This window comes from Serratia sp. K-E0102, assembly GCF_029962625.1.
In the GTDB taxonomy this organism is placed as follows: Bacteria; Pseudomonadota; Gammaproteobacteria; order Enterobacterales; family Enterobacteriaceae; genus Serratia; species Serratia sarumanii.
On record NZ_CP124754.1, the window covers coordinates 1,921,846 to 2,146,428 of the forward strand.

At 59.7% G+C, this 224,583-nt stretch carries 222 protein-coding genes, 2 tRNA genes, 3 other RNA genes and 6 pseudogenes (2 of these 233 cut by a window edge); 129 read left to right on the forward strand and 104 right to left on the reverse strand.

The genetic code is table 11. The features are described from left to right. From mdoG to SSARUM2_RS09175, 3 genes are all read left to right on the forward strand, one after another. Positions 1-119 carry the 3' portion of a glucans biosynthesis protein MdoG gene (gene mdoG, locus SSARUM2_RS09165; protein WP_170310366.1) on the forward strand. The gene continues 1,450 nt to the left of window position 1, outside the view, so the window shows 119 of its 1,569 coding nt (coding positions 1,451-1,569); its start codon lies off the left edge, out of view; it ends in the stop codon at positions 117-119. Further along, on the forward strand, positions 112-2,670 hold the full coding sequence (mdoH, locus tag SSARUM2_RS09170; protein WP_060438842.1) for a glucans biosynthesis glucosyltransferase MdoH: 2,559 nt from the start codon (positions 112-114) through the stop codon (positions 2,668-2,670). Before mdoG ends, mdoH begins: the two co-directional genes overlap by 8 nt. Positions 2,671-2,834: 164 nt before the next feature. After that, positions 2,835-3,080, forward strand: a complete 246-nt coding sequence (locus SSARUM2_RS09175; protein WP_033638018.1) for a YceK/YidQ family lipoprotein — start codon at positions 2,835-2,837, stop codon at positions 3,078-3,080. Between the two features lie 6 nt (positions 3,081-3,086). Here the strand turns inward: SSARUM2_RS09175 and SSARUM2_RS09180 are convergent, their stop codons facing one another. Next, positions 3,087-3,632, reverse strand: a complete 546-nt coding sequence (locus SSARUM2_RS09180; protein ID WP_060438841.1) for a GNAT family N-acetyltransferase — start codon at positions 3,630-3,632, stop codon at positions 3,087-3,089. Between the two features lie 33 nt (positions 3,633-3,665). Next, positions 3,666-4,037 carry a MysB family protein gene (locus SSARUM2_RS09185; protein WP_060438840.1) on the reverse strand — a complete coding sequence of 124 codons (372 nt, stop codon included), beginning with the start codon at positions 4,035-4,037 and terminating at the stop codon, positions 3,666-3,668. A gap of 210 nt (positions 4,038-4,247) precedes the next feature. Here SSARUM2_RS09185 and leuA point away from each other — a divergent pair, with 210 nt between their 5' ends. Further along, on the forward strand, positions 4,248-5,936 hold the full coding sequence (gene leuA / locus SSARUM2_RS09190) for a 2-isopropylmalate synthase (RefSeq protein WP_060438839.1): 1,689 nt from the start codon (positions 4,248-4,250) through the stop codon (positions 5,934-5,936). Here the strand turns inward: leuA and SSARUM2_RS09195 are convergent. Beyond that, positions 5,887-6,687 (reverse strand): helix-turn-helix transcriptional regulator, encoded by an 801-nt coding sequence (locus tag SSARUM2_RS09195; protein ID WP_049195118.1) that lies wholly within the window; start codon positions 6,685-6,687, stop codon positions 5,887-5,889. The genes leuA and SSARUM2_RS09195 overlap by 50 nt on opposite strands. A gap of 135 nt (positions 6,688-6,822) precedes the next feature. Between SSARUM2_RS09195 and SSARUM2_RS09200 the strand changes: the two genes are divergently transcribed. Genes SSARUM2_RS09200 through SSARUM2_RS09215 form a run of 4 tightly spaced genes read left to right on the forward strand, consistent with a single transcriptional unit; the run spans position 6,823 to position 8,383 of the window. After that, positions 6,823-7,140, forward strand: a complete 318-nt coding sequence (locus SSARUM2_RS09200; protein ID WP_033638023.1) for a metalloregulator ArsR/SmtB family transcription factor — start codon at positions 6,823-6,825, stop codon at positions 7,138-7,140. Beyond that, positions 7,130-7,564: a membrane protein gene (locus SSARUM2_RS09205; protein WP_033638024.1), complete on the forward strand. Its 435-nt coding sequence runs from the start codon at positions 7,130-7,132 to the stop codon at positions 7,562-7,564. Before SSARUM2_RS09200 ends, SSARUM2_RS09205 begins: the two co-directional genes overlap by 11 nt. Position 7,565: 1 nt before the next feature. Continuing rightward, entirely contained in the window at positions 7,566-7,994 is a 429-nt protein-coding gene (locus tag SSARUM2_RS09210; RefSeq protein WP_033655073.1) for a YeeE/YedE family protein, read from the forward strand. Continuing rightward, on the forward strand, positions 7,985-8,383 hold the full coding sequence (locus SSARUM2_RS09215) for a VOC family protein (protein WP_041034618.1): 399 nt from the start codon (positions 7,985-7,987) through the stop codon (positions 8,381-8,383). Before SSARUM2_RS09210 ends, SSARUM2_RS09215 begins: the two co-directional genes overlap by 10 nt. A 52-nt stretch (positions 8,384-8,435) precedes the next feature. Here the strand turns inward: SSARUM2_RS09215 and SSARUM2_RS09220 are convergent, their stop codons facing one another. From SSARUM2_RS09220 to SSARUM2_RS09235, 4 genes are all read right to left on the reverse strand, one after another. After that, positions 8,436-9,989, reverse strand: a complete 1,554-nt coding sequence (locus tag SSARUM2_RS09220) for a peptide MFS transporter (RefSeq protein WP_033638027.1) — start codon at positions 9,987-9,989, stop codon at positions 8,436-8,438. A 474-nt stretch (positions 9,990-10,463) separates the two neighbouring features. Continuing rightward, positions 10,464-11,702, reverse strand: coding sequence for a multidrug efflux MFS transporter MdtG (mdtG, locus tag SSARUM2_RS09225; protein WP_060453019.1), 1,239 nt, complete (start codon positions 11,700-11,702; stop codon positions 10,464-10,466). 201 nt (positions 11,703-11,903) lie between these two features. Then, positions 11,904-12,188 carry a YciI family protein gene (locus SSARUM2_RS09230; RefSeq protein WP_033655070.1) on the reverse strand — a complete coding sequence of 95 codons (285 nt, stop codon included), beginning with the start codon at positions 12,186-12,188 and terminating at the stop codon, positions 11,904-11,906. A 101-nt stretch (positions 12,189-12,289) separates the two neighbouring features. After that, entirely contained in the window at positions 12,290-13,210 is a 921-nt protein-coding gene (locus SSARUM2_RS09235) for a Kdo(2)-lipid IV(A) acyltransferase (RefSeq protein WP_033638030.1), read from the reverse strand. 261 nt (positions 13,211-13,471) lie between these two features. Here SSARUM2_RS09235 and SSARUM2_RS09240 point away from each other — a divergent pair, with 261 nt between their 5' ends. Both SSARUM2_RS09240 and SSARUM2_RS09245 read left to right on the forward strand, forming a co-directional pair. After that, complete coding sequence (locus SSARUM2_RS09240) at positions 13,472-13,630, forward strand: hypothetical protein (RefSeq protein ID WP_033655068.1); 159 nt, start codon at positions 13,472-13,474, stop codon at positions 13,628-13,630. A gap of 119 nt (positions 13,631-13,749) precedes the next feature. Beyond that, positions 13,750-14,817 carry a rhodanese-related sulfurtransferase gene (locus SSARUM2_RS09245; RefSeq protein ID WP_033646457.1) on the forward strand — a complete coding sequence of 356 codons (1,068 nt, stop codon included), beginning with the start codon at positions 13,750-13,752 and terminating at the stop codon, positions 14,815-14,817. A gap of 45 nt (positions 14,818-14,862) precedes the next feature. Here SSARUM2_RS09245 and SSARUM2_RS09250 read toward each other — a convergent pair whose 3' ends face one another. Continuing rightward, entirely contained in the window at positions 14,863-15,441 is a 579-nt protein-coding gene (locus tag SSARUM2_RS09250) for a YceI family protein (RefSeq protein ID WP_016928208.1), read from the reverse strand. 23 nt (positions 15,442-15,464) lie between these two features. Beyond that, on the reverse strand, positions 15,465-16,019 hold the full coding sequence (locus tag SSARUM2_RS09255) for a cytochrome b (RefSeq protein WP_004927830.1): 555 nt from the start codon (positions 16,017-16,019) through the stop codon (positions 15,465-15,467). Between the two features lie 442 nt (positions 16,020-16,461). On the opposite strand from SSARUM2_RS09255, the gene SSARUM2_RS09260 reads away from it, so the two are divergent. Beyond that, the gene (locus SSARUM2_RS09260) at positions 16,462-17,520 is read left to right on the forward strand and encodes an AI-2E family transporter (RefSeq protein ID WP_033646455.1); all 1,059 of its coding nucleotides are present in this window, start codon (positions 16,462-16,464) and stop codon (positions 17,518-17,520) included. Here the strand turns inward: SSARUM2_RS09260 and SSARUM2_RS09265 are convergent. The 8 genes from SSARUM2_RS09265 to pyrC all read right to left on the reverse strand — a co-directional run bounded on the left by SSARUM2_RS09265 (position 17,468) and on the right by pyrC (position 23,041). Further along, on the reverse strand, positions 17,468-18,472 hold the full coding sequence (locus tag SSARUM2_RS09265) for a zinc-dependent alcohol dehydrogenase family protein (protein ID WP_039566619.1): 1,005 nt from the start codon (positions 18,470-18,472) through the stop codon (positions 17,468-17,470). The genes SSARUM2_RS09260 and SSARUM2_RS09265 overlap by 53 nt on opposite strands. Positions 18,473-18,475: 3 nt before the next feature. After that, positions 18,476-18,592, reverse strand: coding sequence for a DUF2770 family protein (locus tag SSARUM2_RS09270; RefSeq protein WP_033638034.1), 117 nt, complete (start codon positions 18,590-18,592; stop codon positions 18,476-18,478). Positions 18,593-18,714: 122 nt separating this feature from the next. Continuing rightward, positions 18,715-19,341: a LuxR C-terminal-related transcriptional regulator gene (locus SSARUM2_RS09275; protein WP_033646453.1), complete on the reverse strand. Its 627-nt coding sequence runs from the start codon at positions 19,339-19,341 to the stop codon at positions 18,715-18,717. 216 nt (positions 19,342-19,557) lie between these two features. Beyond that, complete coding sequence (gene solA / locus SSARUM2_RS09280; RefSeq protein ID WP_060453017.1) at positions 19,558-20,673, reverse strand: N-methyl-L-tryptophan oxidase; 1,116 nt, start codon at positions 20,671-20,673, stop codon at positions 19,558-19,560. 141 nt (positions 20,674-20,814) lie between these two features. Beyond that, positions 20,815-21,069, reverse strand: coding sequence for a biofilm formation regulator BssS (gene bssS / locus SSARUM2_RS09285; protein ID WP_004927812.1), 255 nt, complete (start codon positions 21,067-21,069; stop codon positions 20,815-20,817). 201 nt (positions 21,070-21,270) lie between these two features. Beyond that, positions 21,271-21,549, reverse strand: a complete 279-nt coding sequence (locus SSARUM2_RS09290; RefSeq protein WP_033646451.1) for a hypothetical protein — start codon at positions 21,547-21,549, stop codon at positions 21,271-21,273. Positions 21,550-21,679: 130 nt separating this feature from the next. Next, on the reverse strand, positions 21,680-21,919 hold the full coding sequence (gene dinI / locus SSARUM2_RS09295) for a DNA damage-inducible protein I (RefSeq protein WP_033650738.1): 240 nt from the start codon (positions 21,917-21,919) through the stop codon (positions 21,680-21,682). Between the two features lie 75 nt (positions 21,920-21,994). Then, positions 21,995-23,041: a dihydroorotase gene (pyrC, locus tag SSARUM2_RS09300; protein WP_060453016.1), complete on the reverse strand. Its 1,047-nt coding sequence runs from the start codon at positions 23,039-23,041 to the stop codon at positions 21,995-21,997. A gap of 213 nt (positions 23,042-23,254) precedes the next feature. On the opposite strand from pyrC, the gene SSARUM2_RS09305 reads away from it, so the two are divergent. Then, on the forward strand, positions 23,255-23,542 hold the full coding sequence (locus tag SSARUM2_RS09305) for a putative quinol monooxygenase (RefSeq protein ID WP_033647446.1): 288 nt from the start codon (positions 23,255-23,257) through the stop codon (positions 23,540-23,542). A 61-nt stretch (positions 23,543-23,603) separates the two neighbouring features. Here SSARUM2_RS09305 and rne read toward each other — a convergent pair whose 3' ends face one another. Then, positions 23,604-26,978, reverse strand: a complete 3,375-nt coding sequence (gene rne / locus SSARUM2_RS09310; protein WP_072270152.1) for a ribonuclease E — start codon at positions 26,976-26,978, stop codon at positions 23,604-23,606. 551 nt (positions 26,979-27,529) lie between these two features. On the opposite strand from rne, the gene rluC reads away from it, so the two are divergent. Then, positions 27,530-28,489, forward strand: coding sequence for a 23S rRNA pseudouridine(955/2504/2580) synthase RluC (rluC, locus tag SSARUM2_RS09315; protein WP_033646448.1), 960 nt, complete (start codon positions 27,530-27,532; stop codon positions 28,487-28,489). Between the two features lie 6 nt (positions 28,490-28,495). Here rluC and SSARUM2_RS09320 read toward each other — a convergent pair whose 3' ends face one another. Continuing rightward, positions 28,496-29,077: a nucleoside triphosphate pyrophosphatase gene (locus SSARUM2_RS09320; RefSeq protein WP_048321419.1), complete on the reverse strand. Its 582-nt coding sequence runs from the start codon at positions 29,075-29,077 to the stop codon at positions 28,496-28,498. A 141-nt stretch (positions 29,078-29,218) separates the two neighbouring features. Here SSARUM2_RS09320 and yceD point away from each other — a divergent pair, with 141 nt between their 5' ends. From yceD to ptsG, 14 genes are all read left to right on the forward strand, one after another. Further along, positions 29,219-29,740, forward strand: coding sequence for a 23S rRNA accumulation protein YceD (yceD, locus tag SSARUM2_RS09325; protein ID WP_004927780.1), 522 nt, complete (start codon positions 29,219-29,221; stop codon positions 29,738-29,740). A gap of 16 nt (positions 29,741-29,756) precedes the next feature. Beyond that, complete coding sequence (gene rpmF, locus SSARUM2_RS09330; protein WP_004927778.1) at positions 29,757-29,924, forward strand: 50S ribosomal protein L32; 168 nt, start codon at positions 29,757-29,759, stop codon at positions 29,922-29,924. A gap of 11 nt (positions 29,925-29,935) precedes the next feature. Further along, positions 29,936-30,970 (forward strand): phosphate acyltransferase PlsX, encoded by a 1,035-nt coding sequence (plsX, locus tag SSARUM2_RS09335; protein ID WP_071883797.1) that lies wholly within the window; start codon positions 29,936-29,938, stop codon positions 30,968-30,970. A 6-nt stretch (positions 30,971-30,976) separates the two neighbouring features. Further along, positions 30,977-31,930, forward strand: a complete 954-nt coding sequence (locus SSARUM2_RS09340) for a beta-ketoacyl-ACP synthase III (RefSeq protein WP_025302411.1) — start codon at positions 30,977-30,979, stop codon at positions 31,928-31,930. 18 nt (positions 31,931-31,948) lie between these two features. Then, positions 31,949-32,878: an ACP S-malonyltransferase gene (gene fabD, locus SSARUM2_RS09345; RefSeq protein WP_060453014.1), complete on the forward strand. Its 930-nt coding sequence runs from the start codon at positions 31,949-31,951 to the stop codon at positions 32,876-32,878. 11 nt (positions 32,879-32,889) lie between these two features. Next, entirely contained in the window at positions 32,890-33,624 is a 735-nt protein-coding gene (gene fabG / locus SSARUM2_RS09350; protein WP_016928193.1) for a 3-oxoacyl-ACP reductase FabG, read from the forward strand. Positions 33,625-33,778: 154 nt separating this feature from the next. Then, complete coding sequence (acpP, locus tag SSARUM2_RS09355) at positions 33,779-34,015, forward strand: acyl carrier protein (protein ID WP_004719003.1); 237 nt, start codon at positions 33,779-33,781, stop codon at positions 34,013-34,015. 82 nt (positions 34,016-34,097) lie between these two features. After that, entirely contained in the window at positions 34,098-35,339 is a 1,242-nt protein-coding gene (gene fabF, locus SSARUM2_RS09360) for a beta-ketoacyl-ACP synthase II (RefSeq protein WP_033638042.1), read from the forward strand. A gap of 145 nt (positions 35,340-35,484) precedes the next feature. After that, complete coding sequence (gene pabC, locus SSARUM2_RS09365; RefSeq protein ID WP_015377453.1) at positions 35,485-36,282, forward strand: aminodeoxychorismate lyase; 798 nt, start codon at positions 35,485-35,487, stop codon at positions 36,280-36,282. A gap of 13 nt (positions 36,283-36,295) precedes the next feature. Next, complete coding sequence (gene mltG / locus SSARUM2_RS09370; protein ID WP_033646443.1) at positions 36,296-37,321, forward strand: endolytic transglycosylase MltG; 1,026 nt, start codon at positions 36,296-36,298, stop codon at positions 37,319-37,321. Continuing rightward, a complete protein-coding gene (gene tmk, locus SSARUM2_RS09375; protein ID WP_033646442.1) occupies positions 37,311-37,949 on the forward strand; it encodes a dTMP kinase in 639 nt (212 codons plus the stop codon). The genes mltG and tmk overlap by 11 nt, the downstream gene beginning before the upstream one ends. Beyond that, positions 37,949-38,956 carry a DNA polymerase III subunit delta' gene (holB, locus tag SSARUM2_RS09380; protein WP_033655059.1) on the forward strand — a complete coding sequence of 336 codons (1,008 nt, stop codon included), beginning with the start codon at positions 37,949-37,951 and terminating at the stop codon, positions 38,954-38,956. The genes tmk and holB overlap by 1 nt, the downstream gene beginning before the upstream one ends. A 19-nt stretch (positions 38,957-38,975) precedes the next feature. Continuing rightward, on the forward strand, positions 38,976-39,752 hold the full coding sequence (locus SSARUM2_RS09385) for a metal-dependent hydrolase (RefSeq protein WP_016928186.1): 777 nt from the start codon (positions 38,976-38,978) through the stop codon (positions 39,750-39,752). A gap of 343 nt (positions 39,753-40,095) precedes the next feature. Next, a complete protein-coding gene (ptsG, locus tag SSARUM2_RS09390) occupies positions 40,096-41,529 on the forward strand; it encodes a PTS glucose transporter subunit IIBC (protein ID WP_016928184.1) in 1,434 nt (477 codons plus the stop codon). Positions 41,530-41,585: 56 nt separating this feature from the next. On the opposite strand, the gene SSARUM2_RS09395 is transcribed toward ptsG, so the two are convergent. Beyond that, positions 41,586-41,951 carry a DUF4180 domain-containing protein gene (locus tag SSARUM2_RS09395; protein WP_060453013.1) on the reverse strand — a complete coding sequence of 122 codons (366 nt, stop codon included), beginning with the start codon at positions 41,949-41,951 and terminating at the stop codon, positions 41,586-41,588. Between the two features lie 14 nt (positions 41,952-41,965). After that, positions 41,966-42,436: a manganese-binding transcriptional regulator MntR gene (gene mntR / locus SSARUM2_RS09400; RefSeq protein WP_033638048.1), complete on the reverse strand. Its 471-nt coding sequence runs from the start codon at positions 42,434-42,436 to the stop codon at positions 41,966-41,968. A gap of 230 nt (positions 42,437-42,666) precedes the next feature. Between mntR and SSARUM2_RS09405 the strand changes: the two genes are divergently transcribed. Then, on the forward strand, positions 42,667-43,971 hold the full coding sequence (locus SSARUM2_RS09405; RefSeq protein ID WP_004928764.1) for an Nramp family divalent metal transporter: 1,305 nt from the start codon (positions 42,667-42,669) through the stop codon (positions 43,969-43,971). A gap of 37 nt (positions 43,972-44,008) precedes the next feature. Here the strand turns inward: SSARUM2_RS09405 and SSARUM2_RS09410 are convergent, their stop codons facing one another. Next, a complete protein-coding gene (locus SSARUM2_RS09410) occupies positions 44,009-44,758 on the reverse strand; it encodes an SDR family oxidoreductase (RefSeq protein WP_049213163.1) in 750 nt (249 codons plus the stop codon). Between the two features lie 99 nt (positions 44,759-44,857). Between SSARUM2_RS09410 and SSARUM2_RS09415 the strand changes: the two genes are divergently transcribed. Next, positions 44,858-45,235, forward strand: coding sequence for a helix-turn-helix domain-containing protein (locus tag SSARUM2_RS09415; protein WP_072265263.1), 378 nt, complete (start codon positions 44,858-44,860; stop codon positions 45,233-45,235). Here SSARUM2_RS09415 and SSARUM2_RS09420 read toward each other — a convergent pair. Continuing rightward, positions 45,232-46,137, reverse strand: a complete 906-nt coding sequence (locus SSARUM2_RS09420; RefSeq protein WP_060429931.1) for a transporter substrate-binding domain-containing protein — start codon at positions 46,135-46,137, stop codon at positions 45,232-45,234. The genes SSARUM2_RS09415 and SSARUM2_RS09420 overlap by 4 nt on opposite strands. A gap of 221 nt (positions 46,138-46,358) precedes the next feature. Here SSARUM2_RS09420 and hinT point away from each other — a divergent pair, with 221 nt between their 5' ends. The 9 genes from hinT (at position 46,359) to SSARUM2_RS09465 (ending at position 53,529) form a co-directional block, all read left to right on the forward strand. After that, the gene (gene hinT, locus SSARUM2_RS09425; protein ID WP_004928776.1) at positions 46,359-46,709 is read left to right on the forward strand and encodes a purine nucleoside phosphoramidase; all 351 of its coding nucleotides are present in this window, start codon (positions 46,359-46,361) and stop codon (positions 46,707-46,709) included. A gap of 11 nt (positions 46,710-46,720) precedes the next feature. Next, positions 46,721-47,110 (forward strand): YcfL family protein, encoded by a 390-nt coding sequence (locus SSARUM2_RS09430; RefSeq protein WP_033638052.1) that lies wholly within the window; start codon positions 46,721-46,723, stop codon positions 47,108-47,110. 26 nt (positions 47,111-47,136) lie between these two features. Further along, positions 47,137-47,727, forward strand: coding sequence for a penicillin-binding protein activator LpoB (gene lpoB, locus SSARUM2_RS09435; RefSeq protein ID WP_060438828.1), 591 nt, complete (start codon positions 47,137-47,139; stop codon positions 47,725-47,727). Beyond that, on the forward strand, positions 47,708-48,574 hold the full coding sequence (gene thiK, locus SSARUM2_RS09440; protein WP_060429877.1) for a thiamine kinase: 867 nt from the start codon (positions 47,708-47,710) through the stop codon (positions 48,572-48,574). Before lpoB ends, thiK begins: the two co-directional genes overlap by 20 nt. A gap of 38 nt (positions 48,575-48,612) precedes the next feature. Further along, positions 48,613-49,632: a beta-N-acetylhexosaminidase gene (gene nagZ, locus SSARUM2_RS09445; RefSeq protein ID WP_033646434.1), complete on the forward strand. Its 1,020-nt coding sequence runs from the start codon at positions 48,613-48,615 to the stop codon at positions 49,630-49,632. Between the two features lie 79 nt (positions 49,633-49,711). Further along, a complete protein-coding gene (ycfP, locus tag SSARUM2_RS09450) occupies positions 49,712-50,254 on the forward strand; it encodes an alpha/beta hydrolase YcfP (RefSeq protein WP_039566586.1) in 543 nt (180 codons plus the stop codon). 332 nt (positions 50,255-50,586) lie between these two features. After that, the gene (locus tag SSARUM2_RS09455; protein ID WP_004928794.1) at positions 50,587-51,891 is read left to right on the forward strand and encodes an NAD(P)/FAD-dependent oxidoreductase; all 1,305 of its coding nucleotides are present in this window, start codon (positions 50,587-50,589) and stop codon (positions 51,889-51,891) included. Positions 51,892-52,248: 357 nt separating this feature from the next. Further along, entirely contained in the window at positions 52,249-52,785 is a 537-nt protein-coding gene (locus tag SSARUM2_RS09460; protein WP_004928798.1) for a glycine zipper 2TM domain-containing protein, read from the forward strand. A 264-nt stretch (positions 52,786-53,049) separates the two neighbouring features. After that, entirely contained in the window at positions 53,050-53,529 is a 480-nt protein-coding gene (locus SSARUM2_RS09465) for an Rrf2 family transcriptional regulator (protein ID WP_025302433.1), read from the forward strand. 65 nt (positions 53,530-53,594) lie between these two features. Here the strand turns inward: SSARUM2_RS09465 and sdeB are convergent, their stop codons facing one another. After that, positions 53,595-56,738 (reverse strand): multidrug efflux RND transporter permease subunit SdeB, encoded by a 3,144-nt coding sequence (sdeB, locus tag SSARUM2_RS09470; RefSeq protein ID WP_039566581.1) that lies wholly within the window; start codon positions 56,736-56,738, stop codon positions 53,595-53,597. Between the two features lie 24 nt (positions 56,739-56,762). Beyond that, positions 56,763-57,950: a multidrug efflux RND transporter periplasmic adaptor subunit SdeA gene (gene sdeA / locus SSARUM2_RS09475; RefSeq protein ID WP_060453012.1), complete on the reverse strand. Its 1,188-nt coding sequence runs from the start codon at positions 57,948-57,950 to the stop codon at positions 56,763-56,765. 294 nt (positions 57,951-58,244) lie between these two features. Here sdeA and SSARUM2_RS09480 point away from each other — a divergent pair, with 294 nt between their 5' ends. Continuing rightward, complete coding sequence (locus SSARUM2_RS09480; protein ID WP_004928813.1) at positions 58,245-58,601, forward strand: helix-turn-helix domain-containing protein; 357 nt, start codon at positions 58,245-58,247, stop codon at positions 58,599-58,601. A 219-nt stretch (positions 58,602-58,820) separates the two neighbouring features. On the opposite strand, the gene SSARUM2_RS09485 is transcribed toward SSARUM2_RS09480, so the two are convergent. From SSARUM2_RS09485 to SSARUM2_RS09505, 5 genes are all read right to left on the reverse strand, one after another. Beyond that, positions 58,821-58,940: non-coding RNA, RtT sRNA (locus tag SSARUM2_RS09485), on the reverse strand. Between the two features lie 46 nt (positions 58,941-58,986). Next, positions 58,987-59,106, reverse strand: a non-coding RNA gene (locus SSARUM2_RS09490) — RtT sRNA. A gap of 46 nt (positions 59,107-59,152) precedes the next feature. Continuing rightward, a non-coding RNA gene (locus tag SSARUM2_RS09495) (RtT sRNA) lies at positions 59,153-59,272 on the reverse strand. A gap of 46 nt (positions 59,273-59,318) precedes the next feature. Further along, positions 59,319-59,408 (reverse strand) — tRNA-Ser (locus SSARUM2_RS09500). A 636-nt stretch (positions 59,409-60,044) separates the two neighbouring features. Beyond that, positions 60,045-60,134 (reverse strand) — tRNA-Ser (locus SSARUM2_RS09505). A 447-nt stretch (positions 60,135-60,581) separates the two neighbouring features. Between SSARUM2_RS09505 and SSARUM2_RS09510 the strand changes: the two genes are divergently transcribed. From SSARUM2_RS09510 to SSARUM2_RS09535, 6 genes are all read left to right on the forward strand, one after another. Beyond that, the gene (locus SSARUM2_RS09510; RefSeq protein WP_039567114.1) at positions 60,582-62,048 is read left to right on the forward strand and encodes a peptide MFS transporter; all 1,467 of its coding nucleotides are present in this window, start codon (positions 60,582-60,584) and stop codon (positions 62,046-62,048) included. A gap of 126 nt (positions 62,049-62,174) precedes the next feature. After that, complete coding sequence (ghrA, locus tag SSARUM2_RS09515; protein WP_033646429.1) at positions 62,175-63,116, forward strand: glyoxylate/hydroxypyruvate reductase GhrA; 942 nt, start codon at positions 62,175-62,177, stop codon at positions 63,114-63,116. A gap of 90 nt (positions 63,117-63,206) precedes the next feature. Beyond that, positions 63,207-63,944, forward strand: a complete 738-nt coding sequence (locus SSARUM2_RS09520; RefSeq protein ID WP_033638063.1) for a phosphatase — start codon at positions 63,207-63,209, stop codon at positions 63,942-63,944. 42 nt (positions 63,945-63,986) lie between these two features. Continuing rightward, positions 63,987-64,565: a molecular chaperone gene (locus SSARUM2_RS09525; protein WP_033646428.1), complete on the forward strand. Its 579-nt coding sequence runs from the start codon at positions 63,987-63,989 to the stop codon at positions 64,563-64,565. 150 nt (positions 64,566-64,715) lie between these two features. Further along, a complete protein-coding gene (locus tag SSARUM2_RS09530) occupies positions 64,716-65,369 on the forward strand; it encodes a DUF533 domain-containing protein (RefSeq protein ID WP_033638740.1) in 654 nt (217 codons plus the stop codon). A 68-nt stretch (positions 65,370-65,437) separates the two neighbouring features. Continuing rightward, entirely contained in the window at positions 65,438-67,471 is a 2,034-nt protein-coding gene (locus tag SSARUM2_RS09535) for a prolyl oligopeptidase family serine peptidase (RefSeq protein ID WP_060438797.1), read from the forward strand. A gap of 35 nt (positions 67,472-67,506) precedes the next feature. Here SSARUM2_RS09535 and exoX read toward each other — a convergent pair whose 3' ends face one another. Together exoX and SSARUM2_RS09545 are read right to left on the reverse strand one after the other, a co-directional pair. Then, positions 67,507-68,175 carry an exodeoxyribonuclease X gene (exoX, locus tag SSARUM2_RS09540; protein WP_004928833.1) on the reverse strand — a complete coding sequence of 223 codons (669 nt, stop codon included), beginning with the start codon at positions 68,173-68,175 and terminating at the stop codon, positions 67,507-67,509. Between the two features lie 26 nt (positions 68,176-68,201). Continuing rightward, positions 68,202-68,948, reverse strand: a complete 747-nt coding sequence (locus tag SSARUM2_RS09545; protein ID WP_060438796.1) for a carbon-nitrogen hydrolase family protein — start codon at positions 68,946-68,948, stop codon at positions 68,202-68,204. A 369-nt stretch (positions 68,949-69,317) separates the two neighbouring features. Here SSARUM2_RS09545 and dksA point away from each other — a divergent pair, with 369 nt between their 5' ends. Next, positions 69,318-69,743 (forward strand): RNA polymerase-binding protein DksA, encoded by a 426-nt coding sequence (gene dksA, locus SSARUM2_RS09550; protein ID WP_033653830.1) that lies wholly within the window; start codon positions 69,318-69,320, stop codon positions 69,741-69,743. Positions 69,744-69,935: 192 nt separating this feature from the next. Continuing rightward, the gene (gene pip, locus SSARUM2_RS09555) at positions 69,936-70,889 is read left to right on the forward strand and encodes a prolyl aminopeptidase (RefSeq protein WP_033646426.1); all 954 of its coding nucleotides are present in this window, start codon (positions 69,936-69,938) and stop codon (positions 70,887-70,889) included. 31 nt (positions 70,890-70,920) lie between these two features. Here pip and SSARUM2_RS09560 read toward each other — a convergent pair whose 3' ends face one another. Next, entirely contained in the window at positions 70,921-71,151 is a 231-nt protein-coding gene (locus SSARUM2_RS09560; RefSeq protein ID WP_033642715.1) for a DNA polymerase III subunit theta, read from the reverse strand. A 345-nt stretch (positions 71,152-71,496) separates the two neighbouring features. Between SSARUM2_RS09560 and ftnA the strand changes: the two genes are divergently transcribed. The 4 genes from ftnA to SSARUM2_RS09580 all read left to right on the forward strand — a co-directional run bounded on the left by ftnA (position 71,497) and on the right by SSARUM2_RS09580 (position 74,018). Beyond that, positions 71,497-72,015, forward strand: a complete 519-nt coding sequence (ftnA, locus tag SSARUM2_RS09565) for a non-heme ferritin (protein ID WP_025302449.1) — start codon at positions 71,497-71,499, stop codon at positions 72,013-72,015. A 324-nt stretch (positions 72,016-72,339) separates the two neighbouring features. After that, on the forward strand, positions 72,340-72,723 hold the full coding sequence (yobA, locus tag SSARUM2_RS09570; protein WP_004940886.1) for a CopC domain-containing protein YobA: 384 nt from the start codon (positions 72,340-72,342) through the stop codon (positions 72,721-72,723). 2 nt (positions 72,724-72,725) lie between these two features. Next, on the forward strand, positions 72,726-73,607 hold the full coding sequence (gene copD, locus SSARUM2_RS09575) for a copper homeostasis membrane protein CopD (protein ID WP_049234570.1): 882 nt from the start codon (positions 72,726-72,728) through the stop codon (positions 73,605-73,607). A gap of 69 nt (positions 73,608-73,676) precedes the next feature. Next, a complete protein-coding gene (locus SSARUM2_RS09580) occupies positions 73,677-74,018 on the forward strand; it encodes a YebY family protein (protein ID WP_025302452.1) in 342 nt (113 codons plus the stop codon). Positions 74,019-74,334: 316 nt separating this feature from the next. On the opposite strand, the pseudogene SSARUM2_RS09585 reads toward SSARUM2_RS09580, so the two are convergent. Beyond that, positions 74,335-74,837 (reverse strand): annotated as a pseudogene (locus SSARUM2_RS09585) (tyrosine-type recombinase/integrase); the annotation flags it as partial. A gap of 242 nt (positions 74,838-75,079) precedes the next feature. Between SSARUM2_RS09585 and SSARUM2_RS09590 the strand changes: the two are divergent. Together SSARUM2_RS09590 and SSARUM2_RS09595 are read left to right on the forward strand one after the other, a co-directional pair. Beyond that, entirely contained in the window at positions 75,080-76,138 is a 1,059-nt protein-coding gene (locus SSARUM2_RS09590; RefSeq protein ID WP_060438793.1) for an acyltransferase, read from the forward strand. Between the two features lie 627 nt (positions 76,139-76,765). After that, positions 76,766-77,173 (forward strand): hypothetical protein, encoded by a 408-nt coding sequence (locus SSARUM2_RS09595; RefSeq protein ID WP_226907360.1) that lies wholly within the window; start codon positions 76,766-76,768, stop codon positions 77,171-77,173. Here the strand turns inward: SSARUM2_RS09595 and SSARUM2_RS09600 are convergent. Then, on the reverse strand, positions 77,170-77,388 hold the full coding sequence (locus SSARUM2_RS09600) for a hypothetical protein (RefSeq protein ID WP_033638114.1): 219 nt from the start codon (positions 77,386-77,388) through the stop codon (positions 77,170-77,172). The genes SSARUM2_RS09595 and SSARUM2_RS09600 overlap by 4 nt on opposite strands. A gap of 73 nt (positions 77,389-77,461) precedes the next feature. Further along, entirely contained in the window at positions 77,462-77,806 is a 345-nt protein-coding gene (locus SSARUM2_RS09605) for a hypothetical protein (RefSeq protein ID WP_060452851.1), read from the reverse strand. A 292-nt stretch (positions 77,807-78,098) separates the two neighbouring features. On the opposite strand from SSARUM2_RS09605, the gene SSARUM2_RS09610 reads away from it, so the two are divergent. The 5 genes from SSARUM2_RS09610 (at position 78,099) to SSARUM2_RS09630 (ending at position 81,134) form a co-directional block, all read left to right on the forward strand. Further along, positions 78,099-78,449, forward strand: coding sequence for a DUF4377 domain-containing protein (locus tag SSARUM2_RS09610; protein WP_033638116.1), 351 nt, complete (start codon positions 78,099-78,101; stop codon positions 78,447-78,449). A gap of 183 nt (positions 78,450-78,632) precedes the next feature. Further along, positions 78,633-79,832: an enoyl-ACP reductase FabV gene (fabV, locus tag SSARUM2_RS09615; protein ID WP_060438789.1), complete on the forward strand. Its 1,200-nt coding sequence runs from the start codon at positions 78,633-78,635 to the stop codon at positions 79,830-79,832. Between the two features lie 227 nt (positions 79,833-80,059). Then, positions 80,060-80,278 carry a hypothetical protein gene (locus SSARUM2_RS09620; protein WP_033646423.1) on the forward strand — a complete coding sequence of 73 codons (219 nt, stop codon included), beginning with the start codon at positions 80,060-80,062 and terminating at the stop codon, positions 80,276-80,278. A 171-nt stretch (positions 80,279-80,449) separates the two neighbouring features. After that, on the forward strand, positions 80,450-80,755 hold the full coding sequence (locus SSARUM2_RS09625) for a hypothetical protein (RefSeq protein ID WP_047568025.1): 306 nt from the start codon (positions 80,450-80,452) through the stop codon (positions 80,753-80,755). Between the two features lie 43 nt (positions 80,756-80,798). Then, a complete protein-coding gene (locus SSARUM2_RS09630) occupies positions 80,799-81,134 on the forward strand; it encodes a hypothetical protein (RefSeq protein WP_033638120.1) in 336 nt (111 codons plus the stop codon). Positions 81,135-81,171: 37 nt separating this feature from the next. Here the strand turns inward: SSARUM2_RS09630 and dcuR are convergent, their stop codons facing one another. The 3 genes from dcuR to SSARUM2_RS09645 all read right to left on the reverse strand — a co-directional run bounded on the left by dcuR (position 81,172) and on the right by SSARUM2_RS09645 (position 84,465). Beyond that, positions 81,172-81,891, reverse strand: a complete 720-nt coding sequence (gene dcuR / locus SSARUM2_RS09635; protein WP_033638121.1) for a two-component system response regulator DcuR — start codon at positions 81,889-81,891, stop codon at positions 81,172-81,174. Next, a complete protein-coding gene (locus SSARUM2_RS09640; protein WP_033646421.1) occupies positions 81,884-83,497 on the reverse strand; it encodes a sensor histidine kinase in 1,614 nt (537 codons plus the stop codon). Before SSARUM2_RS09640 ends, dcuR begins: the two co-directional genes overlap by 8 nt. 125 nt (positions 83,498-83,622) lie before the next feature. Next, positions 83,623-84,465: a deoxyribose-phosphate aldolase/phospho-2-dehydro-3-deoxyheptonate aldolase gene (locus SSARUM2_RS09645; RefSeq protein WP_015377543.1), complete on the reverse strand. Its 843-nt coding sequence runs from the start codon at positions 84,463-84,465 to the stop codon at positions 83,623-83,625. Positions 84,466-84,949: 484 nt separating this feature from the next. On the opposite strand from SSARUM2_RS09645, the gene SSARUM2_RS09650 reads away from it, so the two are divergent. The 5 genes from SSARUM2_RS09650 to SSARUM2_RS09670 all read left to right on the forward strand — a co-directional run bounded on the left by SSARUM2_RS09650 (position 84,950) and on the right by SSARUM2_RS09670 (position 90,385). Further along, entirely contained in the window at positions 84,950-85,879 is a 930-nt protein-coding gene (locus tag SSARUM2_RS09650) for a sugar ABC transporter substrate-binding protein (protein WP_033638124.1), read from the forward strand. Positions 85,880-85,954: 75 nt separating this feature from the next. Continuing rightward, complete coding sequence (locus SSARUM2_RS09655) at positions 85,955-87,439, forward strand: sugar ABC transporter ATP-binding protein (protein ID WP_033638125.1); 1,485 nt, start codon at positions 85,955-85,957, stop codon at positions 87,437-87,439. A 15-nt stretch (positions 87,440-87,454) separates the two neighbouring features. After that, positions 87,455-88,495, forward strand: coding sequence for an ABC transporter permease (locus SSARUM2_RS09660; RefSeq protein ID WP_025160279.1), 1,041 nt, complete (start codon positions 87,455-87,457; stop codon positions 88,493-88,495). A 65-nt stretch (positions 88,496-88,560) separates the two neighbouring features. Then, positions 88,561-89,481, forward strand: coding sequence for a sugar ABC transporter substrate-binding protein (locus tag SSARUM2_RS09665; protein ID WP_033653836.1), 921 nt, complete (start codon positions 88,561-88,563; stop codon positions 89,479-89,481). A gap of 139 nt (positions 89,482-89,620) precedes the next feature. After that, positions 89,621-90,385: an SDR family oxidoreductase gene (locus tag SSARUM2_RS09670; protein ID WP_047568012.1), complete on the forward strand. Its 765-nt coding sequence runs from the start codon at positions 89,621-89,623 to the stop codon at positions 90,383-90,385. A gap of 29 nt (positions 90,386-90,414) precedes the next feature. Here SSARUM2_RS09670 and lhgO read toward each other — a convergent pair whose 3' ends face one another. The 5 genes from lhgO to metQ form a co-directional block, all read right to left on the reverse strand. Beyond that, complete coding sequence (gene lhgO / locus SSARUM2_RS09675) at positions 90,415-91,605, reverse strand: L-2-hydroxyglutarate oxidase (protein ID WP_033638128.1); 1,191 nt, start codon at positions 91,603-91,605, stop codon at positions 90,415-90,417. After that, positions 91,605-92,324 (reverse strand): FadR/GntR family transcriptional regulator, encoded by a 720-nt coding sequence (locus SSARUM2_RS09680; RefSeq protein ID WP_033638129.1) that lies wholly within the window; start codon positions 92,322-92,324, stop codon positions 91,605-91,607. Before SSARUM2_RS09680 ends, lhgO begins: the two co-directional genes overlap by 1 nt. Next, entirely contained in the window at positions 92,321-94,276 is a 1,956-nt protein-coding gene (locus tag SSARUM2_RS09685; protein WP_033646414.1) for a TRAP transporter permease, read from the reverse strand. The genes SSARUM2_RS09680 and SSARUM2_RS09685 overlap by 4 nt, the downstream gene beginning before the upstream one ends. Before the next feature lie 13 nt (positions 94,277-94,289). Continuing rightward, positions 94,290-95,324 (reverse strand): TAXI family TRAP transporter solute-binding subunit, encoded by a 1,035-nt coding sequence (locus SSARUM2_RS09690; protein WP_060452853.1) that lies wholly within the window; start codon positions 95,322-95,324, stop codon positions 94,290-94,292. 185 nt (positions 95,325-95,509) lie between these two features. Beyond that, a complete protein-coding gene (gene metQ / locus SSARUM2_RS09695; protein ID WP_033638132.1) occupies positions 95,510-96,325 on the reverse strand; it encodes a methionine ABC transporter substrate-binding lipoprotein MetQ in 816 nt (271 codons plus the stop codon). A gap of 236 nt (positions 96,326-96,561) precedes the next feature. On the opposite strand from metQ, the gene SSARUM2_RS09700 reads away from it, so the two are divergent. Both SSARUM2_RS09700 and SSARUM2_RS09705 read left to right on the forward strand, forming a co-directional pair. After that, positions 96,562-97,080 (forward strand): hypothetical protein, encoded by a 519-nt coding sequence (locus SSARUM2_RS09700; protein WP_060452854.1) that lies wholly within the window; start codon positions 96,562-96,564, stop codon positions 97,078-97,080. A 147-nt stretch (positions 97,081-97,227) separates the two neighbouring features. Next, positions 97,228-97,653 (forward strand): universal stress protein, encoded by a 426-nt coding sequence (locus SSARUM2_RS09705; RefSeq protein ID WP_033638134.1) that lies wholly within the window; start codon positions 97,228-97,230, stop codon positions 97,651-97,653. Between the two features lie 43 nt (positions 97,654-97,696). On the opposite strand, the gene ygjK is transcribed toward SSARUM2_RS09705, so the two are convergent. Both ygjK and ygjJ read right to left on the reverse strand, forming a co-directional pair. Continuing rightward, positions 97,697-100,072, reverse strand: a complete 2,376-nt coding sequence (gene ygjK, locus SSARUM2_RS09710) for an alpha-glucosidase (RefSeq protein ID WP_080437565.1) — start codon at positions 100,070-100,072, stop codon at positions 97,697-97,699. Positions 100,073-100,089: 17 nt separating this feature from the next. Then, positions 100,090-101,160, reverse strand: a complete 1,071-nt coding sequence (ygjJ, locus tag SSARUM2_RS09715) for a protein YgjJ (protein WP_041034699.1) — start codon at positions 101,158-101,160, stop codon at positions 100,090-100,092. A gap of 331 nt (positions 101,161-101,491) precedes the next feature. Between ygjJ and ebgR the strand changes: the two genes are divergently transcribed. The 7 genes from ebgR (at position 101,492) to SSARUM2_RS09750 (ending at position 109,118) form a co-directional block, all read left to right on the forward strand. Continuing rightward, the gene (gene ebgR, locus SSARUM2_RS09720; protein WP_033646411.1) at positions 101,492-102,472 is read left to right on the forward strand and encodes a transcriptional regulator EbgR; all 981 of its coding nucleotides are present in this window, start codon (positions 101,492-101,494) and stop codon (positions 102,470-102,472) included. 166 nt (positions 102,473-102,638) lie between these two features. Continuing rightward, on the forward strand, positions 102,639-105,728 hold the full coding sequence (ebgA, locus tag SSARUM2_RS09725) for a beta-galactosidase subunit alpha (RefSeq protein ID WP_060452855.1): 3,090 nt from the start codon (positions 102,639-102,641) through the stop codon (positions 105,726-105,728). Then, complete coding sequence (locus tag SSARUM2_RS09730) at positions 105,725-106,177, forward strand: beta-galactosidase subunit beta (RefSeq protein WP_033646409.1); 453 nt, start codon at positions 105,725-105,727, stop codon at positions 106,175-106,177. The genes ebgA and SSARUM2_RS09730 overlap by 4 nt, the downstream gene beginning before the upstream one ends. 58 nt (positions 106,178-106,235) lie before the next feature. Further along, positions 106,236-107,738: an amino acid permease gene (locus SSARUM2_RS09735; protein WP_060452856.1), complete on the forward strand. Its 1,503-nt coding sequence runs from the start codon at positions 106,236-106,238 to the stop codon at positions 107,736-107,738. Between the two features lie 102 nt (positions 107,739-107,840). Then, positions 107,841-108,155, forward strand: a complete 315-nt coding sequence (locus SSARUM2_RS09740) for a metalloregulator ArsR/SmtB family transcription factor (RefSeq protein WP_033646407.1) — start codon at positions 107,841-107,843, stop codon at positions 108,153-108,155. Beyond that, positions 108,152-108,481: an SRPBCC domain-containing protein gene (locus tag SSARUM2_RS09745; RefSeq protein ID WP_033646406.1), complete on the forward strand. Its 330-nt coding sequence runs from the start codon at positions 108,152-108,154 to the stop codon at positions 108,479-108,481. The genes SSARUM2_RS09740 and SSARUM2_RS09745 overlap by 4 nt, the downstream gene beginning before the upstream one ends. Positions 108,482-108,524: 43 nt before the next feature. Further along, a complete protein-coding gene (locus tag SSARUM2_RS09750) occupies positions 108,525-109,118 on the forward strand; it encodes an ATP-dependent Clp protease proteolytic subunit (protein WP_033638144.1) in 594 nt (197 codons plus the stop codon). Between the two features lie 5 nt (positions 109,119-109,123). Here the strand turns inward: SSARUM2_RS09750 and SSARUM2_RS09755 are convergent, their stop codons facing one another. From SSARUM2_RS09755 to SSARUM2_RS09780, 6 genes are all read right to left on the reverse strand, one after another. Next, positions 109,124-109,990 carry a hypothetical protein gene (locus SSARUM2_RS09755; protein ID WP_033638145.1) on the reverse strand — a complete coding sequence of 289 codons (867 nt, stop codon included), beginning with the start codon at positions 109,988-109,990 and terminating at the stop codon, positions 109,124-109,126. A gap of 44 nt (positions 109,991-110,034) precedes the next feature. Beyond that, a complete protein-coding gene (locus SSARUM2_RS09760) occupies positions 110,035-110,787 on the reverse strand; it encodes a molecular chaperone (RefSeq protein WP_229700388.1) in 753 nt (250 codons plus the stop codon). Continuing rightward, entirely contained in the window at positions 110,784-112,124 is a 1,341-nt protein-coding gene (locus SSARUM2_RS09765) for a fimbrial protein (protein WP_033638147.1), read from the reverse strand. The genes SSARUM2_RS09760 and SSARUM2_RS09765 overlap by 4 nt, the downstream gene beginning before the upstream one ends. 29 nt (positions 112,125-112,153) lie before the next feature. Beyond that, positions 112,154-114,688 carry a fimbria/pilus outer membrane usher protein gene (locus SSARUM2_RS09770; protein WP_060452857.1) on the reverse strand — a complete coding sequence of 845 codons (2,535 nt, stop codon included), beginning with the start codon at positions 114,686-114,688 and terminating at the stop codon, positions 112,154-112,156. Positions 114,689-114,708: 20 nt separating this feature from the next. Beyond that, positions 114,709-115,431: a molecular chaperone gene (locus SSARUM2_RS09775; protein ID WP_060452980.1), complete on the reverse strand. Its 723-nt coding sequence runs from the start codon at positions 115,429-115,431 to the stop codon at positions 114,709-114,711. 89 nt (positions 115,432-115,520) lie between these two features. Next, positions 115,521-116,054, reverse strand: a complete 534-nt coding sequence (locus SSARUM2_RS09780; RefSeq protein ID WP_015377562.1) for a fimbrial protein — start codon at positions 116,052-116,054, stop codon at positions 115,521-115,523. A gap of 375 nt (positions 116,055-116,429) precedes the next feature. On the opposite strand from SSARUM2_RS09780, the gene SSARUM2_RS09785 reads away from it, so the two are divergent. Continuing rightward, positions 116,430-117,110 (forward strand): LuxR C-terminal-related transcriptional regulator, encoded by a 681-nt coding sequence (locus SSARUM2_RS09785; RefSeq protein WP_223182175.1) that lies wholly within the window; start codon positions 116,430-116,432, stop codon positions 117,108-117,110. Positions 117,111-117,289: 179 nt separating this feature from the next. On the opposite strand, the gene ychF is transcribed toward SSARUM2_RS09785, so the two are convergent. Next, positions 117,290-118,381 (reverse strand): redox-regulated ATPase YchF, encoded by a 1,092-nt coding sequence (gene ychF, locus SSARUM2_RS09790; protein WP_033646394.1) that lies wholly within the window; start codon positions 118,379-118,381, stop codon positions 117,290-117,292. A 333-nt stretch (positions 118,382-118,714) separates the two neighbouring features. On the opposite strand from ychF, the gene SSARUM2_RS09795 reads away from it, so the two are divergent. Further along, complete coding sequence (locus SSARUM2_RS09795) at positions 118,715-120,244, forward strand: SulP family inorganic anion transporter (protein ID WP_060452858.1); 1,530 nt, start codon at positions 118,715-118,717, stop codon at positions 120,242-120,244. 37 nt (positions 120,245-120,281) lie between these two features. On the opposite strand, the gene pth is transcribed toward SSARUM2_RS09795, so the two are convergent. Next, the gene (gene pth / locus SSARUM2_RS09800; RefSeq protein ID WP_004941053.1) at positions 120,282-120,872 is read right to left on the reverse strand and encodes an aminoacyl-tRNA hydrolase; all 591 of its coding nucleotides are present in this window, start codon (positions 120,870-120,872) and stop codon (positions 120,282-120,284) included. 301 nt (positions 120,873-121,173) lie between these two features. Here pth and ychH point away from each other — a divergent pair, with 301 nt between their 5' ends. Further along, complete coding sequence (gene ychH / locus SSARUM2_RS09805) at positions 121,174-121,452, forward strand: stress-induced protein YchH (RefSeq protein WP_025302491.1); 279 nt, start codon at positions 121,174-121,176, stop codon at positions 121,450-121,452. Between the two features lie 185 nt (positions 121,453-121,637). Here ychH and prs read toward each other — a convergent pair whose 3' ends face one another. The 3 genes from prs to lolB form a co-directional block, all read right to left on the reverse strand. Then, a complete protein-coding gene (gene prs / locus SSARUM2_RS09810; RefSeq protein ID WP_004941061.1) occupies positions 121,638-122,585 on the reverse strand; it encodes a ribose-phosphate diphosphokinase in 948 nt (315 codons plus the stop codon). Between the two features lie 174 nt (positions 122,586-122,759). Beyond that, positions 122,760-123,626 (reverse strand): 4-(cytidine 5'-diphospho)-2-C-methyl-D-erythritol kinase, encoded by an 867-nt coding sequence (gene ispE, locus SSARUM2_RS09815; RefSeq protein WP_060452860.1) that lies wholly within the window; start codon positions 123,624-123,626, stop codon positions 122,760-122,762. Beyond that, positions 123,623-124,246, reverse strand: a complete 624-nt coding sequence (gene lolB / locus SSARUM2_RS09820) for a lipoprotein insertase outer membrane protein LolB (RefSeq protein ID WP_025302493.1) — start codon at positions 124,244-124,246, stop codon at positions 123,623-123,625. Before lolB ends, ispE begins: the two co-directional genes overlap by 4 nt. Before the next feature lie 468 nt (positions 124,247-124,714). Between lolB and hemA the strand changes: the two genes are divergently transcribed. The 6 genes from hemA to kdsA are packed head-to-tail and all read left to right on the forward strand — an operon-like array spanning position 124,715 to position 130,089. Further along, positions 124,715-125,977, forward strand: a complete 1,263-nt coding sequence (gene hemA, locus SSARUM2_RS09825) for a glutamyl-tRNA reductase (RefSeq protein WP_033638164.1) — start codon at positions 124,715-124,717, stop codon at positions 125,975-125,977. Between the two features lie 31 nt (positions 125,978-126,008). Then, positions 126,009-127,094, forward strand: a complete 1,086-nt coding sequence (prfA, locus tag SSARUM2_RS09830; protein WP_033638166.1) for a peptide chain release factor 1 — start codon at positions 126,009-126,011, stop codon at positions 127,092-127,094. Then, a complete protein-coding gene (prmC, locus tag SSARUM2_RS09835; protein WP_049235120.1) occupies positions 127,094-127,927 on the forward strand; it encodes a peptide chain release factor N(5)-glutamine methyltransferase in 834 nt (277 codons plus the stop codon). The genes prfA and prmC overlap by 1 nt, the downstream gene beginning before the upstream one ends. A gap of 41 nt (positions 127,928-127,968) precedes the next feature. Further along, on the forward strand, positions 127,969-128,370 hold the full coding sequence (locus SSARUM2_RS09840) for a SirB2 family protein (protein ID WP_185744067.1): 402 nt from the start codon (positions 127,969-127,971) through the stop codon (positions 128,368-128,370). Next, on the forward strand, positions 128,367-129,176 hold the full coding sequence (sirB1, locus tag SSARUM2_RS09845) for an invasion regulator SirB1 (RefSeq protein WP_033653850.1): 810 nt from the start codon (positions 128,367-128,369) through the stop codon (positions 129,174-129,176). Before SSARUM2_RS09840 ends, sirB1 begins: the two co-directional genes overlap by 4 nt. 58 nt (positions 129,177-129,234) lie before the next feature. After that, the gene (gene kdsA / locus SSARUM2_RS09850) at positions 129,235-130,089 is read left to right on the forward strand and encodes a 3-deoxy-8-phosphooctulonate synthase (protein WP_004941087.1); all 855 of its coding nucleotides are present in this window, start codon (positions 129,235-129,237) and stop codon (positions 130,087-130,089) included. Positions 130,090-130,136: 47 nt separating this feature from the next. Here the strand turns inward: kdsA and dauA are convergent, their stop codons facing one another. From dauA to SSARUM2_RS09870, 4 genes are all read right to left on the reverse strand, one after another. After that, positions 130,137-131,825 carry a C4-dicarboxylic acid transporter DauA gene (gene dauA / locus SSARUM2_RS09855; RefSeq protein WP_049211444.1) on the reverse strand — a complete coding sequence of 563 codons (1,689 nt, stop codon included), beginning with the start codon at positions 131,823-131,825 and terminating at the stop codon, positions 130,137-130,139. A 232-nt stretch (positions 131,826-132,057) separates the two neighbouring features. Beyond that, complete coding sequence (locus tag SSARUM2_RS09860; RefSeq protein WP_033646386.1) at positions 132,058-132,543, reverse strand: heme-degrading domain-containing protein; 486 nt, start codon at positions 132,541-132,543, stop codon at positions 132,058-132,060. Positions 132,544-132,681: 138 nt separating this feature from the next. Next, complete coding sequence (gene mfd, locus SSARUM2_RS09865; RefSeq protein WP_047567961.1) at positions 132,682-136,155, reverse strand: transcription-repair coupling factor; 3,474 nt, start codon at positions 136,153-136,155, stop codon at positions 132,682-132,684. Between the two features lie 22 nt (positions 136,156-136,177). Continuing rightward, a complete protein-coding gene (locus tag SSARUM2_RS09870; RefSeq protein ID WP_060430037.1) occupies positions 136,178-136,426 on the reverse strand; it encodes a hypothetical protein in 249 nt (82 codons plus the stop codon). Between the two features lie 38 nt (positions 136,427-136,464). Here SSARUM2_RS09870 and lolC point away from each other — a divergent pair, with 38 nt between their 5' ends. The 5 genes from lolC to cobB are packed head-to-tail and all read left to right on the forward strand — an operon-like array spanning position 136,465 to position 141,433. Then, positions 136,465-137,667, forward strand: a complete 1,203-nt coding sequence (gene lolC, locus SSARUM2_RS09875) for a lipoprotein-releasing ABC transporter permease subunit LolC (protein WP_060452862.1) — start codon at positions 136,465-136,467, stop codon at positions 137,665-137,667. Continuing rightward, positions 137,660-138,364: a lipoprotein-releasing ABC transporter ATP-binding protein LolD gene (lolD, locus tag SSARUM2_RS09880; RefSeq protein ID WP_033638178.1), complete on the forward strand. Its 705-nt coding sequence runs from the start codon at positions 137,660-137,662 to the stop codon at positions 138,362-138,364. Before lolC ends, lolD begins: the two co-directional genes overlap by 8 nt. After that, positions 138,364-139,611: a lipoprotein-releasing ABC transporter permease subunit LolE gene (gene lolE / locus SSARUM2_RS09885; protein WP_060452863.1), complete on the forward strand. Its 1,248-nt coding sequence runs from the start codon at positions 138,364-138,366 to the stop codon at positions 139,609-139,611. Before lolD ends, lolE begins: the two co-directional genes overlap by 1 nt. Before the next feature lie 53 nt (positions 139,612-139,664). Continuing rightward, positions 139,665-140,585 carry an N-acetylglucosamine kinase gene (gene nagK, locus SSARUM2_RS09890; protein ID WP_060452864.1) on the forward strand — a complete coding sequence of 307 codons (921 nt, stop codon included), beginning with the start codon at positions 139,665-139,667 and terminating at the stop codon, positions 140,583-140,585. 11 nt (positions 140,586-140,596) lie between these two features. Then, the gene (gene cobB / locus SSARUM2_RS09895) at positions 140,597-141,433 is read left to right on the forward strand and encodes a Sir2 family NAD+-dependent deacetylase (protein WP_033638183.1); all 837 of its coding nucleotides are present in this window, start codon (positions 140,597-140,599) and stop codon (positions 141,431-141,433) included. Positions 141,434-141,481: 48 nt separating this feature from the next. On the opposite strand, the gene potD is transcribed toward cobB, so the two are convergent. Together potD and SSARUM2_RS09905 are read right to left on the reverse strand one after the other, a co-directional pair. After that, a complete protein-coding gene (gene potD / locus SSARUM2_RS09900; RefSeq protein WP_033638184.1) occupies positions 141,482-142,525 on the reverse strand; it encodes a spermidine/putrescine ABC transporter substrate-binding protein PotD in 1,044 nt (347 codons plus the stop codon). Beyond that, a complete protein-coding gene (locus SSARUM2_RS09905) occupies positions 142,455-142,772 on the reverse strand; it encodes a hypothetical protein (protein WP_125460748.1) in 318 nt (105 codons plus the stop codon). The genes potD and SSARUM2_RS09905 overlap by 71 nt, the downstream gene beginning before the upstream one ends. Between SSARUM2_RS09905 and SSARUM2_RS09910 the strand changes: the two genes are divergently transcribed. Further along, entirely contained in the window at positions 142,762-143,463 is a 702-nt protein-coding gene (locus tag SSARUM2_RS09910; RefSeq protein WP_033638186.1) for a MurR/RpiR family transcriptional regulator, read from the forward strand. The two genes, SSARUM2_RS09905 and SSARUM2_RS09910, sit on opposite strands and share 11 nt — an antisense overlap. Positions 143,464-143,480: 17 nt before the next feature. Here the strand turns inward: SSARUM2_RS09910 and SSARUM2_RS09915 are convergent, their stop codons facing one another. From SSARUM2_RS09915 to SSARUM2_RS09940, 6 genes are all read right to left on the reverse strand, one after another. Continuing rightward, a complete protein-coding gene (locus tag SSARUM2_RS09915; RefSeq protein ID WP_041034743.1) occupies positions 143,481-144,866 on the reverse strand; it encodes a glycoside hydrolase in 1,386 nt (461 codons plus the stop codon). 24 nt (positions 144,867-144,890) lie between these two features. Then, positions 144,891-146,450 (reverse strand): PTS transporter subunit EIIC, encoded by a 1,560-nt coding sequence (locus SSARUM2_RS09920; RefSeq protein ID WP_033638189.1) that lies wholly within the window; start codon positions 146,448-146,450, stop codon positions 144,891-144,893. Positions 146,451-146,668: 218 nt separating this feature from the next. Further along, positions 146,669-147,451, reverse strand: a complete 783-nt coding sequence (gene potC / locus SSARUM2_RS09925) for a spermidine/putrescine ABC transporter permease PotC (RefSeq protein ID WP_033638190.1) — start codon at positions 147,449-147,451, stop codon at positions 146,669-146,671. Then, positions 147,448-148,308 carry a spermidine/putrescine ABC transporter permease PotB gene (gene potB / locus SSARUM2_RS09930; protein WP_033646379.1) on the reverse strand — a complete coding sequence of 287 codons (861 nt, stop codon included), beginning with the start codon at positions 148,306-148,308 and terminating at the stop codon, positions 147,448-147,450. The genes potC and potB overlap by 4 nt, the downstream gene beginning before the upstream one ends. Beyond that, positions 148,292-149,407 carry a spermidine/putrescine ABC transporter ATP-binding protein PotA gene (potA, locus tag SSARUM2_RS09935; protein WP_033638194.1) on the reverse strand — a complete coding sequence of 372 codons (1,116 nt, stop codon included), beginning with the start codon at positions 149,405-149,407 and terminating at the stop codon, positions 148,292-148,294. The genes potB and potA overlap by 17 nt, the downstream gene beginning before the upstream one ends. Before the next feature lie 25 nt (positions 149,408-149,432). Continuing rightward, entirely contained in the window at positions 149,433-149,705 is a 273-nt protein-coding gene (locus SSARUM2_RS09940; RefSeq protein WP_101456414.1) for a hypothetical protein, read from the reverse strand. Between the two features lie 57 nt (positions 149,706-149,762). Between SSARUM2_RS09940 and pepT the strand changes: the two genes are divergently transcribed. The 5 genes from pepT (at position 149,763) to SSARUM2_RS09965 (ending at position 156,323) form a co-directional block, all read left to right on the forward strand. Continuing rightward, positions 149,763-150,992 carry a peptidase T gene (gene pepT / locus SSARUM2_RS09945; RefSeq protein ID WP_004941154.1) on the forward strand — a complete coding sequence of 410 codons (1,230 nt, stop codon included), beginning with the start codon at positions 149,763-149,765 and terminating at the stop codon, positions 150,990-150,992. Between the two features lie 299 nt (positions 150,993-151,291). Continuing rightward, the gene (locus SSARUM2_RS09950; RefSeq protein WP_049196636.1) at positions 151,292-152,431 is read left to right on the forward strand and encodes a tail fiber domain-containing protein; all 1,140 of its coding nucleotides are present in this window, start codon (positions 151,292-151,294) and stop codon (positions 152,429-152,431) included. A 92-nt stretch (positions 152,432-152,523) separates the two neighbouring features. Then, positions 152,524-154,701, forward strand: a complete 2,178-nt coding sequence (locus SSARUM2_RS09955) for an S-type pyocin domain-containing protein (RefSeq protein WP_225369062.1) — start codon at positions 152,524-152,526, stop codon at positions 154,699-154,701. Beyond that, the gene (locus SSARUM2_RS09960) at positions 154,698-154,970 is read left to right on the forward strand and encodes a hypothetical protein (RefSeq protein WP_033638197.1); all 273 of its coding nucleotides are present in this window, start codon (positions 154,698-154,700) and stop codon (positions 154,968-154,970) included. Before SSARUM2_RS09955 ends, SSARUM2_RS09960 begins: the two co-directional genes overlap by 4 nt. Before the next feature lie 264 nt (positions 154,971-155,234). Beyond that, positions 155,235-156,323: a malate/lactate/ureidoglycolate dehydrogenase gene (locus tag SSARUM2_RS09965; RefSeq protein WP_060438821.1), complete on the forward strand. Its 1,089-nt coding sequence runs from the start codon at positions 155,235-155,237 to the stop codon at positions 156,321-156,323. Positions 156,324-156,365: 42 nt separating this feature from the next. Here the strand turns inward: SSARUM2_RS09965 and SSARUM2_RS09970 are convergent, their stop codons facing one another. The 3 genes from SSARUM2_RS09970 to phoP form a co-directional block, all read right to left on the reverse strand. Continuing rightward, complete coding sequence (locus SSARUM2_RS09970) at positions 156,366-157,487, reverse strand: cupin domain-containing protein (protein WP_041034750.1); 1,122 nt, start codon at positions 157,485-157,487, stop codon at positions 156,366-156,368. A gap of 84 nt (positions 157,488-157,571) precedes the next feature. Next, positions 157,572-159,029, reverse strand: coding sequence for a two-component system sensor histidine kinase PhoQ (phoQ, locus tag SSARUM2_RS09975; protein ID WP_033638202.1), 1,458 nt, complete (start codon positions 159,027-159,029; stop codon positions 157,572-157,574). Positions 159,030-159,034: 5 nt separating this feature from the next. Then, positions 159,035-159,706 (reverse strand): two-component system response regulator PhoP, encoded by a 672-nt coding sequence (phoP, locus tag SSARUM2_RS09980; RefSeq protein WP_282488653.1) that lies wholly within the window; start codon positions 159,704-159,706, stop codon positions 159,035-159,037. 380 nt (positions 159,707-160,086) lie between these two features. Between phoP and SSARUM2_RS09985 the strand changes: the two genes are divergently transcribed. Continuing rightward, a complete protein-coding gene (locus SSARUM2_RS09985; RefSeq protein WP_060452865.1) occupies positions 160,087-161,118 on the forward strand; it encodes an ADP-ribosylglycohydrolase family protein in 1,032 nt (343 codons plus the stop codon). Here the strand turns inward: SSARUM2_RS09985 and SSARUM2_RS09990 are convergent. Next, positions 161,102-161,866, reverse strand: a complete 765-nt coding sequence (locus SSARUM2_RS09990) for a GntR family transcriptional regulator (RefSeq protein ID WP_033646376.1) — start codon at positions 161,864-161,866, stop codon at positions 161,102-161,104. The genes SSARUM2_RS09985 and SSARUM2_RS09990 overlap by 17 nt on opposite strands. A 138-nt stretch (positions 161,867-162,004) precedes the next feature. Between SSARUM2_RS09990 and SSARUM2_RS09995 the strand changes: the two genes are divergently transcribed. The 3 genes from SSARUM2_RS09995 (at position 162,005) to SSARUM2_RS10005 (ending at position 164,807) form a co-directional block, all read left to right on the forward strand. Continuing rightward, a complete protein-coding gene (locus tag SSARUM2_RS09995) occupies positions 162,005-163,519 on the forward strand; it encodes a PLP-dependent aminotransferase family protein (RefSeq protein WP_060452866.1) in 1,515 nt (504 codons plus the stop codon). A 115-nt stretch (positions 163,520-163,634) separates the two neighbouring features. Continuing rightward, the gene (locus SSARUM2_RS10000; RefSeq protein ID WP_043147288.1) at positions 163,635-164,087 is read left to right on the forward strand and encodes a GNAT family N-acetyltransferase; all 453 of its coding nucleotides are present in this window, start codon (positions 163,635-163,637) and stop codon (positions 164,085-164,087) included. A gap of 15 nt (positions 164,088-164,102) precedes the next feature. Next, positions 164,103-164,807, forward strand: coding sequence for a GNAT family protein (locus SSARUM2_RS10005; protein ID WP_060452867.1), 705 nt, complete (start codon positions 164,103-164,105; stop codon positions 164,805-164,807). A 51-nt stretch (positions 164,808-164,858) separates the two neighbouring features. On the opposite strand, the gene purB is transcribed toward SSARUM2_RS10005, so the two are convergent. Both purB and hflD read right to left on the reverse strand, forming a co-directional pair. Then, positions 164,859-166,229, reverse strand: a complete 1,371-nt coding sequence (purB, locus tag SSARUM2_RS10010; RefSeq protein ID WP_060438765.1) for an adenylosuccinate lyase — start codon at positions 166,227-166,229, stop codon at positions 164,859-164,861. Between the two features lie 22 nt (positions 166,230-166,251). Then, positions 166,252-166,878: a high frequency lysogenization protein HflD gene (hflD, locus tag SSARUM2_RS10015; protein WP_033638217.1), complete on the reverse strand. Its 627-nt coding sequence runs from the start codon at positions 166,876-166,878 to the stop codon at positions 166,252-166,254. Between the two features lie 331 nt (positions 166,879-167,209). Here hflD and kup point away from each other — a divergent pair, with 331 nt between their 5' ends. Continuing rightward, positions 167,210-169,078, forward strand: coding sequence for a low affinity potassium transporter Kup (gene kup / locus SSARUM2_RS10020; RefSeq protein ID WP_282488654.1), 1,869 nt, complete (start codon positions 167,210-167,212; stop codon positions 169,076-169,078). 47 nt (positions 169,079-169,125) lie between these two features. On the opposite strand, the gene mnmA is transcribed toward kup, so the two are convergent. The 4 genes from mnmA to rluE form a co-directional block, all read right to left on the reverse strand. Continuing rightward, positions 169,126-170,226 (reverse strand): tRNA 2-thiouridine(34) synthase MnmA, encoded by a 1,101-nt coding sequence (mnmA, locus tag SSARUM2_RS10025; RefSeq protein ID WP_033638220.1) that lies wholly within the window; start codon positions 170,224-170,226, stop codon positions 169,126-169,128. Positions 170,227-170,332: 106 nt separating this feature from the next. Next, the gene (locus tag SSARUM2_RS10030) at positions 170,333-170,779 is read right to left on the reverse strand and encodes an NUDIX hydrolase (RefSeq protein WP_041034763.1); all 447 of its coding nucleotides are present in this window, start codon (positions 170,777-170,779) and stop codon (positions 170,333-170,335) included. A gap of 9 nt (positions 170,780-170,788) precedes the next feature. Next, positions 170,789-171,127, reverse strand: a complete 339-nt coding sequence (locus SSARUM2_RS10035; protein WP_033638222.1) for a lysozyme inhibitor LprI family protein — start codon at positions 171,125-171,127, stop codon at positions 170,789-170,791. A gap of 22 nt (positions 171,128-171,149) precedes the next feature. Then, a complete protein-coding gene (gene rluE / locus SSARUM2_RS10040; protein ID WP_060452868.1) occupies positions 171,150-171,776 on the reverse strand; it encodes a 23S rRNA pseudouridine(2457) synthase RluE in 627 nt (208 codons plus the stop codon). A 131-nt stretch (positions 171,777-171,907) separates the two neighbouring features. Here rluE and icd point away from each other — a divergent pair, with 131 nt between their 5' ends. Beyond that, on the forward strand, positions 171,908-173,161 hold the full coding sequence (gene icd / locus SSARUM2_RS10045; protein ID WP_033638224.1) for an NADP-dependent isocitrate dehydrogenase: 1,254 nt from the start codon (positions 171,908-171,910) through the stop codon (positions 173,159-173,161). A gap of 426 nt (positions 173,162-173,587) precedes the next feature. On the opposite strand, the pseudogene SSARUM2_RS10050 reads toward icd, so the two are convergent. Beyond that, positions 173,588-173,708, reverse strand: a pseudogene (locus SSARUM2_RS10050) (IS3 family transposase); the annotation flags it as partial. Positions 173,709-174,275: 567 nt separating this feature from the next. Here SSARUM2_RS10050 and SSARUM2_RS10055 point away from each other — a divergent pair. Genes SSARUM2_RS10055 through SSARUM2_RS10065 form a run of 3 tightly spaced genes read left to right on the forward strand, consistent with a single transcriptional unit; the run spans position 174,276 to position 177,539 of the window. Next, a complete protein-coding gene (locus tag SSARUM2_RS10055; protein ID WP_226909158.1) occupies positions 174,276-175,259 on the forward strand; it encodes a retron St85 family RNA-directed DNA polymerase in 984 nt (327 codons plus the stop codon). Then, positions 175,252-176,874 (forward strand): AAA family ATPase, encoded by a 1,623-nt coding sequence (locus tag SSARUM2_RS10060; protein ID WP_060452870.1) that lies wholly within the window; start codon positions 175,252-175,254, stop codon positions 176,872-176,874. The genes SSARUM2_RS10055 and SSARUM2_RS10060 overlap by 8 nt, the downstream gene beginning before the upstream one ends. Beyond that, positions 176,871-177,539 (forward strand): retron system putative HNH endonuclease, encoded by a 669-nt coding sequence (locus tag SSARUM2_RS10065; RefSeq protein WP_060452871.1) that lies wholly within the window; start codon positions 176,871-176,873, stop codon positions 177,537-177,539. Before SSARUM2_RS10060 ends, SSARUM2_RS10065 begins: the two co-directional genes overlap by 4 nt. Positions 177,540-177,864: 325 nt before the next feature. Here the strand turns inward: SSARUM2_RS10065 and SSARUM2_RS10070 are convergent. After that, positions 177,865-178,990, reverse strand: a pseudogene (locus SSARUM2_RS10070) (site-specific integrase). Next, complete coding sequence (locus SSARUM2_RS10075; protein ID WP_017892513.1) at positions 178,971-179,216, reverse strand: excisionase; 246 nt, start codon at positions 179,214-179,216, stop codon at positions 178,971-178,973. The pseudogene SSARUM2_RS10070 and the gene SSARUM2_RS10075 overlap by 20 nt, the downstream one beginning before the upstream one ends. A 47-nt stretch (positions 179,217-179,263) precedes the next feature. On the opposite strand from SSARUM2_RS10075, the gene SSARUM2_RS10080 reads away from it, so the two are divergent. Together SSARUM2_RS10080 and umuC are read left to right on the forward strand one after the other, a co-directional pair. Continuing rightward, positions 179,264-179,683 (forward strand): hypothetical protein, encoded by a 420-nt coding sequence (locus tag SSARUM2_RS10080; RefSeq protein ID WP_125878504.1) that lies wholly within the window; start codon positions 179,264-179,266, stop codon positions 179,681-179,683. Next, on the forward strand, positions 179,602-180,897 hold the full coding sequence (gene umuC, locus SSARUM2_RS10085) for a translesion error-prone DNA polymerase V subunit UmuC (protein WP_282488688.1): 1,296 nt from the start codon (positions 179,602-179,604) through the stop codon (positions 180,895-180,897). Before SSARUM2_RS10080 ends, umuC begins: the two co-directional genes overlap by 82 nt. On the opposite strand, the gene SSARUM2_RS10090 is transcribed toward umuC, so the two are convergent. Both SSARUM2_RS10090 and SSARUM2_RS10095 read right to left on the reverse strand, forming a co-directional pair. Then, positions 180,832-181,215, reverse strand: coding sequence for an SOS response-associated peptidase family protein (locus SSARUM2_RS10090; RefSeq protein ID WP_072270139.1), 384 nt, complete (start codon positions 181,213-181,215; stop codon positions 180,832-180,834). The genes umuC and SSARUM2_RS10090 overlap by 66 nt on opposite strands. Before the next feature lie 225 nt (positions 181,216-181,440). Beyond that, positions 181,441-182,154 carry a hypothetical protein gene (locus tag SSARUM2_RS10095; RefSeq protein ID WP_125460746.1) on the reverse strand — a complete coding sequence of 238 codons (714 nt, stop codon included), beginning with the start codon at positions 182,152-182,154 and terminating at the stop codon, positions 181,441-181,443. A gap of 848 nt (positions 182,155-183,002) precedes the next feature. On the opposite strand from SSARUM2_RS10095, the pseudogene SSARUM2_RS10100 reads away from it, so the two are divergent. Next, a pseudogene (locus tag SSARUM2_RS10100) lies at positions 183,003-183,170 on the forward strand (NADP-dependent isocitrate dehydrogenase); the annotation flags it as partial. 74 nt (positions 183,171-183,244) lie between these two features. Here SSARUM2_RS10100 and uspF read toward each other — a convergent pair. Beyond that, positions 183,245-183,694, reverse strand: a complete 450-nt coding sequence (gene uspF / locus SSARUM2_RS10105) for a universal stress protein UspF (RefSeq protein WP_033638225.1) — start codon at positions 183,692-183,694, stop codon at positions 183,245-183,247. Between the two features lie 316 nt (positions 183,695-184,010). Here uspF and SSARUM2_RS10110 point away from each other — a divergent pair, with 316 nt between their 5' ends. Both SSARUM2_RS10110 and tolA read left to right on the forward strand, forming a co-directional pair. Further along, entirely contained in the window at positions 184,011-184,418 is a 408-nt protein-coding gene (locus SSARUM2_RS10110; RefSeq protein WP_125460745.1) for a hypothetical protein, read from the forward strand. A gap of 217 nt (positions 184,419-184,635) precedes the next feature. Then, positions 184,636-185,079 (forward strand): cell envelope integrity protein TolA, encoded by a 444-nt coding sequence (gene tolA, locus SSARUM2_RS10115; protein ID WP_060387827.1) that lies wholly within the window; start codon positions 184,636-184,638, stop codon positions 185,077-185,079. 148 nt (positions 185,080-185,227) lie between these two features. Here the strand turns inward: tolA and SSARUM2_RS10120 are convergent, their stop codons facing one another. Further along, on the reverse strand, positions 185,228-185,518 hold the full coding sequence (locus SSARUM2_RS10120; protein WP_060420723.1) for a hypothetical protein: 291 nt from the start codon (positions 185,516-185,518) through the stop codon (positions 185,228-185,230). Positions 185,519-185,663: 145 nt separating this feature from the next. Between SSARUM2_RS10120 and SSARUM2_RS10125 the strand changes: the two genes are divergently transcribed. Beyond that, positions 185,664-186,083, forward strand: a complete 420-nt coding sequence (locus tag SSARUM2_RS10125; protein WP_060452875.1) for a GNAT family N-acetyltransferase — start codon at positions 185,664-185,666, stop codon at positions 186,081-186,083. 60 nt (positions 186,084-186,143) lie between these two features. Here the strand turns inward: SSARUM2_RS10125 and SSARUM2_RS10130 are convergent, their stop codons facing one another. Beyond that, complete coding sequence (locus SSARUM2_RS10130; RefSeq protein WP_033646364.1) at positions 186,144-187,259, reverse strand: AI-2E family transporter; 1,116 nt, start codon at positions 187,257-187,259, stop codon at positions 186,144-186,146. 294 nt (positions 187,260-187,553) lie between these two features. Here SSARUM2_RS10130 and SSARUM2_RS10135 point away from each other — a divergent pair, with 294 nt between their 5' ends. Further along, complete coding sequence (locus SSARUM2_RS10135; protein WP_162837928.1) at positions 187,554-187,691, forward strand: hypothetical protein; 138 nt, start codon at positions 187,554-187,556, stop codon at positions 187,689-187,691. A gap of 64 nt (positions 187,692-187,755) precedes the next feature. On the opposite strand, the gene SSARUM2_RS10140 is transcribed toward SSARUM2_RS10135, so the two are convergent. Beyond that, the gene (locus SSARUM2_RS10140; RefSeq protein ID WP_060452876.1) at positions 187,756-188,967 is read right to left on the reverse strand and encodes an MFS transporter; all 1,212 of its coding nucleotides are present in this window, start codon (positions 188,965-188,967) and stop codon (positions 187,756-187,758) included. 227 nt (positions 188,968-189,194) lie between these two features. On the opposite strand from SSARUM2_RS10140, the gene SSARUM2_RS10145 reads away from it, so the two are divergent. Together SSARUM2_RS10145 and SSARUM2_RS10150 are read left to right on the forward strand one after the other, a co-directional pair. Then, positions 189,195-189,653, forward strand: coding sequence for a hypothetical protein (locus SSARUM2_RS10145; RefSeq protein ID WP_049234405.1), 459 nt, complete (start codon positions 189,195-189,197; stop codon positions 189,651-189,653). Positions 189,654-189,752: 99 nt separating this feature from the next. After that, positions 189,753-190,169: a DUF2000 domain-containing protein gene (locus tag SSARUM2_RS10150; protein WP_047567921.1), complete on the forward strand. Its 417-nt coding sequence runs from the start codon at positions 189,753-189,755 to the stop codon at positions 190,167-190,169. A 12-nt stretch (positions 190,170-190,181) separates the two neighbouring features. Here the strand turns inward: SSARUM2_RS10150 and SSARUM2_RS10155 are convergent, their stop codons facing one another. Then, a complete protein-coding gene (locus SSARUM2_RS10155) occupies positions 190,182-190,532 on the reverse strand; it encodes a GFA family protein (RefSeq protein WP_033653875.1) in 351 nt (116 codons plus the stop codon). 140 nt (positions 190,533-190,672) lie between these two features. On the opposite strand from SSARUM2_RS10155, the gene SSARUM2_RS10160 reads away from it, so the two are divergent. From SSARUM2_RS10160 to SSARUM2_RS10170, 3 genes are all read left to right on the forward strand, one after another. Further along, complete coding sequence (locus SSARUM2_RS10160; protein WP_025160266.1) at positions 190,673-190,882, forward strand: hypothetical protein; 210 nt, start codon at positions 190,673-190,675, stop codon at positions 190,880-190,882. Between the two features lie 151 nt (positions 190,883-191,033). Further along, entirely contained in the window at positions 191,034-192,104 is a 1,071-nt protein-coding gene (locus SSARUM2_RS10165; RefSeq protein ID WP_225369063.1) for an SMP-30/gluconolactonase/LRE family protein, read from the forward strand. A 68-nt stretch (positions 192,105-192,172) separates the two neighbouring features. Continuing rightward, on the forward strand, positions 192,173-192,817 hold the full coding sequence (locus SSARUM2_RS10170) for a Qnr family pentapeptide repeat protein (RefSeq protein ID WP_049196620.1): 645 nt from the start codon (positions 192,173-192,175) through the stop codon (positions 192,815-192,817). A 6-nt stretch (positions 192,818-192,823) separates the two neighbouring features. Here SSARUM2_RS10170 and SSARUM2_RS10175 read toward each other — a convergent pair whose 3' ends face one another. Continuing rightward, a complete protein-coding gene (locus tag SSARUM2_RS10175; protein ID WP_060436531.1) occupies positions 192,824-193,225 on the reverse strand; it encodes a hypothetical protein in 402 nt (133 codons plus the stop codon). Between the two features lie 560 nt (positions 193,226-193,785). Between SSARUM2_RS10175 and cspA the strand changes: the two genes are divergently transcribed. After that, the gene (gene cspA, locus SSARUM2_RS10180; protein WP_033638238.1) at positions 193,786-193,998 is read left to right on the forward strand and encodes an RNA chaperone/antiterminator CspA; all 213 of its coding nucleotides are present in this window, start codon (positions 193,786-193,788) and stop codon (positions 193,996-193,998) included. A gap of 114 nt (positions 193,999-194,112) precedes the next feature. Further along, positions 194,113-194,191, forward strand: a pseudogene (locus tag SSARUM2_RS10185). A 213-nt stretch (positions 194,192-194,404) separates the two neighbouring features. Here SSARUM2_RS10185 and SSARUM2_RS10190 read toward each other — a convergent pair. After that, on the reverse strand, positions 194,405-195,082 hold the full coding sequence (locus SSARUM2_RS10190; RefSeq protein ID WP_016928046.1) for an isochorismatase family protein: 678 nt from the start codon (positions 195,080-195,082) through the stop codon (positions 194,405-194,407). A 253-nt stretch (positions 195,083-195,335) separates the two neighbouring features. On the opposite strand from SSARUM2_RS10190, the gene SSARUM2_RS10195 reads away from it, so the two are divergent. Beyond that, entirely contained in the window at positions 195,336-195,764 is a 429-nt protein-coding gene (locus SSARUM2_RS10195; RefSeq protein ID WP_033638240.1) for a universal stress protein, read from the forward strand. A gap of 315 nt (positions 195,765-196,079) precedes the next feature. Further along, positions 196,080-196,835, forward strand: coding sequence for an SDR family oxidoreductase (locus SSARUM2_RS10200; protein WP_025302549.1), 756 nt, complete (start codon positions 196,080-196,082; stop codon positions 196,833-196,835). Positions 196,836-196,878: 43 nt separating this feature from the next. Here SSARUM2_RS10200 and SSARUM2_RS10205 read toward each other — a convergent pair whose 3' ends face one another. Genes SSARUM2_RS10205 through puuD form a run of 4 tightly spaced genes read right to left on the reverse strand, consistent with a single transcriptional unit; the run spans position 196,879 to position 200,998 of the window. After that, the gene (locus SSARUM2_RS10205) at positions 196,879-198,159 is read right to left on the reverse strand and encodes an FAD-binding oxidoreductase (RefSeq protein ID WP_033653879.1); all 1,281 of its coding nucleotides are present in this window, start codon (positions 198,157-198,159) and stop codon (positions 196,879-196,881) included. Between the two features lie 11 nt (positions 198,160-198,170). Beyond that, positions 198,171-199,667 (reverse strand): aldehyde dehydrogenase PuuC, encoded by a 1,497-nt coding sequence (gene puuC, locus SSARUM2_RS10210; protein WP_060452878.1) that lies wholly within the window; start codon positions 199,665-199,667, stop codon positions 198,171-198,173. Positions 199,668-199,682: 15 nt separating this feature from the next. After that, complete coding sequence (gene puuR / locus SSARUM2_RS10215) at positions 199,683-200,240, reverse strand: HTH-type transcriptional regulator PuuR (protein ID WP_033638246.1); 558 nt, start codon at positions 200,238-200,240, stop codon at positions 199,683-199,685. Next, entirely contained in the window at positions 200,237-200,998 is a 762-nt protein-coding gene (gene puuD, locus SSARUM2_RS10220; protein ID WP_043147308.1) for a gamma-glutamyl-gamma-aminobutyrate hydrolase, read from the reverse strand. The genes puuR and puuD overlap by 4 nt, the downstream gene beginning before the upstream one ends. A 219-nt stretch (positions 200,999-201,217) precedes the next feature. Here puuD and SSARUM2_RS10225 point away from each other — a divergent pair, with 219 nt between their 5' ends. The 5 genes from SSARUM2_RS10225 to SSARUM2_RS10245 all read left to right on the forward strand — a co-directional run bounded on the left by SSARUM2_RS10225 (position 201,218) and on the right by SSARUM2_RS10245 (position 206,901). Beyond that, positions 201,218-202,636, forward strand: a complete 1,419-nt coding sequence (locus tag SSARUM2_RS10225) for a glutamine synthetase family protein (RefSeq protein ID WP_060452879.1) — start codon at positions 201,218-201,220, stop codon at positions 202,634-202,636. 308 nt (positions 202,637-202,944) lie between these two features. Beyond that, complete coding sequence (locus tag SSARUM2_RS10230) at positions 202,945-204,315, forward strand: APC family permease (RefSeq protein ID WP_033646354.1); 1,371 nt, start codon at positions 202,945-202,947, stop codon at positions 204,313-204,315. 91 nt (positions 204,316-204,406) lie between these two features. Then, a complete protein-coding gene (gene yddG / locus SSARUM2_RS10235; protein WP_033653883.1) occupies positions 204,407-205,300 on the forward strand; it encodes an aromatic amino acid DMT transporter YddG in 894 nt (297 codons plus the stop codon). 73 nt (positions 205,301-205,373) lie between these two features. Then, a complete protein-coding gene (locus tag SSARUM2_RS10240; RefSeq protein ID WP_004941292.1) occupies positions 205,374-205,646 on the forward strand; it encodes a hypothetical protein in 273 nt (90 codons plus the stop codon). A gap of 373 nt (positions 205,647-206,019) precedes the next feature. Then, positions 206,020-206,901 carry a nucleoside-specific channel-forming protein Tsx gene (locus SSARUM2_RS10245; RefSeq protein WP_004941293.1) on the forward strand — a complete coding sequence of 294 codons (882 nt, stop codon included), beginning with the start codon at positions 206,020-206,022 and terminating at the stop codon, positions 206,899-206,901. Positions 206,902-206,955: 54 nt separating this feature from the next. Here the strand turns inward: SSARUM2_RS10245 and SSARUM2_RS10250 are convergent, their stop codons facing one another. Beyond that, positions 206,956-207,135: a hypothetical protein gene (locus tag SSARUM2_RS10250; protein WP_025160261.1), complete on the reverse strand. Its 180-nt coding sequence runs from the start codon at positions 207,133-207,135 to the stop codon at positions 206,956-206,958. A gap of 443 nt (positions 207,136-207,578) precedes the next feature. Between SSARUM2_RS10250 and SSARUM2_RS10255 the strand changes: the two genes are divergently transcribed. Continuing rightward, a complete protein-coding gene (locus tag SSARUM2_RS10255) occupies positions 207,579-208,064 on the forward strand; it encodes an anti-virulence regulator CigR family protein (protein ID WP_033646351.1) in 486 nt (161 codons plus the stop codon). Positions 208,065-208,177: 113 nt separating this feature from the next. Further along, positions 208,178-208,708 (forward strand): chorismate mutase, encoded by a 531-nt coding sequence (locus tag SSARUM2_RS10260; protein ID WP_033653884.1) that lies wholly within the window; start codon positions 208,178-208,180, stop codon positions 208,706-208,708. Positions 208,709-208,711: 3 nt separating this feature from the next. Here the strand turns inward: SSARUM2_RS10260 and SSARUM2_RS10265 are convergent, their stop codons facing one another. From SSARUM2_RS10265 to hutC, 4 genes are all read right to left on the reverse strand, one after another. Beyond that, a complete protein-coding gene (locus SSARUM2_RS10265; protein WP_060452880.1) occupies positions 208,712-210,247 on the reverse strand; it encodes a serine hydrolase domain-containing protein in 1,536 nt (511 codons plus the stop codon). Between the two features lie 245 nt (positions 210,248-210,492). After that, positions 210,493-211,296 (reverse strand): N-formylglutamate deformylase, encoded by an 804-nt coding sequence (gene hutG, locus SSARUM2_RS10270; RefSeq protein WP_060452881.1) that lies wholly within the window; start codon positions 211,294-211,296, stop codon positions 210,493-210,495. Continuing rightward, positions 211,293-212,516, reverse strand: coding sequence for an imidazolonepropionase (hutI, locus tag SSARUM2_RS10275; RefSeq protein WP_060452882.1), 1,224 nt, complete (start codon positions 212,514-212,516; stop codon positions 211,293-211,295). The genes hutG and hutI overlap by 4 nt, the downstream gene beginning before the upstream one ends. A gap of 157 nt (positions 212,517-212,673) precedes the next feature. Next, on the reverse strand, positions 212,674-213,429 hold the full coding sequence (gene hutC / locus SSARUM2_RS10280; RefSeq protein ID WP_060452883.1) for a histidine utilization repressor: 756 nt from the start codon (positions 213,427-213,429) through the stop codon (positions 212,674-212,676). 180 nt (positions 213,430-213,609) lie between these two features. Between hutC and SSARUM2_RS10285 the strand changes: the two genes are divergently transcribed. The 3 genes from SSARUM2_RS10285 to SSARUM2_RS10295 all read left to right on the forward strand — a co-directional run bounded on the left by SSARUM2_RS10285 (position 213,610) and on the right by SSARUM2_RS10295 (position 216,611). Next, the gene (locus SSARUM2_RS10285) at positions 213,610-214,980 is read left to right on the forward strand and encodes a formimidoylglutamate deiminase (protein ID WP_060452884.1); all 1,371 of its coding nucleotides are present in this window, start codon (positions 213,610-213,612) and stop codon (positions 214,978-214,980) included. After that, positions 214,980-215,540, forward strand: a complete 561-nt coding sequence (locus SSARUM2_RS10290) for a HutD family protein (RefSeq protein ID WP_060452885.1) — start codon at positions 214,980-214,982, stop codon at positions 215,538-215,540. Before SSARUM2_RS10285 ends, SSARUM2_RS10290 begins: the two co-directional genes overlap by 1 nt. A 69-nt stretch (positions 215,541-215,609) precedes the next feature. Beyond that, positions 215,610-216,611: a LacI family DNA-binding transcriptional regulator gene (locus SSARUM2_RS10295; RefSeq protein ID WP_060452886.1), complete on the forward strand. Its 1,002-nt coding sequence runs from the start codon at positions 215,610-215,612 to the stop codon at positions 216,609-216,611. 41 nt (positions 216,612-216,652) lie between these two features. Here SSARUM2_RS10295 and SSARUM2_RS10300 read toward each other — a convergent pair whose 3' ends face one another. The 3 genes from SSARUM2_RS10300 to SSARUM2_RS10310 form a co-directional block, all read right to left on the reverse strand. Beyond that, complete coding sequence (locus tag SSARUM2_RS10300) at positions 216,653-218,095, reverse strand: glycoside hydrolase family 32 protein (protein ID WP_060452887.1); 1,443 nt, start codon at positions 218,093-218,095, stop codon at positions 216,653-216,655. Next, positions 218,092-219,351 carry an MFS transporter gene (locus tag SSARUM2_RS10305; RefSeq protein WP_060452888.1) on the reverse strand — a complete coding sequence of 420 codons (1,260 nt, stop codon included), beginning with the start codon at positions 219,349-219,351 and terminating at the stop codon, positions 218,092-218,094. Before SSARUM2_RS10305 ends, SSARUM2_RS10300 begins: the two co-directional genes overlap by 4 nt. A 168-nt stretch (positions 219,352-219,519) precedes the next feature. Then, on the reverse strand, positions 219,520-220,824 hold the full coding sequence (locus SSARUM2_RS10310) for an MFS transporter (protein ID WP_060452889.1): 1,305 nt from the start codon (positions 220,822-220,824) through the stop codon (positions 219,520-219,522). Between the two features lie 116 nt (positions 220,825-220,940). Here SSARUM2_RS10310 and SSARUM2_RS10315 point away from each other — a divergent pair. Then, positions 220,941-221,225: pseudogene (locus tag SSARUM2_RS10315) on the forward strand (TetR/AcrR family transcriptional regulator C-terminal domain-containing protein); the annotation flags it as partial. Positions 221,226-221,271: 46 nt separating this feature from the next. Here SSARUM2_RS10315 and pckA read toward each other — a convergent pair. Beyond that, positions 221,272-222,891 (reverse strand): phosphoenolpyruvate carboxykinase (ATP), encoded by a 1,620-nt coding sequence (gene pckA, locus SSARUM2_RS10320; RefSeq protein WP_060452890.1) that lies wholly within the window; start codon positions 222,889-222,891, stop codon positions 221,272-221,274. A 432-nt stretch (positions 222,892-223,323) separates the two neighbouring features. On the opposite strand from pckA, the gene SSARUM2_RS10325 reads away from it, so the two are divergent. Then, positions 223,324-224,583 carry the 5' portion of a 2-hydroxycarboxylate transporter family protein gene (locus SSARUM2_RS10325; RefSeq protein WP_060452891.1) on the forward strand. 84 nt of this gene lie beyond the right edge of the window, so the window shows 1,260 of its 1,344 coding nt (coding positions 1-1,260); its start codon is at positions 223,324-223,326; its stop codon lies beyond the right edge, outside the window.

Genomic DNA, 224,583 nt, shown 5'->3' on the forward strand with positions numbered 1-224,583 from the left:
TGACGGTGCGTCTGAAAGTGAAAGACGACAAGAAGCCGGTAGAAATGCGCGCGGCGCTGGTCAATGGCGATAAGACTCTGTCGGAAACCTGGAGCTATCAGCTACCTGCCAATGAATAAGCCTACTCAACCCGCCCAGGATTATCTTGCGGCGCTGCCTCTGACCGCCGAGCGGTCGGAGGCGCTCAACCCTCAAACGGCGGATGACGCTCAGGCACTGGAGGCGCTCCATCGGCAGATGGGCGCCGCCGACGCCAACGTCAATAGCCTGTCGGCGGATGACGTGGCGCTGGCCTCGGTCAAACCGCGTATCGAAAACGCCTGGCCGGATGCGGTCAGCGATGACGACTTCGATACCGACGCCGAAGGGCGCGCCATTCTGAAGGCGACGCCGCCGATCAAACGAACCACCATGTTCCCGGAAGCCTGGCGCACCAACCCGGTGGCGCGCTTCTGGGATTCTCTGCTGGGGCGTTCGCCGCACAACCGGCACGCCACCAAAGAGGAGGCCGAGGCCGAGAACCGCTGGCGTACCGTCGGCTCCATGCGCCGTTATGTGCTGCTGGTGCTGATGCTGGTGCAAACCGGCATCGCCACCTGGTACATGAAAACCATCTTGCCTTATCAGGGCTGGGCGCTGATCGATCCTATCGCCATGCTGGATCAGGATCTGATGCAGTCGGTGCTGCAGCTGCTGCCATATGTGCTGCAAACCGGCATTCTGATCCTGTTCGCCGTACTGTTCTGCTGGGTCTCGGCCGGTTTCTGGACCGCGCTGATGGGCTTCCTGCAGCTGCTGATCGGCAAGGACAAATACAGCATTTCTTCCACCATCAAGGGCGATGAGCCGATCAATCCGGCGCACCGCACCGCGCTGATCATGCCGATCTGTAACGAAGACGTCGAACGCGTGTTCGCCGGCCTGCGTGCGACCTATGAGTCCGTCGCCGCGACCGGTCAGCTAGAACACTTCGATATCTACGTCTTGAGCGACAGCTACGATCCGGACATCTGCGTGGCGGAGCAAAAGGCGTGGATGGAGCTGTGCCGCGATGTCGACGGCCACGGCCGCATCTTCTATCGCCGTCGCCGTCGCCGCGTCAAACGCAAGAGCGGCAACATCGACGACTTCTGCCGTCGTTGGGGCGGTGAGTACAGCTACATGGTGATCCTGGACGCCGACAGCGTGATGAGCGGCGAATGCCTCACCGGGCTGGTGCGTCTGATGGAAGCCAACCCGAACGCCGGCATCATCCAGTCCGCGCCGAAGGCGTCCGGCATGGATACCCTGTATGCGCGCGTGCAGCAGTTCGCTACCCGCGTTTACGGGCCGCTGTTTACCGCCGGCCTGCATTTCTGGCAGCTGGGCGAGTCGCACTACTGGGGCCATAACGCCATCATCCGCGTGAAGCCGTTTATCGAGCACTGTGCGCTGGCGCCACTGCCGGGCGAAGGCTCCTTCGCCGGTTCAATCTTGTCGCACGACTTCGTTGAAGCGGCGCTGATGCGCCGCGCCGGTTGGGGCGTGTGGATCGCTTACGATCTGCCGGGCAGTTACGAAGAGCTGCCGCCAAACCTGCTGGACGAGCTGAAACGCGACCGTCGCTGGTGCCACGGCAACCTGATGAACTTCCGCCTGTTCCTGGTGAAGGGCATGCACCCGGTGCACCGCGCGGTGTTCCTCACCGGCGTGATGTCCTACCTGTCGGCGCCGCTGTGGTTCATGTTCCTGGCGCTCTCCACCGCGTTGCAGGTGGTGCACACCCTGATGGAACCGCAATACTTCCTGCAGCCGCGGCAGCTGTTCCCGGTCTGGCCGCAGTGGCGGCCCGAGCTGGCGATAGCGCTGTTCTCCACCACGCTGGTGCTGTTGTTCCTGCCGAAGCTGCTCAGCATCGTGCTGATCTGGGCCAAGGGCGCGAAAGAGTACGGCGGGGCGTTCCGTCTGTTCATTTCGATGCTGATGGAAATGCTGTTCTCGGTGCTGCTGGCGCCGGTGCGCATGCTGTTCCATACCGTGTTCGTAGTGAGCGCCTTCCTCGGTTGGGAAGTGGTGTGGAATTCGCCGCAGCGTGACGACGACGATACGCCGTGGGGCGAAGCCTTCCGCCGCCATGGCTCGCAGATGTTGCTGGGCCTGGTGTGGGCCGGTGGCATGGCGTGGCTGGATCTGCGCTTCCTGTGGTGGTTGGCGCCGATCGTGTTCTCGCTGATCCTGTCGCCGTTCGTGTCGGTGCTGTCAAGCCGCGCGACGCTGGGCATGAAGAGCAAACGCGCCAAGCTGTTCCTGATCCCGGAAGAGTACAACCCGCCGCGTGAGCTGTTGGCGACGGAAGAATACCTGCATCTCAACCGCAATCGCGCGCTGACCAACGGCTTTATGCATGCGGTGGTCAACCCGTCCTTCAACGCGCTGGCGACGGCGTTGGCGACGGCGCGTCACCATCTGCGCGCGACGCTCGATCGCAACCGCGAGGAGCGGGTGAACGAAGCGCTGCAGCTGGGGCCGGAGACGCTGGCGAAGGGCAAACGTCTGGAGCTGCTGAGCGATCCGGTCACGCTGGCTCGTCTGCACCAGCGCGTCTGGCTGTTGCCGGAAGGCGCCGCCTGGCGTGAGCACTATCAGCAGTTGCCGCACAACCCGCTGGCGCACCCAACGGGCCGGCGTTAATCGCTGAACGGCAACGCCCAGACGGGGAATGCGCATGGCGCATTCCCCGTTTTTTTTACCTTTTGCTTACGTGCGCCGGTGCCGGCGGAGAAAGGGAACTGTGGTAGACTGCGGCCGATGCGTTGTTCACTCGCGAAACAACCCCCTTGCTCAGAGTCAATGTTGTGAATCTCTCTTCCTACCTTCGGCTGGCCTGCGTGGCGGCCGGCGTGATGGCCCTGACCGGCTGTGGCAGCATTATCAGCCGCACCGTGCCCGGCGCGGGGCATGGCCACCAGTACTATCCCGGCGTGCAGTGGGATCTGCGCGATACGCCCTGGCGCTACGTCACGGTGATAGACGTGCCGCTGTCGATGGTGGTGGACACCTTTATGCTGCCGTTCGATGCGCAGCACGGCCCCTATGAATAAACCCGCTCAGCGGGTGGCGAACACCACCAGCTGATAGCCTTTCTGCCTGCAATAGAAAGGCGCCAGCGCCGTCATGCCCAGCCCTTGCACGTGAGCGGCCAACGAATGCGGATTGTCGTCGTCGATAAACAGCGCGCCCACGTCGTAGTCATGGCTGGTATGCGCTTTGACCGCGGCGTAAAGGCGCTTCAGCACGCCTTTGCCGCGCCAGGCGGCGGCGAGGCAGACCGGGCCGTAGAGAAATACCCGCAGTTCATTCAGCGCGCGTCCGGCGAAGGATTGCGTGGCGAGCGTCGCCAGCATCGCGTCCACCACCGGCGGGCGCGGTTGCACGTCGGCGGGCATAAGGCAAACAAACCCCGCCAGTTGGTTTTCCTGTTCAGCCACTAGTATGCCGATGCCGCGGTTGATCGCCGCCAGCTGCGCCTCATTCATGCGCGATACGATAAATCCCTGCCGTTTTTGGCGCTCGTCGAGCGCTTCCGGCACGTTTTCCCCCTGCAGCTGCAAAATGGCGGGGTAGTCGGTGGGGCGAGCCCGGCGAATATCCATGCTGCCTCCTTGGCGATGAGTGCGTAGTGCGGGTTAACGTTCATCCCATTCATCGGCCGCGGCCTGGCCTTCTTCGGTATCCAGCGGCGGCTCGAGCTGGAAGTCGCCTTCTTCCCATTCGTACAGGGTGTTTTCATCTATCCACTCGGCGGTGATCTCCACCTCGTCGTAGTCACCGTCGAAGATCGCCTGCGCCGCCGCACCACTGCGCAGCGGCAGGCATTCCACCGCTTCGCCTTCTTCCTCGAAGAACTCGGCCTGCCACATCGTGTCGCCATCCTGCATCACGTACTTTTGCAGATTGAACTGCTGTGGCACCGGCGGTTCGTCATCGCCTTCGGCGGTGTCGATAAACTCTTCGCGTGCGGCCTCGATGGCTTCTTCCAGGGTTGCATACAGGCTCATGTTCGCCTCCGTTGACAATGAGAGTAGAGCGCCCGGCGGCACTGCCGGTGCGGTGGGGGAAACGTCAAACCTAATTGTTGTCTCACTGGCGCAGGATGCAAATTTTTTTGTTGTCCGCATTGCGACGATGGTTGTCCGCAAAGCGGGAGAAGAGGCGGCGAGGGCGGGAAATAATGGCGTCATCGTTCATTCAGGCGTCAGGAGAAGCCCATGTTAATCGACCCTTCAAGCAAATATCGACCGTTCCCGCCGGTGGCGTTGCCGAACCGCCAATGGCCTGCGCGTACGCTGCGGCAGGCGCCGCGCTGGTGCTCCAGCGATCTGCGCGACGGCAACCAGGCGCTGGCGGAACCGATGGATAACGCGCGCAAGCGCGAGTTCTATCAATTGCTGTTGCAGTGTGGTTTTAAAGAAATTGAAGTGGCTTTTCCTTCGGCGTCGCAAACGGATTTCGATTTTGTGCGCACGCTGATTGACGAGCAGCTGATCCCGGACGACGTCACGATTCAGGTGCTGACGCAGTCGCGCGACGATCTGATCGACCGCACCTTCGAGGCGCTGCAGGGGGCGCCACGGGCTATCGTGCATCTGTACAACGCCACGGCGCCGATGTTTCGCGACATCGTGTTCCGCCAGGATAAGGCCGCCACCGTGGCGCTGGCGGTGAACGGCGCGCGGCGCATTCGCCGGCAGTGCGAGGCACAGCCCGATACCGCCTGGTGCTTCGAGTATTCGCCGGAAACCTTCTGTTTTACTGAATTGGCGTTCGCGCTGGAGATCTGCGAAGCGGTGGCGGCGGTGTGGCAACCGGGGCCGCAGCGGCCGATGATCATCAATCTGCCGGCGACGGTAGAAGTGAGCACGCCCAACGTGTATGCCGATCAGATTGAATGGTTCTGTCGCCACTTCAGCCGCCGCGCCGATGTAACGATCAGCGTGCATCCGCATAACGATCGCGGCACCGGCGTGGCCTGCGCGGAGCTGGCGCTGTTGGCCGGCGCCGATCGGGTCGAAGGCTGCCTGTTCGGCAACGGAGAGCGCACCGGCAATGTCGATCTGGTTACGCTGGCGTTGAATCTCTATACCCAGGGCGTGGCGCCGGGCTTGGACTTCAGCCGCCTGAAGCAGGTGGTGGAGGTGGTGGAGCTGTGCAATCAGCTGCCGGTGCACCCTCGCCATCCTTATGCCGGCGAGTTGGTGTTTACCGCCTTCTCCGGTTCGCATCAGGATGCGATTAAAAAAGGCTTCGCCGCCCAGCGCCAGCGCCAGGATGGCTGGTGGCAGGTGCCTTACCTGCCGCTCGATCCCGCCGATGTCGGCTGCAGCTATGAGGCGGTGATCCGGGTCAACAGCCAGTCCGGCAAAAGCGGGGCCGCCTGGCTGTTGGAACAAAATCACGGGCTGGCGTTGCCGCGCGGTTTGCAGATTGATTTCAGCCAGGTGGTGCAGCGCGCGACCGACGGCAGCGGCAAGGAAATGAGCGGCGCGCAGCTGTGGCGCTTATTCCGCGACACCTATGGGCTGGTGGAGCAACCGCACTTGCAGCTGCTGAGCTACCAGACGGAAAGCCACGGCGTAGAGGCCTACAGCTTCAATGCGCGGGTTGCCTGTGAGGGAGAGCCGCTGCGGCTGCAGGGCGCCGGCAATGGCCTGCTTTCCAGCGCGGTGGATGCGCTGCGCCAGCGCTTCGGCTTGCCGCTGGCGATCGAGGATTACCACGAGCATACGCTGGGGCACCAGAGCGACAGCCGGGCGGTGGCCTATATTCGCTGCTCGTTGCCGCAGGGTGAGGCGACCTACGGCGTTGGCATCGACGTCGACTCCGCCAGCGCCTCGCTGCAGGCGCTGCTCAACGTCGCCGGACGCTATCTGGCGTCAACGTCGGCGCGGCCGGGCTGAAATAGTCGCTGGGCGCGACCCCCAGCACCCGGCGAAACATGGCGCTGAACGCGCTGGGGCTGTCATAGCCGAGATCCAGCGCCACTTCCAACACCGAGCGGCCGGTCGCCAGCGCGTTCAGCGCCGCCAGCAAACGGGCGCGTCGCACCCAATCGCTAAAATGCAGCCCGGTTTCGCGCTGGAAGCGCCGCGACAGGGTGCGTCCGCTGACGCTGAGATGAGCGGCCGCCTGTTCCAGCGTCCAGGGCTGCGCCAGCGTAGCCTGGATATGGCGGCACAGGGCGAGCAGCGATGCCTCACGCGGTTCAGGCAGGTGCAGCGGCAGGATCGGCAGCATCCGCAACTCATCCAGAATCAGTTCCATGACGCGCTCATCGCGTCCGCCGCTCGGGTAATCGGGCGCAATCTCCATCGCACAGATAATCAACTCGCGCAGCAGCGGAGAAACCTGCACCACCTGGCATTGGGCCGGCAGATCGGCGCGCGCCAGCGGATCGACGAACAGCGTCCTGGCCGCCACCTGGCCGGTAATGCGCAGACTGTGCACCACCTTAGCCGGCACCCAGACGCCGCGGCCGGGCGGCACCACCCAACTGCCGAGCCGGGTCGTGACCTGCACCACGCCGCTCAGGCTGTGAATCAGCTGCGCGCAGTGATGGTAGTGATCCGGCTCGCTGTCGCCGTGGCGATAATCCTTGGCCAACGGCCGGACAGGCTGGTCGGGCGGCAGAACGTCGTGAAACAACAGCATCGTAAGCAGGCTCCGCGCGGCAAAAGGGGGAAGACAGCATGCCATGCGGCGCTGTTTCACACCAGTCTGTGGCGCGGTACGGCGAAATGGTTTATAAAATAATATTATATAATTTTATAAATTGATGGAGGGGCAATGGATATTGACGCGATGCGCAAGGCGGCGGCGCAGGCTGGCGCGATGCTGCGCACCTTGGGCAACGAAGATCGGCTGCTGCTGCTGTGCCGGCTCAGCCAGGGCGAGATGGCGGTGAGCGAGCTGGCGCAGGCGCTGGATATCCGCCAGCCGACGCTGTCCCAGCAGCTTGGCGTGCTGCGCGAGGAGGGATTGGTCTCCACCCGACGCGCCGGTAAGCAGATTTACTATGCGGTGGCCGACGCCAAAGCGCTGGCGCTGCTCCATACCCTGTATCAACTCTATTGCCCACAGCCGGAGAACCGCGATGACCATTGACTGGCAACACTTCACGCCGTATTCCGCGCTGGCGGGCGGAGCCATTATCGGCGCAGCGGTGGCGCTGCTGCTGCTGTTCAACGGCCGGATCGCCGGCATCAGCGGCATTACCGGCGGTTTATTGAGCGCGGGTGGCCGCGAGCGGGGCTGGCGCGCCGCATTTCTTGGCGGGTTGCTGATTTCCCCCTGGCTGTATGCTGCCGCAGCGGCTTTGCCGTCTGCTGAGATCGCGGCCGGCAGCGGCGGGCTGGCGGTCGCGGGGCTATTGGTGGGGGTGGGGACACGATTGGGCAGCGGTTGCACCAGCGGGCACGGCGTGTGCGGCGTCGCGCGGCTGGCGCCGCGTTCGCTGGCCGCCACGGCGGTGTTTATGCTGCTGGGCTTTACGACCGTGTGGCTGATGCGCCACCTGCTGGGAGGGTGAGATGTTTAAATCCCTGTTGGCGCTGCTGAGCGGCGTGATTTTCGGTCTGGGGCTGATCGTCGCCGGCATGGCCAATCCGGCCAAAGTGTTGGCGTTTCTCGACGTTACCGGCCAGTGGGATCCTTCGCTGGCGCTGGTGATGGTTGGGGCGATCGCGGTGGCGGCGCCGGCCTTCTTGTGGGCGCGGCGACGCGAGCGGAGCCTGTTGGGCGAACCGCTGCAGATCCCGGCCGCCGGGCGTGTGGAGCGCCGTTTGCTGGCGGGCAGCGCGCTGTTCGGCGTCGGTTGGGGCATCGCGGGCATTTGCCCTGGCCCCGCCTGGGTGTTGGCGGGGGCGGAGATACAGCGGGTATGGCCGTTCCTGCTGGCGATGCTGGCGGGCATGGCGCTGTATGAGATTATCATGAGGCGGAGGCGTACATGTCGATAGCCAAGGCGGTGTTGCGCATCGCGCGCCCGACCGATCGGTTGCAAGAGATTGCCGCGCTGTATTGTCGCGGGCTGGGGTTCGAAAAGCTGGGCGAGTTTGTCGATCATCAGGGCTTTGACGGCATAATGATCGGCCATCCGCAGCATGCCTACCATCTGGAGTTCACGCAGCATCGCGGGGTGCGGGTCGGGCAGGCGCCGACGCAGGATCATCTGCTGGTGTTTTATCTGCCGGATGAGAACGCATGGCGAGCCGCGTGCGAGCGGATGCGGGCGGCGGGATTCCTGGTTGTCACCGCCTATAACCCCTATTGGGATAGGGCGGGGCAAACCTTTGAAGATCCTGACGGCTACCGGGTGGTCCTGCAACATCAGGCCTGGCAAGGATAAAAAAAAACCGGCGCCTTGAGCGCCGGTTTGCGAGATAAAAAAGGGGTATCCGTCAGGCGCTGGTCGCCGGTTTCTGCGCGCTCTTGGTCTGGGTATTTTCCAGCATGCGGCGAATCGGCACGATCAGCACGATAAGCACGGCGGCGCAGATCAGCAGCGCGACTGAGCAGCGAGCGAACAGATCCGGCAGCATATCCAGTTGGTCGGCCTTGACGTGACCGCCGATCAGACCGGCCGCCAGGTTGCCCAGCGCGCTGGCGCAGAACCACAGCCCCATCATTTGCCCGCGCATTCTCTCCGGCGCCAGCAGCGTCATGGTGGCCAGGCCGATCGGGCTCAGGCACAGCTCACCCAGCGTCAGCATCAGGATACTGCCCACCAGCCACATCGGCGATACGCCGGCGCCGCCGTTGCTCAGCACATTCTGCGCGGCCAGCATCATCAGGCCGAAACCGCCGGCGGCGCACAGGATACCGATCACGAACTTGGTAATGCTGCTCGGGCGCACGTTATTGCGCGCCAGCGCAGGCCAGGCCCAGCTGAACACCGGCGCCAGCAGGATGATGAACAGGGCGTTGATCGACTGGAACCACACCGCCGGGATCTCGAAGCCGCCGACCATGCGATTGGTGTAATCGTTGGCGAACAGGTTGAACGAGGTCGGTTTCTGTTCAAACGCCGACCAGAAGAACGCGGCGGAGATCAGCAGGATAAAGCACACCAGCAGGCGAGCGCGCTCTTTGCGGCTCAGGCCGGCAAAGGCGAACAGATAGATGAAGTACAGGGTGACCGACGCGGCGATCACGTACACCAGCACGCTGGCTACTTCGACCGGGTTGATGACGATGGTGCCCTGAGCGATCAGCACGATGACCGCAGCCAGGCCTACCGCCAATGCCAGCAGCCAGGCGCCGACGCCTTTTTTCTTCGCGACCGGGCTGTTCCAGGTGGAATCCAGGCCCACTTCGCGGTCATAGCGTTTCATCGCCGGGACGGCGAACACGCGGAAGATCACCAGCGCCACCAGCATCCCGATACCGCCGATGCCGAAGCCCCAGTGCCAGCCGTGTGACTTGATCAGCCAGCCGGAGATCAACGGGGCGATGAACGAACCGATGTTGATGCCCATGTAGAACAGCGAGAAACCGCCGTCGCGGCGCGCATCGCCTTTCTTGTACAGCGTGCCGACCATCACCGAGATACAGGTCTTGAACAGGCCGGAACCGAGCACGATGAACATCAGGCCGATGAAGAACAGGTTGGTGCCCATCACCGCGGACAGGGCGATCGACAGGTGGCCGAGGGCGATCAGAATCGAACCGTACCAAACGGCCTTGCGTTGGCCGAGCCAGTTGTCCGCCAGCCAGCCGCCCGGCAGCGCCGCCAGGTACATGCTGCCGGCGAAGATGCCGACGATCGCCGACGCGTTCTCGCGCGCCAGACCCAGACCGCCGTCGTATACGGTGGCGGCCATAAACAGGATCAGCAGCGGACGGATGCCGTAGAACGAAAAGCGCTCCCACATTTCGGTGAAGAACAGAGAACCCAGCGGATAGGGATGGCCGAAGAAGGTCCGGCTTTCTGACTTATTGACAGAGGATTGCATAACGATTTCCCAATAAAAAGGCGCTGCATGGCTGCAGCCCGTACTGTGGTTGTATGTGTATTTAATGAAGGCGATCCGCCCAATGCGGATTACCCGACAAAACCGCGGCTGCAACGCTGATAAACCGTGGAAAGCGTGCTGACCTTTTCTTCACTTGGCCGATGGTTCACATCTGGCATGATATTATTTAACCATTTGATAACTGGTCGTTGGTTTTGTCTAGTACCTGTATCCCATTTTTTAGACGAAAAGTCGACAAGCATCTCCTTTTCTGGTTTTTCTGTTGGTTGTGGCAGGAATATGATTGACAGCGGGTTTTATGCGCTGAAAGTTAATTAATTGTTGGTAAACAAGATGTTGTAGTAAGAATGTTCCGAGTGGGGCGAAAATTCGCCGGCCCGCAGGAAGCATTATTAAAAGTAGGGGAAACGCGCCGTTGATCCGGCCAATCGCGTAAATTGGCGATAAATGCAGCTATTGTTCTTCCTGCAGCGTGTCTTCCCGCATATAGCCCGGCCGCCGCCGCAGACACCACCAGGAATAACCGGCGTTGAACAGCACCACCAAAGCGGTGACGGCGAAGACCGCGCGAAAACCGTAGCCGGCGGAGACCGCGGCGCCGAGCAGCGGGCCGCTGACGTTGCCGACGTCGCGGAACGACTGGTTGTAGCTGAAAATTCGGCCGGCGACCTGATTGGTGCAGTTATAAATCAACAGCGTCTGTACCGCCGGCAGCAGCGCGCCGTCGGCCGCCCCCAGCAGAAAGCGCAGTACGCCGAGCTGCCACGGTGTTTGCACGAACGCCATCGGGATCAGCAGCAGCACCGAGACGATCAGCATAAAGACCAGAATGCGTTCCGGGCCGATGCGATCGCCCAGCTTGCCCAGCCGTGGGGCGCTCATCAATGCCGCGACGCCGGGCACCGAGGCGATCAGCCCGCTGATAAACGCCAGATTATGGGTCGCGCCGGCCAGATCGCGCACATACAGCGTCAGGATCGGGGCAATTGAGCCGGTGGCGATCTGGATGATCATGGTGGTGACGAACAGGCTGAGCACCAGCTTCGGGTTCTTCAACGAGGCGAACACCTGCCGTGCGTGCAACATGTCGCGCTTTTGCACCGGGGTAAATTGCTCTTTGACATACAGCAGCGTCAGCACGAAGCAGACGAACAGCACCGCGGCGGTGATATAAAACACCGGGCGCAGGCCGTACAGATCGGCCAGCAGGCCGCCGATCAACGGGCCGATCAGCGCGCCGCCGACGCCGCCGGTTGACAGGGTGCCGAGCGCCCAGCCGCTGCGGTTGCGCGGCACCTGGGTGGCGATCAGCGCGTTGGCGTTGGGTATGAACCCGCCAAGCAACCCCAGCACCGCCCGCAGCGCGAGAAACTGCCAGACTGTTTGCGCCATGCCCATCAGCACCATGACGATCGCCATGCCCAACGCCGAGCGCAGCAACATCAGTTTACGGCCGCGTCGGTCGGCCAGGGCGCCCCAGAACGGCGCGGCGATAGCGGAAAACAGGAAGGTAATGCTGAACAGCAGACCGGACCACATGTTGAGCGCCTGATGGCCGGCTACGCCCAGCGTCTCGACGTACAGCGGCAGAAACGGCATCACCAGGCTGAAGGCGGCGCCGGTGAGAAAGCACCCTACCCAGGCGACGAAAAGGTTGCGTTTCCAGTTAACGGGTTCTGCTGCCGAAGCCATAAATGTCCATTGCCGAAAGGTGACGCGTTTTGCCGGCGGCAAAAAGATGAGGGGCAAAACGTGAAAGTTAGCCTGATAAGTATGCGCCGCCGGCGCGGCGACGGCAAACCAGAGGACGGGAATAGGGCGAAAAATGAAATAAAGTTTTAAAAATGACGCTTAAACCTTATTCCGCGCTTGGCGCGCGGAATTTTCAGCGTTTTATAGGCCGGCCAGCGCCTCGAAACCGGCGGCGGTGGTGGTGGCGCTAAAGTCAGTGACCTCGTAGTGGGCCACGGCGTTAAACGGATCTTCGGCCAGGATGGCGTCCAGCCGCGCACGCTCAATGCCCTTGGCCAGGATCACGCCGCCGGTGCGGGGATTCTTGCGGCCGGAGGCGATGAAGGTGCCGTCCTGAAAATATTTCTTAAGCCAGGCGATGTGCCCGTCAAGGTGGCTGTCGACGTCGGCGATCGGGCGATGGTAGGTCAGGCTGACAATGTACATGGCGGCTCCGGGGTTGGCGGCAAAGGCTTTACCATCCCACCCTCGCCGTCGATTCTCAAGAGGCGCGCAATAAAAAACCCGCCGGCGGCGGGTTTGCTTTATCAGTAGAGCGAAGGCTCGCCTTCCGGGCGGGTCTTGAAGCGGCGATGCAGCCACATATATTGATCCGGCGCCATCAGGATCTCTTTTTCCACCACTTTATTCATAAAAGCGGCGGCATCGAGTTCGTTATCCAGCGGGAAGTTTTCCACCGCCGGCTGCATGATCAGCTCATAGCCTTTGCCGTCCGGCAGGCGGCGCGGGGTGAACGGAATGATCGCCGGTTTGCCCATCCGCACCAGCACGTAACTGCCGGTGGTGGTGGCGGCTTTGTCTACCGCGAACAGCGGCACGAATACGCTGCTGCGCGGGCCGTAGTCGTGATCCGGCGCATACCAGATGATATCGCCCTGTTTCAGGGCGCGGATCATGCCTTTGATGTCTTTGCGATCCAGCATCGATTTGTTGGAACGCATGCGGCCCCAGGTTTGCAGCCAGTCCATCAGCTTGTTGTCGTGCGGGCGGTAAACGCCGATGCCCGGGTTGTGAATGCCGAAGATGCGCGCGCCCAGCTCCAGCGTCAAAAAGTGCAGGCCAATCAGCAACACGCCCTGCTGGTTGTCGCGGGCCTTTTGGATGTGCTCCAGGCCGCTGACCTTGAACCAGCGCTCGATGCGCCAGTTGGGCCAGAACCACGCCATGCCGGTTTCAAACAGCCCCATGCCGACCGATTCGAAATTCTTTACCACCAGCGCATCGCGTTCGGCCTGCGGCATGTCGGGAAAACAGAGCTCGAGGTTACGCTGGGCGATAGCGACGCGTCGCTTGAGAAAGCGCATGGAAAATCGCCCAATCGAGGTGCCGAGCCAGTAGATGACGGGATAAGGCAGCAACACCAGCAGATACAGCAAGCCGATGCCGACCCAGGTCAGCCAGTAGCGCGGGTGCAATAAGGAACGATTGAAAGTAGGAACTTGAGTCATGGGTTCTCTGTTTGAATACGGTTGTTTAAGTGTAATGACAGAGTCATAGCATGGTCTGGCAGCCGGGTGAGCTCGGCGGCAAGGTTCGTTTCTGCCGTTTGTTTGCGACTATTGTGGCATTTTTCTGGCGATCCGGGAAAACACAACGCATTAAAATCCCTTTTTGGGCGTTAAATATGCATCGAATGCCGAATTTTTCCACAATCTTTCCTGCCAAAGATAATGGCGATATTATTGCTGGTAATTATTCAGAGGGTAAATATGTTGGCACCATGGATCAGTGCGGGGCTGCTGGTTTTGGGCGCGGCGGTCGGCAGCGTCGGCGCGCATCTGCAGGTGAACGCGATATTGGCGCTCGCCGGCGTGATGATGGCGCTCGGTATACTGGCTTCCGCGTTTACCGAAGGCGGCGGACGCTGAACGGGGCGTTTGCGCCAGGGCTGCGCGGCGGCGGTTTTTCGGGTATGATGTGCGCCGCGCGCGGGCCGGCAGGCTGCGCGCGATGATCAGTCACCTCCCGAAAGACAGGAAAGTACACCATGCCAGTGTTACATAACCGAATTTCTAATGAGGAACTGAAGGCGCGCATGCTGGCGGAAACCGAGCCGCGCACCACAGTTTCTTTTTACAAATATTTCTCCATCGACGATCCCAAAGCGTTTCGCGACAGCCTGTACGTTCAGTTCGAAAAATTGAAGGTGTTCGGCCGCATCTACGTGGCGAAAGAGGGCATCAACGCGCAGATCAGCGTGCCGCAGCATAACTTCGACGCGTTCAAAGCCGCGCTGTTCGCCTCGCACCCGGCGCTGGATCAGGTTCGCCTGAATATCGCGCTCGAAGACGACGGAAAATCCTTCTGGGTGCTGCGCCTCAAGGTGCGCGAGCGCATCGTGGCCGACGGCATCGATGACGAGAGCTTTGACCCAAGCAACGTCGGCGAATATCTGCAGGCCGATCGCGTCAATCAGATGATCGACGATCCGAATACGGTGTTCGTCGATATGCGCAACCACTATGAGTACGAAGTCGGTCACTTCGAAAACGCCATCGAGGTGCCGTCGGATACCTTCCGCGATCAGCTGCCGATGGCGGTGGAGATGCTGCAGGACAGCAAAGACAAAAACATCGTCATGTACTGCACCGGCGGTATTCGCTGTGAAAAAGCCAGCGCCTATATGCTGCACAACGGCTTTAAAAACATCTACCACGTGGAAGGCGGGATCATCGAGTACGCCCGCAAAGCGAAAGAGCAGGGGCTGCCGCTGAAGTTTATCGGCAAAAACTTCGTGTTCGATGAGCGCATGGGCGAGCGCATTTCCGACGATGTGATCGCCAACTGCCACCAGTGCGGGGCGCCGTGCGACACCCACACCAACTGCAAAAACGACGGTTGCCACCTGCTGTTCATTCAGTGCCCGAGCTGCGCCGCCAAGTTTGAAGGGTGCTGCAGCGAGATTTGCCGCGAAGAGCTGAAGCTGCCGCGCGAAGAGCAACGCGCGCGCCGTGCCGGCCGGGAAAACGGCGTCAAGATCTTCAATAAGTCGAAAGGCCTGTTGCAGACTACGATGCACATTCCGGCACCGGAAGAAGAAGGTCCAGCCCGCTGAGCCTGAGGAAATGAGAAGCCCGGCCGCCAAGCCGGGCTTTTTTACTTATTTCTCGCGCACGCCTTCTACGGAGATGATCAGCTCAACGTCTTGCGACGCCGGGCCCAGATCGGTGGTGATGCCGAAATCTTTCAGCTTGATCTTGCCGTTGGCTTCAAAGCCGGCGCGGTAGCCGCCCCACGGATCGTTGCCCTGGCCAATCAGTTTGGCGTCCAGCGTAACCGGTTTGGTCACGCCGTTCAGCGTCAGGTTACCGACCACCGCATAACCGTCGCCGCTTTTCTTCACTTCGGTGGATTCAAACTTGGCCTGCTTGTTCTTCTCCACGTTGAGGAACTCGGCGCTGCGCAGGTGCTTGTCGCGTTCGGCGTGGTTGGTGTCGACGCTGGCGGTATTGATGGTCACGTTGACCTTGTCCTTCGAAGGATCTTTTTCGTCGAAGGTGAAGCCGCCGTCGAAGTCTTTAAAGCTGCCGTACAGCCAGCTGTAACCCAGGTGCTGGATGCGGAACTCGATAAAGGCGTGCTGGCCCTGTTTGTCGATCTTGTAGTCCGCCGCCAGTGCGGAACCGGCGCTCAGCAGCAGGGCGCCTGCGGTCAGGCCCAATACGGTCTTTTTCAACATAGCAATCTCCATAAATCCAAAGGTTAATCGGCGCTGCTACCCAGCATCCGTTTCAAAGTGACATCACGATCGATAAAGTGATGTTTAAGCGCGGCCAGCCCGTGCAGTACCGAGAGCACTACCACGGCCCAGGCCAGGTAAAGGTGTATGGCGCCGGCGGTGTCGGCTTGCTCCGCCATGCCGGTCACGGTGGCGGGTACGTCGAACCAGCCGAATACGCTGATCGGTTGGCCGTCGGCGGTCGAGATCAGATAGCCGCTGATCAGAATGCCGAACAGCACGGCATACAGCGCCAGATGCGCGAGAATGGCGCTGACGCGAGTGAGGCGGCCATAGCTGGCCAGAGGCTTGGGCGGCGGCGAGACAAAGCGCCAGATCACGCGGATCACCATCACGATGAACAGCAGCGTGCCGATGCTTTTGTGGATCTCCGGCGCCTGGTGGTACCAGACGTCGTAATAGCCCAGCGTGACCATCCACAGGCCGAGGGCGAACATGCCGTACACCGTCAGCGCCACCAGCCAGTGGATCAACACTGACACATGGCCGAAACGATCGGCGGTATTTTTCCAGAGCATCCTGTTTCCTTCGATTACCGATTGGCTGGCTGCAATAATTAAACTTTAGGAAACATAAAATCAATAATAAATTTAACTATGTTACTTCTTAGAAATATTAGTCAGTGAATTTGTTTGAGATGTTCGGAGTTCATCAGATAAATCGTTGAAGATGATATGATTTCTTTCACGTGGCGATTATGCTAGTTGTTGAAAATTAGGCTTATTATCTATTAATGTCAGCTTTTGTCATTTTACGTAAACCGTTCATGGATTGCTGGGCGGGATTATTGGTTGGCAAAGGTTATGCCTATTTCTTGCGGCGAAGAGCAGGGCGGAAAGATTAAATTATTCGAACGGTTACGCTAAATCCTCTGCGGCGTGACGGCCGACTTTGCTACCATTAGCGCCAAGAGTCGGCTCTTTGTGGCCGGTTAACCCAGTGAAATAACAAGGAAACGTCATGGGCCGAACCCGAGTAACCGACAGCAGCCTGCGTTTGGCCGTCCTGTTGGCGATGTTGGTGATCATTTTGGCCGGGGTGAAAGCCGCCGCCGACATCGTGGTGCCGTTTCTACTGGCGGTATTCCTCGCCATGGTGCTGAACCCGCTGGTGACGATGCTGGAACGCCGCCGGGTGCCGCGCATCCTTGGGGTGACGCTGCTGGTGACGGCGGTGATCGTGGTCGTGATGCTGTTTATCGGCATGCTGGGCGCTTCGCTGAACGAGTTCGCCCGCTCGCTGCCGCAGTACCGCGGCATGATGATCGAGAAACTGCGCGAGCTGCAGCATTACGCCGATCGCTTCAATATCAGCCTCTCCAGCGAAGCGATGCTGCAGTATGTCGATCCCAGCGCGGCGATGAATCTGGTTACCCGCATGCTGGGGCACCTGTCTGGCGCCATGACCAACGTCTTCCTGCTGCTGATGACCGTGGTGTTTATGCTGTTTGAAGTGCAGCTGTTGCCTTATAAGCTGCAGCAGGCGTTGGATAAGCCGAACGAAGGCCTCGCCGCGATGCGGCGGGCGCTGGACGGCGTGACGCGCTATCTGGTGATTAAAACCATCATCAGCCTGGCCACCGGCGTGATCGTCTGGATCTTCCTGGCGGCGGTCGGGGTGCGCTTCGCCTTTATCTGGGGGCTGCTGGCGTTTCTGCTCAACTATATCCCCAATATCGGCTCGGTATTGGCCGCCATTCCACCGTTGATTCAGGCGCTGCTGTTCAACGGATTGGGCGATGCGCTGGTGGTGGCGGGCGGCTTTATCGCTGTCAACATGGTGATCGGCAATATCCTCGAACCGCGGGTGATGGGGCGCGGGCTGGGGTTGTCGACGCTGGTGGTGTTCCTGTCGCTGATCTTTTGGGGTTGGCTGCTCGGCCCGGTGGGCATGTTGCTGTCGGTGCCGCTGACGATCGTGGCGCGCATCGCGCTGGAGACCACCGAGGGCGGCTATCGGCTGGCGGTTATCCTGGGGGACGGCCGCCCGCCGCGCCAGCCTCCGGCGGCGCCGGAGTGAGGAAGATTTTTCCGCTGACGCCGGGCTGCGCGGCGTGTTGCAGCGCCGCTGCGTACTGATGCAGAGGGTAAATCGCGGCGGGCGGGCGCAGCGCCAGCTGGCCGCGGCGCAGCAGCTGGAATAGCTGATAAAACGCCGTTTGCCACTGCGCCGGCGCCGCCTGCGCATTCCATTTACGCAGGTGGAACAGCGAAGCGCGCAGCTTTAACTCGTCCACTACGCGCCGCCAGTCCACCTGGCACCCGCCTAAAAGGCCCAGCGCCACGAAATCGCCGCCGGAGCGAACCGCTCGCGCCAGCTGCAATCCGTCTTCTCCGCCGATGCAGTCGATGGCGGCGCGGGCGCCAAAATGGGTCATTTTCGCCAGCTGCGGCGCTTCGATAACGCGCCAGGCGCCGGCGGCCAGCAGCGCCTGGCGATGGGCGGCGTTGCGCACCACCACCGCCAGACGAATACCACGCAGCGCCGTCAGCTGCGCCAACAGCAGGCTAACGGCGGAGCCGCCGCCGTTGAGCAGCAGCACGTCGCCGGCGTTGAGCGGCAGCCATTGCGTCAGCAGCACCCAGCAGGTGAGCGGGTTGATGTAAATCTGTGCCGCGTCGTTGTCGTCGATGTCGTCCGGCACCCACACCACCCGATCCTCAGGCAGCGTGACGAAGGTTTGCCAGCTGCCGTCACCCGCTACCGCCAGCGCGCGTCGGCCGGTCGAGCGCCCGCTCTGCGGATCGACGATGACGCCTGCGCCTTCATAGCCCGGCACCTGCGGCAGGGCGATACGGTGCGCGTATTGGCCATGAATCGGGATCAGGTCGGAAGGATTGATCGGGGCATAGCGCATCTGCAGCAGCAGCCGGCCGGGGCGCAGCGGCGGCCTGTTCACCTGCTGCAGCGTCAGCACCTGGGCGGGATCGCCGAAGCGGTTGAAGCTCAATCGGGGAAATGACGACGGCATGGGTTACAGTACGAAGAAAAAGTAGACATCCAGCGCCAGCAGCACCAGCCACAGGCAAAGATACAGCACCAGGTGCTCACGCACGTTGTTGACGATAGCCGCCAGTATTCGGTTTAACATTTCAGCCGCCAGAAGAAAGAGACCTTTGATTATAGTCCTTTTCTCTGCGTCTTTTATAGCGCGCCGCGCATGAGCGCTGGAAGAATGGCGATAAAAAAGCCTGCGTTATCGCAGGCTTGATGTCATACCGCCAGCAGCGCCAACGGCGTCGAGTTCGTTGGCGTGTTCGGCGGGTAGAAATAACGCAGCACGTTATACAACGAGTAGAACTCCAGCCGGTTGCGCGCGTTGATCTTCTCCGTGATGTGGCGCTTGTGCACGTACACCGTATGCGAGCTAATTTGCAGTTTTTTCGCGATGCGGTAGTTGGGCATCTCCGCCATCCAATATTTCATCACCGTCAGTTCCTGCGGGCTGAACAGGGAACGCTCTTCGCCGTCATCGGCCAGCGCCAGCGGATTTTCGCGCAGCGTGCGCAAGGTGAGCGGCAGAATGCTTTTATTGAACAGAAACGCGTTATCGGCGATGCGCATTGGCGTTTCGCTGTAAGGGTAAGGCGTATCGAGATAGATAAACAGCAGGGCAGACTGGCTGGCTTCCATAAACGCCAGCAGCTGCGCGTCCGCTTCGTTATAGCGGCACTGATTGCTGAGGTTCACCAGAATGTGGCTCGGCTGAAAGCTGGCCAACAGCGGCGTAGCGTACTCAATGCTGTGGCAGCACTTGATCGTCGTAATCCCACTATCAGCAAAGTAGCTGGCTATACCGACCCGGGTGAAGCAGCATTCGTCCACGACAAGTAGTTTCATGGTGACGTCCTTGTGGAAAGCCGATGGAGCATATCTTCTGTAAAATAGGACTTACACTGCAAGTGTTCAATTCGGAAATTCAACTGCTGAATGCAAGAAATTTCCGTTATAAGAATTTTTACTTGGTATTTAAAAGAGTTAGCAGGTTAAGAAATTGTAACCGTCAGATTTCGCTGCCCAGGGCTCGACGGGAACCAGGACAGCGACAGCCTTTGCTTAGCTAAATCGTTTCAGACCAAAGCTGGAGACGTCGACCGGCGGCGCTTTGTCCTGCGCGAACAGCGCGGCAATCTCGCCCAGTGCGCTGGCGAACTTGAAGCCGTGGCCGCTCAATCCGCTGATGACCATCAGACGATCCCACTCCGGCAGGGTGTCGATAATAAAGTCTTCGTCGGGGCTCATGTCATAACTGCAGGCTTCGCCGTGTAAACATACGCCTACACCCGGTAAAAACTGCCGCAGGAAGGTGAAGACTTCGGTGCCGTCGCTGGCGTGGCTGCCGAAAGGTTTACGCTGCTCGGGGGCATCCATCGGCTGGCCACCGTCGTGTTTGCCCACTTTCAGGCCGTCGTTATCCGCCGGGAAGCCGTAATAGTGCGTGCCGTCTTGCGCTTCAACGGTAAAGGCCGGGAAGCGATTGTTCACGCTGTAGCGGCCATCCGCCTGATGCCAGGAGAATACCTTGCGCAATGGCGCAACCGGCAGCTGCGGCAACAGCGCTTTCACCCAGGTGCCGGCGGTGACCACCGCTTTTCGCGCCGTGAAACGCCCTTCGCCGGTGACGACTGCAACGCCGCCATCGATAGGCTCCACCGCGCTGACCGGGCAGTTGAACAACTGGCTGCAGCCGGCCTCTTTCGCCAGCTTGATCAGGCTGGCCACCGCCAGTTCGGAACGCAGGAAGCCGGCGTCCGGCTCGAAAACGCCGACGTAACCTTCCGGCGTGCGGAATTCCGGCCAGCGTTGAGCAATCTGTTCGGCGCTGAGGGTTTGCGCGTTCAGGCGGAATTTTTGCGCGCTCTGCTGAGCATTGCGAATGAATTCGGAGTGCTGCGGCCCCAGGTTGAGTACGCCGCACGACTGGAACAGTTCCTCGCCGGAATGTTGAATCAGCGCATTCCACAACGCCTGCGCGCGCAGCACCAGCGGCACGTACTTTTCACCTTCGCCGTAAGCGTGACGGATGATGCGGGTATCGCCGTGATGGCTGCCGTTGCGGTGCGGGGGAATGGCGCTGTCGATCATCAGCACTTTCAAGCCGGCGCGGGTTGCGTAATACCCTGCCGCTGCGCCGACTGAACCGCTGCCCACCACAATCAAATCATATTCCACGTGCCGACCCTCTCTGATAGCGATTTCTTATCGCCCCATGATAAAAGGTTGGCGGGCGCAATGCACTGATTGAACGGCGAAGGGCAAAGAAAAAGGCGCCGGGAATGGGGCGCGGCGCCTTAGGGGTTAGGGGACGATGAATCAATGTTTTCTGCGATCAAGATCCTGATAATCCGTAGCTTCAATCTTGGCGATGCCGGCCTCTAAGATATTGATTAATTGACGGGCGACATCTGTGGTCAGCCAAAGCGTTCTGTCTACTTGGGCTTCTTCGGGCGTTTGGTCTAGTGAAGACAGGTAATGAAGGCGTATCATCATGGCGTCGTAAACGTCGACAGTACTGATATCCCAACCGACAAGCGGGTGCGTCTGAATTACTTCATCATTTCTGTCCATAAAGACCCCTTATTGAGTAGTAACTACCGTGAGTGACTAACGAGGATCAATGCGGCTCATCATCATGAGAGCAATTACAGTATACGCATCCGCTTTCATCGGTGGAGGGGGTTGTCACCAAAATTTGCAAAATAAATATTTATTTGAGCAATTATTCTACAAATTTGTATGTGTTGCAGTGGGTGAGTACAGCGCGGCGCGTTATTCCGCGTCGGCAGGTGGCGATGCACCATACAGACATTTTTCCAGCTCTTCGGCCAAATGGGCGAAATGCTTTTGCGTTTCGGCGTCGCGATTCTGGCTGTGCGATTCCAGCTTCAGGCTGTGGATCAGCCGCTGGTTGGCTTTGTCATCCAGGCTGAAGGCCAGATAAGAGAAAGCCACTTCCAGTACGTTCAAGCGCCTTTTCTGATCGGCAATCAACGCCAGCAGTTCGCCAAACGTCATTGCGTCTTCGGATTTCACCTTGTCCGGGGCCATGCTTACTCCTTTGCGTTAAATACAGCGCTGAGACGGATTTTGTTCCAGAGTAAGGGTAAGCGATGAATGGGCTGGGCGCCAGAAACAAAAAAGCCGGAGAGCGACCCCCGGCAAAAACAGCATTGCAGTGTTATTCTGCGCTGAACCACTCGTCCGCGCTTTCCCAGGTTTCCTGAAGGATTTCCTCGATCAGATCCCGGTCGGTTTTGGCGCCCCCCAGCACGGAGAGCCCGTTGGCGCCGGCATAACGTACGTGCACGACGGCGCCTGGAAACTGGCGATTGACCCGTTTGCCCAGTTCACCGGTCAGCGCCTCAATGGCGCCCGACGGCAGCGGCCGGGTTTTATCTATAGTGACTTCAACACGCATAATTGCCCCCGAAGCGATTTACTGTTTATTTATACAGTTAACCGACTGCGGGGGCAAGAGGGCGAAGAAAAAATATCAGTCTTTCAGCGACCAGTTCAGGGTTTCACCGGCCAGGAAGGGGATCACGGATTCATTGCCCAGGGCGATCTCTTCCGGCTGGGTGGTCGGCACGCGCTGCAGCTCGATGAAGTCTTCGTTGAGCGGCAGGCCATAGAAACGCGGGCCGTTGAGCGAGCAGAAGGCCTCAAAGTGCGCCAGCGCGCCGAGCTGTTCGAACACCGCGGCGTAAGCCGGGATGGCATTCGGCGCGTTGAAACAGCCGGCGCAGCCGCAGCTGGACTCTTTGCGATGCTTGAGGTGCGGCGCGGAGTCGGTACCGAGGAAGAAACGATCCGAGCCGCTGGCGACCGCCTGACGCAGCGCTTCCTGATGGACATTGCGCTTGAGGATCGGCAGGCAGAACAGGTGTGGGCGAATGCCGCCGACCAGCATGTGGTTGCGGTTGAACATCAGGTGCTGCGGCGTGATGGTGGCGCCGAGGAAACGATTGCCTGCCTGCACATATTGCGCCGCTTCTTTGGTGGTGATGTGCTCGAAGACGATCTTCAGCTCCGGGAACTGCTGGCGGATCGGTTCCATCACCTGCTCGATAAAGCGCGCCTCGCGGTCGAAGATATCGACGGCAGGGTCGGTCACTTCGCCGTGGATCAGCAAAGGCATGCCGATTTTTTGCATCTGTTCGAACAGCGGGTAGATGCCGGTCACGTCGCTGACGCCGTGGCTGGAGTTGGTGGTGGCGTTGGCCGGATACAGCTTGGCGGCAGTAAACACCCCTTGCTCAAAGCCTTTGACCAGTTCACTGGCCGCCAGAGAGTTGGTCAGATAGCAGGTCATCAGCGGAGTGAAGTTGTGACCCTGCGGGACCGCCGCCAGAATGCGATCGCGGTAGGCGCGCGCGGCGGCCACGGTCGTTACGGGCGGAACCAGGTTCGGCATCACGATCGCCCGGCCAAATACCTGGCTGGTATAGGGCACCACCGTTTTCAGCATCTCGTCGTCGCGCAGGTGGATATGCCAGTCGTCTGGGCGGCGGATTTTCAGAACTTGAGGTTGTGCGGTCATCTAGCTAGGCTCCGGCGGTCAAATACGTCTAATGAAAAGCGAATAATGGGTTTATTCACGCCGGGGTGTAAGGATAAGCGGAAAGCGCCTGAGATGCATCTGTTTGTTGGCGACAAGTTGAAATCAATAGCGCGGCGGGCGCATAGTAACAGGGATTTCAACGATGCCGACGCCAATACCGTCGACTTTCATCAAGTGGAAAGGGAGAAAGCAATGGAAGTACGCGTTATCGCCACCCTGCAAGCGAAAGCGGGATTTGAAGACGCCGTCAGCGAAGCGGTGCACGACATTCTCGAGCCGAGCCGCCAGGAGTTGGGCAACCTGCAATATGATTTGCATCGCGATCTGGAAAAGCCGGGCGTTTTCGTGTTCTTTGAGCGTTGGGCCAGCAGCGAAGCACTGGATAAGCATAATGAGACGGCGCATTTTCAGCAGTTCGTCAGCCGGCTTGACGGCAAGTTGGATGTTTTAGACATCAAAAAACTGAAAAAGATAGCCTGAGCCTTTTTGCAGGCAAGAAAAAACCCGCCGATGGCGGGTTTTTTTAGAGCTGCAGATTAACTTATTCGTTAACCGGCTGCGGCTTGGTGGCCGGCGCGGTGGCCTGGCTCACCGCCGAATGGCCGCCTGCCGAGCCTTTGCCTTCAAAGTTGAAGGAAGGGCGCTGCCAGTCGCTGTGCTTGCGTTCTTCCGGCACGTAGGCCGGCGCAGGCGCTTTGGTCATCGGCGCAGTGGCGATGTGTTTGTACAGTACGTCCTGCACGGCTTTCACCGGTGCCGGCTGCTGAGCAACCACTGGCGCAGGTTCTGCGGCGATTGGTGCCGGGGCTTTTTCGACCGGAGCGGCTTCCACGGCGGCTGGCGAAGGCGCTGCTTCTGCCACTGGCGTTTCTTCCGCTTGCGCAGCTTCTGCCGGCGCAGCGTCGACCACAGGCTCGTCTTCCACCGGCTTGGCTTCAACCACAGGTTCTGCCGCAACGGTTTCAGCTACCGGCTCGGCTTCCACTGCCGGGGCAGTCTCTTCCGCTTTCGGTTCTTCAACTGCGGCAGGTGCCGGCGCGGCTTCCACCGGCGCCGGGGTTTCCTCGGCCGGGGTGGCAACGACAGGCACTACGGCTGCAGCTTCTTCCGTTACGGTAACGGCCGCAGTTTCAACGGCGGCTTCTGGTGCCGGCTCGTTGACGCTGGCCGCAGCCTGAGTTTCTTCCACGGCGACGCTGTGCTGTTCAACCGCTGCGGCGACAACCGGTGCCGCTGCCTGTTCTACTTCTACGGCTTCGGCCTGCACTTCGGCTTCTTCAACCTGAGCAACCGGGTAGCTTACCCAGACTTTGCCCGATGCCATTTCCGGCGAAGCGAACGCGCCCGCCAGCGGCATTGGGGACTGCAGCGGGTAACGCTCATCGCGGTAACGACGGCGACGCTGGCCGCTGACGCGCAGGTGGCGCGGTGAACGACGGGAACGGCGCGGCATGCCTTCGCCGTTGCCGCGGTTTTCGCCCTGGGCATCGTCTTCCGGCTGAGCGGCAACGGTTTCCGGCAGCAGCTTGACGCTGTCGTCGGCGGTCGGCTGCGCGACTTCGGCTTTCGCTACCGGCGCTTTCGGCGCCAGCAGCTCTTCCGCTGCACGCTGCAGTTCTTCTTCCGCGGACAGGATGCGCACCTTCTGCGACAGAGGGCGGCGCTGGCGGCGCTGCATGTTCTGCTGCTGGCGTTCTTCCTGCTCTTCGTCGGTGCTCTCGACCGCTTCAACGCTTTCCAGCGCTTTCACTTCCTGCTGAGCCTGACGTTTTTCTTCCTGACGACGACGCTGGCGCTCAGCGCGCTGCTCACGGCGTTGCTGCTGATCTTCGCGCGGCGCTTTAGCGCTGTCTTCCGAGGCGGTTTCCTCCGCTACCGGCGCGTTCTGCTGCTGGTTGCGGCGGTTACGGCGCTGTTCATCGCGGGATTCACGCGATTCACGGCCTTCGCGGTTCTCACGCGGCTCACGGTTGTCGCGCTCGCGATTGTCACGGCCTTCACCGCGCTCTTTACGCTCGCCGCGTTCCGGACGGTCGCCACGCTCACCGCGCTCTTTACGGCCGGTGCCTTGGCGACGCTGACCGCGACGATCCTGACGACGGTTTTCACCGTTGCTTTCCGCCTTCGGCGTTTCGGCCGGTTTGGTTTCTTCGACGGCAGGTTGTTCCTCACCGGCGAACAGGCTCTTCAGACCACCGAACAGGCGGCCCAGGAAGCCCGGCTTGGCGGCGGCCGGCGCTGCGGCTTTAGCTTTGGCGGCGGCAGGCTTGGCCACGGCGACAGGTTCTTCAGCCGGCGGTGGCGCATCGGCGGACAGGGAGAAGGAAGCCAGGGCCGGTTGCTCCGGACGCTTGCGTTCCATCGGCGCGTCTTCCAGCGGGCGCTCCATGTCTTCTTCGTGCAGCTTCGGCAGCAGGTAGCTGAGGGTAGAGGTTTCCTCGCCCTTGCGCACGCGCAGCACCGAGTAGTGCGGGGTTTGCATTTCATCGTTAGGCACGATGACGGCTTTCACGCCACCCTGACGTTTTTCGATCGCGCTGACGGATTCGCGCTTTTCGTTCAGCAGGTACGAAGCAACCTGAACCGGCACGATAGCGTGAACTTCTTTGGTGTTTTCCTTCAGCGCTTCTTCTTCGATCAGGCGCAGGATGGACAGCGCCAGCGATTCGTTGTCGCGAATGGTGCCGGTGCCGTTACAGCGTGGGCACACGTGGTGGCTGGATTCGCCCAGCGACGGGCTGAGGCGCTGACGGGACATTTCCAGCAGGCCGAAACGGGAAATGCGGCCGATCTGGATGCGCGCGCGGTCTTGGCGCACGGCATCGCGCAGGCGGTTTTCCACTTCGCGCTGGTGGCGAACCGGCGTCATGTCGATGAAGTCGATGACGATCAGGCCGCCAAGGTCACGCAGGCGCAGCTGGCGAGCGATCTCGTCCGCCGCTTCCAGGTTGGTGTTGAACGCCGTCTCTTCGATGTCGCCGCCGCGGGTGGCGCGGGCGGAGTTGATGTCGATGGCGGTCAGCGCTTCGGTGCTGTCGATGACGATCGAGCCGCCGGACGGCAGGCGCACTTCACGCTGGAAGGCGGATTCGATCTGCGATTCGATCTGGTAGTGGCTGAACAGAGGGATTTCACCGCTGTACAGTTTGATTTTGCTGCTGAAATCCGGGCGGCCCAGCGCAGCGATGTGCTCTTTGGCCAGATCGAGAATTTTCGGGTTGTCGATCAGGATTTCGCCGATGTCCGGGCGCAGGTAATCGCGGAAGGCGCGCACGATAACGTTGCTTTCCTGGTGGATCAGGAACGGCGCGGGGCGGCCTTCGGCGGCTTTTTTAATCGCTTCCCAGTGCTTCAGGCGGAAGGAGAGATCCCACTGCAGTGCGTCGGCGGATTTGCCTACGCCCGCGGTGCGAACGATCAGGCCCATGCCGTCCGGCAGTTGCAGCGAGGAGAGCGCTTCTTTCAGCTCGGTGCGATCGTCACCCTCGATGCGGCGGGAAATACCGCCGGCGCGCGGGTTGTTCGGCATCAGCACCAGATAACTGCCCGCGAGACTGATGAAGGTGGTCAAGGCGGCGCCTTTGTTGCCACGTTCTTCTTTGTCTACCTGAACGATGACTTCCTGGCCTTCGCGCAGCACATCTTTGATGTTCGGGCGGCCATGGGAAGAGTAATTGCTAGGGAAGTATTCGCGGGCGATTTCTTTAAGAGGGAGGAAACCATGTCGTTCTGCGCCGTAGTCCACGAACGCTGCTTCAAGACTTGGTTCAATGCGGGTGATTTTGCCTTTGTAAATATTCGCTTTTTTCTGCTCATGACCCGGACTTTCGATATCCAAATCATACAGCCGCTGTCCATCTACGAGGGCAACACGCAACTCTTCCTGCTGAGTTGCGTTAATCAACATTCTTTTCATCTTAACTTACTCGTTATTTTTACATTATCGACAAAGCTGCGGGCAAAATAACCTCATGGCCGGAGTTAAACCGAAAGCCCCGTGTCTTCTCGCAAAGCCGTCAACCTCACGGTTGTCGCCTGCATAGGGGCGCATTATCTCGGTAAGCCTGCTTTTCTTTGTGAAAGACAGCACTTTTACTAGGGGAATAGCCTCTGATTTACGTCGACAGATCTGATTCCATTTGCCGGCCAAGCTGCAACCCGCAGCCCGCTAATTGTTTGATTTCGCATTACGTCTTACGCCATTGCTGCGTTTTTGCGCGATCAGACAAATTTATAATTCCACCGTTTTCCCTGTTTAACGAGAATCAACGCGGAAAGTGACTGCATTATTCCACTGCTGATGCCGTTATAGCAAGGTGACTTTTCCTTAACTGCGGAAGAAATCGCAAACGTTCAAACCGGCTTGCTGCCTTATTGTCCGCTGGGGTTTCGCCCGCCGTCAGAGAGACAGTTAAGCACAGAAAAAGATGTGGCGCTATTCACGCGCTCTATTTAGAATCCCGCACCATGAAAACGAACAATCCAGCAGTACAATTCATCACGATTTCCGACGACGAAGCCGGTCAGAGAATCGACAACTTTCTGCTCGCTCGCCTGAAAGGCGTGCCGAAAAGCATGATTTACCGCATCGTGCGCAAAGGCGAGGTGCGGGTCAATAAAGGGCGCATCAAGGTCGAATACAAATTGGCAGCCGGCGACGTGGTGCGCGTGCCGCCGGTGCGGGTGGCCGAGCGCGAAGAGACGCCGGTGTCGGCCAAGCTGGATAAGGTAGCCGCGCTGGCCGATTGCATTCTGTATGAAGACGACCACCTGCTGATCCTCAACAAGCCTTCCGGCACCGCGGTGCACGGCGGCAGCGGCCTGAGCTTCGGCGTGATCGAAGGGCTGCGCGCGCTGCGCCCGGAAGCCCGCTTCCTCGAGCTGGTGCACCGTCTGGATCGCGACACCTCCGGCGTGCTGCTGGTGGCCAAGAAGCGCTCCGCGCTGCGCTCGCTGCATGAACAGCTGCGGCTGAAGGGCATGCAGAAGGATTATCTGGCGCTGGTGCGCGGCCAGTGGCAATCCCACTGCAAGGCTGTACAGGCGCCGCTGCTGAAAAACATCCTGCAAAGCGGCGAACGCATCGTGCGCGTCAGCAGCGAAGGCAAGCCTTCGGAAACCCGCTTCAAGGTGGAAGAGCGTTACGAATTCGCCACGCTGGTGAAGGCCAGCCCGATCACCGGGCGCACTCACCAGATCCGCGTGCACACGCTGCATGCCGGGCATCCGATCGCCTTTGACGATCGCTATGGCGACCGCGAGTTCGATCGCCAGCTGGCGGGTACCGGTCTGAAGCGGCTGTTCCTGCATGCCGCGGCGCTGCGCTTCGAGCATCCGGCCACCGGCGAAACGATGCGCATCGAAGCGCCGATGGACCAAGAGCTGCGCCACTGCCTGCAGGTGCTGCGCCGGCAGGTGGCCAAGTAATCCGCGTCAGACCAGCGGGTTGATGCCTTCAGCCCGCAACATGTCCAACAGCGCGATCAACGGCAGGCCGATCAGGGCGTTCGGATCCCGGCCTTCCAACCTGTCGAACAGCGCGATCCCCAATCCCTCGCTCTTGAAACTGCCCGCGCAGTTCAGCGGTTGCTCCAGACGTACATAGGCGGCGATCTCCGCTTCGCTCAACGCGCGAAAATGCACGTGGAACGGCTCGCACAGGGCCTGCAGCTGCTTGCTGCGGCCGTTGTACAGCGCCAGGCCGGTATAGAAGGTCACGGCCTGGGCGCTGGCCTGGCGCAGCTGCGCCCGGGCGTTTTCCTCGGTATGGGGCTTGCCGGTGATGTTGCCATCGATCACGCAGACCTGATCGGAGCCGATGATCAGATGCTCGGGATAGGCGAGGGCCAGCGCCTGAGCCTTCGCCGCCGCCAGGCGCAGCACCAGCGCTTCGGCGCTTTCGCCCGGCAGTGGGGTTTCATCCACCTCGGGTGCGGCGCAGTCGAAGGGCAGCCGTAACTTCTCCAGCAGCATTTTTCGATAGGGTGAGGTGGAGGCTAAAAGCAATCTCTGCATAATTTTTTTCGCAAACCGTAGCGTAAATGGGTATGGCATTTTAAACTGTCGGCCGCTGTGGAAGCGAATATTGGTGAAAGGAGCCGTTTTACGGCCTTTTTCTTTGACTCTATGTCGTTACAAAGTTAATATGCGCGCCCTATGCAAAAGGTAAAATTACCCTTGACCATTGATGCGGTACGTACCGCTCAGAAACGCCTGGACTATGCTGGTGTCTATGCGCCTGAGCAGGTTACTCGTGTTGCCGACTCCGTGGTCAGTGTGGACAGTGATGTCGAGGTGTCGTTGTCGTTCAATATCGACAATCAACGCCTCGCGGTGATAACAGGGCATGCGGACGTCACGGTAACGTTGATGTGCCAACGCTGTGGAGTCCCGTTCGAACATCAGGTTCACACAACATATTGTTTTAGCCCGGTCGTCAATGATGAGCAGGCTGAGGCATTACCGGAAGCGTACGAACCGATCGAAGTTGACGAGTTTGGCGAAGTCGATCTGTTGGCGATGATTGAAGACGAAATTATTCTTTCACTGCCTGTCGTTCCGGTACATGAATCTGAACACTGTGAAGTGTCCGAAGCGGACATGGTATTTGGCCAACTGCCTCCCGAGGCGGAGAAACCGAATCCGTTTGCCGTATTAGCCAGTTTAAAGCGTAAGTAATTGAGGAGTAAGGTCCATGGCCGTACAACAGAATAAACCAACCCGTTCCAAGCGTGGCATGCGTCGTTCTCACGATGCTCTGACCACGACTACTCTGTCTGTAGACAAAGTATCCGGTGAAACTCACCGTCGTCACCACATCACTGCCGACGGTTTCTACCGCGGTCGCAAGGTTATCGGCTAAGTAGCGATACCTTGACTCGTCTAACCCTGGCGTTAGATGCAATGGGCGGGGACTTCGGTCCCTGCGTCACAGTGCCTGCTTCGTTGCAGGCACTGGCCTCTAATTTACAGCTTCATCTCCTGCTGGTCGGCAATCCCGACGTCATCTCCCCTTTGCTTGCCCACGCCGATCCGGTTCTTCTGGAGCGTCTGCAAGTCGTGCCCGCCGAGTCCGTGATCGCCGGCGACGCCAAACCTTCACAAGCGATACGCGCCAGCCGCGGCACGTCGATGCGCATTGCGCTCGAGCAGCTCAGCAGCGGTAAAGCGCAGGGCTGCGTCAGCGCCGGCAATACCGGTGCGCTGATGGGATTGGCGAAGCTGTTGGTCAAGCCGCTGGAAGGCATCGAGCGCCCGGCGCTGATGACGGCGATCCCGAATCAGCAACGCAGTAAAACCGTGGTGCTGGATTTGGGCGCCAACGTCGAGTGCGACAGCACCATGCTGGTGCAGTTTGCCGTGATGGGCGCGGTGATGGCGGAAGAGGTGATCGGCATTGCGCAACCGCGGGTGGCGCTGCTGAATATTGGCGAAGAAGAGACCAAAGGCCTGGATAATATCCGCGAAGCGGCCGCTGTGCTAAAAAATACTCCGGCAATCAACTATATTGGTTACCTAGAAGGAAACGAGCTGCTCACCGGCAAGACCGACGTGTTGGTGTGCGATGGCTTCGTGGGCAACGTCACCCTGAAAACCATGGAAGGGGTGGTCAGGGTGTTCTTATCGCTGCTGAAATCGTCCGGCGACGGCAACAAGCGAGCGTGGTGGCTGAAATTGTTGGGCCGTTGGTTGCAAAAACGGGTGGTTAAGCGGTTCGGCCACCTGAACCCCGACCAGTATAATGGCGCATGTCTGTTAGGATTGCGCAGCACCGTAGTCAAGAGCCACGGCGCTGCGAACCCTCACGCGTTTGCAGTCGCAATCGAACAGGCTGTGCAGGCGGTGCAGCGGCAAGTCCCGGAAAGGATTGCTGCGCGCCTTGAGGCTGTATTACCTAAGAGTGACTGATCGTACATGTATACAAAGATTCTCGGTACGGGGAGTTATTTGCCCGTACAAGTGCGCACCAATGCTGATTTGGAAAAAATGGTGGATACCTCTGACGAATGGATCGTCACGCGTACCGGTATCCGCGAACGTCGCATCGCCGCTGCGGATGAAACCGTCGCGACGATGAGCTTCCAGGCCGCTGAGAAAGCGCTGGAAATGGCAGGTGTGGCTAAAGAAGACATTGGGCTGATCGTCGTGGCGACCACCACGACCACTCACGCGTTCCCGAGCGCGGCGTGCCTGGTGCAGCAAATGCTGGGCATCAAAGACTGCGCGGCGTTCGATCTGGCCGCGGCCTGTGCCGGCTTTACTTACGCGCTCAGCGTGGCCGATCAGTACGTGAAGAACGGCGCGGTCAAACATGCGCTGGTTATCGGCGCGGACGTCTTGTCGCGCACGCTGGATCCTGAAGATCGCGGCACCATCATTCTGTTTGGCGATGGCGCAGGGGCGGTGGTGCTGGGGGCTTCTGAAGCGCCGGGCATTCTGTCTACCCATCTGCATGCCGACGGCAGCTACGGCAACCTGCTGACGCTGCCGTACAAGGATCGCCAGAATCAAGACAAGCCGGCCTATGTCACCATGGCGGGCAACGAAGTCTTCAAGGTTGCGGTTACCGAGCTGGCGCGCATCGTCGACGAGACGCTGCAGGCCAACAACATGGACCGCAGCGAGCTGGATTGGCTGGTGCCGCACCAGGCCAACCTGCGCATCATCAGCGCAACGGCGAAAAAACTGGGCATGGGGATGGACAAAGTGGTGGTGACGCTCGATCGTCACGGCAACACCTCTGCCGCCTCGGTGCCTTCCGCACTGGACGAAGCGGTGCGCGACGGGCGAATTCAGCGTGGCCAACTGGTGCTGCTGGAGGCCTTCGGCGGCGGCTTTACCTGGGGCTCGGCGCTGGTTCGTTTCTGATTTGGACAGGAAGAAAAAATGACGCAATTTGCTTTTGTTTTCCCGGGCCAGGGGTCGCAGACCGTTGGCATGCTGGCCGAGTTGGCCGCACAGTTCCCGATCGTCGAAGAAACCTTCGGCGAGGCGTCTTCCGCCCTGGGTTACGACCTGTGGCAGCTGGTGCAGCAAGGCCCGGCGGAAGAACTGAACAAAACCTGGCAGACCCAACCGGCTCTGCTGGCTGCCTCGGTGGCGATTTTCCGCGTTTGGCAGCAGCAGGGCGGTAAAGCACCTGCGCTGATGGCGGGTCACAGCCTGGGCGAATACTCGGCGCTGGTCTGCGCCGGCGTGCTGGACTTCAAGGCGGCGATCCGTCTGGTCGAGCTGCGCGGCAAGCTGATGCAGGAAGCGGTGCCGGAAGGTACCGGCGCGATGTACGCCATCATCGGTCTGGACAACGACGCGATCGCCAAGGCGTGTGAAGAGTCTGCGCAGGGGCAGGTGGTTTCTCCGGTCAACTTCAACTCGCCGGGCCAGGTGGTCATTGCCGGCAACAAAGAAGCGGTTGAGCGCGCAGGTGCCGCCTGCAAAACCGCCGGCGCCAAGCGCGCGCTGCCGCTGCCGGTGAGTGTGCCTTCGCACTGCGCGCTGATGAAACCGGCCGCCGACAAGCTGGCCGTGGCGCTGCAGGACATCACCTTCAACGCGCCGCAGGTGCCGGTGGTGAACAACGTCGACGTGCGCACCGAAAACGATCCGGAAGCGATCCGCAGCGCGCTGGTGCGTCAGCTGTACAGCCCGGTGCGTTGGACCGAGAGCGTAGAATTTATCGCAGCACAGGGAGTGACGTCGCTGCTGGAAGTGGGGCCGGGCAAAGTGCTGACCGGTCTGACTAAACGTATTGTTGACACCCTGACGGCTGCGGCGGTGAACGACACCGCCAGCCTGTCGGCGGCGCTTGAACAATAAAGAGGAAAATGATGAGCTTCGAAGGTAAAATCGTTCTGGTCACCGGCGCGAGCCGCGGTATTGGCCGAGCTATTGCAGAAACGTTTGTGGCACGCGGCGCCAAAGTGATCGGCACCGCGACCAGCGAGAGCGGCGCTGAAGCGATCAGCAGCTACCTGGGCGCAAACGGCAAAGGGTTTATGTTGAACGTTGTTGATGCGCAATCTATCGACAGCGTGCTGGCATCGATTCGCGCCGAATTTGGCGAAATCGACATTTTAGTGAATAATGCCGGCATCACGCGTGATAACCTGCTGATGCGTATGAAGGATGATGAGTGGGAGGATATCCTCGACACCAACCTGACTTCCGTATTCCGCCTGTCAAAAGCGGTAATGCGCGCTATGATGAAAAAGCGGTTTGGCCGTATCATCACCATCGGTTCCGTTGTCGGCACCATGGGGAACGCAGGGCAGGCGAACTACGCGGCGGCTAAAGCCGGTCTGATTGGTTTTAGCAAATCTTTGGCACGTGAAGTTGCTTCGCGTGGCATTACGGTCAACGTCGTGGCACCTGGCTTTATTGAGACGGACATGACACGGGCGTTGACAGATGATCAACGCGCAGGCATTTTGTCATCAGTTCCAGCCAACCGGCTGGGCGATGCTAAAGAAATCGCCAGCGCTGTTGCATTTTTGGCCTCTGATGAGGCCGGCTATATCACCGGTGAAACGTTACATGTCAATGGCGGCATGTACATGATTTAAAAAATGTGAAAACCATTTGCGTTATTTGAGGCAAAAACCGCAAAATAGCGTAAAATCGTGGTTTGACCAGCCGGGATTTAGTTGCATCTTTTTCAGCATTTTATACACTACGAAAACCATCGCGAAAGCGAGTTTTGATAGGAAATTTAAGAGTATGAGCACTATCGAAGAACGCGTTAAGAAAATCATTGTTGAGCAACTGGGTGTTAAACAGGAAGAAGTTTTGAACAACGCTTCTTTCGTTGAAGATCTGGGCGCTGATTCTCTTGACACCGTTGAGCTGGTAATGGCACTGGAAGAAGAATTCGACACCGAGATTCCAGACGAAGAAGCTGAGAAGATCACTACTGTTCAGGCAGCTATTGATTTCATCAACGCTAGCCAGCAGTAAGAGAACATATCTAGGCGGTCGCTCGACCGCCTAAGTTTTTTCTATCCCTAGTGTCATATTTTTCCCTCCCTGGAGGACAAACGTGTCTAAGCGTCGAGTAGTTGTGACCGGACTGGGCATGTTGTCTCCTGTCGGCAATACGGTAGAGTCCACGTGGAACGCTCTTCTTGCCGGTCAGAGTGGCATCAGCCTGATCGACCATTTCGATACCACTGCCTATGCGACCAAGTTTGCTGGCCTGGTAAAGAATTTTAATTCCGAGGATTTCATCTCGCGCAAAGATGCGCGCAAGATGGACGCCTTTATCCAGTACGGTATCGCTGCCGGCATGCAAGCCATGCAGGATGCAGGCCTGGACATCACCGAGGCTAACGCCAGCCGCATTGGAGCCGCGATCGGTTCCGGCATCGGCGGCCTGGGTTTGATCGAAGAAAACCACAGTTCACTGGTTAACGGTGGCCCACGGAAAATCAGTCCGTTCTTCGTGCCATCCACCATCGTGAATATGATTGCCGGTCACCTGACAATCATGTACGGCATGCGTGGCCCAAGCATTTCCATCGCCACCGCCTGTACTTCAGGTGTGCACAACATCGGCCATGCGGCGCGTATCATTGCCTACAATGATGCGGACGTGATGCTGGCCGGTGGGGCAGAGAAAGCCAGCACCCCATTGGGCGTCGGCGGCTTTGGCGCAGCGCGCGCCCTGTCCACTCGTAATGACAACCCGCAGGCGGCGAGCCGTCCGTGGGATAAAGACCGCGACGGTTTTGTGCTGGGCGACGGCGCCGGCATGATGGTGCTGGAAGAGTACGAGCACGCGAAAAAGCGCGGCGCGAAAATCTACGCCGAAGTGGTGGGCTTTGGGATGAGCAGCGATGCTTATCACATGACGTCGCCACCGGAAAACGGCGCAGGCGCTGCGCTGGCGATGGAAAATGCCCTGCTTGACGCCGGTGTGACCCCGTCACAAATCGGCTACATCAACGCGCACGGCACCTCTACGCCGGCGGGCGACCAGGCGGAAGCGCAGGCGGTGAAATCCGTCTTCGGCGCCGATGCAGAGCGCGTGCTGGTGAGCTCGACCAAATCGATGACTGGCCACCTGTTGGGTGCGGCAGGCGCGATCGAGTCTATCTTCACCGTGCTGGCGCTGCGCGATCAGGCGGTACCGCCAACCATCAACCTGGATAACCCGGATGAAGGTTGCGATCTGGACTTCGTGCCTCACGAAGCGCGCCAGGTCAGCGATATGGAGTTCAGCCTGTGTAACTCCTTCGGCTTCGGCGGCACCAATGGCTCGCTGATCTTCCGCCGAGTGTAATTCGCGCTGTGGATAGCTGATGAAAAGCCCGGTTTTTTAACCGGGCTTTTTTACGCCTATCGTCTGGACACCAACAGGGCTGCGTATCGCCTCGTCGCCTGCTATTCTGCGAGCGTAATGAAATCACCCGGCAACAGGAGGAAGCATGTACTGGATTAACGGACAACGCCACGATGCGCTGGCGCCGAGCGATCGCGGCCTGCAGTTCGGCGATGGCTGCTTTACTACTGCCCGGGTTATCGATGGTAAAATCGAGCTGCTGCCCTGGCATCTGGAGCGGCTGCAGCAAGCGGCGCAGCGGCTGATGCTGCCCGCCACCGATTGGCTGGCTTTCGAGCGGGAGATGGCGCTGGCGGCCGAATCAATTCCGCTCGGCGTGGTCAAAGCGATACTGACGCGCGGCAGCGGCGGGCGGGGTTACAGCCCGACGGGGTGCGAAAACCCGACGCGTATCGTGGCCCGCAGCAGCTACCCTGCGCACTATTTGCAGTGGCGCGAGCAGGGCATCACGCTTGCGCTCAGCCCGGTGGCGCTGGCGCGCAATCCGTTGCTGGCGGGGTTGAAGCATTTGAACCGCCTGGAGCAGGTGCTGATCCGCGCGCATCTTGACCAGACGGCCGCCGACGAGGCGCTGGTGCTTGACACTGCCGGTATGCTGGTGGAATGCTGTGCGGCTAATTTGTTCTGGCGTAAGGGAAAAGCGGTATTTACCCCGGATCTGAGCCAGGCAGGCGTCGCGGGCCTGATGCGGCGGCGGGTGATCGCGCTGCTGGCGGGCTCGGAATACCGTCTGCACTGCGTCAGTGAACCGCTGGAGACGCTGGCCGATGCCGACGAAGTCCTGGTGAGCAATGCGCTGATGCCGCTGCTGCCGGTAAACGCTGCGCAATCATGGCGCTATGCTTCGCGCCAGCTGTATGATTTTTTGCGTCCACACTGTTAACCATGGCTGATTGATGAAGAAAAGAAAGCTGAAGGTCCTGTCTATTATTGTTGTTCTGGTATTGGCGCTGCTGTTTTGGGGCTACCAGAAGATCGAACGCTTTGCCGATACGCCACTGGCTATCCAACAAGAAACCATCTTCAAACTGCCGGCCGGCACCGGTCGGGTAGCGCTGGAAGGGCTATTGGTGCGCGATAAGCTGGTGCGCAACGGCCGCTGGTTCCAGTGGCTGCTGAAGCTGGAGCCGGAGCTGGCGGAGTTTAAAGCCGGCACCTACCGGTTCACGCCGGGCATGACGGTGCGCCAGATGCTGAAACTGTTGGCCAGCGGCAAAGAGGCGCAGTTCACCGCACGCTTTATCGAAGGCTCACGCCTGCGTGACTGGCAGCAGGTGCTGCAGCAGTCCAAATACCTGAAACACACCCTGGCGGGCAAGAGCGAAGCGGAGATTGCCGCAGCGCTCGGCATTCCTGCGGGAGAAACGCCGGAAGGGCATTTGTACCCGGATACCTATCAGTATACCGCCGGCATGAGCGACATCGCGCTGCTCAAACGCGCACACGTGCGCATGAACAAAGCGCTTCAGGCCGCCTGGGCCGGCCGCGACACCAGCCTGCCGTATAAAACGCCGGAAGAGCTGCTGACCATGGCTTCTATCGTCGAGAAAGAGACCGCGGTGCCGGAAGAGCGCAGCAAGGTGGCGTCGGTGTTCGTCAACCGCTTGCGCATCGGCATGCGCCTGCAGACCGATCCGACGGTGATCTACGGCATGGGCGAAAGCTATAATGGCAACATCACGCGCAAGGATCTGGAGACGCCGACGCCGTACAACACCTATGTGATCGCCGGCCTGCCGCCAACGCCGATCGCCATGCCGGGTGAGGCCTCGCTGCAGGCGGCCGCCAATCCGGCCAAAACGCCATATCTCTATTTTGTCGCCGACGGCAAGGGTGGGCATACCTTCACCACCAATCTGGCGAGCCATAACCAGGCGGTGCGCGTGTACCGTCAGGCGTTAAAGGAAAAGAATGAAAAGTAAATTCGTTGTCATCGAAGGGCTGGAAGGCGCGGGTAAAACCACCGCGCGCGATACGGTGGTCAATGTGCTGCGCGAACACGGGGTCAGCGACATCGTCTTCACCCGTGAACCCGGCGGCACGCCGCTGGCGGAGAAGCTGCGCGATCTGTTCAAGCGCGGCATCGACGGCGAATTGCCGACCATCAAGGCCGAAGTATTGATGCTGTACGCCGCGCGCGTGCAGCTGGTGGAAACCGTGATCAAACCGGCCCTGGCGCGCGGCGCCTGGGTGGTGGGCGATCGCCACGATCTCTCTTCACAGGCTTACCAGGGCGGCGGCCGCGGCGTGGATCCGCAGCTGATGAGCTCGCTGCGCGACACCGTGCTGGGGGATTTTCGCCCGGACTTGACGGTGTATCTCGATCTGCCGCCGCTGGTCGGCCTGCAACGCGCGCAGGCGCGCGGTCAGCTGGATCGCATCGAACAGGAGGCGCTGCCGTTCTTCGAACGCACCCGCGCTCGCTATCTCGAGCTGGCGGCGCAGGATAAAACCATCGTCACCGTCGACGCCGCCCAGCCGCTGGAGCAGGTGACCGCGGCGATCCGCGACTGCGTCGGCCACTGGCTGCGGCAGCAGGAAGGCGCATAATGAACTGGTACCCGTGGCTGAACGGCCCTTATCGCCAGCTGATTGGGCAGTACGCCGACGGCCGCGGCCATCATGCGCTGCTGCTGCACGCGGCGGCGGGCAACGGTGACGATGCGCTGGCCTACGGCCTGAGCCGCTGGTTGATCTGCCAGCAGCGCAACGGTGAAAAAAGCTGCGGCGAGTGCCACAGCTGCCGGCTGATGCTGGCGGGAAACCACCCGGATTATCACGTGCTGGCGCCGGAAAAGGGTAAGAGCAGCCTGGGCATCGAGCCGATCCGCCAGGTGATTGAAACGCTGTACGCCCACGCGCAGCAGGGCGGCGCTAAAGTGATTTGGCTGCCGCAGGCGGAACAGCTGACCGAGGCGGCGGCCAACGCGCTGCTTAAAACGCTGGAAGAGCCGCCGGAGAAAACCTATTTTCTGCTGGGCTGCCGTGAGCCGTCGAGGCTGATGGCGACGCTGCGCAGCCGTTGCCTGTATTGGCATTTGGCCAGCCCGGATGAGCAGCTCAGCCTGCAGTGGCTGGGCCGACAGGCGGCCGGCTCTCAGACGGACCGCCTCACGGCGCTGCGCCTGCACGACGGCGCGCCGCTGGCCGCCGAACAGCTGTTGCAGCCGCAGCAGTGGCAACAGCGCAGCGCCCTGTGCGCCACGTTGAGCGCCGCGCTGCCGCAGCGCGATATGCTGTCGCTGCTGCCGGTGTTGAACCATGAAGACGTCGCCGAGCGCCTGCACTGGCTGTGCGCGTTGCTGGTGGACGCGATGAAGTGGCAGCAGGGCGCGCATCACTATGTATTGAATCAGGATCAGCAGCCGCTGGTGCATCAACTGGCCAGCCTGCTGAGCAGCGCCTCGCTGCAGCAGATCGTGCAGCAGTGGCTGAACTGCCGCCATCAGCTGCTCAGCGTGGTGGGCGTCAACCGCGAGCTGCTGCTGACCGAACAGTTACTTCGCTGGGAACAGATGCTTGGCGCCGCCGGCTATTCCCAACCTCATTCGCTGTAAAGTAAAAGAGTTAAAAATTATGTTGTTAGTCGATTCTCATTGCCACCTTGACAGTCTGGATTATCAAACGCTGCACCAGAATGTGGACGATGCGCTGGCCAAAGCCAAGGCGCGCGACGTCGGCTATGTGCTGGCGGTTGCCACCACGCTGCCGGGTTACCGTTCCATGACCGAGCTGATCGGCGAGCGCAACGACGTGGCCTTCTCCTGCGGGGTGCATCCGCTCAATCTGGAAGAGGGGTATGATTACGCCGAACTGCGTCGCCTGGCGGCGGCGGAGCAGGTGGTGGCGCTGGGGGAGACCGGGCTCGATTACTTCTACCAGAAAGACAACCTTGAGCTGCAGCAGGACTCTTTCCGCGAACATATCCGCATCGGCCGGGATCTGAACAAGCCGGTGATCGTCCACACTCGCGATGCGCGCGCGGACACGCTGGCGATCCTGCGTGAAGAGAACGCACAGGACTGCGGCGGCGTACTCCACTGCTTCACTGAAGATCTGGCCACGGCCGAAGCTCTGCTGGATCTGGGCTTCTACATCTCCTTCTCGGGCATCGTCACCTTCCGCAACGCCGAACAGCTGCGCGAGGTGGCGCGCTATGTGCCGCTGGATCGCATTCTGGTGGAAACCGACTCGCCTTATCTGGCACCGGTGCCGCATCGCGGCAAAGAAAACCAACCCGCCTATGTGCGCGATGTGGCTGAATACATGGCGGTATTGAAGGGCGTCAGCCTGGAACAACTGGCCGAAGCCACCACCGCCAACTTTTCACGTTTATTTCACCTCGAACTGTGATCTTTGACCTAGGCTATAGCTGTAGGTCATTGTCTGCGTAATTTTTTTTAAGCTCGTAATTAATCACTGAAACGGGTAAGGTTCCCTCCCGTTTCAAGGTGATTGATGCGTGTTTTTTGGTCTGTTTCGCCAAACAACAGCCGGTTTATGCAAAGTTACCGCGGCTCGATCATCGAAACGTGATTGTCATCAAACATTGCGCAGGCTATTTATTTTACTCTGCGTAATAAATTCAAGGGGTGCTCAGACACCCTGAATTGCAGGGGTTTTTCTCCCCCCCTTGCAGCGCGAATCATCGCGACAAGAAGTAGCAAAGCATTATTACTCAGGAGCACACTCAACTATGTTCAAGAACGCATTTGCAAACCTGCAAAAAGTAGGTAAATCGCTCATGCTGCCGGTGTCCGTGTTGCCTATCGCAGGTATCCTGCTGGGCGTCGGCTCCGCCAACTTTAGCTGGCTACCTGCGGTAGTCTCCCACGTGATGGCGGAAGCGGGCGGTTCGGTCTTCGCCAACATGCCGCTGATTTTCGCCATCGGCGTCGCCCTGGGCTTCACCAACAACGACGGCGTTTCCGCGCTGGCGGCGGTGGTGGCCTACGGCATCATGGTGAAAACCATGGCGGTGGTTGCGCCGCTGGTGCTGCACCTGCCGGCTGAAGAGATTGCGGCCAAACACCTGGCGGATACCGGTGTGCTCGGGGGGATTATCTCCGGCGCCATCGCGGCCTATATGTTCAACCGCTTCTTCCGCATTCAACTGCCGGAATACCTGGGCTTCTTTGCCGGTAAGCGTTTCGTGCCGATCATTTCCGGTCTGGCGGCGATCGTTCTGGGCGTAGTGCTGTCCTTCATCTGGCCGCCGATCGGTACGGCTATCCAGACCTTCTCGCAGTGGGCGGCTTATCAGAACCCGGTCGTGGCCTTCGGCATTTACGGCGTGGTTGAGCGTGCTCTGGTGCCATTCGGTCTGCACCACATCTGGAACGTACCGTTCCAAATGCAAATCGGTGAATTCACCAATGCGGCGGGCCAGGTATTCCACGGCGACATCCCTCGCTACATGGCGGGCGACCCTACCGCGGGCAAACTGTCCGGCGGCTTCCTGTTCAAAATGTACGGTCTGCCTGCTGCGGCCATCGCCATCTGGCACTCGGCCAAGCCGGAAAACCGCGCGAAAGTCGGCGGCATCATGATCTCCGCCGCGTTGACCTCGTTCCTGACCGGTATCACCGAGCCGATCGAGTTCTCCTTCATGTTCGTCGCGCCGATCCTGTACGTGATCCACGCTATCCTGGCCGGCCTGGCGTTCCCAATCTGCATCCTGTTGGGCATGCGCGATGGCACCAGCTTCTCGCACGGCCTGATCGACTTTATCGTACTGAGCGGCAACAGCAGCAAAATCTGGCTGTTCCCAATCGTCGGCATCGTCTACGGTCTGGTGTACTACACCATCTTCCGCGTGCTGATCGCCAAGCTGGATCTGAAAACTCCGGGCCGTGAAGACACCGCTGCCGAGCAGACTGCGCAGGGTGGTTCCGAAATGTCCGCGGCGCTGGTTCAGGCCTTCGGCGGTAAAGAAAACATCACTAACCTGGATGCTTGTATCACCCGTCTGCGCGTCAGCGTGGCCGACGTGTCCAAAGTTGACCAGGCGGGCCTGAAGAAACTGGGCGCAGCCGGCGTAGTCGTCGCTGGCTCCGGCGTGCAGGCCATCTTCGGCACCAAGTCCGACAACCTGAAAACCGATATGGACGAATACATCCGTAATCATTGATCCAGGCAGGGGAGTTATCAAGGGAGGCGAAAGCCTCCCTTTTTTATTGCCTGCCGTCAGGCGCCAAGGCGCTGTTCGAGTTCGGCGAGAGAAGGGAGGAACCAGACCTGTTCGCCGCGGTTGGCTTCACGCACGAAATCTTGCAGCGCGTTGCTTTGCGCCAGCCAGGGGGAGATATCGCCCAGCAGCGCAACGCGCAGGCGGTAGTTGATGAATTTCTGCAATACGGCGCCGGCAATGCCGCTTCTGAGCTGGAAAAAGGCGGCGTCGAGGCGGTTGACGGGGAGGGCAATCATCCCGGCATCGTGTTCAAAGGCGGGCGCGATAAACAGGCTGACGTCGTTTTCGTCTTTCAACAGCGGCCCGGCTTCGGCGAACACCACCAGGCGCAGATCGTGGATTTGCTGCACGGCGTAGCTCATCGGCGCTCCGGGGGTCAGGGTTTGGCGTGCTTTTGCAGGTAATGCTCGAACACCGCCAGCGTTTCGTCCGAGATATGGTGCTCAATCCCTTCGCTGTCCAGCTCGGCGGTTTCGCTCGGCACCCCGACGCACATCAGCAGATCGACCACGATGCGGTGACGGCGGCGCACCTTCTGCGCCAGCAGCTCGCCTTCCTCGGTTAAAAACACCCCGCGATAAGGGCGCGATTCCACCAGTCCGGCGCTTTTCAGCCGCGCGATATTTTTGATCGCCGTCGGGTGAGACACGCCGAAGCGGCGCGCGATATCGGTGGTTCTGGCTTCGCGGGTGCTTTGCAGCAAATCGGCGATCAGCTCAACGTAATCTTCGATCAGCGCATTGGACTGCGCTTCGCGGGCGCGGCTAAAACGCAGGGCGTGCTCGGCCTCGTCCGGCATGTCGGTCTGGGCGTGGCGGTCGGCGTTATCTGGCGCGCGGGTAACCATAGCGTGGGGCGTCCTGTAAGCATAAAAATGGCGTCTCCCGGCAATGCGGGGAGGGTTGCCCTAAGTTAGTCCAAATAGCACACATTATCAATTCGATGCCACGCATTGTGGTAGTTAGAAATATCTCTACACAAAGCCAATGAATTTCGCCTGTTGCATAAAGTGTAGCCGATGCTACATTGTCGGCATGGTAGGTGGAAAAATAACCAGTGAAAGATTGAGGGTAATTCATGCGTGACGCGGCAACCACTCCATCGTTAACCGAACGGACCAACATCGCGATTGGCGCCGCCCTTGCCGGACGCAAGCGCGGCGCCTTTACGCCGTTGCTGTTCGCCGGCCCGGCGGTGATTGCCTCTATTGCCTATATGGATCCCGGCAACTTCGCCACCAATATTCAGGCCGGGGCGAAATACGGCTACAGCCTGCTGTGGGTGGTGGTGATGGCCAACCTGATCGCCATGCTGTTCCAGGCGCTGTCGGCCAAGCTCGGCATCGTCACCAACCGCAATCTGGCGGAGATGTGCCGCGACCAGTTTTCACGGCCGGTAGTGATCGGCATGTGGCTGCTCAGCGAAGTGGCGGCGATGGCCACCGATCTGGCGGAGTTTCTCGGCGGGGCGATCGCGCTGGCGCTGCTGTTCCATATGCCGCTGCTGGCGGGGATGGGGGTGACGGCGGTGATCACCTATGCGCTGTTGATGGTGGAAAAGAAAGGTTTCCGCCCGGTCGAGCTGATGATCGGCGGCCTGGTGGGCATCATCGCGCTGTGCTATCTGGTGGAGATGTTCATCGTACCGGTGGACTGGCAAGCGGCCGGCCTCGGCATGGTGACGCCGCAGTTGCCGGACGCGCAGGCGCTGACCATCGCCGTCGGCATTATCGGCGCCACCGTGATGCCGCACGCCATTTTCCTGCACTCGGGGCTGACCCAGCACCGCAGCCCGGCCAGCGACAACGGCGAGCGGCGCAAGCTGCTGCGTTTTTCCAATATTGAAGTGGTGATCGCGCTGGCGCTGGCCGGGCTGGTGAATATTGCGATGGTGATCATGGCCTCGAGCGCCTTCCACGCCGGTAACAGCGACGTGGCCGAAATTGGCACCGCCTACCATACGTTGACGCCGCTGTTCGGCGCGGCGGCCGCCGGCATCTTCCTCGCTTCGTTGATCGCCTCCGGCATTTCCAGCTCGGTGGTGGGCACCATGGCCGGGCAAATGATCATGCAGGGCTTCGTTGGCTTCCGCATTCCGGTGTGGGTGCGCCGCCTGGTCACCATGGTGCCGGCGTTTATCGTGGTGGCGATGGGCGTCAACGCCACCGACGCGCTGGTCTATAGCCAGGTGGTACTGAGCCTGGCGCTGCCGGCGCCGATGATTGCGCTGGTGATGTTCACCCGCCGCCGCGACATCATGGGCGAGTTCGCCAACGGCCGCTGGACCAGCCTGGCGGCGGTGGTCGGCACGGTGGTGATCGTGCTGCTCAACGTGGTGCTGCTGTTGCAGACCTTCGGCGTCGATATTCCCGGTTTGGGGTGATCTTGTGGGCCGCGCGGGGCGCGGCCGCGTCGCTAAATTATAAATTTCCCACACCACCGTCCATCTGCAGCTCGGCGCCGACCATAAAGGCCGACTCGTCTGCCGCCAGAAACACCGCTGCTTTTGCCAGCTCCAGCGTGCTGCCCATGCGGCCGATCGGCACCAGCGCGCGGATATCGTTGCGTAATGCCTGTTCATCCGCTTCCGCCAACCCCAGCTTACCCAACGCCGGGGTTTCGGTCGGGCCGGGGCTGAGGCCGTTAAGGCGAATGCCGCGCGCGTGCAGCTCACCGGACAGCGTTCTGGCCAGCGACAGCAAGCCGGCTTTGCTGGCGGCGTAGGCGCTGCTCTGCGGCAGGCCGATATGGGCGCTGACCGAACCGCACAGGATCACCGAAGAAGGGTTGGCCAGCAGCGGCAGCAGCGCCTGGATCAGAAAAAACGGCCCCTTCAGATTGATGTCCATCAGCCGCTGATAGCTCTGCTCATCCCACTCCTGCAGCGGGCGATGCGTAACGTCGCCGGCGTTGATGTACAGCACGTCCAGCCGCGGCCACCGTTGCCCCAGCCGCTGCGCCAGTTCGCGCTGCTGCGGAATATCGCCGGCGTCGCTCAGCAGCAACAGCGTCTTGCCACCCAATGCCTGGCCCGCCGCGTCCAGGGCGCTTTGGCTGCGCCCGGTGATCGCCACCGTTGCGCCCTCGGCGATGAACTGGCGGGCGGTTTCCAACCCGATGCCGCTGGTGCCGCCGGTAATCAATGCGTATTTGCCTTGCAGTCGTGCCATAACCGATTCCTCTTTAGCGTCAGTTGCGGCATTATTTGCGCTATAGTTCCTTTTGCATAGTAGGCACCTTTTGGATACTAAAGGACGAGGTGGGATGAAATGACGGCGCAAGCGCCATTCGCGGCGGAAAATAATTTGGCGGCGTTGCCGCCGGCGGGCGAACCCTGCCCGATGGTGGACTTCGTCAATCTGGTGTCGGGCAAGTGGGCGATACCCATCCTGTACCGACTGATAATGATCGACGGCCCGGTGCGATTCAGCGAGCTGCAGCGGGCGGTGGCGCCCATTGCGCAAAAAGAGCTGACGCGTCAGCTGCGGCTGTTCGAGCAGCGTGGCCTGGTGACGCGGCAGGTGTTTCCCGAAGTGCCGCCGCGGGTGGAGTATCAGGTCACCGCGCTCGGTAAATCGCTGCGGCCGACGCTGGATTCGCTGGCCGAGTGGATGCGTCGGCACGCGCCGCAGCTGATCGGCGGCTAGTCGCCGATGCCCGGCGGATTGATGGCGGAGCGCTCGACCTTTTCGTCGCCTTCGCCCCAGCGCTCCAGCACCTGCGCGTATTCGCCGCTGACGATGACGCCGTTGATGGCGGCGTTGACGGCGTTCACCAAACCGTTGCCTTTTTTGGTGGTGACCGCGACGTAGGCCACGCTGGGGCCGATGCCGACCATTTTGGTTTTGCCGGTCAGCGCCGCCTTGTAGGCGCCGGTGGAGTGGGGGCCGAAGAACGCATCGGCGCGCCCGGACTGAATGCTCAGGTTAGTGGCGGCGTCGTCGGTGACGTAGATCGGCTGCACCGGCGGCAACCCGGCGGCGCGGTTTTGCTTATCCCATCCCAGCAGTATGTTTTCCTGATTGGTGCCGGATCCGACGATGATCCGCAGCCCGGCGACGTCCTGCGGCCGGTTGATCGAGGTGATGTGGCTGGTGGATTTGACGTAAAAGCCCAGCGTGTCCACCCGATAAGTGGCGAAGTCGAATTTGGTCTTGCGCAGTTTGGTGACGGCGATGTTGAAGATCGCCGCGTCGTATTTGCCGGCGCTGATGCCCAGCGGCCAATCTTCCCACGAGGTAGGCACCAGATTCAGCTCCAGCCCAAGGCTGTCGGCCACCAGGCGGGCGATGTCCGGATCGCTGCCGATCAGCGTTTTATTGTCCTCGGCGAACAGCGCCAGCGGCGGAGAGTTCTCGAACGCCACCGCCACCGTCAGCTTGCCGGGCACCGCGAAGTGAAAGTTTGCCGGAATCAGTGCGATAGCGGCCGGGTTTTTCTCCGCGCGTATCGGCTCTCGGTTAGCCTGCAGATCGATACCGCCCGCCGTTGCCGCCTGCACGGCGGCGCTCAGCAACAGCGCGCACAGCGCCGAAATCCTCAGTGGCATAGCACCCTCTATCCTTTGTTAATCATGGGGTTACTATTGGCGGCGGCGCGGGGTAAGTAAAGCAACAATAGTGAATAACCAAAGTGAAAAGATGCACAAGCGGGGCGCCGGGCTGCGCGAATCTGCAGCACTCGACGTGGAAAGTGCGCAATCAGGTTGAAAGCAGTAGAATTTGTCACTCATACTGCGTACAGCTAATTGTGTAAAACAAGGAACGCCAGATGGCCGAAGAAACGATTTTCAGTAAAATTATCCGCCGCGAAATCCCTGCTGATGTGGTTTATCAGGACGAACTGGTCACCGCTTTCCGTGACATCTCTCCCCAGGCACCCACCCATGTGCTGATCGTTCCCAACGTGCTGATCCCAACCGTCAACGACGTGACCGTGGAGCATGAAGCCGCGCTGGGCCGCATGATCACCGCCGCAGCGAAGATCGCCGAACAGGAAGGCATCGCCGAGGACGGCTACCGCCTGATCGTCAACTGCAACCGCCACGCCGGTCAGGAGGTCTATCATATTCACATGCACCTGGTCGGTGGCCGCTCGCTGGGGCCGCTGCTGTCACGTTAAGCGAGGAAATCATGCGCGGTAAAAAAACTCTCCGTGGTCTGATGGCGTTGGCGCTGCCCGCCGCGTTGCTGATGGGATGCAGTTCACCGCCCGGCATCGCGGTCAACCAAGGGCAGACGGTGGTGATGGATCCTTCGGTGCTGACCGCCGGCATTTTGGCCGATACGCCCTCGATTTCGAACGCCTCTGGGCGGGTGATGGCGACCTCGGTGCTCAACAACAGCCAAATGACGCCGGTCACCGTACATTACCGCTTCTATTGGTACGACGCGCAGGGGCTGGATATTCGCCCCTTCGAGAAACCGCGCGAGATCGTGGTGGCGCCCGACTCGGACGCCAAAATTTACTCGATTAACGGCAATCTGGACGCTAAAAGCGCGCGTCTGTATCTGTACCTGTAAGCGCTTGCCAGGTTTGGAGAAAAAGCATGAAAAAGTACGTCTTAGTGGCGCTGGCCGCATTAACCCTCAGCGGCTGTCTGTCGCGCCCGCCTGAGTCGGAACAACCGTTGCCGCCGGTCACCGTCGAACCGGAACAGCCGACGCCGCCGGTCGAGCAGCCGCAGCCGCCAACCACCGAGCCGGTGCCGCAGCCGCCGAAAATTCAGCAGCTCGACTGGCTGGGCAGCGTCCAGCCGCTGGTGGGGCAGATGCTGAAGGCCGATGGCGTCACGGCCGGCAGCGTGCTGCTGCTGGACAGCGTCAAGAACAACACCAACGGTTCGCTGCAGATGGGCAAAGCTACCGCGGCGCTGTACAAGGCGCTGGCGTCGAATTCCACCTTCAGCGTGGTGCCGGAAGCGAAGCTGACCAGCGCCAGACAAACGCTGGGCCTGTCGGCGGATGACAGCTTCGGTTCGCGCAGCAAGGCGATTGGCCTGGCGCGCATCGTCGGCGCGCAGTACGTGCTGTACAGCGACGTCAGTGGCGACGTGAAGTCGCCGGCGTTGGATATGCAGCTGATGCTGGTGCAAACCGGCGAGATCGTCTGGTCGGGCAATGGCGCCGTTAAACGCTGAGGCCGCGCTGCGACGATTGATGGAAACCAGACTGCCGGCGGTGAATACCGCCGGTTGTCATTTCAGCCCGGTGCAGGGGCTGACCGGCGAGAGCTGGCGCATCGACGGCGCGGGCATCACGCTGTTGGCGCGCCAGCACAGTGCGGAAAAACGCGCGCTGGGCGTGAGCCGACGGCGGGAAGCGCGGGTCTTGCGCCGCTGCGCGCCGGGGCTGGGGCCGCGGGTTTTCGCACAGAATAATCAGTGGCTTATCCTCGAATGGCTCGAAGGTGACGTCGTCACAGATGCCGAGTTTGCGGCGCTGAATGAGCGCGGCGAGCTGGCGGCGATGGCGGCGGAACTGCATCGGCGGCCGCTCAGCGGTTACCGGCTGGATCTGCGGCGGCAGTTCCTCCGCTACTGGCCGCAGCTGGATACGCGGCGTGTAACCCCCGCCTGGCTGCGCCTGCAGCGCCATTTTTTGCTAAGTGTGCCGCCACGGCCGCTGCGCCTGGCGCCGCTGCACATGGACATCCACCCGGGCAATTTGCTCGCCACCGGTGAGGGGCTGCGATTGATCGACTGGGAGTATGCCGCCGACGGCGACGTGGCGCTGGATATCGCCGCGCTGTTTCGCGGCAATGGTTGGTCGGCCGGGCAGCAGCAGCGCTTTTTGCAGCACTACGCGCGCCAGGGCTATCACGATGCCGCCCGGCTGCAGGCCCAGGTGCGGGGCTGGCTGCCGTGGGTGGATTATCTGATGCTGCTGTGGTTTGAAGTGCGCTGGCAACAGAGCGGCGACGCCGAATTTTTACGCTGGGGCGCTGCAGTGCGCCGGCGACTTTGTTTATCATCATCCGAATTCTGAACGAACAATAATGAAGTGAGGTGCCCGTGGGCCCAGTAATGCTAGATGTCGCCGGCTATGAGCTGGATGCAGAAGAACGCGAGATTTTGAAACACCCGCTGGTTGGCGGATTGATCCTGTTTACCCGCAACTTCCACGATGCGGAGCAGCTGCGTGAGCTGGTGCGCCAGATCCGCGCCGCCTCGCACGATCGGCTGGTGGTGGCGGTAGACCAGGAGGGCGGGCGCGTGCAGCGCTTCCGCGAGGGCTTCACCCGCCTGCCGGCGGCGCAGTCGTTCGCCGCGTTGCACGATGCGCAGGAAGGCGGCCGGCTGGCGCAGGAGGCCGGCTGGCTGATGGCGGCGGAGATGATCGCGCAGGATATCGACATCAGCTTCGCACCGGTGCTGGACATCGGCCACGGCAGCGCGGCGATCGGCGAGCGTTCGTTCCACAGCGATCCGCAGCAGGCGCTGGCGATGGCCGAACGCTTTATCCTCGGCATGCACAGCGCCGGCATGAAAACCACCGGCAAACACTTCCCTGGGCACGGCGCCGTCAGCGCCGATTCGCACAAGGAAACCCCGCGCGATCCGCGGCCGCTGGCGCAGATCCGCGAGCATGACATGGCGATCTTCCGCGAGCTGATCAACCGCCAGCTGCTGGACGCCGTCATGCCGGCCCACGTCATCTATACTGAAGCGGACCCGCGCCCGGCCAGCGGCTCGCCTTACTGGCTGCAGCAGATCCTGCGTCAGGAGCTGGGCTTCGATGGCGTGATTTTCTCCGACGATCTGTCGATGGAAGGCGCCGCCATCATGGGCAGCTACGCCGAGCGCGGCCAGGCGGCGCTGGATGCCGGTTGCGACATGATCCTGGTGTGCAACCACCGCGAAGGTGCGGTCAGCGTGTTGGATAACCTGTCCCCGGTCAAAGCAGAGAAGGTGAAGCGGTTATATCATCGCGGTCAGTTCACCCGTCAGGAACTGCGCGACTCCGAGCGCTGGCAGCAGGCGCACAAGGCGCTTAGCGCGCTGAGCGAACGCTGGGAGGAGCACAAGCAGCGTTCGCAGGGGTGAATCCAGGCGCCGCATCGCGGCGCAGAGCGGAAATGATGAGGGCCGCGCCCGCGGCCCTTGGCTTGTTGCGAGGATCCACATGATTATCTATTTGCACGGCTTCGATTCCACCAGTCCCGGCAATCATGAAAAGGTGTTACAGCTGCAGTTTATCGATCCGGACGTGCGCTTCATCAGCTACAGCACGCTGCATCCGCGTCACGACATGCAGCATCTGTTGAAAGAGGTGGACAAGGCGGTGCAACAGGGCGGCGACGCGAACCCGTTGATCTGCGGGGTCGGCCTCGGCGGTTTCTGGGCGGAGCGCATCGGCTTCCTGTGCGGCATTCGCCAGGCGATGTTCAACCCGAACCTGTATCCGGAAGAGCACATGCACGGCAAGATAGACCGGCCGGAAGAGTATCGCGATATCGCCACCAAGTGCGTGGAGGATTTCCGCGAGAAGAACCGCGACCGCTGTCTGGTGGTGCTGTCGCGGCACGATGAGGTGCTGGATAACCGGCGCAGCGCCGAATTGCTGCATCACTACTACGAGATCGTGTGGGATGAACAGCAGACGCACAAGTTCAAAAATATCTCCCCCCATCTGCAGCGGCTCAAGGCGTTCAAGGCGCTGGGTTAACAGTTTCATAACGCTGCCGTGAGCCGCGCTTCCCGTTTTTCACCGGCGGAAAGTGCGGCTTTTTTGTGCGCCCAGGCAAGATTTTGCGTGGCAATCGGCAAAATTTAAAACTGTGACTCAGCGCTAACTATTTGAATCACAATCGCCAAAAAATCCTCGCGTCCAGCCTTTAACCAAAAAAATTTGATGTACATCAATTTTGGTATGACCAAATAACCTCACATGTTATTCTGGCCTCAGAGAGTCGATTTATTTTAAGCGAACCCTATGTATTCTAAGGATATTATTTATTTACCCTGGAATAACAAATGGTTCACATTTAGGGGGTTATTTTGACAACGCCAAAGAAGAAAATCGTTATTGTTGGCGGCGGCGCCGGTGGCTTGGAGCTGGCGACCAGCCTGGGCCATAAACTTGGCCGCAAGAACAAAGCGGAGATCACGCTGGTGGATCGCAACCACAGCCATTTGTGGAAACCGCTGTTGCACGAAGTGGCGACCGGTTCCCTCGATGACGGCGTGGATGCGCTCAGCTACCTGGCGCACGCGCGCAACCACCATTTCAGCTTCCAACTGGGGTCGTTGACCAACATCAACCGCGAAACGCAAACGCTGCAGCTGGCGCAGATCTGCGACGAGCAGGGCGGTGAGCTGGTGCCGGCGCGCGAATTGCCGTACGACATTCTGGTGATGGCGCTGGGCAGCACCTCGAACGATTTCGGTACGCCGGGCGTGAAAGAGCACTGCATCTTCCTGGATAACCCGCATCAGGCGCGTCGCTTCCACAACGAAATGCTCAACCTGTTCCTGAAGTTCTCGGCGCAGCCGGGGCAAAAAGAGCGGGTCAACATCGCCATCGTCGGCGGCGGCGCCACCGGCGTTGAGCTGTCCGCCGAACTGCACAACGCGGTGAAGCAGCTGCACAGCTACGGTTTCGAAGGCCTGGACAACAGCGCGTTGAACGTGACGCTGGTGGAGGCCGGCGAGCGCATTCTGCCGGCGCTGCCGCCGCGCATTTCCGCTGCGGCGCACCAGGAGCTGATTAAACTGGGCGTGCGCGTGCTGACCAACACCATGGTGACCAGCGCGGACGCCAAAGGCCTGAACACCAAGGGCGGCGAGTTCATCGACGCCGATCTGATGGTGTGGGCAGCCGGCATCAAGGCGCCGGACTTCATGAAGGATATCGGCGGCCTGGAAACCAACCGCATCAATCAGCTGGTGGTGGAGCCGACGCTGCAGACCACGCGCGATCCGAACATCTTCGCCATCGGCGACTGCGCCTCCTGCCCGAAAGAGGGCGGCGGTTTCGTGCCGCCGCGCGCCCAGTCGGCGCACCAGATGGCCTCGCGCTGCGCCACCAATATTCTGGCGCTGATGAACGGCCAGACGCTGAAGCCATACGTGTATAAAGACCACGGCTCGCTGGTGTCGCTGTCGCGCTTCAGCACCGTCGGCAGCCTGATGGGCAACCTGATGCGCGGCTCGATGATGGTGGAAGGGCGCATCGCGCGCTTCGTCTACATCTCGCTGTACCGCATGCACCAGGTGGCGTTGCACGGTTACATCAAAACCGGCCTGATGATGCTGGTGGGCGGCATCAACCGGGTGATCCGCCCACGTCTGAAAATGCACTGATCCCGCCTTTGTCGACCAACCCGCGCCGGTTCGCCCGCGCGGGTTTTTTTATGGCGGCGCGAGGCGATCGGCGGTGGTTGCTTGATTCTTCAGCATAAGCTGTCGTCGGTATGGGTAAAATTCTTAAGATTCTTCCTAAACAGCGGAAAAACGGCCGTTTTCCCGCATTTTTGGTCCCCTTGTCTTATTGCGGGGCTTAAGATCATTGTGCAGACTTTACCTCGTTTACAGACGGCGCGTCGCGCACGCCGTAAACCGGGATACCGCAAGCCGCCCACGCGCAAAATAATAAGCGCGGTGCCATGCCGGTAACAGACCCCGGAAAAAATGCGTGGTAACACTTTCAGGAGGTTTCCTGTGAACAAGTCAATGTTAGCCGGTGTTGGGATTGGTATCGCTGCCGCTCTGGGGATTGCCGCGGTAGCCAGCCTGGACGTCTTTTCTGCCGGTCCGCAATATGCGCAGGTGCTCGCCGCAACGCCGATTAAAGAAACCATCAAAACGCCGCGTCAGGAATGCCGCAACGTCACCGTTACGCACCGTGCGCCGGTGCAGGATGAAAACCGCATCGCCGGTTCTGTGCTGGGCGCAGTGGCGGGCGGCGTGATCGGCCACCAGTTCGGCGGCGGCCGCGGGCGCGACGTGGCGACCGTGGTCGGCGCGCTGGGCGGCGGCTATGCCGGTAACCAGGTGCAAGGGGCGATGCAGAATAATGACGTCACCACCAGCGTGCAGCAGCGTTGCAAAACGGTCTATGACAAGTCTCAGAAAATGCTGGGCTATGACGTGACCTACAAGATCGGCAATCAGCAGGGCAAGATCCGCATGGATCACGATCCGGGCACGCAAATCCCGTTGGATAAAAATGGCCAGCTGGTGCTGAACAGAGCCTGATCGCCACATTCGAATTAAGCCCGCGGGCAGTGTTAGTTCTGATCGTTTAACCCGGTTAAGCGAGCGGCGTTAACATTGACGCGGGTTTCTGTTTTCTGCCCGCCCAACAATTTGCGATCGTTCTAATGTCTGCGTGCGATATCACTGGGCAAAACTTCAAAAAAGCCCCCGCGTTTGTTATATTATTGTGCAATTAAGCGGTGTTATCGGCGCCAATCGCCACACCGGCCAAACCTGAGTATTTCGTCTCGCAGAGATAACGACATGTTAGATTTTCGCTTTCCGACAGCGTTGCAAATGGTCCTTAGCGTCGCCGTAGCTGAGAAGCAGGGAATGCGTTCGACGAGCGCCACCCTTGCCGCCGCTCTGGAAGCCAACCCCAGCTTTATCCGCAAACTGATGGTGCCGCTGACCAAAGACGGCATCATCGTTTCCACCCTGGGCCGCAACGGCTCTATCCACCTCGGCCGCCCGGCGGAAGAGATCACCCTGCGGGACATCTATCTGGCGGTGATCGACGACAAGCGCATCTGGGCTTCCCGTCCTGAAGTGCCGGCCCGTTGCCTGGTGAGCGCCAACGCCTGCTGGTATTTCAAATCGGTGGTGAACGAAGCCGAACAGGCTTCGCTTGCGGTGCTGGCGCGCCATACCGTGGCCGATTCGCTGGCCGAACTGGAGCGGGGCGACAAGCGCGCCTGCGCGGAGTACGCCGCCGCGCAAGAGGCTGAAACCGCAGACAAATAATCGCGGTTCGCATGCATAAAAAAAGGTCGGGCAATGCCCGACCTTTTTGCATTTTAACGCCGCGTTCAGACGGTCTGCGGCTGCGCTTTGCGCGCCACCAGGCGCCGCAGCGTGACGTAGAACACCGGCGTCAGGAACAGCCCGAACAGGGTGACCCCCAACATGCCGGAGAACACCGTGATGCCGGTGACGCCGCGCACCTCGGCGCCGGCGCCGTGGCCGAGGATCAGCGGGATGGTGCCGGCGATGAAGGCGATGGAGGTCATCACGATCGGCCGCAACCGCAGGCGACAGGCCTCCAGCGCCGCCTCGACGATGCCTTTGCCCTGCATTTCCAGCTCGCGGGCGAACTCGACGATCAGAATGGCGTTCTTGCAGGCCAGCCCCATCAGAACGACCAACCCGACCTGCACGAACACGTTGTTGTCGCCGCCGGTCAGCCACACGCCGAACAGCGCCGACAGCATGGTCATCGGCACGATCAGGATCACCGCCAGCGGCAGCGTCCAGCTTTCGTACAGCGCCGCCAGCGCGAGGAACGCCAGCAGCACCGCCACCGGGAACACCACCAGCGCGGCGTTGCCCTGGGTCGATTGTTGGTAGCTCAGATCGGTCCACTGGATGTTCATGCCGTTCGGCAACAGCTTGCCGGCCATCTGCGTCAGCGCGCCCATCGCCTGGGTAGAAGAGAGCACGCGCGGATCGGCGTCGCCGATCAGATCCGCCGCCGGGAAGCCGTTATAGCGGATCACCGGATCCGGGCCGTAGGTGGTGCCGATGTTGACCATGCTGCCGATCGGCACCATTTCACCCTTGTCGTTGCGGGTGCGCAGGTTGGCGATGTCCTCTACGCTGTCGCGGAACTGGCCGTCGGCCTGCGCCATCACCTTCCAGGTGCGGCCATAGCGGTTGAAGTCGTTGATATAAGACGAACCGAGGTAGGTCTGCAGCGTGCTGAACAGCGCATTGAGCGGCACCCCCTGCGCCTTGGCCTTGTCGCGATCGATTTTGGCGTCCAGCTGCGGCACGTTGGCCTGATATGAGGAGATCGGGAACCCCATGCCCGGCGTTTGCATAATGGCGCCGGACATGGTGTTGATCGCCGTCTGCAGCGCGCCGTAACCCAGCCCGGCGCGATCCTGCACGTACAGCGAATAGCCGGAGCCCTGGCCGATGCCGAGGATCGGCGGCGGCATGATTGAGAAGGCGAAGCCTTCCTGGATCTGTGAAATGCGCGCGTTGATCTCGGCGTTGATCTGCGCCGCGGTGCGGGTACGGGTGCTCAACGACTCCAGCGCGAAGAACACCGTGCCGGTATTCGGCGTATTGGTGAACTGCAGGGCGTTCAGGCCGGGGAAGGCCACCGCATCGGTGACGCCGTCCACGCTCAGGCCGATGGCGCTCATCTTGCGGATCACCGCATCGGTGCGTTCCAGCGAGGCGCCTTCCGGCATTTTCACGCCGCCGATCAGGTACAGCTTGTCCTGCGTCGGGATAAAGCCGCCGGGCACGGTCTTGAACATCACCCCGGCGGCGGCCAGCAGCAGCAGGTAGACGACGAACACCGCGCCGCGCCGGCCCAGCACGCGGGAGACGCCGCGCTGGTAGCGTTGCGAACTGCTGGCGAAGAAGCGGTTGAACGGCCGGAACAGCCAGCCGAACAGCCGGTCGATCAGGCGCGACGGCAGATCTTTCGGCGCGCCGTGCGGTTTGAGCAAGCGCGCCGCCAGCGCTGGCGACAGAGTCAGCGAGTTGATGGCGGAGATCACCGTCGAGATGGCGATGGTGACGGCGAACTGCTTATAGAACTGCCCGGTAACGCCGGAGAGGAACGCCATCGGTACGAACACCGCACACAGCACCACGGCGATGGCGATGATCGGGCCGGAAACCTCGCGCATCGCCTGGTGCGCCGCCGCCAGCGGCGACAGCCCCTCTTCGATATTACGCTCGACGTTTTCCACCACCACGATGGCGTCATCCACCACGATGCCGATCGCCAGCACCAGCCCGAACAGGCTGAGGGTATTGAGCGAGAAGCCCAGCAGATACAGCGCGGCGAAGGTGCCGACCACGGAGATCGGGACCGCCAACAGCGGAATGATCGAGGCGCGCCAGGTCTGCAGGAACAGTATGACCACCAGCACCACCAGGATCACCGCTTCCAGCAGGGTATCCACCACCGCGCGGATCGAATCGCGCACGAACACCGTCGGATCGTAAGGCGATTTCCAGCTCATGCCGTCCGGGAAGCGGGTCGCCAGCTCGGCCATCTTGCCGCGCACCGCGTCCGACAGCTCGATGGCGTTGGCGCCCGGCGACTGGAAGATACCGATACCGACCGCATCCTTGTTATTGAGCTGGGCGCGCAGCGCGTAGCTGCCGGAGCCCATTTCGATGCGCGCCACGTCGCGCAGCCGCACGATCTCGCCGTTGTCGCCGCTCTTGAGGATGATGTTGCCGAACTCTTCTTCGGTTTGCAGGCGACCCTGGGCATTGATCGACAGCAGATAGTCGCTGCGCGTCGGCATCGGCTCCGCGCCGAGCTGGCCGGCGGAGACCTGCACGTTTTGCTCCTGCATGGCGCTCACCACGTCGGAGGCGGTCAGCCCACGCGCGGCGACCTTGTTCGGATCGAGCCAGATGCGCATCGCATACTCACCGGCGCCGAAGATCTGCACCTGGCCGACGCCCGGCAGGCGGGCCAGCTCATCCTTGACCTTCAGGGTGGCGTAGTTGCGCAGGTACAGCGAATCGTACTTGCCGGAAGGCGAGACCAGATGCACCACCAGCGTCAGCGCCGGGGACTGTTTCTGGGTGGTGATGCCCTGGCGGCGCACGTCTTCCGGGAGGCGCGCTTCGGCCTGCGCCACGCGGTTTTGCACCTGCACCTGGGCCTGATCGGGATCGGTGCCGGGGCGGAAGGTGACGGTGGTCACCAGCACGCCGTCGGAACCGGCGACCGATTTCATGTACATCATGTTTTCGACGCCGTTGATCGCTTCTTCCAGCGGCGTGGCCACCGTTTCAGCGATCTCTTTCGGGTTGGCGCCCGGGTATTCTGCGCGCACCTGCACGCTGGGCGGCACTACGTCCGGGTACTCGCTGATCGGCAGCAGCGGGATGGCTATCACCCCGGCGACAAAAATCAGTATCGACAGCACCGCGGCAAAGATCGGTCGGTCGATGAAAAAGCGGGAAAAGTCCATGGGTCAGAAGTCTCTGCTGGGAGCTTAGTTAAGTGCGGAGGCGACAGGGTTCATGGCGACGGTTTTCGCGTCGACCGGCATGCCCGGCATAAACACTTTCTGCATGCCGTCGACGATCACCCGATCGCCGTTTGCCAACCCTTTCTGCACGATGCGCAATCCTTCGGCCATGCGGCCCACGTCGATGTCGCGGCGCTGCGCCTTGCCGTCTTTATCGACGATGTAAACGAACTTGCGGTTCTGGTCGGTCATCACCGCTTTATCGTCGATCAGCATGGCGTTGAACTCGGCGCTGCCGGGCATCTGTACCCGGGCGAACAGCCCCGGCGTGAAGCGGCGATCGCGGTTGTCGAGCAGGGCGCGCATGCGGATGGTGCCGGTTCCGGCGTTCAGCTGGTTATCGGTAAAATCCACCAGCCCCTGATGCGGGGTGCCGTCTTCGCCTACCAGGCCGACCTTAACCGGCAGGCGCGCGTCGTGCCGGCCCTGCTGCTGATAGCGCAGGAAGGTGGCTTCATCCACATCGAAATAGACGTAGACCTTGTCGAGCGACACCAGCGTCGTCAGCACGCTGGCGCTGTCGCCGGCGGTGACCAGGTTGCCGGCGGTGATCATTGCGCGGCTGGCGCGCCCGTCAATCGGCGCGGTAACGCGGGTAAAGTCGAGATTCAGCTGCGCCATGTCGAGCTGGGCCTGCGCTGCCAGCACGTTGCTTTGCGCCTGCGCGGCGGACGACCGGCGCTGTTCCCAGACTTCCTGAGAGATGGCCTGAGTGCCGATCAGTTTCTCGGTGCGCGAGGATTCGCTGCGCGCCAGGGCGGCCTGGTTGCGAGCCCGCACCAGCTCGGCCTGCGCCTGTTCGCGTGCGGCGCGGTAGGTGCGATCGTCGATGGTGAACAGCACCTGGCCTTTTTTCACCTCGTCGCCTTCGGTGTAGTTGACCCGTTCGATGTAGCCGGAGACCCGGGGGCGCAGCTGCACGCTCTGCACCGCTTCGACCCGGCCGTTGAAGGCATCCCACTGGCTGATCGGTTTGACCACCACGCTGGCGGCGCTGACCACCGGCGGCGGTGGTGGGGCGTTGTGCGCGACGCTGTTGTCGCACCCGGCGAGCAGGGCGGCCAGCAGCGCCACCCCGGAGAGTCGCTGGCCCAGAGCGACGGCGCGCGTGCGGCCGCCGGCGTTGAACGATGAGTTTGGTTGATTTGCCATTATTTTTATTCCGATGAGTAAGTGCGGTCAGGCCCCATACCCGGCCCTGTTCTCCGGGATTCGCCCCGCGCCGGCGTGCGGTGAGGGGCCGGCTGCGCCATGCAGCGGCGCAACGTTAGGTTTTGAAACACATTGGTGTCACATTAATGTATCAATATCGGTTACATTAATTGGGTGGAGTATAGTGGCGGCTTTCCGGTAAATGCAATAATAAAAATTGCATTTAAAGCGAAACTGTTGCAACGTATGTGCATCGGGCAGAGGGGAACCCTGCCAAATGATGGGAGCATCAGCATGAACACTACGGGCTTTATTACCGATTTGAAGGCGTGGATCGACAACAATCTGGAAGAGAAACTGGATATCAACACCGTGGCGGATCGCGCGGGCTATTCCAAATGGCACCTGCAGCGCATGTTCAAACGCCAGACCGGCTACGCGCTGGGGGAGTATATCCGCATGCAAAAACTGAAAGTGTCGGCGGAGCGCCTGGCCAACAGCGGCGAGCCTATCGTCAGCGTGGCGATTTCGCTCGGCTTCGACTCACAGCAGTCGTTCAACCGCAGCTTCAAACGCCAGTTCGGCCAAACGCCGGGCGACTGGCGCCGCGCGTTGGCGCAGCCGGCGTCTATGGGGCGCACGCATCACTGAGCGGTTGGCGAGTGGGGATAAAAAAGCCTGAATTTGCGTTCGGGCTTTTTTGTCTATGTGGAAGGAGGGATAGATTCGCTGCGCTCACCCTGCGGGCCGCCGTTGGCGGTCCAAAACGCAGGCGTTTTGTCGAACCCAGTCGAGGGTTCTCACCCTCCCGGCCGGTGCGCTATGCATACGAAGAAGCCTGAACGTGAGTTCAGGCTTCTTCGTAGAATATGGCGGTGAGGGAGGGATAGATTCGCTGCGCTCACCCTGCGGGCCGCCGTTGGCGGTCCAAAACGCAGGCGTTTTGTCGAACCCAGTCGAGGGTTCTCACCCTCCCGGCCGGTGCGCTATGCATACAAAAAAGCCTGAACGTGAGTTCAGGCTTCTTCGTAGAATATGGCGGTGAGGGAGGGATAGATTCGCTGCGCTCACCCTGCGGGCCGCCGTTGGCGGTCCAAAACGCAGGCGTTTTGTCGAACCCTGTCGAGGGTTCTCACCCTCCCGGTCGGTGCGCTATGCATACAAAAAAGCCTGAACGTGAGTTCAGGCTTCTTCGTAGAATATGGCGGTGAGGGAGGGATAGATTCGCTGCGCTCACCCTGCGGGCCGCCGTTGGCGGTCCAAAACGCAGGCGTTTTGTCGAACCCTGTCGAGGGTTCTCACCCTCCCGGTCGGTGCGCTATGCATACAAAAAAGCCTGAACGTGAGCTCAGGCTTCTTCGTAGAATATGGCGGTGAGGGAGGGATTCGAACCCTCGATACACTTTCGCGTATACACACTTTCCAGGCGTGCTCCTTCAGCCACTCGGACACCTCACCATATTTTTTTGTTGCGAAATCATCGCTGCAACGGGGCGCTACTATAGGGAGTGGGGCCGATCCGGTCAAGAATAATTTCAGTGTTTTTGTTCGTCCGCTCAAGCCGTGCGCACTTTGCTGAAAACTGCGGCGAACGGCAGGGCAGATGTCATGAATAGGCGAGAAAATCAGCGGTAAGGTTCGTGGATAACCGGCGGAAATGAGAATCGCGGTCACAGAGCGGGGGGAGATGCGCAGTGCCCCCCTCTCGGCGGTGCGCCATGCAAATAAAAAAGCCTGGACGCGAATCCAGGCTTTCTCTTTGAATTTGGCGGTGAGAGAGGGCTTGATTCGCTGCGCTCACCCTGCGGGCCGCCGTTGGCGGTCCAAAACGCAGGCGTTTTGTCGAACCCTGTCGAGGCTTCTCGCCCCTCTCGGCGGTGCGCCATGCAAAAAAAAGCCTGGACGCGAATCCAGGCTTTCTCTTTAAATTTGGCGGTGAGAGAGGGCTTGATTCGCTGCGCTCACCCTGCGGGCCGCCGTTGGCGGTCCAAAACGCAGGCGTTTTGTCGAACCCTGTCGAGGCTTCTCGCCCCTCTCGGCGGTGCGCCATGCAAAAAAAAGCCTGGACGCGAATCCAGGCTTTCTCTTTAAATTTGGCGGTGAGAGAGGGGTTCGAACCCTCGATACACTTTCGCGTATACACACTTTCCAGGCGTGCTCCTTCAGCCACTCAGACACCTCACCGTTTTGTTGTCGAAAACGCTTTGCGCTGTCGACGGGCGCTAATGTAGGAGAATCTGATCTCAGCGTCAACCCTCTTATTTCATTCTCATGACTGTTTAGCCAAACTTGCAGCAATTTGCTGATTTACCGAACGATATTCCCACTCGCGGCCGCCAGCGGGCAGGGCAGGCAGCGGTAAGAATCCATGAAAGACGATCGCTTGAACTTTTTCTGTACAGATAGCTCAATATATCGCCATTGAGGTTGGGTTGTTTGCTGTTATATGCATTAATACTGGATTATTAGTCAGATGTGTCGCTAAATGGAATCATGTCGGCGCGGCGTTTTTGGCAAGGAACATCACGTCGCCGCGCAGATTGCCGGGTGACAGGCCGGCGATATCGCAGACAGGGACAGACTCATTACATAATAATGCAGTAGAGGTTCGTTGTGACTCCTTCAGATGCCATACCGGCGCCGCAAGCGCGCCATGCCATTCCCCCCGGTGCGGGGGCGCTGTTCTTCATCCAGATCTTCGCCACGCTGGGCTTCGCCGTGCTTTACTCTACGCTGGTGCTGTACGCCACCAAGCGATTGGGCTTCAACGAAAGCAGCGCCAACGCCATGATGGGCGTGTTCGGCGCCTTCAACTATGGCCTGCACATGTTCGGCGGCTACCTCGGCGGCCGTTTCCTCAGCAACCGCAATCTGTTCGTGCTCGGCATGGTGCTGCAGGTGATCGGCTGCGCGCTGATTGCCGTCGCGGGCGTGTGGGGGCTGTACTGGGGGCTGGCGATGTTCCTGACCGGCAGCGGCCTCAACGTTACCTGCATCAATATGATGCTCACCCAGCGTTTCAAGCCGGACGATGACCGGCGCGAATCGGCGTTCCTGTGGAACTACGCCGGCATGAACCTCGGGTTCTTCGTCGGCTTTACCGTCGCCGGGTATTTCCAACTGACGGAAAACTACCGCGCGCTGTTCCTGTTCGCCACGCTGGGCAACGCCGCGGCGATCGTCGTCGCCGTCTGCCGCTGGCGCATTCTGGCGGATCTCAATACCCCGCTGCGCGACGCCAGCCGCAGCCAATACCGTTGGCGCATGCTGGTCGGGCTGGCGGTACTGGTGGCGCTGGTGCCGATCATCCGCGTGATGCTGACCCACGCCGAGTTCAGCGGCCACTTCGTGATCGTGCTCGGCGCGCTGATCTTCCTGATGCTGTGCGTGGTGACGCTGCGCCACCATCCGCGCGATGAGCGCCGCAGAATGGCGGCCTATCTGATCCTGGCGCTGGGCTCGCTGGTGTTCTGGGCGCTGTACCAGCTGGCGCCGATGGGGCTGATGCTGTTCTCCGAGCACAACATCAACCTGAACGTTTACGGCATCCAAGTGGCGCCGCAGTGGATCCAGAACATCAACACGCTGGTGATCGTGGTGGGCGGCCCGCTGCTGGCCTGGTGGTTCAACCGCTTGCGCGCTCGCGGTTGCAACATCGACATTCCGCTGCAGTTCTCCGGATCGCTGTTCTGTATCGGGCTCGGCATGCTGGTGCTGCCGCTGGGCATCAGCATGGCGGGCGGCGATGGGCTGGTGGCGTTTAAATGGATCGTCATCAGCTATGTGCTGCAAAGCGTCGGTGAATTGATGATCTCGCCGATCGGTTACGCCATGATTGGCAAGCTGGCGCCGCCGCGCTATCAGGGCGTGATGATGGGCTGCTGGATGATGGTGACCGGCGTCGCCTCGGTGCTGGCGGGCTACGTCTCCGGCCTGATGCCGGAAAACAGCGGCAGCACGCCGCTGCAGACCAACCCCGGCTACAGCGAAATCTTCAGCGCGCTGGGTTGGGGGGCGACGGGCGTCGGCGTGGCGATGCTGATTCTCATTCCGCTGCTGCGGCGCCTTATCCGGCGCGACGGCCCGTCCGCCGCCTGATTCGCTAACATGCACAACAGCCCCACTGGTCGGGGCTGTTTTTATTTTGGGCTTTAACGCTTGCATCCGGCGGCGAATCGCGGAAGGCTGGAGGTAAACCAATAAAAACAAACGGGAGCCCGCAGTATGAACATCATTTATTACCACCCCTTGTTTAACGCCCAGGAATGGCTGGCCGGCATCAAGCAACGCCTGCCGCAGGCCGAGATCCGCGAGTGGCAGCGCGGCGACGAACGGCCGGCCGATTACGCGCTGGTGTGGCGCCCGCCGCACGAGATGCTGGCCAACCGCCGCGATCTGAAAGCGGTGTTCGCCCTCGGCGCCGGCGTTGACGCGATCCTCGATCAGGAGCGCAAACACCCCGGCACGCTGCCTGCCGGCGTGCCGCTGCTGCGGCTGGAGGATACCGGCATGGCGCAGCAGATGCAGGAATATGCGCTGAGCTATGTGCTGCGCTATTTCCGCCGTTTCGACGAGTATCAGGCGCTGCAGCAGCGGCAGGAGTGGCAGCCGCTCGATCCGCACTCGCTGGATGATTTCACCATCGGCATCCTCGGCGCCGGCGTGCTGGGGCAGAGCGTGGCGCGCAAGCTGACCGAGTTTGGCTTCAGCGTGCGCTGCTGGAGCCGCAGCGCCAAGCAGATCGATGGCGTGCAAAGCTTCGCCGGAGAGGCGCAGCGCGCTGCCTTCCTCGACGGCGTCAAATTGCTGATCAACCTGCTGCCCAATACGCCGGAGACCGTCGGCATTCTCAACCGCGAGCTGTTCGCGCAGCTGAGTTCGGGTGCCTATCTCATCAACATCGCGCGCGGCGCGCATCTGGTAGAAGCCGATCTGCTGGCGGCGCTGGAGCAGGGGCAACTGGCCGCCGCCACGCTGGACGTGTTCGCCCGCGAGCCGCTGCCGCAGGATCACCCGTTCTGGCGTCATCCGCGTGTCACCATTACCCCGCATATTGCTGCCATCACGTTGCCGCAGCAGGCGATGGATCAGATCGCCGCCAACATCCGCGCGCTGGAGGCGGGGCATGCCCCGGCCGGCGTGGTCGACAGGCAACGGGGGTACTGATCCTTCTGCCGCCGTTCGGTAGCTGATAAGCTGTTATCGTCATCGCGCCTGCCCGTGCCTTTGCGGGCGGACCCTCTGGAAGGAGAAACAATGTACCCCGTTGATTTGCATATGCACACCGTCGCCAGCACCCACGCTTACAGCACGCTGCACGATTACATCGCCGAAGCCCAGCAGAAGGGCATCAAGCTGTTCGCCATCACCGATCACGGCCCGGATATGGCCGATGCGCCGCACTACTGGCACTTTATGAACATGCACGTGTGGCCGCGCCTGGTGAACGGCGTGGGCATCTTGCGCGGCATTGAAGCCAACATCAAAAACCTGCAGGGCGATATCGACTGCACCGGCCCGATGTTGACCGCCACCGACGTCATCATCGCCGGTTTCCATGAGCCGGTGTTTGCGCCGCAGGATAAAGCGTCCAATACTGAAGCGATGATCGCCGCGATGGCGCAGGGGGACGTGCATATCATCAGCCACCCCGGCAACCCGCGCTACCCGATCGACATTCCCGCCGTCGCGGCGGCGGCGGCCAAATACGAGGTGGCGCTGGAGCTGAATAACTCGTCGTTCACCCACTCCCGCAAGGGCAGCGAGGCCAACTGCCGGGCGATCGCCGCCGCGGTGCGCGATGCCGGCGGCTGGCTGGCGCTGGGCTCGGATTCGCACGTCGCCTTTTCGCTGGGTAACTTTGAGCACTGCGAGCGCATTATCGAAGAGGTGGGCTTCCCGCAGGCGCGTATTCTCAACGTCAGCCCGCGCCGGTTGCTGGACTTTCTCGAGCGGCGCGGCAAGCCGGCGATTGCGGAATTGGCCGATTTGTGACATCGTCCCGGCAAAATTTTCCGTATTGTATAAGGCATTATCATGAATGAGTTTTCCATTGTCTGCCGCGTGCTGGGTACGCTGTTCTACCGCCAGCCGCAGGATCCGCTGCTGGTGCCGCTGTTCGCGCTGATCAAAGAGGGCAAGCTGCAGCAGCACTGGCCGCTGGAGCAGGATGATCTGTTGAAGCGCCTGCAGCAGGGCTGCGACGTCAACCAGCTGGCGACCGATTTCAACGCGATGTTCGTCGGCAGCGAGTGCAGCGTGTCTCCGTTCCGCTCCGACTACGTCGAAGGCGCCAGCGAAGCGGACGTGCGCACCTTCCTGCAGCAGCGCGGCATGCCGCTGGCGGAGGCGCCGGCCGATCATTTCGGCCAGCTGCTGCTGGCAGCGTCTTGGCTGGAAGATCAATCGCAGGAAGATGAAGCGCAGGCGCAGATCGCCCTGTTCGACGAGTTCCTGCTGCCGTGGTGCGGCCGCTTCCTCGGCAAAGTGGAAGCCCACGCCACCACCGGTTTTTACCGTACACTGGCGCTGATGACCCGCGACGCCATCCAGGCGATGCGCGACGAGCTGGCGGAGTACGAGCAGGACGACGAAGCGGGCGACGAAGAAGCGTAACGCCGCAGCTTACCCAGGCGGGCCGCCCGGCCCGCTAAACACAGGTTTGCATCCCCCAGACGTAAATTGACAAAAAATCCCTTAATCTGGCGGTTTACCGTCGGCTCGGCCGCGCCTGCGCGCCGCGCTTTTTCACGCAAGGGGCAGATGATGAAAAGTAACTGGATGCAGCAGATTCAAACGTTGATCGGGCAGAAGGCCGGCGCGATGGGCGGGGCGGAAGGCATCGGCAAGCTGCTGGCGCCGACGGCGCTGGGCGGCCTGGTCGGCGTGCTGTTGGCCAACAAGTCCTCGCGCAAGCTGGTGGGCAAGTTCGGCAAGAATGCGCTGATCATCGGCGGCAGCGCGGCGGTGGGCGCAGTGCTGTGGAACAAGTATAAGCAGCGGGTGAAAGAGACCCATCAGGACGAACCGCAGTTCGGCCTGCAAACCACGCCGGTGGATCTGCGCGCCAAACGCCTGGTGCAGGCGCTGGTGTTCGCGGCCAAGAGCGACGGCCATATCGATGCCGACGAGCAGCGCGCCATCGATCACAGCCTGGCGCAGCTGCAGGTGGGGGAAGAGGCGCAGGGCTGGGTGCAGGAAGCGATCGAGCAGCCGCTCAACCCGGAATTGATCGCCCGCAGCGTGCAAAACGAAGACGAGGCGCTGGAGGTTTACTATCTGAGCTGCCTGGTGATCGACGTCGATCACTTTATGGAGCGTGGCTACCTCGACGCGCTGGCGCAGGCGCTGAAGATCCCGGCGGACGTCAAGCAGGGCATCGAGAGCGACGTCAACGAGAAAAAGCGCGAGCTGGCGTAGCGCCGCTTGGCAAGCCGGGGGGAATCGTGTCACTCTTGCCGCAATCTATGTAAGCGGATGATTTAGCAATGATGACCCCACCGAAAGCGGAAAAACGCCCTTATCCCATCACCATCCACGGCGACACGCGCGTGGATGACTACTACTGGCTGCGCGACGACGAGCGCGCAGACCGCCAGGTGCTGGACTACCTGCAGGCGGAGAACGCCTACACCGATGCGATGCTGAAGCCGCAGCAGGCGCTGCGCGAAACCCTGTACGAAGAGATGGTGGCGCGCATTCCGCAGCAGGAACATTCGGTGCCTTACGTGCGCCACGGCTATCGCTATCAGACGCGCTATGAGCCGGGCAATGAATACGCGATTTCCGTGCGCCAACCGCAGGCCGAGAGCGAGCGCTGGGAGGTGCTTATCGACGGCAACCAGCGCGCCGAGAATCACGAGTTTTACACCCTGGGCGGGCTGGACGTCAGCCCCGACAACCAGCGGCTGGGGGTGGCGGAGGATTTCCTGTCGCGCCGCCAGTATGACATTCGCTTCAAGAACCTGGCCGACGGCAGTTGGGCGGACGAAGTGCTGGAGAACACTTCCGGCAGCTTCGAATGGGCCAACGACTCCTCGACGGTGTACTACGTGCGCAAGCACGCCAAGACGCTGTTGCCGTATCAGGTTTATCGCCACGTGGTGGGCAGCGATCCGCAGCAGGACGAGCTGATTTACGAAGAGCTGGACGATACCTTCTACGTCGGGCTGGAGAAGACCACCTCCGAGTGCTTTATCCTGATCCACCTGAGCAGCACCACCACCTCGGAGATCCTGCTGCTGGACGCCGACCGTGCGGACGCCAAGCCGCAGCTGTTCGTGCCGCGCCGCAAGGATCACGAATACGCCATCGATCACTATCACCAGCATTTCTACATCCGCTCCAACAAGGACGGCAAGAACTTCGGCCTGTACCAAAGCGAACAGGCGGACGAAGCGCAGTGGCAGACGCTGATCGCCCCGCGCGTCGATGTGATGCTGGAGGGCTTCAGCCTGTTCCGCGACTGGCTGGTGGTGGAGGAGCGCAGCGCCGGCCTGACGCTGCTGCGCCAGATCCACTGGCAGACTGGCGAAGAGAAGCGCATCGCCTTCGACGATCCGACTTATACCACCTGGCTGGCGTACAACCCGGATCCGGAAACCGCGCTGCTGCGCTACGGCTATTCGTCGATGACTACCCCGACCACGCTGTACGAGCTGAATATGGACAGCGGCGAGCGGACGATGCTCAAACAGCAGGAAGTGAAGAACTTTACGCCGGAAAACTACCGCAGCGAGCGAGTCTGGGTGAAGGCACGCGACGGCGTCGAGGTGCCGGTATCGCTGGTGTATCGCCAGGACAGCTTCCAGCGCGGCGCCAACCCGTTGATGGTGTACGGCTACGGCTCCTACGGCAGCAGCATGGATCCGGCGTTCAGCGCCAGCCGCCTGAGCCTGCTGGATCGCGGTTTCGTGTTCGCGCTGGCGCACATTCGCGGCGGCGGCGAACTGGGGCAGCTGTGGTATGAAGACGGCAAGCTGTTCAACAAGCAGAACACCTTCAACGATTTTATCGACGTGACCGAAACGCTGGTCGCCCAGGGGTACGGCGACGGCAAGCGGGTGTTCGCCATGGGCGGCAGCGCTGGCGGCCTGCTGATGGGCGCGGTGATCAACCAGGCGCCTCAGCTGTTCCACGGCGTGGTGGCGCAGGTGCCGTTCGTCGACGTGGTGACCACCATGCTGGATGAGTCGATCCCGCTGACCACCGGCGAATACGACGAGTGGGGCAACCCGAACGAGCAGGCCTATTATGACTACATCAAGCAGTACAGCCCGTACGATCAGGTGAAGGCGCAGGCATACCCGCATCTGCTGGTGACCACCGGCCTGCACGATTCGCAGGTGCAGTATTGGGAGCCGGCCAAGTGGGTGGCCAAGCTGCGTGAGCTGAAAACCGACGATCGGCAGCTGCTGCTGTATACCGACATGGATGCCGGCCACGGCGGCAAGTCCGGGCGCTTCAAGGCCTATGAGGATATTGCGCTGGAGTACGCCTTCATTCTGGCGCTGGCGGAGTAACGACATTCGGCGGGCGGCCTGCGCCGCCCGCCATGTTAGCCAATCAGATAGTATTTCAGCGTGTGTTTCATGTCCGGGCTCAGATCGTCGATGGATTTCAGCATCCAGCGCAGATAGCCGGGATCTTCCTGGGCGATGCGATCGATCTCCTGTCCGCGATACTTGCCGAATTTGAACTTCTTCAGCAGCACCGGTTGTTCGGTGATCTGCACCATTTGCTCCGGCGTCCAGCCCGAATCCTTGATGATGCGTTGCAGCAGCGCGGCGGTGACGTAGCAGTCGTACAGCGCGCGGTGCGGGTACAGCGTGGCGTCTGCCGGCAGCTGCACGTCCAGGTTCAGCGCGTAGCGCAAATACTGGTTGCCGTACTTGATGTCCGGATACAGCGTGCGCGCCAGCTTGAGCGTGCAGATCCAGGCGCCGTTCATCTCCGGCAGCACGCCGCGATCGAAAGCGGCGTTGTGCGCCACATAGTAGGGGCTGCCCTGATAGCGGCCGATCGCCACCGCAATGCGCGGTTTGCCTTCCACCATCTGTTCGGTGATGTGATGAATCGCCATCGCGTCGAGGCTGATGGGGCGATCCGGGCTGACCAGATCGCTCATCGGGTTGGTCAATTGGCCGTCGAGCAGATCGAGGGAGGCCACTTCCACCACGCCGCCGTCCAGCCCGCAGGTCTCGGTATCTATTACGCGTAACGTCATGCTTTCCTCCGCGTTGCCGTCAGGCTTCAGCTTAACCGCCGCAGGCGGCCGTGCCAACCGTCGGAAGTCTTGTCGGCGATGATCAGCCCAGGAGTGTCATCCGACGCGGCAACCAGGAGCTCTCCCGTGTTATCCCAGATGGCGCTGCGGCCTGCCGGGATCCAGCCACCGGTCGGTGCCGCATGGTTGGCCATCAGCGTGACCATGCCATAACGTCGGGCATAGCCTGCCAGCGCGGCGCTGTCTTTCGCGTAGCCGGCTTCAGATACCAACACGCCAGCGGCATAAATGTGCGCACCCGCCAGCGCGGCGGCGCTTGCGTGGCCGGGCTCCGAAGTATCGGCACAGATAGCCAGTGCGATGTTGTGGTGATGGAGTTCCAGCAACGAGCCGCCCTCACCGGGCGAGAAGTATTGCTGTTCCGCGCCGTGCAGATGCTGTTTGGTATAGCTACTCAATGCGCCGTTGGGGCGAAAGATTAAGGCGGCGATATGCAATGCCGTGCCACTACGCAAAGGCGCGCCGACGATGATTGTCATCTGCCGCGATTGTGCCGCCGCACTGAGTGGTTGCAGACGGGGATCGCCCAACGTGAGCGCCAGTTCGGCAGCATCGGTCAACTCATAGCCGCTTAGCGACAGTTCGGGAAACACCAACAGTTGTACCTGCTGATCTGCTGCCTGCGCAACGAATTCAAGATGACGTTCAAGGTTGCAGGCGATATTGGCCGCCGCAGCGGGGTATTGGGCGGCGGCAAGGGTGAGGGAGGACATCGGCCATCTCTCCTGTGAGGCAATAAAAAACCCGCCTTGGCGGGTTTAATGACGGATGGAAGGGCGCTTACTCACCAGACGGATGCGCTTTTTTGGCGCGTTTCTCCGCACGTTTCTCAGCTGGGGTTTTCAACGGCTTCTTCTTCGCATTCTTTTTGCTATCCATTCCCTTACTCATGATGGCCTCTCGTTACCTATGATTGGGTGGCTTGCTCAGCCATTAACCGCCTAAAGTCGGCAGGATGCAAGCGACAAAGTGCGAATTGTGTTTAACCGGCTGTTTGTGCGTGAAATTTTGTTTTTGGATGACCGGGTGCTAAAAATAAATATTATGTTATAATGTTACACTTTTGGTGTTGGGAGAGCGCAATGACAGTCATGACGTTACCGGATGCGCAGCAACTGCTGGCCATGCCGGATTCTGATTATATGAACTCGGTTCAACGGGCGTTTTTCCGCCAGCTGCTGCAAGATGAGCGGCAAAAGCTGCTGCTGCACATCGATGAGCTGAAAAAAGAGATCGACGGCGGTGAAGCGACGGGCGATGAAGCCGACAAGGCGGCGCGCGAAGAGGATCTGCGCCTGCTGTTCCGCCAGTTGGATCGCGAAAGCCGCCTGCTGCCGAAAATCGATGCGGCGCTGGCAAGGTTGCAGAACGGCGAGTACGGCTACTGCCGGGAAACCGGCGAACCTATCGGGCTGGCGCGCCTGCTGCTGCGCCCGACGGCGGAACTGAGCATCGAGGCGAAAACCGCGCAGGAGATGCGCGAGCCGCATATGCGCAAAGGTGGCTAACTGAGTTCCCGGGGGGCGAATGCGCCCCTCAACCGATAGGGCCTGTGGGCATTTTGCAGGCAGGTCGTTGTGATTTTGAGCAAACGCGCGCCGAGTTCTCGGCGCGCGTTCGAGTTTTCGGGTTTTACCGTTGACCTGCCGGACGGGTTCCGCTTTGATGAAAGCATGACTCACAGAGAGACGGAAAGCGCCATGGAACAATTACGAGGTTTGTACCCGCCGTTAGCGGCATACGACAGCGGTTGGCTGGACACTGGGGATGGCCACCGGATCTACTGGGAGCTGAGCGGCAACCCGAACGGTAAGCCGGCGGTCTTCATTCACGGTGGGCCGGGCGGCGGCATTTCTCCGCATCATCGCCAGTTGTTCGATCCCGAACGCTACAAGGTGCTGCTGTTCGATCAGCGCGGCTGTGGCCGCTCCCGTCCGCACGCCAGCCTGGACAACAACACCACCTGGCATTTGGTGGCCGATATCGAGCGGCTGCGCGAAATGGCCGGCGTCGATCAATGGCTGGTGTTTGGCGGTTCCTGGGGGTCGACGCTGGCGCTCGCCTATGCGCAGACCCACCCGGAGCGCGTCAGTGAAATGGTGCTGCGCGGCATCTTCACCCTGCGCAAGCAGGAGCTGCATTGGTATTACCAGGACGGTGCGTCACGCTTCTTCCCGGACAAATGGGAGCGCGTGCTGTCCATTCTGTCGGATGAAGAGCGTAAAGATGTGATCGCCGCCTACCGGCAGCGGCTGACCTCGGCCGATCCGCAGGTGCAACTTGAAGCGGCCAAGTTGTGGAGCGTGTGGGAAGGGGAGACGGTCACGCTGTTGCCGAGCCGCGAATCCGCTTCGTTCGGCGAGGATGATTTCGCGTTGGCGTTCGCCCGCATTGAAAACCACTATTTCACCCATCTGGGCTTCCTGGAGAGCGATGACCAGTTGCTGCGCAACGTGCCGCTGATCCGCCATATCCCGGCGGTGATCGTCCACGGCCGCTATGATATGGCCTGCCAGGTGCAGAACGCCTGGGATCTGGCCAAGGCCTGGCCGGAAGCAGAATTGCATATCGTGGAAGGGGCGGGGCATTCGTATGACGAGCCGGGCATCTTGCACCAGCTGATGATCGCCACCGACCGGTTCGCCGGCAAGTGACGCAAAAAACCCGCCGTAACGGCGGGTTTTGTTATTTGGCCTTCGGCTCGTACGGCAGGCGCGAAAACTTGTGGGATTCCGCGCGGTAGTGCGCCACGCGCTCGCGAAAATAATCGCGCAGCGGTTCCGGCTGCTCGCGCTCCACCACTTCCGGGATCACCGGCATGTTGTAGCGCTCTTTGTACGCCACGCCAGAGGCGGCGAGATCCACGTTCACCCTGTCCATCTCTTCTTTGGACAGCTCGGCCAGATTGTAACCCACGCTATGCTCCTTACTTACTTTGCCGCATTGAACCTGCGCAGAAGGTAATCCACCCGACGACGCTTGGCAAGCCCGTAGCGCCGCCGCGGCGGACGATATTTTCCAAAGAGTAATGCAATCTATTTATTCTTTTAAATAAGAATGATTCGCTTTTTGATTAAAATAAAAGATGGGAATAATTATCATAATAATTAGCGTGAATTCCTATATGCTTTTATGTGTTTGATTTTAAGTAAATAAATAATTAATATTGATCGGGTGTAAATAAGGTGTTTTTATTTTTACGACAGCAGGGCATAATGCGCGGAAATTAAATTCATGACCTGCAAAATAAAAGGAATCATTATGCTGACGCAAGAAATGACTCAAAAGCTGAATGAGCAACTGAATCTGGAGTTCTACTCCGCCAACCTGTACCTGCAAATGAGCGCATGGTGCAGCGATAAAGGCTTTGAAGGCGCCGCCGCATTTCTTAAAGAGCACTCTCAGGAAGAGATGCAGCATATGCAACGTCTGTTCGACTACCTGAGCGACACCGGCTCTTTGCCGCTGCTGGGCAGCATCGCCGCGCCGCCGGTGGCGTTCGAATCGCTGGCGGACGTGTTCCAGCAGACCTACGAACACGAACAGCTGATCACCCGTCAGATCAACGAACTGGCGCACGCCGCCATGACCGCACACGATTATTCCACCTTCAACTTCCTGCAGTGGTACGTGGCAGAGCAGCACGAAGAAGAGAAACTGTTCAAATCCGTGCTGGATAAGCTGGCGCTGGTGGGCACCAGCGGCAAAGGCCTGTTCTTCATCGACAAAGATCTGAAGAAAATGGGCGCGATGGGCCAGGGCGGCAACGGCCAGGCTTAATCTGCAACAAAACACCGAAAAACCGCGCGTGGGCGAGCCTGACGCGCGGTTTTTTTTACCCTGCGTTTATCGCGGTTATGCGGCGATACGTGCTGCCGGATCGCAAAATGCCAGCGATGCGCTCGACTTGCCGCAGCACGGTCGTTATGATTTACCGCGATACGCTACAGGGATGGTAGAGTCAAAACAGCGGGTTAGCCGATACAACCCGTTTTTCTGTTTACCCGTGGCGCAATCATTTGCGGTGGGTTGGGGCCGCTGATACATCGCCTTGGCTGTGGCCTTAACCCTTATGATCCTCTTTTACTGTTAAGGGATACCACTGTGATCGGTAAAATTCGTTCCTCTTGTCGCCTGCTTTCCACCGTTTTCGTCCTGTTCGTCGGCCTGTCTTCGCAGCAAGCGCTGGCGCACGCCCACCTGAAAGTGGAAACGCCGAAGGCCGACGCCAGCGTCAGCCCGGCGCCGAAGGCGCTGACCCTCAGCTTCTCCGAAGGCATCGAGCCGAACTTCAGCGGCGTGAAAATCACCGGCCCGGACAACGCCGTGGTGAAAACCGGCAAGCTGCAGCTAGATCCGAACAACAACACCCAGGTCAACGTGCCGATCGAAGGCGAGCTGAGCGCGGGCAAATACAACGTCAGCTGGCATGTGGTTTCGGTCGACGGGCATAAAACCAAAGGCCAGTACAGCTTCACCGTAAACTGATCGTGAGTCTGGCGACCCTGTTCGTTCTGTGTCGCTTGGTGCACTTTGCGGCGGTGATGCTGATGTTCGGCATCAGTCTGTTCACCGCCTTACTGTCACCGCAGCGCCTCTCCCCGATCCTCTCCCGCGATGTGCGCCCGCTGCTGCTTGCCAGCACCTGGATTGCCGGGCTTTCCGCCGTGGCGCTGCTGGCCATTCAGGCCGGGCAAATGGGCGACGGTTGGGAAGACGCCTGGCGGCTGGAGGTCTGGTGGGCGGTGCTCGGCACCACCTTCGGCGAAGTGTGGCGCTGGCATCTGGGCCTGTCGCTGCTGGCGATCCTGAGCCTGCTGCTGCCGGAACGGCCGCGTGCGCAGGCGTTGGCGCTGTGTTCGGCGCTGTTGCTGGTCAGCCTGGCGTTCATCGGCCACGCGGCGATGCACGAAGGCACGCTGGGCGCGCTGCACCGCGCCAACCACGCAGTGCACCTGCTGGCCGCCGGCTACTGGTTCGGCAGCCTGGCGCCGCTGCTGGTTTGCCTGCGCTATCTGCAGCCGCCGCAGTGGCGCAGCGACGCCATCACCACGCTGATCCGTTTCTCGCGCTGGGGGCACCTGGCGGTGGCGGCGGTGATCGTCACCGGTATCGTCAACAGCCTGATCATTCTCGGCGGTTGGCCGCTCAACCTCAGCTCGCCTTATCAGCGCCTGCTGCTGATTAAAACCGCGCTGGTGGCGCTGATGGTGATGGTGGCGCTGGCCAATCGCTACGCCATCGTGCCGGCGATGAGCCGCGTACCGGCGCTGGCGCAGCGTGGCGTGGTGCTGGCCTGCTGGCTCGAAGTCGGGCTGGGGGTGGCGGTGCTGCTGCTGGTCAGTTTATTTGCAACCTATGCGCCGGTTTGACATTTCGGCTTGCCGCAACCGGGCAAGCTGCGGGAAAATCGACGTGAATAGCAACCTTAAGGCCAACACATGAAATCGGTATTACTCGGCATTACGCTGCTGGCAACCGCGACCGGCGCGCTGGCGGCAGATAAACTGGTGAACATCACCAAACTGGAATACGGCAAACAGTGGGCGTTCACCAAGGAAGAAGTGACGCTGCAGTGCCGCAGCGGCGGCGCGCTGTTCGTGCTGAATAACAGCACCCTGATGCAATACCCGCTCAACGACGCAGCGGAGCAGCAGGTGAAGAAGGGCCATCAGCGTGCGCAGCCGCTGGAGGTGCTCCTGCTGGACGACCCTGCCGAACCAGGGAAAAAAATGAGCCTGGCGCCGTTTATCGAACGCGCCGAGAAGCTGTGCGCTGACTAACCGCTTGTTTGCCAAAGCCTTGCCCAGTGCGCGCGGATTGATGCGCGTTTGCCGCGTAGTTATTTCGTCACGAAACTATCACGCGGCCGCCGGGCGGCTGGCAAAACTGGCGCGGTAGGCTACTCTTAAAGTGCACGGCTGAACAAGCCCTGCATTAAATGCCAACTTTTAGCGCACGGCTCTCTCCCAAGAGCCATTTCCCTAGACCGAATATAGGAATCGTATTCGGTCTTTTTTTGTGTGGTTGATTTATAAGTGTTTTTTTCTAAAAAATCGAAATTACTCGAAATTTACTCGAATTTTGATATTCGGTCTTTTACAGCATTACGTACTCCTTCCCCCTCGTTTTGAGATATTTCAGCGTCATCATTTCCGTTGTGTGCCCCAGCAGCTTTTGAGCAAATGCCTTGTCGTTCTGCTTTTCGTACAGGCGGCCGGACAGGCTTCGGATCTCGTGGAACGTCGGCGGGCTTTCCTGAACTCCAAATCTGATGCTTTCCGCGCGGCGACAAATTTTTTCGTTAACCCGTCGGGATGGATCGAACCATCTGGACTATTTTTCCTGATGCTGGCGCTGATCATGAAGTCTGTTGTGCTGACCAATCGGCATCGGTCGATAACGGTGCCAAGCCGCAGGCCCATGCATTTCAGTTCAAGTTCAAGGGGGAGGGAAAGCAAAGCCCCCGTTTTGCCTTGTTCAACCTGCAGGCGCCCGTCAACGATATGGTTGAAGCGCATTTGTGTCAGATCCTCGCGGCGTTGGCCGGAGACCAGCGCGAGAACCATCGCCAGGCAGAACCACGGCGGCATTGTCTCCGCAGTATCTATTGCTTCAGCTCCAGACGTTCGCGCACGCCGCGCGGGTATCCAATCGTTATACCAGCCGAAATCGCCGACAATAACCGATATATCAATGCTATTAACTACAAAAAACAGGGTTTGAGCTTTATGGCTTTATCCCGACAGGTGATGAAAATATCGGCAGTTACTCCTATGTTTCGATAGGTTGGTAATCTGCTGGCAGGTGGCTTATCATTGGGCCAATAACAAAAGGAAACAGCATGTTTGAGCGCAATGATATTATTGACTTTTTTAGAGGTGTAGCGGTTATGCTCGTAACCGCCTTTCATCTTTTTCAATGGTCTGAATCTTTAGGCCTGCCGCTACCATTTGGACTTGATGTAATGGGTATCTTTGGAAACGGGTGGATCGGCGTTGGAATGTTTTTTGTCATTTCAGGTTATTGCATGGCAAGCTCAAGTGGAAGGGCATTTTTAGGCGGTTTTTCAGCAAAAAAATATGGCTTATATTTTTTAAAAAGATACTTGCGGATAGCCATTCCGTTTTATATATCAATAGTTTTTTGGTTTGTTTTAATCCGTGGTTTTGGGGTTGCGATAAAACCAACGGGATTTCATGATATAATATCTCATGTCTTGTTTATTCACAACTTCTCAGAGGAAACATTCTTCTCAATAAGCGGGGTTTATTGGTCACTCGCTGTTGAGATGCAATTTTATTTAATTCTCCCTGCTCTGGTTGTTTTATTTACCACTGTTTTTGGAAGGGTGCTTTTGCTGGTCAGCGTATTTATAATTAGCATTTTGGTTAATCTTTACAGTGAAAGCCAATTGTTAACGTGGGGTATTCCATCTTACCTTTCACTTTTCGTTTTGGGGTGGCTTTGCTCAATATATCAAAGCGAAATAGGTTCATTTATAAGAAAGTTGAACGCTCAATGGATATTAGTCGCGGCATTTGCATTACTTCTTTTCTACAAAGGACATGGATTTAACAACAAGGTTAAGCTGTATGAGGTGCTGATTTCATCAGTTTTTGCATTGTTAATGGTATCGCTTATTAATCGATTCTCAGGAAAGAGTGTGCCTAAAGTTATGCGCAGTGTAGCATTTGTTGGGAAATGTTCGTTTTCTATTTATTTGTATAACTATATTTTCTGGTCGCTGGACAGAACCGACTTAACCCCGGTTAAATTGTTTGTGGCTTTTGCTTTCGTGCTAGGATTTGGCATCTTAATGTATCTGTCCGTTGAAAGACAATCAGAGAAACTAAGGAGAAAAACCATAAGAAAAGCAGAGGTTAAATTCGCAGTGCGGTAAATAAGAAATTGAATGTAGGCCCTGGGCAATCCGGGGCTTTTTTGTATCCGCACCCCAATTAAAACCACCATTGCATAATCTGAATTATTTCGGAGAATCATCTATGTCATCTGAAGGATTGCCAGTTGATGGCGTTGTCGTCACAGACATTGTGCTGGGAGCCCGCAACATGCAACAAACGAAGCCAAGAGTGGCCTATCTGCGGATTGCGCCGTAGCTGCAGCAGAAATCGCACAGTCAGGCACGGATGCTTATTCTGATGTCGCTGCTGCACAAGCCGCGATCGATGCAGGCAGTAAACTCGGCGTTATTTCTCAGTTCGCTCTATCATTTCAACGCAGTGGGCTGATGAATATGAGAACGTCAACGGCGCAGCGACGCCAACCGGCCATTTTCTGAGTAATGGGAAATACGTTGATAAGATTGCTGCTATTACCGCCACTCATTATCTTAGAGACGTTTTTCTGCTCCCCACTCCACACCCGCACTTATCGCTAATTTAGCCGCACCAAAAGTCACTACGTCATTTATGGCACTGATAAGCTCCGGTCATTGCTCCCATCACCGGTTAAATGAGAGGGACATTATGGGGAATATCAAGGCATTAGGCGTTGTAAAAGGAAACCTGTGTTGAACGATCGGCTGAGCCAGTTGAAGAGAGCGCTGCCAGGTTATCTCGAGGCGTGGCGTGAGGGCGCTTTACCCTCTGACTGGGGGCAGGTGGCTAATCCTGAAGTGGTTGCCGCCCTGTTGGCGGAGTGGGAGACGCTGAGCGAATTGGCGTCGCTGTTCGAAACCGCGACTGAAACCCCAACCGATCCCGCCGCGTTTTGGCAGGCGCGCGCCGAGCTGATGGCACAGCGCAATCGTGAGCTCAGTGCCCACCTGGCGACGCCAATCCGTTTGCCCGGCGCACGGGTAGCCTTCTTTGGCTATGTGAAAACGGCGGTGATGGACGCCAGGCAGGTGAAGGCGGCAATTCGCGATGCCGGTTTTACCATTGCGGGCGACAGCCAAAATGAGAACACGGCTTAACGCGGTTTCTTCTCAAATTTCTCGGCAAAAAAGAACCGCAGCAATTTATGGGTCCACAGCAGCATTGCGCCGACCACCACCAGCGAGACGACGAAATGCGACAGGTTTTTCGGCGCGGCGTAGCCGTGAGTAAAAGAAACCCCGGCGCCGCTGAGCAGCAGGGTGGCGATCCAAAAGCCGAGTAGCAGGCACAAGGTACGGAACAGTTTAAACATTGTTATCACCGAAATGCTGAAAGCGCCGACTGAACGGAAAGACTCAGCCGGTGCTTTGATTAATTAAAACCGCTTAGCGAGAGCAGGTGTTGCCACCCTTGTTGCTATTGTTATTGCAGTTGCTCTTGTTGCCGCCTTGCCCCATGCCGATGTTGCCGCCACCTTTGCTGGCCTCTTTGAAACAGCCGCCGTTGAGCGCGCCCAGCGCCAGACCGCCAAGCCCCCCTAGTGAGCCGGTGATGATGCCGTTAATGCAGTCCGGGGAGGTGTGTTTCTGGTACATATTGCCGTCCGACGATTTACCGCCCCCGTTCTTGTTGCCACCGTTGTTGTTGACGCGTCCATTGCTGCCGCGATTGTCGGCAAAGTTGCCGGCGCCGGCGATCAGGTGAAAATATTTAGCCTCGATCTCTTGCATAAAACTCCCTCTTTATCGATACGGTTAAATAGCGTAAAGCTTGCGCAAGCCAACTGTTTTTAACAGAAAAAACAGCGGGGATAATTACCGGTTCGGATAAGAACAGAGAATTTATTTAAGAGTATTTTCCAGGCTTATGAGAGTGATGGTGAATGATATTCTCGACGAGGGGGTAGGGCGAGCCACCTCGGGCCTTTGCAACGAATGGTCTATCTGCGGCGCGCAGCAAGGTTCAATTCATCCAGTCAATTTGTTAGGATCGCCCGACCTACATGACTATTGGTGCAGTACATTGAAAATTAAAGCGTTGTTATTTGTTGCGTTGGCCGCACTGGCCGGCTGCAGCCAGGAGGGAACCTCGATGAATCAGCCCGCAAACGAGAAAGGCGGCCAAACGGAAGTGTTGCTGGTGAACAGCGCGCTGGTGGACTGCGTGGGCGTCGCCCCGATGAAGTGCATGCAGGTGCGCCGCTCCGCGCAGCAGCCGTGGGAGTTGTTCTATACCGGCATCGAAGGTTTCACCTTCGAACCGGGCTATCAGTATCGGCTGAAAGTGCGCGTTACTCCGGTAGAGAACGTGCCGGCCGATGCCTCATCGCTGCGTTACACGCTGATTGAGCAGTTGGAAAAGAACAAGGCGTGACCCTCGACAGGCCGGGTAATCGCAATCCGGCCTGCCATGATTATCCCTTTACCATCATGACATGCCTCGGCGGCGGGCTTGCCGACTGGTCTGTTCACTGCGCTTGTTTTCGCACTTTCTTAAGTATATTGAGAAAATCAGGTATATTGTCCTTCGGTTTTTAGCTACCAAGAAAAAATTACTATGATTATCAAACCTAAAATTCGTGGTTTTATCTGCACCACCGCTCACCCGGCAGGCTGTGAAGCCAACGTCCGTGAGCAAATCGCCTACGTTAAGTCGCGCGGCGAACTGAAAAACGGGCCTAAAAAGGTGCTGGTCATTGGTGCATCCACCGGTTACGGTCTGGCCTCGCGCATCAATGCCGCTTTCGGCAGCGGTGCGGCCACCATCGGCGTATTTTTCGAGAAGCCTGGCAGCGAAGGCAAAACCGGTTCCGCCGGTTGGTACAACTCCGCCGGTTTCGACAAGGCAGCTAAAGAAGAAGGCCTGTACGCGAAAAGCATCAACGGCGACGCATTCTCCAACGAGTGCCGTCAGACCGTGATCGATCTGATCAAAAAAGACCTGGGTCAGGTTGACCTGGTGGTTTACTCGCTGGCTTCGCCGGTGCGTAAGATGCCGGAAACCGGCGAAGTGGTGCGTTCCGCACTGAAGCCGATCGGCGAACCGTACAAATCCGTCGCGCTGGACACCAACAAAGACGTGCTGGTTGAAGCCGTGGTCGAGCCGGCCAACGAGCAAGAAATCGCCGACACCGTGAAGGTGATGGGCGGCCAGGACTGGCAGCTGTGGATGGACGCGCTGGACGAAGCGGGCGTGCTGGCGGATAACGCGCAGTCTGTCGCTTACTCCTACATCGGTACCAATCTGACCTGGCCAATCTACTGGCACGGCACGCTGGGCAAGGCGAAAGAAGATCTGGATCGCGCGGCGCACGCCATCAACCAGAAGCTGCAGGCCAAAGGCGGCGCGGCTTACGTTGCGGTGCTCAAGTCGGTGGTGACTCAGGCTTCCTCTGCCATTCCGGTGATGCCGCTGTATATCTCCATCGTGTTCAAAATCATGAAGGAGCAGGGCATTCACGAAGGCTGCATCGAGCAGATCCAGCGTCTGTTCGCCACCAAGCTGTACAGCGGCGCGGCGCCGGACACCGACGAAAAACACCGCCTGCGTCTGGATGACTGGGAACTGCGCGACGAAGTGCAGGAAACCTGCCGTGCCATCTGGCAGCAGCTGAACGACAACAACATCAACGAACTGACCGATTACCAGGGCTACAAGGCGGAATTCCTGCGCCTGTTCGGCTTTGGTCTGCAGGGCGTTGACTACGACGCCGATCTGAGCGGCGAAGCCAACTTCGACGTGATCGAGCTGGTCTAAGCGCGTCGAGCGGTCAAACAAGGTCGGGTTAGCCCGGCCTTTTTTATTGCCTGCGAATTATCGGGTGGCTAAGCGAAAATGTTTATTTTGGGTTAACAGACGAACCGGGTGATTAACATCGGCAGTCGGATGGTGAAATAACGGCGGTTATTAAACTAAAGAAAGTCATTTTTTTATTTACCCTTGCCGCCGGCTGCGGGTATTTTATTTCCTTTAAGGAGGAAATTATGACATGGCGTTATTGTGCCACGGTATCGTTGTTTTTGTTGAGCGGCTGCAGCGCGATTCAGCCGACGTCGACGTCCCCAGACTGGTCTCAGCCGCAGCCTGCCACGCGGGAGCAGCGGCAACGCATCATGGCGGGTGAGTCCGCCTCCTCGGTATTACATGAAGGAAACGTCGGCATTGGCGGCACCTTTGATGGGGCGAAAATATTCGATCGTTAATCCGCTAAATATATTCAGCCAAATTAATGCGCGCATTCTGCCGATATTGTCGGAGGGTTTACCTTTCCTGCGTTATTCTGCCGTGGCCCAACCATTCATTGCGTTAACAGACAATTCGTTTTCCTTATAGGGAGCCGCCGGTTTATTTCGGCGTAATCAAAGGAGTTGCCCATGGCGAAGGAGATGGCCGCGATCTTTCTCTTGCTGTTATTGCCGCTAAGCCAAAGCGCCGGCGCGGCGCGTTACGACAGGCCGTGCGAAGGCGTGTCGCCGGTGCTGTTTCAAAAGCGCCTGAAAGCGTTGGCGCAGGATCTGCGGCAGGAAATGAGTGAGGAAGCGACGCCGACAGAGCGCGATGCGGAGGAGTTGGCGCGCTTGGCGGAGTGCGGTATCGAGCCCGGCAAAGCGCCCGTCACCGGCGGGCAGCGCGCGCCCCGTTCAGAGGAAAAGCCGCCGGCATCGCCAAACGGTTGTTGAACCGGCGTGCGCGCAGAGTCAAGCGATGTAAAAGGAGTCATTGATGAAAAGGATTGTGTTGGCCGGCGTGGCCTTGTGTAGCTGCTGCTTCGCGCAGGCGCGGGTGGATTTGGAATACCATGCGGCGCCGCCGAAGGACAGTAAGGTCACCGAGGAGTACCAGAAAAAGCGCGACGCATTGCGCCACAAGGTGTGGAATGTCGATAACCTGACGCTGGCCAACGAGCAGGCGATTGCGCGCGAACAGCAGCGCGAGGCGGCAGAGACCGCCGAGCGGCAGCAGCGGAACCTGGAGCAGCAGCAGAAAAAGCAGCGCTGCCTGCGGAGACACTCGAAAGATCCTCACCGCGAGGCGAAGTGTTACACGCACAGCTTCTAACATTAATCGTCCGGGCGCCATCAGCGCCCGGCGTCGTTTAGGCCGGGCGGCAATGCTCCTTCAGCATGGCGATCGCGTCCGGTTTCAGCTGATACAGATAGACCGGGCGGCCGGTGGCGCCGTACAGAATACGGGTGCCGAGAATGCCGCTCTCCGCCAGATAGATGAGGTACTTGCGGCAGGACACCCGCGAAATGCCGATGGCGTTGGCCAGATTGTCGGTGGAAAACTCGTTATCGTGCTGCTGTTCGATCCACTCGCAGACCGTGCTCAGGGTGATGCTGGTCAGCCCCTTCGGCAGCTTTTTGCTCTCCTGGCCGCCGGGCTGGCGGCGCAGCAGGCTGTCGACGTCGGCCTGCGAAAACTCGCGCTGCGCCAACAGCTGCGACTGCTGCCGGTAGTGGCTCAGCGCCTCCTTGAAGCGGCTGAACTGGAACGGTTTGATCAGATAATCCACCACCCCGTAGTGCAGCGCTTTTTGCACCGTGTTCACGTCGCTGGCGGAGGAGATGATGATCACGTCGGTCTTCTCGCCGAGCTCGCGCAGGCCGGGCAGCAGATCCAGCCCGTTCTCCTGCTGCATGTAGATATCCAACAGCACCAAATCGATGCTGACGCCGGCATCGGCCAGCAGCGCGCGCGCCTGGCTCAGAGTGGCGACCGTCGCCTGGCAGTGAAAACCGCCGACCTGGCTCAGGTAGTATTTGTTCAGCTCCGCCACCATCGGGTCGTCGTCGACAATCAGTACGTTAATCATGAGTTCTGCTCTTGGCCTGATAGGGAAGGTGCACGAAAAATTGGGTCAGCTCGCCCGGTTCGGACTCGAAATCGATGCTGCCGCCCAGTTTCTCCAGATGGCTGCGGATCAGCGCCAGGCCGATGCCGCGTCCCGTTCCCTTGGTGGAAAATCCGTGTTCGAAGATGCGCGCGCCGATCGCCGGATCGATGCCGGGGCCATCGTCGCTGACGATACAGTGTAATTGATCGTCGTGATGATGGAAGCTCAGGCCGATCTCGTGGCCCTCAACGCCGTCGATGGCGTCGATGGCGTTTTCGATCAGGTTGCCGAGCACGCTGATCAGCACGTGGGTGGTTTCCGCATCGTCGGTTTCCGGCAGCAGGCTGGTTTCTTCGATGGTCAGTTCAATGCCGGCTTCGTGGGCGCGGCTGATCTTGCCGATGAAGAAGCCCGCCACTTCCGGCGAGTGGATCTTGCGCAGCAGCGCGCCGATCTCTTCCTGATAGTTGCTGGCGGTGTTGATGATGTAGTTTTCCAACTGCTGATAGGCCTTCATGTGCAGCATGCCGAGTATCACATGCAGCTTGTTCATAAATTCGTGCGACTGCACCCGCAGCGCATCGGCGTAGTGCGCCATGCCGCTCAGCCGCTGCAGCAGGCGGCTGACCTCGGTCTTGTCGCGGAAGGTGGCGATGGCGCCGGTCACCTGGCCGTTGACGATCACCGGCACGGTATTGGTCAGCAGTTCGCTGCCGTTGAAGCCGATCTGCCGATCGCGCAGCGGTTGGCCGCTGGCCAGCACCTCCGCCAGATGCAGCTGCGCCGGCCAGTGCTTGCTGGCGGCTTCCAGCAGCAGGTTTTCCACCGGGCCGCTCTGCCGCAGCAGGCGCTTGGCTTCGTCGTTGACGATGGTGATGCGGGATTCATTATCGACCGCGATCACGCCTTCTTTAATCGACTGCAGCATGGCGTTGCGCTGTTCGAACAGGTTGGAGATTTCGTAAGGCTCGAAACCCAGCATGATGCGCTTGAGCGCGGAGACCAGGAAGAAGGTGCCCAGGCTGCCGACCAGGGCGGCGAAGGCGATGGTCCAATAGATGATCCAGCGGCTCTCCGCCACCACCCGCTGCACGGTGTCCAGCGCGATGCCGAGCGCCACCACGCCGATTTGTTGTTTCTGCGCGTCATACACCGGCACGAACACCCGCAGCGCCGGGGCCAGCGTGCCGCGGTTGATGGCACTGTTGACGTGGCCTTGCAGCGCGGGCGCCAGATCGTCGCCGATAAAATGCTTGCCGATCAGCCAGGGTTTGGGGTGCGAATAGCGGATGCCCTGCATATCCACCACCACCACGAACAGCAGCTCGTTTTGATGGCGCACCTGCTCGGCGAAGCGCTGAATGGCGCCGCTTTGATCGCGCCGCTGCAGGCCGTCAACCACGGTGCTGGAGAGCGCCAGCGTATTGGCGACGGCGATGGCTTTCTGCTGCAGCTGATCTTGCCCCTCGCGGCTCATCTGCACGAAAAACAGCGCGAACACCACCAGCAGCACCGAAGCGATGATGGCGGACACCATCAGCGTGATGGAGGTGCTCAGCTTGAGCGGCACCCGTTGTTTTGGCATGGCGGTTCTCCGAATGGCGATATCACGGCGTATTCTAGCGAGGAATGAGGCAAGCTGCAGTTACCGGCAGCAGGTTATAGCATGCTGCCGGGGAGCGGGGGGCTTATTTTAGTTACAAAAGCGGGTCACTGCTGGTGGTAGATCTCCAGCGCCTGTTGGCCGCTGGCGCCCTGATGGATGATTGCCATCAACGCGCGCACCACCTGCGACGGATTGCTGTGTTGATAGACGTTGCGGCCGTAAACCATGCCGGAGGCGCCCTGGGCCATCAGCGCGGCGGATTTCTCCAGCACCGGCCCCAGCTCCCCCTTGCCGCCGCCGCGCACCAGCGTCGGGCAGCGCGCCGCTTCCACCACGCGGTGGAAGTCTTCCACCCGATCGGTCGGGTCGGCTTTGATGATGTCGGCGCCCAGCTCGCGCGCCAGCCGCACCAGCGGCACGATCTTCTCCACGTCGCCGAGCGAGCCGTAGGCGGCGCCCTGACCGGCCGGCGCCATCACCAGCGGTTCGATCATCAGCGGCATGGCGTAGCGATCGCAGGCGTGGCGCAGGCGGCCGATGTTCTCCACGCACTGGCGGAAAATGCCGGGCTCATCCGGGATCATATACAGATTGACCACCACCGCGGCGGCATCCATTTGCAGCGCCGCCAGGATCGGCGCCTCCGGGTTGTGCAGCACCGCCCACATCTCGCGGTGGCGGGCGGCGTTATAGGCGTTGCCGACGTCGGTGCGCATCACCAGCGCCGGTTTTTCGCGCTGCGGCGCGCGCTGCAGCAGATCTGCCTGGCCGTAGTTGACCTGAATGGCGTCGGGGCGCGCGGCGATCAGGTTGCCCATCACCCGTTCGATATCTTCCAGGCCGATCAAGAAATCCGGTTCGTTGGCGATGCCGTGATCGATCGCCACGTCCAGGCACTTGCCGTTGTTGAACAGGCGGTTCATCCGCACCTTGCTGCTGAGCTGCATGTCAGGTCCTCTTGAGATAGGGATATGTCCATTATTGCCGAGTAAGGATGGTCGGGAAACGCGGAAACCGCAAACTGCGCGGCCGCTCGCAGTTTTTGCCGGCGCACGAAAGGGGAACGCTCGCCAGCGGCTTGCACTTCATTTGTTAGATCCGTGTCATGTTTTTGTTAATAAGCCATTCCAAAATGCATGTTTCGCTTGTTTGGGTTAAAAAGTTTCAATAACCTAAATTATGAAATAAACATTTAAAAAAGCGGTAAAGACGCCGTTTGTTGTGCCAGGGGTTTATTTCAATTGGTTGTTTTTAATCTGTTTTGAGACATCGATCACCATTTTTACAACGGCCTTGATACGGCGATAACGCGGTAAATTCGCCGTATCAAAGGGATAACACCGACCGTATTGTTGTTTGAATGTAAAAAATATTTTTCATTAGCTGTCAACCAACAGACCTCTTCATTCTAACGATTAAAGGGTAACGAACATGAAGCTGAAGAAACTGATCGCCGCCTCGGTACTGATGTGCATGCTGCCGGCCAGCGTGCTGGCGAAAGACATCAAGATCGGCGTTTCCATGGCTTACTTCGATGACAACTTCCTCACCATTCTGCGCCAGTCGATGCAAAACAAAATGAAGGCCGACGGCAACGTCAGCGGCCAGTTCGAAGACGCCAAGGGCGACATCGCGCAGCAAATTCAACAAATCGAAAACTTCGTCAGCCAGGGCGTCGACGCCATCATCCTCAACCCGGTGGATACCCAGGGCGTCAAGCCGATGATCAAGCTGGCCGAGAAGGCCAAGATCCCGCTGGTGTTCGTCAACCGCAAGCCGGAAGTGGCGCTGCCGGCCGGCATGGCCTACGTCGGCTCCGACTCCAAGCTGGCCGGCAAGCTGCAGATGGAGGAACTGGCCAAGCTGATGAACGGCAAGGGCAACGTGATGATCCTGATGGGCGAGCTGTCGAGCGAAGCCACGCGCGACCGCACCCGCGGCGTGGAAGAGGTGGCGGCCAACTACCCCGGCATCAAGATTATCGATAAGCAAACCGCCAAATTCTTCCGCAAAGAGGCGGTAGACGTCACCACCGACTGGATTTTGTCCGGCCAGCAGATCGACGCCATCGCCTCCAACAACGACGAAATGGCCATCGGCGCTATTTTGGCGCTGAAGCAAGCCAAGAAATCCGGCGTGCTGGTGGCCGGCGTTGACGGCACGCCGGACGCGCTGGAGTTCATCAAGAAGGGCGATCTGGCGCTGAGCGTGTTCCAGGACGCCAAAGGCCAGGGCGAAGGCGCGGTGCAGACCGCCGTTCAACTGGTGAAAGGCGAGAAAGTGGAGAGCAACGTGCTGATCCCTTACCAACTGATCACCCAGGCCAATTACCAGCAATTCGCCGATAAAAACAAGAAATAAGCCTTGAAGCCCGCCGCGGGCGCCGGTGTGGGGCGAGCGCGGCGGAAAACGTGGGTCAGTGCGGAGGTAAGCGGTATGTACCCTTATGTTCTTGAGGCCGAAGGCATCAGCAAGCAGTTCCCCGGCGTCAAAGCGCTGGATAAGGTCTCGATTAAAATCAAACCCGGCAGCGTGCACGCGCTGATGGGGGAAAACGGCGCGGGCAAATCGACGCTGATGAAATGCCTGATCGGCATCTACCACCCGGACGAAGGCTCGATAAAAATCAAAGGCCGGCCGGTCACCTTCAGCGACACGCTGCAGGCGCTGCATTCGGGCATTTCCATGATCCACCAGGAGCTGAACCTGGTGCCTTACATGACGGTGGCGGAAAACATCTGGCTGGGGCGTGAGCCGGCGCGGCTGGGGTTCGTCAACCACGAACAGCTGAACGAACAAACCCGCGAGCTGCTGGCGCGGCTGAACATCAAACTGCAGCCGGACACGCTGGTGGGCGAGCTGAGCATCGCCAATCAGCAGATGGTGGAGATCGCCAAGGCGGTGTCCTACAACGCCGACGTGCTGATCATGGACGAACCGACCTCGGCGCTGACTGAAGGCGAAGTGGTGCACCTGTTCGCCATCATCCGCGAGCTGCGCGAGCAGGGCAAAGGCATCATCTATATCAGCCACAAGATGGACGAGATCTTCGCCATTACCGACGAAGTGAGCATTTTCCGCGACGGCACCTTCATCGCCTGCGACAAAACCGAAAACCTGACCAAACAGTCGCTGATCACCATGATGGTGGGGCGCGAACTGACGCAGATGTTCCCCAAATTCAACAACAATATCGGCGAGGAAGTGCTGCGGGTGGCGGGGCTGCGCCGCAGCGGCTGGTTCCATGACGTGTCGTTCAGCGTCAAGCGCGGCGAGATCCTCGGCGTCGCCGGGCTGGTGGGCGCCGGGCGCAGCGAAGTGATGGAAAGCCTGTTCGGCATGCACCCGGCGGACGGCGGCGAGATCTTTATCGAAGGCCAGGCGGTGAAGGTGGATTCCCCGGCGAAGGCGATCGAGAGCGGGCTGGCGTTCCTCACTGAAGACCGCAAGAAATCCGGCTTGTTTCTGGTGCTGTCGGTGGTCGAGAACATGAGCATCGTCAACCTGTCGGAATACATCGGCAAGAACGGTTTCGTCAGCCACGTGCAGATGGCCAAAGACTGCATGGATCAGATTAAAAAGCTCAACATCAAAACGCCGACCATGGATCAGATCATCAATAACCTCAGCGGCGGCAACCAGCAGAAGGTGCTGATCGCGCGCTGGCTGCTGGCGCAGCCGAAAATCCTGATCCTCGACGAACCGACGCGCGGCATCGACGTGGGGGCGAAAGCGGAAATCTACCGCCTGATCAGCGAGCTGGCCAACCGCGGCGTCGCCATCATTCTGGTCTCCTCCGAGCTGCCGGAGATCCTCGGCATGAGCGACCGGGTAATGGTGATGCACGGCGGCCGCATCACCGGCATTTTGGACAAAGACGACGCGGACCAGGAGAAGATCCTGGCGCTGGCCTCAGAATAACGAAGGGTGAACATCATGAGTAACGTAAAGATTGAGAAGCCGCTCTCCGCCGATTCAACGGGCAAGGGAACGCTGTTCTCCGGGCTGAGCGGCAAAATGCCGAAGGATACCGGCATCTTCATCGTGATGATCGGCATCGCGCTGATCTTCGAAATCCTCGGTTGGTACATGCGCGATCAGTCGTTCCTGCTGAACCCGAACCGCCTGCTGCTGATCGTGCTGCAGGTGGCGATCATCGGCATCATCGCGGTGGGCGTCACCCAGGTGATCATCACCACCGGCATCGATCTCTCCTCCGGCTCGCTGATTGCGCTGACCGCGGTGGTGGCGGCCAGCCTGGCGCAGACCTCGGACAGCATCTCGCCGATGTACCCGGGGCTGCTCGATCTGCCGGCGGCGATCCCGATCGGCGCGGGGATCGGGGTGGGCATCGTCTGCGGCTTTATCAACGGCTTCCTGATCACCCGCACCGGCATTCCGCCGTTCATCGCCACGCTGGGGATGATGGTGTCGGCGCGCGGCCTGGCGCAGTACTACACCAAGGGTAACCCGGTCAGCTTCCTGTCGGACGGCTTCACGTCGATCGGCCAGGGGGCGATGCCGGTGATCATCTTCCTGGTGATTGCGGTGATCTTCCATATCGCGCTCAAGCATACCCGCTACGGCAAATACATCTACGCCATCGGCGGCAACATGACCTCGGCGCGGGTTTCCGGCATCAACGTCAACAAGTACCTGGTGACGGTTTACACCATCGCCGGCGGCCTGGCGGGGTTGGCGGGTGTGGTGCTGGCGGCGCGCGTCAGCAGCGGCCAGTCGAGCATGGGGATGTCGTATGAGCTGGACGCCATCGCCGCGGCGGTGATCGGCGGCAGCAGCCTGATGGGCGGCGTCGGGCGCATCACCGGCACGCTGATCGGCGCGGTGATCCTGGGCCTTATCAAAAGCGGCTTCACCTTTATCGGCGTCGACTCTTACATTCAGGACATCATCAAGGGCGTGATTATCGTCGCCGCCGTGTCGATCGACATGAGGCGCAACCGTAAAAAACACTGATTGCCGTGAATTGCCGCCGGCGTCAGGGTTGGCCGGCGGCGTTTTTTTTACCTGGGGGGCACATCATGAACTACCTGAAAGGGCTGTGGCTGGCGGTGGCGCTGTGCGCGTCTACCCCGGCATGGGCGCAAACCATCGGCGTGTCGATGGCCTATTTCGACCAGAATTTCCTCACCATCATCCGCCAGGCGATCGACAAGGAGGCCAAGGCGCGCGGCATCACCGTGCAGTTCGAGGACGCGCGCGGCGACGTCGGCCGCCAGACCGATCAGGTGCAGAGCTTTATCAGCGCCGGGGTGGACGCGATTATCGTCGATCCGGTCAACTCGGCCAGCACGCCGGTGATGACCAAAATGGTGCAGGCCGCCGGCGTGCCGCTGGTGTACGTGAACCGCACGCCGGGCGATGCCAAACTACCGCAGGGCGTGGTGTTCGTCGGCTCCGACGAGCGGGAATCCGGCACGCTGCAGATGGAAGAGCTGGCGCGGCTGGCCGGCTATCAGGGCAACGTGGCGGTGATGATCGGCAACCTGACCGACGCCGGCGCGCTGCAGCGCACCAAAGACGTGGAGCAGGTGGTGAGCAAGTACCCGAAAATGAAGGTGGTGCAGAAGCAGAGCGCCAACTATTCACGCAGTGAAGGCATGGATCTGATGATGAACTGGCTGACCAACGGCGAAGCGATCGACATCGTCGCCGCCAACAACGACGAGATGGCGATCGGCGCAATCATGGCGCTGCAGCAGGCGGGCAAGGCGGACAGGAAAGTGCTGATCGGCGGCATCGACGCCACGCCGGACGGCCTCAAGGCGCTAGCCTCCGGCAAGATGCAGGTCACGGTGTTCCAGGACGCGGTCGGCCAGGGCAAAGCCTCGGTCGATGTGGCGCAGCGCATGATCAACGGGGAAAAGCTCGAACCGTATTACTGGATCCCGTTCGAGCTGGTGACGCCGGCCACGATGCAGAAGTATGCGGCCAGGCCGTGAGTTAACCGTCAGATTCGCGTTGCCGGGGCGCTGCTTGCAGCGCCTTTTTTATTGGCGTCAGTTATATGTCCGCTTGCGGCCAGCGCGGCGCCGGATCTTGCTTCACACTGAGGATCTTTAAACCGTGTGAGGATGAGCGATGAACGCATTAAACGGCAAGGTGGCGGTGATCGGCGGCGCCAGTTCGGGGATCGGCAAAGCGGCGGCACTGCTGTTCGCCCGCCAGGGCGCAGCGCTGGTGTTGGGCGCGCGGCGCGAGCCGCTGTTGGCGGAGCTGGTGGAGGACATTCGGCGCGAGGGTGGCCGGGCGCTTGCGGTGGCGGGCGACGTGCGCGACGAAGCCTTCGCCGAACGGCTGACGGCGACGGCGGTCGACGAATTCGGCGGGCTGGATATCGCCTTCAACAACGCCGGCACCTTAGGGCCGCTGGGGCCGTCGCTGGCGTTGAGTGCCTCAGAGTGGCGCGAGGTGCTGGAAACCAACCTGTCCAGCGCCTACTACGGCGCCAAATATCAAATCCCCGCCATGCTGGCGCGCGGCGCGGGCTCGGTGATTTTCACCTCCACCTTCGTCGGCCACACCGCGGCGTTTCCCGGTACGGCGGCCTATGCGGCCGGCAAGTCGGGGCTGATCGGCCTGACGCAGGCGCTGGCGGTGGAATTCGGCGGGCGCGGCATTCGGGTGAACGCGCTGCTGCCGGGCGGCACCGATACGGCGATGGGTCGGCAGATGAGCCATACCCCGGAGGCATTGGCGCAGGTGGCCGAACTGCACGCGCTGAAGCGGCTGGCGGTGCCGGAGGAGATCGCGCAGGCGGCGCTGTATCTGGCGTCTGACGCAGCTTCATTCGTCACCGGCACCGCGATGCTGGTGGATGGCGGGGTGTCCATCCAGCGCGGCTGAGGCCACGGGCGCCGTGGCCTCAGTGGGCGTCAGAAAGCGGACAGGTGGCGGCGCACGATCTCGCGGCCGATCTCCAGCGAGGCGGTCGCTGCCGGAGAGGGGGCATTGCATACGTGCAGCGAGCGTTGGCCCTGCACGAAGTGGAAGTCGTCCACCAGCTTGCCGTCGGCGGTCAGCGCCTGGGCGCGCACGCCGGCCGGGCCGGGGCGAATATCCTGCTCCTGCAGCGCCGGGATCAGCCGACGGGCGTTCTCGGCAAAGCGGCGGCGCGACAGCGAACGGCGCATTTCCGCCAGCCCTTCGCCGAGGTAGTTGCCGGCGATTTTCCAAAAGCCGCGATAGCCGAGCACCTCGCTCAGATCGCGCAGGCTGAAGTCGCATTTGCGGTAGCCTTCGCGTTTGAAGGCCAGCACCGCATTGGGGCCGACGTCGCGCTTGCCGTTATACATACGGGTAAAATGCACGCCGAGGAAAGGGAAATCCGGGTTGGGCACCGGGTAGATCAGATGGTTGACCAGGTGGTTTTTCGCGTCGTCCAACACATAGTATTCACCGCGGAACGGCACGATCTTCATGCCGGTTTCGTAACCGGCCAGTTTGGCGATGCGATCGCTGAACAGCCCCGCGCAGTTGATCAGCAGTTTTCCCTCGAAGGTATCGCCGGCGGCGGTGACGGTGACGCCGCCGGCGTGTTCGCGGATGGCCTCAACCTGATGGCCGTAGGCGATCTCGCCGCCGCGCCGCACGATGATCTCCGCCAGCTTGGCGGCCACCTCCGCGTAGTTGACGATACCGGCGTCGGGCACCAGCAGCGCTTCAAGGCCATTGACGTGCGGTTCGCGCTCCCGCAGCTGCGCCTGCGACAGCCGGGTGACCTGCAGGCCGTTTTGCAGGCCGCGCTGATAGATGTTCTCCAGCCGATCCAGTTCGTTTAGCTGGGTGGCGACAATCACCTTGCCGCATTGGTCGTGATACAGGTCGTGTTCGCGGCAGAAGGCGAACATGCTGCGGTTGCCCTGTTTTGCCAACTGCGCTTTCAGGCTGCCGGGCGTGTAGTAGATGCCGGAATGCACCACGTTGCTGTTGTGGCCGCTTTGGTGCGCCGCCGGGCCGCGCTCTTTTTCCAGGATCAGAATGCGCCGCTGCGGATCCGCTTCCTGCAGCGCATTCACCACGCCGAGCCCCACCAGGCCGGCACCGATAACGATCGCGTCGTACATCACGGCTCTTGCTCCTCGTTTTCCAGGCGGCGTAATTTGCCGCGTACGTTGTTCAGATGGCTTTGCATGGCGGCGGTGGCCGCCGCCGCATCGCCGTCGCGAATGGCGATAAATACCCGCTCATGTTCGTCGATCACCCGCTGGCGCTCGGCCTGCCGCCCTAGGTTTTTGCTGAGCGAGTACACCAGCACCCCCAGATACAGCTCGTGCATGTTATCGAGGATCTGCACGAAAAATGGGTTATGCGAAGCCTGCATGATGGCGCGATGGAACAGGTAGTCCTGGCGATAGCCGATCTGGCCGTCGTTGAGCGTACAGTCACGAAAGGCGAGGTGCGCCTGTTCGATCGCCTGCAACTCCTGTTCGGTGCGGCGTTCGGCGGCCATGCGCGCCGCCTGCTGTTCCATGACTTCGCGCATTTCCAGCAGCGCTTCCACCTCGCGGCGGTCGGCTACCTCCATCACCAGCGGTTCGTATTTGCTCAGCAGCGAATGCTGTTCCACCCGGTGGCCGCCGCCCTGGCGTGAGGAGATGATGCCGCTGACCTCCAGCACGCCGAGCGCCTCGCGCACCGGCACCCGGCTGACGCCGAACGCGTCCGCCAACACGTTTTCCGACGGCAGCTTCTCGCCGACCGGAAAGGTGCCGTCGTTGATGCCGGCTTTCAGCTGCGCCAGCACCTGATGAGAGGCTTTCTGGCGCGTGACCTTGCGGATCATGACGCGCCTCCCGGCAGCGCGGCGCGCTGTTTATAGCGCAGCAGGTGCATGGCGGCGGCGGCGGCGATCAGGGCCGCGCCGCCCAGATCGGTCATCAGGCCCGGTTTGATCAGTAAAATCGCCGCCGCGGTAAACAGCACCCGCTCCAGCCAGTGGGTCTTCATCAGCCAGAAATTGGCGCTGGCGATCGACAGGGCGTAGATCCCCACCAGCGCGCTGATCACCATATGCAGCACCGACAGCGGGTTGAGATCGTCGCCCTGCATCAACAGCATCGGGTTGTAGACCAGAATGAACGGGATGATAAAGCCCGGCAGCGCCAGGCGCACCGCGTCCCACGAGGTTTGCATCGGATCGGCGCGGGCGATGCTGGCGGCGGTGTAGCTGGCCAGCGCCACCGGCGGCGTGATGTTGGACAACGCGCCGAACCAGAACACGAAGAAATGCGCCGCCAGCGGCAGCACGCCGGCTTTGATCAGGATCGGCGACACGGTCACAGCCACCACGATGTAGAGCGCGGTGGAGGGTAGCCCCATGCTGAGCACGATGCACACCAGCATCACCACCAGCAGGATCATCCACAGGGTGTTGTCGGTCATGGCGACGATGTTGAACGCCAGCGTGGAGCCGATGCCGGTCATGGTCACCACGCAGATGATCACGCCGATGGCGGCGCAGGCGATGGTGACCTGGATCGAGCCGCGCGCCGCGTCGTTCAAGGCCAGCGCGATTTTTTTCGGCGTCATGCGCACCGAACTGTCGGGGGTGAGCCAGCTGGCGACGATGATGGCAATGATGCCGAGGAAGCCGGCATAGATCGGCGTTTTACCCAGCAGCAGCGTGCCGATGACGATGACGAGCGGCAGCAGCAACAGCCCGCGCGCCTTCAGCACCGCGCGCACCTGAGGGATGTTCTCCTTGTTGATGCCCTTCAGGCCCTGTTTCTTGGCCTCCAGGTCGATAGCCATGATCAGCGCGGCGTAATAGAGCAGCGCCGGCACGATGGCGGCGATGACGATGGTGGTGTACGAGATGCCGAGGAAGCCGGCCATGATAAACGCCGCCGCGCCCATGATGGGGGGCATGATCATGCCGCCGGTGGAGGCGGTGGCTTCCACGGCGCCAGCGAAGCGGGACGACAGCCCGATGCTTTTCATCAGTGGAATGGTGAAGGTGCCGGTGGTGGCGACGTTGGCCACCGCGCTGCCGCTCAATGAGCCGGTCAGTGCCGACGAGATCACCGCCACCTGGGCCGGGCCGCCGCGGCGGCGTCCGGCGGCGGCCAGCGCCAGATCGTTGAACAGCGCGGTTGCGCCGCTGACGCTGAGAAAGGCGCCGAACAGAATAAAAACCACGATGGCGGTGGAGGCGGTGGACAGGGTGATGCCGAAAATCCCCTCGCTGGTCATGAACAGCCGATACAGCAGGCGTTCCACCGAGAAGCCCCCGTGGCCGAAAATGCCCATGAAGTACTGCCCGAACAGCGCATAGAGGATGGCGAAAGTCGCCAGGCCGGGGATGAAATAGCCGGTGGTGCGCCGCGCGGCTTCGAACAGCACGCCGATACCGATCGCCGCCATCACATAATCGGTGGCGTTGGGGATGCTCTTGCGCACCACGTGCAGATCGACGTAGTTAACGTAGAAATAGCCGTAGCTGACCAGCGTCAGGATGATGAACAGATAGTCCCAGCGGTTGAAACTGCGGGTGGCGTGCCGGGCCGAGAAGGGGAACAGGATAAAGCCCAGGATCAGAATGCCGCTCAGGAACGTGGTGTTGCGGTAGAACTCCTGCGTGTTGGACAGCGCGTTGGCGTAGATGGCATAGGCGGAAATGGCGATCGCCAGGACGGTTGCCAGCTGCAAATAGATGCCGCTCAGCGGCCGGTTGCCGGCGCCGGCTTCCTTGTCCAGATCGACGGCGGGCTGCGGTGAAGAAGGGTGAGTGCTCATACGTCCTCCTGGGTTAGGGGTTGGCGGCCAGCGCGGCGGCTTCCGGCGGGATCAGATAATCGGGTATCTCGACGCCGGCTTCGCGGTAGTAGCGATAGGCGCCGAGGTGCAGCGGCACGGAAACGCCTTTCAGCGCATTCTCCAGCGAGATGTATTTGGCCGAGCTGTGCACCTGGTGCACTTCCGGCAGGTTCTCGAACATCGTTTTGGTCAGGTCGTACACCAGCTTTTCATCGAGCCGGCTGAGGGCCACCAGAATATTGGGCTGCGCGATGGTGGCGACCGCTTTGGGCTGGCGCGGGTAGGTCTCCGCCTTGATGTCGAAGCGGAACCAGGAGTTGGCGATGGCGTTGATGCTGGCCAGCTGTTCGTCGGTGACTTCCAGGATGCGTGCCGGCACGCCGCTGGCATACATGTCGGTGACGGCGGCGGCCGGCACCCCGGCGGGCAGGGCGCCGCCGTCCAGGCGCCCGTCGCGCATCGCGGAAACCGTGTCGCCGTAGCCGAGGTATTCCGCCGACAGCGACTTCTTGGTCAGGTTGAAGCCCTGTAGGATGATCATCGTCGACTGTTCGGTGCCGCTGGCCTGCGGCCCGACGGAAAAGCGCGTGCCGGCGATATCGTTCAGCGTGCCGTCTTTGACCCGGCTTTCCAGCATTACGAAGTGTTCGACGTTGGGCCACAGCATGGAGATGGAGCGCAGATCGCCGTAGGCGCGGCCGTCGAAGTTGCGCACGCCCTGATAGGCTTCGACGGCGATCAGGCTCTGCAAAATCGCCAGCTGCGCCTCGTCTTTTTGCAGCAGGTCGATATTCTCGATCGAACCGGCGGAGGATTGGCCGGTGACCTGTATCCCCTGGCGTTTCAGCCGGTTGCTCCAGACGTTGGCCAACCCGACGCCCATCGGGTAGTAGGTGCCGCCGGTGGAGGCGGTGGCGACGGAGAGGAAGGTTTTATCGGCGTTCTCCGCTTTACCGGCGATGGCCAGCAACGCGGCGCCGACCACGGCGCAGGTAACAAGCAACGCTTTGATTTTTCTATTTTTCATTATTTTCCCCAGCGGTTTTTTGAAACAAATAGAAAACATTTACGCAAACTTGTATACAACATGGCAGCTTTATTCACCTAAAGCGCCATGCTTGATTTGTGATCTGGGTGGGCGAAAATTGAACGGCGCGGCGGAGGGCGGAAATGAAAAACCCGTGGCGGGCGCCACGGGCATGCGGGGGAGGGTTACCAGCCTTTGACGGCGTCGCCCTTGTAGATGTCGGCGGCGCTGGCCGCCACTTCGTCGGTCTGATAGGCCTTGACCAGATCCTTCACTTTCTCGCTGTCTTTGTTGTCGATGCGGCTGGCGAAGATGTTGACGTACGGCGAGTTTTTGTCTTCGACAAACAGCCCGTCCTTGGCCGGCGACAGGCCGATCTGGCTGGAATAGTTGGTGTTGATGATCGCCAGCGTCACTTTCTGATCGTCCAGCGCGCGCGGCAGCTGCGGCGCTTCAATCTCGACGATCTTCAGCTTTTTCGGGTTGCCGACGATGTCCAGCGCGGTCGGCAGCAGGCCGACGCCGTCTTTCAGGGTGATCAGCCCCTGTTTTTGCAACAGCAGCAGCGAGCGTCCCAGATTGGTCGGATCGTTCGGCACCGCCACCTGCGCGCCGTCCGGCAGCTGGCTGAGTGCGGTTATCTTCTTCGAATAGCCGGCGATCGGGTAGACGAAGGTGTTGCCCACCGCGGCCAGCTTGTAGCCGCGCTCCTGCATCTGCTTGTCCAGATACGGCTTGTGCTGGAAGGCGTTGACGTCCAGATCGCCGTTATTCAGCGCTTCGTTCGGCAGCACGTAGTCGTTGAAAGTCACCACCTCCACGTCCAGATCGTATTTCTGCTTGGCGACCTTTTGCACCACCGCCCACAGCGACTGATCGATGCCGGCGCTGATGCCGACCTTGATGTGGTGATCGTCCTGTGCGGTCGGGCCACAGGCGGTCAGCAGCAGTGTGCCGGCGGCGGCCAGCGCCAGGGTGAGGTTTTTCAGCGTAAATGTCATTTTCCCAGGGTCCTTGTCAACATTGCCTGCTAATTTTGGCGGACAGAATAGTGGCAGTGACTGTAGGTGAGCGTCGGGATAAAACAAAATACTGATTCACTATGACTCATAGCGATTAGCTATGAGCGGCCGCCGCCTGGCGCGGTGCGGATTGTTTTGACGGCGAATCGGCGGGCTTATTATGATAGCCGTTGGCCCGCGAGGGCAGACTGGGTACTGAAACGAAGGAAAAAACAATGCGATTGAACACTTGGAGCAAGGCGCTGCTGCCGCTGGTGGTGTTGGCCTGCGTCTCGGCGACTCAGATTCGGGCGGCGGAGAGCGATACCGGGCCGATCCCCAAACAGCTGCTGGGCAACTGGCGCGTCAGTAAAATTGTGCCGACTCAGACCACCGGCTGCTGGGATCAACAGCAGGCGCAGAGCCTGATCGGCGGTAAAATCAGCTATAAGGCGGATGCATTCAGCTGGAACGGCACGGCGCTGAAAAGCGAAGGCGCCACCGTCAGCACCGTAGAAGCGCAGGAGTTCGTCGAGGACAATTCCGGCAGCAGTTCCTACATCGATTTCCCGATGCTGGGCATCAGCACGCCGTCGGTCGAGCGCGTGGCCATTCAGCACGCGGATACCGTCATCAAAGGCATCACCGATCAGGGCACCGATGGGGTGCCCGGCGATAACGTGCTGGTGAAAGACGCCAACACGCTGATCCTGTCGCTGTGCAACGTCTGGTTTGAGGCGCAGCGCGAAAAGTAACCTCTCCCTTCCGCCCCAGCAACGGGGCTTTCCCGCCGTTATCTCTCCCGCCGCGCGCGCCGTTTCTGAACTAAAATTAACCATAACGATATGACTCTGACGTGATATCGGAGCCTCGGCTCTACCGAGTCCATGACAGGAGGCGCTATGTGTTACCACCATATTGTCATTGCCACCGATCTGAGCGATGACGGCAAACGATTGGTCGAAAAGGGGGCGCTGTTAGCGGAGGCGCTGAAGGCCAAACTCTCGCTGATCTATGTGGACGTCCACTATGACACTTACCATGCGGCGATCGGCTTTTCGGAGCACAGCTATGAGGGCGCGTCGTTCGAAGAGAAGATCCGCAAAGAGCTGGAACCCACCACGCAAAACGTCAATTACCCGATCGCGGAAGTGATTATCGGGCGCGGCGGCTTTGTTGACGAACTGCGCACGGCAGTGGTGGACAAGAATATCGATCTGCTGGTGTTCGGCCACCACCACGATTTGTGGAGCAACCTGTTTTCTTCCACCCGCAACGCCATCAACCAGCTGAATATCGACGTGTTGGTGATCCCGATCCGCTCATAAACGCGGGCCACCGCCGGGCAACGATGGCGGTGGCCGCTGCGGCTTATTGCGTGAAGAAGTCGTTATACAGCATGTACAGGTGTGCCGCGCTCCAGGAGAAGTTCGGCGCGCCTTGTTGCTTGCCGGTGAGCGGGTTGTAGTTCTCGCGGATCGGCCCGTCGGCGACCAGGCCGTCGGCGTGGCGGAAGAAAGCCTGCGCCATCGCCACCGCATCGTCGCGATAGCCGTAGCGTTCCATGCCCTTGAGGCCGAAATACAACTGATCGACCCACACGCGGCCGCGCCAGTAGATGTCCGCGCCGAACGCCGGATTGGTCAGCGCCGCGGTACCGAGCGGCACGTAGGTATTGAACTCGCGCGGATCTTTCATCACCCTGACCACCGCATCGGCGTGCGGCTGGCTGGCGGCGCCGTTGAACAGCGGCGACCAGCCTTCCGGCCCTTTGCCGCGTTCGACGAGCGGTTTGCCGGCGCAGCCGTTGGCCAGTGGCCGCTTTTCGATGCGGATGTCATAGAAGAAACCGCTGTGCTTGTCGAACATGCAGGTGTTGATGTAGGCCGCCAGCCGGTCGGCTTTGGCGCGGAAGGCGGCGGCCTCGGCGCCGTGGCCGAGAATATCGGCCATCTCCGCCAGATAGCGGTTGTCGCTGTACATGTAGCTGGCCTGATCCACCGATTCCTGCAGCAGCGAGTAGCCGAGCAGCGTGCCGTCCGGCGCGCGGTTTTCGGCGAATTTCACCTGCCAGTCTTCGCGTTTGCCGCCCTGCGCCAGGTAGCGCGCCAATTGATCCGGATCGATAAAGCCGAATACCGCCGCGTCGTCGCGGCCCGACTCCCAGGAGGCGGCGGTCTGCGCCGGGATCTCGATGCTGTCGTACTGCCCCTCGCGCACGATGCGATCGTAATTGTCGAGGCCGGCCAGCGTTTGCTCGCGCTGCCCGCGCTTGACGGTGAACAACATGCGTCCGTCGGGGGTATTGTGCGCTTTGTCGCGGGTGGCGCCGTACTCCGGCACGCCGTTGCCGTTGTGGTCACGGTTGCGCAGCCACCAGTCATGGTAGGCCACCAGCTTCGGGTACATCTCCGCCAGCCAGCCCTTATCGCCGGTGACGCGATACACCTCCATCACCGCCCAGGCCGCCAGGCTCGGCTTGGTGTTGCGCTCGTTCCAGTTACCGCCGTCGCCGCCGCGCTCCGGGCTTGGGTTGTAGGCGATAAGATCGGGCAGGAAACCGGCGTCCCACGGGCGCAGGGCATCACCCGGCCGGATCTGGAAGGCGAACACCGCGCGGATGTTGTCCTTGGCCACGTCCGGGTTGAAGTGCGCCATGGCGTAGGCCTGTTTCCAGGTGTCCCACGGCCAGGTCTGGTTGCCGGAGAACCAGCGTCCGGTCACCGAGGGGGTGACCGAGTCGAACTTCATCGCCCCGGCGGCACCGCGCCAGTTGCCGTTCAGCGTTTCCATCGCTTTGACCGCCACGCGGGTTTGTTCCGCCGTGGCGTGCGGGTTGCTGAGCCCTGTGGCGAGATAGCGTTCCCAACGCTGGGCCGACGCGGCCATATAGCGCTGCGGGTGAGCGAGGATGTCGGCGATGGCGCGTTGTTCGCGCCGCGCTTCTTCGGCGGTAAGCAGGTGCGAGTAGGTGGTGTACAGGGTGGTGGAGCCGGCGATGCGCGCCGTGGCGCGGAAGCGATGGCCGTCGACCGTGGTGCGCTGCGGCAGCGATTTGTGGATCTGATACTCGGACTGGCCGGAGGTCATCAGCTGCGACGGCGCGCGCACTTTGCCGAAGGTGACACGCAGGCCGTCAGCCGTTGGCACAATGCGGCGCGTGTAGTCAGGAAATGCCTGCTCGAGGGTCGCCGGCGGCTGCGGTTTTTGCTCTTTGGCCGCGTAGCACTCCAGCAGCTCGCCGTCCCACACCAGCTCCAGCGGCGTGTCGGTCAGGATTTGGGTTTCCAGCAGCGAGGTGCGCGCGCCAGCGAAGCGCAGCGTCAGGTTGACGGTCACGCCCGGCGCGCTGAGCCGCTGCACCAGGGCACCGGGCAGGCTGTAGGCCGTCATGGTGAAATGCACCGGCTTACCGTCTCGATAGACGCTGAGCCGATCGAAATTGTTGGCCATAAAGTTGATGTACTCTTCGGTCAGCAGCGCCGGGCCGGGGAAACCGCCCATGCCTTCCGGCCCGCTCGGCAACAGGTGGCCGTGCCAGGCGCCGAGATCGAAGAACGGATTGAAGCGCTGGTGATCGTCGAAATCATAATCGAGCATAAAGTGCGGCGCGCCGCGGCGGTCGATGACGTTTTTATAGCGCTCGGCCAACGGGGCGTGGGCGTCGGGCGTTTTCGGCGCGCAGCCCGTCAGCGTCAGCGCGAGGGTGAGGGCAGTGGCCAGCGGGGTCAGGGGAGTCATGTTCATCGTAGGAGCCTCAACGGTTACCAATAGAAATATTGCATCAGGAACACCGAGTTGCTGGCGCCGGTGCTGTCGTTGCGCATGAAGAATTTGCTGTCCAGCGCGGTGGCCAGCTTGCCGCCGGCGTATTCATACCAGACGCCGAACTGGGCGTATGAGGTGGCAGTATCCGCCGCATTATCAAACCGGTGGCGGGCGTAGCTGTAGGCGGTGGAGAGATACAGCCCTTTGGCGGTTTCCGTCATCGCGCTGAGCATCAGGCCCGACTCGCTGCCGGGATGGCCGCCGCTGTCGCCTTTGCCGGTGTGGTGCCAGACGCGGCCGGCCAGGTGTTGGCCGCGCAGCCCCAGCAAAAACAGCTGCCCCAGGCCGTCGGTCACTTCCAGGCCGTTCAGCAGCGTCAGATTGTCCTGCAGGTCGTACTGGGTGTAGCCGTTGATCATCGCCCGGTAGGTATACTTGTCGGAATAGCGATCGTATTTGCCGAAGTGCAGCAGCGCCTTGCTCTCGTCGATGCGGCTTTCCGGCGCCGCCGTCACGCTGTAGCGAAAGCGCCCGGTCAGGTTTTGCAGCTTGGCGGCGTAGCTGAGATCGCGGGTGTTGGGGATCACGTAGCCGTATTCCGGCGTGAAGTCGCCCCACCATTGCAGGTCGTCGAGCGACGAGTCGTTGCGCACGCTGAGCATCATCTCGGTGCCGTCGTCGGTGCGGTAACCGCCGTAAAAGCGGTTCAACCCGCCCTCGAAGCCGCCCCAGCCATGGCCCGGCGTCCAGGCGTGGCCCTGGCTGTCCGCCTGCACGGTCCAGCCTTCGCCGTAAATCAGGCCGAACCAGTGGCCTCGTTTGATCTCCAGGCCACCTTCGATATAGGTGCCGTCGCTGTATTGATGCTGATGTTCGCCGTTCAAATAGACGCTGCCGCCGATGCCGAGCTCGCCGTAAAAACGCAGGGCGGTCGCGGCGCTATCGGGTAGCGGCGGCGGTGGGAGCTGATTGCGCTCCGCCGGGGTCACCGGTTCCTGCGCCGCCCAGGCGGGCGCGTTAACGAGCAGCAACAAGGGCAACAGGGCGTGATGGCTTAGTGATTTCATGGGGCATAGGCCTGGTGTTGGGTGGATCGGAACGTCAGCCGAGCGGCGGCTCACGCGAGGTCGCTCCCGGCTCCCTGGGAGAAAAAACCGCCCCGGCGGGACGGTAAACGGCAGGTATATTAGTAAAATATTTAGTAAAAAATATGCTTTAATCAGTAAATCGTTAACTTGATCACAGCGGGCGAAATGGGTATCTTTCGCTGCAGGCACCCGGCAACGGCTGGCATGAGCGTGTTCTGGCCCGGTCTGGGAAGGAGAGGAGGCGGGCGGCGCTGTACGCCGCATCGCTATCCGATTAAGCTACCGTTTTTCGTCTGTGCATTGGGACTCTATGGCCACACTGAAGGAAATTGCTGAAGCCGCTAATGTGTCCGTCGCCACCGTTTCGCGCGTGTTGAATGACGACCCCACCCTGAGCGTGAAGGCGCAAACCCGCCAGAAGATCCTGGAAGCGGCGGAACGCCTCGAATACAAGATCGCGCCTTCCAAACGGCAAAGCGGGCAACGCCTGCATTTCGCCGCGCTGTTCACCTATACGCAGGGCGTGGAGATCAACGATCCCTATTACCTGGCGATGCGCTACGGCATCGAGACGCAGTGCGAAAAGCTGGGCGTGGCGCTGAGCGCCGGTTACGACTTCAACGGCGACAAGGCGCTGCCGGCGGCCGACGGCCTGCTGGTGATCGGCCGGCCACAGCCCGCGCTGTATGAGCAGCTCAGGCAGCAGGAAACGCCGGTGGTGTTCATCGATGGCGTGGTGGAGGATGAGCGGTTCGACTGCGTCAATGTCGACCTGTACAAGATCAGCCGCAAGGTGATCGACTACTTCATCGGCCGCGGCTATCAGCGCATCGGCTTTATCGGCGGGCGCGACCATCCGGCCGGCATCGACCAGCGCGAGCAGGCATTCGTCGAGTATGGCCGGCAGCAAAATGTGGTGCGAGCGCAGGACATTTACCACGGCGATTTCAGCAGCCAGTCGGGCTACCAGTGCGCGAAAGCGATGTTGCAGAGCCAGAATGGCTATCCGCCGGCGCTGCTGGTGGCGACCGATTCGATCGCGATCGGCGTGCTGCGCGCGCTGCACGAACACGGCATTCAGGTGCCGGGGCAGATCGCGCTGATCAGCGTCAACGATATTCCCACCGCCCGCTTTATTTTCCCCGCCTTGTCCACGGTGCGCATCCCTTCGGAAACCATGGGCGCACAGGCCGTCAACTTGCTGACGGAGCGGCTGCGCGATGAGCGCGCCGTCCCGCTGTCGATCTTCGTTCCCAGCTCGCTGCAGCTGCGCGACACCACCGTCGCCTGACCGGCCCCCGCCTCGGCGGGGGCGTTGGCGCTCAAAATTAACGTCATGATAAAAAAAGGCCTTTGAGATTTATTGTGATCCTGTCGTCATTTGGTAAATATCAACTGTAATTTTTACTAAATATTTACTATCGTTTCCGCATTGCACAGGTGTCGGGAGACGTGACGTGAATAATTGGGAAAACATTGAAAAACAGTCGGAGCACCGGTTGGCGCCGCGCGCGAGCTTCTTCAGCTACGCGGACGCCGGGCAGGCGCTGAGCTTCGATCGCAACGCCAGCCGGCGTTTCCAACTGCTGAGCGGCCGCTGGCGCTTTCGCTTCTTCGAGCACCCGGCGCAGGTGCCGGCGGCGTTTTACCGAGAGCCGATGAACGACTGGGGCGATATGGCGGTGCCGGGCATGTGGCAGCTGGAAGGGCACGGCCACCTGCAGTACACCGATGAGGGCTTCCCGTTCCCGATCGACGTGCCTTACGTGCCGACCAATAACCCCACCGGCGCCTATCAACGCCACTTTACGCTCGACGCCGGCTGGCAGGATCAGCAAGTGCTGATCAAATTCGACGGCGTGGAAACCTACTTCGAGGTGTACGTCAACGGCGACTATGTCGGCTTCAGCAAGGGCAGCCGGCTGTGCGCCGAGTTCGACATCAGCCCCTATGTGCGGCAGGGCGAGAATCTGCTGTCGGTGCGGGTGATGCAGTGGGCCGACTCCACCTACATCGAAGATCAGGACATGTGGTGGATGGCCGGCATTTTCCGCGACGTCTATCTGATCGGCCAGAGCGCTACCCACCTTCACGATCTGACGCTGGTCACCACCTTCGATGAGCGCTATTGCGACGCGCAGTTGGCGATCGATGCCGAGCTGCGCCATCTCGGTGTGCAGGCCGCCGAGGGCTGCCGCCTGCAGGCGCAGCTGTTCGACGGCGATCGCTGCGTGGCGGAGCAGTGGCGCGACGATCTGCGCATCGAGCGGGCGCTGAACTGCCGTTTCGAACTGCCGGTCAGCTGCCCGCAGCAGTGGAATGCGGAAAATCCCTATCTGTATCAGCTGTTGCTCAGCCTGTATGACGGCGCCGGCAACCTGCTGGGCGTGGTGCCGCAGCGGGTGGGGTTCCGCGAGATTGCGGTGCGCGACGGGCTGATGTACGTCAACGGCCGCTACCTCAAGCTGCACGGCGTCAACCGGCACGATCACGATCACCGCACAGGGCGCGCCGTCGATATGGCGCGGGTGGAGCGCGATATCGTGCTGATGAAGCAGCACAACATCAACTCGGTGCGCACCGCCCATTATCCCAACGATCCGCGCTTTTACGAGCTGTGCGATCTCTATGGCCTGTTTGTGATGGCGGAGACCGATTTGGAGAGCCACGGCTTCGCCAACGTCGGCGATCTGAGCCGCATCACCGACGATCCGCGCTGGGAGCAGGCCTACGTCGAACGCATCGAGCGCCACGTGGCGGCGCAGAAAAACCACCCGTCGATCATCATCTGGTCGCTGGGCAACGAGTCCGGCTACGGCTGCAACATTCGCGCCATGGCCCGGCGCTGCAAGGCGCTCGATCCGACCCGTCTGATCCACTATGAAGAAGATCGCGACGCCGAAGTGACCGACGTGATCAGCACCATGTATTCCCGCGTGGCGATGATGAACGCCTTCGGCGAATACCCGCACCCCAAACCGCGCATCCTGTGCGAATACGCCCACGCGATGGGCAACGGCCCCGGCGGGCTGTTCGAATACCAGTCGGTGTTCAACCGCCACGCCAGTTTGCAGGGACACTACATCTGGGAGTGGTGCGATCACGGGCTGCTGAGCCACGACGAACAGGGGCGCGAGCGCTACCAGTACGGCGGCGATTACGGCGACTACCCGAACAACTACAACTTCTGCATGGACGGCCTGATCTACCCGGACCAGCGCCCCGGCCCCGGCCTGCGTGAATACCAGCAGGTGCTGTGCCCGGTGGAGGTGACGGCGGAGGAAGGCGCAGGCGACGTGCTGCGGGTGAAAAACCGCTATTGGTTCAGCTCGCTGGCGGACATCACGCTGAAGGTCAGCGTCAAGACCGACGGCCGCCAGGTGGCGAGTTACGAATTCAAGCTGCCGCACCTGCAGCCGGGCGAGAGCGAAGACATGCACCTGCCGGTGTTGGCGCTGGGGCAGGGGGAAACGCTGATCGACGTGGCGGTGCATAAGGACAGCGCCACCCGCTACAGCGAGAGCGGCCAGCGGCTGGGACATTATCAGCATCTGCGCCGGGCGGCGACGCGGCGACCGGCTCCACCACCGGCCGATGCGCCGGCGCTGCAATGCCGCGAGGAAAATCATCGGCTGATCGTCAGCGGCGGCCGGTTCCAGCTGGCGTTCTCGCTGCTGAGCGGCGAACTGCTGTCGTGGCGGGTAGACGATGAAGAAGTGGTGGGGCGCGCGCCGCGCATTACCTTCTTCAAACCGGTGATCGATAACCATAAACAGGAATATGAGGGGATTTGGCTGCCGCATCACTTCCCCATCATGCAGCAGCACTTCCGCCGCCTCAATCGGCAATGGCAGGGCGAGGATCTGCTGATCGAGGTACATAGCCTGATCGCGCCGCCGGTGTTCGACTTCGGCATGCGCTGCACCTACCGCTGGCGCATCTCCCCGCAGGGCTACGTCAGCCTGGATCTGGCCGGTGAGCCTTACGGCGATTTCCGCCAGATTATCCCGAAAATCGGCCTCGATTTCGGCATCAGCCGCCGCTTCGAGCAGGTGGAATACTACGGCCGCGGGCCGGGCGAGAACTACCGTGACAGCTGCCGGGCCAACCTGATCGGCCACTACCGGCAGCGCGCCGACGCGCTGTTCGAACACTATCCGTTCCCGCAGGACAACGGCAATCGGCAGGACGTGCGCTGGCTGAGTTTGCAGGACGCGGCGGGCAAGGGGATCTTCATCCAACCGCGGCGGCCGATCAACTTCAGCCTGTGGCCCTACAGCGCCGAGATGCTGCACCAGGCCCAGCACATCAACGAGCTGGAACCTAGCGACTGCCTGACGCTGAACCTGGACGACCAGATCCTCGGCCTCGGCTCCAACTCCTGGGGCTCCGAAGTGCTGGATACCCACCGGGTCTATCTGGCGCCGTTCAGCTACGGTTTCACGCTGGTGCCGTTCGACGGGCGGCAAACGCAGGGCGCCGCGCTCGCCGGTTATGACTTCGCGCCCGCTCACCACCACCCGCAGTCTGCGGAGGAAAACGCATGATCATTCTCGAATCCCTGGCGGAGTTCCAGCGCATCTATCACAGCGGCAAGAAGTGGCTGCGCTGCATGGAGGCGATCGCCAATGTCGATCGCATCAGCCCGAACGTGTGCCATTCGATCGGCGACTCGCTGACGTATCGGCTGAGCGTCGGCGCCGGCCGCCAGCACGGTTGGCTGGAGGGTAACCGCCGCTACTTCGACGTGCACTATTACCTTGAGGGGGAAGAGACCGTCGAGGTTGCCGACAAACGGGCGCTGACGACGGTGGCGCCCTATCAGGACGAAACCGACCGCGAGTTTTTCAGCGGCGAAGGCGAGAGACGCCGGGTCGGCAAAGGCAACGTGGCGATCTTCGAAAACCACCAGGCTCACCGCTTCACAGAAAGCGGCAAGGTAAAAAAAGTCATTTTAAAAGTGACGGTGGAAGACAGCTATTTTGTTAACAAATAGCGCGCTCGCCGATCGATAACAACAAACCGAAGTCCCCTACACCATTCGGAGAATCTCTATGGCTGCGTCGAACAGAAACACCATCGGCAAGTTTGGCCTGCTGTCGATGACGTTTGCGGCAGTATTCAGTTTCAACAACGTGATTAACAACAATATTCAGCTCGGGGTCGCCTCGTCGCCGGTGTTCCTGGTGGCGACCATCATTTACTTCATTCCCTTTTGCCTGATCATCGCCGAGTTCGTCTCGCTCAACCGCAACTCCGAGGCCGGCGTTTATGCCTGGGTGAAAAGCGCGCTCGGCGGGCGCTGGGCGTTTATCACCGCCTACACCTATTGGTTCGTGAACCTGTTCTTCTTCACCGCGCTGCTGCCGCGCGTCATCGCCTACGCTTCTTACGCGTTCCTGGGCTATGACTACGTGTTTACCCCGCTGACCACGGCGATCATCAGCATCTTCCTGTTCGCCTTCTCGACCTGCATTTCCAACAGCGGCGCAAAACTGCTGGGGCCGATGACCTCGGTGACCTCGTCGCTGATGCTGATGCTGACGTTTTCCTACATCGTTCTGGCGGGCGCGGCGGTGCTGGGCGGCATCGAACCGGCCGACCCGATCAACGTGCAGGCGATGACGCCGAACTTCAACTGGGCGTTCCTCGGCATTACCGCCTGGATCTTCCAGGCGGCGGGCGGGGCGGAGTCTGTGGCGGTGTACGTGAACGATGTGAAAGGCGGCAGCCGCGCCTTCGTGAAGGTGATCATCGTTTCCGGGCTGTTCATCGGCGTGCTGTATTCGGTGTCTTCGCTGCTGATCAACGTGTTCGTCCACCGCGCTGACCTGCATTTCACCGGCGGTACGGTGCAGGTGTTCGAAGGCCTGTCGGCGCACTTCGGCCTGCCGACGGTGCTGATGAACCGCTTTGTCGGCATCGTCTCCTTCACCGCCATGTTCGGCTCGCTGCTGATGTGGACGGCGGCGCCGGTGAAGATTTTCTTCACCGAGATCCCGAAGGGCATTTTCGGCGAGAAAACCATTCGTTTGAATCGGCACGGCGTGCCGACGCGCGCCGCCTGGATCCAGTTCTTCATCGTCATCCCGCTGATGCTGATCCCAACGCTGGGTTCCAGCAGCGTGCAGGATTTGATGAACACGCTGATCAACATGACCGCCGCCGCCTCGATGCTGCCGCCGCTGTTCATCATGTTGGCCTACCTGAATCTGCGGCTGAAGTACGACCGGGTGGCGCGCGATTTCAAAATGGGCTCGCGCCTGCAGGGCATCGCCATCGTCAGCGTGCTGATCGCCATCTTCACCGTCGGCTTCTTCGCCTCGACGTTCCCGACCGGCGCCAGCATCATGACCATCGTGTTCTATAACGTCGGCGGGCTGGTGGTGTTCCTCGGCTACGCCTGGTGGAAGTACAACCGCTACGCGAAAAGCCTGAGCGCCGAGGCGCGCTACCACGAAGACATGCCGTTGGCGCGCCTCGCGCTCGAAGCGCAGGAAGGGGCGCAGGCCGGGCAATCCGCGCTGACCACGCCCGTTTGCAATAAACCGCTGTAATTTCTCCTCTATCGGCTCCGTGCCCCGGCGCGGAGTCTCGCTTTGCGCAAAAATCCTGCCCTGGCGCTTGCATAATACATAAGTGAATACTAATGTATTTGTATGAACGAAAATGACATCTTCAAGGCGCTGGCCGATCCGACTCGCCGCACCATCTTCGACAAGCTCGCCGTCGGCAGCATGAACGCCAGCGCGCTGCGCGAAGGGCTGCCCATCAGCCAGTCCGCGATGTCGCAACACCTGGCGGTGCTGCGCAATGCCGGGCTGGTGCGCGAGACGAAGCAGGGGCGCTTCGTCAATTACCAGGTCGACCCGGAAGGGCTGGCGCAGATCGCCGATTGGCTGGCGAAGTACCGCGCCTGGTGGCCGGCGCGCATCGACGCGTTGCAAACCTTGCTGAAGGATATGGATCAATGAACAAACAGGCTGAGCAGCCGCCGCGCGATCGGCTGATATTGGAGTATTCGCTCGATGCACCGCCGGAAAAAGTGTGGCGAGCGCTCAGCATTCCCGAGCTGCGCGAGCAGTGGCTGCCTCCGGGGGATTTGGCGCAGGCCGAACCGCTGGCCGCCACGCCGGGCGAAGCGGTGAGCTATCGTCTGCGTGACGACCGGCCGCCGTTCCTTGAAAGCGTGGTGACGCTGCAGATAGTGCCGGACGCCGCTGGCGGCAGCCTGCTGCGGATTATCCACCAGCTCGACGCCGCCAATGACGGTTCGGTGACGATGATGCTCGCCGCCTGACGCGTTAAATTCATTTCCCTTTTGCCAACCCAGGAGTTCACCGATGCGTGAGAAGATGATGCTCGTCCCGATGGTGGTGGAACAGACCAGCCGGGGAGAACGTTCCTTTGATATTTATTCGCGCCTGCTGCGCGACCGGATCGTTTTCCTCAATGGCGAAGTCAACGACGACGTGGCCGAAATGCTGTGCGCCCAACTGCTGTTTCTGGAAGCGGAAAACCCGGAGAAACCGATCCACCTGTACATCAACTCGCCGGGCGGGGTGATCACCAGCGGGCTGGCGATTTACGACACCATGCAGTATATCCGCGCGCCGGTGCATACGCTGTGCATGGGCACCGCGCGCTCGATGGGCTCGTTCCTGCTGATGGCCGGAGAGCCGGGCCACCGCATGGCGCTGCCCAACGCCAGCCTGCACGTGCACCAGCCGCTGGGCGGCTTTCAGGGGCAGGCCTCCGACATCTTGATTCATGCCGAAGAGATGAAACGCACCAAAGACACGGTGATCCGGCTGTACGCCAAACATTGCGGCCTCAGCTACGAAGAGGTGGAGCGGGTGTTGGATCGCGATCGCTTTATGACCGCCGACGAAGCGGCGGCCTGGGGGTTGATCGATCGGGTGCTGCGGGAAAGGTAAACGGCTCAGCGGGGCTCGGCGGCCTGCGGCGTGTGCCAAACCCGTTCAAGCCCGAATTCGACCATCGCGAAATAGAGGCTGAAATAGCGCTCCGCCATGATAAAGAACGAACTGTTGAGTTCGATCACCACGTTATTGGTGGTGGTCAACAGGCCGGATTTTTCCGCCGCCTGCAGAATGCGATTCACGTGCGCGCGTGAGACGGAGCACGACTTGGCGATTTTCGCCGAGGAGAGCAGCAGAAAGGGGGAGTCCTGCCGGATGCTTTCGATATGCAGCATCAGCAGCACCATGTGGCCGGCGTCCTTGCTGATAAACAGCCCGGATTGCGGCACCAGATCGATCAGGTAAATCTCCTTGAGCATCAGCTGCCCGTAGGCGGCGAAAAAGGTGGGCAGAAAGTCGGGCGCAGCCAGCAGCGCCGCGATAGGCATCTGTGGCGCCAGCGCCTGGTAGGGCCGCGCCATCGAGGCGATCAGCGCCTGGGTTTCCGCCAGCGCGTGCGGCGTAGGCTTATAGCGCAGTTGGCGCTTGTCATGTTCACAGGGTTTGACCTCCAGCCGGCGGCCGACCCGCAAAAAGAACAGAAAGGAGTCCAGGGAGTTCTCGCTGATGATGTTCTTCCCTTTAAAAAAGGCTTTGATGTCTTTCAGCCCGGCGGCAGGCTGGTGGTAGTAAATGGACAGGATGGTGGAACAAATGATGAACCGGCTGTTCCTGAAGATGATTTTGTAAAACAGCGGATGCTTCTTGTAGGTCTCCTTCAATAATTCCCCGTGTTTGACGATGGCGGTATGAAATGCCGGTGACTGCCTGATGTTGTTGGCCTGTTTCTCCAGGTGAAACTGTAGCTGGAATCTGCTTAGACTCATTTTTCCCTATTTCCTGTACTTAAAAAATGTACTGCTTTTTATCGTTATGGGGTTGCTGTGTATGACTTGACGATCTGCTGGCCCTGGTCGTTGATGAAGGTGGCCTGAACGGTGATCTGAGAAGGGAGCGTCGGCGCCGCAACGCCGTCGAGGTGATAATCCCGCATGCCGAACGGTGCGGTCATCATGTCGCTTTCTTGCCGCACCGGGTAATCGCGCCTGCCGGTTTGCACGGCGATGCGGGCGAAGGAGAGATAAAACGCCGACCGGTTGTGACAGCGCAGCAGATAGCCGCCCGGCGATTTTTGCAGCGAGAACGAGACGGTCTCGGCCGCGTTTTCGGCGTTTCCCTTTAGCGCTTTGGGGCGGTAGAAGATTTTCATCTGCGTGTTCATCGCCAGCGTCACGCGCGACGTCAGCGGCGGCCTGGTCGGCTGGCTGGGCGGGATCTCATACAGATTAAGCCAGAACACCGACTCCCGGTCGGTGGGCAGGTTCGCGCCGGCAAACAGGATCCGCAGCCCTTTCAGCGCCGAAGGCGGCAGGGCGAATACGCTGGGCAGGGTGACAAACGGCGCGCGCGACAGTTCGGGGGCGGCGTTGACGTCGCCGTTATCGACCCAGGTTTGCGCCACGATCGGATAGCCGTTGGTGTTGAGCAACATCAGGGTTTTTTCCGTGTCGCCCTCGCGGAAAATCACCCGGGTGGCGGAGGCGATGATGCCCGCCTGCGCGCCCATGGCCGCCAGCGCCAGCAGCAGGGCGCATCCCATCGTCAGATATTTCTTTCTCATCATTGCACCTTAACCCAGACGTAGGCCCTGGCGTCCACTTTGCCGGCGGTGACCGTTTGCCCGGGCAGCCGGGCGAGCGTGGCGGTGAGCTGGGTGGTGTAGTGGGTGAACCCCGCCGCGGTGCTGCCGCCGCCGCTGGCGCCGTTGAGCACCGGATACCAGCCGGCGTCGTTGCCCTGCGGGCATTGCCCGGCGCTGCAGCGCGCCCAGCCGACGAAGTTCATCGGCGCGCCGTTGCCGGCGTTGGCGAGCGCGATGCCCACGCCGGTGGCGACGCTGCTGTCGGTGCCGTAGCCGCTGGAGAGCAGGTAGCTCACGCCGCCGTTGGCGCTGACCAGCCCGAGCTGCTGCGCCGCAACGTAGCTTTCATACGGCACCTGCAGGCCGAGGGCGGTATTGTTGCTGCTGACGCCGGACACGGCGGCATTGTCGCATTCGATATTGATGGTGAACTGCGCCTGTGAGGTTTGCCCGGCGGTCAACTGGCTGACGGATATGGTCGGCAGGATCACCAGCGGCGTGACGTTGCGCGCCACGCAGGTGGCGGTATAGGTCAATGAGGAGATTGGTGCGGTGCCCATGCCCATTGCGTTCCAGCGCCCGGTGCCCCAGGTGGCGTAGTTGGTGGCGGAGTCGCTGCCGATAGGATCCGAGGCGATGCCGGGCCCCTGAAAGGTGACATAGCCGTTCGGCTGCGTGCAGGTATAGTTCGAATTGCCGGTGGTCGAGGCCATGCCCACCAGCGGGTTGCCGGCGCTGTAGCCGCAGTAGTTGCTGGCGCCCGCGCCCGGCAGCGAGCTGATGCGGATCAGATCGGCGCGGATGGCGCTGAAGTCTTTCACCCGGATCTGAATTTTGCTGCCGACGGTGGCGTAGCGGGTAATCGGCGCCGACTGCCAGTAGCGGGTAAAAACCTTGCCGGAATCCAGATGGGTCAGGCGGATGCCGACGTAGGGGAAGTAGGTGGCGTAGTAGTTGGGGTTACCGTCTTGGGCGCCCAGATCGTAATAGCCGCCGACGCGATCGTCGCCGTTGGTGGCGAAGACTTCATAGATTTGCCCCGCATCGCCGGCGTCGCACTCATACAACACTTTGTTGGGATCGGGATAGCGCGTGCCGGAGGTGAGATCGAACACGCTGGTGCCCAGCGGCGTGCCGACGGGCTGCAGGTAAGTGCTGGTCAGGTTAACCCGGCCCAGCGCCGTGCCCACCCCGCAGGGATCGCAACCGGAATCGATCCAGGGGGCGACCCGGGTGCATTGCGCCAGCGCGGCGGGCGCGCCGCACAGCGACAGGGCGAGCAGAGCAAGGGCGGCGATCGGGTAAGAAATGCGTTTCATCGTCTCTCCTGAGAATCAGTGTGAACGGGCTAGCGGCACGGGGCGCTGAGCCGTTGAATCGGGCCGTCTTCCCCGGCGGGCAGGCGGTAATGCAGCGTGCACTGTTGGCCGGGCGCGTCGCCCCAGTTCAGCGTCAGCGCTCCGGCATTCCGGTCGCTGCGCAGATACACCTGATTGGCCTGGCCGACCATGCCCACGCTGTTGCCCGCGGCGTCGAGGACGTTGGCGCCCATCGGGATCGGCGCGTTGTCGGGCCGCTGCGCGGTGATCAATAGCGCCTGGCCGCGCACGGTGTTGAAGCGCAGGCGCACCGTGGCACCGGCGTACGGGGCGACGCGCCGTTGGCCGTCTTCCAGCTCCGCTTTGTCGTTCATGCCCTCGGGGTTCAGCGCGACGGTGTTGTAGTGATAGGGCACCAGCGACGGCGCCAGCGCGTAGCCAAAGCGATCGACGCGCGCGCCCTGGCCGTCCATCACCCGTGCGCCGCTGGCGCCGGGCGCCTCGATCAGGGCGAAGGTGTCGCCGACATACGGCCCTAATGTCACGCCGCCGCGGTGCGCCACCACTGCCCCCTGCAGCGACAGGGAGCCTTGTCGGTACTGGCGCGCGGTGGAGAACGAGCCGGTGACGTTGGCGTAAGGCAGACGGGTTTGCAGGTTGCCGCCCCAGATGCTTTGTTGGCGATCGTCATCGGTGGTGAAGTTCAGGCCGTAGCTGACCGGCTGTTCGTCGCCGACGCTGCCCGACAGCGCGGCCTGATAGTTGCCGCCCTGGCCCTGGCTGTGGTTGGCCAACAGCGAGACGCTGGGGGCGGATGACGAACGCCCGAGCGGGAAGCTCAGCGACAGGGCGGTGACGGTCTGCGCGCTCTGCGCCAGCGGCGCGCTGTAGACGTTATCCAGCGGCCCGTAGCCGCGGTAGTCGCCGTTGCTGTAGCCCAGGCTGCGGGTGCGGGTGACGGAGAGGTTAAGCGCCACGCCGTTGCCGAAGGTTTTTCCCCAGCCCAGCTGGAGCTGATTGTCGCGGCCGCGCTGATCGCGGTAGTCCTGAGTCGAGCCGGACATCGTCAGGCTGCCGAACGCGCCCATTCCCTGATTGACAGCGACCTCGAAACGCGACCGCTGGCGGTAGGAGTCGGACTGCCAGTTTTGGCCGGTAGTGGCGGCGCGGCGCACGCCGAGCACGTCGCTGAGATCGCGAAAGCCTTCGGTGGAATAGCGGTAGCCGGCGATGGACAAGGTGGTGTCCGTCGGGCTGAAGGTTCGGCTGTAAGAGAGGTGCAGCATCCAGCCGGCGGCGCCGCCGTCCGGCAGGCTGGCGTGGGAATAGGTGGTATCCATGCCGAAGGCGCCCAGCCAGCTGCTGTACACGCCGCCCAGCATCATCGCCTGATAGCCGTCCGCCAGCTGGTTGCCGAGGTTGAAGGTCAGGGCGTTGGTCAGGCCGTGCTGCCAGGTCACTTCGCTGAACAGATCGTTGTCGCCGACGTAGCGGGAACGGCCGACGATCGCCGAGTAGCGCGACTGGCCGGGGCGGATGGATTCCGGCACCGCGGCGAACGGCACGGTGAAGGTGTTGACGCTGCCGTCGGCTTCCGTCACCACCACGGTGAGATCGCCGGCGTAGTTGGTGGCGTACAGATCGTTGATGGCGAACGGCCCCGGCGCGACGGTGGTTTCATACAGCGTGCTATTGCCCTGCAGCACCGTCACGCGCGCGTTGCTTTTCGCCACGCCGCGCACCACCGGCGCATAGCCGCGCTGCGAATCCGGCAGCATGCGGTCGTCCGAACTGAGCTGAATGCCGCGAAAGCCCAGGCCGGAGAAGAAGTGCCCGTCGGTAAAGCCTTCGCCCAACAGCATTTCGCTGCGCCAGGGCAAGATCGCGCGCTGTACGTAGCGGCGGCTGGTGTCCAGATGGCCGCCGAACTCCCGATCGTAGCGGTAGCTGGACTGCTGGCGGTAGCGCCATAGCCCGAGGTTGAAGCCGCCGTTCAGGTTGGCGTAGGTCGAGTCGAGATCGCGGGTTTGCCCCTGTCGGTAACTGACGTGGTACTGGTTGAGGTTGTAATTGACGAAGGCCATCGATTCGCCGCTGTCCAGGCTGGCGGGATTGACGCTGCCGCGCGGCCGGCCGTTCAACAGCGCCTGCGGAATGCTCAGATCCAGCCGCAGCCGCGAGATATCGGCGTTCACCGTGATGTCCTTCAGATCCCGGCCGGGCAGCAGGCATTCCGCTTCGGCGGCCGTCGGCGGATTTTTCAACCCGAAGCGCGTCAGCTGCGGCCGATCGAAACAGGGTAGCACCTGCTTGCCTGCACGTACGAAGCGAATTTGATCGCGTTCGAGAAACTGGCCATTGAGGTACAGATCGATCTGATAACTGCCGGGAGCGACGGCGTCCTGTTGGTTGAACTGGCTCAGGGCGCTGTTGCTCAGCACGCTGCCGCGCAGCAGCGCGGGATCGAAGGTATAGCCGTCGGCGGCGGCGCAGCCCAGCGGCAGCGCCAGCAGCGCGCAACACCAGCGTGCGGGCAGCGGCGCCGCCTTGCGAGCATCGAACATGAATACCTCCCTGTCTGGTTTCAGCGCGCGACGTTCAGGGTGCGTGAGATTTCCACCCCATAGTCATTGATGACGCGCAGTGCGACCTGCCGCACCTCCCCATTCACCGGCCAACTGGCCTGTGAAAACGGCGGGATCAGATCCGCCTGCGGGATGGCGATGCGCTTCGCGCCGCTCAGGATCGCGGCCTGGCTGACGTTGGCGTAGTAGCCGGTCGGGTTGTCGACGTGCAGCGCGTTGCCGGCCTGGCGCAGGCTGAGCCGATCGATGACGTGGTTGGCGTCGCCGGCCAGCCCGGCGGGGCGATAGAACACCTTCAGCCGATTGGTGACCACCAGCAGCAGTTTGTTCTTGTCGCTGTCCGTCTGGCGCACGGCGGGCACCTGCAGGAAGTTGAGATAGAACAGCGATTCGCGATCGCGCGGCAGCGGCTGGCCGACGAACGACAGCCGCACCATCTGCCCGCTGTGCGGATTCATGCGGAAGATCTGCGGCGAGGCGACAAAGGGCGCATCGGCGTTTTCCGGCGTGGATTTGGGGTTATTGATGTCGAGCCAGATCTGCATCAGCGCCGGGGTGCCGTCGTCGTTGGTGAACTGCAGCGTTTTTTCCCGCGCCTCGGCGGGGTAGATCACGCGGTTGCCGAGCAGCGTCACGCTGGCCGAGGCGTGGGTAGCGGCAAAACTCATCAGGCAAAGCGACAGGGCGGCCCATCGGCGGGCGGAGCGGGTTATCTGCGGCATAAACATGAACCGATAAAGGGAGCGAGTTATTCAGCGCCGCCCGGCGAAGGGCGGCGCTGGCATCAACAGGTATGGCGCCTGACGCCGGCTTATTTGTAGCTAATGGCGAACTGTGCGGTGGCGATCACCGAACCGGCCGCCACGCCGGTGTCTTCCGCGTAGTAGCGGGCCACCAGATTCTGCGAGGTGGAGGTGGCGTCTTTCGCCAGCGTCATCGCCGACGTGGTGACGGTCGAACCGCTGGCGAACGACAGCGGCGTAGTGGCGTCGCTGTCCAGCAGTTGAATGGACACCTTGGCCGCATCGCCCGCGTTGCCCAGGTTGCCGTTGGTGGTCGGGTTGTTGCCCGCCAGCACGGTTTTGATCGCCGTATCGCTGGTTGCCGCCGCACAGCCGGTCACGTTGACGGTGAAGGTGGTGTCGCCGGCGGTGGCGCCTTTGGTGGCGAGTTTGCTGGCGGCGACGGTCGGCAGCAGAACGACCGGGTTGGATTGGTTACCGTTAATATTCACCGAGCAGGTTTGCGTGCTGACTTCGCCTTTAAATTGCACCGTATTGGACGAAGCGGCCGCACAGGCGCCGGAGAGAGCCAGCATGGATAATGCGACTAATTTAACATTCATGTGAAATGCCCTTTAATTTACTTTAGATAAAAGCTTTCCTGACAGTAATAAATTACTGACGTGCGGTTGTTGATTAATCATGTTGCGCAATTGTTTTTTAAACGCGTCGGCAAACATGGATTTTCATCCTAACAAACTAAGAATTTTCCCTATAGATGTTTTGAATAAGGCAATAAGGTTATGGTGCCCGTTGTTACATTTTTTTTCATTTGCGCTTATATCATACAAAATAGAAAATAGATCTATATCATTGCGTTGCGTTTTTATTGGATCGCCAGTTTTTTCTATGGAAATAATTTGAAACATTCATGCCTTTTTTGCGTACTAATCAACATGCTGACGGTTGCGTGATTATTTGAAAAACATGTTATCAAGATGTTTTATATCGGTGTGCTTTGCAGGCGAATTACCCCAAAAAAGAGCAACGACAAGCCGCCTGAGGTGTGGAAGCATGCTTTCATGCTGATAAGGAGAATTAAAGTGAGAGTGATTTATATCGACGGTTCACCGCTGTGCCGGCTGGGTATGAAAACATTACTGGGCGGCGGCGTGATAACCTTATCCTCACCCAATATGAATATTATTAAAAATATAAGTCGGGTGCCTGATTTAATTATTATGGAGTTTCCTCAGGAGATTTACCGGTTCGAGACGTATTTAAATTTCATTAAATATTCACGTGGTGAATATAAAGATGTCCGGTTACTGTTCTTTATCGATAAGACTTCGCCGCTGATCCTGGCGTTTATCGCCACGGCGCAGCCGGATGCGATTTTGCACAAACGGGAAACGCTGCAGGTGGTGCGAGAGACCTGCGCAACGCTGGCCCGCCAGGAGACGAGCGAACGGCACGTGGGGAACCGGCATCGGGCGGCGGCGATCACGCCTGGCGAGGCGGCGGTGCTGTGTGAAACCGCGCGCACGGAAGATATTCGCCTGACCGCGCGGCGGTTGAACCTGCACCCGAAAACCGTTTATTCGCACCTCAATAACGCCGGCAAAAAGTTCGGCACCCGCAATCGGGTGGAACTGCTGAAGATGATTGCGCTGCTGTAGCGCGCCGTTAACGGGTTTTGCGGCGGCAGCGATTCGCCGGTCACTCGGCGGCAAACCGGCCCTCGGCGTGGAAGGGGGAAATGGGGGAGTCTGAGTCTGGGGAGATAAAAACAAAAATCCACGCCGAAGCGTGGATTTTTCCGTTTCCGGCAGCCGAGAGCAATGCTGCGGGGAAGGGCTTAGACGTTGAACAGGAAGTTCATCACGTCGCCGTCTTTGACGATGTAGTCTTTACCTTCGGAGCGCATTTTGCCGGCTTCTTTGGCGCCTTGCTCACCCTTGTAGGTGATGAAGTCGTCATAAGAGATGGTTTGCGCGCGGATAAAGCCTTTTTCGAAGTCGGTGTGGATCTTGCCGGCCGCCTGCGGAGCGGTGGCGCCGACCGGGATGGTCCAGGCGCGCACTTCTTTCACGCCGGCGGTGAAGTAGGTCTGCAGGTTCAGCAGCTCGTAACCGGCGCGGATCACGCGGTTCAAGCCCGGCTCTTCCAGGCCCAGCTCGGCCATGAACTCGTCGCGCTCTTCGTCTTCCAGCTCGGCGATGTCGGATTCCACGGCGGCGCACACGGCAACCACCACGGAGCCTTCGGCGTCGGCGATTTTACGCACGGTGTCCAGGTACGGGTTGTTCTCGAAGCCGTCTTCGTTGACGTTGGCGATGTACATGGTCGGCTTCAGGGTCAGGAAGCTCAGGTATTTGATCGCCGCTTTGTCTTCGTCGCTCAGATCCAGCGCGCGCAGCATGCCGGCGTTTTCCAGGTGCGGCAGGCATTTCTCCAGCGCCGCCAGCTCGGCTTTGGCGTCTTTGTCGCCGCCTTTGGCTTTCTTCTGCACGCGGTGGATGGCGCGCTCGCAGGTGTCCAGGTCAGACAGCGCCAGCTCGGTGTTGATCACATCGATGTCTTCGGCCGGATCGACCTTGTTGTTGACGTGAATGATGTTGTCGTTCTCGAAGCAGCGCACCACGTGGCCGATGGCTTCGGTTTCGCGGATGTTGGTCAGGAACTGGTTGCCCAGGCCTTCACCCTTGGACGCGCCTTTCACCAGGCCGGCGATGTCGACGAATTCCATGGTGGTCGGCAGAATGCGCTGCGGCTTGACGATCTCGGCCAGCTTATCCAGACGCGGATCGGGCATCGGCACCACACCGGTGTTCGGTTCAATGGTGCAGAACGGGAAGTTGGCTGCTTCAATGCCCGCTTTGGTCAACGCGTTGAACAGGGTGGATTTGCCTACGTTAGGCAGGCCGACGATACCGCATTTGAATCCCATGTTGTAATCACCTTAAATATCTTAACTATCAGCCGGTTAGGTTTAATCGGCTGCATAAAGGGCAAAATAATGCCGCCATTATACACGTAATGGGCGTTTATCTCGATCAGACTTGTTTGGCCGGGGCGAGCGCAGGCCCGCGGCCGGTTTTTGATTGAGATTTGGATCACATTTACCCATACTGGCCGTTCCGATTAACCGACAGGAAACGCGCCGGATGTATTTCTTGCCTACGCCACCCTGAGCTGTGCCCGCCTGCAGTCTGCCGCACCTTGCGGTACCCCATACCCGCTACGCGGGGAGATGATGTCATCTGTCATAAGTGAATAATGCATGTTTAATCTGAGTAACGTCAGGATCGCGGACGTTAAAAATGAAGTCCTGGCGGGCTTTGTGGTGGCGGTTTCGATGATCCCCGAGGCGGTCGGCTTTTCGCTGGTCGCCGGTCTTTCGCCGATCGTCGGTTTGCACACCGCGTTTATTATCGGCCTGGTCACGGCGCTGTTCGGCGGCAAGCCGGGCATGGTTTCCGGCGCCGCCGGCTCCATTGTGGTGGTGCTGATGAGCCTGGCGGCGCAGTACGGCATGGGCTACGTGCTGTGGGCCACGCTGTTTGCCGGGGGCATTCAAATCCTGATCGGCGCCTTCCGGCTGGGCAAGTTCATTCGTCTGGTGCCGCTGCCGGCGATCCACGGCTTCGTCAACGGTCTGGCGATCGTCATCATGCTGGCGCAGCTGAAGATGATCGCCGGGCAGGGGCCGCTGATGTACGGCCTGGTGGCGCTGGCGATTGCGGTGGTGGTGCTGTTCCCGCGCCTGACCAAAGCCATTCCGTCTTCGCTGGCGGCGCTGCTGGTGGTTTCGGCGTTGGCGATCGGCCTCAATCTGCACACGCTGCGGGTGGGCGATCTGGCGGACATTTCCGGCGCGCTGCCGCACTTCAACCTGCCGACGGCACCGTTCACCCTGGAAATGGTGCGGGTGGTGCTGCCCTATGCGGTGGTGATTGCCCTGGTCGGTTTGATTGAATCGCTGCTGACCATGACGGTGCTGGATGAAATGGGCGGCAAGAAGGGCAACGGCAATCGCGAAAGCATCGCGCAGGGCGCCGGTAACGCGGTATGCGGCCTGTTCGGCTGCTTTGCCGGCTGCGCGATGATCGGCCAGTCGATCATCAACTTCACCTCGGGCGGGCGCGGGCGCCTCTCCGGCACGGTGGGCGCCATCCTGCTGATTCTGTTCGTGGTCAGCCTGTCGCGCTATATCGGCCTGCTGCCGGTGGCGGCGCTGGCCGGGGTGATGCTGGTGGTGTGTTACAACACCTTCGAGTGGAGTTCGCTGCGCCGTTTGCGCCGTATGCCGAAGGCGGACGCGCTGGTGATGCTCGCCGTCACGCTGATCACCATCTTTACCGATCTGGCGGTGGCGGTGATCAGCGGGGTGATTATCTCGGCGCTGGTGTTCGCCTGGCAGCAGGCGCGCATTCGCGTGCGCCAGCGGCAGGTAACGGGCGACGTGGCGGTGTATCAGCTCGATGGCCCGCTGTTCTTCGGCTCTGCCGCCGCTTTCGCCGAGCTGTTCGAGCCGCAAAGCGATCCGCAGAACGTGGTGCTGGATTTTGCCGGCACCCGGGTGATGGATTCCAGCGGCGTAGAGGCGATCGATAAGCTGACGGCGCGTTACCTGGCGGCGGGGAAAAGCATTCGGTTGCGCCACCTGAGCGGCGACTGCGTGCGTTTACTTAAGCGCGCCGGGCCGTTTTGCAGCCATGAGCTGGACGATCCGCAGTATTACGTGGCGGAAGAGGGCTTCACCGCCGATGACCGCCGCGTGAGCGAGGAGACCTTCAACCCGCGCGGCTAGAAGCAGGCAGCGGGCAGGGCGCCCGCTGCGGCAAGGTTCAGGCCTGCGCCTTGAAGCTGTGCAGGCGCTGAACGGTTTTTTCCAGCCCGTCCTTCATCAGCATCTCGGTGCAGCGCAGTGACTCGTCGATCGCTTCGTCGATCATCTTCTGCTCGCTGGCCGGCGGTTTGCCGAGCACGAAGCCCACCACCTTGTTCTTGTCGCCCGGATGGCCGATGCCGATGCGCAGGCGGTAGAAGTTCGGGTTGTTGCCGAACTTGTTCTGGATGTCTTTCAGGCCGTTGTGGCCGCCGTTGCCGCCGCCGAGCTTGATTTTGGCGACGCCGGGCGGCAGATCCAGCTCGTCGTGCGCCACCAGGATCTCGTTTGGTTCGATGCGGTAGAAGTTGGCCATCGCCAGCACCGCTTTGCCGCTCAGGTTCATGAAGGTGGTCGGCACCAGCAGGCGCACGTCGTTGCCCGCCAGGTTCAAACGAGCGGTATAGCCGAAGAACTTGCTCTCTTCTTTCAACTGCTGATTGTGGCGCTGGGCCAGCAGATCGACGTACCAGGCGCCGGCGTTGTGGCGCGTTTGGGCATATTCCGCGCCCGGGTTGGCCAGGCCAACTATCAATTTAATACTGCTCACTGGGAGATTCACTATGATCAGGGTAATGGAAAGGGTCTTAGTCTACCTGCCGGGGCGGCGAATGACAAAATCCGATCCCCGCCGTCGCCTTAGGTAAGAAAGACGAATGATTCATTAGCTGAATAATTCAATTTGTCCGCTAATTTTCAGCGGCGCGTTAAGAAGTGTCAATAATTCTTTACCATTTGTGATCGCCTCCGCAATCCCCTTGCCGCAACAAGGACTATACTTAACTTATCAAAGTGGGTTAACAAGTTGCAGCGTTATCCCGGTTGGCACATGGCAATCATGGAGGTGGCATATGAAACGTAGAAGCGCGGACAGAATGGGCAACTTTTTTATGGGGCTGGGGCTGGTCGTGATGATCGGCGGCGTCGGATACTCCATTATTGCTGAAGTATCCCAGTTCAATTTACCGCAATTTTTCGCCCACGGCGCCATCATGAGTATCTTCGTCGGCGCGCTGTTGTGGCTGGTGGGCGCGCGTATCGGCGGCCGCGAGCAGGTGGCGGATCGCTACTGGTGGGTAAAACACTTTGATAAACGGTGCCGCAACGACCAACATCGTTCGTCGCATTGATTAAAAAATCAGAAGGGAAGCGAGAGCAGGGCAAGGGAAAATCTGCCGTGCATTAAGGTTTGAGGTCATGTTGGACTACGAGTAGAAAACCCGTTGTTGCTTACGCACCAACGGGTTTTTCTTTTTCTGCTGTCGGGCTCGCTATCTTTCCGGCACGGTGGGCGCCGCACCGGAAAGACGACGAATCAATGCTCGAACATCGCAGAGATCGACTCTTCGTTGCTGATGCGGCGGATGGCTTCAGCCAGCATGCCGGACAGGGTCAGAGTGCGAACGTTTTTCAGTGCCTTGATTTCCGGCGACAGCGGAATGGTGTCGCAGACGATCACTTCATCAATCACCGAGTTCTTGATGTTGTCCACGGCATTGCCGGAGAAGATCGGGTGCGTCGCGTAGGCGAATACGCGCTTGGCACCGCGTTCTTTCAACGCTTCAGCCGCTTTGCACAAGGTACCGCCGGTGTCGATCATGTCGTCGACCAGCACGCAGTCGCGGCCTGCCACGTCACCGATGATGTGCATCACCTGAGAAACGTTCGCGCGCGGGCGGCGTTTGTCGATGATGGCCATATCGGTGTCGTTCAGCAGTTTGGCGATGGCGCGGGCACGCACTACGCCGCCGATGTCCGGGGAAACCACGATCGGGTTTTCCAGGTTCTGCTGCAGCATGTCTTCCAGCAGGATCGGGCTGCCGAACACGTTGTCTACCGGAACGTCGAAGAAGCCTTGAATCTGCTCAGCATGCAGATCCACCGTCAGAACGCGGTCAACCCCTACGCTGGAGAGGAAATCGGCAACCACCTTGGCGGTGATTGGCACACGCGCGGAACGCACGCGGCGATCCTGGCGGGCATAGCCGAAGTAAGGGATAACGGCGGTAATACGACCTGCGGAGGCGCGACGCAGGGCGTCGACCATCACAACCAGTTCCATCAGGTTGTCGTTGGTCGGGGCACAGGTGGACTGGATGATGAAAATATCACCGCCGCGTACATTTTCGTTGATTTGCACGCTCACTTCGCCGTCGCTAAAACGACCTACAGCGGCGTCACCAAGGCTGGTGTACAAACGGTTGGCAATACGTTGTGCTAGTTCCGGGGTGGCGTTACCAGCAAAAAGCTTCATATCAGGCACGAGAAGAACCTCAGGCTTGCGTCCAGAGAAGATATTGTCATACGACATCGCCAAGGGGCAGTCGGCGACGCCGGCGCAATATACATACGGGTATGTAAAACTAAAATTGAGACCGCAGGCAGCGCAGGGATAACAGGGCCAGGTGTGCATGACCCTGCGCAGCGAAACGTTGAGCTACGACTCAAACCGCCCGGAACGAATGCGATGTAGTGGGGAGACGTTAACGCCGCGCGCTACAAAACCACACAACCACTCCGGGGCTTGATTTAACACCTGACGGGCGGCGATTTCTGTGTCGAATTCAGCAAACACACAAGCACCTGTGCCAGTCAGGCGTGACGGGGCGTATTCTAACAGCCATGAAAGAAGCTGTTCAACCTCGCGAAAACGTTTTCTTGCGATCGGTTCGCAATCATTTGCGTACGGTGCCTGCAACAGCTCACTTAAGGAGCGAACCGGGGTGTCTCTTTTCAATTCGGGGTCGCCGAAGATAACCGGCGTCGGGATGCCGACGCCGGGATGCGCCACCAGATACCACTTTTCCTGTGGCTCGGCCGGCTGCAGGCGCTCGCCGATGCCTTCGGCGAAGGCGGCGTGGCCGCGCACGAACACCGGCACGTCGGCGCCGAGGCTGAGCCCCAGCTCGGCCAGTTGGTCGTCGTCAAGGCCGCAGCGCCACAGTTCGTTCAGCGCCACCAGCACGGTGGCGGCGTTGGAGGAGCCGCCGCCCAAACCGCCGCCCATCGGCAGGCGCTTGTCGATGCTGATGTCGGCGCCGCGCGGTGCGGTTTGCAGGCCGCGTTCATCGCAATAGCGCTGCAGCAGGCGGGCGGCACGCACGATCAGGTTCTGCTCGTCCGGCACGCCGTCGACCGGCGTCAGCAGATGAATGCGATCGTCCTGGCGCGGGTCAATGGTCAGGGTGTCGCCGTAGTCCAAAAACTGGAACAGCGTCTGCAGCAGGTGATAGCCGTCTTCACGACGGCCGGTGATGTACAGAAACAGGTTGAGTTTCGCGGGGGAGGGCCACTGGCGGATCATTTGAGCGTCCAGTTGTCCATTTTCAGCTTGATGCGCTGGTCGCCCTGCTGCAGCTCCAGGCGGTTTGGCAGCGTCGGCTGCACCTCGTTGCTGTAGCCCTGGTAATCCACTTTCCAGGTCTGGCCGCCTTGCTGGTAGGTCAGCTTGCTCAGGCGATATTGGTCATCCAGCGCAAAATCGCTGGCTTCGCCCGGCAGGCCGAGCATCCACTGGCGCAGGTTGTTCAGCGGGATCGCCATGCCGGTCAGCTTGCGGATCATCTCTTCCGGGTTGTCGCTGACGTAGCGTTTGCCCTGGTTGTCGGTCAGCTGCACCACGTTTTTCTGCACGTTGAGATCCATTTCCGTGCTGCCGAGCGGGTTGGTCAGCAGCAGGCGGTAGCGCTCCGGCGAGAACTGCTGCCAGAAGAAGCGGGCGTAGACTTTTTTCTGATCAGACAAGTAGGCGAAGGAGCCGCGGGTCTGATAGGTGCTGAGCTGCTGCACCGCCTGCTCATGGGCGCGCCACTGCGGTGAGGTCGGGCTGGTGGCCGGGCCGGTCGGCTTGGTGGTGGTACAGGCGGCCAGCACCAGGCTGGCCAGCGGGATCAGACGGAGCAAACTAACTTTGCGTATTGGCATAACTTTCTCTTGTCCTTTTGTCCTTGCGGGCATGCGCGACGAAACCCGGATTCAGCGCTCACGCTAACGGGGCGGCGGCGGCGCGTCAATTTTTTGCTGCATCGCGTTGAATCTTGCCGCTTTTACCGGCGCAATGCCAACCCGGCACGCGCGTCGGGGTCGCCATTAAGCGTAACACAATCGCCTGAAGGCGGGGGAGGCGCGCCCGATAAGCGGTGCCTTCGTTGCGCAAACGCCGCCGTTGTGTACGCCCAATAGCGTGCGCGTTATCGCAAACTGCGCTAAAATTTAAGCAATCGACCTACCTCATGACTATTTATCCTGCTGTATTTATTGCTTATTCATTAATTGATGTCATCTATGACAGCGATTGAACGGAAGATGCGGTTGTTACTTTTATTGATCCCGCGCATCAAGTAGAATGCCGTTCAACGAGAACCCGTACCAAGATAAGTATTACTCGAAGCAATGACCCTGCTGGCGTTAGGTATAAATCACAAAACCGCTCCGGTTTCTCTGCGTGAAAGGGTGACCTTCTCGCCAGAGTCCATCGATGAGGCGCTGACCAGCTTGCTCCAACAACCGTTGGTGCAGGGCGGCGTCGTGTTGTCCACCTGCAACCGCACCGAGCTGTACCTCAGCGTAGAGCAGCAGGAACACATGCACGAGCAACTGGTCGCCTGGCTGTGCGCCTATCACAACCTGCGTCCGGAAGAGGTGAAGAAAAGCCTGTACTGGCATCAGGGCAACGACGCGGTCAGCCATCTGATGCGGGTGGCCAGCGGGTTGGACTCATTGGTACTGGGCGAACCGCAGATCCTCGGCCAGGTGAAAAAGGCCTTCGCCGAGTCGCAACGCGGCCAGTCGCTCTCCGGCGAGCTGGAGCGTCTGTTCCAGAAATCCTTCTCCGTCGCCAAGCGCGTGCGCACCGAAACCGACATCGGCGCCAGCGCGGTCTCCGTGGCGTTCGCCGCCTGTACGCTGGCGCGCCAGATCTTCGAATCGCTGGCCGATCTCAACGTCTTGCTGGTGGGCGCCGGCGAAACCATCGAGCTGGTGGCGCGCCACCTGCGCGAGCATAAAGTGCGGCACATGATCATCGCCAACCGTACCCGCGAGCGCGCGCAGCTGCTGGCGGACGAGGTCGGCGCGGAGGTGATCACCCTGCCTGAGATCGACGAACGCCTGGCGGACGCCGACATCATCATCAGTTCCACCGCCAGCCCGCTGCCGATCATCGGCAAGGGCATGGTGGAGCGCGCGCTGAAGGCGCGCCGCAACCAGCCGATGCTGCTGGTGGATATCGCCGTACCGCGCGACATCGAGCCGGAGGTCGGCAAACTGGCCAACGCCTATCTGTACAGCGTGGACGATCTGCACGCCATCATTCAAAGCAATCTGGCGCAGCGCAAAGCGGCGGCGGTGCAGGCGGAATCGATCGTGCAGCAGGAAAGCACCAACTTCATGGCCTGGCTGCGCTCGCAGGGCGCGGTGGAAACCATCCGCGACTACCGTTCGCAGGCCGACCAAATTCGCGCAGAGATGGAGGCCAAAGCGCTGGCCGCCATCGCGCAGGGCGCCAACGTGGAGCAGGTGATACACGAGCTGGCCCATAAACTGACCAACCGTCTTATTCATGCCCCCACCAAATCCCTCCAGCAGGCCGCCGGCGACGGCGACGTGGAGCGGTTGCAGTTATTACGCGACAGCCTCGGGCTGGATCAGCATTAGTTTTCTCTATTAACAGGGTTTATTACCACGCATGAAGCCTTCTATTGTTGCCAAACTGGAAGCGTTACAAGAGCGCCATGAAGAAGTGCAGGCGCTGCTCGGCGATGCCGGCGTTATCGCCGACCAAGACCGGTTCCGCGCGCTGTCGCGAGAATACGCGCAGCTGACCGACGTCAGCCGCTGCTTCCTGGAATGGCGTCAGGTGCAGGAGGATCTGGAGACGGCGGAAATGATGCTGGACGATCCGGAGATGCGCGAGATGGCGCAGGAAGAGCTGAAACAGGCGCGGGCGGCCAGCGAAGAGCTGGAGCAGCAGCTGCAGGTGTTGCTGCTGCCGAAAGATCCGGACGATGAGCGCAGCTGCTTCCTCGAGGTGCGCGCCGGCACCGGCGGCGATGAGGCGGCGATCTTCGCCGGCGATCTGTTCCGCATGTACAGTCGCTATGCGGAAAGCCGCCGCTGGCGCGTCGAGGTGATGAGCGCCAACGAAGGCGAGCACGGCGGCTTCAAGGAAGTGATCGCCAAAGTCTCCGGCGACGGCGTGTACGGCCAGCTGAAGTTTGAATCCGGCGGCCACCGCGTGCAGCGCGTGCCGGAAACCGAATCCCAGGGGCGCATCCACACCTCCGCTTGTACCGTGGCGGTGATGCCGGAAGTGCCGGAAGCCGAGCTGCCGGACATCAACCCGGGCGATCTGAAAATCGACACTTTCCGCTCCTCCGGCGCCGGCGGCCAGCACGTTAACACCACCGACTCGGCGATCCGCATCACCCACCTGCCGACCGGCATCGTGGTGGAGTGCCAGGACGAGCGTTCACAGCACAAAAACAAAGCCAAGGCGATGTCGGTGCTGGGCGCGCGCATTCGCGCCGCCGAGATGGCCAAGCGCCAGCAGGCCGAGGCGTCCACTCGCCGCAACCTGCTGGGCAGCGGCGATCGTTCCGACCGTAACCGCACCTACAACTTCCCGCAGGGGCGGGTGACCGACCACCGCATCAACCTGACGCTCTACCGTCTGGACGAGGTGATGGAAGGCAAACTGGACATGCTGATCCAGCCGATCGTGCAGGAGTATCAGGCCGACCAGCTGGCTGCGCTGTCCGCCGAGCAAGAGTGATGGACTATCAACACTGGCTGAAAGCCGCCGCCGCGCGTTTGACCCACAGCGACAGCGCCCGGCGCGACGCGGAAATCCTGTTGGGTTTTGTGACCGGCAAGGCCAGGACCTTCCTGATGGCGTTCGGGGAAACCCTGCTGACGCCGCCGCAGCAACAGCAACTGGAGACGCTGCTGGCGCGCCGCGAGCGCGGTGAGCCGGTGGCCTATCTGGTGGGCGAGCGCGAGTTTTGGTCGCTGCCGCTGTCGGTTTCGCCCGCAACGCTGATCCCACGCCCGGATACCGAATGCCTGGTGGAATTGGCGCTGGCGCGTCTGCCGCCGCAACCCTGCCACTTCCTCGATCTCGGCACCGGCACCGGCGCCATCGCGCTGGCGCTGGCCAGCGAGCGCCCAGATTGTTCGGCAATCGGCGTCGATGTGCAGCCGGAGGCGGTCGCGCTGGCGCAGCATAATGCGCGCAAGCTGAAGATCGACAACGTCCGATTTCTACAGGGCAGCTGGTTTGCGCCGGTGGCGGGGCAACGCTTCGCGCTGATCGCCAGCAATCCGCCCTATATCGACGCCGCCGATCCGCATTTGTCGCAGGGCGACGTGCGCTTCGAGCCGGGCAGCGCGCTGGTCGCCGCCGATCATGGGCTGGCGGATCTGGCCGCCATCGTGAGCCAGGCGCCGCACCATTTGCAGCCGCAGGGTTGGCTGCTGTTGGAACATGGCTGGCAGCAGGGCGAGAGCGTGCGCGCGCTGCTGCAGGCCGCCGGATTTTCCGCTGTCGCCACCCACCGCGATTACGGCGACAACGACCGCGTGACGCTCGGCCAATGGCCGGGATAATCGCCACTGATAATAACGACGCCCGGGCCATTTAAGAGAGCATCATGACTGCATACACCGCGTTGAAACATTTCCATTTGCTGACGGTCGCCATCAGTATTACCTTGTTTGTGCTGCGTTTCTTTTGGCAGTGGCGCCGCTCGCCGATCATGGGCCGCCGCTGGGTCAAGGTAGCGCCGCACCTGAACGACACGCTGCTGTTCGTCAGCGGCATCGCGCTGGTGGTGACGTTCGGGTTTTATCCGCTGCTGGGTATGGACTCATGGCTGACCGAGAAGCTGTTTGGCGTTATTATCTATATCCTGCTTGGCTACGTCGCATTGGGCAAGAAGACCAAAAGTCAGCGGCAGCGAACCGTGGCGTTCGTGCTGGCGTTGGGCTGCCTGTACCTGATAATTAAACTTGCCACGACGAAAATACCGTTTCTGATGGGATACCTATGAGTAGCATTGCTGATTTTGAATTTAACGCCTCGCCGCTGAGCGAAGGGGTGATCCTGGTGTCGCAGTCGGTGCGGCGCGATTTCCCGGCTGCCGACGTGGAGCGCAAGCTGCAACAGCTGGTGGACGAAGCGCGCGCGGTGGTGCCGGCCGATATCACTCAGGAGCAGCAACTGGATGCGCTCATCGAGCTGTTTTACAAGACCTGGGGCTTCGGCGGCGCCAGCGGCGTGTACCGCCTGTCGGACGCCATCTGGCTGGACAAGGTGCTGGAAGGGCGGCAGGGCACGCCGGTCTCGCTGGGCACCATTTTCCTGCACATCGCCAACGCGCTGGATCTGCCGCTGCTGCCGGTGATTTTCCCCACTCAGCTGATCCTGCGCGCCGACTGGCTGGACGAAGAGCTGTGGCTGATCAACCCGCTTAACGGCGAAACCCTGAGCGAACACCAGCTGGAAGTGTGGATCAAGGGCAACCTGGGGCTGGGCGCCGAGCTGGAAGACGACGACCTCGACGAGTCGGAGAACATCATGGTGGTGCGCAAGATGCTCGATACGCTGAAGGCCGCCCTGATGGAAGAAAAACAGCTGGAAATGGCGCTGCGCACCAGCGAAACGGTGCTGTGCTTCGATCCGGAAGATCCGTACGAGATCCGCGACCGCGGGCTGATTTACGCCCAGCTGGAGTGCAACCATATCGCGATTTCCGATCTCAACTATTTTGTCGAGCAGTGTCCTGAAGACCCGGTCAGCGAAGTGATCAAAGTGCAGATCCATTCGATTGAGCCGAAACAGGTGACGCTGCATTAATTCAATGACTCCGCGCAGTGTGCAAGGCGACGGTTACAACCTTAACAAAGGCGAAAGCATGAAACAGAAAGTGGTTAGCATTGGCGATATCGACGTAGCAAACGATCTGCCGTTTGTGCTGTTTGGCGGTATGAACGTGCTGGAATCGCGCGATCTGGCGATGAGCATCTGCGAACACTACGTCACCGTGACGCAAAAACTGGGCATTCCTTACGTATTCAAGGCCTCTTTCGACAAGGCCAACCGCTCTTCCATCCACTCGTACCGCGGTCCGGGCCTGGAAGAAGGGATGAAGATCTTCGAAGAGCTGAAAAAAACCTTCGGCGTGAAAATCATCACCGACGTGCATGAAGCGGCGCAGGCGCAGCCGGTTTCCGAAGTGGTTGACGTGATCCAGCTGCCGGCCTTCCTGGCGCGCCAGACCGATCTGGTGGAAGCGATGGCGAAAACCGGCGCGGTGATCAACGTCAAGAAGCCGCAGTTCGTCAGCCCGGGGCAGATGGGCAATATCGTCGACAAGTTCAAAGAGGGCGGCAACGACCAGGTGATCCTGTGCGATCGCGGCAGCAACTTTGGCTATGACAACCTGGTGGTCGACATGCTGGGCATCAACGTGATGAAAAACGTGACCGGCGGCCATCCGGTGATCTTCGACGTGACCCACGCGCTGCAGACCCGCGATCCGTTCGGCGCCGCGTCCGGTGGCCGTCGCGCTCAGGTGGCCGAGCTGGCGCGCGCCGGCATGGCGGTCGGCCTGGCCGGTCTGTTCCTCGAAGCGCACCCGGATCCGAACAACGCCAAGTGCGACGGCCCGTCCGCGCTGCCGCTGGACAAGCTGGAGCCGTTCCTGGCGCAGATGAAAGCCATCGACGACCTGGTGAAGAGCTTCCCGGAGCTGGATACCAGCAACTAAGCGCTCGTCACCATAAAAAAAGCCCGACTCGTCGGGCTTTTTTACGTTTAGGCACCGGTGGCCGCCAGCGCTTCCGGCAGCGTCGGGTAGAACTGCAGGCGGCCCTCTATCGGTTGCACCCGCGCGCGCGCCAGGGTTTTCAGCGGCTGGAACGGCACGTCGGTGATCACCAGCTTTTTGTCCGCCGGCAACTCGTCGATAAAGCGCCGCAGGGCGCTCAGGCCGCCGGCGTCGAGCACCGGCACCGCATCCCACTGCAGCACGATCGTGCGGTAGCCTTCGCTGCGCGCCAGCAGTTCGGTAAAGATGCGCTCGGCGGCGGCGAAGAACAGCGGGCCGTTCACCCGCAGCACCAGGCGGCCGTGGTCGGCGCTCAGCTCACTCAGCTTTGTCATACGGGCGATACGGCGCATAAACAGCAGCGACGCCAGCACGATGCCCACGGTAATGGCGATCACCATGTCGAACAGCACCGTCAGCGACATGCACAGCAGCAGCACCAGAATGTCGTCCTTCGGCGCCCGGCGCAGCAGGTAAACCACCTTGTGCGCCTCGCTCATGTTCCAGGCGACCATCAGCAGCAGCGCCGCCATCGCCGCCAGCGGCAGGTAAGAGAGCCACGGCGCCAATACCAGCAGCGCCAGCAGCACCAGCAGCGCGTGGATGATGGCGGACACCGGCGAGGTGGCACCGGCGCGCACGTTGGCCGCCGAACGGGCAATCGCGGCGGTGGCGGTAATGCCGCCGAAGAACGGCGCGATGATGTTGCCCGCGCCCTGGCCGATCAGTTCGCTGTTCGAGTTGTGCTTCTTGCCGGTCATGCCGTCGAGCACCACCGCGCACAGCAGCGATTCGATCGCGCCGAGCATCGCCATCGAAAACGCCGCCGGCAATAGGGCGGAAACGGTTTGCCAGCTCAGGGTGAACGGCTGCCCGCCGCCGCCCGGCAGATCCCAGGGCAGCAGCAACTGCGGCAGGATCGGCGGGATGCCCTGGCCGCTGCTGCCGTCGGCCAGCAGGTAGCTGAAGCGCGAGCCGATGGTCGCCACCGGGTGATCAAACAGCGCCAGCAGCCCCATCAGCGCGGTGCCCGCCAGCAGCGCCGGCAGGTGGCCAGGCACCCGCAGGCCGAGCTTGGGCCAGAAGATCAGGATCAAGAGCGTCACCGCGCCGATCAGGGTATCGCCGAAATCCAGCGTCGGCAGCGCCTGCAGCAGGGCGTGCAGTTTGCCGACGTAATTTTCCGGCGTGTGCGCCAGCTGCAGGCCGAAGAAGTCCTTGATCTGCATGGTGGCGATGGTGATGGCGATGCCGGAGGTAAAGCCGAGCGTCACCGGCAGCGGAATGTACTCGATCAGCCGGCCCAGGCGCGCCAGCCCCATCAGCAGCAGAAATACTCCGGAGATCAGCGTGGCGACCAGCAGGCCGGCCAGGCCGAACTGCTGCGAAACCGGATACAGGATCACCACGAAGGCGGCGGTGGGGCCGGAGACGCTGTAGCGCGAACCGCCGCTGACGGCGATGACGATGCCGGCGATGGCGGCGGTATACAGGCCGTATTGCGGTGGCACGCCGCTGGCGATCGCCAGCGCCATCGCCAGCGGGATGGCGATAATACCGACCGTCACCCCGGCGATAGCGTCTTTCAGCAACCGCGCCAGGCTATAAGGTTCCCGCCAGCAGGCGTCTATCAGCGCGCTGAAGGGGCGAATTTTGTTTATTTCATGCGTTTTCATCTACGGTGCGTACCAAATCTTCAAAAGTGAAAGGAATGGCGGGCCCGATGAGGTCCGTCTTGTCACGTGACAGATACCATACGCCTTTTGCTCAGCGGATTACCAGACCTGTATCAATTTGGCGCAGGAAATCGGAGAGTCGCCCTTTTGTTTGGCGCTAAATGCCGATAACAGATAAGTCAGCCGCAGATTCTGCGGCTGAAAAGGAAAGGAATAATCGAGGTTTTAACGGCTAGTGGAGTTCGGGCAGGGATAAGCCGAGAAAGTTCGCTAAAGTACTCACCAGCAGCTGATGGTCTTCTTTCTGCGGCGCGCCGGAAATGCTGATGCTGCCGACGCAGCCGAGGCCGGTCAGAGTGAGCGGGAAGGCGCCGCCGTGCACCGAATAGTCGCGCACGCTCAGCCCGTAGCGTTCCTCCAGCGACGTTTGCCGCTGCTGCAGGCGCAGGCCGATGGCGTAAGAGCTTTTGTGAAAATGGTTCACCAGATTACGCTTGCGCCTCACCCAGTCGGCAATGTCCGGCGTGGCGCCCGGCATGGCGTAATAAAACAGCGTTTGCCCGGCCAGTTGGATCTCGATGGCGATGCTCAGGCCGCGCCGCTCGGCGGCGGTTTTCAGCGCCGCACCCAGTTCCCAGGCGGTGGCGGCGTCAAAATGGGTAAAGGCCAGCGTCGCTTCCTGTTCGCTGAGCGCCTGCAGTTCATCGTCGATATTCATGCGGTTCTCCCCCAATAACACAGGGCACAGAGTAGCCTGAAGCGCCTGGGTAGGGATAGAAGGCTTGGCGATAAGATAGAACCGCCCGGCCGCAGCCGGGGATGGGAGTGTGCGCCCCGGCGAGCGGGGCGCGTGGCCTCAGGCCGCCAGCGTGTGTTCGCGGAAGGCGTCCAGCAGCTCTTCGGTGAACGTCAGGCGTTTTTGGCGATCGGCCAGATCGAGCGTGAACTTCAGCTTGCTCGGGCCGTCCAGGCGGTAAACCTGCGGATTGCCCTGCAACAGGCCAATCAGATAACCGGGATCGACGCGGTTGTTGTCGCCGAACTCGATAAAGCCGCCGCGCTCGTTGCTCTCGATGCGTTTGATGCCCAGCTTCTGCGCATGCAGGCGCAGCGCCGCGCACTGCAACAGGTTGCGTGCCGCGTCCGGCAACTGACCGAAGCGGTCGATCAGCTCGACTTTCAGCTCATCCAGCTCGCCGTCGCTCTTCGCGCTGGCGATGCGCTTGTACAGCGACAGGCGGGTATTGACGTCGGGAATGAAATCTTCCGGCAGCAGCGCCGGCATGCGCAGTTCCACCTCGGTCTGGCTGCTGGTGAGATCTTCCAGCGACGGTTCGCGGCCATTTTTCAACGCATCGACGGCGCTTTCCAGCAGCTCCATGTAGAGCGAGAAGCCGACGGTGGTCATCTGGCCGCTCTGGTCTTCGCCCAGCAGCTCGCCGGCGCCGCGGATCTCCAGATCGTGGGTCGCCAGCGCGAAACCGGCGCCGAGATCTTCCAGAGACGCGATGGCCTCGAGCCGTTTATGGGCGTCGGTGCCCATGGCTTTCGGGTTCGGCGTCAGCAGATAGGCGTAAGCCTGGTGGTGCGAGCGCCCGACGCGGCCGCGCAGCTGGTGCAGCTGCGCCAGGCCGAAGCGATCGGCGCGCTCGATGATGATGGTGTTGGCGCTGGGAATATCGATGCCGGTTTCGATGATGGTGGTACACACCAGCACGTTGAAGCGCTGGTGGTGGAAATCGTTCATCACCCGCTCCAGATCGCGCTCGCGCATCTGGCCGTGGCCGATGGCGATGCGCGCTTCCGGCACCAGCTCCGCCAGGCGCTGCGCCGCTTTCTCGATGTTTTCGACGTCGTTGTAGAGGTAGTAAACCTGGCCGCCGCGCAGCACTTCGCGCAGGATCGCCTCGCGCACCACCAGGCTGTCGTATTCGCGCACGAAGGTCTTCACCGCCAAGCGGCGCGCCGGCGGGGTGGCGATGATCGACAGATCGCGCATGCCGCTCATCGCCATGTTCAGGGTGCGCGGGATCGGCGTGGCGGTCAGCGTCAGGATATCGACGTCGGCGCGCATCGCCTTGATGCGCTCCTTATGGCGCACGCCGAAGCGGTGCTCTTCATCGACGATCAGCAGCCCCAGGTCTTTCCAGCGCAGATCGCTCTGCAACAGCTTGTGGGTGCCGATGATGATATCCACCTTGCCTTCTGCCGCGTCGTCCAGCACCTGCTGCTGCTCTTTGGCGCTGCGGAAGCGCGACATCATCTCGATGCGGATCGGCCAGGTGGCGAAGCGATCGCGGAAGTTGTCGAAGTGTTGCTGCGCCAGCAGGGTGGTCGGCACCAGCACCGCCACCTGCTTGCCGTTTTCCACCGCCAGGAAGGCGGCGCGCATCGCCACTTCGGTTTTGCCGAAGCCGACGTCGCCGCACACCAGGCGATCCATCGCCAGCGGCTGACACATGTCGCTCAATACGGCATTGATCGCCTGTTCCTGATCCGGCGTGGTTTCGAACGGGAAGCTCTGGCAGAACAGCTGATACTGTTCGCGGTTGTGTTTGAAGGCGAAACCGGCCTTGGCGGCGCGCTGGGCGTAGATATCCAGCAGCTCCGCCGCCACGTCGCGCACCCGCTCGGCCGCTTTCTGCCGCGCGCGCGTCCAGGCGTCGCCGCCCAGTTTGTGCAGCGGCGCGTTTTCGTCCGCGCCGCCGGCGTAGCGGCTGATCAGATGCAGCGAAGAAACCGGCACGTACAGCTTGTCCTCACCGGCGTAGGAGAGGATCAGGTATTCGGCCTTGATGCCGCCGGCCTCCAGCGTGGTCAGGCCGACGTAGCGGCCGACGCCGTGCTCCAGGTGCACCACCGGCTGGCCGGGATGCAGCTCCGCCAGGTTGCGGATCAGGGTATCGGTGTTGATGGTGCGCCGGTTGTCCTGCCGGCGGCGGCTGACGCGCTCGCCGAGCAGATCGCTTTCGCAGATCAGCGCCCGCCGGCGCAGGCCGTCGAGGAAGCCGTGTTCGGCGGCGCCGACCATCATGTAACGGCCCGCCGTTTCCGTCTGATCGAGGCGTTGAATCAGCGCCGGCGCCAGCTTGATGCGGCCGAGCAGATCCTGCAGCGTTTCACGCCGCCCCTCGCTCTCGACGGAGAAAATCACGCTGCCGTCGAAGCCTTCGATAAAGCGCCGCAGGTTATCCAGCGGGGATTTATGCTGCGCCTGCACCGCCAGATCGGGCAGGGCGTGGTAGTCCAGATTGGTATTGCCGGCCTTGGCCGGCAGCTCATCGGTTTTCAGCGCGATGCGCGGCCAGGCCTTCAGCTCGCCGAACAGCGCGTCGACGCGCAGCCACAGCGTATCCGGCGCCAGCAGCGGGCGCATCGGATCGACGCGGCGGCTTTCGTAACGCTGGTTGACGTCTTGCCAGAAGCGCTCGGCGGCACCCTCCAGATCGCCGGTATTGACGATCAGCGTGTTGGCCGGCAGGTAGCTGAACAGCGACGGCAGCGGCTGGCTGAAGAACAGCGGCTGCCAGTATTCGATGCCGGCCGGCCAGGCGCTTTTGCTGACCTGCTGATAGATGTGTTCGGCGTCGCGGCGCACCTCAAACTGCTCGCGCCACTGGCTGCGGAACAGCTCGATGGCGTTCTTGTCGGTGGGGAACTCGTGAGCCGGCAACAGATTGATGGCCTCGACTTCGCTCAGCGTGCGCTGGGTATCGACGTCGAAGATGCGCAGGCTGTCGATTTCGTCATCGAAAAAGTCGATGCGGTAAGGCTCATCGCTGCCCATCGGGTAAAGATCGAGCAGCGCGCCGCGGGTGGCGAATTCGCCGTGCTCCATCACCTGATCGACGCTGCGATAGCCGGCCTGTTCCAGCTGCGCGCGCAGCTTGTCGCGCGACAGGCGCTGGCCTTTCTTCATCACCAGCGCGTGGCCGTGCAGGAACTCGTGCGGGCAGACGCGCTGCATCAGGGTATTGACCGGCAAAATGATCACGCCGCGCGCCATGGTCGGCAGATGATACAGGCTCGACAAACGATCCGAGATGATTTCCTGATGCGGCGAGAAGCTGTCATACGGCAGGGTTTCCCAGTCGGACAGCGTGGTCACCATCTGGTCGGTGAACTGCTGGATCTCGTCGCGCAGCCGCAGGGCGTTTTGCATGTCCGGCGCGATCAGCATCACCGGGCCAGGGTGGCGTTCGACGATCTCGGCGCACTCCACGGCGCAGGCCGCGCCGGTCAGTTGCCCCAGCTGGCGCAGATCGCCTGCGCGATCGGGCAGAGAATAACGAGGGGATGAGGAACGGTTACGGCTATCGGAAGTGCTCATTCAGGTATCTTTAATCAATGTGTTAGAGGGCGTTCCGGCACGGATAACCCAGCGCCTTTATGCTGTTTATAGTAGCCCAGCGGCCGGCAAACTGACACAGCAAAAAGCGCTGCTCATCGCTTTTTTGCCGATTATTTAACCGGTTGACGCCGTCGACTTTTTGCGGCGACGGGGCAATATTGCGCTCATCTGCCGCCGCCGTTCTCCTCTGCGCCACGCAATAAAAGGCCGTCGGGTGTTCCCTAAACGAGGGAGAGCCTTTATCATCCATGATCACTTTGCTTAAGCCACGGCTATCAAACGGATTTCATGTATCAACCTGTCGCGTTATTCATTGGCCTGCGCTACATGCGCGGGCGAGCCTCAGACCGCTTCGGGCGGTTTGTTTCCTGGCTTTCCACCATCGGCATTACGCTGGGGGTGATGGCGTTGGTCACCGTGCTGTCGGTGATGAACGGATTCGAAAAGGATCTGGAGAACAACATCCTCGGCCTGATGCCGCAGGCGTTGATCACCAGCCCGCAAGGATCGGTCAACCCGCAGCAGCTGCCGGCCTCCGAGGTGCAGAAGCTGCAGGGCGTCACGCGCGTTGCGCCGCTGACCACCGGTGACGTGGTGCTGCAAAGCGCCCGCAGCGTGGCGGTCGGGGTGATGCTCGGCGTCAATCCCGACGAGGCCGATCCGCTGACCCCGTATCTGGTCAACGTCAAGCAGCAGCAGCTGCAGCCGGGCCAATACAACATCATCATCGGCGAACAGCTGGCGGGGCAACTCGGCGTCAAACGCGGCGATTCGCTGCGAGTGATGGTGCCGAGCGCCAGCCAGTTCACGCCGATGGGCCGCATTCCCAGCCAGCGCCTGTTCACCCTTATCGGCACCTTCCACGCCAACAGCGAGGTGGACGGCTATCAGCTGCTGGTCAACCAACAGGACGCTTCGCGCCTGATGCGCTACCCGGCCGGCAACATCACCGGCTGGCGCCTGTTCCTGCAGCAGCCGCTGGCGGTCGATACCCTCAGCCAACAGGCGTTGCCGGCGGGCACGGTCTGGAAAGACTGGCGCGATCGCAAGGGCGAGCTGTTCCAGGCGGTGCGCATGGAGAAGAACATGATGGGGCTGCTGCTCAGCCTGATCGTGGCGGTGGCGGCGTTTAACATCATTACCTCGCTCGGCCTGCTGGTGATGGAGAAGCAGGGCGAGGTCGCCATTCTGCAGACCCAGGGGCTGACCCGCCGCCAGATCATGTCGGTGTTTATGGTGCAGGGCGCCAGCGCCGGCATCATCGGCTCGCTGCTCGGCACGCTGCTCGGCGTGTTGCTGGCCACCAACCTGAATAACCTGATGCCGATCCTCGGCGCCCTGATCGACGGCGCTTCGCTGCCGGTGGCGGTCGATCCGCTGCAGGTGACGATCATCGCCGTGGTGGCGATGGCGGTTTCCCTGTTGTCCACGCTTTATCCTTCATGGCGCGCTGCCGCCGTACAACCCGCTGAGGCTTTACGTTATGAGTAACCATCTTTTGCTGCAGTGTGACAACCTGTGCAAGACCTATCAGGAAGGCAATCTGCACACCGACGTGCTGCGCAACGTCAGCTTTGCCATGCAGCAGGGCGAGATGATGGCGATCGTCGGCAGCTCGGGTTCCGGCAAGAGCACCCTGTTGCACCTGCTGGGTGGACTGGACTCGCCGACCTCCGGCGAGGTGATCTTCAAGGGCGCATCGCTGAACGCCATGTCTTCGGCGGCCAAGGCCGAGCTGCGCAACCGCCAGCTCGGCTTCATCTATCAGTTTCACCATCTGCTGCCGGACTTCACCGCGCTGGAAAACGCCGCAATGCCGCTGCTGATCGGCGGCGCCAAACCGGCGCAGGCGCAGGAGAAGGCGCGGGAGATGCTGGCGGCGGTCGGGCTGGAAAAACGCAGCAAGCACCGCCCGTCCGAGCTTTCCGGCGGCGAGCGTCAGCGCGTGGCGATCGCGCGCGCGCTGGTCAATAATCCGGCGCTGGTGCTGGCGGACGAACCGACCGGCAACCTGGACAAACGCACCGCGGACAGCATCTTCGATCTGCTGGGCGAGCTGAACGTGCGTCAGGGCACCGCTTTTCTGGTGGTGACGCACGATCTGCAGCTGGCCAAGCGCCTGAGCCGCCAGCTGGAAATGGCCGACGGCCACCTGCAGGCGCAGCTGACCCTGATGGGGGCCGAGTAATGGCGGGAGCCTCACTGTCCTTCCTGACGGCCCTGCGTTTCAGCCGCGGCCGTAAACGCGGCGGCATGGTGTCGCTGATTTCGGTCATCTCCACCATCGGCATCGCGCTGGGGGTGGCGGTGTTGATCGTCGGCCTGAGCGCGATGAACGGCTTTGAGCGCGAGCTGAAAAACCGCATTCTGGCGGTGGTGCCGCACGGCGAGCTTTGGCCGGTCAATCAGCCGTTCAACGGCTGGCCGTCGATTCTGCAGCGGGTGGAGAAGGTGCCGGGCATTGTGGCCGCCGCGCCGTACATCAACTTTACCGGCCTGATGGAGAACGGCGCGCAGCTGCGCGCGGTGGAAGTCAAAGGCGTGGATCCGCAGCAGGAGAGCCGGCTGAGCGCGCTGCCGCAGTATGTGCAGGGTGATGCCTGGGCCAACTTCAAGGCCGGCGAACAGCAGGTGATCCTCGGCAAGGGCGTGGCCGACGCGCTGGGCGTGAAGCAAGGCGCCTATGTGACGGTGATGATCCCCAACAGCGACCCGGAAATGAAGCTGCTGCAGCCGAAGCGCATTCGCCTGCACGTGACCGGCATTTTGCAGCTCAGCGGCCAGCTCGATCACAGCCTGGCGCTGGTGCCGCTGGCCGATGCGCAGCAGTATCTCGACATGGGTGACAGCGTCACGGGTATCGCCCTCAAGATGAACGACGTGTTCGCCGCCAACAAACTGGTGCGCGACGCCGGCGAAGTGACCAACGCCTACATTTACATCAAGAGCTGGATCGGCAAGTACGGCTACATGTACCGCGATATCCAGATGATCCGCGCCATCATGTATCTGGCGATGGTGCTGGTGATCGGCGTGGCCTGCTTCAACATCGTTTCCACGCTGGTGATGGCGGTGAAAGACAAAAGCGCCGACATCGCGGTGCTGCGCACCCTGGGCGCCAAAGACGGCTTTATCCGCGCCATCTTCATCTGGTATGGGCTGCTGGCCGGGCTGCTGGGCAGCCTGAGCGGCGTGGTGATCGGGGTGATCGCCTCGCTGCAGCTGACCAACATTATCCGGGGCATCGAGAAACTGGTCGGCCACTCCTTCCTGTCGGGCGATATCTACTTCATCGACTTCCTGCCTTCCGAGCTGCACTGGCTGGACGTGCTGATCGTGCTGGCGACCGCCATCGTGCTGAGCCTGTTGGCCAGTTGGTATCCGGCGAGGCGCGCCAGCCGCATCGATCCGGCGCGGGTGCTCAGCGGACAATAAAACCTACGGGGAGGCAGCGATGCCGCCCCGTTTTTTTAGCCTGGGGATGGGTTATGTACTACGGTTTCGATATGGGCGGCACCAAGATTGAGCTGGGGGTATTCGACGACAACCTGCAGCGCATTTGGCAAAAACGGGTGCCGACGCCGCGTGAAGACTACCGGCAGCTGCTGGCCACGCTGTGCGATCTGACCCTTGAGGCGGATGCGTTCTGTGGCCGGCGCGGCAGCGTCGGCATCGGCATTCCGGGCTTGCCCAACGACGATGACGGCACGCTGTTTACCGCCAACGTGCCGGCGGCGATGGGGCGGCCGTTGCCGCGCGATCTGGCGGCGCTGATCGGGCGCGAGGTGCGCGTCGACAACGACGCCAACTGCTTTGCGCTGTCGGAGGCCTGGGACGACGAGTTTCGCCGCTACCCGACGGTGCTGGGCATCATCCTCGGCACCGGCGTTGGCGGCGGCCTGATCGTCGATGGCAAGACGGTGCCTGGGCGCAACTATATCGCCGGCGAGTTCGGCCATTTGCGCCTGCCGGTGGACGCGCTCGAAGTGCTGGGGCGTGATGTGCCTCGCGTCGCCTGCGGGTGCGGCCACCAGGGTTGCATTGAAAATTACATATCGGGCCGCGGTTTCGAATGGATGTACGCCCATTTCTATGGCCGGCACTTGCCCGCCACCGAGATCATTGCGCATTATCAGGCGGGTGAGGCGCAGGCGGTGGCTCACGTCGACCGCTTTATGGACGTGCTGGCGATCTGCCTGGGCAACCTGCTGACGGTGCTGGATCCGCACCTGGTGGTGATCGGCGGCGGGCTGTCGAACTTCGACGCCATTTACCAGGCGTTGCCGCAGCGGTTGCCGGCGCACCTGCTGCGGGTGGCCCGGCTGCCGCGCATCGAGAAGGCGCGCTATGGCGACGCCGGCGGCGTGCGCGGCGCAGCGTTCCTCAATTTGGTAAACAGGGAAAAGTAAGGAGAGAGTTAATGCACACTCGCCATCGGCTGTGTCAGTTTCGCAAGAGTAAGCATGTGCTGCATCAGCGCTTTCGTTCACGCATTTTTCACCGTGACACCATGGCGGCGGCCGAGCTGAAAAAGCCGTTTGTGGTGGTGTTGACCGGGGCCGGCATTTCGGCCGAGTCGGGCATTCGCACCTTCCGCGCCGCGGATGGGCTATGGGAAGAGCACCGGGTGGAGGACGTCGCCACGCCGGAAGGTTTTCAGCGCGATCCGGCGCTGGTGCAGGCGTTTTACAACGAACGCCGCCGCCAGCTGCAGACGGAGGAGATCGCCCCGAACGCCGCGCACCGCGCGCTGGCTGATCTGGAAGAGTGGCTGGGGGAAAACTTCCTGCTGGTCACGCAAAACATCGATAACCTGCATGAGCGCGCCGGCAGCAAGCGGGTGCTGCACATGCACGGCGAACTGCTGAAGGTGCGCTGCACCCAGTCGGGGCAGGTGTTCGAATGGCCCGGCGATCTCAGCGTTGACGACCGTTGCCACTGCTGCCAGTTCCCGGCGCCGCTGCGGCCGCACGTGGTGTGGTTCGGCGAGATGCCGCTGGGCATGGACGACATTTACCAGGCGCTGAGCAAGGCCGATTTCTTCGTCGCCATCGGCACCTCCGGCCACGTCTACCCGGCGGCCGGCTTCGTGCATGAGGCGCGGCTGGGCGGCGCCTACGCCATGGAGCTGAACCTGGAGCCAAGCCAGGTGGAGAGCCAGTTCGACGAGAAGCACTACGGCCTGGCCAGCGAAGTGGTGCCGCGCTTTGTGCACAAGTTCCTGGTGGGCAAGGTGGCGCGGGCCGACAGGCCCTGAGAAAGGCATCAGGGCGCACTGCGCGCCCTGATGGGATGGCGGGGCGTATTAGCGCCCGGCTTTCAGCTTTTGGAAGTAGCTTTCATACAGCGTGCTGGCATCGCCGACGTCGTTTTGCCACTCGCCGTGCTCAATCACCGCCTTGTCCGGGTAGAGTGACTTGTCGTTGGCGATCTCCGGCGACAGCAGCTTTTTCGCCGCCAGGTTCGGCGTCGGGTAACCAATGGTTTCCGCCACCTGCACCGCGATTTCCGGCCGCAGCAGGAAGTCTATCAGCTTCAGCGCCCCCTCGACGTTGCGCGCGTTGGCCGGAATGGCCAGGCTGTCCATCCAGAAGATCCCGCCTTCCTTCGGCCAGACGATCTCAAGCGGCGTGCCGGCCTGGCGCGCCACGAAGGCCGAACCGTTCCACACCATACCGACGTTGACTTCCCCTTCCATAAACGGGTTGCCCGGGTTGTCGGAGTTGAAGGCCAGCACGTTCGGCATCAATTTCTGCAGTTCGTGATAGGCGGCTTCGATCTCTTTCGGGTCGGTGGTGTTGCCGGAATAGCCCAGCTTGAGCAGCGCCATCTGGAACACTTCGCGCGCGTCGTCGGTCAGCAGCAGGCGGCCCTTGTACTGCGGCTGCCACAGATCGGCCCAGGCGGTAACGGTAGAGGGATCCTGCTCGTCGCTGTTGACGCCGATGGCGGTAGCGCCCCAGATGTAAGGAATGGAATAGTCGTTGTTGGGATCGAACGGCTTGTTCAGCAGGGTAGGATCGAGATCCTTGAAGTGGCTGAGCTTGCTCTTGTCGATTTTTTGCAGCATGCCTTCCTTGCTCATCTTGGCGATGAAGTACGTGGAAGGCACCACCAGATCGTACGCGCCGTCTTTATAGGTCTTCAGCTTGGCGTACATGCTTTCGTTGGATTCATAGGTGGAATAAATCACCTTGATGCCGGTTTCCTTGGTGAACTGCTCCAGCAGCCCCGGCGGGACGTATTCAGTCCAGTTATAGAAGTACAGTGTTTTGCCGTCAGAGGCGTTTGCAGAGCAGATACTCAGCGCCATCATCCCGGCTGCGAGCAGATGTGACCACTTTTTCATGCAGCGTATCCTTCAGCAGTCGTGAGCCGAACCCGTATGAGCCGCCGTTTTCGGCCGCGCCATACCCCAGAAAGGGGCCATTATAGGGGGCGGGGCGGGGTGGGTAAAGGCGGTTATCCCGCAGGCAAATCAAGGGGTTTGGCGGCTTAAAGCGCATCACAATTTGATTGTCTCGCGCTGGACAGGCGGTGAAGCGCGTGCGAAACAATAATTTTGGCGAATAAACGAGGGCGGCGATGAATTTCAAACAGGTCTTCAGCCAGGCGGAGCTCAGCAAGACGGATCTGACGATTTTGCACTGCATTCTCGATAATCCGGACGCCTGCATCGACGACGGCATCCGCGCGGTGTCCGCACGCTGCTACAGTTCCCCCTCGACGCTGGTGCGGCTGGCCAAAAAGCTGGGCTTTCGCGGCTATCTCGAACTGGTCTATTTCATCAAATTCAACCTGACGATGGCGCCGGCCTATCAGGCGGAACGCGCTACGCCGGCGGCACCGCCGGCGCAGTTTCTCGATCTGCTCGACAGCGGCAAGATCCTGATCCACGGCAGCGGATTTTCGCAATTGGTGGCGCAGTATATGTACAACAAGTTTATGACGCTGGGCGTAGACAGTTACCTGTCGCTGTGGCCGGATTTCGACATTCTTGACCGTGAGACGCGCTTTCGCTTCGATATGGTGATCGTGATTTCAAAGTCGGGCAACAGCGGCTCGGCGCTGAGCTGGAGCGAGGCGGTGAAGCGTAACCGCATCCTGTTGGCGGCCTTCTGCGGCGATGGCGACAGCCCGCTGGCGCAGCAGGCCGACATGACCTTTCTGTTTGAGGACCGGCAAAAATACGATCACGATATCTACTATCCCAATCCGTTTTTCGGCCACTGTCTGTTGGGATTCGAGAATGTGATCACCGCCTGGTTTGAACGACGCGGCCGCTGACGGCCGCGCCGCGCCGTTTAGCGCCAGTGCCCGGCATACTGACGGTGGGCCTGCAGGTACTCCTCCACCAGCGTTTTCGCCAGCGAGTAGGAGTTGACCAGCGGGTGCACCATCAGCGCCTTGATGGCCAGCTGGCGGTTACCGGTCAGGATCGCCGCCACCGCCAGCCGTTCGTACTCTTTCACCTGCGAAATCAGGTTCTTCTGGGTGTCGGGAATATCACGCATTTTGACCGGCTGAATGCCGGCGCTGCTCAATTCGCAGCTGATTTCGATCACGTCTTCCGGGTGCAGAAAATCGAGCGTGTCGCGGTTTTGCATCGATACCACCACGCGTTTTTGCCGGCCGCTGTTGACCGCCTCCAGAATATCGATCGCCACCCCGGCATAGCCGCCGCTGTCAGGCTGTTCGATAAACTGTTGCAGCGTCAGCATCTCACGCGTTTTCACCTTGTCCTGGCTGGACTCGCGCTGCATATAGGAATTTTCGCGCTGCAGGTAATGGCTGAAGTAGACAGAGAAGGCGTGCTCCAGCTGACGGGGGATGTCCAGCTCGCCCAACGCCGACAGCATTTGGCGGTTGATCGCCGCGATTTGTTCGCCGCGGGTCTCGCCGCCCTCGACGATGGCGGCGATCGCCTGCTCACGGTAGTAGTAATAGTAGAGATACTCGTTGAGCATCAGGTTGTCCGACAGCGCCACCAGCTCCGGCGAGAAGTATTTCATGCAGGTTTCGCGATACAGGCGCGGATCCGCCAGCAACCGTTCCGTGACCGGCTCGCCGTTGACGCGCGCATTGCGGAACCAGGAAAGGTGATTGAGGCCGAAGCAGTCGACGCTCAGCTGGTCTTCGCGGCAGTCCAGCAGTTCGGCCAGTTCGCGGATGAACTCGCTGGGGGCGTCGCAGATGCCGTAGACCCGGCGCTGGAAGCCGGATTTGATGATCGCCTCGGTCACCATGCCGGAAGGATTGGTGAAGTTGAACAACACCGCGTCCGGCGAGGAAAGCTGCTCGATCAGGCGGCAATAGTCGAGGATCGCCGGAATCGAACGCATCGCCATGGCGAAGCCGCCGGCGCCGGTGGTTTCTTGCCCGAGCAACTGGTGATTGAGCGCGATGCGCTCGTCATGGATGCGGCCTTCCTCGCCGCCGATGCGCAGGGTGGTGATGATGTAGTCGGCGCCTTGCAGCGCCTGGCGCGCATCGCTGCTGAGGCTGAAAGCAATGTCGCCGCGAATGCGCTGGAATACGCCCTGCGCCAGGGCGCCGTAGATCGCCAGATGGCGCTCATCGGTATCCATAAACACCACTTCGGTAATGCCGATGCGATGGGCGTTATAGGCGATGGATTTGGCGAGGAACGGGGAACGCACGCCGCCGCCGCCGAGAACGGTTAATTTCATTCGATATCTCCCATTAATAAAGCGTTAGAGTGCCGCTAAATATTTCTCTACCTGATTTTTGACCTTGCCGACCGTGACGCCGTAAATCACCTGCACTTCACGGCGATTCTTCACCACGCCTTTGGCGCCGGTGCTTTTCAACGCGGCTTCATCCACCCGCGCCATATCCTTTAATTCCACCCGCAGCCGGGTGAAGCAGTTGTCGACGGAAATAATGTTTTCCTTGCCGCCCAGCGCGCGAATAATGATGCCGCTCAGCTCGTCCGGGTTATTTTTGCGGTTCCGGTAATCCTGTTTGGAATAGAGTTTGACGTCCTGATCATCTTCGCGGCCCGGCGTCTTCAGATTGAGCTTCAGCACCAGCGTTTTGAACACCAGGTAATACACCGCAAACTGCACCAGACCGATGACCACATACAGCGGCCAGCGGGTGAGGGAGACCGGCAGCGGCAGGTTATAGGCCAGGAACTCGACCAGCCCGCTGGCGCCCCAGGGGCGCACCTGGAACAGGTTGCAGGCCACCTGCGACAGCGCGGTCAACACGGCGTGGATCACCCACAGCAGCGGAGAGATAAACAGGAAGGTGAACTCTATCGGCTCGGTGATGCCGACCAGGATCGAGGTGGTGATGGCCGGGATCAGAATCGCCTTGGCCAGCATTTTCTTTTCCGGTTTGGCGGTGTGATAGAAAGCCAATGCCGCGCCCGACAGGCCGAAGATGGTCACCATCCCTTGCTGCGAGAAGCGCAGCGCCTCGTTCATCAGCGGCGAGATGCTCGGGTCGCGCATATAGGCCAGGAAAATTGCCTGCGAGCCGGAGACGGTCTGGCCGTCCTGCACGATCGAACCGCCGATGCTGGTGAGCTGGAACGGCGACCAGATAAAGTGGTGCAGCCCGGTGGGGATGAGGAATTTTTCGAAGAAGCCGTAGACGAAAACCCCGAGCGAGCCGGAGCTTTTCATAAAGCCGGTCAGCGCGATCAGGCCCTGTGAGATGGCCGGCCACAGGTAGCTGAAGGCGACGGCGTACAGCATGATGATCGGCGTCATGGCGATCAGCACCAGTTTGGCGCCGCCGTAGACCGAGAACACGCCGTTGAGCTCGACGTTGCACAGGCGGTTGTGCACCCAGGCGATGGTGACGCCGAGGATAAGACCGAGAAAAATGCCCATATCCACCACGGTAAAGCCCAGCAGTTCCGTCTGCCCGGTGCCGTAATATTCGCCGTTGATCTTGGCCGCGACGTGGCCGCTGAGCTGCAGATAAGACGAATTGGCGCCGAGGAACATGATAAAGCACATCACCGCAACCAGCGCCGCTTCGCTTTTTTTGTCTTTGGCCAGGCCGTAGGTGATGCCGATGCAGAAAATCAGCCCGAGATTGCCGAATAACGGCCAGAAGGTATCGCCGATCATTTTACCGATAGAGAACACGGCGGAATGTTCATTGATAAGTGTGGCATTGGTGAGAATAGAACTGAGCGCCAGAATCAGACCGATCACCGGCAGGAAAAATATCGGCCCCATCATGGCTTTGGAGAAAAGCTGCAGCTTGCTTAAGATATTATCGATAATACCTTTCATGGCAGTTCCTTTTATATTTTAATGGATGACGACGTTGCTGAATAAACTCCCTGGAAGCGAGAAAAAAATAAGGCACCTTGCCTGGGTTCAGTTATAGGGGGAAGTTTTCGCCGCTGCAATCGGCGGGGCGGAAATAGGCACCGATGGTCAGGGAGTGACAACCGGTGCCGGTTGTGAAGGGGATCACAACCGGGCGCCGCAGCGCCCGGCGGGGAGGATTATTCGGCCTTGGGCGCGCGATCGCGCATCACCCACTGGCTGGCGATCACCAGCACCAGCGACAGCAGCAGCAAAATGGTGGCCAGCGCGTTGACCTCCGGCGAGACGCCGACTTTCACCATCGAATAGATCTTCAGCGGCAAGATCTCGTAGCTCGGGCCGGTAACGAAGGAGGAGACGACCACGTCGTCCATCGACAGGGTGAAGCTCAGCAGCCAGCCGGCCGCCACCGCCGGCATCGCCAGCGGCAGGATGATCTTGCGCAGAATGGTGAACTCGCTTGCGCCGAGATCGCGCGCGGCCTCCAGCATCTTCACGTCGAAGCCTTTCAGGCGCGCGTAGACGGTCACCACCACGAACGGCAGGCAGAAGGTGATGTGCGAGAACAGCAGCGACCAGAAGCCGAGCGAAATGCCCAGCAGCATGAACAGCACCAGCAACGAGATGGCCATCACGATGTCCGGTGACATCATCACCACGAACAGCATGCCGCCGACGAACGGCTTGCCGCGGAAGCGGTAGCGGTACAGCGCCACCGCGGTCAGCGAGCCGATCAGCGTAGCGAAGGTAGCGGAGAGCACCGCCATGGTCAGCGAATGGCCGGCGGCCTGCAGCAGGCTGTCGTTGTTGAGCAGCGTGCTGTACCACTGGGTGGTGGCTCCTTGCCAACTGATGCCGAAGCGCGAGGCGTTGAAGGAGTTGACGATCAGGATGACGATCGGGATATACAGATAAGCGTATACCAGCGCCATAAAGCCGCCGCGCAGCAGACGTCCGATCATGCCAGATCCTCCTTCTTGTTCAGCAGGCGGGCGGCCCGGTAATAGACCAGCAGCAACAGCCCCATCACCAGCGTCAGGCAGATGCTGGTGGCCGCGCCGAACGGCCAGTCGCGGATATTGAGGAACTGGCTTTTAATCACGTTGCCGATCAGCAGATTCTTGGCGCCGCCCATCAGATCGGCGACGAAGAACAGCCCCATCGCCGGCAGCACCACCAGCAGGCAGCCGGCGATAATGCCCGGCATGGTCAGCGGCACGATGATGCGGATAAAGGTCTGCAGCTTGCCGGCGCCGAGATCGCGCGCCGCCTCCAGGCAGGACTTATCGAGCTTTTCGATGCTGGAGTAGAGCGGCATCACCATAAATGGCAGCAGGATATACACCAGGCCGAGGATCACCGCTTCCGAGGTGTACATGATGCGCAGCGGCTTGTCGATGACGCCGATCCACAGCAGCGCGTCGTTGAGATAGCCGCGGGTGCTGAGAAACAGCTTCAGGCCGTAGATGCGGATCAGCGAATTGGTCCAGAAGGGCACGATCAGCAGAAACAGCAGCAGCGGCCGCACCTTCTGCGGCAACCGCGCCAGGATAAAGGCGAACGGATAGCCGATCGCCAGGCAGCACAGGGTGGCGATCAGCGCCATGTTCAGCGAGTGCAGCAGCACCTGGGCATACAACGGATCGAACAAGCGCCGGTAGTTGTCCAGCGTGAACACCATCTGCACCAGATTGGCGTCGTCGCGGGTCAGGAAGCTGGTGGCGATGATCATCAGGTTCGGCATGAACACGAACAGCAGCAGCCAGGCGACGACGCCGACGATCACCACATTCTGGAAGACTTTACGCGATTTCTTCATCGGCCAGCACCACCTCCCAGCTTTCAACCCAGGTCACCGCCATCTTCTGATTGAGCGAGTGATCGACGTCCGGATCGTCTTCGTTGAAGAACTCGCTGACCATCACCGTTTTACCGCTCTCCAGCTCGACCACCGATTCCAGCGTCATGCCTTTGTAGTTGCGCTCGCGCACGTAGCCGATCAGCCCGTCGTGCTGCGCGCTGTCGTTCACTTCTTCCACCCGCAGGTCTTCCGGGCGCAGCAGCACCTTCAGCTTTTGGCCCGGCTCCACCGGCAGATCGGCGTAGATGTCGCACTCGCGGCCCTCGACGTTGGCGCGCACCCGCTGCGGATCGAGGCGCTGCAAGACCACCGCGTCGAAAATGTTGATCTCGCCGATGAAGCTGGCGACGAACAGGTTCTTCGGCTCTTCGTAGATCTCGCGCGGCGTGCCGTCCTGCTCGATGCGGCCTTCGCGCATCACCACGATGCGATCCGACATGGTCAGCGCTTCTTCCTGATCGTGGGTGACGAACACGAAGGTGATGCCCAGCTTGCGCTGCAGCGCCTTCAGCTCGTTCTGCATCTGTTTGCGCAGCTTATAGTCCAGCGCCGACAGCGATTCGTCCAGCAGCAGCACCTTCGGCTTGTTGACCACCGCGCGGGCGATGGCCACGCGCTGCTGTTGGCCGCCGGAGAGCTGGCCCGGCCGCCGCTGGGCGAAGGTATCCAGCTGCACCATGCGCAGCGCCTCTTCGACGCGCGGCGTCAGTTCCGCCGCCGGCACCTTTTGCATGCGCAGGCCGAAGGCGACGTTGTCGAACACTGACATGTGCGGAAACAGCGCATAGCTCTGAAACACGGTGTTGACGTGGCGATGCTCGGCCGGAATGGCGGTGATGTCCTGGCCGTCGAGCACGATGCGGCCCAAATCGGCGTCTTCCAGACCGGCGATCAGGCGCAGCACCGTGGTTTTGCCACAGCCGGAGGGGCCGAGAATGGTGAGGAATTCGCCGTGGTTAATCGTCAGTTCGAGATCGGCAATGATGGTTTTGCCATCGAACGCTTTGCTCAGGGCATGCAGTTCAACAAGGGGTGCTCGAGAGGATGTCTCAGTCATTTATCGTATTACTCTATCCCGTGGGCTAATGCAGATAGAACCGCAACTGGAAAAGACTGCCGGAGCTTGCGGGATGCCCGCTGATCAAATGAAGCTCAAACCAGTTGCGCCAATGGAAATTTTTCGAGCGCGCATGATAGACGCTGAATGCCGGAATTGAAAGCCGATCCGGCCCAGATGCCGCGTTTTTCATCATGATAGCGACAAATGACCCTGTGATGACAGTGTTATTTCCCTCAGAAATCATCACAAAGATTAATGATATTGGCGAATTCTGGTTAAAAATGACCTGACGCAATATTTGATCCTGATCGGTTCCGCATAATGAAACGCGATATTCTGAGGGGCCGCTACCATGGACAAATTACTTGACCGCTTTTTCAACTACGTCTCTTTCGACACCCAGTCCAAAGCGAACGTAAAGCATGTGCCGAGCACCGACGGGCAGTTGAAGCTGGCGCGTGCGTTGCAGCAGGAAATGATCGCGCTCGGCTTCGAGCGGGTGTCGCTCAGCGAACACGGTTGCGTGATGGGCACCTGGCCGGGCAACGTCGCCTGGCCGGTGCCGGCGGTCGGTTTTATCGCCCATTTGGATACCTCGCCGGATTTCAGCGGCAAACACGTCAATCCGCAGATCGTCGAGAACTATCGCGGCGGCGACATCGCGCTCGGCATCGGCGATGAAGTGCTGTCGCCGGTGATGTTCCCGATCCTGCACCAGATGCTGGGGCAAACCCTGATCACCACCGACGGCAAAACGCTGCTGGGCGCCGACGACAAGGCCGGCATCGCCGAGATCCTCACCGCCATGGTGCGCCTGCGCGCGCGCAAAATCCCGCATGGCGACATCCGCGTAGCCTTCACCCCGGACGAGGAGGTAGGCAAGGGGGCGCAGCTGTTCGACGTGGCGGCCTTCAATGCCGAATGGGCTTATACCGTGGACGGCGGCGGCGTCGGCGAGCTGGAGTGCGAGAATTTCAACGCCGCCTCGGTGACGATCAAAATCCTCGGCAACAGCGTGCACCCCGGCAGCGCCAAGGGCGTGATGGTCAACGCGCTGTCGCTGGCCACCCGCATTCATCAGGCGCTGCCGGCGGACGAAGCGCCGGAGACCACCGAAGGCTACCAGGGCTTTTATCACCTCAGCAGCATCAAGGGCAGCGTGGAGCGCGCCGAAATGCACTATATCCTGCGCGACTTCGAGCGCGAAGGATTCGAGGCGCGCAAGCGCAAGATGGTGGACATCGCCCGTGAGGTCGGCAAAGGCCTGCCGCGCGATTGCTATATCGAAGTGAGCATCGAAGACAGCTATTACAACATGCGCGAACAGGTGGCGGAGCACCCGCACGTGATTGCGCTGGCGCAGCAGGCGATGCGCGACTGCGACATCGAACCGGTGATGAAGCCGATCCGCGGCGGCACCGACGGCGCGCAGCTGTCGTTCCGCGGCCTGCCGTGCCCGAACCTGTTCACCGGCGGCTACAACTACCACGGCAAGCACGAGTTCGTGACGCTGGAAGGCATGGAGCAAGCGGTGGCGGTGATCATGCGCATCGCGGCGCTGGCCGCCGAGCGGGCGCGGTAAACGCCTTCGTTCCCCGGCCGGCTTGCGCCGGCCCGCATTCCCTTTTCTGATACGCCCGGCGTGCTCAGCGCGCCCGCCGTTCTCTTATCGTTCCCTGCCTCATTGTTGTCCCCTTGACCATACAACCCGTGGTGAGGGAATCCCGTTATCCTCAGAGATAGAGTGCTGGTTATGCATACAGGATTGCTGTGTGCTTAACCGGTTTTACAGCTTCGGTGCGGTGAGCCCAGTGGCCAGGGAATGCTGGGGGAATGAGCGCTGTTAACCGCCATCAAACAGGACGTAAGAGGGTAATAATCATGGCAGAAGAAAAGAAAAATGCTCAGGTGATTAACGGCGTTAACGACGATATTGCCGAACTGAAATCGCTGTCTACGCTGCGCCAGCGCGTGGTCAGCGACGGTGAAATCGTCTCCAAATCGGCCAACGGTTTTCGGCTGGCAAATGGCAATACCGGTGTGATGCTGCGTAATGATGGCGAGGCTTTCTACTTACTGACAACTCAGGCTGGGCAAGCTCAAAACGGACAATGGAACACCTCGCGTCCTTTCGCTTTCAGCCTGGCTTCCGGCAGGGTTGCACTCGGCAACGGCGTTGATATTTCCGGTGGTGCGATGGTATCGCATGACGCGGGTATAGGGGCTGTGACCACTGGACCCACTCCCCTGATAAATGGGCAGGCATACAACGCACCGTATATTCATACGCGCTTCGTCACCAGCGGAGTCAGTTCTTCTATGATGATGGGCGCGCGGATTATCCCCGGGAAAGAAGATACGGGATTACTGGCTTATAGCGACCTTGCGGGACGCTGGAATGAAATTCAAGTAAAGGCGAACAGCGAGCTCTCTGCCGGGCAACTGACAAAACGTAACGGCAATGGCTGGATTGTCGCTGCCGGCAATATTGACGTTTCAGGTAAAGCAGAACGTATTACCAATGGGGTGCGTCTTCAGGGAAATGGGGATCTGAGCGCAGATATTTATCATATTGAACACATTAGCCAATACCATGCCATGGCATTCCATGTGGCCAACGGCGGGGCGCAAGGATGGTATGAGTTCCGGAATAACGGTCATGCCTACACCAACGGCGCCTGGAACAGCAGCTCCGATGCCCGCATGAAAACGGACATCACCCAAATCGAAGGCGCATTGGACAAACTAGCCCGCATCGGCGGCTACACCTACCTCAAACAGGGCGTGCCGGAGGCCGGGGTGATCGCTCAGGAAGTGGAGAGCGTATTGCCGCAGTCGGTAACCCAAACCGAATTGAAGCTCAACGACGGCAGCGTACTGAAGGATGCGCGGGGCATCAATATCAACGGCGTGGTGGCGTTGCTGGTTGAGGCGCTTAAGGAAGAGCGAGCGGCCCGAGAAGGGTTGGAATCGCGGTTGGCGGCGTTGGAAGCCAGGATTTCAACATCTCAAAATGTTTGAGCTGCGGCCAATTGACGATGTTTTCAACGGAGTAATTATTGCGGCTGAATAATGCAGTATTTGCTCCGCCTGCCTTGAGCAAGGAGAAAGATATGGGCGGATTTAACTATGGTGGTGGAAAAGGGGATGGGACTGACTGGAGTTCTGAAAAAGGAGATACTCCCGAACCCGGTGGCGGCTCCAATGGCAATGGCGGTCGAGACAGTGGCAACGACAACTCTCAGGCGGGTGCTTTCCAACGCCAGATGACCGCAGTGCTGAATGATCCAGCGATTAAAAGCATGCTGGCGGATTTGCAAAAGCGGGCTCTGCGCATTAGTCCATCGGCGAAAGTTGAGTTAGTCAGTGTAGATGCCCGCGGTCTGCTGAGTATAAGCCTTTCGGGTATGCGTCGAGAGCAGTCTCTCGCCGTAGAGATGGCTTTCCAGTCAGTGCGACCGCGAATCAAAGGGGATTTAATATCTTCATTTACCACCAGCGAGGGCACAGTAAATGAAAATACGCATTATTTAGGAAAGGTTGAAACCGGCTACCGACTCGGTGATTACGAGCGTGGGCCCAGCGGTAACAATGGTGATGCCAATACGGTGGCGGAAAACAACGTTACGTTTAGTGCCTATTCCTCTGTTTTTCAAGGGAAGATACCACCGGGCTATTGGCTGAATAACAATAAAGTCATGACTGAGGTTGTGATTGAGTATGAGATTAACGGTGGGGGGAAAGGAGACAGTCGGACGGGGTACCGAAAAACCACAGTAGAAGTTCCTTCGCTTACCCGTGCTTACCAACAGTGGCAACAGATGCTTAAGGATGTCGCTGAGGAACAGCGGAAAGCAGAAGAAGCCCGCAAGGCCGAAGAAGCTCGTAAGGCCGAAGAGGCCGGCAAAGCCGAAGAAGCTCGTAAGGCTGAAGAGGCCCGCAAAGCTGAAGAAGCTCGCAAGGCTGAAGAGGCTCGCAAAGCAGAAGAAGCCCGCAAGGCTGAAGAGGCCCGCAAGGTGGAAGCCGCAAGAAAAGCGTTGTTCGCCAAAGCGGGGATTCTGGATGCACCGGCATACTCCCCGGAAAAGCTTAAGGCAGCGAACGCTGCGCTGACAGCTGCAGGCGCCGTGGTGCTCAACCGTGCGCCCGCGATGCTGCAGACGTCGATAGTCGGGCAAGGTGTGATGACGACCACGAGCGAACTGGCTGGCTGGGCAGCCAGTGCGTCGTGGCGGGCGGCCTACGAAGTTGGCAGTATACGCGCCGGCACCGTAGTCGCCGCCGGATCGGTGCTGGGGGCTTTTGCCCTCGGCTTCTACCCGACGGAGGTCGGTGCAGGGAGCGATCGGGTGCCAGGGCGGGATGTCAATCTGTTTGCCCTCCAGGCGAGCCTGGCGGCGGCGGGCAGGGCGATCATCCAGCCCGGCATGACCTCGGTCGATTTGCCGGTGCGCGGATTTATCACCACTGACGATGACGGGAGACAGAGCGTCAACTTCGTCAGAACGGGCGTCGGCGGCGTATCGCCGAGCGTGCCGGTATTCAGACCCGTTCGCGATGAGCTGACGGGGCTGGACAAAATCACGCTGCCCGCAATGGCGGGGGTGCCGGCGAGGACGATACTGATTAACCCGGTGCCGACCGGGCCGGCCGCGCCGCCGCATACCGGCAACGGCTCACCGGGGCCCAAATCGCCAGTGCATACCGGCACCGGCATCAGGCAGGCGGACAGCATCGTGGTCACCACCTTCCCGGCGGATGTGGTGCAGGATCTGCAAGACTTTATCCTGTGGCAGCCGGATGCGACGGAGATTGGTGTAGAGGCCATCTATGTGATGGTGAGCAAGCCCTATGGTGAAACCAACGCCAGGGGCAAATACAGCGGTCGTGAATACAACACCAATAAAGCTGGAGGCCCCATCCAGAATCTGGATTGGAAAGGGGCCAGCATCGACCGTGCCGGCGTGGATAAGGTGAAGTTGCATACTGGGCGTTTTACAGAGTCGGACGCTAACAAAGTGATGATTGGCCGCCTGGAAAAGATCTTGAAGGGAGAACTGCCCCCGACCGATACTGACAGGCGATTTTATACACATGAGATCAGGGAATTGGAGCGTTATCGCAATTTGGGTATTAGAGATGGCTCTGTGCCAGATAATCAAGGGGAAGTGTGGAATAATACGCATACTGCGACGTTGGAAGATTATCAATTAGGCAACAGCGAGGCTTTGCTCTATACGCAGGAGGCTTTAGACGCTGCTGAACAACAAGAGTTGAGGATGCTAAAATGATTGATTTAGAACGCTTGGCAAAAGAAGAAAAAATTTCTGACGTCATTGCCTTTTTGGTGAGAAATGAGGATGGGTTTGGTTATCCCCAAATGGATCGATTCTTTAGTCGCCATAATTTCGCAGTAATTGGGAATGGTGAATTCAGGCGGGTGTTCGAACAGTTACGTCAGAATGGTGTTATTGAATGGGGCGACAAAATGCTTGTTAAAAAAGGCCCCAACTGGAAAGAGCCGAAATTCGTAACCGAGAAAAAATACGGTATCGAATAGCCGTGGTTATGGTCTGATTCGTGCATTTTTAACCCCCAGCAAACGAAATTTTGTTGGGGGTTTCCTTTTTTGGAAGGTGGGGGGCACCATAACGCGAGTCTTGTGCCGGGTGGCAAAAGTAGCGGTCCTCGCTCTTTTTGTCGCCTGGGCTAACGTGCGGATACTGTAGTTAAAACGGGACGCTTGCGATTATCATAATCGCTTGCCGCAACAAGGCGTTGCTCATAGTGTGGAAGCACATTCCCCACGCATAAGGACCGCATGATGAGCACCGAATACCGTATCGCCAGCCCGCATTTGGCGCAGTTCGTTCAGGCGATTTGGCGCCAGGCCGGCAGCACGGCGCGCGAAGCCGAGCTGGTGGCCGATCATCTGGTGCAGGCCAATCTGGCCGGGCACGACTCACACGGCGTCGGCATGATCCCCAGCTACATGGCGTCGTTGGCGCAGGGGCAATTGCAGCTCAATCAGCACGCCGAAGTGGTGCGCGACGCCGGCGCGGTGCTGACGCTCGACGGTGCGCGCGGTTTCGGTCAGGTGGTGGCCAGCGAAGCGATGGCGCTGGGCATCGAACGCGCCGGCAAGCTGGGCCTAGCGGCGGTGGCGCTGCACAACGCGCACCATATCGGCCGCATCGGCCATTGGGCGGAGCAGTGCGCCCGCGCCGGTTTTATCTCGATTCACTTCGTCAACGTGGTGGGCGATCCGATGGTGGCGCCGTTCGGCGGCAACGATCGCCGCTTCGGCACCAACCCGTTCTGCGCCATTTTCCCGCGGCCGGGCCGCACGCCGCTGCTGTTGGATTTCGCCACCAGCGGCATCGCCTTCGGCAAGACTCGGGTGGCCTATAACAAAGGGTTGTCGGTGGCGCCGGGCTATCTGATCGACGAACACGGGCGGCCGACTGCCGAACCGAAGGTGATGCACGAAGCGCCGTTCGGTTCGCTGCTGCCGTTCGGTTTGCATAAGGGTTATGCGCTGGCGGCGATGTGCGAGATCCTCGGCGGCGCGCTCTCCGGCGGCCGCACCACCCACGCCGCCACGCTGAAAGCCGACAGCGACGCCATCTTCAACTGCATGACCACCCTGATCCTCGATCCTCAGGCCTTCGACGCCCCGCAAATGCAGGCCGAGGCCGAAGCGTTTATCGGCTGGGTGAAGGCTTCGCCGCCGAACGGCGAACAGCCGATCGCGGTGCCGGGAGAGTGGGAAGAGGCCAACCGCGCGGCGCGGCTGGAGCAGGGCATACCGATAGACGCCAATACCTGGCGGCAGATTTGCGCGGCGGCGGAGCAGGCGGGCATGACGGCGGGGGAACTGGCGGATTACCGCGCGCAGGCGCGCCAGGGATAAAAAAAAGCCACCCGGCAGGGTGGCTTGTTCGCGTGACGGCAATCAGTCGTTAAAGTACCAATAACCGCTGTTGACCAGTGCGGTCAGCAGCGCCAGGAACGACGGATCGTCCACCGCGTCGCCGAGCAGGGCGGCGTCGACGCTGAAGTTCTGGCAAAGGGCGTCTGCGGCCTGCAGCTGGTCGGTGTCGATCAGCTCGCCGTTGACGAAGCAGCGATCGCCGACGCGCAGCACGCGCAACCCGCCCAGGCGCTGCAGCGCTTCACCCTGCTGCAGCAGCTCGTAGATTTCCCCGGCCTGATACGGCGGCTCCGGCGGCGCCAGATCCAGCTCGTGGCGCGACTGGGAGATAAACTCGCCGAACCAGTGCTGGAAGTGTTCCGGCTGTTGCACCAGATCCAGCATCATCTGCCGTAAGGCGTCCACTTCCTGCGGCAGGATCTCCGCCGGGTGTTCGCGCAGTTTAACGTCCGGATCGCTGTAGCGTTTGCTGCCCAGCTCGCGCGCCAGCACGTAGTCGGCGAAGCCGCTCACCAGCTCGCGGCCGTTCGGCGCGCGGAAGCCCACCGAATAGTTGAGCGCGTTTTCCAGCGCGTAGCCTTCATGCGGGAAGCCCGGCGGAATGTAGAGAATGTCGCCCGGCTCCATCTCTTCGTCGATGATGGCGTCGAACGGCTCCACCTGCAGCAGATCCGGGTGCGGGCAGTGCTGTTTCAGCGGCGTTTTTTCCCCGACGCGCCAGCGGCGGCGGCCGGTGCCCTGAATGATGAACACGTCGTACTGATCGAGGTGCGGGCCGACGCCGCCGCCCGGTACCGAGAAGGAGATCATCAGGTCATCCATCCGCCAGTCCGGCAGCTGGCGGAACGGGCGCATCAGCGCCGCGGAAGGCTCATGCCAGTGGTCCACCGCCTGCACCAGCAGCGACCAGTTGTTTTCGCTCAGGTGATCGAAGCTCTCGAAGGGGCCGTGCGCGACCTGCCAACGGCCGTCCTGGTGGCTGACCAGGCGGCTGTCCACTTCGTTTTCCATCGCCAGCCCGGCCAGCTCATCCGGGGAGATCGGATCGATAAAGTTTTTGAAGCCGCGCTTCAGAATCACCGGACGCTTTTGCCAATAACGTTGCAAAAAATCGTTCCAGTCCAGGTCTAATTGATAATCCATGTTCTATTCCAGGAGAGAGGAGTGAGCCTGTGTGCGATTATAACGGAAGTTTGGCCCCGTGGATCGGGGCCGCAGCGGCATAATTTACTCGTTGTGGTGGGTGTCGTGCTGGCGGGCGAAGGTGACCTGCATGCGCGCGCCGCCGAGCGGGCTGTCGCTGATGACGATTTCGCCGTCGTACTGCTCGATGATCTCCGCCGCCACCGACAAACCCAGGCCCTGGCCGGGGCGCAGAGTATCCACCCGCTGGCCGCGCTGGAAGATCAGCTGGCGCTTGCTTTCCGGGATCCCCGGGCCGTCGTCGTCGATAACGATGGTGAGGTTTTTCTCGGAGTGCAGCGAGGTGATCTCCACGAACTCCAGGCAGTATTTGCAGGCGTTTTCCAACACGTTGCCCATCACTTCCATAAAGTCGTTTTTCTCGCCCATAAAGGTCACTTCCGGCGAGATGTCCAGCGTGATCACCACCCCTTTGCGCTGATAAACCTTATTTAGCGCCACCACCAGGCTGTCGAGCAGCGCCGGCACCGAATGGATCTCGCGCGTCAACACCGTCTGGCCGGAGTTGATGCTGGCTCGGTGCAGGTAGTAACCGATTTGCTGCGAGATGCGCCCGATCTGATCCAGCATGATCGGCTCGGCTTCTTCGATGGTGGTCTGCTTGCCGCTGCGCAGCGAGCGCAGGGTGCTTTGCAGCACCGCCAGCGGCGTTTTCAGGCTGTGGGTCAAATCCGACAGGGTAGTGCGGTACTTGGTGTAGCGCTGGCGTTCGTTGCGCACCAGAATGTTCAGATTGCGCACCAGCCCGCGCAGCTCGCTGGGCGGGTTCTCATCCAGCTGATCGCGTTCGCCGTTCTCCAGCTCGCCCACCTGATTGACCAGCGCCTTGATCGGCCGCAGGCTCCAGTAGGCCGCCAGCCACAGCAGCGGCACCACCAGCAGCAGGTTGGCCAGCAGCACGTAGCTGAACCACTCCCACACCACGTCGGATCGCTGCAGCTCCTGCGGAATGCTGTCGACCACCACGATGGTCAGCGCCGGCAGGCGAGGCGTGGCGGCATAGGTATTGACCGCCACCGAGTGGGTCAGCGCGTTCTGATCGGTATCGTCGTAATTTTTCAGCTGATCCTGCGCTTTGGGGTTGTCCCCCAGCACTTCGCTACTGACGCGGGTGTCGGTGTCGATTTCGTAAAAGCCGGACTCCTCCAGCCATTCCTTGTTGATCAGCTTCTCCAGCTCCGGCACCTTGCGCTGGCTCCACAGCAGGTTGCCTTTATCGTCGTAGATAAATACCAGCGTCGGGAAGTTGAGATCGATATCGGGGGGAATGGCGATGGTGAGCTTGTTGTCTTTCCACTGCGCCAGGCTGAAGAACAGGTTGCTCTCGCCGCGCAGCAGGCGGAAGGCGGTTTTGTCGAAGCTGACGATATAGCCGACGACCGCCACCAAACCGTAAGAGAGCGACAGCGCCAGGATCACTCCGGCGGTCGCCATCAGGAAGCGGGCACGCAGCGAAAAGGGTTTTTTATTCTTGTTGAACATTATGTTCACTTCGCGTCAAAACGATAGCCCTGGCCACGTACCGTGGTGATCACTTCATGCGGATATTCCGCCTGCACCTTCTTGCGCAAGCGGCCCATCAGCACGTCGATGGTGTGGCTTTCGCGCAGCTCGGCGTCCGGGTAGAGCTGCAGCATCAACGAATCCTTGCTCACCACCTTGCCGGCGTTGCGGATCAGGGTTTCGATGATGGTGTATTCAAAGGCGGTCAGCTTGATTTGCCGATCGTTGACGCTCAGCTCGCGGCGCGACAGATCGATCTGGAACGGCGGCAGCACGATCACCTGCGAAGTCAGGCCGCTGTTGCGGCGCATCAGCGCCTGCATGCGGGCGATCACTTCTTCCAGGTGGAACGGCTTGGTGACATAGTCGTCGGCGCCGGCTTCCAGCACCGCCACTTTGTCCTGCCAGCTTTCGCGGGCGGTCAGCACCAGGATCGGCAGCTTGGCCTGGTGCGCGCGCCAGCGGCGGATCAGGCTCAGACCGTCTTCACCCGGCAGGCCGAGATCGACGATGGCGATATCCGGCGCGTGCTCCTGCAGGAAGTAATCGGCTTCCTTGGCGTCTTCGGCCGCGTCGACCTGATGGCCCATCTCGCGCATCTGAACGGAAAGGTGGTGGCGCAGCAGACCATTATCTTCAACAACCAGTACTCGCATGGCGAACTCCTGTGACTATGCGGGTGAACGTCCTGTCACCCACGCGATAAAAAGGGAACACGCTCTGCGGCGTGTCAGGGGATAACGCGGCCACCTGAACCATGTTGACAAAAAGTGCTGAGGCTATGGTAGGTATAACCCGCCCGGCTCGCAAGAGAGCCGAAGCAATGTATTAAAATAAGCGTTATCAATTTGTTCGCCGACATTATCGACAAGTTCTGATAAACGTCGGATAAACAGCGGCGGGGCGACGTTAAACGCAACTTAAACGCGCCGGGCATTGCCCGCGGAAAGAACGTGTGAGCCGGGGCGCTTGATAAGCTTTAAAGGTACTAATAAGGTATTATTGAGGCATCGGCACATTTTCTCAGGAGCGACGGATGAAGCAGTTAACCCAGGCGGAACGCATAGCGGGCGCACTTTACGGACAGATGCTGGGCGACGCGCTCGGCATGCCTTCCGAGCTGTGGCCGCGTGAGCGGGTTAAGCGCCACTTCGGCTGGATAGACGGCTTTCTCGACGGGCCGGCGGAGAACACCGCCGCCTGTTATTTCAAGGCCGGGCAATATACCGACGATACCGCGATGGCATTGGCGTTGGCCGATGCGCTGGTGGAGGCGCAAGGCGAGGTGGTGCCGGAGCTGATCGCCCGCAACGTGATCCGCTGGGTGGACGGTTTTGACGCTTTCAACAAGAACATTCTTGGCCCCAGTTCCAAAATGGCGCTGAGCGAGCAAAAAGCGGGCACGCCGATCGCCGAGTTGGAAAACAGCGGCATCACCAACGGTGCGGCGATGCGCATTTCGCCTTTGGGCTGCGTGCTGCCTTCCGCGCCGCTGGAGGATTTCTGCCGACAGGTGTGGCTGGCCTGCAGCCCGACGCACAAATCCGACATCGCCGTCGCCGGTGCGGTGGCGATCGCCTGGGCCGTGGCGCGGGCGGTGGAAGGGGCTGACTGGGCCTCCATTCGCCTGGCGTTGCCGGGGGTGGCGGAGTATGCCCAGCGCCGGCAGGAGACGACGTTCAGCCCTTCGCTGGCGGCGCGCATCGAACTGGCGTTTCAGGTGGTGGATGAAGCCACCGGCACCGAGCAGGCCTCCGAGCGGGTGTATCAGCTGATCGGGGCCGGGGTGAGCACCATCGAGTCGGTGCCCGCAGCGCTGGCGATGGTGCAGCTGGCGCAAACCGATCCTACCCGGTGCGCCGTGCTGTGCGCCAACCTGGGCGGCGATACCGACACCATCGGCGCGATGGCCACCGCGATTTGCGGCGCGCTGCACGGCGCCGAGGCGATTGATCCGGGGCTGCTGGCGGAGTTAAAACGGGTGAATCCGCTGGATATCGGGGCTTACGTTCAGGCGTTCGCGCGTTTTCGCCGCCGCGTGACGCAACGGGTCAGCTTTCGCTGGTAAATTCGTACATGTCGCTGCGGCAGAAGCTTTCACTGTATTCGATCGGCTTTTTTTGGTGGTCGAACAGCGTCTGGCGCACGATCAACAGCGGCATCGGCTCCGAGAGCCGCAGCGCCTGACGGATATCGTCGTCGGCCATCGCCGCGCTGACCTGGCTGCGCAGCGATCCCATCTCCACCTTATTGCGCCGGAAGTAGTCGTACAGCGAGATGCCGATCTCGTCGACGTTGGCAATTGCCGTCACCACTACGTAGGACACCGCCACCGACATTGGCCGCCGATCGATCAGGTGAATGCGTTTGAGCTGGTAGATCGGCGTTCCGGCCGCCAGCTGGAGCTTTTCAGCCAGTTCAGCGCCGGCGGGTATCCGTTCGCGGCTGATCCACTGCGTGTCCGGCCGGCGCCCCTGCTGTATCACCTCGCGTGAGAATCCTTTCACGTCCGCCAATGAATAGAACAGCTTCGGCTCGGGCCGCTGCGGTTGGATAAAGGTGCCGTAGCCGCGCGAACGGCCGATGATGCCGTCCTGCTCGAGGCAGGCCAGCGCCTTGCGCACCGTGATGCGCGAGATGCCGAGCCGTTCGGTGAACAGGCGCTCGCTGGGCAAAAAATCCCCCGCATTCAGCAACCCCTGCTCGATGGCCTGGCGCACCGAGGCGTTGAAGCGCAAATACAGCGGCATCGCGCCCGCGCTGGCCAGATCCTGCTGCAGTTTGTCCAGCAGACGCTGGTTGGTCTCCTTGCTCATAGCCGACGGAAGTCCTGTAGCCGCAATGCGATGGCTTATTTAAGGGGATTTCGCCGGGCAGCGCAACTGCCGCCGCCGCTGGGAGGAAATGAGGTAGAGTAGTGCGTCGGCCCCTGAGCCAGGAGAAACAAATACCCCATGAGCGATACCCCACGACACGCGGACGACGCGGCGATCCTGGCCGCCTTCGCGCAGCAGCGGCGGCAAGGTCTGACCCGGCGTTCGGCGCTGCATCAGGCCCTGATACAACTAATCGCCGCCGGAGAACTGCCCTGGCGGACGCAGCTGCCGCCGAGCCGCGCGTTGGCGGCCCGGCTGACGGTGGCGCGCGACACGGTGGAACAGACCTACGCGCGGCTGGAAGCGGAGGGGTTCATCAGCCGAACGGTGGGGCGCGGCAGCTTTGTGCGTTATCGCTGCGACACGCTGCTCGGCCGTGAACTGCTGGCGACGGCGGCAGGGCAAGAGGCGCGGCTGGCGGAGCGCGAGCTGAGCGATCGCGGCCGGGCGCTGCTGGCGGTCAGCCATACGCCGCACACCAGCCGCCAGGCTTCGCTGACGCCTTCGCTGGCGGACCTGCGGGCGTTTCCCATCGAGCAATGGCTGCAGCAGGAAAAGCAGGCGCTACGGCGGCACGGCGAGCGGCTGTTGGGGTATGCCGATCCGCAAGGGTTGCCGGAGCTGCGCGCGGAGATCGCGCGCTATCTGCAGCGGGAGCGGGGCGTGAAGGCGACGGCGGAACAGGTGATCGTGGTGACCAGCTCTCAGCAGGCGTTGGCGCTGTGTACCCAGGTGCTGTTCGATCCCGGCGATGCGGTGTTCGTCGAAGAGCCGGGTTACCAGGGGGCGAAAAAGCTGGTGCAGTCGGCGGGGCTGCAGGCGCGGCCGATCGGTATCGACGAGCAGGGGCTGGACGTCGGGCAGTTGATGCAGGCCTCGGGCGGCGGACGGGGTGTTTACATCACGCCGTCCCATCACTACCCGCTGGGGTATTCGCTGAGCCTCGAGCGGCGGCTGGCGCTGCTGCAGTGGGCGCAGCGGCAGCGGGCCTGGATCATCGAAGACGACTACGACGCCGAGTTCAACTATGACCGGCAAACCAAGGCGGCATTGCAGGGGCTGGACAGCGGCGGGCGCACGCTGTACATCGGCACCTTCAGCAAGACGCTGTTTCCGGGGCTGCGCATCGGTTTCATGATTGCGCCGCCGCAGCTGGTGCGGCCATTGGTCGCCGCCAGGCAGTTTCAGGACGGCTACACGTCGGCGCTGGCGCAGATGACGCTGTTCCACTTCCTGCACGAGGGCGGCTACGCCGAGCATCTGCGCAATATGCGCACGCTGTACAAGGCGCGGTTGGACGTGCTGTACGACGCGGTGCATCGTCACCTGGCGGCCTGGACGCGCCCGGCGTTGCCGCAGGGCGGGCTGCAGCTGGTGTGCCCGTTGGCGGATGCGGCGACGGAGCGGCGGCTGGTGGAGGCCGCCGCCGAACGGGGGATTCGGCTGTACGGCCTGGCGGACTTCTATACCGGCACGCCGCAGCGCGGGGCGCTGGTGCTCGGCTTCTCGGCCTATACGCCGGATGAGATCGTGCGCTTTATCGCGACGCTGGCGCAGGTGTTCAACGCGCTGCCGGTGGCAAGCGACGGCTAAAATTGGTCTGCTCTGCGTTTCGTATTGGTCCGTATTGTACCGTCGCCGCGCGGTGTATTCTGCCGCTATCCGGTTATTTCCCCAATGGAAATAACATCTTACTCCGTGAGGCGCTATGAACCCATACAACCCTGAAGTGACTATCCGCAGAATCAATGGCGACGACAAAGCACAGTGGCTGGCGCTGTGGCAGGGCTATCTCGATTTTTATCGCGCCGACGTGGCGCCGCAGGTGACCGATCGCACCTTCGAACGCCTGGGGCAGGATGAACAGGTGTACGGGCTGGTGGCGCAGGATGCCGACGGCCAACTGCTGGGGCTGATGAACCTGGTGTTCCATCCGTCCACCTGGAGCGCGGTCGGCTATTGTTATATCGAAGATCTCTATGTGTCGCCGCAGGCGCGCGGCCACAAGGTGTCGGAAAAGTTGTTCGAACAGGCGTATCGCTTGGCAGAGATGCGCGGCAGCGATCGGGTCTACTGGATGACCCAGGAGTACAACGCGCCGGCGCGTTCGCTGTACGACAAAATCGGCAGAAGAAGCTCGTTTATCGTTTATACCCGTTAACCGCAGGAGGCGTGTATGGCAATGAATCGTTATGGTCAGCCGGTTGGCGAACCGATGCCGGATTGGCAGCCGGCTCGCCGCCCCGGCGGCGCGACGTTCGGCGGGCGTTTCTGCTCGCTGGCGCCGCTCGAGCCGCAGCGGGATTACGCCGCGCTGTTCGAGGCGTTTCAACTGGCGCCGGACGGCCGCGACTGGACCTATCTGTCCATCGAACGGCCCGATACGCCGGCGGCGATGTTGCAGCATCTGGAGACGCTGCAGGCCAACCCGGCGCTGGTTAATCTGACGGTGTTCGACGCCGCCAGCGATGCGCCGGTGGGCACGGTGGCGCTGATGCGCATCGACGAAGCCAACGGGGTGCTGGAGATCGGCCACGTCAGCTGGTCGCCGTTGATGAAACAGCGCTCCAGCGCCACCGAGGCCATCGCGCTGCTGCTGCGCTATGCTTTCGACACGCTGGGCTACCGCCGCTGCGAGTGGAAGTGCGATAGTCATAACGCGCCGTCCCGCCAGGCCGCGCTGCGCTTTGGCTTTCGCTACGAGGGCAACTTCCGCTTCGCGGTGATCGTCAAGGGGCGCAGCCGGGATACCGACTGGTTCGCCATCACCGCCGACCGCTGGCCGACGGTGCGGCAGGCGCTGGCGCGCTGGCTGAGTGCGGACAACTTCGATGCGCAGGGGCGGCAGATAGCCCGGTTGCAGGTGCTGCGCGGCGAATAGCAAAGAAAAAGGCGGCCCGCAGGCCGCCTTGTCGTTGTCAGGCTAAAGCGCTTATTTCAGCTCGTCGACCATGATGGTGGCGCGGCCGATGTAGTTGGCCGGGGTCATCGTCTTCAGACGGGTTTTCTCTTCTTCCGGCAGCGCCAGGCCATCGATGAACGCCTGCATGCCGGCGGCGTCCACGCGCTTGCCGCGGGTCAGCTCTTTCAGCTTCTCGTAAGGCTTCTCGATGCCGTAGCGGCGCATCACGGTCTGGATCGGCTCGGCCAGCACTTCCCAGTTGTGATCCAGTTCGTCCAGCAGGTGCGCCTGGTTCACTTCCAGCTTGCTGATGCCTTTCAGGGTGGCCTGATAGGCGATCAGCGCGTAGCCCAGGCCTACGCCCAGATTACGCAGCACGGTGGAGTCGGTCAGGTCGCGCTGCCAGCGGGACACCGGCAGTTTGCCCGCCAGGTGGCCCAGCACGGCGTTGGCCAGGCCCAGGTTGCCTTCGGAGTTTTCGAAGTCGATTGGGTTGACCTTGTGCGGCATGGTGGAAGAACCGATTTCGCCGGCGATGGTCTTCTGCTTGAAGTGGTTCAGGGCGATGTAGCCCCAGATGTCGCGGTCGAAGTCGATCAGAATGGTGTTGAAACGCGCTACGCAGTCGAACAGCTCGGCGATGTAGTCATGCGGCTCGATCTGGGTGGTGTACGGGTTCCAGGTGATGCCGAGCGAGGTCACGAACGCTTCGCTGAACTGGTGCCAGTCCACTTCCGGGTAAGCGACGATGTGGGCGTTGTAGTTGCCGACCGCGCCGTTGATTTTACCCATGATCTCCACGCGCTCCAGCTGGCGGTACTGGCGCTCCATGCGGTAAGCCACGTTGGCGAACTCTTTGCCGACGGTCGACGGGGTCGCCGGCTGGCCGTGGGTGCGCGACAGCAGCGGAATATCGCGGTATTCCAGCGCCAGCCCTTTCAGCGCGTCGATGATCTTGCGCCAGTAAGGCAGCACCACGTCCTGACGGGCGCTTTGCAGCATCAGCGCATGCGACAGGTTGTTGATGTCTTCGGAGGTGCAGGCGAAGTGGATGAACTCGGACACCGCGTGCAGCGCAGGCACCGCCGCCACTTTTTCCTTCAGGAAATATTCGACCGCTTTCACGTCGTGGTTGGTGGTGCGCTCGATGGTTTTGATGCGCTGAGCGTCTTCTTCATTGAATTCCGCGACGATTTTGTCGAGGAAAGCGTTTGCGTCGGCGTCAAAAGCGGGAACTTCCTTGATTTCTGCGCAGGCCGCCAGTTTTTGCAGCCAACGTACTTCAACCTGTACGCGGAATTTCAGCAGACCGTATTCGCTGAAAATGGGACGCAGTGCGCTGACTTTATCACCGTAGCGTCCATCAACGGGGGAAACGGCGGTCAGTGAGGATAATTCCATCGGTAGCAACTCCTGGGATCGATTAACAATGAGCAACGATATTTTGCGCCTGCTTGAACAGACGATTACGGGAAAACATTAATTGCAGGCGGCTGCCGCCGACCTGTTGCCACAGCACGGCGGCGCGAATGCCGGCCAGCAGCGTGGCACGAACCTTGGCCTGCACCTGCGGGTTCTGCAAGATAGCCGGCGAGCCGGTCACCTGGATGCGCGGCCCGAGCGGGCTGACCACGTCGACGTAAATGCCGGCCAGCGCGCTGATGATGGTGTCCGACTCAAGATCGAAGTGCGCCAGCTGGCGTTCGAGCTGGCTGAGGCGTTCACCGAGCGTGTTCATCGCCTGTTTGTTGGCGTTGAGCTTGCGCTCCAGCACCATCAGGCTGATGGTGTAGCGGGTCAGTTCCGCGCCCGGCCCTTTGTTGTTGGCGTTAAGCACGCCCATCAGGGTTTCGAGGCCGACCATCAAATTGCGTTCTTCACCGCCGAACACCGCCAGCGTGGAGGGCGGGTCCATCTGCAGCAGGCTTTTCAGCGAGGTCTGAAAGGCTTCGCGGTTGCATTGCCCTTCATGGGCCAGCTGCTGAACCAAACGCGCCGACTGGCTGATACCCGCCATGGCCAGCGTGATGTCATAATAATTCTTCGCCACGATTACTCCTGTAAACGCTGTGAACGGTACATGGCTTACTGCATAAGGTTGTGTGTATCGCAGGGGTAACGGCGGCGGCCGCGAACGGTAACGAACGGGCGTGGCTGTAACAACGATGACAACGAATGCCGCGGATCATGCCACAAAATCGAGGCTAAACCCAGCGTCTAATACGCCCGAGACGAGGCGGAGGCGCCGTACGGCGCAGAACTGCGCAGACAGGCGGCGAAAATCGCCGGCGCGGCGGCGCGAACTTATTGTTGCGGCGGCAAATAAAGTGCGGCGGCTGCATCTATACTGCCAACGTGAGCCCTCAAATAAAGATCTTCATATGCACGTAAAAAACAAGCAGCCGCTGCCGGCGGTAACGCTGGCGGCCATCGGCGTGGTGTACGGCGATATCGGCACCAGCCCGCTGTATACCCTGCGCGAATGCCTGACGGCGGAGGAGGGCATCACCATGACGCCGGCCTCAATCTACGGCTTTTTGTCGCTGATTTTCTGGCTGCTGACGCTGGTGGTGTCCATTAAATACATTCGTTTCGTGATGCGCGCCGACAACGACGGTGAGGGAGGCATTCTGACGCTGATGTCGCTGGCGATCCGCAGGCTGGATGCGCGCTGGGTGCCGGCGGCGGTGCTGATCGGGCTGGTGGGCGGCAGCTTCTTTTACGGCGACGGGGTGATCACCCCGGCCATTTCGGTGCTTTCGGCCATCGAGGGGCTGCAGATTATCGCCCCCGAACTGGACAGCTTTATCGTGCCGCTGTCGCTGCTGGTGCTGACCGCGTTGTTCGCGATACAAAAGCGCGGCACCGGCAGCGTCGGCAAACTGTTCGCCCCGGCGATGGTTATCTGGTTCCTGACGCTCGCGCTGCTGGGCATCGGCGGCATTCTGCAGCACCCTGGCGTGCTGCGGGCGCTGAACCCTTACTGGGCGGTGAATTTCTTCCTCGAATACAAGACGGTGTCGTTTTTTGCGCTGGGCATGGTGGTGCTGTCGGTCACCGGTGCCGAAGCGCTGTACGCCGATATGGGCCACTTCGGTAAAAAGCCGATCCGCCTGGCGTGGTTTACGCTGGTGGCGCCGGCGCTGGTGCTGAACTACTTCGGCCAGGGGGCGCTGCTGCTGACCAATCCGGCGGCGATCAACAACCCGTTCTTCCTGCTGGCGCCGACCTGGGCGCTGATCCCGCTGCTGGTGATCGCCACGCTGGCGACGGTGATCGCCTCGCAGGCGGTAATTTCCGGCGTATTCTCGCTGACGCGGCAGGCGGTGCGGCTGGGCTATCTGCCGCCGATGCGTATCATCTATACCTCCGATCAGGAGTCCGGGCAGATCTACATTCCGGTGGTGAACTGGCTGCTGTTCGCAGCGGTGCTGATCGTGATTATCAGTTTTAAACATTCCAGCAACCTGGCCTCGGCTTACGGCATCGTGGTGACCGGCACCATGCTGCTGTCGTCGATTTTGCTGAGCATCGTGGCGGTGAAAAACTGGGGCTGGCCGCGCGCGCTGGGCGGGCTGATGCTGGTTGTCATGCTGTGCATCGACGTACCGCTGTTCGGCGCCAACCTGATCAAGCTGGCGACCGGCGGCTGGTTGCCGGTGGTGCTGGGGCTGATGATTCTGCTGATCATGCTGACCTGGAAGACCGAGCGCTCGCGCCTGATCCGCCGGCTGCGCGACAACCAGGAGGGGCTGAGCGCGCTGATCGAGTCGCTGGAGGAGGCGCCGCCGAAGCGGGTGCCGGGCACCGCGGTGTTTATGGAGCGTACGCCGCACGCGGTGCCGCTGGTGCTGTTGCATAACCTGAAGCACAACAAGGTGCTGCATGAGCGCGTGGTGCTGCTGACCATCGTCACCACCGACATGCCGTACGTGCATAACGTGCAGCGGGTGGCGATCGAACAGCTGTCGGCGAGTTTCTGGCGGGTGGTGGCGAGCTACGGCTGGCGCGAGACGCCCAACGTCACGGACATCCTTTACCGCTGCGGGCTGGAGGGGATGAGCTTCACCATGAACGAGACCTCGTTCTTTATGTCGCGCGATACGCTGGTGCTGGGCAAGCGGCCCTGGTATTTGCGCATTCGCGGCAAGGTGTTCCAGCTGTTGCAGCGCAATGCGCTGCGCGCGCCGGATCTGTTCGAAATCCCGCCGAATCGGGTGATCGAACTGGGGGCGCAGGTGGAATTTTGATTAAAAAAACGCTGCGGTAAACGCAGCGTTTTTCTTTTGCCGGGCAGTTACGCCAAGCGCTGTTCGATGATGCCGCCGCCGAGGCAGATTTCGCCCTGGTAGAACACCGCCGACTGGCCGGGGGTGACGGCGGAGACCGGCTCGTCGAAACGCACTTCGATGCGTTCGCTGTCGAGCGGGGTCACGGTGCAAGGGATATCCTGCTGGCGATAGCGGGTCTTCACCGTGCAGCGGAACGGGCCGCTCAGCGGCAGGCGATCCACCCAGTGCAGCTGCTGCGCGATAAGACCGGTAGACATCAGGCGCGGGTGATCGTGCCCCTGCGCGACCACCAGCACGTTGTTGGCCACGTCTTTATCCACCACGTACCACGGATCTTCGCTGCTGTCTTTCAGGCCGCCAATGCCCAGCCCTTTGCGCTGGCCCAGGGTGTGATACATCAGGCCCTGGTGTTCGCCGACGGTCTGGCCGTCAACGCTGACGATCGGGCCCGGCTGCGCCGGCAGGTAACGGCCGAGGAAGTCGCGGAACTTGCGCTCGCCGATAAAGCAGATGCCGGTAGAATCTTTCTTCTTGGCGGTGACCAGCTCCAGCTGCTCGGCGATGCGGCGCACCTCCGGCTTCTCCAGCTCGCCGACCGGGAACAGGCTCTGCGCCACCTGCTCGTGGCTCAGGGTGTAGAGGAAGTAGCTCTGATCCTTGTTGCCGTCGACGCCGCGCAGCAGGCGGCTCTTGCCGTCCACGTCCTGGCGGCGCACGTAGTGGCCGGTGGCGATGAAATCGGCCCCCAGATCTTCGGCGGCGAACTCCAGGAAGGCTTTGAATTTGATCTCTTTATTGCACAGGATGTCCGGGTTCGGCGTGCGGCCGGCCTTGTACTCTTCCAGGAACAGCTCAAACACGTTGTCCCAGTATTCCGCCGCAAAGTTCACCGTGTGCAGTTCGATGCCCAGCTTGTCGCAGACCGCTTGCGCGTCGGCCAGATCGGTCGCGGCTGAGCAGTACTCTTCGTCGTCGTCTTCTTCCCAGTTCTTCATGAACAGCCCAGCGACCTGATAGCCCTGTTGCTGTAACAGATAGGCGGTAACGGAAGAGTCGACGCCGCCGGACATACCGACGATTACTTTTTTCTGGCTGTTGTCTGACATGGGGATCTCACGAACTTGAACACGAACCGTGCTGATAAAAACAAGCGCAGGATTTTACCACGTTGGCCGCGCCGGCGCACTGTTCATCTTGTGCTGCCCCGCGCCCTTAAAACGGCCAGGCGAAGCTGCCGACCAGCGACAGCGGGTAGCGCTCCGGCTGCTGGTAGCTGCGAATGCTCTCCGCCACCAGCGCGGAACGCAGGTTGGGCGCCTGCAAGATCTCGTCGGCGCTCAGCCACAGGCAGCGATCGATGTCGCTGTCGTGCGGCTCGGTCGGCAGCGGCTGTTCCAGCTCGATAACGAAGCAAAAACGCAGGAACGGCGTGCGATCCGGCGCGATCCACTGGTGCAGGCGCAGGAACGCCTGCGGCGCGGCGCGGATGCCGGTCTCTTCCCACAGCTCGCGCTCGGCGGCCTGCACCAGCGTCTCGTCGGCCTCCAGGTGGCCGGCCGGCTGGTTCCACAGCGCTTTGCCGTTGATGGTCTCTTCGACCACTAAAAATTTGCCGGCGGCGTGCACCACGCAGGCCACGGTGACGTGCGGTTTGAACATGCGCTCTCCTTACAGCGGTTTGTCGATGCGCCGGTAGATGTCGTCCAGCTCGGCGATGCGGGTGCGGTAGCTTTTGAGCAGGCAGGCGGTGTCGCCGCCGCACCGCTGGCGTTTTGCCAGCCAGTCCTGCTGGCTGTCCTGCATCGCGCCGCGCGCGCCCATGGCGAACAGGCCGCGCAGGAATTGGTATTTTGTGGCCATTTGCACGTCCAGATCGTTCAGCGTGCGGTCGGCGCAGATGGCGCGTTCATCGCTGCCTGCCGCCTTGGCGCAGTCGAAGCTGGCGGCCTGGGCGGCGAGCGGGGCCGCCAGTGCGGTGAACAGCAGCGCGGTCAGTGTGTTCCTCATGGCGCCTCCATCAGTGATCGGTCTACAGGGAATCGATGCTTTTCCATTCACCAGGTTGCAGTGAACCCAGCGAAAGATTACCCATACTGTAGCGAATCAGGCGCAGGGTAGGGAACCCGATATGCGCCGTCATGCGACGCACCTGGCGGTTTCGCCCTTCATACAGGGTGATTTTCAGCCAGCAAGTGGGGATGGATTTACGTTCGCGGATCGGCGGGTTGCGTGGCCACAGCCACTGCGGCTCGGCCACCAACTCTACCCCGGCGGGCAGCGTGGGGCCGTCTTTCAGCGTGACGCCGCTGCGCAGCGCCGCCAGATCGCTCTCCTGCGGCGCGCCCTCGACCTGCACATAATAGATTTTGCCGGTGCGCTTGCCCGGCTGGGTGAGCTGCGCCTGCAGCTGGCCGTCGTTGGTCAGCACCAGCAGCCCTTCGCTGTCGCGATCCAGACGCCCGGCGGCGTAAACGTCGGGGAAGGGGATGTACTCTTTCAGCGTGGCGCGGCCGGCTTCGTCGGTGAACTGCGGCAGCACGTCGAAGGGCTTGTTGAATAACACAATTCGGCGCGGCCCTTTCGGCGCGGCGGGTTTGGCGGCATTCGGCTTGCTGAATCGTTTAACTTTGTGATTTCTAACAGAGAATTTTTTCATAACGGTTGAGATTACGGATGATAAGCGCATTATAACCGAATCCGTTTCGGATTGGCGCGGACCGAATATTCAAGTAGTATCTACACGCATCTTACAAAGCATTAACAAAATTGCGCTTGAAGGAGAGGTTGATGGAAAGCAAAGTAGTTGTTCCGGCAGAAGGTAAAAAAATCACGGTTGACGCCCAGGGTAAACTGGTTGTTCCTCATAACCCGATCATCCCGTTCATCGAAGGCGACGGCATCGGCGTTGACGTGACTCCTGCCATGATCCACGTGGTTGATGCGGCCGTTAAAAAGGCTTACCACGGCGAACGTAAAATCTCCTGGATGGAAATCTACACCGGCGAAAAATCTACCCACGTTTACGGTAAAGACGTGTGGCTGCCGGACGAAACTCTGGACCTGATCCGCGACTACCGCGTCGCCATCAAAGGCCCCCTGACCACCCCGGTCGGCGGCGGCATCCGTTCTCTGAACGTGGCCCTGCGCCAGCAGCTGGACCTGTACGTGTGCCTGCGCCCGGTGCGTTACTACCAGGGCACCCCAAGCCCGGTGAAACAGCCTGAGCTGACCGACATGGTGATCTTCCGTGAAAATGCCGAAGACATCTACGCCGGCATCGAGTGGAAAGCCGGCTCCGCCGAAGCGGACAAAGTGATCAAATTCCTGCGCGACGAAATGGGCGTGAAAAAAATCCGCTTCCCGGAGCAGTGCGGTATCGGCGTGAAGCCATGCTCCGAAGAAGGGACCAAGCGTCTGGTGCGTGCGGCGATCGAATACGCCATCACCAACGACCGCGACTCCGTGACCCTGGTTCACAAAGGCAACATCATGAAGTTCACCGAAGGTGCCTTCAAGGATTGGGGCTATGAGCTGGCGCGCGAAGAGTTCGGCGGTGAGCTGATCGACGGCGGCCCATGGCTGAAGATCAAGAACCCGAACACCGGCAAAGAGATCGTGGTTAAAGACGTGATCGCCGACGCCTTCCTGCAGCAGATCCTGCTGCGCCCGGCGGAATACGACGTGATCGCCTGTATGAACCTGAACGGTGACTACATCTCCGACGCCCTGGCTGCCCAGGTCGGCGGCATCGGCATCGCACCGGGCGCCAACATCGGCTCCGACTGCGCGCTGTTCGAAGCGACTCACGGCACCGCGCCGAAGTACGCCGGCCAGGACAAAGTGAACCCAGGCTCCATCATCCTGTCCGCAGAGATGATGCTGCGCCACATGGGCTGGTTCGAAGCGGCTGACCTGATCGTTAAAGGCATGGAAGGCGCCATCGCCGCCAAGACCGTGACCTATGACTTCGAACGCCTGATGGAAGGCGCTAAACTGCTGAAATGCTCAGAGTTTGGCGACGCTATCGTAGAGCACATGTAAGTGTGTTTGGCGTTTGAATGAGAGCGGGAGCCTTAGGGCTCCCGTTTTTTATTGTTCAAATTTCCAACGGTTATCAAAACATTATCAAAACAAGTTATCAAAACTCCACCATTTTCGTACTTACCAATAACGGCAGCAAGAAAATCTGAATGTCAGTTTTGAACGAGATGTAGAGAGAATGATTTCAATTATCAAGTGATGATTTGCTAGAAATTACTTCAATGGTATTTCAGCCGGCATGAAAAATCTGATAGGGCGTGGCTTATTCTGCTCTTCAGAATAAAGATCTAATGATAAGTATGCAATTGATTTCATTGGAAATTTATTTAACTTATCTGGACCAATCCTGCAATCATGGGCTTTTCCAGCCTTCGTGACGAACCTGTTTAAGAGCTCAGGAATTAAGCCGAAGAGATTTCTTTGGCATTAGGGCTGGTGGTAGAGCACTCCAATGTAATCGTAGATATCCGCCTTAACAAAATCACTGATCTTGTAGATCCGTTTTCTGATGCGTTTTTTTCAACGAACTTAAGAATGATTCGACCACCATAACCTTGATTTACCGCAGGTGGTACGACAAATCAACTTTCTTGGTTCGTCTACTCTCATGTGTACCCATCTTGAATCAACATTAGGCTTAAAATTTGGCCACAGCTCTAAGTTAATGATAATAAATAATTAAATTTCAATTGAGGATGCACTCGCACCGAAAGCTTGAGCGTAAGATTACCACTTTCTTGGGTTAGTACTGTTGGGGCCGAAGGGCTAGCCAGCAATGCAAGCATGCGTTTGATTTCCTGCGGATCGTTTTTCCCTGAACCCTTGAGAATTGGTTTGCATAGTTGTATCTGCTGCTAAGGCATGAAAACTATTACATAAAGTGGGCTAGTGTGGGAGAGATGCGAGCGCGTACTTGCTATCGAACTCTTTCTTTATTAAACTGAAACTGCTCTTTAGTGTCGGAACAATGGTTCCAGCCGGGTGTTTAGCCAGGCGCTAATTTATTGTCCATTTCAGGATTGCGAAAGACACACACTTCTCCTTCGCCTATCCTGCTCTGGGCAGTCTATGCGAAGGAGAAGTGCGTGTCTTTCGCTGTCTTTAGTAAAGAGCGGTGCTCGCTGCAGTTGTTGCAGCGAGCATATTTGAGACGGATACTATGCAGCTTGAAAGAAAATTATGTGAGAGTTTTAATCTTACCCCACTGCAGCTTTCTGTTCTTTCATCAAAGGCTCCGAAAAAATATCGTGTGTATTATATCCCCAAGAGAACATCTGGATTAAGAGCGATCGCTCAACCGACTAAGGAGCTAAAAAATATTCAGCGTTTTTTAGCTTCTGAATTGGATGCTTATTGCCCCATTCATCCTGCAGCGATGGCTTACAGGAATGGCAAAAGCATTAAAGATAATGCTGAATGCCATAAAAATAACCCGTACCTATTGAAAATGGATTTTCAGAATTTCTTTAACAAGATTAAACCGGATATTTTTTTCGAAAAATTAAATGCTCTTGATGTGAAATACGATGGAAAAGATAAAAAACACTTGCGTAATTTTTTATTTTGGAAGCCTGGGCAGAAAAGAAGCATTACTCATATTTTGAGTATTGGGGCACCAAGCTCTCCATTTGTTAGTAACTTTGTAATGTTCGATTTTGATTTTGAAATAAGTAAATGGTGCGCTGAGTTTGATATTGTCTATACGCGATATGCAGATGATATAACTTTTTCTACGGCTAGGAAAAATATACTATTTAGTGTTCCTAAGATAGTGAAAAATATTCTATCAAAACATGCCTCGGGTATTACTATCAATGAAGCTAAGACCATATTCACATCTAAAGCTCATAATCGGCATGTTACAGGAGTGACTATCACCAACGATGGTAAGCTCTCTATAGGCAGAAAGAAAAAGAAGTATTTGTTTTCTCTTGTTTTTAAATACAGTATCGGTGAGTTAACCAGAGATGAGATTTTTTATGCAAAAGGACTTATGTCACACTGTATGCATATTGAAAAGAATATAATTTCAAGAATGAAAAATAAATATGGGGCAGATGTAATCAATAAATTCCTAAAGGAGGGTGGTGATGAATGATGCGAAAAGAAGAGTAGATAACGTTTTTTCAGAATTTATCGAATTAATTAACAATGATGATTCTGAAAAAAGTATTAAAGCTTCTCCTGTATTAAAACTATTAAATGATTCCTTAAATAAAGATAATCTTTATATTAAGAAAGTAACAGTTTCAGACTTCAAAAGGCTAAGGGAGGTCATAGTCAATCTTGAAGATGACCTAACTGTTTTTGTAGCAGATAATGGGTACGGAAAAACAACATTACTTGATGCGATTGCAATTTCTTTAAGTTGGCTTCGTTCTAACATACAGAAAAAAGACAAGCCTGGGTCATATATTCGCGAAACAGATATAAATAACTCTAAGGATGCATTATATGCATCAATTACTACTACATTTAAAGTACAGAACTTGAATACTAATGTATTAATCACAAGCACAAAAGAAGGAGTGTCCTTTAAACGTAGTAATGAATTACAAGAAATTAAGTCCTTGGCTACAATGTACCGCTATGTTAATACTTTTTTGGATGACTCCAGTTTGCCAGTGATGGCTTATTATTCGATAGTGCGCTCTGTGGTTGGTGGTGGCATCGATAATAAAAGGAAAAACAATAAAAACAAAGTTTCTTGGTCGAAATTCGATGTTTACGATGACTTTATATTTGATAGGAATGATTTTGGTGAATTTTTAAATTGGCTTATGTTCTTGTCTAATAAATCATTGCATGAGAATGCCTCGACTGTTCACACCTCCGAATCATTAAAAATAGAAATAGAGAGAATTAATAGCACAATTGAACAACTGAGTGCTGTTTCTAACATTGATTCAAATATTATAAATACCTTGGCGCTTAGTCTTGAGGAGAAAAAATCACAATTTAAACAAGTTAGCAATGTAGGGGGGTTAAACTCATCAGTTTTATATAATAATGTAATAAGCGCGATATTGAGATTTTTACCTGAGTTTGAAAATATAAATCTGGTTTATAGTGAAAATGAATTTAAGTTGGTTCTTACAAAGAGTGGCATTGAATTGGATGCTCAACAGCTCTCGCAAGGTGAGAAGACCATTCTTACTCTTGTTGGCGACTTAGCTCGCAGACTTTCACTTCTTAACCCAGAGCTAGAAAATCCTTTTGAAGGAAAAGGCATCGTTCTTATTGATGAAATTGATTTACACCTCCATCCTACATGGCAGCAGAAAATTATAGGGCGCCTATTAACAACATTTCCTAATGTGCAATTTATTCTTTCTACTCACAGCCCACAGGTCTTATCTACGGTTCCAGCCAGAAGCATAAGGATCTTAGAAGAGGTGCAGGATGAATTAGGCAATGTTTCGATAAAGGCTACAAATCCTCGTTATCAAACGAAAGGTTTGATGAATAGTGATGCATTACTTTATGGCATGGGGACAGACCCTGCACCACCAGTTAATGAAGTTAAATGGTTGGACGAGTACAAAGCAGCTATTGAACTTGATCAGTTTGACAGTGAGTCAGCTCTTATCTTGAGGGATAATATTATCAAGCATTTTGGTAAGGAGCACCCATTGGTGATTGAATGCGATCAGATGATTTCTTTAATGAAATTTAAGCGAGAAATAAGAAATAATAAAGAGGGCGAAAAATGAAACATCTTCACAGAGTACACCCAGGGCCGGATGTTTTAAGGAAATATGACTGTAAAACTCAAACCTGGGATGATGTTTCATCATCAGATAAAAAAGCTATTTGGGTCGAACTGGTCAAAATGCAAGGAAAAGTGTGTGCGTATTGTGAGAGAAAAATTGATTTACATAAGGAGGGTGATAAACATATTGAGCATTTTAAAAGAAAAGGATCACACAAGGGGTTGACATTTGATTGGGGAAATCTTTTCGGTTCTTGCGGTGAAAAAAAACGATGTGGATTTTACAAGGATAAGCAAGAATATAATGAGAGTGATCTATTAAAAGCAGATGTGTTAGATCCCAATGACTTTTTTTTATTTATCTATAGTGGCGATGTTGTTGTAAAACCAGGCGTTAATGCACAATCAAAAAAAATAGCTGAAGTTACTCTTTCAGTATTTAATCTCAACCCCAAATACGGAGGGGTTAAGGCAGAAAGAAGAAGTGCCTTAGAAAAAGGAATGAGTGCTATGATGGGTTATATAAAAATAGCTCAAGAGTTAATCGAATCCGGTGGTGACGTCGATGGGGTCAGCCAATATGTTCGGGATTGTTACTACGAGCATATTGAAAAAATGGACTTTATTTCGGCAAGGAAACATGTTTTCGATGCATTTCTTCCATAAGTTAAGGAGGGGCCTGCTCCATATTAATTAATACGGATAATGGTGGGCCTAACCAATTTATTAGTTTGAGTATTTTTATTTTTAATGGCTTTAATTTATTCATCATGAGAATCTGACTAGTCCTTCCCACATTCCCATTCAACATTACTTTAGTCAAATTTCTATCATTTTCGGCAGCACTTGGTGCGCTGAGTTCACGTTATCTCGGTATCCTGTTCCTTATTTATTAGTATGCTAGAATTTTCTAGGCATGCTTTTCCACTAGCTGGCTATCAGTTCTGATTGAGACTATAGCAAAAATACTGTTAGGTGATGGACTATAAAACTAGCTACTCAATGTGATCCACTCCTTCCCTCTGTCATCGTGATAACGGTCAGTCTGAGACTGCGTTTTGTGTCCCAGAAGTATCTGTGTGTTTACCCCTTGGGACTTGTACAGCCTCTCAGCGAGCGAACGTTGTTCATGAAACGTTGCTGGTGTGCCATTACCCCAATCAATATCAGTTTTATCTCTGGCTTTGCTAAAGTTGGTTGTCAGCGTATTTCCTGGTACTTTGGCACCACGTGGGGCCATTGATGTCGAACGGAAGTAATGTACAAGATACTGGCTCACAGCATAATCCCGGCAGCGCGAGATGACCTCACGTAAGGTCGTGTTCAAAGCATCGCAACGAAGGGAAAGAGGTAATGCCAACTTTGTACCCGTTTTCTCCTGTAAAACATGTAAGTGATCATCCCAGATATCGCTGAATTTCATTGCTGAAATGTCACCCAAGCGCTGTCCTGTAACTACGGCCAATAGCATCGCGTTGCCCATATATCGATGCTGTTTATCAGCAATGTCGAAAATCTTCTGCCATTCCTCTAAATTCAAACGCTGCCTGGTAACCTTCCTACGCGGTTGCTTTGTTGCGAGTGCGGGATTGTAGCCAGGCGGAACCTCACCAACATGCTGAGCCTCTTTGAATACATCAATCAACACTGAGCGAACAACCTGGCCCATACGTGGCTGTCCGGCGTCTGTGTACTCATCTAACAACGAAGCGATATCTCTGGCATCAACCTCGGGCAAGCATTTCATAGCGAACTTTTGACGTAGAAGGTCCACAGGTTTACGTTTTTGTTTAAACGTGTTGGGCTTGATATCACCTGTGCTCAGTCGTTCTTTCTGTATTTTCCAATTCGGTCGAGCCAGGTACTGACAGTTATATTTTTACCCTTAATTTGAACCAACGATCGCTAAGTGCTAGGATCTGCCGGCTACGTTGCTCCGCCAGTCGGCTATTGGCTTCGATAGCAATCTCACGAGCTTCTTGCTCATTGTCACCAAGAGCATGGTACTTCCCTGTAACCGGATGACGGCATCGCCAGTAGACTTTATTGGCCTTGCGGCTAAATAGGGGATACAGGTTAGGAATATCAACATTGTTCTTACGCGGTCGGGCTGCCATCGTTCAATATCCTTCTAAGCTTCGGATTGTCGTTGTGCTTAATGACCGGAGTGGTGAGTGGGCCAACTAGCTCAGCATCTTCTCGCACACGCCATAACTTGCCTTCTTTACGTGCGGGCGGGGCGAAGTGGCCCTCTTTAGCGCAACGCCGCAAGGTATTAAGAGAGGGCGGTTTGCTGCGGTATCGCTCCGCAGCCCATTCTTCAAGTGTCAACATCTGTAACATCAAGTACCTCCACACATCACCCGCCGCATTCGGGCATTAATTCAATCGTGACATGTCACACACTGTTAATTTGGTTTTATGCCATCCATAGGTTTGCCAGCATTCAGAATCACCAAGGAAATAACAACCTGCTGGGTCACCTGATAGTTTGTCTTTGCATCAAGGCCATAAATAAGTCTGTTGGCGGCGGTCGTTTGCTTCGAACGTCGATCTATACCAAGGTGGGCGGTGTGCAATTCGTCTCCATTGATGGCGGTATTGCCACCCAGAACAAGGCAACGCAATTCTCAGCATTAACAGGCACTTCATTTGTTGAGATTGAGTGCCAAGGTGGTGGTGCTGGTGGTGCTGGTGGTGCTGGTGTATCGGCTGATGGGGTAAATCCATCTGTCGCTGGCGGTGGTGGCGCCCAGATCTGCGAGGGCGTCCTGTCGTCGTTCTGTCGAACAACGACGGATGTGTCGTAGCCAGGAGCAAGGAAGCCAAGGCGTTAGGGTTAAAGATGGGAGAACCCTATTTCAAAATTAAGCGGGAATTTGAGCGCGCAGGGGGCATCGCGTTCAGCAGCAACTATGAGCTATACGCCGACATGTCTCAGCGTGTGATGGCTGTTTTAGAAGAGATGGCGCCACGCGTAGAAGTGTATTCAATTGACGAAAGTTTTCTTGATCTGACTGGCGTCCGTAACTGCATTGATCTGGATACTTTCGGCCGCCAGGTGAGGGCCAAGGTACAGCGCAACACTGGGCTAACTGTAGGCGTTGGCATTGCCCAAACCAAGACGTTAGCCAAGCTGGCAAACTTCGCGGCGAAGAAGTGGGACAAGACCGGCGGAGTAGTGGATCTGTCCAATGAAGGGCGCCAGCGCAAATTGATGAGCCTCGTGCCTGTCGATGAGGTCTGGGGTATCGGACGCCGGATATCGAAAAAGCTCAACATGATGGGGATTGAAACGGCACTACAACTGGCCGATGCAAGCACTACGATGATCCGCAAGCATTTCAGCGTTGTGATAGAGCGAACGGTGCGAGAGTTGCGCGGCCAGCCTTGTCTCGAGTTGGAGGAGTTTGCGCCGACAAAACAACAGATCATCTGCAGCCGCAGCTTCAGTGATCGGATCACCGAGTATGACCAGATGCACCAGGATATTTGTAAGTACGCGACGCGTGCCGCTGAGAAGTTGAGGGAGGAGCACCAGTATTGCCGGCATGTCAGCGCGTGGCTCAAAACCAGCCCATTTGCCATCAATGAAGAATACTATGGCAACACTGCAAGCATAAAATTGAGTACGCCAACGCAGGATACTCGCGATATTATCGCTGCGGCTATGCGTTGCCTTGATGCGATTTGGCAACCCGGTCATCGGTATCAAAAAGGCGGGGTGATGCTGCAGGATTTTTACAGTCAGGGCGTGGCTCAGTTGGGGTTGTTCGATGAGTACAAACCACGGCATAAAAGCGAGCAACTGATGGGAGTGCTGGATCGGATCAATAACTCTGGCAGGGCAAAACTGTGGTTCGCAGGACAAGGGGCGCATCAGGTGTGGTCAATGAAGCGTGAGCTACTGTCGCCGGCATACACGACACGGCTGAGTGATCTGCCGCGCTCGGGTTTATTAAACCAGTGGGTTGACGATAGGCTTAATCAGTTCAGCGCTGTCACGGCGGATATTGCCGACTGATTTTCCTACAGGATGCCAGGCGAAATAATGGTGAGGTGTGGCCGCTTCGTTCGCGAGTTCATCCGCTCTAGCGGATGTGGTGTCCGGGCTCATCCACTCCCGTGCAGCTGCTGGTGGCAGGATGACAGGCCGCCGGTCATGAATATCGAGCAGGCTCGAATCGCTGGCGCTGGTCACAATGACAAAACCGTCATCATCAGGAGTCTCTTTAGCATCGGGGTGATGGCGGCTTATCGTGGCGAAAAATATAGGTGTTTTCGATTCGTGATAGATGAAATAGGGCTGCTTTACTTGGCGTCGTGCTTGTCTTTCTTCCACTCATACCAACCATCTGCCATCACCATCACACGGCCGTGATCCCATAATGGCTTAAACATTCTGTTGGTGGCTGCGATTTCAACGCGGGCATTGAAAACCGGTTAGCGTTTCATTTTTCTCTACCGATCTGGATTATAACTACATTCTTTAGAATTGATGTACAGCTTACTCACCGTGATTAAGCGCCAGCATACAGGTTCCTAGCGCCACGTTGTAGCGTTCGAGTTAGAAATTCTCGATATCGATATCGTCAAAGTTGATGAATTTGTTGACAAGTATTGTGGGTAACTCGTTTCTCAATATCGCGAATTGCTCACTTTTGGTTATGTTGTTATATAGAGTTAAGAAATTCTCCTCTATTTTAAATTTATTTTCCTCTCTGTCGAAAACTATAGGTTTTGAACAGCGGCTGAGGAATTTTGTATAGCATCTGGACTGGTGCTGAACAAAATCCTTGTATTTATCATCGACTACTCGATGATATCTAAGAACATTTGTGTAATTTTTCATTGACTCCGACTGGAAGCTAAAAAATTCATCATTGAATTTAGCACACTCATCTAAGATGATGGACTCACAATCTTCAACAGTTTTATCAGCATGTTTTTTATTAAGGTTTCCTGTGAGGAGGAAAAATCTTTTATATATAACAACCGATTGTAATGGAATGCAATTTATAAAATTTAAAACCTCACTGGCACCTAAAAAAATATCACCTTTAATCTTTTCCTTATGCCATCTTCTCGCCAATGTGAGGGAGTAGACTGCGATTGTACAAGTTGTTAGTGAAGCGACTGCACCTAAAACAGCTGATAAAGGCCCTATTTCATGAACAAAAACAGAAAGAAATCCCTTTAAGATATAAATTAGTAATGATAGAGTAATTATAACTATAGTTATAGAAAATGAGTTTTTGATTGTTGTTCCTACAAATGACATCCAAGAATTCCTCTTAATTAAATACTTTCGCCTATACCGTTTGTTTTGATGGTAGAGTATTTTAAACTAATAAATGTAGTACCAGTCTAAAAAATTGATTATAATTTGATTTTATTTCGCCGTAAACATAAATATGCATAAAATGATTTGGTTGATTATAATTTAATCATTCAGGCTAGAGTTAAATTGCCTAAATGACGATTATTGATATCACTAAAAAATGCTTCCTAAGACGGCCTAATTTGAGATGGTGAATAAAAAGTAGTGGCCGTACTGGCTAGAAAAAAAGTAATTATAGGTGATATTATATTAAAATGTTCCGTGAAGCACTGGTAATTATTAATTATATTAATTAACTTATTTTCACCATTTATTTATTGTGAGTAAATAAAGAGATTTGCTAATATAAAAATAAAAGGAGAGAGATTTAAAATGCCTCTGCTTATGGCTGTACGGATTTAATTCCATCCAGCGTTACAAGGGAAATAAACACCAGAATAACCAAAACAATTAGCAGTAATATCGTGACAGTAGTAAATTGATTTTTTGTGCCACAAAGTCAATTCTAATGTATTAGCAAATCCTAGCTCAGATGAAAGCATATCAAAGTGATCTGCGCGAGTCTGTGCCCGAGAAAAATGAGCACAGGTGTATGGACTTTGTTAGCTATCTTGATTAAGTAGAGGTTAGAAGATGACCATGCAAGGTATAGCCAGAAAAATAAAGTTATCAAAACCTAACATTAAGTTTTTGATTCAATGAGTTACGAATATGGCAGTATAGTATTTAATAATATTTTTTTGACAAATTAAATATATTAATCATATGGTTATTACCAAACTCTCAATCTACTGCTGCGTCACATGGGCTGGTTCGAAGCGGCTGACCTGATTGTTAAAGGCATGGAAGGCGCCATCGCCGCCAAGACCGTGACCTATGACTTCGAACTCCTGATGGAAGGTGCTAAACTGCTGAAATGCTCAGAGTTTGGCGACGCCATCGTAGAGCACATGTAAGTGTGTTTGGCGTTTGAATAAGAGCGGGAGCCTTAGGGCTCCCGTTTTTTTATTGTTCAAATGGGCATGGGATATCAAGTATTGGCCGATTCGCGCACCACCAGCACCGGGCAATTGGCGTGGCGCACGACGGCGGTGGCATTGGAGCCGAGGAGGTAAGTGATCGCAGAAGGGCGGTTGGAACCCATCACAATAATCTCCGCATTAAGCGCATCAGCGAGTTCCAAGATCTGATCTTTGGGATCGCCGACGGCCACATGCGTGGTCACTCTATCTTCAGGCACGCTGAATTCTTTGGCCGCTTTCGCCAACCCTTCGGTCGCTACCGCAATGATTTCGTCTTTGGTTTCTATCGCCGCGGTGGCGGCAAAGCCGAAAGCGGCGTAGGTGGCGCGTGACGGGATCACCGCCAGGAAATGGACGTGGGAGTCTTCGAGCCTGGCGAGCGCGTTGACATGTGGGATGACCTGCTGCGTTAATTCCGGCTCGGTAATATCGACTGGAACCAAGATAGTTTTATACATACTCCCTCCTTATCATTATCAAATAACTCCACTTCTTGGATTATAGCTGCCAGACGCCGAGAAAACGGCGATCGGTATGGCAGAACCAAAGAAATTGGCCGCCAAAACGGTAAAGTATGCGGAAATCGCTGTTGTGGCAATAAGTTAGAAGCGGTTGACCTGGCCGTTAAAGGCATGGAGAGCAAAATGTTCAGCGCTCGGTGCCGCTATCGTTAGGCGTGTATCAGTGTCCTTGGCGTTTGAGCCGAAAAGGAGCTCTCGGGGGACTTCTTTGTTACAATCAATAATATTGTTATCCAGAAAAAAGATAGTTTAAATGACCAAAAAAATTGTTACTGCTTTGATTTTGTCTTTATTTATTAGCGGATGCGCCACGCAAACTGCCGATGAACGAGTGGCTAGGGCGAAAGCAAAGTACGCCGAATCAAACCCCGTCCCGCAAGCGCCTTCACCCATGGTTCGTTTGGAATGCAATACGCAAGCAGGAACCCAAATTACGGCCATGATGAATGGCGCATCGCAAACCGTCACCATTAACAGCGCCGTATTCCGTTTTGTCGACCGGGATGACATTCAGGGCATTGATACTTTGAGCTTTGCCAGAACCGTTGACGGCATAACCAGTTGGGTGTTCGTGAACATGGCATCCAGCGATCCGGTTTATCTCAGCATTGTGAGCCAAAAGACCGTGTTGAAATTTATGTGTAGTGCTTACAAAGGATGAGTGAAAACGTATATACCGTCGCTGTCTCTTCATACATTATTTTCGTCGAAAATCGCTGCAGAGCCGGTGTTGGAGTGACAAACTTCTCAGTACCTGGAGAAAGGCTTAAGGTCAGTGGCGGTTTATGCTGATCCTGTATAACGTATTGGCCGGGGCTCTTTGAGTAGCCCCGCGTTAACGGATTTCGCCGCTGATTATCATCCATAAGGACAGGGATATGAAAATAACGCATTCAGGCTATAAAACCGGCGCCGCCACCTTATTGGCGGTGATGCTCGCACTGGCATTAACGGGGTGTGCCAAGAGCACTGTCCCCAGCCAAACCGTTCCGGCGAATAAAGGGGTCGATGATCTTTTCGCCAACCTTGGTGAACCAAAGACGCCTGTGCCGGGAAAAGAGAAAGAACAGTATTTTGCCCAGTTGCTGGCCGTGATTCAAAGCCATTTGAAAGATGCAGAAGCCTACTCAGGCAGAAGTTGTACATTGCGCATCAAGCTGGCGCCGGATGGTCTGCTGATCAGCGTTCGGGCTGAACAAGGGGAGCCGCAACTTTGCCAGGCCGCGATAAAGGCAATCGTCAATGCGCGTTTGCCTAAGCCGCCAACGGCCGCGGTTTACGAAGCGGTCAACAACGGCACGTTGGAGTTTCGGCCGATATGAAAGTAAAGGGCGGCAACTGCGATGCCAGATAATTAAACCAAAGTCGCAGGCCGTACTTTCATGCGGCCTGTGAGTATTGGGTTGTGCAATATTTCGTATAGCGTTTCCTAATGTTGAATCCAGTCTTCACGGCATATGTTGCCAATACCTACCGATACATCATTGCGCTCACGCGCTCGCTTTGATCTTTAAAACCGTTGCTGCGCATCGTGACCACGTAATAGCGGTAGTGGTGTTTCTGCGCGTACTCGCGCACCAGCTCTTCGGCAAACAGGCCGCTGAAGGTGACGGTGGTGACGAAGGTCAGCCCTTTCACTTCGTAGGTGCTAATCTCTTGCGGAGTGCCGATATACGGCGGCGGGAACACGGTTTTGTGGAACTGGCAGCCCGCCAGCAGCAGGGTAAACAGCAGGGCGGCGGAAATTTGCGGTATTTTCATCGGGAAATGTTTTCCTTCCTTGGCGTGTTTTTAGTAACTCTATAATAGGATTACAAAATTTGGCGGGGATGTAAAAATTATCCCGCTTCGGTTGCCGTTTCGTTGAAGTGGTTCCGCCGTCATCCATACGAATGAGGGGTTAAATATGCTTGTGCGCCTTGCTGCGGAAACCGATGCCGCAGCCCTGATCGCCCTGGACAGCGTTGCTCAGAATGCGCCGCAGCGTGCGGCGCAAATCCGCGCCTGGTGCGCGCAGGGCATCTGTTTTCTTGCCGAGGAACAGGGCATGGTGATGGGCTATGGGGTGCTGCACTATCACTTCTTCGGCTGCGGCTTTATCGAGATGTTGATGGTCGGCGAGCGCTATCGCCGCCGGGGCGTCGGGCAGGCGCTGATTGCGGCGTTGAAGTCCCATTGCCGGCACCCGAAGCTGTTCACCTCCACCAATCGCTCCAACCTGCCGATGCAGTGGCTGCTGCTGAACGCCGGGTTTGTCGCCAGCGGCCGGATTGACAATCTCGATGACGGCGATCCGGAGCAGGTCTTTTTTATCCCGGCACGCTGATACAGAACCACTGACAAAAAAGGGGCCCATTGGGCCCCTGCGTGATTCGCTGCGGGAGGTTTACTCCACCGCGTCGGGATGATTTTTGCCTTCCTCGATAAACGCTTCGTCGATCTCTTCGATGTTCTCCTCGCTGTCGCGGCCGGACAGAATGTTCCAGCAGGCGATGAAAAGCGCGGCGATCAAGGGGCCGATGACGAAGCCGTTGATGCCGTAGATCTCCATGCCGCCCAGGGTGGAGATCAGGATCAGGTAGTCCGGCATTTTGGTGTCTTTGCCCACCAGCAGCGGGCGCAGAATGTTGTCCACCAGGCCGATCACCACCACGAAGAACACTACCAGGAAAATGGCTTTCCATAGCATGCCGGTAGCGAAGAAGTAGATCACCGCCGGCACCCAGATGATAGCGGAGCCTACGGCCGGGATAATCGACAGGAACGCCATCAGCGCGCCCCACAGCAGGCTGCCGTCGATGCCGGTAAAGTAAAACGCCAGCCCGCCGAGCGCGCCTTGCACCACGGCGACCACCACTGTGCCCTTGACGGTGGCGCGGGAGACGGCGGCGAACTTCACGAACAGGTGGTGTTTTACGTGCTGGGAGAGCGGCAGCGCTTCGAGCGCCAGGTTCACCAGATAGGGGCCGTCTTTCAGCAGGAAGAACAGCAGGTAGAGCATCACGCCGAAGCCGACGACGAAGTTGAAGGTGCCCTTGCCGATCAGGAAGACGCTGCCCGCCAGATATTGCCCGCCCTTGAGCGCCACCTCGGAAAGCTGCTTTTGTATCTCGGCGGCGCTGTTGAGGTTATGTTCCGCCAGGAAGCGCTGCGCCCAGCCGGGCAGGTGGCGCATAAAGTCCGCCAGCATGGTCGGCAACTGGCTGTTGTTGGTCTGCAGCTTGGTGTAGATCACGTTGAATTCCATCGCCAGCGACGAGGCGATGATCGCCAACGGCGTGAACACGATCAGGCAGATCAGCGCCACCGTCAGCAGCGACACCACGCCGTTGCGTTCGCCGACGTACTGCTTCAGTTTCTTTTTTACCGGATGGAAAATCACCGCCAGAATGACCGCCCACAGCACCGAGGAGTAGTAAGGCCCCAGCACGTCTAGAAAGGCGGCGGTAACGATGAACAGGATCAGAATAAAGAATCCCTTGGAAATGCCTTTAGACATCATAGTCGTCCCTCAAAAGATGAATTTTCAGCATAGATGAACTGAATGAAAACAACACTATCATCACCTTTACTTAACCGGTAGGGGATTTTTAGTGGCGTATTCCATAGGGTTATTAAGGGCAAGGCGGGCGCCGCAGGGTGAACAGACGGCGGCGTGAGAAAAGAAAGAGGGCTAAATAATTAACAAAATTTATCGATTGTGTTTCATTTTGTGAGCCGCGCTTGCCGCCTGCGCCAGGCTTTCCTAGTGTTGATGAGGGCGGCCGTTCGCCCGATACCACGAAGGAGTATGCAAATGACTGAACACAAACGACTCGGCGTCATCGAGAAGACGCTACTGATCGCCTTTGCCGGCCTGCTGGTGTATTTCGCGGCCACCGGCGCCTTGTCATTGTCAGGTCTCGATCATCATTGGCCTTATCCTTCGCGATAGGCAGGCACCTGCACCAGGGAAAATTCAGCACCGCTTATAACAAACAGAACCACCTTTCTGCTTATCACCCCGCCTTATGCCGCCGGCTGAGAAAAGCCAGCGCCAACAGCGCCCCTGACACGGCCGCCGCCAGCACCAGCCAGGCCGGGGCCGCCCAACCGGCTGCGGCCACGATGGCGCTCAGCGCAACCGGGCCGATCACCTGGCCGAGATAGTTCCCCTGCATCACCAGCCCCAGGCTCAGCGGCAGCAGCGTCGGTTCCGGCGTCGCCGCCGGCGTGGCGGCCAGAATGGTGGCGGGCAGCATGCCGGCGATGGCGCAGAACAGGAAACACAGCGGGATCAGCAGGGCGTTGGGCGTTATCGGCAAGAAAATGCCGATGCCGAAGACGCCGATGATCAGGCTGGTGGCCGCGAGCAGGCTACCGGCGCGCAGACCGCGCGACAGCAAGAGCCCGGCGGCGAGGTTGCCGATGATGTTCGCCGCCACCGCCGCCGCGCTGATACCGCCGGCGGCCGCCAGCGTCAGGCCGATGCGCTGCATCAGGAAGATCGGCAGGAAGGTCATCACCGAGAAAAATTGCAGGTTGTAGGTGGCGAACATCAGCGCCAGCAACAGCGGTCGGCGCGCCCGCAGCAGGGCGCCCAGCGCTTGCCGCAGCGGCAAGGACGGCGCGTGCGCCTCGGCGGTGCGGCGGGACGTGGTCAGCGGCAGCAGCAGGGCGGCCAGCAGCGTCAGCGCCGCACCGGCCTGCCAACTCTGCTGCCAGCCGGCGAGATGGGGGCCGAAAAACAGCGAAATGGCGATGCCCGCCGGCATGAAGGTGCTCCAGATGCCGAACACCAGGCTGCGCTGCGCCGGGGCGACGATGCGGTTCAGCACCGCCGGCGAGGCGACCACCACGATCACGAAGCCGAGGCCTTCGACAAAGCGGCTGACGATCAACCCGCTGAAGTCGTGCAGCGCGGCGCCGGTAAAGCTGGCGGCGCTGATGATCAGCAGCCCGAGCGCCAGCAGCCGCCGGTCGCCCCAGCGGCGCACCAGCAGCCCGGCGGCGATGCCGCCGAACACCCCGACGAAGGGAAAGGCCGAAATAACCCAGCTCAGCGCTTCGAGCGAACGGCCGAATTCGGCCTCCAGTGCCGGCAGCGCGATGGTGGCCTTGCCCACGTGCAGCGCCGCGGCGATGCCGGCGAACAGCACGTTGATGACGGCTAGCCAGGGCGTGGCGGCGGGGAGAACGCGGTCGATGGCGTCCGGTTTAATCGCGGTCATAACACTCTCCAGTGGCGGTAACGCCATCACTATGTGCTCTTGCAACGGCTCAGGTCGTTCAAATGCTGCGCTATCACGTGGGGAAATTATTCATTTCGAGCTTTATTGAGCGCCTTCGTTGTTTGGTTCGCCAGCGTGCCGCCCGGCGTGGACGCTGATCCCCCTGCAGCGGTTTACTGTTCCGGCACGCAGCAGGCGTGTTGAATTCATTTTATAAGGAGCAGTGTATGTCAGAGATGATGAACGAGAGTGGGGCGCCGGCCATTGAATGGAGCTATGGCGGCCGGGGTGATGATATCAGCAGCAGCCTGAGCCTCGACACGGTTGAGGAGCAGCCGCAGGGTTTCTTGATGACGGTCGATCGGCCGGTGCAGATCTTTAAAGATGCGCTGTCGCCGATGATGGCCTTTATCACGCTGCTGCGCCCGCTGTACGCCAAAACGAGCGAGGGTTTCCAGTACGTGCCGGTTTCCAACCCCTGGACCGACGTGCAGCGCCTGCCGGCCAGCGCGGGCTATCTGGGCGTGCAGGTCAACGCCGGGCTGTTCTTCCACGGCGCCAAGCCGACGCACTATAAAGATCGCGACGGCCAGATGAAACCGATCGACGGCGGCACGCTTTTGCAGCACATCACCGTGCTGCATCAGGTGGCGCAGCCGCTCGGCCCGGGTGAAGGCGCCGCCTGAGCCGGCAGCGTTATTACGGGGGCCGGACGCGGCCCCTTATCGCGCCTTGAAACCGTGCGCAGGTTGGATAAAACTGACTGCCTATTCAAGGAGAAGAGTATGTACAGCGACAACGAGAAAAAGTTTTATATCATCCTCAACCGCAATCACGAACCGGCCACGCTGTTTAACGCCTCCTGCCATCTGACGGCGGGCATCACCGATCTCATCGAACAGCGCGAGTTTCACCACTACCCGAGCAGCCTCGACGGCGTCAGCGCCAATATGAGCCACTATCCGATAGTGATCCTGCAGGCTAAAAACAGCAGCCAGCTCAGCAACCTGATTCTCAAATGCAAGGAAGAGGGCGTGCTGTCCAACTTCTTCACCACCACCATGCTGTCGCACTCCGCCGAACAGCAGATCGCCGACACCGCCACCACCCCTTACGAACAGCTGGATTTCGTGGCGGTGGCGCTCTACGGCGACGCCGAACAGCTTAAGCCGTTGACCAAGAAGTTCTCCGTCTACCGCTGAAAACGCGGCATCTCAGACGCTGGCGCCGTCGTAGCTGTGGATCTGCAACGCATCCAGCGCGACGTCAGGCACGCAGCGCAGGTTGACGGCGCACATCGCGGCGCCGTCCGGCGCGGTGCCGTAGGCGAAGGGCTGAGCGCCGCAGACTCGGCAGAACTGATGGCGGATCTTGTGCTGATTGAAGGTGTAGGCGCTGAGTTGGTCCTGGCCGCTGTTGAGTGTGAAAGCGCTGATGGGGAAGAACGACAGCAGCAGCCCTTTGCGGCGGCAGATCGAACAGTTGCAGCTGAGGGCCTCGGTGGGCAGTTCGGCGTCCACGGAGAAGGTGACGGCGCCGCAGTGGCAGCTTCCCTGGAATGGCATGGCGATGGTCCTGTAGCAGGGGGCGTGTTTGCCCAGTATAGTGCAATTTATCGTCACTCGGCCGCGCAGGGCCTGGTTTCCTTAGTAAATGCGCGGTTTTCTGGTAGGTTAGAGGTTAACGTCATCAAAAGGAGATCGCGATGTTAGAACATTACTATCCGGCCAATATGGGCGCCAAACCGGTCACGGACGAACAGCATAAACGGCTGGTGGCGGTGCAGGCGGCGCTGGAGCTGATCAAGGCCACGCTGTCGGATACCAATGACGGCAACGGCGTGGACTTCCAGCTGAAGGCGGCGGAGAAGCACATCGGCCCGATGGCCGACGCCATTCAGGAAGCCCTGAAGTAACGGTTCGCCGTCGCCTCAACCGCCCGCCCGGGCGGTTTTTTTTGCGCCGATTACTGCGATTTTTTTAGTAGCGCATTGCCTTTTTCCCGGCTGGTGCCGTGAGCGGCGCGATCCTACTCTAGCGATCCGAGTCCTCATCAGGATCATGCTTATGTTCCGCTTCAGCCTCTTTTCTTTCTTGTTGCCGCGGCGCCGGCGCCTCACCCAGCTTGCCGGCGCCGCGCTGTTTCTCAGCGGCGTCATGCAGGCGCAGGCCGCGCAGCGCATCGACTTCTCGCCGGATGCCGCCGGCGCCTACCCTGAAGGCATCGCCTGGAATGCGCGCGCCGGCGCGTTCCTGGTGTCGTCCCTGCGTGGCGGGCAGCTCGGCCTGGTCTACCCAGATGGCCGCTATCGGCGCTTTTCCACCGGCAGTGGGCTTATCACCACCTCCGGCATGCTGGTGGACGCCGAGCGCAACCGGGTGCTGGTGTGCATCGAAGACGTGGGCGTATCCCTCAACTCAGCCTCCGGCACGCGCAATCGCGTGGCGCAGGTGCTGGAGTTCAATCTCGATACCGGCGCGCTGCAGCAGACGTACGATCTTTCATCGTTAAGCCGTGGGCCGACGCTGGCCAACGATCTGGCGCTCGACGTGCAGGGCAATATCTACGTGACCGACAGCTTCCAGCCGCAGATTTACAAGATTGACCGGGCAACACGCCAGGTGTCGATTCTGGTGCGCTCGGCGCGTTTGATGCCCGCCGACGCACCTGCCGCTGCGCAGGGCACGCAGCCTTATCTCAACGGCATCGTGTATCACCCGGATGGCTATCTGATTGCGGCGGACTACACCCGCGGGCTGTTGTGGAAGGTGACGCTGGATAACGCGCCTGCAATAAGTGAAATCAGGCTGCCGCAGCGGCTGAAAGGGCCGGACGGGCTGCGGCTCAAAAACGCCCATGAATTGGTGATCGTACAGTCTTTTCCGGGGAGAAAAGGGGGCATGTCCGGCAACGTAACGCTGCTCGCCTCGAACGACGGTTGGGCCAGCGCGCATATCACGGCGGTCGCCACGCCGCCGGAATTGGATGGGCCGACCGGCGCCGCGCTGCGCGATGGCGAAGTGTGGGTGGTCAACTCCCGTTACCCCCGTTTGTTTGCCGACGTCGCTCAGGCGGAGAGCGTCAGGACATTCAGCATCGTCAAGGTGGCGTTAGAGCGGAGGCCCGCCGATCGGTGATGGTTGCCAACTCAGCTGGAATAGGATTAAATGCCGCACCGACTGTATAAATAAACAGGTGCGCTGCGATGAGTCTGATGTTGAAGGGTGAAAAGATTGACCGTAACCGCTTTACCGGCGAGAAGATTGAAAACGGCAGCTTTATGCTGTGTGATTTTTCGGGCACCGATCTGACCGGCACCGAGTTTATCGGCTGCCAGTTTTACGATCGTGACAGCCGACAGGGCGGCAATTTCAGCCGTGCGGTACTGAAAGACGCCAGCTTCAGAAGCTGCGATTTGTCGATGGCCGACTTCCGCTACGCTAGCGCCCTGGGGCTGGAGATCCGCGAATGCCGCGCGCAGGGCGCCGATTTTCGCGGCGCCAGTTTTATGAACATGATCACCAGCCGCACCTGGTTTTGCAGCGCCTATATCACTAAAAGCAACCTGAGCTACGCCAACTTCGCCAAGGTGGTGCTGGAGAAATGCGAGCTGTGGGAAAACCGCTGGCACGGCGCACAGGTGCTCGGCGCCAGCTTCAGCGGCTCCGATCTGTCCGGCGGCGAGTTCTCCGGATTCGACTGGCGCGCCGCCGATGTCACCCAGTGCGATTTGAGCAACGCGGAACTGGGCGAGTTGGATTTGCGCACCACCGATCTGCAGGGCGTCAAAATGGACAGCCACCAGGCCGCGCAGCTGCTGGAGCGGCTGGGGATCGCGATCGTCGGCTGAGAAGGGTTAAGGCGATGATTGGGCAAATAAGCGATTGAAGGCTTTATCCGCGTCTACGGGAATGCGGCGTTGCATTACCGGGATAGTGAAGTGCGGATCCTGTGAGAGGTGGCGAGCTTGCTCGTTGAGCGGCACGACGGCGATGGCCAGATTGTCGTTGGCCTGCATAACGCCTTCCTGTTCGAACAGGGCGAACACCGGTGCGGTGTGCGCAGTACCCAACGAGCAAGCCGAAATCCAATAGTGCCCGTCTTGGGCAAATTTGCACTGTGCCGTTTGCAGGCTAATTGCGCTGATCTGTTTGGCGATCAAGGCATTCGCGTTTTCCACATAGCTTGGTGGTGCCGGCTGGCAGCCTGCCAAACTGAGTGTCAGCACAGCTAGCGTCAGTGTTCTTTTGCCAATCATAGCCATCCTTGAGGTCATTTCCTGCGAATATAAATAATTATCGTAGCAACGATAATGTACCAGTGTCGAGAACAGATTGATTTATTAAGTTTTTATGGCTTTTTCATGACGATTAAGCGCTTATCCCTGTTTTTATAGCAGAGAGCGGTTTCGCGTGAAGGGAAGAACATAACGCGGAAGCGGCGGCTATTTGCGCTTTCATAGTCAGCCCCGGTGCTGTGAGCTTTGGCGATCAGCGCTGCGAGTCTAGCTGTTCGTTGTGTTTCACTCCGTCCGTAGCGACAGGCGTCAGCGGCCTTTTGCGATAATAAATTTATGAGCCATATGAATATAATTTAAAATATATCTTGCTTAAATAACTCAGCCGTGTGTAAATAGCGTCATCGGTTTGTAGTACAGACCTTATGAAAGCAGTTTTAGTAAAGCAGTTCTCAGTATTAGCGATATCCCTCAGATACCTCTTCTTCCGCGAATTTTCTTCTCTAGTGCCCCATAAGTTTCCAATAAAAACAGACCTCTATCGCCCTATGGCGTCGCAAAAATATAAAGGAAATATCTCTATGTCTACTAAAATGACTGGTTTGGTAAAATGGTTTGATGCAGGTAAAGGCTTCGGCTTTATCACCCCGGCAGACGGCAGCAAAGACGTGTTCGTACATTTCTCTGCTATCCAGAGCAACGATTTCAAAACGCTGGACGAAGGCCAACAGGTTGAGTTCACTATCGAAAATGGCATGAAGGGCCCTTCTGCCGGCAACGTGGTCGCGTTATAATTTTCGGCCGAGGTCAGATTTCTTACGACAGCGATGAGGGTTTAAGCCGGAGCAGTTAAGAAATAACGTCCTCAGCCTGAATAAACTCCGGGTTCGCCCGGAGTCTTTACCAATACGTCATTAGCTCAGCAGGAAGAGCGGCAACGAAATTATCCGTTGGCGGACTGGGGTTCGATTCCTCGATGACGTTCCAATAATTAATTATTATTGGCAACAGAAAAACAGATTGCCGCAGAATTAATAACGCCGCGTTTCAGTCTATTTTTCTGTTGTGAAAAAGTCGCGCTTAGGCTGCGTAATGTTGGAGTGTTGGATGGACGCTTACGCCATAACATGACAGCCGGGAAAGTCACCGGCACGCGATTAATAGCCCCGGCGTTGGCCGGGGTTTTTTATGCCCGCGATCTTAACGCTGGGAGTCCAGCAGTTCGTTGTTTTTCACTACGTCCTGCGCTTTGAGGTAGCTCTCGATCAGCAGTTGATAGGCCGGGAAGATTTTGGTGTAAACCTCGGCCCACTGCTGAGCGTCGGCGCGGTTCCAGCTGCCCTGCAGCTCCGAGGCCACGCCGGCGGTGTCGATCGGCACCACGCCGGCCTGCACCACGCGCGCCAGGGTGATTTCCTGCGCCATTTTCGAGTAGGTGCCGGAGGCGTCGATCACCGCGAACACTTTATAGCCTTCGGCCACCGCGCTGATGGACGGGAAGGCCATGCAGACGCTGGTGATGGTGCCGGCGATGATCAGCGTCTTGCGGCCGGTGGCTTTGACCGCCGCCACGAAGTCCGGGTTGTCCCAGGCATTGATTTCCCCTTTGCGGGCGACGTATTGCGCGTGCGGCGCATTCTGATGGATTTCCGGGATCAGCGGGCCGTTCGGGCCCTGCGGCACTGAAGCGGTGGTGATCACCGGCAGTTTGCTGAGGGTGGCGATGCTGGCCAGGGCGGCGGCGCGGGCGCGCAGTTCGGTCATCGGCATGTCGGCGACGGTCTGGAACAGGCCGCTCTGGTGGTCGATCAGGAGCATGACGGCGTCATTGGCATCAATAACAGGACGCTGGCCGTTGAAGTTGGCTGGAGTGCTCATGGTTTTTTCCTTCTCTTGTCGTGAGGTCAATGGGTATCTGCTTTGATTGATAAGGCTGAAACTCAGCACTTGCCTACAGTGTAGGGAGGGGAGAAAAATCCGGTAGACCGCAAAGGCGGGATGCATCGTTCCACAGATGGAACGATTGCGAGACAGGCGAGCGAACCGGCGCTAGGCTAAACTTAAGGTGCATGAGAAACATGCGGCAAGGAGCGCCATCCTGTTTACGGAGTTGACGAGGAGGGCCGCCATCATGGCTTATCGGCATATCGTTGTCGCCACGGATCTCAGCGAAGACGCCGAGTTCCTGCTGGGCAAGGGCGCCAGGCTGGCCGCCGCGCTCAATGCCCAACTTTCCCTGATCTATATCGACATTCATCGCGCCGGTTATTACGTCGATCTGGGCGTGGGCGATTATAACTACACCGATCGCACCTTTTCAGAGCGGGTGAAGAATATGCTCAATGCGATCAAAGGGCAGTCGTCGTATCCGGTTGAAGAGGTGATCGTCAGCCGCGGCGCGTTGACGGAGGAACTGAACCGGGTGGCGAAGGAGAAAGGGTTCGATCTGGTGATCTTCGGCCACCATCACGATGTCTGGAGCCGACTGGTCTCTTCGGCGCGTCAGGCGATCAACGAGCTGAACGTCGATCTGCTGGTGATCCCCATCGAGAAAAAATAGTCGCGGCCGCCTGCGGGCGGCTGCCGTTTTTCATTCACATCGCTTATCTCTGAGCGGCCATAACCGCCTATCCGCAATAGTCCCGCTGGCTGACAATCCGCCTTGAAAATAGTGACTGGCCGGAATTTTATTCTATCCATCAATATGTTGGCCAAAATCCGATAAAGGTTAACCCAGCGCATTGAAATCACTGGCATACCTCCTTTTGGTTAATAAACCGCACGTTTTGACTGGCGCTCAGGGGAGGGGCGTCTTATCCTCGGGGCAATGATATTTGTATGACTTATATAAATACGTTCACATGGAGGAGGTCTCATGCGTTTTGACAATAAAGTCGTGGTTATCACCGGTGCGGGCAATGGCATGGGGGAAGCGGCGGCGCGGCGGTTCTCCGCCGAGGGCGCCATCGTGGTGCTGGCCGACTGGGCTAAAGAGGCGGTAGACAAGGTTGCCGCTTCGCTGCCGAAGGGCCGGGCGATGGCGGTGCATATCGACGTGTCCGATCACGTCGCGGTTGAAAAAATGATGAACGAGGTGGCGGAAAAACTGGGCCGCATCGACGTTCTGCTGAACAACGCCGGCGTACACGTGGCGGGCAGCGTGCTGGAAACCAGCGTCGATGACTGGCGGCGCATCGCCGGGGTCGATATCGACGGCGTGGTGTTCTGCTCCAAATTCGCCTTGCCGCATCTGCTGAAGACCAAGGGCTGCATCGTCAATACCGCGTCAGTGTCCGGCCTGGGCGGCGACTGGGGCGCGGCCTATTACTGTGCGGCGAAAGGCGCGGTGGTCAACCTGACGCGCGCCATGGCGCTGGATCACGGCGGTGACGGCGTGCGCATCAACTCGGTCTGCCCGAGCCTGGTGAAAACCAACATGACCAACGGTTGGCCGCAGGAAATCCGCGACAAGTTCAATGAGCGCATCGCGCTGGGGCGCGCGGCGGAGCCGGAAGAAGTGGCGGCGGTGATGGCGTTTCTGGCCAGCGACGACGCCAGCTTTATCAATGGCGCCAACATTCCGGTCGATGGCGGGGCGACCGCCTCGGACGGCCAACCGAAGATCGTCTAAGCGTTAACGCACAGGCCCGGCCAGGATGACCGGGCCTGCTGTTTTAGACGCCGATGCGGTCGCGCAGCGTGTAGTAGGCCGCGCCGATGGCGGTGAACGGGATCTGCAGATTGCGCCCGCCGAAGAACGGCAGGTGCGGCAGCTTGGCGAAGGCGTCGAAGCGTTCGGCGTCGCCGCGCATCAGCTCGGCGATCAGCTTGCCCGCCAGATGGGTGCAGGTCACGCCGTGGCCGCTGTAGCCCTGCATGTAGTAGACGTTATTCTCCAGCCGGCCGAACTGCGGCATGCGCGACAGCGTCAGCAGGAAGTTGCCGGTCCAGCGATAGTCGATACGCACCCCTTTCAGCTGCGGGAAGGTCTTCAGCAGCTTCGGCCGGATCAGGTTGTCGATGTCGTCCGGATCGCGCGCGCCGTACACCACGCCGCCGCCGTACAGCAGGCGATGATCGGCAGTGATGCGGTAGTAATCCAGCAGGTAGTTACAGTCTTCCACGCAGTAGTTCTGCGGGATCAGCGCCTGTGCGATCTCCGGCGCGAGCGGCTCGGTGGCCACCACCTGAGTGCCGCACGGCATGCTGCGCTTGGCCAGCCGCGGCTCCAGCTTGTCGCCCAGATAGGCGTTGCCGGCGACGATGACGAAACGCGCCTTCACCTGGCCGTTGGCGGTGCTGATCAGCGCCGGTTCGCCGTGGCGGATGTTCGTCACCGCCGATTGCTCGAAGATGCGCCCGCCCTGCAGGCGAATCGCCTCGGCCTCACCCAGTGCCAGGTTGAGCGGATGAATGTGGCCGCCGCTGTGATCGAGCAGCGCGCCGACGTAGCGATCGCTGGCAACCTCCTGGCGCACCCGGTCCGCATCGAGCAGCTCGAGCTGGGTATTGCCGTAACGTTCCCAGTTGCGTTTTTGCTCGATCAGCGCATGGAACTGCTTGTTGTTCAGCGCGGCGAAGATGCCGCCGGGGCGATAGTCGCAGTCGATGGCGTAGCGGCTGATGCGGCTGCGGATGATCTCCGCGCCTTCAAACATCATGCTGCCCAGCAGGCGGGCGCTTTCCGCGCCGTAGCGCTCTTCAATCACATCGATGTCGCGGCTGTAGGAGTTGACCAACTGGCCGCCGTTGCGGCCGCTGGCGCCGAAACCGATGCGCGCCGCTTCCAGTACGACCACGTTATAGCCGGCTTCCACCAGAAACAGCGCGGAGGAGAGGCCGGTATAGCCGCCGCCGATCACGCAGACGTCGCACTCGATCGATTCGTTCAGTTGCGGATAGGGCTGATGTGCGTTGGCCGTGGCCGCATAGTAGCTTTTTACGTGTTCAGTCATGAGATAAGCCCTTATTCCAGCGAGATCCAGGTGGTTTTCAATTCGGTGAACTTGTCCAGCGCGTGCAGCGATTTGTCGCGGCCGTTGCCGCTCTGCTTGTAGCCGCCGAACGGCACGGTCATGTCGCCGTCGTTGTAGTTGTTGACGAATACCGTGCCGGCTTTCAGCTGGCGCGCCATGCGGTGCGCACGAGCCAGATCGCGGGTCCAGACCGCGGCGCCGAGGCCGTAGTCGCTGTCGTTGGCCAGCTGCAGCGCCTGTTGCTCGTCGTCGAAGGTAGTCACCGCCAGCACCGGGCCGAAGATTTCATCGCGCGCCACGCTCATGGCGTTGTTCACCTGGGTGAGGATGGTCGGCCCCAGATAACCGGCGTGGTCGCCCTGCGGATGGTCGCGCCCGTCGAGGAACAGCGCGGCGCCCTGGCTCAGCCCCCGATCGATATAGCCGGCCACTTTTTCGCAGTGGCCGCTGTCGATCAGCGTGCCCATCACCGTGTCGGGATCGAGCGGATCGCCGGGAGCGAAGGCCGCCGCGTGTTTGCGCAGCGCCTGCAGGAACGCTTGCTCAATGCTTGCTTCGACCAGCAGGCGAGTGCCGGCGATGCACACCTGCCCCTGATTATAGAAGATGCCGGCGGCAGCGCTGCGGGCGGCCTGATCCAGATCCGGGCAGTCGGCGAAGACGATGTTGGCGCTCTTGCCGCCGGCCTCCAGCCAGACGCGTTTCATGTTCGATTCGCCGGCGTAGATCATCAGCTGCTTCGCCACCGGCGTGGAGCCGGTAAAGGTGAGGGCGTCGACGTCGCGGTGCAGCGCCAGCGCCTTGCCGGCGTCGTGGCCATAGCCGGGCACCACGTTCAGCACGCCGTCCGGTAGCCCGGCCTGCTGCGCCAGTTTGCCGAGCAGGATGGCGCTGAGCGGCGATTTTTCGGAGGGTTTGAGCACCACGCTGTTGCCGGCGGCCAGCGCCGGGCCGAGTTTCCAACAGGCCAGCAGCAGCGGGAAGTTCCAGGGCACGATGGCGCCGACTACGCCGATCGGCTCGCGCTCGATCAGCGCCAGCGCCTCGCGGCCGGTGGGGGCGATTTCGCCGTAGACCTTATCGATCGCTTCGGCGTACCAGCGGATGCAGCGAATGGCGCCCGGCACGTCGTCGCGCAGGCTGTGGCGAATCGGTTTGCCGGTGTCCAGCGTTTCCAGCAGCGCCAGCTCTTCGTGATGCTGCTCCATCAGATCGGCGAAGCGCAGCAGCGTGGCTTTGCGCTGCGCCGGGGCGGCCTGCGCCCAGTCGCCGCGTTCAAAGACGGCGCGCGCCGCGCTGACCGCCCGATCGATGTCGGCGGCTTCGCCGCGCGCAACCTGCGCCAGCTCACGGCGCCCGGCGGGATCTTCCACGGCGAAAAATTTCCCCGCGGCGGCCGGCTGGTAGCGGCCGTCGATAAACAGCCGGTGCTCAATCTTCAGGGGCTGCGCCCGTTGTTGCCAATACTGCAAATGGTGAAAGTTCATGCCTGGCTCCGTTGATCAGAATGTCGTCGGCGTATGGGCGCTGATAATCCGGCAAATGCGCGCCGACGTGTTGCTGAAACTGTGGGGGATGCCGGTATTGATGGCGTAGCTCTGCCCGGCCAGCAGGTGATAGCTCTGGCCGTTGACCTGCAGCACCACTTCGCCCTCCAGCAGCGTGCCGATCTCTTCCCCCTGATGTTTGATGCGCTCGCCGGTGGTGGTGCCCGGTTCGTAGGTCTCGATCATCATCGCCAGCGTGCGGTTCGGGTCGCCGTTGTGGATCAGCTTCATCGAAACGCCCTGGCTGCCGATTTCGATCAGATCGTCACTGCCTATCACGATCTGCGGCTCCGCCGGTTTTTCCGGCTCGGCGAAAAACGCCGACAGCGACAGACCGTATACCGTCAGCAGCTTTTGCAGCGTACTGATGGCCGGGCTGACCTTATCTTGTTCGATAGTGCTGATGGCGCTGTGGGTTAACCCAGACAGTTCGGCGACCCGGCGCTGCGACAACCCTAATTGTTGACGGATCTGCGACAGACGTTTTCCCGGTGCCAAGCTGACGTCGCTCATGGGCGTTTTTCCTTTTGATAGTTCCGACAGGCGGTGATGAAACCATCAAACAACAGGCGCGACAGGGCGTACTCGTCGCTGTTCCACTCCGGGTGCCACTGCACGCCGAGCGCGAAGGGCTGATCGCGCACGCTGATCGCCTCCACCAGCCCGTCGGCGGCGTGCGCCTCGATGCGCACGCTCGCGCCCAGGGTTTTGGCGCCCTGGCCGTGCAGCGAGTTCACCCAGAATCTGTTGCAATCCGGTATCAGTTGCGAAAGCAGCCCCCCTTCCTGAACGATGACTTCGTGGGCGGGGGCGTATTGCTGTTCCAGCGGCAGGTCGTGGTCTTCACGATGCTCCAGCAGCTCGGGCAGTTCGTACAGGCGGCGGTGCAGGGTGCCTTGGGTGGCGACCACCATCTCCTGCATGCCGCGGCAAATGGCGAAAAGGGGAATGCGCCTGTCGAACGCCTGGCGGATCAGCGCCAGGCTCAACGCGTCTCGGCCAGGATCGGCGTCAGGCTCATCGCCGTTTTCACCATAAAGGTGCGGCTGCACATTACTGGGGCTGCCCGGCAGCAAAATGCCGTCGAGTCGCGGCAGCAGTTCCGCCAGCATTTCCGGCTCCGCCAGCGCGTGCGGCAGGGCGATCGGCAGGCCGCCGGCGGCGATAACGGCATTCAGGTACTTTTCTTGCAAGGTCTGTGTGAGGTGCCCGTTTAACCTATACCTGCACATGACGACGCCGATGACTGGTCTGTTAAATATATTGTCCATGCTATCCCCTTGGTACGTTCGAAATTATGAACGATAAGCATCTCCACCGCCGATTTCGTTCAATATTCTATAAATCTAGCAGTCGATTGGGCAATATTCAAACCAAAAGTAACACTTGCAAAACAAATTTGTTTCATCTACGTTTCATTTGTGGGCATTATATTGAACAAGACGGTCAATAAACATCGACGACAGCAAAACACAAACGGCGGGTGAACCATGCAGACCAACATCGTAGAAGTGGAAAACTTTGTTCAGCACAGTGAAGAGAGACGAAGTAGCGCGTTCCAGCGCGAAGTGAAGAAGTATCTGGAACGTTATCCGTTAACCCAACATGTCGACGTACTGTTGACCGATCTGAACGGCAGCTTCCGCGGCAAACGCATCCCGGTCGGCGGTCTGAACAAACTTGAGAAGGGCTGTTACTTCCCGGCGTCGGTATTTGCGATGGATATTCTCGGCAACGTCGTAGAAGAGGCCGGGTTGGGGCAGGAGCTGGGCGAACCGGATCACGTGTGCGTGCCGGTGCCGGGCACGCTGACGCCGTCGGCGGCGGACCCGCAATATATCGCGCAGGTGCTGCTCACCATGCTGGATGAAGATGGCACTCCCTTTGACGTTGAACCGCGCAATGTGCTGAACCGAGTGTGGCAGCGTTTGCGTCAGCGCGGGCTTTCCCCCGTGGTAGCGGTAGAGTTGGAGTTCTATCTCATCGATCGTCAACGCGACGCGGAGGGCTATCTGCAGCCGCCGTGCGCGCCGGGCACGCAAGAGCGCAACACCCAAAGCCAGGTGTATTCCGTCGATAACCTCAACCATTTCGCCGACGTGCTGAGCGAGATCGACGAACTGGCGCGTTTGCAGGGCATTCCGGCGGACGGCGCGGTGGCGGAGGCGTCGCCGGGGCAGTTCGAGGTCAACCTGCACCATACCGACGACGTGCTGCAGGCCTGCGATCACGCGCTGGCGCTGAAGCGTCTGGTGCGCATGGTGACCGAGAACCACAACATGCAGGCGACCTTTATGGCCAAGCCGTATGAGGAACACGCCGGCAGCGGCATGCACGTGCACATCAGCATGCTGAACGCGCAGGGCAACAACGTGTTCGCCGACGACGACGGCGAAGATTCGGCGCTGCTGAAACAGGCGCTGGCGGGCATGATCGCCCTGATGCCGTCCTCGATGGCGCTGTTGGCGCCGAACGTCAACGCTTACCGTCGCTTCCAGCCCGGCATGTATGTGCCGACCCAGGCTTCCTGGGGGCATAACAACCGCACCGTGGCGCTGCGCATTCCCTGCGGCGATCGCGACAACCACCGCGTGGAGTACCGCGTGGCGGGCGCCGACGCCAACCCTTATCTGGTGATGGCGGCCATTCTGGCCGGCATCGTCTACGGGCTGGAAACCGCGCTGCCGCTGCCTGAGCCGGTGACCGGCAACGGGCTGGAGCAGGACGGGCTGCCGTTCCCGATCCGCCAGAGCGACGCGCTGTACGAGTTCGAACATCAGCCGGTGCTCAATGCATTGCTGGGCGAACGTTTCAGCCACGTCTATCTGGCCTGCAAAACCGATGAGCTGGTGCAGTTCGAGCGCCTGATCACCGAAACCGAAATCGAGTGGATGCTGAAAAACGCCTGATCCCGCTCACCCTGCGACTACCGCGCGCGTCCGGCGCATTTCATCGGCTCTCCTGTGGCCGGTGAGGCTGCGCGCTGCGGTACTGAATTTCTTCTATCACGGCGTACAGGACGCCGACGAGGAAATAACCATGACTCAGTCATTCCCATGCGCAGACGTTTGCCTGTGCCGCAGTGCCTACGGGCCGGTCGCCGGCTGCCCGACAGTGACCTCAACCCGTTTTACCCGCCGCCTGAGCAGCAGTTTCCCCGCGGCCTCTCTGAATGACGTTGCACGGTTGACAGCAGAGGACCAAGAGGGGAAATGCCATGACGATTAAAGCCACCGACGGCGGCCCGGCGGGCAAACCGCAGCTGCGCAAATCCCTCAAGCTGTGGCAGGTGGTGATGATGGGCCTGGCCTATCTGACGCCGATGACGGTGTTCGATACCTTCGGCATCGTCTCCGGCCTCACCGACGGCCATGTGCCGACCTCCTATCTGCTGGCGCTGGCCGGCGTGCTGTTCACCGCCATCAGCTACGGCAAACTGGTGCGCCAGTTTCCTACCGCCGGCTCCGCCTACACCTATGCGCAGAAGGCGATCAACCCGCACGTCGGTTTTCTGGTGGGGTGGTCATCGCTGCTCGATTATCTGTTCCTGCCGATGATCAACACGCTGCTGGCGAAGATTTACCTGACCGCGCTGTTCCCGGAAGTGCCGCCCTGGGTGTGGGTGGTGGGCTTCGTTATCCTGATTACCGCCATCAATCTGAAAAGCGTCAATCTGGTGGCCAACTTCAATACCCTGTTCGTGCTGGCGCAGGTGGCGATCATTCTGGTGTTCATCTACCTGGTGGTGCGCGGCCTGCACAACGGCGAGGGGATGGGCACGGTGTGGAGCCTGCGGCCGTTCCTCAGTGAGAATGCGCACCTGCTGCCGATCATTACCGGCGCCACTATCCTGTGCTTCTCGTTCCTCGGCTTTGACGCGGTCACCACGCTGTGCGAAGAGACGCCCGACGCCGCCAAGGTGATCCCGCGCGCCATCTTCCTGACCGCGCTGTATGGCGGGGTGATCTTTATCAGCGTGTCGTTCTTCATCCAGCTGTTTTTCCCGACCATTCAGCGTTTCCACCAGCCCGATGCCGCGCTGCCGGAGATCGCGCTGTACGTCGGCGGCAAGCTGTTCCAGTCGATCTTCCTGTGCGTGACCTTTATCAACACGCTGGCCTCCGGTCTGGCGTCGCACGCCAGCGTGTCGCGCCTGCTGTACGTGATGGGGCGTGACAACGTGTTCCCGGAGAAATTCTTCGGCTACATTCACCCTAAATGGCGCACGCCAGCGCTGAACGTGCTGATGGTCGGGCTGGTGGCGCTGTCGGCGCTGTCGTTCGATCTGGTGACCGCCACGGCGCTGATCAACTTTGGCGCGCTGGTGGCCTTTACCTTCGTCAACCTGTCGGTGATCAGCCACTTCTTCATTCGCGAAGGGCGCAACAAAAGCTGGAAGGATCGCTTCAACTTCCTGTTCCTGCCGCTGGTGGGGGCGCTGACGGTGGGGGTGCTGTGGCTGAACCTGGAGAAGAGCTCGCTGACCATGGGGCTGATCTGGGCGACGCTGGGCTTCGGCTATTTGGCCTGGCTGACCCGGCGTTTTCGCCAGCCGCCGCCGCAGCTCGAGCGGCAGCCGCAGCAATAAAATCACAGGCGGGAATTTCCCGCCTTTCTTTTTGGCGCGTGCGGCAGTAGAGTGAAAAACCTGATAAAAAATAACCCATTGGACTCGCCTTATGCCCGCTTTGCCCTCGCGTACCCGCGCCACGCTGTTCGGTTTGTTGGCTATTGTGTTGTGGAGCAGCGTCGTCGGCCTGATCCGCAGCGTCAGCGAAGGGCTGGGGCCGATCGGCGGCGCGGCGATGATCTACAGCGTCAGCGCGGTGTTTTTGCTGGTGGCGCTCGGCGTGCCGAAATGGCGCAGCTTTCCGCGGCCTTATCTCATCGTCGGCAGCCTGCTGTTCGTCAGCTACGAGATCTGCCTGTCGCTGTCGCTCGGCTACGCCAATACCCGCCTGCAGGCGATAGAAGTGGGCATGATCAACTACCTGTGGCCCTGTTTCACCGTGCTGATGGCGCTGGCGCTCAACGGCCAAAAGGCGAAATGGTGGCTGCTGCCGGGGCTGCTGCTGTCGCTGTTCGGCATCGGCTGGATCATGAGCGGCGAGGGCGGCTGGTCACCGGCGCAGATGCTGGCCAACGTGCGCAGCAATCCGCTCAGCTACGGGCTGGCGTTCAGCGGCGCGGTGATCTGGGCGCTGTACTGCAACCTGACCAAGAAGATCGCCCAGGGCAGCAACGGCGTGGTGCTGTTCATTGTGCTGACCGCGCTGGCGCTGTGGCTTAAATATGCCTTCAGCGCGGAAAGCGGCATGCAGTTCAGCGCCGGCGTGATCGTGACGCTGCTGTGCGCCGGGGTGGCGATGGGGGCGGGGTATGCCGCCTGGAACGTCGGCATTCTGCACGGCAACATGACGCTGCTGGCGACCGTCTCTTATTTTACCCCGGTGTTGTCGGCGGTGTTCGCCGCGCTGGTGTTGCACACCTCGCTGACCGTCAATTTCTGGCAGGGCGTGGCGATGGTCACTCTCGGCTCGCTGATCTGTTGGCGGGCAACCCGTGGAAATTAACGGAAATTATCCGCCGTCGGCGCAATGTTGAACTAGAATTTAACTAGCCATGTTGCCTGAAGGAACGACGACGATGAGAAGCGACATTCAATTTATTCAACAACCCGAAATCGACGTGCATCACTACGAGCGCGGCGATACCGTGCGCCTGACCACGGCGAATTTGCGGCATGAATATCAGCTTGACGTTTATATTTTGCGCCGCGACGACAAGCTGATTTACGGCTCGGTCGTCGCGGCGGCGCCCAAGACCGATATCCCGGTCGCCAGCTGGGAGGTGAAAAACGGCGAAGAGGTGGCGTTCCGCCAGGAAAACATCGCCAAAGCGGTGCCGGCGGTGAACTGATTTCGCTTTGCGTATTTTTTACTGATTTTGATGAAGGCCGACGTTTATACGTCGGCTTTTTCTTTGCCGCGGCTCAATGGCGGGCAGGTGACGCCCTGATGACAGTTGGCTCAAAAACTGCGCTAAAAATCGATGTGCATGACAAAAATCACAGCGAATGTGAATTTGCATGAAACATAATTTGACAAATGTGAACGCAATCGATTACCTATTCGCGAAATGCGTAACTGGATCACAGATTCTTACAGTCAGTGGTTTCTATAATGCGCGCGTCATCCGAGTTTCTGTGTGAAGACAACGCCAGGTGTCGGCAGACTCATTGTCATCTTTTCTAAACGGGCAGGAAATGGCCCTTTAAGCATGTGGTAATAAAATGAAAAAAATAGCTCTCGCAGCAGGTGTACTGCTCGCAGCGTCTTACAGTGCATCATCAATGGCTGATAGCAAAGACAGTCAATATGTCTCCGACTGGTGGCACCAGAGCGTCAACGTGGTGGGCAGCTACCACACCCGCTTCGGGCCGCAGCTGAATAACGACGTGTATCTCGAATACGAAGCCTTCGCCAAGAAAGACTGGTTCGATTTCTACGGTTACGTTGACGTGCCGAAGTTCTTCGGCGTGGGCAATACCCCGGATCGCGGCATCTGGGACAAAGGTTCCCCGCTGTTTATGGAGATTGAACCGCGCTTCTCCATCGACAAGCTGACCGGCACCGATCTGAGCTTCGGTCCGTTCAAAGAGTGGTACTTCGCCAACAACTACATCTATGATCTGGGCCACAACGCCGACGGCCGTCAGAACACCTGGTACATGGGTCTGGGCACCGATATCGACACCGGCCTGCCGATGAGCCTGTCGATGAACATCTATGCCAAATACCAGTGGGAAAACTACCAGGCCGCCAACGAGAACAGCTGGGACGGTTACCGCTTCAAGGTGAAATACTTCGTGCCGCTGACCCAGGTGTGGGGCGGCAACCTGAGCTACATCGGCTTCACCAACTTCGACTTCGGTTCCGATCTGGGCAAGGACAGCCATTGGGTTGACGGCACCGGCAAACAGGTGCGCACCAGCAACTCGATCGCCTCCAGCCATATTTTGGCGCTGAACTACGATCACTGGCACTATTCTTTCGTGGCGCGTTACTTCCATAACGGCGGCCAGTGGCAGGATGGCGCGGATATCGGCACCCCGCAGGGCCCGATCAAGTCTACCGGCTGGGGTTATTACCTCGTGGTCGGCTATAACTTCTGATTTTCCGTGTTATCAGAAACAGAAAACCCCGCCTGGCGGGGTTTTTTTTTGTCATCACTGGGCTTGTTCAACCGGGAGATGCTTCACCGGCATAAACAGCCTGCCTTTGATCACGTGACATTCATTATTTATCCAACTAATGATTTGTTCACGGCTGACGCCTTCCGACTGCGCGTAACGATGAAGATCGCCGTTAAAGTGCCGAGTGATGTATTCCATGAGGGTCATTTGCACGTCTTTTGCTCCTGAACGCCCACCCGTTGCCAGCCTGGCCACCGCGGGAGGTTGAGGTTTCTCAGACAGCGAATGTAAATTATTGGCAACCAAATCTCAACATAAAGCACCAGATTGGGGCGACAGCGGCGGGAAAAAGAATCCCGCACGGAGAGGCGGGAAGTGTTCGCTATTATCATTATGGATGATAAGAATAAGATTTGAGGTGCGACGAAAAAGAGCACGCTAACTCTTTTTTGTTACCCTCCCACGCTAGCGTAAGGCTTATTTTTCTTCAAGAAAAATCTGAGGTAAGTTTCGGAATTCTCGAGGCGTGTTGTGTTGAAACAAGCTATTGGCGCGACTGCCGTCAAACTGCACTTGTTATCTCGGAGTTTTCCTTATACTTCGTCCGGAAAAGACCCGCTATAGTCAACAGAGTCCCCCACGCAGGAATACACAACATGAACAAACGTCGTACGACCCTCACGGTGTTGGCGCTGATCGCGTCGCTGGGGTTGTCATCCGCCCCGGCCCTGGCTGACAAAGGCGGCAATGGTAACGGCAACGGTAATGGCCATGGCAACAGCGGCAATCACGGTAATAGCGGTAACCATGGCAACAACGGCAACAAAGGCAATAAAGATAAAGGCGGTTATAGAAACGACGATAATCTGGTTTCCGTCAGCCTCTCGCGCGACCGCGCCCGTTCGCTGGCGCGCAACTACGGCCTGACCGGCTACAGCTCGCTGCCACCGGGCATCGCCAAGAATCTGGCGCGCGGTAAACCGCTGCCGCCGGGCATCGCCAAAAAAGTGGTGCCTTACTCGATGCTGCGTGATCTGCCGCAGTACCCGGGTTATGAGTGGCGTATCGCCGGCGACGATCTGGTGCTGGTCGCACTCAGCACCGCGATTGTGGCTTCCGTCATCAACGGCGTGTTCGACTAAGGTTTGTCGAGCGTTATCGGGCCTCGCTGCGGCGGGGCCTTTTTATTTGCCAGCGCGGGGCGGACGTGGTGAACTTTGGGCCTTACGTTTCACTGCATCATAAGGGAGGCGCCATGTTCAGGGCGTTATTGATAGCCTGCTGTTTGACCAGTTTTCCCGCGTTGGCAGAGGGCGCAGCCGCTATCGGCGAGCTGGTGAACCAACGGCTGTCGTTGATGAAGGACGTCGCCGGTTACAAGGCGCAGCGGCATTTGCCGATCGAAGACCTGGCGCAGGAGGCGAAGGTGTTGGCCAGCGCGCAGGCGGAGGCGGGGCGTTTGGGGTTGGAGCCGGCGTCGGTGCGGCCTTTTATCGCCGCGCAGATGGACGCCGCCAAGGCGATTCAGTACCGCTATCGCGCCGACTGGCTGGCGAGCCCGGAACCCGGCTGGCAGCCGCGGCCGTTGGCGCAGGTGCGCCCGCAGATCGCGCAGCTGAGCAGCCAGATATTGCAACGGCTGGCGGAGCGGCTGCGCGCCGGCCCGCTCGGCGAGGCGGATCGGGCGGCGTTTATGGCGTCCGTGGATCAGGTGAATCTCAGCGCAGCCGACAAACGGCGGCTGGCGGATGCGCTGCTGGCGGTCAAAACCGGCAGCGCACGCTGAGCGTCAGTCGCGGCCGACGGTGCTGCGGCGGAAGGTCAGCATCCGGCTGCGGTTGGCGATGAGATCCACGTTGTAACCGCGGAAATAGAGGCAAAAGCGTTTTAACCACGGGCCGTCCTGGCACTCCACCAGCATGCGGCCCTGGCCGAGCGGGCTGAGCGTCCCGGTCTGCGCCGCCGGGCCGACGCCGATATGCACCCGATCGCCGCGAATTTCAAAGGCGGTGCGATAGTGCGGGTGATACCACAGCCCCTGCACATGCTTCAGGCAGTCGCCGTTGGCCGTGACCGGCAGGAAACGGCGCGCCACATGCCCGACTTCGCCCTCGACCGCTTCGCCGGTCCACTTCAATTTGATCGGCATATGGGCGGACAGCGACACCGCGTAGCCGTCTTCGCCCTGATACAGCGGTTCATCGCTGCCCAGATAGGCCAGATTGCCATTTTTGACCTCCAGCCAGTGCGGCTCCGCCGGCGTGGCGTAAAGGCCGTCGGGGATCGCCATGCTGCGCTGCGGCAGCGGTTCGCCAAGCAGCGCCGCCATCACCTGCAAAGCCATACCGAAACTGTCGCAGTCTTCGCGGTTGGCCACCAGCGCGACGCCGGCCTGACGATCGGGCGCCAGCAGGAAATAGGTTTTGTAACCGGCGTGGGAGCCGCCGTGGCCGAGCAAGCGCCGGCGGCCCAGCGGGGTTTGCGCCAGCCCCAGGCCATAGGCGCTGAGTTGGCCCTGATTGAGGCGGCGCGGTGCGCCGAGTTGCGCCAGCACGCCCTGGCCGGTGCCTTCGTTGGCCAGCAGCGTCTGCAGCCAGCGGGTGAGGGCGTTGAGGCTGCCGGTCAGGCTGCCGGAGGCGGAAAGGTGCAGGCCGGCGCTGGCGTGTTGCCAGCCCTGCGGCGCTCGCCAGTAACCCGGCACCAACCCTGGCACCACGTCGAACCAGCTTTCCGGCGCCCGCATCTGCACCTGCAGCGGCCGGGCGATGTGCTGTTGCACCAGTTGGTCGAAATCATACCCTTTGCTGCGCAGCGCGGCCTCCAGCAGCCGATAGCCGGTATTGCTGTAGGCGATCTCGCTGCCGGCTTCGTAGTTCAATCTTTCCAACCCCTCGACAAACTGCATCACCGGCTGCGCCTCGCTGACGGCGTGCAGCGAGATGCCGAGCAGGCCGAGCGTTTCGCGCACGTCGGGCAGGCCGCCGGTCATGTCCAGCGCCTGGCCGACGGTGACGTCCGCCAGCGCGGGTTGCAGGGCGGGCAACAGGTCACCCAGGCGTTGCTCCAGCCGAATGGCGCGATCGGTGGCGTTCAGCGCCAGCGCGGCGAAGATGTGCTTGGTCACTGAGGCGTAGCGCACCACGCTGTCGGCGGTGAAGGGGGTATTCTGCGCCAGATCGGCCAGGCCGGCGCAGGCGGTGGCGCGGAGTTGTTCGGCGTCAAACAGGGTGATGGCGCCGCCGGGTTCGCCATGCCGTTGCCAGCCGGCCAGCAATTGTTCGGCAACGGCGCCGGCAGCGCGCCAGTTTAACGGTGTTACAGACATAGGGCCTCCAGAGTGATGGTTCGAAACGGGCCAGCTCGGCCACACGCCGCCCGGCGCTGACGAGGAGCGCGGGCTTTTCGGCTGATTGTGGCGCAGTGCGTTTTTCGTCGGCCGCTGTTTTGTGCGCTGTTTAGACCAGTCGGTGGGGAATCACGCGAAACTTTGATATGGCGCGCAGAACGCGGCTGACGATGCGGTTAAAGGCAGGGGGAGAAACAGGCGCCCGGCGGCGCCTGCAGAGGGGATCAGTTCAGTCTGGCGGCGCCGTCCAACAGGCCTTCAATCATCTGCTTGAGCAGGCGCTGCAGCGAGGCGGCGCGCTGCGGTTCGAACGCGTAAGGATACTGTTCGGACATGTAGTTCACCTGCGCCAGCTCAAGCTGGATCGCATGCTGTTGCTGTTGCGGCTGGCCGTAGGCGCGGGTGATGTAACCGCCCTTGAAGCGGCCGTTCAGCACGTGGGTGAACTGCTGTTGCTGCTCGCAGCAGGCGACCAGCCGATCGCTCAGCGCCTGGGCGCAGCTTTCGCCGCCGTTGGTGCCGAGATTGAGATCCGGCAGCTTGCCCTCGAACAGCCGCGGGATCACCGAGGCGATGGAGTGCGCGTCGAACAGCAGCGCATAGCCGTGCCGCGCTTTGAGGCGCGCCAGTTCGTCTTGCAGTTGCTGATGATAAGGTTGCCAAATTTGCTGCAGATAGCCGGCGCGCTCTGCGTCCGTCGGCGCTTTGCCCGGCAGGAAGCTTGGGCGGCCGTCGAACAGCACGTCGGGATACAGACCGGTGGTGGCGGTAGTGTACAGCGGCTTGTCGTCCGCCGGGCGGTTCAGATCGATGACGAAGCGCGAATAGTTGCCGACCAGCACGCTGGCGCCCATCGCCCGGGCGAAGTCGTACAGCTGTGGTATGTGCCAGTCGGTATCGGGCAGCGGGCGGGCGTCGTCGGTCAGCCCGGCCTCGACCGCCGGCGTCAGTTGCGTGCCGGCGTGCGGAATGCTGATCAGCAGCGGCAGGCTGCCGGTCTGGAAGCTAAAAGGATCGCGAATGGTCATTGACGTACTTCTCCTCGGAAAATCACCGTACAGGGCAGCTGACCGCCCAACCAATAAGCCAGTTCCGCCGGCCGCGACAGCGGCCAGTGAACGAAGTCCGCCACCTTGCCGGTTTCCAGCGTGCCGTGGCTGTGTTGCAGCCCCAGCGCTTTGGCGGCGTGGGTGGTGACGCCCGCCAACGCTTCTTCCGGCGTCAGGCGGAACAGCGTGCAGGCCATGTTGATCATCAGGCGCAGCGACAGCGCCGGCGAGGTGCCGGGGTTGGCGTCGCTGGCGATCGCCATCGGCACCTGGTGCTTGCGGAACAGCTCCACCGGCGGGCACTGGGTTTCGCGCAGCAGGTAATAGGCGCCGGGCAGCAGCACCGCCACGGTGCCGGCGTCGCCCATGGCGCGGGCATCTTGTTCGGTGGCGTATTCGAGATGGTCGGCGGAAAGCGCGTGATGGCGCGCCGCCAGCGTGCTGCCGCCGAGGGCGGAGAGCTGCTCGGCGTGCAGCTTGACCGGCAAACCGGCGGCTTCGGCGGCGGCGAAGACCCGCTCCACCTGCGCCGGCGAGAACGCCAGATGTTCGCAGAAGGCGTCAACCGCATCCGCCAGGCCGGCTGCCGCCGCCTGCGGGATGATGGTGTCGCAGACCAGATTGATGTAGTCGTCGGCGCGGTTGGCGTATTCCGGCGGCAGCGCATGGGCCGCCAGACAGGTGGTTTTCACCTCGACCGGCAACAGCTCGCCCAACTTGCGCGCCACCCGCAGCATCTTCAGTTCGCTTTCCGGGCTGAGGCCGTAACCGGATTTGATCTCCACGCAGGTGACGCCTTCCGCCAGCAGCGGCCGCAGGCGGAACAGCGCCTGCTCCAGCAGCAGCGCTTCGTCGGCCGCGCGGGTGGCTTTCACCGTGGAAATGATGCCGCCGCCCTGCGCGGCGATCTCGGCGTAGCTCACGCCGTTCAGCCGCTGTTCGAACTCGCCGCTGCGATTGCCGCCGAACACCAGGTGCGTGTGGCAGTCAACAAAACCGGGGGTGATGATGCCGCCGTCGAATTTCACCGTTTCGTCCGCGATCAGGCCGGACGGCAGCGCCGCATGTTCGCCAATCCAGACGATCTTGCCGTCGCGCACGGCGATCGCGCCGTCGGTCAGGGTGTGATACTTGCCGTCGCGCATGGTGACGATATCGGCGCCGTGCCACAGGCTGTCACAGTGAATCTCAGACGTCATTGCTTTCCTCCGCCGGAGCCGCAGCTCCCACATGGTTGTATATACAATTAAAAACAACCTAACGCATTCATCGGGATGTCACAAGAGGCGGGCGAAATTTTGTTATCAGGATGTGATCGACAGCGGAGATGCGGGCGCAGGGGGCGCCCGCCGGGGATCAGACTTCGCTGGTGAAGCGGCCGAACAGTTGATAACGGCTGCCGGGGTACAGCAGCCGGGCCGAGGTCACCACGGTTTTGCCGGACCAGGTGCGGCGATGGATCAGCAGGCCGGGTTCGTGGTCTTCCAGCTGCAGCAGCTCGCGCTCGCACCGGGTGGGGATCACCGCTTCGACGATGTGTTCGCCGGCGGTCAGCGGCGCGGCCTGCGTCAGGTAGGTGTAAGGCGTGACGCGATCGAAATCCTGCTTCAGGTAATCCGGCGCTACCAGCGGGTTGACGCAGCGGTCTTCCACCTGCACCGGCACATCGTTTTCGTAATGCACGATCTGGGAGTAGAACAGCCGTTGGCCGGGCTGAATGCCCAGCGCCGTCGCTTCTTCCTCGCTGGCCGCACGGGCCTTCAGCTCGAGGATCTTGCTGCTGTGGCGATGACCGCGCGCGGCGATCTCATCGGCGATGTTGTGCACTTCCAGCAGCGCGGTATGCGCCTTGGCTTCGGCGACGAAGGTGCCGACGCCCTGCATGCGGATCAAAAAGCCTTCGCTGGTCAGCTCGCGCAGCGCGCGGTTGATGGTCATGCGGCTGACGCCCAGTTCCGCCACCAGTTCACTTTCGGAGGGCACGCGCTGGTGCGGTTGCCAATGCCCCGCACGGATTTGATTCACGATCGCCTGTTTGACCCGTTGGTAGATCGGGGCGGGGGCATCGCTCATTGCAGCCGCCAGTTGTAACACGGTCTGTTGTTCAGCCACGACGTTAACCTCGTCAAATAAAAAAATAATAACACCAGTTTACTGTTGATGTCGGCGTATGTATATGTATATACAACTAGTGGCCGTCGCGCCAGAAACTTGCCGGCGGCCGCCAAAAATTCCCGAAGGCGCGCCATCGCCGCGCCTCATTCGCCGTTACACCAACAGTGGAATACTGCCATGCCTGCTTATTTTGCCCCACGCGCTTTGCTCCCTGAGGGCTGGGCGCATAACGTCCGGCTGGACGTCGATGCGCAAGGTTATCTGACTCAAGTTACCGCCGACGCTGAGCCGCAAGGCTGCACCCGGCTGCACGGCGACGCGGTGCCGGGCATGCCGAACCTGCACTCCCACGCTTTCCAGCGCGCGATGGCCGGGCTGGCGGAAGTGGCGGGCAACCCGCAGGACAGCTTCTGGACCTGGCGCGATCTGATGTACCGCCTGGTGCAACGCCTGACGCCGGAGCAGGTGGAGGTAGTCGCCCGTCAACTGTATATCGAAATGCTCAAGGGCGGATACACCCAGGTGGCCGAATTCCATTATCTGCATCACGACGCCGACGGCAAGCCTTACGCCGATCGCGGTGAGATGACCGGCCGCCTCAGCGAGGCCGCGCATCAGGCCGGCATCGGCATGACGATGCTGCCGGTGCTGTACAGCTACGCCGGTTTCGGCGCGCAGCCGGCGCAGCCGGGGCAGAAACGTTTTATCCAGGATACCGAAAGCTATCTGCACCAGCAGCAGGTGATTGCCCGCCAGCTGGTGGATCGTCCGTTGCAGAATCAGGGGCTGTGCTTCCACTCGCTGCGTGCGGTGGAGCTGGGCCAGATGCAGCAGATTTTGGCCGCGTCGGATCGCACTTTGCCGGTGCATATTCACATCGCCGAGCAGCAAAAAGAGGTGAACGACTGCCTGACGTGGAGCGGGCAGCGCCCGGTGGCCTGGCTGTATGACCATCTGCCGGTCGATCAGCGTTGGTGCCTGGTGCATGCCACCCATCTGGATCGCGACGAGCTGGAAGCGCTGGCGCGCAGCCGCGCGGTGGCCGGCCTGTGCCTGACCACCGAAGCCAACCTCGGCGACGGCATCTTCCCCGGCGACGCTTACCTGCAGCAGCAGGGGCGCTGGGGCATCGGTTCCGACAGCCACGTTTCGCTCAACGTGGTGGAAGAGCTGCGCTGGTTTGAATACGGCCAGCGGCTGCGCGATCAGCGCCGCAACCGTCTGACGACGCCGGAACAGTCGGCGGTGGGCGATGTGCTGTACCTGCAGGCGCTGCAGGGCGGCGCGCAGGCGTGCGGCGCGCCGATCGGCCGGTTGCAGAGCGGCTATCGCGCCGACTGGCTGGTGCTGGACGGCGACGATCCGTATCTGGCGGCGGCGCCGGACGCCTCGATCCTCAACCGCTGGCTGTTCGCCGGCGGTAAAGAGCAAATTCGCGACGTGTTCGTCGGCGGCCGGCAGGTGATCGAGCAGGGGCGGCACGCGCTACAGCAGCAGAGCGGCGCCGAGTTCCTGCAGGTGCTGAAAACCTTTCAGCAGGAGGCGTAATGAGCCTGACCCGTTTTAGCTTCGCCGCGCTGCCGGTCAGCCCGTGGCGCAACGGCGGTGGGGAAACCCGTGAAATCGTCAGCTGGCCGCCGGGCGCGCAGGATTTTGACTGGCGCGCCAGCATCGCCACCATCGCACAGGACGGGCCGTTTTCCGCCTTTGCAGGCATCGATCGTTCGATCACGCTGCTGGAAGGCGACGGCGTGCGGCTGTTCAGCGCCGGGCATATCGACCATCAATTGGCGCGCGTCGGGGAGCCGTTCGCGTTCTCCGGCGACGTGGCGCTGGAAGCGACGCTGCTGGGCGGCGCCAGCCAGGATTTCAACATCATGACGCGCCGCGGCCGGCAGGCGGCCGAGGTGCGGCGCAGCACGGCGCCCGTCACCCTGCCGTCCAACCGGGCGGGCGTGCTGTATGTGCTGAGCGGGGTCTGGTCGCTGCCGGGGGGCGGCGAACTGCGGGCGCGCGAGGGCGTCTGGTGGACGGCGGCGGCGGGCGGTGAAGTGGCGCCGCTGACGGCCGACGGTGCTCTCCTGTGGGCGAACATCACAGCCTGCTAACGCAGAGTAGAGTCCTGCGCCCGGTTATGGGATTATTCACTTTTCCCCATTAATCATAAAGAAGGGCGCATGGCTTCGCTGAAAGACGTCGCAAAACTTGCCGGAGTCTCGTTGATGACGGTGTCCCGCGCCATCAATGAACCCGGCAAGCTGCGGCCGGAAACCTACCGCCGCGTCAAACAGGCTATCGACCAGTTGGACTACGTGCCGGATCTGTCGGCGCGGCGTATTCGCGGTGACGGAAATCGCGTGCAGACGCTCGGCGTGCTGGCGCTGGACACCGCCACGACCCCGTTCTCGGTGGAAATGATCCTGTCGATTGAGAAAACCGCGCGCGAGCGAGGCTGGAACAGCTTCGTCGTCAACCTGTTTGCCGACGACAACGCCGAACAGACCGTCGATCTGCTGCTGGCGCATCGTCCGGATGGGGTGATCTTCACCACGATGGGGCTGCGCGAGGTGACATTGCCGGCCAAACTGCTGGACAAAAAGCTGGTGCTGGCCAACTGCGTCAGCCCGGCGCATTCGATCGCCAGCTACATTCCTGATGACGAGCAAGGGCAGTATGACGCCACGCGCGCGCTGATCGCCAAAGGCTATCGCGCGCCACTGTGCATTCATTTACCGGCGGATACGCTGGCGGCGGGCCTGCGCCGCGGCGGTCTGGAACGCGCCTGGCGCGAAGCGGGGCGCGATGTTGAACAGCTGCGGCAGTATCATCTCGATCTGAGCGGCGGCGATCAAAGCTATCGCGACTGCGTCGCGCTGCTGGAGCGGCATTTCTCTGCAGGACGGCGCGATTGCGATGTCGTGGTGTGCGGGAACGATCGGATAGCCTTTCTGGTGTATCAGGTATTGCTGGCGCAAGGATGGCGGATACCGCAACAGGTGGCGGTGCTGGGTTACGACAATATGGTCGGCACCGGCGAGCTGTTCCTGCCGGCATTGACGACGGTGCAGCTGCCGCATTACGAGCTGGGCCGCCTTGCGGCGCTGCATGTGATTGAGCAGCGGGAGCAGCGTGAGACGGTGAAAGTGCCTTGCCCGCTGTTGGAGCGGGGTTCGCTATAAGCGCACCGGGTGCGTCGCTGCGCGCCCGGTGCTCATACCCATTATCCCCAGATGCTTGCCAGCCGCCATCCCGTGATGGGCTCGAACTGTGCCCGGCCGCCTGCGGCGAACAGGCTGAGGTGGCGCTCGCCCGCCGTCGGATAGATGCGGCTGGTCAGGCAGGCCTGCCCCTGATTGACGAAGATCTCCAGCGATGAGCGGTCAATGAAGAGACGTAGTGACAGGGTGTCACCTTCCGGCAGCGGCACGCTACGGCAGGTGCACAGGGCGGGGTTGTCATGAAAACGTTCCAGCACCAGTCGGTGCGCCTGATTGTCGACGAACAGGCGCGCCGCATTCCCGATGGCCAGCCCGTAACGCTCGGCGTCGCTGTCGGCCGGTCTCAACGTCAGGGTGAGTTCCTGCACGTCGTCCGCCAGCGGCAGATGCTGATTGGTCAGCGTCTGTGCCAAAAAGATGTGCGATTCTCGCCGCAGCGCCGCCAGTTCACGCGCCGGGTTCATGAGGACGCTGCCGTCGGCGGCCAGCGTCAGCTCACGCGGTAGGGTGAGGGCGCCGGCCCAGCGGTGCGCTTTGCTGGGCATCGGGGATTCCCACATATCCATCCAGGCAAACAGCAGCCGACGGCCGTCGGCGGCGGTGAAGGTCTGCGGCGCATAGAAATCGTGGCCGGCATCCAGCTCGCAGAAGGGTTGGGTCACCCTAAAGTCGCTGTCCGGCCGCCAGTGGCCGAGCAGATAGCCGCTCTGGAAGCGATTGCGGTAGCGGTAGCCCTGTGCCGCCAGCCCCTGCGGAGAGAACAACAACAGGTGTTGTTCCCCCAGCGGGAAGAAATCCGGGCATTCCCACATATATCCTTGATGCGCCGCCTGCGCGCCGGCCAGCACCCGATCGAAGCGCCAGGCGCGCAGGTCTGCAGAACGGTACAGGCGCACCTGGCCGAGACCGTTTTCTTTGGCGCCGACCACCAGCCACCATTCGCCGTTCTCGCGCCAGACTTTCGGATCGCGAAAATGCTGAATGCCGTCCGGCGGGGCCAGCACCGGCCCATGTTTAACGAAGCGTATGCCGTCTTCGCTGGTGGCCAGACATTGCACTTCCCGCACCTGGCTGTCGTCGCCGGGCTCGCCCAGCCACACGTGGCCGGTGTAAATCAACGTCAGCACGCCGTTGTCATCCACGGCGCAGCCGGAAAAACAACCGTCTTTGTCATAGGGCGCATCGGGCGCCAGGGCGATGGGCTGGTGCTGCCAGCGGATCAGATCGCGGCTGGTCGCGTGCCCCCAGTACATGGGCCCCCAGTGTTCGCTGTAGGGGTGATGCTGGAAGAAGGCATGATAGACGCCGTCAATACAGATCAGGCCGTTGGGATCGTTGATCCAGCCGGCGGGCGGCGCGAGATGGAACTGCGGGTAGTATTCGTCTCGGCGCTCTGCGCGCAGGGCTTCGACCGCATGGTCGGCTTGAGCTAAGGCAGTGTTCATTGGACAGACTCGCTTGATTTAATGGCGGATTGAAAGGGGGCTGCACTGGCGGAACGTTCGCCGCGCAGCAGGAAACAGGAGACAAGCGTCGTGGCGGCGACCGCGCACCCCATCAGCAGATAGGTGTCGGCAAAGCCGATGCGGTCATAACCGTAGCCCGCCAGCGGCGACAGGAAGCTGGCCATCACCTGGGTGATGAATTGAAAGCCCACCAGGTAAAGCGTTGAGGAGAGGCGGCTGTCGAAGCGGCTGGCGATGTATTTGAAGATAGCGATCAGCAGGATCGGCAACTCTACGGCGTGCAGCAGTTTCATGGCGGAGATCATCAATGCGCCGCTGACCAAGCCGGAGCCGAACATGCGCAGCGCCATCACGCCACCGGCCAGCAACAGCCCCTGTTTGGCGCCGATGCGGTTCACCAGCAGCGGCGCCAGGAACATGCCGCCGGCTTCGAGGAAGACCTGCAGCGAGTTGAGGAAGCCGTACATCTCGTTGCCCTGCTCGCGTGAAGCGAATTGCGAGGCGAAGTAGACCGAAAATTGCTGATCGAAAACGTTGTACACGCTGATACCGAGCACAAACACCACCAGCGCCCAGAAGCCCGGCATACGCAGCAGCGCCAGCGCATCCTGCAGCCGCAGATTTTCCGGTTTGCCGAACGCCAGGCCGGCCATGGCGTTCGGCTTCAGCTCGCGCACCTGGCTGAGCAGCAACAGGAATACCACGGCGGCGGCGGAGGCCAGCCAGAAATTGATGTTCGGATCGATATTGAAGATAAAACCGGCCAAAAAGGTGGCGCTGGCCCAGCCGAGCGATCCCCACATGCGGGCGCGGCCGAATTCGAAACCGCTGATGCGGCTGACTCGCTCGGTATAAGATTCCAGCGCGCCGATGCCGGCGAAGAAGGTGGCGCCGATAAATACCCCGCCGACCAGCGCGCCGAGCGGCAGGCTGCTCGCCAGCAGCGGGGCGTAAACGTAGATAAAGAACGGGCCGGTCAGCAGCAGCATCACGCCGAGAAACTGCAGCAGGTGCTTGCGCAGCCCAAGTTTGTCCTGAATAAACCCGTACAGCGGCTGGGCGCACAGCGCCACCAACGAGATAGCGGAGAAGATCAGGCCGGTCTCGGCGCCTTTCAGGCCGATCTTCTGATTCAGCCATAGCGAGATCAGCGAAAAGCTGGCAGACCAGGTGAAGAAAAAGAAGAACAGCAGGCCGCTGAGCAGCACGTAATATTTTTTAGTTTCGCGGTTCATGGGTAGGGCCCCGGTGAGTGAAGTTAGCTCTATTGTTAACGTTAACTCGCGAAGGGATGAAGCTGGCAGATATCACGCGTGCGATGTTAATCACAAAAGTTAACGTTAACATTTATGCCTTGTGATCGAGGTCACGGGTTGGCAAGGGGGCGATGCGCCCCCGGAGGATTAACGTTCGTTCAGCGAGCGCAGATGATCGTCGCGGCGCAGCGTCATCAGCGCAAACAGGCTGACCACCGAGGTGGCGACCACGTAGTAGGCGGGAATGTCGATATTGCCGGTCTGTTTGATGAGGCCGGTGATAATCAGCCCGGCCGAACCGGAAAACACCGCATTGGACAGCGAGTAAGCCAGCCCCAAGCCGGTATAGCGCACCCGGGTCGGGAACATCTCCGCCAGCATCGCCGGGCCGGGGCCGGCCAGCAGGCCAACCACGGCGCCGGCGATCATGACCGCCAGCCCTTTGGCCCACAGTGAACTCTGCGCATCCTGCAACAGGTGCAGCAGCGGGAAGGTGAACAGGACCACCGCCGCCACCGCCGTCAGCATCACCGTTTTACGCCCCAGTTTGTCGCTGACAATGCCCGCAGGCAGAATGGTCAGGGCGAAGCCGACATTGGCGAGCACCGTCGCCACCAGCGCCTGCTGGAAGGTGGCGTGCAATGAGGTTTGCAAATAGGAAGGCATCACCACCAGGAAGGTATAGCCGGCGGCCGACCAGCCCATCATGCGGCCGATGCCGATCAAAATGGTTTTCACCACGCCGCTCAGCTTCGCTTCCGGCGGCGCGGCGGCGTGTTCCGCATGTTGCTGCGCCTGGGTGAACGTGGGCGTTTCCTCGAGCTTTAGCCGCAGCCACAGCGCCACGGCGCCCAGCGGCAGCGCCAGCAGGAACGGAATGCGCCAGCCCCAGTCATGCAGCTGCTGCACGCTGAGCAGCGCGGCCAACAGCGCCACCAGCCCGGCCCCGGCCAGCAGGCCGAGCGCGACGGTCAGCGATTGCCAGGCGCCGAACAGCCCGCGCTTGCCCTTCGGGGCGAACTCGGTCATCAGCGACACGGCGCCGCCGAATTCACCGCCGGCGAACAGCCCCTGTAACATGCGCAGCAGCGTCAGTAGCAGCGGGGCGGCGACGCCGATCGAGGCATAGGTCGGCATGACGCCGATCAGCGCGGTGGCCAGCGTCATCAACAGCAGAACCGCAATCAGCGTTGGGCGACGGCCGATGCGATCGCCGATGCGGCCGAATATCACTGCGCCGATCGGCCGACAGAAAAACGCCAGCGCGAAGGCGGCGTAGGTGAGGATCAGGCTGGTGATTTCGTTTTCACCCTGCAGCGTGAAAAAATTGGCGGCGATAACGGTGGCCAGAAACCCGTACACCCCGAACTCATACCATTCGATAAAGTTGCCGACCGAGCCGGCCAGCAACGCCTGACGCGAGCGGCGCGCGTCGAGAGTCTGTTGATTCATCCCCGTTCCCATACTTTTGAATTATTGTTCGTCAGTTCTAAATTTATACGACAAAACAATCAATTGATTTCAGCGGGAACTGTGAGGCGCTCAGCGCATGCCGTCGATACGCCACCATTCGGGGCAAACTTCCGGGGCGTGAGGGGCTGCTGGACAGCTACCAGCGCAACGGTATTCAGCGCGGCCGGGTGACGGTGGTGGACTGGCTGCAGCGCCAGCAGCAGTGCGGGTGGCTGCGTGAGCGCGACTGGGCGCAAACCAGCGACCTGCTGTTGGCGATGACCATCGCCGAACCGCTGCGGCAGATGACGCTGGGGCTGTTGCCGCCGGGCAGCGCGATCGACGAGCGCATCGCGGCGGCGGTGGCGCTGGTGATACCGGGTTTGCTGAGCGAAGAGTGAAAACAAAAAAGGGCCGACGAATCGGCCCTTGAGCGGGGGAATGCCGTTACCGTTTAGGCCCGGCGCTCACCAATTTTTCACCCGCCGGGGTGACGGTATATTTGGCGAAGTTATCGATAAAGCGCTGCGCCAAATCCTGCGCTTTCTCCTGCCACAGCGACTCGTCGGCGTAGGTTTTGCGCGGATCGAGGATCGACGGATCGACGCCCGGCAGTGCGGTCGGCACGTCCAGCCCGAAGATCGGCAGCGTGAACGTCTCGGCCTGCTCAATGTCGCCATTCAGAATGGCGTCGATAATGCCGCGCGTATCCTTGATCGAAATACGTTTGCCGCTGCCGTTCCAGCCGGTGTTGACCAGGTAAGCCTGGGCGCCGGCGGCCTCCATGCGTTTCACCAGCACTTCGGCGTACTGCGTCGGGTGCAGCGTCAGGAACGCGGCGCCGAAGCAGGCGGAGAAGGTTGGCGTCGGCGCGGTGATGCCGCGCTCGGTGCCGGCCAGCTTGGCGGTGAAGCCGGACAGGAAATGGTACTGGGTCTGCTCCGGCGTCAGGCGCGATACCGGCGGCAGTACGCCGAAGGCGTCGGCGGTCAGGAAGATGATCTTGCGCGCATGGCCGGCTTTGGACACCGGTTTGACGATGTTCTCGATGTGATAAATCGGATAGGAAACGCGGGTGTTCTCGGTCTTGCTGGCGTCGTCGAAGTCGATGCTGCCGTCGGCCAGCACGGTGACGTTTTCCAGCAGCGCATCGCGGCGGATCGCCTGATAGATTTCCGGCTCCGCCTGCGGCGACAGCTTGATGGTCTTGGCGTAGCAGCCGCCTTCGAAGTTGAACACGCCGTCGTCGTCCCAGCCGTGCTCGTCATCGCCGATCAGCTGGCGCTTCGGATCGGTGGAGAGGGTGGTTTTGCCGGTGCCGGACAGGCCGAAGAACACCGCCACGTCGCCTTGCTCGCCGACGTTGGCCGAGCAGTGCATCGAGGCGATGCCCTTCAGCGGCAGCAGATAGTTCATGATCGAGAACAGGCCTTTCTTCATCTCGCCGCCGTACCAGGTGCCGCCGATCAGCTGCATGCGTTCCGTCAGGTTGAAGGCGACGAAGTTCTCCGAATGCAGCCCTTGCTGCTGCCAGTCCGGGTTGGTGCATTTGGCGCCGTTCAGCACCACGAAGTCCGGCTCGAAGTCCGCCAGTTCGGCGTCGCTCGGGCGAATAAACATGTTTTTCACGAAGTGCGCCTGCCAGGCCACCTCGGTGATGAAGCGCACTTTCAGGCGCGTGTCGGCGTTGGCGCCGCAGAACGCGTCCACCACGAACAGACGCTTGCCGGAGAGCTGGTTGCCCACCAGCGTCTTCAGATGCTGCCAGACTTCCGGGGAGAGCGGCTGGTTGTCATTTTTGCCGGTGCCGTTGTCCGACCACCAGACGGTATCGCGCGTGGTGTCGTCGCGCACGATGTATTTGTCCTTCGGCGAACGGCCGGTGAACTCACCGGTCGCGACGTTGACCGCGCCGAGTTGGGTGAGGGTGCCGCGTTCCAGCGGCGGCAGGTCGGCGCGGGTCTCTTCGGCGAACAGCAATTCATAGCTGGGGTTATAGACGATGTCGGCGGCCTGATGGATGCCGTAGCGAGCGAGGGTTTGTGGGGTAACAGCGCGTGAAGACATATTCTACTTCCTTATGAGTCATATTATGCCTCTTTCCCGTGCGGTGCCGCGCGCAGGATTAAGGTTCGGATCAAGCTGACCGGATTCAGCTAATGCGTTTCCGGTTCTTTATTAATAAAACAGGGGGCTTTTTCGCCCTCCTATAGCATAGCAGCGAATTTAAGCCTGCTTACTTTAATTACAAAATGCTGACGATAATTAATTAAAACCAACCTTGGCGGAGGGTCACAATATTGAATTTCGCCGGCGTAATTTAGTTTTGCATTTTTATTTTTTATCATATCGTCAGGGCTATCCACTGTTTTATTTCTTATTAGAAAAAGCGAAATCCACAATAGGATTTTTCGTAATCATTTGTTTTTGCTTGGCTATGGCAGGACTGTTGCGCCAGGTGAATCTAACCGTACTGTACGCTTGTCAGCAGGGTGAATAATGAAACAGATAAATGCAGAACTGGCCTGTGATAAAAATACGGCATCGTCCGAATCCTCAGGGTTAATTAATCAACTTCGTCAAATAGATATCGGTGCGGTACCGATCGCGTTGTTTATCACGATTTGCGCGATCGTGGCGATTTCCGCCTACGCCAACTTCCTGCCGAAGAATATGATCGGCGGCCTGGCGGTGATAATGACGCTGGGCTTTGCGCTGGCGCAGTTGGGAAAAAGCATTCCCGTGCTGCGCGATATCGGCGGGCCGGCCATTCTGTGTTTGATGGTGCCGTCGGTGTTGGTCTATTTCAATGTCTTCCAGCCTAACGTCATGGGCACCGTTCATCTGCTGATGAAAGACGCCAACCTGCTCTATTTCGTCATCGCCAGTCTGGTGGTCGGCAGCATTCTCGGCATGAACCGGGTGATCCTGATTCAGGGGATGATTCGCATGTTTGTGCCCTTGGTGGTTGGTACGGTGACGGCGGTGATCACCGGGCTGCTGGTGGGCAAGCTGTTCGGCTTTACCTTTTATCACACCTTCTTCTTCATCATCGTGCCGATCATCGGCGGCGGCATCGGCGAGGGGATTTTACCGCTGTCGCTGGCCTATTCGGCGATCCTGGGAGCGACGCCGGACGTCTACGTCGCGCAGCTGGCGCCGGCGGCGGTGCTGGGCAACATCTTCGCCATCGTGACCGCCGGGGTGCTGGCGCGCATCGGCATGCAGCGCAAGGCGCTGAGCGGCGACGGCATGCTGATCCGCTCGGCGCAGGAGAACGCGATGTTCGCCATCAAGGAGCAAAGCGGCAACGTCGATTTCCAACTGATGGGCGGCGGGTTGCTGGTGATCTGCGCCTTCTTTATCGTCGGCGGCCTGTTTGAACACATCGTGCATATTCCCGGCCCGGTGCTGATGATCCTGTTCGCGGTGCTGTGCAAATACTGCCGGGTGATCCCGGCCTCGATGGAGACCGGCGCGCACAGTTTCTACAAGTTCGTCTCCACCGCGCTGGTGTGGCCGCTGATGATCGGTCTGGGCATGCTGTACGTGCCGCTGGAAAGCGTGGTGGCGGTGTTCTCGGTCGGTTATGTGGTGGTCTGCGGTTCGGTGGTGCTGTCGATGGGGCTGGTCAGTTTCATGATTGCGCCTTACCTGAAGATGTTCCCGGTGGAAGCGGCGATCGTCACCTGTTGTCACAGCGGCCTGGGCGGCACCGGTGACGTGGCGATCCTGTCGGCATCGAACCGCATGGGGCTA

Bases quoted from the DNA above. Each gene is read 5' to 3' on its own strand.
- mdoH (WP_060438842.1), top strand. From the start codon at position 112: ATGAATAAGCCTACTCAACCCGCCCAGGATTATCTTGCGGCGCTGCCT.
- SSARUM2_RS09180 (WP_060438841.1), bottom strand. From the start codon at position 3,632: ATGGATATTCGCCGGGCTCGCCCCACCGACTACCCCGCCATTTTGCAG.
- SSARUM2_RS09185 (WP_060438840.1), bottom strand. From the start codon at position 4,037: ATGAGCCTGTATGCAACCCTGGAAGAAGCCATCGAGGCCGCACGCGAA.
- leuA (WP_060438839.1), top strand. From the start codon at position 4,248: ATGTTAATCGACCCTTCAAGCAAATATCGACCGTTCCCGCCGGTGGCG.
- SSARUM2_RS09195 (WP_049195118.1), bottom strand. From the start codon at position 6,687: ATGCTGTTGTTTCACGACGTTCTGCCGCCCGACCAGCCTGTCCGGCCG.
- SSARUM2_RS09200 (WP_033638023.1), top strand. From the start codon at position 6,823: ATGGATATTGACGCGATGCGCAAGGCGGCGGCGCAGGCTGGCGCGATG.
- SSARUM2_RS09205 (WP_033638024.1), top strand. From the start codon at position 7,130: ATGACCATTGACTGGCAACACTTCACGCCGTATTCCGCGCTGGCGGGC.
- SSARUM2_RS09210 (WP_033655073.1), top strand. From the start codon at position 7,566: ATGTTTAAATCCCTGTTGGCGCTGCTGAGCGGCGTGATTTTCGGTCTG.
- SSARUM2_RS09215 (WP_041034618.1), top strand. From the start codon at position 7,985: ATGTCGATAGCCAAGGCGGTGTTGCGCATCGCGCGCCCGACCGATCGG.
- SSARUM2_RS09220 (WP_033638027.1), bottom strand. From the start codon at position 9,989: ATGCAATCCTCTGTCAATAAGTCAGAAAGCCGGACCTTCTTCGGCCAT.
- mdtG (WP_060453019.1), bottom strand. From the start codon at position 11,702: ATGGCTTCGGCAGCAGAACCCGTTAACTGGAAACGCAACCTTTTCGTC.
- SSARUM2_RS09230 (WP_033655070.1), bottom strand. From the start codon at position 12,188: ATGTACATTGTCAGCCTGACCTACCATCGCCCGATCGCCGACGTCGAC.
- SSARUM2_RS09235 (WP_033638030.1), bottom strand. From the start codon at position 13,210: ATGACTCAAGTTCCTACTTTCAATCGTTCCTTATTGCACCCGCGCTAC.
- SSARUM2_RS09240 (WP_033655068.1), top strand. From the start codon at position 13,472: ATGTTGGCACCATGGATCAGTGCGGGGCTGCTGGTTTTGGGCGCGGCG.
- SSARUM2_RS09245 (WP_033646457.1), top strand. From the start codon at position 13,750: ATGCCAGTGTTACATAACCGAATTTCTAATGAGGAACTGAAGGCGCGC.
- SSARUM2_RS09250 (WP_016928208.1), bottom strand. From the start codon at position 15,441: ATGTTGAAAAAGACCGTATTGGGCCTGACCGCAGGCGCCCTGCTGCTG.
- SSARUM2_RS09255 (WP_004927830.1), bottom strand. From the start codon at position 16,019: ATGCTCTGGAAAAATACCGCCGATCGTTTCGGCCATGTGTCAGTGTTG.
- SSARUM2_RS09260 (WP_033646455.1), top strand. From the start codon at position 16,462: ATGGGCCGAACCCGAGTAACCGACAGCAGCCTGCGTTTGGCCGTCCTG.
- SSARUM2_RS09265 (WP_039566619.1), bottom strand. From the start codon at position 18,472: ATGCCGTCGTCATTTCCCCGATTGAGCTTCAACCGCTTCGGCGATCCC.
- SSARUM2_RS09270 (WP_033638034.1), bottom strand. From the start codon at position 18,592: ATGTTAAACCGAATACTGGCGGCTATCGTCAACAACGTGCGTGAGCAC.
- SSARUM2_RS09275 (WP_033646453.1), bottom strand. From the start codon at position 19,341: ATGAAACTACTTGTCGTGGACGAATGCTGCTTCACCCGGGTCGGTATA.
- bssS (WP_004927812.1), bottom strand. From the start codon at position 21,069: ATGGACAGAAATGATGAAGTAATTCAGACGCACCCGCTTGTCGGTTGG.
- SSARUM2_RS09290 (WP_033646451.1), bottom strand. From the start codon at position 21,549: ATGGCCCCGGACAAGGTGAAATCCGAAGACGCAATGACGTTTGGCGAA.
- dinI (WP_033650738.1), bottom strand. From the start codon at position 21,919: ATGCGTGTTGAAGTCACTATAGATAAAACCCGGCCGCTGCCGTCGGGC.
- pyrC (WP_060453016.1), bottom strand. From the start codon at position 23,041: ATGACCGCACAACCTCAAGTTCTGAAAATCCGCCGCCCAGACGACTGG.
- SSARUM2_RS09305 (WP_033647446.1), top strand. From the start codon at position 23,255: ATGGAAGTACGCGTTATCGCCACCCTGCAAGCGAAAGCGGGATTTGAA.
- rne (WP_072270152.1), bottom strand. From the start codon at position 26,978: ATGAAAAGAATGTTGATTAACGCAACTCAGCAGGAAGAGTTGCGTGTT.
- rluC (WP_033646448.1), top strand. From the start codon at position 27,530: ATGAAAACGAACAATCCAGCAGTACAATTCATCACGATTTCCGACGAC.
- SSARUM2_RS09320 (WP_048321419.1), bottom strand. From the start codon at position 29,077: ATGCAGAGATTGCTTTTAGCCTCCACCTCACCCTATCGAAAAATGCTG.
- yceD (WP_004927780.1), top strand. From the start codon at position 29,219: ATGCAAAAGGTAAAATTACCCTTGACCATTGATGCGGTACGTACCGCT.
- rpmF (WP_004927778.1), top strand. From the start codon at position 29,757: ATGGCCGTACAACAGAATAAACCAACCCGTTCCAAGCGTGGCATGCGT.
- SSARUM2_RS09340 (WP_025302411.1), top strand. From the start codon at position 30,977: ATGTATACAAAGATTCTCGGTACGGGGAGTTATTTGCCCGTACAAGTG.
- fabD (WP_060453014.1), top strand. From the start codon at position 31,949: ATGACGCAATTTGCTTTTGTTTTCCCGGGCCAGGGGTCGCAGACCGTT.
- fabG (WP_016928193.1), top strand. From the start codon at position 32,890: ATGAGCTTCGAAGGTAAAATCGTTCTGGTCACCGGCGCGAGCCGCGGT.
- acpP (WP_004719003.1), top strand. From the start codon at position 33,779: ATGAGCACTATCGAAGAACGCGTTAAGAAAATCATTGTTGAGCAACTG.
- pabC (WP_015377453.1), top strand. From the start codon at position 35,485: ATGTACTGGATTAACGGACAACGCCACGATGCGCTGGCGCCGAGCGAT.
- mltG (WP_033646443.1), top strand. From the start codon at position 36,296: ATGAAGAAAAGAAAGCTGAAGGTCCTGTCTATTATTGTTGTTCTGGTA.
- tmk (WP_033646442.1), top strand. From the start codon at position 37,311: ATGAAAAGTAAATTCGTTGTCATCGAAGGGCTGGAAGGCGCGGGTAAA.
- holB (WP_033655059.1), top strand. From the start codon at position 37,949: ATGAACTGGTACCCGTGGCTGAACGGCCCTTATCGCCAGCTGATTGGG.
- SSARUM2_RS09385 (WP_016928186.1), top strand. From the start codon at position 38,976: ATGTTGTTAGTCGATTCTCATTGCCACCTTGACAGTCTGGATTATCAA.
- ptsG (WP_016928184.1), top strand. From the start codon at position 40,096: ATGTTCAAGAACGCATTTGCAAACCTGCAAAAAGTAGGTAAATCGCTC.
- SSARUM2_RS09395 (WP_060453013.1), bottom strand. From the start codon at position 41,951: ATGAGCTACGCCGTGCAGCAAATCCACGATCTGCGCCTGGTGGTGTTC.
- mntR (WP_033638048.1), bottom strand. From the start codon at position 42,436: ATGGTTACCCGCGCGCCAGATAACGCCGACCGCCACGCCCAGACCGAC.
- SSARUM2_RS09405 (WP_004928764.1), top strand. From the start codon at position 42,667: ATGCGTGACGCGGCAACCACTCCATCGTTAACCGAACGGACCAACATC.
- SSARUM2_RS09410 (WP_049213163.1), bottom strand. From the start codon at position 44,758: ATGGCACGACTGCAAGGCAAATACGCATTGATTACCGGCGGCACCAGC.
- SSARUM2_RS09415 (WP_072265263.1), top strand. From the start codon at position 44,858: ATGACGGCGCAAGCGCCATTCGCGGCGGAAAATAATTTGGCGGCGTTG.
- SSARUM2_RS09420 (WP_060429931.1), bottom strand. From the start codon at position 46,137: ATGCCACTGAGGATTTCGGCGCTGTGCGCGCTGTTGCTGAGCGCCGCC.
- hinT (WP_004928776.1), top strand. From the start codon at position 46,359: ATGGCCGAAGAAACGATTTTCAGTAAAATTATCCGCCGCGAAATCCCT.
- SSARUM2_RS09430 (WP_033638052.1), top strand. From the start codon at position 46,721: ATGCGCGGTAAAAAAACTCTCCGTGGTCTGATGGCGTTGGCGCTGCCC.
- lpoB (WP_060438828.1), top strand. From the start codon at position 47,137: ATGAAAAAGTACGTCTTAGTGGCGCTGGCCGCATTAACCCTCAGCGGC.
- thiK (WP_060429877.1), top strand. From the start codon at position 47,708: ATGGCGCCGTTAAACGCTGAGGCCGCGCTGCGACGATTGATGGAAACC.
- nagZ (WP_033646434.1), top strand. From the start codon at position 48,613: ATGCTAGATGTCGCCGGCTATGAGCTGGATGCAGAAGAACGCGAGATT.
- ycfP (WP_039566586.1), top strand. From the start codon at position 49,712: ATGATTATCTATTTGCACGGCTTCGATTCCACCAGTCCCGGCAATCAT.
- SSARUM2_RS09465 (WP_025302433.1), top strand. From the start codon at position 53,050: ATGTTAGATTTTCGCTTTCCGACAGCGTTGCAAATGGTCCTTAGCGTC.
- sdeB (WP_039566581.1), bottom strand. From the start codon at position 56,738: ATGGACTTTTCCCGCTTTTTCATCGACCGACCGATCTTTGCCGCGGTG.
- sdeA (WP_060453012.1), bottom strand. From the start codon at position 57,950: ATGGCAAATCAACCAAACTCATCGTTCAACGCCGGCGGCCGCACGCGC.
- SSARUM2_RS09480 (WP_004928813.1), top strand. From the start codon at position 58,245: ATGAACACTACGGGCTTTATTACCGATTTGAAGGCGTGGATCGACAAC.
- ghrA (WP_033646429.1), top strand. From the start codon at position 62,175: ATGAACATCATTTATTACCACCCCTTGTTTAACGCCCAGGAATGGCTG.
- SSARUM2_RS09520 (WP_033638063.1), top strand. From the start codon at position 63,207: ATGTACCCCGTTGATTTGCATATGCACACCGTCGCCAGCACCCACGCT.
- SSARUM2_RS09525 (WP_033646428.1), top strand. From the start codon at position 63,987: ATGAATGAGTTTTCCATTGTCTGCCGCGTGCTGGGTACGCTGTTCTAC.
- SSARUM2_RS09530 (WP_033638740.1), top strand. From the start codon at position 64,716: ATGAAAAGTAACTGGATGCAGCAGATTCAAACGTTGATCGGGCAGAAG.
- SSARUM2_RS09535 (WP_060438797.1), top strand. From the start codon at position 65,438: ATGATGACCCCACCGAAAGCGGAAAAACGCCCTTATCCCATCACCATC.
- exoX (WP_004928833.1), bottom strand. From the start codon at position 68,175: ATGACGTTACGCGTAATAGATACCGAGACCTGCGGGCTGGACGGCGGC.
- SSARUM2_RS09545 (WP_060438796.1), bottom strand. From the start codon at position 68,948: ATGTCCTCCCTCACCCTTGCCGCCGCCCAATACCCCGCTGCGGCGGCC.
- dksA (WP_033653830.1), top strand. From the start codon at position 69,318: ATGACAGTCATGACGTTACCGGATGCGCAGCAACTGCTGGCCATGCCG.
- pip (WP_033646426.1), top strand. From the start codon at position 69,936: ATGGAACAATTACGAGGTTTGTACCCGCCGTTAGCGGCATACGACAGC.
- ftnA (WP_025302449.1), top strand. From the start codon at position 71,497: ATGCTGACGCAAGAAATGACTCAAAAGCTGAATGAGCAACTGAATCTG.
- SSARUM2_RS09580 (WP_025302452.1), top strand. From the start codon at position 73,677: ATGAAATCGGTATTACTCGGCATTACGCTGCTGGCAACCGCGACCGGC.
- SSARUM2_RS09590 (WP_060438793.1), top strand. From the start codon at position 75,080: ATGTTTGAGCGCAATGATATTATTGACTTTTTTAGAGGTGTAGCGGTT.
- SSARUM2_RS09600 (WP_033638114.1), bottom strand. From the start codon at position 77,388: ATGTTTAAACTGTTCCGTACCTTGTGCCTGCTACTCGGCTTTTGGATC.
- SSARUM2_RS09605 (WP_060452851.1), bottom strand. From the start codon at position 77,806: ATGCAAGAGATCGAGGCTAAATATTTTCACCTGATCGCCGGCGCCGGC.
- fabV (WP_060438789.1), top strand. From the start codon at position 78,633: ATGATTATCAAACCTAAAATTCGTGGTTTTATCTGCACCACCGCTCAC.
- SSARUM2_RS09620 (WP_033646423.1), top strand. From the start codon at position 80,060: ATGACATGGCGTTATTGTGCCACGGTATCGTTGTTTTTGTTGAGCGGC.
- SSARUM2_RS09625 (WP_047568025.1), top strand. From the start codon at position 80,450: ATGGCGAAGGAGATGGCCGCGATCTTTCTCTTGCTGTTATTGCCGCTA.
- SSARUM2_RS09630 (WP_033638120.1), top strand. From the start codon at position 80,799: ATGAAAAGGATTGTGTTGGCCGGCGTGGCCTTGTGTAGCTGCTGCTTC.
- dcuR (WP_033638121.1), bottom strand. From the start codon at position 81,891: ATGATTAACGTACTGATTGTCGACGACGACCCGATGGTGGCGGAGCTG.
- SSARUM2_RS09640 (WP_033646421.1), bottom strand. From the start codon at position 83,497: ATGCCAAAACAACGGGTGCCGCTCAAGCTGAGCACCTCCATCACGCTG.
- SSARUM2_RS09645 (WP_015377543.1), bottom strand. From the start codon at position 84,465: ATGCAGCTCAGCAGCAAGGTGCGGATGAACCGCCTGTTCAACAACGGC.
- SSARUM2_RS09650 (WP_033638124.1), top strand. From the start codon at position 84,950: ATGAAGCTGAAGAAACTGATCGCCGCCTCGGTACTGATGTGCATGCTG.
- SSARUM2_RS09655 (WP_033638125.1), top strand. From the start codon at position 85,955: ATGTACCCTTATGTTCTTGAGGCCGAAGGCATCAGCAAGCAGTTCCCC.
- SSARUM2_RS09660 (WP_025160279.1), top strand. From the start codon at position 87,455: ATGAGTAACGTAAAGATTGAGAAGCCGCTCTCCGCCGATTCAACGGGC.
- SSARUM2_RS09665 (WP_033653836.1), top strand. From the start codon at position 88,561: ATGAACTACCTGAAAGGGCTGTGGCTGGCGGTGGCGCTGTGCGCGTCT.
- SSARUM2_RS09670 (WP_047568012.1), top strand. From the start codon at position 89,621: ATGAACGCATTAAACGGCAAGGTGGCGGTGATCGGCGGCGCCAGTTCG.
- lhgO (WP_033638128.1), bottom strand. From the start codon at position 91,605: ATGTACGACGCGATCGTTATCGGTGCCGGCCTGGTGGGGCTCGGCGTG.
- SSARUM2_RS09680 (WP_033638129.1), bottom strand. From the start codon at position 92,324: ATGATCCGCAAGGTCACGCGCCAGAAAGCCTCTCATCAGGTGCTGGCG.
- SSARUM2_RS09685 (WP_033646414.1), bottom strand. From the start codon at position 94,276: ATGAGCACTCACCCTTCTTCACCGCAGCCCGCCGTCGATCTGGACAAG.
- SSARUM2_RS09690 (WP_060452853.1), bottom strand. From the start codon at position 95,324: ATGAAAAATAGAAAAATCAAAGCGTTGCTTGTTACCTGCGCCGTGGTC.
- metQ (WP_033638132.1), bottom strand. From the start codon at position 96,325: ATGACATTTACGCTGAAAAACCTCACCCTGGCGCTGGCCGCCGCCGGC.
- SSARUM2_RS09700 (WP_060452854.1), top strand. From the start codon at position 96,562: ATGCGATTGAACACTTGGAGCAAGGCGCTGCTGCCGCTGGTGGTGTTG.
- SSARUM2_RS09705 (WP_033638134.1), top strand. From the start codon at position 97,228: ATGTGTTACCACCATATTGTCATTGCCACCGATCTGAGCGATGACGGC.
- ygjK (WP_080437565.1), bottom strand. From the start codon at position 100,072: ATGAACATGACTCCCCTGACCCCGCTGGCCACTGCCCTCACCCTCGCG.
- ygjJ (WP_041034699.1), bottom strand. From the start codon at position 101,160: ATGAAATCACTAAGCCATCACGCCCTGTTGCCCTTGTTGCTGCTCGTT.
- ebgR (WP_033646411.1), top strand. From the start codon at position 101,492: ATGGCCACACTGAAGGAAATTGCTGAAGCCGCTAATGTGTCCGTCGCC.
- SSARUM2_RS09730 (WP_033646409.1), top strand. From the start codon at position 105,725: ATGATCATTCTCGAATCCCTGGCGGAGTTCCAGCGCATCTATCACAGC.
- SSARUM2_RS09735 (WP_060452856.1), top strand. From the start codon at position 106,236: ATGGCTGCGTCGAACAGAAACACCATCGGCAAGTTTGGCCTGCTGTCG.
- SSARUM2_RS09740 (WP_033646407.1), top strand. From the start codon at position 107,841: ATGAACGAAAATGACATCTTCAAGGCGCTGGCCGATCCGACTCGCCGC.
- SSARUM2_RS09745 (WP_033646406.1), top strand. From the start codon at position 108,152: ATGAACAAACAGGCTGAGCAGCCGCCGCGCGATCGGCTGATATTGGAG.
- SSARUM2_RS09750 (WP_033638144.1), top strand. From the start codon at position 108,525: ATGCGTGAGAAGATGATGCTCGTCCCGATGGTGGTGGAACAGACCAGC.
- SSARUM2_RS09755 (WP_033638145.1), bottom strand. From the start codon at position 109,990: ATGAGTCTAAGCAGATTCCAGCTACAGTTTCACCTGGAGAAACAGGCC.
- SSARUM2_RS09760 (WP_229700388.1), bottom strand. From the start codon at position 110,787: ATGATGAGAAAGAAATATCTGACGATGGGATGCGCCCTGCTGCTGGCG.
- SSARUM2_RS09765 (WP_033638147.1), bottom strand. From the start codon at position 112,124: ATGAAACGCATTTCTTACCCGATCGCCGCCCTTGCTCTGCTCGCCCTG.
- SSARUM2_RS09770 (WP_060452857.1), bottom strand. From the start codon at position 114,688: ATGTTCGATGCTCGCAAGGCGGCGCCGCTGCCCGCACGCTGGTGTTGC.
- SSARUM2_RS09775 (WP_060452980.1), bottom strand. From the start codon at position 115,431: ATGCCGCAGATAACCCGCTCCGCCCGCCGATGGGCCGCCCTGTCGCTT.
- SSARUM2_RS09780 (WP_015377562.1), bottom strand. From the start codon at position 116,054: ATGAATGTTAAATTAGTCGCATTATCCATGCTGGCTCTCTCCGGCGCC.
- SSARUM2_RS09785 (WP_223182175.1), top strand. From the start codon at position 116,430: ATGTTTTATATCGGTGTGCTTTGCAGGCGAATTACCCCAAAAAAGAGC.
- ychF (WP_033646394.1), bottom strand. From the start codon at position 118,381: ATGGGATTCAAATGCGGTATCGTCGGCCTGCCTAACGTAGGCAAATCC.
- SSARUM2_RS09795 (WP_060452858.1), top strand. From the start codon at position 118,715: ATGTTTAATCTGAGTAACGTCAGGATCGCGGACGTTAAAAATGAAGTC.
- ychH (WP_025302491.1), top strand. From the start codon at position 121,174: ATGAAACGTAGAAGCGCGGACAGAATGGGCAACTTTTTTATGGGGCTG.
- ispE (WP_060452860.1), bottom strand. From the start codon at position 123,626: ATGATCCGCCAGTGGCCCTCCCCCGCGAAACTCAACCTGTTTCTGTAC.
- lolB (WP_025302493.1), bottom strand. From the start codon at position 124,246: ATGCCAATACGCAAAGTTAGTTTGCTCCGTCTGATCCCGCTGGCCAGC.
- hemA (WP_033638164.1), top strand. From the start codon at position 124,715: ATGACCCTGCTGGCGTTAGGTATAAATCACAAAACCGCTCCGGTTTCT.
- prfA (WP_033638166.1), top strand. From the start codon at position 126,009: ATGAAGCCTTCTATTGTTGCCAAACTGGAAGCGTTACAAGAGCGCCAT.
- prmC (WP_049235120.1), top strand. From the start codon at position 127,094: ATGGACTATCAACACTGGCTGAAAGCCGCCGCCGCGCGTTTGACCCAC.
- sirB1 (WP_033653850.1), top strand. From the start codon at position 128,367: ATGAGTAGCATTGCTGATTTTGAATTTAACGCCTCGCCGCTGAGCGAA.
- kdsA (WP_004941087.1), top strand. From the start codon at position 129,235: ATGAAACAGAAAGTGGTTAGCATTGGCGATATCGACGTAGCAAACGAT.
- dauA (WP_049211444.1), bottom strand. From the start codon at position 131,825: ATGAAAACGCATGAAATAAACAAAATTCGCCCCTTCAGCGCGCTGATA.
- SSARUM2_RS09860 (WP_033646386.1), bottom strand. From the start codon at position 132,543: ATGAATATCGACGATGAACTGCAGGCGCTCAGCGAACAGGAAGCGACG.
- mfd (WP_047567961.1), bottom strand. From the start codon at position 136,155: ATGAGCACTTCCGATAGCCGTAACCGTTCCTCATCCCCTCGTTATTCT.
- SSARUM2_RS09870 (WP_060430037.1), bottom strand. From the start codon at position 136,426: ATGGATGATAAAGGCTCTCCCTCGTTTAGGGAACACCCGACGGCCTTT.
- lolC (WP_060452862.1), top strand. From the start codon at position 136,465: ATGTATCAACCTGTCGCGTTATTCATTGGCCTGCGCTACATGCGCGGG.
- lolD (WP_033638178.1), top strand. From the start codon at position 137,660: ATGAGTAACCATCTTTTGCTGCAGTGTGACAACCTGTGCAAGACCTAT.
- lolE (WP_060452863.1), top strand. From the start codon at position 138,364: ATGGCGGGAGCCTCACTGTCCTTCCTGACGGCCCTGCGTTTCAGCCGC.
- nagK (WP_060452864.1), top strand. From the start codon at position 139,665: ATGTACTACGGTTTCGATATGGGCGGCACCAAGATTGAGCTGGGGGTA.
- cobB (WP_033638183.1), top strand. From the start codon at position 140,597: ATGCACACTCGCCATCGGCTGTGTCAGTTTCGCAAGAGTAAGCATGTG.
- potD (WP_033638184.1), bottom strand. From the start codon at position 142,525: ATGAAAAAGTGGTCACATCTGCTCGCAGCCGGGATGATGGCGCTGAGT.
- SSARUM2_RS09910 (WP_033638186.1), top strand. From the start codon at position 142,762: ATGAATTTCAAACAGGTCTTCAGCCAGGCGGAGCTCAGCAAGACGGAT.
- SSARUM2_RS09915 (WP_041034743.1), bottom strand. From the start codon at position 144,866: ATGAAATTAACCGTTCTCGGCGGCGGCGGCGTGCGTTCCCCGTTCCTC.
- SSARUM2_RS09920 (WP_033638189.1), bottom strand. From the start codon at position 146,450: ATGAAAGGTATTATCGATAATATCTTAAGCAAGCTGCAGCTTTTCTCC.
- potC (WP_033638190.1), bottom strand. From the start codon at position 147,451: ATGATCGGACGTCTGCTGCGCGGCGGCTTTATGGCGCTGGTATACGCT.
- potB (WP_033646379.1), bottom strand. From the start codon at position 148,308: ATGAAGAAATCGCGTAAAGTCTTCCAGAATGTGGTGATCGTCGGCGTC.
- potA (WP_033638194.1), bottom strand. From the start codon at position 149,407: ATGACTGAGACATCCTCTCGAGCACCCCTTGTTGAACTGCATGCCCTG.
- pepT (WP_004941154.1), top strand. From the start codon at position 149,763: ATGGACAAATTACTTGACCGCTTTTTCAACTACGTCTCTTTCGACACC.
- SSARUM2_RS09950 (WP_049196636.1), top strand. From the start codon at position 151,292: ATGGCAGAAGAAAAGAAAAATGCTCAGGTGATTAACGGCGTTAACGAC.
- SSARUM2_RS09955 (WP_225369062.1), top strand. From the start codon at position 152,524: ATGGGCGGATTTAACTATGGTGGTGGAAAAGGGGATGGGACTGACTGG.
- SSARUM2_RS09960 (WP_033638197.1), top strand. From the start codon at position 154,698: ATGATTGATTTAGAACGCTTGGCAAAAGAAGAAAAAATTTCTGACGTC.
- SSARUM2_RS09965 (WP_060438821.1), top strand. From the start codon at position 155,235: ATGAGCACCGAATACCGTATCGCCAGCCCGCATTTGGCGCAGTTCGTT.
- SSARUM2_RS09970 (WP_041034750.1), bottom strand. From the start codon at position 157,487: ATGGATTATCAATTAGACCTGGACTGGAACGATTTTTTGCAACGTTAT.
- phoQ (WP_033638202.1), bottom strand. From the start codon at position 159,029: ATGTTCAACAAGAATAAAAAACCCTTTTCGCTGCGTGCCCGCTTCCTG.
- phoP (WP_282488653.1), bottom strand. From the start codon at position 159,706: ATGCGAGTACTGGTTGTTGAAGATAATGGTCTGCTGCGCCACCACCTT.
- SSARUM2_RS09985 (WP_060452865.1), top strand. From the start codon at position 160,087: ATGAAGCAGTTAACCCAGGCGGAACGCATAGCGGGCGCACTTTACGGA.
- SSARUM2_RS09990 (WP_033646376.1), bottom strand. From the start codon at position 161,866: ATGAGCAAGGAGACCAACCAGCGTCTGCTGGACAAACTGCAGCAGGAT.
- SSARUM2_RS09995 (WP_060452866.1), top strand. From the start codon at position 162,005: ATGAGCGATACCCCACGACACGCGGACGACGCGGCGATCCTGGCCGCC.
- SSARUM2_RS10000 (WP_043147288.1), top strand. From the start codon at position 163,635: ATGAACCCATACAACCCTGAAGTGACTATCCGCAGAATCAATGGCGAC.
- SSARUM2_RS10005 (WP_060452867.1), top strand. From the start codon at position 164,103: ATGGCAATGAATCGTTATGGTCAGCCGGTTGGCGAACCGATGCCGGAT.
- purB (WP_060438765.1), bottom strand. From the start codon at position 166,229: ATGGAATTATCCTCACTGACCGCCGTTTCCCCCGTTGATGGACGCTAC.
- kup (WP_282488654.1), top strand. From the start codon at position 167,210: ATGCACGTAAAAAACAAGCAGCCGCTGCCGGCGGTAACGCTGGCGGCC.
- mnmA (WP_033638220.1), bottom strand. From the start codon at position 170,226: ATGTCAGACAACAGCCAGAAAAAAGTAATCGTCGGTATGTCCGGCGGC.
- SSARUM2_RS10030 (WP_041034763.1), bottom strand. From the start codon at position 170,779: ATGTTCAAACCGCACGTCACCGTGGCCTGCGTGGTGCACGCCGCCGGC.
- SSARUM2_RS10035 (WP_033638222.1), bottom strand. From the start codon at position 171,127: ATGAGGAACACACTGACCGCGCTGCTGTTCACCGCACTGGCGGCCCCG.
- rluE (WP_060452868.1), bottom strand. From the start codon at position 171,776: ATGAAAAAATTCTCTGTTAGAAATCACAAAGTTAAACGATTCAGCAAG.
- icd (WP_033638224.1), top strand. From the start codon at position 171,908: ATGGAAAGCAAAGTAGTTGTTCCGGCAGAAGGTAAAAAAATCACGGTT.
- SSARUM2_RS10060 (WP_060452870.1), top strand. From the start codon at position 175,252: ATGAATGATGCGAAAAGAAGAGTAGATAACGTTTTTTCAGAATTTATC.
- SSARUM2_RS10065 (WP_060452871.1), top strand. From the start codon at position 176,871: ATGAAACATCTTCACAGAGTACACCCAGGGCCGGATGTTTTAAGGAAA.
- SSARUM2_RS10075 (WP_017892513.1), bottom strand. From the start codon at position 179,216: ATGTTACAGATGTTGACACTTGAAGAATGGGCTGCGGAGCGATACCGC.
- SSARUM2_RS10095 (WP_125460746.1), bottom strand. From the start codon at position 182,154: ATGTCATTTGTAGGAACAACAATCAAAAACTCATTTTCTATAACTATA.
- uspF (WP_033638225.1), bottom strand. From the start codon at position 183,694: ATGTATAAAACTATCTTGGTTCCAGTCGATATTACCGAGCCGGAATTA.
- SSARUM2_RS10110 (WP_125460745.1), top strand. From the start codon at position 184,011: ATGACCAAAAAAATTGTTACTGCTTTGATTTTGTCTTTATTTATTAGC.
- tolA (WP_060387827.1), top strand. From the start codon at position 184,636: ATGAAAATAACGCATTCAGGCTATAAAACCGGCGCCGCCACCTTATTG.
- SSARUM2_RS10120 (WP_060420723.1), bottom strand. From the start codon at position 185,518: ATGAAAATACCGCAAATTTCCGCCGCCCTGCTGTTTACCCTGCTGCTG.
- SSARUM2_RS10125 (WP_060452875.1), top strand. From the start codon at position 185,664: ATGCTTGTGCGCCTTGCTGCGGAAACCGATGCCGCAGCCCTGATCGCC.
- SSARUM2_RS10130 (WP_033646364.1), bottom strand. From the start codon at position 187,259: ATGATGTCTAAAGGCATTTCCAAGGGATTCTTTATTCTGATCCTGTTC.
- SSARUM2_RS10135 (WP_162837928.1), top strand. From the start codon at position 187,554: ATGACTGAACACAAACGACTCGGCGTCATCGAGAAGACGCTACTGATC.
- SSARUM2_RS10140 (WP_060452876.1), bottom strand. From the start codon at position 188,967: ATGACCGCGATTAAACCGGACGCCATCGACCGCGTTCTCCCCGCCGCC.
- SSARUM2_RS10145 (WP_049234405.1), top strand. From the start codon at position 189,195: ATGTCAGAGATGATGAACGAGAGTGGGGCGCCGGCCATTGAATGGAGC.
- SSARUM2_RS10150 (WP_047567921.1), top strand. From the start codon at position 189,753: ATGTACAGCGACAACGAGAAAAAGTTTTATATCATCCTCAACCGCAAT.
- SSARUM2_RS10155 (WP_033653875.1), bottom strand. From the start codon at position 190,532: ATGCCATTCCAGGGAAGCTGCCACTGCGGCGCCGTCACCTTCTCCGTG.
- SSARUM2_RS10160 (WP_025160266.1), top strand. From the start codon at position 190,673: ATGTTAGAACATTACTATCCGGCCAATATGGGCGCCAAACCGGTCACG.
- SSARUM2_RS10165 (WP_225369063.1), top strand. From the start codon at position 191,034: ATGTTCCGCTTCAGCCTCTTTTCTTTCTTGTTGCCGCGGCGCCGGCGC.
- SSARUM2_RS10170 (WP_049196620.1), top strand. From the start codon at position 192,173: ATGAGTCTGATGTTGAAGGGTGAAAAGATTGACCGTAACCGCTTTACC.
- SSARUM2_RS10175 (WP_060436531.1), bottom strand. From the start codon at position 193,225: ATGATTGGCAAAAGAACACTGACGCTAGCTGTGCTGACACTCAGTTTG.
- cspA (WP_033638238.1), top strand. From the start codon at position 193,786: ATGTCTACTAAAATGACTGGTTTGGTAAAATGGTTTGATGCAGGTAAA.
- SSARUM2_RS10190 (WP_016928046.1), bottom strand. From the start codon at position 195,082: ATGAGCACTCCAGCCAACTTCAACGGCCAGCGTCCTGTTATTGATGCC.
- SSARUM2_RS10195 (WP_033638240.1), top strand. From the start codon at position 195,336: ATGGCTTATCGGCATATCGTTGTCGCCACGGATCTCAGCGAAGACGCC.
- SSARUM2_RS10200 (WP_025302549.1), top strand. From the start codon at position 196,080: ATGCGTTTTGACAATAAAGTCGTGGTTATCACCGGTGCGGGCAATGGC.
- SSARUM2_RS10205 (WP_033653879.1), bottom strand. From the start codon at position 198,159: ATGACTGAACACGTAAAAAGCTACTATGCGGCCACGGCCAACGCACAT.
- puuC (WP_060452878.1), bottom strand. From the start codon at position 199,667: ATGAACTTTCACCATTTGCAGTATTGGCAACAACGGGCGCAGCCCCTG.
- puuR (WP_033638246.1), bottom strand. From the start codon at position 200,240: ATGAGCGACGTCAGCTTGGCACCGGGAAAACGTCTGTCGCAGATCCGT.
- puuD (WP_043147308.1), bottom strand. From the start codon at position 200,998: ATGGACAATATATTTAACAGACCAGTCATCGGCGTCGTCATGTGCAGG.
- SSARUM2_RS10225 (WP_060452879.1), top strand. From the start codon at position 201,218: ATGCAGACCAACATCGTAGAAGTGGAAAACTTTGTTCAGCACAGTGAA.
- SSARUM2_RS10230 (WP_033646354.1), top strand. From the start codon at position 202,945: ATGACGATTAAAGCCACCGACGGCGGCCCGGCGGGCAAACCGCAGCTG.
- yddG (WP_033653883.1), top strand. From the start codon at position 204,407: ATGCCCGCTTTGCCCTCGCGTACCCGCGCCACGCTGTTCGGTTTGTTG.
- SSARUM2_RS10240 (WP_004941292.1), top strand. From the start codon at position 205,374: ATGAGAAGCGACATTCAATTTATTCAACAACCCGAAATCGACGTGCAT.
- SSARUM2_RS10245 (WP_004941293.1), top strand. From the start codon at position 206,020: ATGAAAAAAATAGCTCTCGCAGCAGGTGTACTGCTCGCAGCGTCTTAC.
- SSARUM2_RS10255 (WP_033646351.1), top strand. From the start codon at position 207,579: ATGAACAAACGTCGTACGACCCTCACGGTGTTGGCGCTGATCGCGTCG.
- SSARUM2_RS10260 (WP_033653884.1), top strand. From the start codon at position 208,178: ATGTTCAGGGCGTTATTGATAGCCTGCTGTTTGACCAGTTTTCCCGCG.
- SSARUM2_RS10265 (WP_060452880.1), bottom strand. From the start codon at position 210,247: ATGTCTGTAACACCGTTAAACTGGCGCGCTGCCGGCGCCGTTGCCGAA.
- hutG (WP_060452881.1), bottom strand. From the start codon at position 211,296: ATGACCATTCGCGATCCTTTTAGCTTCCAGACCGGCAGCCTGCCGCTG.
- hutI (WP_060452882.1), bottom strand. From the start codon at position 212,516: ATGACGTCTGAGATTCACTGTGACAGCCTGTGGCACGGCGCCGATATC.
- SSARUM2_RS10285 (WP_060452884.1), top strand. From the start codon at position 213,610: ATGCCTGCTTATTTTGCCCCACGCGCTTTGCTCCCTGAGGGCTGGGCG.
- SSARUM2_RS10290 (WP_060452885.1), top strand. From the start codon at position 214,980: ATGAGCCTGACCCGTTTTAGCTTCGCCGCGCTGCCGGTCAGCCCGTGG.
- SSARUM2_RS10295 (WP_060452886.1), top strand. From the start codon at position 215,610: ATGGCTTCGCTGAAAGACGTCGCAAAACTTGCCGGAGTCTCGTTGATG.
- SSARUM2_RS10300 (WP_060452887.1), bottom strand. From the start codon at position 218,095: ATGAACACTGCCTTAGCTCAAGCCGACCATGCGGTCGAAGCCCTGCGC.
- SSARUM2_RS10305 (WP_060452888.1), bottom strand. From the start codon at position 219,351: ATGAACCGCGAAACTAAAAAATATTACGTGCTGCTCAGCGGCCTGCTG.
- SSARUM2_RS10310 (WP_060452889.1), bottom strand. From the start codon at position 220,824: ATGAATCAACAGACTCTCGACGCGCGCCGCTCGCGTCAGGCGTTGCTG.
- pckA (WP_060452890.1), bottom strand. From the start codon at position 222,891: ATGTCTTCACGCGCTGTTACCCCACAAACCCTCGCTCGCTACGGCATC.